The organism is Methylobacterium sp. DB0501 (assembly GCF_011043735.1).
Classification (GTDB): Bacteria; Pseudomonadota; Alphaproteobacteria; order Rhizobiales; family Beijerinckiaceae; genus Methylobacterium; species Methylobacterium alsaeris.
Genome location: NZ_JAAKGV010000002.1, coordinates 1 through 225,651, shown reverse-complemented (window position 1 = coordinate 225,651; position 225,651 = coordinate 1). Strand labels below are relative to the sequence as shown.

At 71.7% G+C, this 225,651-nt stretch carries 210 protein-coding genes, 2 tRNA genes, 1 rRNA gene and 2 pseudogenes (1 of these 215 only partly in view); 113 read left to right on the top strand and 102 right to left on the bottom strand.

The genetic code is table 11. The features are described from left to right. A protein-coding gene (argH, locus tag G4G93_RS04890; protein WP_165081744.1) for an argininosuccinate lyase crosses the window boundary here: on the bottom strand, positions 1-539 show its 5' portion. Its footprint begins 853 nt before the window's first position; only the first 539 of its 1,392 coding nucleotides appear in the window; the start codon lies at positions 537-539; the stop codon falls past the left edge of the window. Here argH and tlpA point away from each other — a divergent pair. Together tlpA and nhaA are read left to right on the top strand one after the other, a co-directional pair. Next, complete coding sequence (gene tlpA, locus G4G93_RS04885; RefSeq protein ID WP_165081742.1) at positions 538-1,182, top strand: thiol:disulfide interchange protein TlpA; 645 nt, start codon at positions 538-540, stop codon at positions 1,180-1,182. The genes argH and tlpA overlap by 2 nt on opposite strands. 45 nt (positions 1,183-1,227) lie before the next feature. Next, positions 1,228-2,439, top strand: a complete 1,212-nt coding sequence (gene nhaA / locus G4G93_RS04880; RefSeq protein ID WP_165081740.1) for a Na+/H+ antiporter NhaA — start codon at positions 1,228-1,230, stop codon at positions 2,437-2,439. 320 nt (positions 2,440-2,759) lie between these two features. Here nhaA and G4G93_RS04875 read toward each other — a convergent pair whose 3' ends face one another. Continuing rightward, positions 2,760-4,337 carry a L,D-transpeptidase family protein gene (locus tag G4G93_RS04875; RefSeq protein ID WP_395412740.1) on the bottom strand — a complete coding sequence of 526 codons (1,578 nt, stop codon included), beginning with the start codon at positions 4,335-4,337 and terminating at the stop codon, positions 2,760-2,762. A 427-nt stretch (positions 4,338-4,764) separates the two neighbouring features. Continuing rightward, entirely contained in the window at positions 4,765-5,718 is a 954-nt protein-coding gene (locus G4G93_RS04870) for an acetyl-CoA carboxylase carboxyltransferase subunit alpha (protein ID WP_165081737.1), read from the bottom strand. Between the two features lie 295 nt (positions 5,719-6,013). On the opposite strand from G4G93_RS04870, the gene G4G93_RS04865 reads away from it, so the two are divergent. The 5 genes from G4G93_RS04865 to G4G93_RS04845 all read left to right on the top strand — a co-directional run bounded on the left by G4G93_RS04865 (position 6,014) and on the right by G4G93_RS04845 (position 10,670). Next, positions 6,014-7,132, top strand: a complete 1,119-nt coding sequence (locus G4G93_RS04865) for a patatin-like phospholipase family protein (protein ID WP_165081735.1) — start codon at positions 6,014-6,016, stop codon at positions 7,130-7,132. Between the two features lie 25 nt (positions 7,133-7,157). Continuing rightward, positions 7,158-7,901 (top strand): acetoacetate decarboxylase, encoded by a 744-nt coding sequence (locus G4G93_RS04860; protein ID WP_165081733.1) that lies wholly within the window; start codon positions 7,158-7,160, stop codon positions 7,899-7,901. A 53-nt stretch (positions 7,902-7,954) separates the two neighbouring features. After that, positions 7,955-8,740, top strand: a complete 786-nt coding sequence (locus tag G4G93_RS04855; RefSeq protein WP_165081731.1) for a 3-hydroxybutyrate dehydrogenase — start codon at positions 7,955-7,957, stop codon at positions 8,738-8,740. A gap of 675 nt (positions 8,741-9,415) precedes the next feature. Next, a complete protein-coding gene (locus tag G4G93_RS04850; protein WP_165081729.1) occupies positions 9,416-10,249 on the top strand; it encodes a YfdX family protein in 834 nt (277 codons plus the stop codon). A 73-nt stretch (positions 10,250-10,322) separates the two neighbouring features. Continuing rightward, positions 10,323-10,670 (top strand): hypothetical protein, encoded by a 348-nt coding sequence (locus tag G4G93_RS04845; protein ID WP_165081727.1) that lies wholly within the window; start codon positions 10,323-10,325, stop codon positions 10,668-10,670. 7 nt (positions 10,671-10,677) lie between these two features. On the opposite strand, the gene G4G93_RS04840 is transcribed toward G4G93_RS04845, so the two are convergent. The 4 genes from G4G93_RS04840 to dapB all read right to left on the bottom strand — a co-directional run bounded on the left by G4G93_RS04840 (position 10,678) and on the right by dapB (position 13,813). Further along, positions 10,678-11,022, bottom strand: a complete 345-nt coding sequence (locus tag G4G93_RS04840; RefSeq protein WP_165081725.1) for a CsbD family protein — start codon at positions 11,020-11,022, stop codon at positions 10,678-10,680. Positions 11,023-11,153: 131 nt separating this feature from the next. Continuing rightward, positions 11,154-12,080, bottom strand: a complete 927-nt coding sequence (locus G4G93_RS04835; protein ID WP_312891711.1) for an FkbM family methyltransferase — start codon at positions 12,078-12,080, stop codon at positions 11,154-11,156. A 252-nt stretch (positions 12,081-12,332) separates the two neighbouring features. Further along, the gene (locus tag G4G93_RS04830) at positions 12,333-12,956 is read right to left on the bottom strand and encodes a 2,3-bisphosphoglycerate-dependent phosphoglycerate mutase (protein WP_165081723.1); all 624 of its coding nucleotides are present in this window, start codon (positions 12,954-12,956) and stop codon (positions 12,333-12,335) included. Between the two features lie 59 nt (positions 12,957-13,015). Beyond that, positions 13,016-13,813, bottom strand: coding sequence for a 4-hydroxy-tetrahydrodipicolinate reductase (gene dapB / locus G4G93_RS04825; RefSeq protein WP_165081721.1), 798 nt, complete (start codon positions 13,811-13,813; stop codon positions 13,016-13,018). Between the two features lie 215 nt (positions 13,814-14,028). Between dapB and G4G93_RS04820 the strand changes: the two genes are divergently transcribed. Beyond that, positions 14,029-15,060, top strand: a complete 1,032-nt coding sequence (locus G4G93_RS04820; protein ID WP_165081719.1) for an alpha/beta fold hydrolase — start codon at positions 14,029-14,031, stop codon at positions 15,058-15,060. On the opposite strand, the gene G4G93_RS04815 is transcribed toward G4G93_RS04820, so the two are convergent. Together G4G93_RS04815 and G4G93_RS04810 are read right to left on the bottom strand one after the other, a co-directional pair. Continuing rightward, positions 15,026-15,748: a MarC family protein gene (locus G4G93_RS04815; RefSeq protein WP_165082068.1), complete on the bottom strand. Its 723-nt coding sequence runs from the start codon at positions 15,746-15,748 to the stop codon at positions 15,026-15,028. The genes G4G93_RS04820 and G4G93_RS04815 overlap by 35 nt on opposite strands. A 221-nt stretch (positions 15,749-15,969) precedes the next feature. Further along, positions 15,970-16,722, bottom strand: coding sequence for a class I SAM-dependent methyltransferase (locus G4G93_RS04810; protein ID WP_165081717.1), 753 nt, complete (start codon positions 16,720-16,722; stop codon positions 15,970-15,972). Positions 16,723-16,965: 243 nt separating this feature from the next. Between G4G93_RS04810 and gloB the strand changes: the two genes are divergently transcribed. Together gloB and G4G93_RS04800 are read left to right on the top strand one after the other, a co-directional pair. Beyond that, the gene (gene gloB, locus G4G93_RS04805; RefSeq protein ID WP_165081715.1) at positions 16,966-17,745 is read left to right on the top strand and encodes a hydroxyacylglutathione hydrolase; all 780 of its coding nucleotides are present in this window, start codon (positions 16,966-16,968) and stop codon (positions 17,743-17,745) included. A 5-nt stretch (positions 17,746-17,750) separates the two neighbouring features. Then, positions 17,751-18,188 (top strand): cupin domain-containing protein, encoded by a 438-nt coding sequence (locus G4G93_RS04800; protein WP_165081713.1) that lies wholly within the window; start codon positions 17,751-17,753, stop codon positions 18,186-18,188. A gap of 260 nt (positions 18,189-18,448) precedes the next feature. Here G4G93_RS04800 and G4G93_RS04795 read toward each other — a convergent pair whose 3' ends face one another. Further along, a complete protein-coding gene (locus G4G93_RS04795) occupies positions 18,449-19,342 on the bottom strand; it encodes a DMT family transporter (RefSeq protein WP_165081711.1) in 894 nt (297 codons plus the stop codon). Between the two features lie 105 nt (positions 19,343-19,447). Between G4G93_RS04795 and G4G93_RS04790 the strand changes: the two genes are divergently transcribed. Continuing rightward, complete coding sequence (locus G4G93_RS04790) at positions 19,448-20,092, top strand: alpha-ketoglutarate-dependent dioxygenase AlkB (protein ID WP_206289541.1); 645 nt, start codon at positions 19,448-19,450, stop codon at positions 20,090-20,092. Positions 20,093-20,181: 89 nt separating this feature from the next. Beyond that, entirely contained in the window at positions 20,182-21,162 is a 981-nt protein-coding gene (locus tag G4G93_RS04785) for a hypothetical protein (RefSeq protein WP_165081709.1), read from the top strand. A 62-nt stretch (positions 21,163-21,224) separates the two neighbouring features. On the opposite strand, the gene G4G93_RS04780 is transcribed toward G4G93_RS04785, so the two are convergent. From G4G93_RS04780 to G4G93_RS04770, 3 genes are all read right to left on the bottom strand, one after another. Next, the gene (locus tag G4G93_RS04780) at positions 21,225-22,187 is read right to left on the bottom strand and encodes a peptidoglycan-binding protein (RefSeq protein ID WP_165081707.1); all 963 of its coding nucleotides are present in this window, start codon (positions 22,185-22,187) and stop codon (positions 21,225-21,227) included. Positions 22,188-22,281: 94 nt separating this feature from the next. Next, a complete protein-coding gene (locus tag G4G93_RS04775) occupies positions 22,282-24,132 on the bottom strand; it encodes a PAS domain-containing sensor histidine kinase (protein WP_165081705.1) in 1,851 nt (616 codons plus the stop codon). A 210-nt stretch (positions 24,133-24,342) separates the two neighbouring features. Beyond that, positions 24,343-24,573, bottom strand: a complete 231-nt coding sequence (locus G4G93_RS04770; protein ID WP_246736546.1) for a heavy-metal-associated domain-containing protein — start codon at positions 24,571-24,573, stop codon at positions 24,343-24,345. 200 nt (positions 24,574-24,773) lie between these two features. Between G4G93_RS04770 and G4G93_RS04765 the strand changes: the two genes are divergently transcribed. From G4G93_RS04765 to G4G93_RS04755, 3 genes are all read left to right on the top strand, one after another. Continuing rightward, positions 24,774-26,378, top strand: coding sequence for an EAL domain-containing protein (locus tag G4G93_RS04765; RefSeq protein ID WP_165081703.1), 1,605 nt, complete (start codon positions 24,774-24,776; stop codon positions 26,376-26,378). A 111-nt stretch (positions 26,379-26,489) separates the two neighbouring features. After that, the gene (gene ade, locus G4G93_RS04760; RefSeq protein ID WP_165081701.1) at positions 26,490-28,166 is read left to right on the top strand and encodes an adenine deaminase; all 1,677 of its coding nucleotides are present in this window, start codon (positions 26,490-26,492) and stop codon (positions 28,164-28,166) included. 430 nt (positions 28,167-28,596) lie between these two features. After that, a complete protein-coding gene (locus tag G4G93_RS04755) occupies positions 28,597-29,502 on the top strand; it encodes a TIGR01459 family HAD-type hydrolase (RefSeq protein ID WP_165081699.1) in 906 nt (301 codons plus the stop codon). Between the two features lie 66 nt (positions 29,503-29,568). Here the strand turns inward: G4G93_RS04755 and G4G93_RS04750 are convergent, their stop codons facing one another. Together G4G93_RS04750 and G4G93_RS04745 are read right to left on the bottom strand one after the other, a co-directional pair. Next, positions 29,569-30,099 (bottom strand): protein phosphatase CheZ, encoded by a 531-nt coding sequence (locus tag G4G93_RS04750; RefSeq protein ID WP_165081697.1) that lies wholly within the window; start codon positions 30,097-30,099, stop codon positions 29,569-29,571. 194 nt (positions 30,100-30,293) lie between these two features. Further along, complete coding sequence (locus tag G4G93_RS04745) at positions 30,294-30,677, bottom strand: response regulator (protein ID WP_048452414.1); 384 nt, start codon at positions 30,675-30,677, stop codon at positions 30,294-30,296. Positions 30,678-30,931: 254 nt separating this feature from the next. On the opposite strand from G4G93_RS04745, the gene G4G93_RS04740 reads away from it, so the two are divergent. Further along, a complete protein-coding gene (locus G4G93_RS04740) occupies positions 30,932-31,924 on the top strand; it encodes a bifunctional riboflavin kinase/FAD synthetase (RefSeq protein WP_165081694.1) in 993 nt (330 codons plus the stop codon). Positions 31,925-31,943: 19 nt separating this feature from the next. Here the strand turns inward: G4G93_RS04740 and G4G93_RS04735 are convergent, their stop codons facing one another. Next, positions 31,944-32,180, bottom strand: a complete 237-nt coding sequence (locus G4G93_RS04735) for a hypothetical protein (protein ID WP_165081692.1) — start codon at positions 32,178-32,180, stop codon at positions 31,944-31,946. Between the two features lie 77 nt (positions 32,181-32,257). Between G4G93_RS04735 and G4G93_RS04730 the strand changes: the two genes are divergently transcribed. Next, positions 32,258-32,869 (top strand): cadmium resistance transporter, encoded by a 612-nt coding sequence (locus G4G93_RS04730; RefSeq protein WP_246736545.1) that lies wholly within the window; start codon positions 32,258-32,260, stop codon positions 32,867-32,869. Here G4G93_RS04730 and G4G93_RS04725 read toward each other — a convergent pair. Continuing rightward, entirely contained in the window at positions 32,844-33,323 is a 480-nt protein-coding gene (locus tag G4G93_RS04725; RefSeq protein WP_165081690.1) for a GNAT family N-acetyltransferase, read from the bottom strand. The two genes, G4G93_RS04730 and G4G93_RS04725, sit on opposite strands and share 26 nt — an antisense overlap. 295 nt (positions 33,324-33,618) lie before the next feature. On the opposite strand from G4G93_RS04725, the gene ileS reads away from it, so the two are divergent. The 5 genes from ileS (at position 33,619) to G4G93_RS04700 (ending at position 41,101) form a co-directional block, all read left to right on the top strand. After that, positions 33,619-36,591 carry an isoleucine--tRNA ligase gene (gene ileS / locus G4G93_RS04720; protein WP_206289523.1) on the top strand — a complete coding sequence of 991 codons (2,973 nt, stop codon included), beginning with the start codon at positions 33,619-33,621 and terminating at the stop codon, positions 36,589-36,591. A gap of 29 nt (positions 36,592-36,620) precedes the next feature. Further along, entirely contained in the window at positions 36,621-37,118 is a 498-nt protein-coding gene (gene lspA, locus G4G93_RS04715) for a signal peptidase II (RefSeq protein ID WP_165081686.1), read from the top strand. A 130-nt stretch (positions 37,119-37,248) separates the two neighbouring features. Continuing rightward, positions 37,249-37,905: a hypothetical protein gene (locus G4G93_RS04710; RefSeq protein ID WP_165081684.1), complete on the top strand. Its 657-nt coding sequence runs from the start codon at positions 37,249-37,251 to the stop codon at positions 37,903-37,905. Positions 37,906-38,360: 455 nt separating this feature from the next. Then, a complete protein-coding gene (locus tag G4G93_RS04705) occupies positions 38,361-39,716 on the top strand; it encodes a M16 family metallopeptidase (protein ID WP_206289522.1) in 1,356 nt (451 codons plus the stop codon). Positions 39,717-39,799: 83 nt separating this feature from the next. Continuing rightward, positions 39,800-41,101 (top strand): pitrilysin family protein, encoded by a 1,302-nt coding sequence (locus tag G4G93_RS04700; RefSeq protein WP_165081680.1) that lies wholly within the window; start codon positions 39,800-39,802, stop codon positions 41,099-41,101. Positions 41,102-41,131: 30 nt separating this feature from the next. Here the strand turns inward: G4G93_RS04700 and G4G93_RS04695 are convergent, their stop codons facing one another. Together G4G93_RS04695 and G4G93_RS04690 are read right to left on the bottom strand one after the other, a co-directional pair. Continuing rightward, positions 41,132-41,605 carry a cupin domain-containing protein gene (locus G4G93_RS04695; protein WP_165081678.1) on the bottom strand — a complete coding sequence of 158 codons (474 nt, stop codon included), beginning with the start codon at positions 41,603-41,605 and terminating at the stop codon, positions 41,132-41,134. Between the two features lie 96 nt (positions 41,606-41,701). Continuing rightward, positions 41,702-43,030 carry an FAD-binding oxidoreductase gene (locus tag G4G93_RS04690; protein WP_165081676.1) on the bottom strand — a complete coding sequence of 443 codons (1,329 nt, stop codon included), beginning with the start codon at positions 43,028-43,030 and terminating at the stop codon, positions 41,702-41,704. A gap of 243 nt (positions 43,031-43,273) precedes the next feature. Between G4G93_RS04690 and G4G93_RS04685 the strand changes: the two genes are divergently transcribed. The 7 genes from G4G93_RS04685 to G4G93_RS04655 all read left to right on the top strand — a co-directional run bounded on the left by G4G93_RS04685 (position 43,274) and on the right by G4G93_RS04655 (position 48,875). Next, complete coding sequence (locus G4G93_RS04685) at positions 43,274-44,134, top strand: urease accessory protein UreD (RefSeq protein ID WP_165081674.1); 861 nt, start codon at positions 43,274-43,276, stop codon at positions 44,132-44,134. An 85-nt stretch (positions 44,135-44,219) separates the two neighbouring features. Then, positions 44,220-44,840: an urease subunit gamma gene (locus G4G93_RS04680; protein WP_165081672.1), complete on the top strand. Its 621-nt coding sequence runs from the start codon at positions 44,220-44,222 to the stop codon at positions 44,838-44,840. After that, entirely contained in the window at positions 44,837-45,397 is a 561-nt protein-coding gene (locus G4G93_RS04675; protein ID WP_165081670.1) for an HD domain-containing protein, read from the top strand. The genes G4G93_RS04680 and G4G93_RS04675 overlap by 4 nt, the downstream gene beginning before the upstream one ends. Further along, entirely contained in the window at positions 45,397-47,124 is a 1,728-nt protein-coding gene (gene ureC, locus G4G93_RS04670) for an urease subunit alpha (protein ID WP_165081668.1), read from the top strand. The genes G4G93_RS04675 and ureC overlap by 1 nt, the downstream gene beginning before the upstream one ends. Positions 47,125-47,151: 27 nt before the next feature. Further along, positions 47,152-47,652 (top strand): DUF29 domain-containing protein, encoded by a 501-nt coding sequence (locus G4G93_RS04665; protein WP_165081666.1) that lies wholly within the window; start codon positions 47,152-47,154, stop codon positions 47,650-47,652. Between the two features lie 28 nt (positions 47,653-47,680). After that, positions 47,681-48,196, top strand: a complete 516-nt coding sequence (locus G4G93_RS04660) for an urease accessory protein UreE (RefSeq protein ID WP_165081664.1) — start codon at positions 47,681-47,683, stop codon at positions 48,194-48,196. After that, positions 48,141-48,875 (top strand): urease accessory UreF family protein, encoded by a 735-nt coding sequence (locus G4G93_RS04655; protein WP_165082060.1) that lies wholly within the window; start codon positions 48,141-48,143, stop codon positions 48,873-48,875. Before G4G93_RS04660 ends, G4G93_RS04655 begins: the two co-directional genes overlap by 56 nt. Before the next feature lie 7 nt (positions 48,876-48,882). On the opposite strand, the gene G4G93_RS04650 is transcribed toward G4G93_RS04655, so the two are convergent. Next, complete coding sequence (locus G4G93_RS04650; RefSeq protein WP_165081662.1) at positions 48,883-49,173, bottom strand: BrnA antitoxin family protein; 291 nt, start codon at positions 49,171-49,173, stop codon at positions 48,883-48,885. Continuing rightward, the gene (locus G4G93_RS04645) at positions 49,154-49,441 is read right to left on the bottom strand and encodes a BrnT family toxin (RefSeq protein WP_312891702.1); all 288 of its coding nucleotides are present in this window, start codon (positions 49,439-49,441) and stop codon (positions 49,154-49,156) included. The genes G4G93_RS04650 and G4G93_RS04645 overlap by 20 nt, the downstream gene beginning before the upstream one ends. A gap of 285 nt (positions 49,442-49,726) precedes the next feature. Here G4G93_RS04645 and G4G93_RS04640 point away from each other — a divergent pair, with 285 nt between their 5' ends. Genes G4G93_RS04640 through G4G93_RS04630 form a run of 3 tightly spaced genes read left to right on the top strand, consistent with a single transcriptional unit; the run spans position 49,727 to position 53,628 of the window. Next, positions 49,727-50,401, top strand: a complete 675-nt coding sequence (locus G4G93_RS04640; RefSeq protein WP_165081660.1) for a 2Fe-2S iron-sulfur cluster-binding protein — start codon at positions 49,727-49,729, stop codon at positions 50,399-50,401. A gap of 10 nt (positions 50,402-50,411) precedes the next feature. Further along, a complete protein-coding gene (locus G4G93_RS04635) occupies positions 50,412-51,380 on the top strand; it encodes a xanthine dehydrogenase family protein subunit M (RefSeq protein WP_165081658.1) in 969 nt (322 codons plus the stop codon). 22 nt (positions 51,381-51,402) lie between these two features. Next, positions 51,403-53,628: a xanthine dehydrogenase family protein molybdopterin-binding subunit gene (locus tag G4G93_RS04630; protein WP_165081656.1), complete on the top strand. Its 2,226-nt coding sequence runs from the start codon at positions 51,403-51,405 to the stop codon at positions 53,626-53,628. A 17-nt stretch (positions 53,629-53,645) separates the two neighbouring features. Here the strand turns inward: G4G93_RS04630 and G4G93_RS04625 are convergent, their stop codons facing one another. Next, on the bottom strand, positions 53,646-54,851 hold the full coding sequence (locus tag G4G93_RS04625) for an ABC transporter substrate-binding protein (RefSeq protein WP_165081654.1): 1,206 nt from the start codon (positions 54,849-54,851) through the stop codon (positions 53,646-53,648). 345 nt (positions 54,852-55,196) lie between these two features. Between G4G93_RS04625 and G4G93_RS04620 the strand changes: the two genes are divergently transcribed. Continuing rightward, positions 55,197-56,342 carry an alpha/beta hydrolase gene (locus G4G93_RS04620; protein WP_246736544.1) on the top strand — a complete coding sequence of 382 codons (1,146 nt, stop codon included), beginning with the start codon at positions 55,197-55,199 and terminating at the stop codon, positions 56,340-56,342. Positions 56,343-56,585: 243 nt separating this feature from the next. Here the strand turns inward: G4G93_RS04620 and G4G93_RS04615 are convergent, their stop codons facing one another. Both G4G93_RS04615 and G4G93_RS04610 read right to left on the bottom strand, forming a co-directional pair. Next, positions 56,586-58,742 carry a methyl-accepting chemotaxis protein gene (locus tag G4G93_RS04615; RefSeq protein ID WP_165081652.1) on the bottom strand — a complete coding sequence of 719 codons (2,157 nt, stop codon included), beginning with the start codon at positions 58,740-58,742 and terminating at the stop codon, positions 56,586-56,588. Positions 58,743-59,009: 267 nt separating this feature from the next. After that, positions 59,010-59,624, bottom strand: a complete 615-nt coding sequence (locus G4G93_RS04610; RefSeq protein WP_165081650.1) for a TetR/AcrR family transcriptional regulator — start codon at positions 59,622-59,624, stop codon at positions 59,010-59,012. An 88-nt stretch (positions 59,625-59,712) separates the two neighbouring features. Between G4G93_RS04610 and G4G93_RS04605 the strand changes: the two genes are divergently transcribed. Both G4G93_RS04605 and G4G93_RS04600 read left to right on the top strand, forming a co-directional pair. Continuing rightward, entirely contained in the window at positions 59,713-60,963 is a 1,251-nt protein-coding gene (locus G4G93_RS04605) for an efflux RND transporter periplasmic adaptor subunit (RefSeq protein WP_165081648.1), read from the top strand. Between the two features lie 355 nt (positions 60,964-61,318). Continuing rightward, complete coding sequence (locus tag G4G93_RS04600) at positions 61,319-64,510, top strand: efflux RND transporter permease subunit (protein ID WP_165081646.1); 3,192 nt, start codon at positions 61,319-61,321, stop codon at positions 64,508-64,510. Positions 64,511-64,749: 239 nt separating this feature from the next. On the opposite strand, the gene G4G93_RS04595 is transcribed toward G4G93_RS04600, so the two are convergent. From G4G93_RS04595 to G4G93_RS04555, 9 genes are all read right to left on the bottom strand, one after another. After that, entirely contained in the window at positions 64,750-65,334 is a 585-nt protein-coding gene (locus G4G93_RS04595; protein ID WP_165081644.1) for a hypothetical protein, read from the bottom strand. A gap of 200 nt (positions 65,335-65,534) precedes the next feature. Beyond that, positions 65,535-66,239, bottom strand: coding sequence for an ABC transporter ATP-binding protein (locus tag G4G93_RS04590; protein ID WP_165082053.1), 705 nt, complete (start codon positions 66,237-66,239; stop codon positions 65,535-65,537). Continuing rightward, a complete protein-coding gene (locus tag G4G93_RS04585; RefSeq protein ID WP_312891701.1) occupies positions 66,232-66,963 on the bottom strand; it encodes an ABC transporter ATP-binding protein in 732 nt (243 codons plus the stop codon). Before G4G93_RS04585 ends, G4G93_RS04590 begins: the two co-directional genes overlap by 8 nt. Then, positions 66,960-68,000, bottom strand: coding sequence for a branched-chain amino acid ABC transporter permease (locus G4G93_RS04580; RefSeq protein ID WP_165081642.1), 1,041 nt, complete (start codon positions 67,998-68,000; stop codon positions 66,960-66,962). The genes G4G93_RS04585 and G4G93_RS04580 overlap by 4 nt, the downstream gene beginning before the upstream one ends. Further along, complete coding sequence (locus G4G93_RS04575) at positions 68,001-68,879, bottom strand: branched-chain amino acid ABC transporter permease (RefSeq protein ID WP_165081640.1); 879 nt, start codon at positions 68,877-68,879, stop codon at positions 68,001-68,003. 206 nt (positions 68,880-69,085) lie between these two features. Then, positions 69,086-70,336 carry an ABC transporter substrate-binding protein gene (locus G4G93_RS04570; RefSeq protein ID WP_206289520.1) on the bottom strand — a complete coding sequence of 417 codons (1,251 nt, stop codon included), beginning with the start codon at positions 70,334-70,336 and terminating at the stop codon, positions 69,086-69,088. A 162-nt stretch (positions 70,337-70,498) separates the two neighbouring features. After that, a complete protein-coding gene (locus G4G93_RS04565; protein ID WP_165081638.1) occupies positions 70,499-71,299 on the bottom strand; it encodes a putative hydro-lyase in 801 nt (266 codons plus the stop codon). A gap of 146 nt (positions 71,300-71,445) precedes the next feature. Further along, the gene (locus G4G93_RS04560) at positions 71,446-72,342 is read right to left on the bottom strand and encodes a LysR family transcriptional regulator (RefSeq protein ID WP_165081636.1); all 897 of its coding nucleotides are present in this window, start codon (positions 72,340-72,342) and stop codon (positions 71,446-71,448) included. Between the two features lie 82 nt (positions 72,343-72,424). After that, entirely contained in the window at positions 72,425-73,051 is a 627-nt protein-coding gene (locus G4G93_RS04555) for an FMN-binding negative transcriptional regulator (protein ID WP_165081634.1), read from the bottom strand. Positions 73,052-73,164: 113 nt separating this feature from the next. On the opposite strand from G4G93_RS04555, the gene G4G93_RS04550 reads away from it, so the two are divergent. Beyond that, entirely contained in the window at positions 73,165-74,634 is a 1,470-nt protein-coding gene (locus tag G4G93_RS04550) for a PLP-dependent aminotransferase family protein (RefSeq protein WP_312891729.1), read from the top strand. Between the two features lie 320 nt (positions 74,635-74,954). Here the strand turns inward: G4G93_RS04550 and G4G93_RS04545 are convergent, their stop codons facing one another. Then, entirely contained in the window at positions 74,955-76,016 is a 1,062-nt protein-coding gene (locus tag G4G93_RS04545; RefSeq protein WP_165081632.1) for an HD-GYP domain-containing protein, read from the bottom strand. A gap of 441 nt (positions 76,017-76,457) precedes the next feature. On the opposite strand from G4G93_RS04545, the gene G4G93_RS04540 reads away from it, so the two are divergent. The 3 genes from G4G93_RS04540 (at position 76,458) to G4G93_RS04530 (ending at position 82,148) form a co-directional block, all read left to right on the top strand. Next, the gene (locus tag G4G93_RS04540; RefSeq protein WP_165081629.1) at positions 76,458-78,134 is read left to right on the top strand and encodes a methyl-accepting chemotaxis protein; all 1,677 of its coding nucleotides are present in this window, start codon (positions 76,458-76,460) and stop codon (positions 78,132-78,134) included. A gap of 806 nt (positions 78,135-78,940) precedes the next feature. Then, positions 78,941-80,314, top strand: a complete 1,374-nt coding sequence (locus G4G93_RS04535; protein WP_165081628.1) for an MFS transporter — start codon at positions 78,941-78,943, stop codon at positions 80,312-80,314. A gap of 184 nt (positions 80,315-80,498) precedes the next feature. Further along, positions 80,499-82,148, top strand: coding sequence for an OFA family MFS transporter (locus G4G93_RS04530; protein ID WP_165081626.1), 1,650 nt, complete (start codon positions 80,499-80,501; stop codon positions 82,146-82,148). 38 nt (positions 82,149-82,186) lie between these two features. Here the strand turns inward: G4G93_RS04530 and G4G93_RS04525 are convergent, their stop codons facing one another. The 3 genes from G4G93_RS04525 to G4G93_RS04515 form a co-directional block, all read right to left on the bottom strand. Next, entirely contained in the window at positions 82,187-82,369 is a 183-nt protein-coding gene (locus tag G4G93_RS04525) for a hypothetical protein (protein WP_165081624.1), read from the bottom strand. Between the two features lie 180 nt (positions 82,370-82,549). Further along, a complete protein-coding gene (locus G4G93_RS04520; protein ID WP_165081622.1) occupies positions 82,550-82,951 on the bottom strand; it encodes an SWIB/MDM2 domain-containing protein in 402 nt (133 codons plus the stop codon). A 167-nt stretch (positions 82,952-83,118) separates the two neighbouring features. After that, positions 83,119-84,138, bottom strand: coding sequence for an aldo/keto reductase (locus G4G93_RS04515; RefSeq protein WP_165081620.1), 1,020 nt, complete (start codon positions 84,136-84,138; stop codon positions 83,119-83,121). Positions 84,139-84,489: 351 nt separating this feature from the next. Here G4G93_RS04515 and G4G93_RS04510 point away from each other — a divergent pair, with 351 nt between their 5' ends. The 3 genes from G4G93_RS04510 (at position 84,490) to G4G93_RS04500 (ending at position 87,407) form a co-directional block, all read left to right on the top strand. Beyond that, positions 84,490-85,644 (top strand): MFS transporter, encoded by a 1,155-nt coding sequence (locus tag G4G93_RS04510; RefSeq protein ID WP_165082047.1) that lies wholly within the window; start codon positions 84,490-84,492, stop codon positions 85,642-85,644. 197 nt (positions 85,645-85,841) lie between these two features. Then, entirely contained in the window at positions 85,842-86,597 is a 756-nt protein-coding gene (locus G4G93_RS04505) for a hypothetical protein (RefSeq protein WP_165081618.1), read from the top strand. A gap of 135 nt (positions 86,598-86,732) precedes the next feature. Further along, on the top strand, positions 86,733-87,407 hold the full coding sequence (locus tag G4G93_RS04500; RefSeq protein ID WP_165081616.1) for a sigma-70 family RNA polymerase sigma factor: 675 nt from the start codon (positions 86,733-86,735) through the stop codon (positions 87,405-87,407). A gap of 3 nt (positions 87,408-87,410) precedes the next feature. On the opposite strand, the gene G4G93_RS04495 is transcribed toward G4G93_RS04500, so the two are convergent. Continuing rightward, on the bottom strand, positions 87,411-87,698 hold the full coding sequence (locus G4G93_RS04495) for a hypothetical protein (RefSeq protein WP_206289518.1): 288 nt from the start codon (positions 87,696-87,698) through the stop codon (positions 87,411-87,413). A 550-nt stretch (positions 87,699-88,248) separates the two neighbouring features. Between G4G93_RS04495 and G4G93_RS04490 the strand changes: the two genes are divergently transcribed. From G4G93_RS04490 to G4G93_RS04480, 3 genes are all read left to right on the top strand, one after another. Beyond that, a complete protein-coding gene (locus G4G93_RS04490) occupies positions 88,249-88,560 on the top strand; it encodes a hypothetical protein (protein ID WP_165081614.1) in 312 nt (103 codons plus the stop codon). Positions 88,561-88,667: 107 nt separating this feature from the next. Next, positions 88,668-89,837 carry a mandelate racemase/muconate lactonizing enzyme family protein gene (locus G4G93_RS04485; protein ID WP_165081612.1) on the top strand — a complete coding sequence of 390 codons (1,170 nt, stop codon included), beginning with the start codon at positions 88,668-88,670 and terminating at the stop codon, positions 89,835-89,837. Beyond that, positions 89,834-90,319: a GNAT family N-acetyltransferase gene (locus G4G93_RS04480; RefSeq protein WP_165081610.1), complete on the top strand. Its 486-nt coding sequence runs from the start codon at positions 89,834-89,836 to the stop codon at positions 90,317-90,319. The genes G4G93_RS04485 and G4G93_RS04480 overlap by 4 nt, the downstream gene beginning before the upstream one ends. Before the next feature lie 6 nt (positions 90,320-90,325). Here the strand turns inward: G4G93_RS04480 and G4G93_RS04475 are convergent, their stop codons facing one another. Continuing rightward, positions 90,326-91,333 (bottom strand): TRAP transporter substrate-binding protein, encoded by a 1,008-nt coding sequence (locus tag G4G93_RS04475; RefSeq protein WP_165081608.1) that lies wholly within the window; start codon positions 91,331-91,333, stop codon positions 90,326-90,328. A gap of 104 nt (positions 91,334-91,437) precedes the next feature. Beyond that, positions 91,438-92,718 (bottom strand): alpha/beta hydrolase, encoded by a 1,281-nt coding sequence (locus G4G93_RS04470; RefSeq protein ID WP_165082042.1) that lies wholly within the window; start codon positions 92,716-92,718, stop codon positions 91,438-91,440. 400 nt (positions 92,719-93,118) lie between these two features. Here G4G93_RS04470 and G4G93_RS04465 point away from each other — a divergent pair, with 400 nt between their 5' ends. The 5 genes from G4G93_RS04465 (at position 93,119) to G4G93_RS04445 (ending at position 100,300) form a co-directional block, all read left to right on the top strand. Continuing rightward, positions 93,119-93,952, top strand: coding sequence for a glycosyltransferase family 2 protein (locus tag G4G93_RS04465; protein ID WP_165081606.1), 834 nt, complete (start codon positions 93,119-93,121; stop codon positions 93,950-93,952). 143 nt (positions 93,953-94,095) lie between these two features. After that, entirely contained in the window at positions 94,096-95,127 is a 1,032-nt protein-coding gene (locus G4G93_RS04460) for a chemotaxis protein CheB (protein WP_312891700.1), read from the top strand. Positions 95,128-95,314: 187 nt separating this feature from the next. Beyond that, a complete protein-coding gene (locus G4G93_RS04455) occupies positions 95,315-98,902 on the top strand; it encodes a CheR family methyltransferase (RefSeq protein WP_165081602.1) in 3,588 nt (1,195 codons plus the stop codon). Then, positions 98,892-99,668, top strand: a complete 777-nt coding sequence (locus G4G93_RS04450; RefSeq protein ID WP_165081599.1) for a Crp/Fnr family transcriptional regulator — start codon at positions 98,892-98,894, stop codon at positions 99,666-99,668. The genes G4G93_RS04455 and G4G93_RS04450 overlap by 11 nt, the downstream gene beginning before the upstream one ends. 374 nt (positions 99,669-100,042) lie before the next feature. Then, positions 100,043-100,300, top strand: a complete 258-nt coding sequence (locus tag G4G93_RS04445; protein ID WP_165081597.1) for a hypothetical protein — start codon at positions 100,043-100,045, stop codon at positions 100,298-100,300. Between the two features lie 10 nt (positions 100,301-100,310). On the opposite strand, the gene argE is transcribed toward G4G93_RS04445, so the two are convergent. The 3 genes from argE to G4G93_RS04430 form a co-directional block, all read right to left on the bottom strand. Continuing rightward, entirely contained in the window at positions 100,311-101,486 is a 1,176-nt protein-coding gene (argE, locus tag G4G93_RS04440; RefSeq protein ID WP_165081595.1) for an acetylornithine deacetylase, read from the bottom strand. Positions 101,487-102,078: 592 nt separating this feature from the next. Next, positions 102,079-102,420 carry a DUF1491 family protein gene (locus G4G93_RS04435; protein WP_165081593.1) on the bottom strand — a complete coding sequence of 114 codons (342 nt, stop codon included), beginning with the start codon at positions 102,418-102,420 and terminating at the stop codon, positions 102,079-102,081. A gap of 135 nt (positions 102,421-102,555) precedes the next feature. Continuing rightward, positions 102,556-102,759, bottom strand: a complete 204-nt coding sequence (locus G4G93_RS04430) for a hypothetical protein (RefSeq protein WP_165081590.1) — start codon at positions 102,757-102,759, stop codon at positions 102,556-102,558. Positions 102,760-103,155: 396 nt separating this feature from the next. On the opposite strand from G4G93_RS04430, the gene G4G93_RS04425 reads away from it, so the two are divergent. Together G4G93_RS04425 and G4G93_RS04420 are read left to right on the top strand one after the other, a co-directional pair. Continuing rightward, on the top strand, positions 103,156-104,322 hold the full coding sequence (locus tag G4G93_RS04425) for an MFS transporter (protein ID WP_165081588.1): 1,167 nt from the start codon (positions 103,156-103,158) through the stop codon (positions 104,320-104,322). A 29-nt stretch (positions 104,323-104,351) separates the two neighbouring features. Further along, entirely contained in the window at positions 104,352-105,419 is a 1,068-nt protein-coding gene (locus tag G4G93_RS04420; protein WP_165082040.1) for a spore photoproduct lyase family protein, read from the top strand. A gap of 22 nt (positions 105,420-105,441) precedes the next feature. On the opposite strand, the gene G4G93_RS04415 is transcribed toward G4G93_RS04420, so the two are convergent. Together G4G93_RS04415 and G4G93_RS04410 are read right to left on the bottom strand one after the other, a co-directional pair. Then, entirely contained in the window at positions 105,442-105,750 is a 309-nt protein-coding gene (locus G4G93_RS04415; protein ID WP_165081586.1) for an ETC complex I subunit, read from the bottom strand. A 25-nt stretch (positions 105,751-105,775) separates the two neighbouring features. Further along, positions 105,776-105,852: transfer RNA gene (locus tag G4G93_RS04410), tRNA-Pro, on the bottom strand. A gap of 938 nt (positions 105,853-106,790) precedes the next feature. Here G4G93_RS04410 and G4G93_RS36710 point away from each other — a divergent pair. The 4 genes from G4G93_RS36710 to ruvA all read left to right on the top strand — a co-directional run bounded on the left by G4G93_RS36710 (position 106,791) and on the right by ruvA (position 110,099). Further along, positions 106,791-107,837 (top strand): Hint domain-containing protein, encoded by a 1,047-nt coding sequence (locus tag G4G93_RS36710; protein WP_165082038.1) that lies wholly within the window; start codon positions 106,791-106,793, stop codon positions 107,835-107,837. Between the two features lie 301 nt (positions 107,838-108,138). Further along, positions 108,139-108,312 carry a hypothetical protein gene (locus G4G93_RS04400; protein ID WP_165081584.1) on the top strand — a complete coding sequence of 58 codons (174 nt, stop codon included), beginning with the start codon at positions 108,139-108,141 and terminating at the stop codon, positions 108,310-108,312. Between the two features lie 390 nt (positions 108,313-108,702). Further along, a complete protein-coding gene (locus tag G4G93_RS04395; protein WP_165081582.1) occupies positions 108,703-109,281 on the top strand; it encodes a PAS domain-containing protein in 579 nt (192 codons plus the stop codon). A 191-nt stretch (positions 109,282-109,472) separates the two neighbouring features. Next, a complete protein-coding gene (ruvA, locus tag G4G93_RS04390; RefSeq protein ID WP_165081580.1) occupies positions 109,473-110,099 on the top strand; it encodes a Holliday junction branch migration protein RuvA in 627 nt (208 codons plus the stop codon). A 25-nt stretch (positions 110,100-110,124) separates the two neighbouring features. On the opposite strand, the gene G4G93_RS04385 is transcribed toward ruvA, so the two are convergent. Together G4G93_RS04385 and G4G93_RS04380 are read right to left on the bottom strand one after the other, a co-directional pair. Further along, on the bottom strand, positions 110,125-111,498 hold the full coding sequence (locus G4G93_RS04385) for an ATP-binding protein (RefSeq protein ID WP_165081578.1): 1,374 nt from the start codon (positions 111,496-111,498) through the stop codon (positions 110,125-110,127). Continuing rightward, positions 111,495-112,211, bottom strand: coding sequence for a response regulator (locus tag G4G93_RS04380; protein WP_165081576.1), 717 nt, complete (start codon positions 112,209-112,211; stop codon positions 111,495-111,497). Before G4G93_RS04380 ends, G4G93_RS04385 begins: the two co-directional genes overlap by 4 nt. 242 nt (positions 112,212-112,453) lie before the next feature. Between G4G93_RS04380 and G4G93_RS04375 the strand changes: the two genes are divergently transcribed. The 9 genes from G4G93_RS04375 to G4G93_RS04335 all read left to right on the top strand — a co-directional run bounded on the left by G4G93_RS04375 (position 112,454) and on the right by G4G93_RS04335 (position 118,937). Further along, positions 112,454-112,768, top strand: coding sequence for an accessory factor UbiK family protein (locus G4G93_RS04375; RefSeq protein WP_165081574.1), 315 nt, complete (start codon positions 112,454-112,456; stop codon positions 112,766-112,768). Positions 112,769-113,103: 335 nt separating this feature from the next. After that, entirely contained in the window at positions 113,104-113,607 is a 504-nt protein-coding gene (locus G4G93_RS04370) for a YbjN domain-containing protein (protein WP_165081572.1), read from the top strand. A 17-nt stretch (positions 113,608-113,624) separates the two neighbouring features. Next, a complete protein-coding gene (gene proC / locus G4G93_RS04365; RefSeq protein ID WP_165082036.1) occupies positions 113,625-114,440 on the top strand; it encodes a pyrroline-5-carboxylate reductase in 816 nt (271 codons plus the stop codon). A 149-nt stretch (positions 114,441-114,589) separates the two neighbouring features. After that, entirely contained in the window at positions 114,590-115,351 is a 762-nt protein-coding gene (locus G4G93_RS04360) for a TetR/AcrR family transcriptional regulator (protein ID WP_246736543.1), read from the top strand. 124 nt (positions 115,352-115,475) lie between these two features. Further along, positions 115,476-116,054 (top strand): cytochrome b, encoded by a 579-nt coding sequence (locus tag G4G93_RS04355; protein ID WP_165081570.1) that lies wholly within the window; start codon positions 115,476-115,478, stop codon positions 116,052-116,054. Between the two features lie 8 nt (positions 116,055-116,062). Beyond that, the gene (locus G4G93_RS04350) at positions 116,063-116,407 is read left to right on the top strand and encodes a DUF3088 domain-containing protein (protein ID WP_165081568.1); all 345 of its coding nucleotides are present in this window, start codon (positions 116,063-116,065) and stop codon (positions 116,405-116,407) included. Between the two features lie 40 nt (positions 116,408-116,447). After that, positions 116,448-116,588, top strand: coding sequence for a hypothetical protein (locus G4G93_RS04345; protein ID WP_165081566.1), 141 nt, complete (start codon positions 116,448-116,450; stop codon positions 116,586-116,588). A gap of 270 nt (positions 116,589-116,858) precedes the next feature. After that, positions 116,859-118,349 (top strand): HWE histidine kinase domain-containing protein, encoded by a 1,491-nt coding sequence (locus G4G93_RS04340; RefSeq protein WP_165081565.1) that lies wholly within the window; start codon positions 116,859-116,861, stop codon positions 118,347-118,349. 66 nt (positions 118,350-118,415) lie between these two features. Continuing rightward, the gene (locus G4G93_RS04335) at positions 118,416-118,937 is read left to right on the top strand and encodes a GNAT family N-acetyltransferase (protein ID WP_165081563.1); all 522 of its coding nucleotides are present in this window, start codon (positions 118,416-118,418) and stop codon (positions 118,935-118,937) included. Between the two features lie 130 nt (positions 118,938-119,067). Here the strand turns inward: G4G93_RS04335 and G4G93_RS04330 are convergent, their stop codons facing one another. Continuing rightward, the gene (locus tag G4G93_RS04330) at positions 119,068-119,979 is read right to left on the bottom strand and encodes a LysR substrate-binding domain-containing protein (protein WP_165081561.1); all 912 of its coding nucleotides are present in this window, start codon (positions 119,977-119,979) and stop codon (positions 119,068-119,070) included. A gap of 120 nt (positions 119,980-120,099) precedes the next feature. Here G4G93_RS04330 and glyA point away from each other — a divergent pair, with 120 nt between their 5' ends. Further along, positions 120,100-121,365, top strand: coding sequence for a serine hydroxymethyltransferase (gene glyA, locus G4G93_RS04325; protein ID WP_165081559.1), 1,266 nt, complete (start codon positions 120,100-120,102; stop codon positions 121,363-121,365). Here the strand turns inward: glyA and G4G93_RS04320 are convergent. The 4 genes from G4G93_RS04320 to G4G93_RS04305 form a co-directional block, all read right to left on the bottom strand. Beyond that, positions 121,353-122,384, bottom strand: coding sequence for a biotin-dependent carboxyltransferase family protein (locus G4G93_RS04320; RefSeq protein WP_165081557.1), 1,032 nt, complete (start codon positions 122,382-122,384; stop codon positions 121,353-121,355). The two genes, glyA and G4G93_RS04320, sit on opposite strands and share 13 nt — an antisense overlap. Continuing rightward, positions 122,381-123,115, bottom strand: a complete 735-nt coding sequence (locus tag G4G93_RS04315; protein ID WP_165081555.1) for an allophanate hydrolase subunit 1 — start codon at positions 123,113-123,115, stop codon at positions 122,381-122,383. Before G4G93_RS04315 ends, G4G93_RS04320 begins: the two co-directional genes overlap by 4 nt. Before the next feature lie 5 nt (positions 123,116-123,120). Further along, positions 123,121-123,882 carry a 5-oxoprolinase subunit PxpA gene (locus G4G93_RS04310; protein WP_165081553.1) on the bottom strand — a complete coding sequence of 254 codons (762 nt, stop codon included), beginning with the start codon at positions 123,880-123,882 and terminating at the stop codon, positions 123,121-123,123. 166 nt (positions 123,883-124,048) lie between these two features. Beyond that, positions 124,049-124,237, bottom strand: coding sequence for a hypothetical protein (locus G4G93_RS04305; RefSeq protein ID WP_165081384.1), 189 nt, complete (start codon positions 124,235-124,237; stop codon positions 124,049-124,051). Positions 124,238-124,559: 322 nt separating this feature from the next. On the opposite strand from G4G93_RS04305, the gene G4G93_RS04300 reads away from it, so the two are divergent. After that, positions 124,560-125,180 (top strand): hypothetical protein, encoded by a 621-nt coding sequence (locus tag G4G93_RS04300; RefSeq protein WP_165081551.1) that lies wholly within the window; start codon positions 124,560-124,562, stop codon positions 125,178-125,180. Positions 125,181-125,187: 7 nt separating this feature from the next. On the opposite strand, the gene G4G93_RS04295 is transcribed toward G4G93_RS04300, so the two are convergent. The 6 genes from G4G93_RS04295 to G4G93_RS04270 all read right to left on the bottom strand — a co-directional run bounded on the left by G4G93_RS04295 (position 125,188) and on the right by G4G93_RS04270 (position 129,318). After that, positions 125,188-125,952 carry a sulfite exporter TauE/SafE family protein gene (locus G4G93_RS04295; RefSeq protein WP_312891698.1) on the bottom strand — a complete coding sequence of 255 codons (765 nt, stop codon included), beginning with the start codon at positions 125,950-125,952 and terminating at the stop codon, positions 125,188-125,190. A gap of 13 nt (positions 125,953-125,965) precedes the next feature. Further along, entirely contained in the window at positions 125,966-126,172 is a 207-nt protein-coding gene (locus G4G93_RS04290) for a hypothetical protein (RefSeq protein WP_165081382.1), read from the bottom strand. 138 nt (positions 126,173-126,310) lie between these two features. Beyond that, a complete protein-coding gene (locus G4G93_RS04285; RefSeq protein ID WP_165081547.1) occupies positions 126,311-126,712 on the bottom strand; it encodes an ACT domain-containing protein in 402 nt (133 codons plus the stop codon). Beyond that, positions 126,709-127,146, bottom strand: a complete 438-nt coding sequence (locus G4G93_RS04280) for a thioesterase family protein (RefSeq protein WP_165081544.1) — start codon at positions 127,144-127,146, stop codon at positions 126,709-126,711. The genes G4G93_RS04285 and G4G93_RS04280 overlap by 4 nt, the downstream gene beginning before the upstream one ends. 73 nt (positions 127,147-127,219) lie before the next feature. Continuing rightward, positions 127,220-128,047, bottom strand: a complete 828-nt coding sequence (locus G4G93_RS04275) for an aldo/keto reductase (RefSeq protein WP_165081542.1) — start codon at positions 128,045-128,047, stop codon at positions 127,220-127,222. A gap of 65 nt (positions 128,048-128,112) precedes the next feature. Then, positions 128,113-129,318 (bottom strand): ABC transporter substrate-binding protein, encoded by a 1,206-nt coding sequence (locus G4G93_RS04270; RefSeq protein WP_165081540.1) that lies wholly within the window; start codon positions 129,316-129,318, stop codon positions 128,113-128,115. 1,089 nt (positions 129,319-130,407) lie between these two features. On the opposite strand from G4G93_RS04270, the gene G4G93_RS04265 reads away from it, so the two are divergent. Then, a complete protein-coding gene (locus G4G93_RS04265; RefSeq protein WP_165081538.1) occupies positions 130,408-132,696 on the top strand; it encodes a putative bifunctional diguanylate cyclase/phosphodiesterase in 2,289 nt (762 codons plus the stop codon). A 217-nt stretch (positions 132,697-132,913) separates the two neighbouring features. On the opposite strand, the gene G4G93_RS04260 is transcribed toward G4G93_RS04265, so the two are convergent. Both G4G93_RS04260 and G4G93_RS04255 read right to left on the bottom strand, forming a co-directional pair. Next, positions 132,914-133,951, bottom strand: a complete 1,038-nt coding sequence (locus tag G4G93_RS04260; protein WP_165081535.1) for a DMT family transporter — start codon at positions 133,949-133,951, stop codon at positions 132,914-132,916. Positions 133,952-133,980: 29 nt separating this feature from the next. Beyond that, complete coding sequence (locus G4G93_RS04255) at positions 133,981-134,751, bottom strand: hypothetical protein (RefSeq protein ID WP_165081533.1); 771 nt, start codon at positions 134,749-134,751, stop codon at positions 133,981-133,983. 424 nt (positions 134,752-135,175) lie between these two features. Between G4G93_RS04255 and G4G93_RS04250 the strand changes: the two genes are divergently transcribed. Genes G4G93_RS04250 through G4G93_RS04240 form a run of 3 tightly spaced genes read left to right on the top strand, consistent with a single transcriptional unit; the run spans position 135,176 to position 140,099 of the window. Then, entirely contained in the window at positions 135,176-136,000 is an 825-nt protein-coding gene (locus G4G93_RS04250) for an FAD binding domain-containing protein (RefSeq protein ID WP_165081531.1), read from the top strand. After that, complete coding sequence (locus G4G93_RS04245; protein WP_165081529.1) at positions 135,997-138,768, top strand: molybdopterin cofactor-binding domain-containing protein; 2,772 nt, start codon at positions 135,997-135,999, stop codon at positions 138,766-138,768. The genes G4G93_RS04250 and G4G93_RS04245 overlap by 4 nt, the downstream gene beginning before the upstream one ends. After that, positions 138,759-140,099, top strand: a complete 1,341-nt coding sequence (locus G4G93_RS04240) for an NCS2 family permease (RefSeq protein WP_165081527.1) — start codon at positions 138,759-138,761, stop codon at positions 140,097-140,099. The genes G4G93_RS04245 and G4G93_RS04240 overlap by 10 nt, the downstream gene beginning before the upstream one ends. A 67-nt stretch (positions 140,100-140,166) precedes the next feature. Here G4G93_RS04240 and lexA read toward each other — a convergent pair whose 3' ends face one another. The 4 genes from lexA to G4G93_RS04220 form a co-directional block, all read right to left on the bottom strand. Continuing rightward, a complete protein-coding gene (gene lexA, locus G4G93_RS04235) occupies positions 140,167-140,910 on the bottom strand; it encodes a transcriptional repressor LexA (protein WP_165081525.1) in 744 nt (247 codons plus the stop codon). A 220-nt stretch (positions 140,911-141,130) separates the two neighbouring features. Next, a complete protein-coding gene (uvrB, locus tag G4G93_RS04230; RefSeq protein ID WP_165081523.1) occupies positions 141,131-143,953 on the bottom strand; it encodes an excinuclease ABC subunit UvrB in 2,823 nt (940 codons plus the stop codon). A gap of 44 nt (positions 143,954-143,997) precedes the next feature. Then, positions 143,998-145,050 (bottom strand): PAS domain-containing protein, encoded by a 1,053-nt coding sequence (locus G4G93_RS04225; protein ID WP_165081521.1) that lies wholly within the window; start codon positions 145,048-145,050, stop codon positions 143,998-144,000. Beyond that, positions 145,047-146,048: a LysR family transcriptional regulator gene (locus G4G93_RS04220; protein WP_165081518.1), complete on the bottom strand. Its 1,002-nt coding sequence runs from the start codon at positions 146,046-146,048 to the stop codon at positions 145,047-145,049. The genes G4G93_RS04225 and G4G93_RS04220 overlap by 4 nt, the downstream gene beginning before the upstream one ends. Before the next feature lie 129 nt (positions 146,049-146,177). On the opposite strand from G4G93_RS04220, the gene G4G93_RS04215 reads away from it, so the two are divergent. Continuing rightward, entirely contained in the window at positions 146,178-146,684 is a 507-nt protein-coding gene (locus G4G93_RS04215) for a VOC family protein (protein WP_165081516.1), read from the top strand. On the opposite strand, the gene G4G93_RS04210 is transcribed toward G4G93_RS04215, so the two are convergent. Further along, the gene (locus G4G93_RS04210) at positions 146,671-146,940 is read right to left on the bottom strand and encodes a DUF3297 family protein (protein WP_165081514.1); all 270 of its coding nucleotides are present in this window, start codon (positions 146,938-146,940) and stop codon (positions 146,671-146,673) included. The two genes, G4G93_RS04215 and G4G93_RS04210, sit on opposite strands and share 14 nt — an antisense overlap. 351 nt (positions 146,941-147,291) lie before the next feature. Here G4G93_RS04210 and G4G93_RS04205 point away from each other — a divergent pair, with 351 nt between their 5' ends. Further along, entirely contained in the window at positions 147,292-147,639 is a 348-nt protein-coding gene (locus tag G4G93_RS04205) for a hypothetical protein (protein WP_246736542.1), read from the top strand. A gap of 185 nt (positions 147,640-147,824) precedes the next feature. Here the strand turns inward: G4G93_RS04205 and G4G93_RS04200 are convergent, their stop codons facing one another. From G4G93_RS04200 to G4G93_RS04185, 4 genes are all read right to left on the bottom strand, one after another. Beyond that, the gene (locus G4G93_RS04200) at positions 147,825-148,199 is read right to left on the bottom strand and encodes a hypothetical protein (RefSeq protein ID WP_165081512.1); all 375 of its coding nucleotides are present in this window, start codon (positions 148,197-148,199) and stop codon (positions 147,825-147,827) included. Then, a complete protein-coding gene (locus G4G93_RS04195) occupies positions 148,199-149,767 on the bottom strand; it encodes a GMC family oxidoreductase (RefSeq protein ID WP_165081510.1) in 1,569 nt (522 codons plus the stop codon). Before G4G93_RS04195 ends, G4G93_RS04200 begins: the two co-directional genes overlap by 1 nt. Positions 149,768-149,856: 89 nt before the next feature. After that, a complete protein-coding gene (locus G4G93_RS04190; protein WP_165081508.1) occupies positions 149,857-150,405 on the bottom strand; it encodes a twin-arginine translocation signal domain-containing protein in 549 nt (182 codons plus the stop codon). 92 nt (positions 150,406-150,497) lie between these two features. Beyond that, positions 150,498-150,893: a VOC family protein gene (locus tag G4G93_RS04185; protein WP_165081506.1), complete on the bottom strand. Its 396-nt coding sequence runs from the start codon at positions 150,891-150,893 to the stop codon at positions 150,498-150,500. A 311-nt stretch (positions 150,894-151,204) separates the two neighbouring features. On the opposite strand from G4G93_RS04185, the gene G4G93_RS04180 reads away from it, so the two are divergent. From G4G93_RS04180 to G4G93_RS04160, 5 genes are all read left to right on the top strand, one after another. Continuing rightward, the gene (locus tag G4G93_RS04180) at positions 151,205-151,468 is read left to right on the top strand and encodes a hypothetical protein (RefSeq protein WP_165081504.1); all 264 of its coding nucleotides are present in this window, start codon (positions 151,205-151,207) and stop codon (positions 151,466-151,468) included. Between the two features lie 366 nt (positions 151,469-151,834). After that, entirely contained in the window at positions 151,835-152,134 is a 300-nt protein-coding gene (locus G4G93_RS04175) for a hypothetical protein (protein WP_165081502.1), read from the top strand. A gap of 89 nt (positions 152,135-152,223) precedes the next feature. Next, positions 152,224-152,949 carry a YidB family protein gene (locus G4G93_RS04170; protein WP_165081500.1) on the top strand — a complete coding sequence of 242 codons (726 nt, stop codon included), beginning with the start codon at positions 152,224-152,226 and terminating at the stop codon, positions 152,947-152,949. A gap of 54 nt (positions 152,950-153,003) precedes the next feature. Beyond that, entirely contained in the window at positions 153,004-153,723 is a 720-nt protein-coding gene (locus tag G4G93_RS04165; protein WP_165081498.1) for a glutathione S-transferase, read from the top strand. 421 nt (positions 153,724-154,144) lie between these two features. Further along, positions 154,145-154,828, top strand: coding sequence for a response regulator transcription factor (locus G4G93_RS04160; protein ID WP_165081496.1), 684 nt, complete (start codon positions 154,145-154,147; stop codon positions 154,826-154,828). Positions 154,829-154,940: 112 nt separating this feature from the next. On the opposite strand, the pseudogene G4G93_RS36705 reads toward G4G93_RS04160, so the two are convergent. Next, a pseudogene (locus tag G4G93_RS36705) lies at positions 154,941-155,336 on the bottom strand (flagellin); the annotation flags it as partial. 1,347 nt (positions 155,337-156,683) lie between these two features. Further along, positions 156,684-157,076 (bottom strand): annotated as a pseudogene (locus G4G93_RS36700) (flagellin); the annotation flags it as partial. Between the two features lie 394 nt (positions 157,077-157,470). On the opposite strand from G4G93_RS36700, the gene motA reads away from it, so the two are divergent. The 8 genes from motA to G4G93_RS04110 all read left to right on the top strand — a co-directional run bounded on the left by motA (position 157,471) and on the right by G4G93_RS04110 (position 164,267). Further along, entirely contained in the window at positions 157,471-158,343 is an 873-nt protein-coding gene (motA, locus tag G4G93_RS04145) for a flagellar motor stator protein MotA (protein ID WP_165081494.1), read from the top strand. A 91-nt stretch (positions 158,344-158,434) separates the two neighbouring features. Next, positions 158,435-159,385, top strand: a complete 951-nt coding sequence (locus G4G93_RS04140; RefSeq protein WP_165081492.1) for a flagellar motor switch protein FliM — start codon at positions 158,435-158,437, stop codon at positions 159,383-159,385. Then, the gene (locus G4G93_RS04135; protein WP_165081490.1) at positions 159,369-159,674 is read left to right on the top strand and encodes a hypothetical protein; all 306 of its coding nucleotides are present in this window, start codon (positions 159,369-159,371) and stop codon (positions 159,672-159,674) included. Before G4G93_RS04140 ends, G4G93_RS04135 begins: the two co-directional genes overlap by 17 nt. A gap of 373 nt (positions 159,675-160,047) precedes the next feature. Continuing rightward, complete coding sequence (gene fliN / locus G4G93_RS04130; RefSeq protein WP_246736541.1) at positions 160,048-160,401, top strand: flagellar motor switch protein FliN; 354 nt, start codon at positions 160,048-160,050, stop codon at positions 160,399-160,401. Positions 160,402-160,432: 31 nt separating this feature from the next. Continuing rightward, positions 160,433-161,443, top strand: coding sequence for a flagellar motor switch protein FliG (locus G4G93_RS04125; protein ID WP_206289514.1), 1,011 nt, complete (start codon positions 160,433-160,435; stop codon positions 161,441-161,443). 77 nt (positions 161,444-161,520) lie between these two features. Further along, positions 161,521-162,585: an EscU/YscU/HrcU family type III secretion system export apparatus switch protein gene (locus G4G93_RS04120; protein WP_165081486.1), complete on the top strand. Its 1,065-nt coding sequence runs from the start codon at positions 161,521-161,523 to the stop codon at positions 162,583-162,585. Next, positions 162,582-163,022, top strand: a complete 441-nt coding sequence (locus tag G4G93_RS04115; RefSeq protein WP_165081484.1) for a hypothetical protein — start codon at positions 162,582-162,584, stop codon at positions 163,020-163,022. The genes G4G93_RS04120 and G4G93_RS04115 overlap by 4 nt, the downstream gene beginning before the upstream one ends. A gap of 492 nt (positions 163,023-163,514) precedes the next feature. Then, entirely contained in the window at positions 163,515-164,267 is a 753-nt protein-coding gene (locus G4G93_RS04110) for a response regulator transcription factor (RefSeq protein WP_165081482.1), read from the top strand. 202 nt (positions 164,268-164,469) lie between these two features. Here G4G93_RS04110 and G4G93_RS04105 read toward each other — a convergent pair whose 3' ends face one another. The 6 genes from G4G93_RS04105 to fliF are packed head-to-tail and all read right to left on the bottom strand — an operon-like array spanning position 164,470 to position 173,387. Continuing rightward, complete coding sequence (locus tag G4G93_RS04105) at positions 164,470-165,072, bottom strand: transglycosylase SLT domain-containing protein (RefSeq protein WP_165081480.1); 603 nt, start codon at positions 165,070-165,072, stop codon at positions 164,470-164,472. Then, positions 165,026-168,043 carry a flagellar hook-length control protein FliK gene (locus tag G4G93_RS36550; protein WP_312891692.1) on the bottom strand — a complete coding sequence of 1,006 codons (3,018 nt, stop codon included), beginning with the start codon at positions 168,041-168,043 and terminating at the stop codon, positions 165,026-165,028. Before G4G93_RS36550 ends, G4G93_RS04105 begins: the two co-directional genes overlap by 47 nt. After that, a complete protein-coding gene (locus tag G4G93_RS04095; RefSeq protein ID WP_165081479.1) occupies positions 168,040-169,365 on the bottom strand; it encodes a chemotaxis protein in 1,326 nt (441 codons plus the stop codon). Before G4G93_RS04095 ends, G4G93_RS36550 begins: the two co-directional genes overlap by 4 nt. Continuing rightward, positions 169,362-170,720 carry a MotB family protein gene (locus G4G93_RS04090; protein WP_165081477.1) on the bottom strand — a complete coding sequence of 453 codons (1,359 nt, stop codon included), beginning with the start codon at positions 170,718-170,720 and terminating at the stop codon, positions 169,362-169,364. The genes G4G93_RS04095 and G4G93_RS04090 overlap by 4 nt, the downstream gene beginning before the upstream one ends. 1 nt (position 170,721) lies before the next feature. Then, positions 170,722-171,684: a hypothetical protein gene (locus G4G93_RS04085; RefSeq protein ID WP_246736540.1), complete on the bottom strand. Its 963-nt coding sequence runs from the start codon at positions 171,682-171,684 to the stop codon at positions 170,722-170,724. Further along, positions 171,684-173,387 (bottom strand): flagellar basal-body MS-ring/collar protein FliF, encoded by a 1,704-nt coding sequence (gene fliF / locus G4G93_RS04080; protein ID WP_165081475.1) that lies wholly within the window; start codon positions 173,385-173,387, stop codon positions 171,684-171,686. The genes G4G93_RS04085 and fliF overlap by 1 nt, the downstream gene beginning before the upstream one ends. A gap of 131 nt (positions 173,388-173,518) precedes the next feature. Between fliF and G4G93_RS04075 the strand changes: the two genes are divergently transcribed. From G4G93_RS04075 to G4G93_RS04065, 3 genes are all read left to right on the top strand, one after another. Continuing rightward, on the top strand, positions 173,519-173,716 hold the full coding sequence (locus G4G93_RS04075; RefSeq protein ID WP_165081473.1) for a hypothetical protein: 198 nt from the start codon (positions 173,519-173,521) through the stop codon (positions 173,714-173,716). After that, a complete protein-coding gene (locus tag G4G93_RS04070) occupies positions 173,716-175,638 on the top strand; it encodes a L,D-transpeptidase family protein (protein WP_165081471.1) in 1,923 nt (640 codons plus the stop codon). Before G4G93_RS04075 ends, G4G93_RS04070 begins: the two co-directional genes overlap by 1 nt. Positions 175,639-176,096: 458 nt before the next feature. Further along, complete coding sequence (locus G4G93_RS04065) at positions 176,097-177,488, top strand: TadE/TadG family type IV pilus assembly protein (RefSeq protein WP_165081469.1); 1,392 nt, start codon at positions 176,097-176,099, stop codon at positions 177,486-177,488. A gap of 135 nt (positions 177,489-177,623) precedes the next feature. On the opposite strand, the gene G4G93_RS04060 is transcribed toward G4G93_RS04065, so the two are convergent. Both G4G93_RS04060 and G4G93_RS04055 read right to left on the bottom strand, forming a co-directional pair. Beyond that, the gene (locus G4G93_RS04060; RefSeq protein WP_165081467.1) at positions 177,624-178,670 is read right to left on the bottom strand and encodes a YeiH family protein; all 1,047 of its coding nucleotides are present in this window, start codon (positions 178,668-178,670) and stop codon (positions 177,624-177,626) included. An 84-nt stretch (positions 178,671-178,754) separates the two neighbouring features. After that, entirely contained in the window at positions 178,755-179,075 is a 321-nt protein-coding gene (locus tag G4G93_RS04055) for a PetM family of cytochrome b6f complex subunit 7 (protein WP_165081465.1), read from the bottom strand. A 174-nt stretch (positions 179,076-179,249) separates the two neighbouring features. Between G4G93_RS04055 and G4G93_RS04050 the strand changes: the two genes are divergently transcribed. Further along, positions 179,250-179,951: an HAD family phosphatase gene (locus G4G93_RS04050; RefSeq protein WP_165081463.1), complete on the top strand. Its 702-nt coding sequence runs from the start codon at positions 179,250-179,252 to the stop codon at positions 179,949-179,951. Positions 179,952-180,085: 134 nt separating this feature from the next. Continuing rightward, the gene (gene msuE, locus G4G93_RS04045) at positions 180,086-180,664 is read left to right on the top strand and encodes an FMN reductase (protein ID WP_165081461.1); all 579 of its coding nucleotides are present in this window, start codon (positions 180,086-180,088) and stop codon (positions 180,662-180,664) included. A gap of 161 nt (positions 180,665-180,825) precedes the next feature. On the opposite strand, the gene G4G93_RS04040 is transcribed toward msuE, so the two are convergent. After that, entirely contained in the window at positions 180,826-181,638 is an 813-nt protein-coding gene (locus G4G93_RS04040; protein ID WP_165081459.1) for a helix-turn-helix domain-containing protein, read from the bottom strand. Between the two features lie 124 nt (positions 181,639-181,762). On the opposite strand from G4G93_RS04040, the gene G4G93_RS04035 reads away from it, so the two are divergent. Genes G4G93_RS04035 through G4G93_RS04025 form a run of 3 tightly spaced genes read left to right on the top strand, consistent with a single transcriptional unit; the run spans position 181,763 to position 183,218 of the window. After that, the gene (locus G4G93_RS04035; RefSeq protein WP_165081457.1) at positions 181,763-182,122 is read left to right on the top strand and encodes a nuclear transport factor 2 family protein; all 360 of its coding nucleotides are present in this window, start codon (positions 181,763-181,765) and stop codon (positions 182,120-182,122) included. Continuing rightward, positions 182,119-182,925, top strand: coding sequence for an alpha/beta fold hydrolase (locus G4G93_RS04030; RefSeq protein ID WP_165081456.1), 807 nt, complete (start codon positions 182,119-182,121; stop codon positions 182,923-182,925). Before G4G93_RS04035 ends, G4G93_RS04030 begins: the two co-directional genes overlap by 4 nt. Next, the gene (locus G4G93_RS04025; protein ID WP_165081454.1) at positions 182,922-183,218 is read left to right on the top strand and encodes a putative quinol monooxygenase; all 297 of its coding nucleotides are present in this window, start codon (positions 182,922-182,924) and stop codon (positions 183,216-183,218) included. The genes G4G93_RS04030 and G4G93_RS04025 overlap by 4 nt, the downstream gene beginning before the upstream one ends. An 80-nt stretch (positions 183,219-183,298) precedes the next feature. Here the strand turns inward: G4G93_RS04025 and G4G93_RS04020 are convergent, their stop codons facing one another. Then, positions 183,299-184,327, bottom strand: a complete 1,029-nt coding sequence (locus tag G4G93_RS04020) for a gamma carbonic anhydrase family protein (RefSeq protein ID WP_165081452.1) — start codon at positions 184,325-184,327, stop codon at positions 183,299-183,301. Between the two features lie 216 nt (positions 184,328-184,543). On the opposite strand from G4G93_RS04020, the gene G4G93_RS04015 reads away from it, so the two are divergent. The 3 genes from G4G93_RS04015 to G4G93_RS04005 all read left to right on the top strand — a co-directional run bounded on the left by G4G93_RS04015 (position 184,544) and on the right by G4G93_RS04005 (position 186,829). Beyond that, positions 184,544-184,999: a molybdenum cofactor biosynthesis protein MoaE gene (locus G4G93_RS04015; RefSeq protein ID WP_165081450.1), complete on the top strand. Its 456-nt coding sequence runs from the start codon at positions 184,544-184,546 to the stop codon at positions 184,997-184,999. A gap of 130 nt (positions 185,000-185,129) precedes the next feature. After that, the gene (locus G4G93_RS04010) at positions 185,130-185,579 is read left to right on the top strand and encodes a hypothetical protein (protein ID WP_165081448.1); all 450 of its coding nucleotides are present in this window, start codon (positions 185,130-185,132) and stop codon (positions 185,577-185,579) included. Between the two features lie 92 nt (positions 185,580-185,671). Continuing rightward, positions 185,672-186,829: an AI-2E family transporter gene (locus G4G93_RS04005; RefSeq protein WP_165081446.1), complete on the top strand. Its 1,158-nt coding sequence runs from the start codon at positions 185,672-185,674 to the stop codon at positions 186,827-186,829. Positions 186,830-186,968: 139 nt separating this feature from the next. Here G4G93_RS04005 and gshB read toward each other — a convergent pair whose 3' ends face one another. Continuing rightward, positions 186,969-187,925 (bottom strand): glutathione synthase, encoded by a 957-nt coding sequence (gshB, locus tag G4G93_RS04000; RefSeq protein ID WP_165081444.1) that lies wholly within the window; start codon positions 187,923-187,925, stop codon positions 186,969-186,971. Positions 187,926-188,142: 217 nt separating this feature from the next. Then, entirely contained in the window at positions 188,143-188,700 is a 558-nt protein-coding gene (locus G4G93_RS03995; protein WP_165081442.1) for a YcgN family cysteine cluster protein, read from the bottom strand. A gap of 247 nt (positions 188,701-188,947) precedes the next feature. Between G4G93_RS03995 and G4G93_RS03990 the strand changes: the two genes are divergently transcribed. From G4G93_RS03990 to G4G93_RS03970, 5 genes are all read left to right on the top strand, one after another. Next, complete coding sequence (locus G4G93_RS03990; RefSeq protein ID WP_312891690.1) at positions 188,948-191,197, top strand: PBP1A family penicillin-binding protein; 2,250 nt, start codon at positions 188,948-188,950, stop codon at positions 191,195-191,197. 330 nt (positions 191,198-191,527) lie between these two features. Then, positions 191,528-192,259 carry a class I SAM-dependent methyltransferase gene (locus G4G93_RS03985; protein WP_165081438.1) on the top strand — a complete coding sequence of 244 codons (732 nt, stop codon included), beginning with the start codon at positions 191,528-191,530 and terminating at the stop codon, positions 192,257-192,259. A 451-nt stretch (positions 192,260-192,710) separates the two neighbouring features. Continuing rightward, a complete protein-coding gene (locus G4G93_RS03980; RefSeq protein WP_165081436.1) occupies positions 192,711-193,811 on the top strand; it encodes a glycosyltransferase family 2 protein in 1,101 nt (366 codons plus the stop codon). Positions 193,812-193,952: 141 nt separating this feature from the next. Beyond that, positions 193,953-194,657 carry a DUF1214 domain-containing protein gene (locus tag G4G93_RS03975; protein WP_165081434.1) on the top strand — a complete coding sequence of 235 codons (705 nt, stop codon included), beginning with the start codon at positions 193,953-193,955 and terminating at the stop codon, positions 194,655-194,657. Continuing rightward, the gene (locus tag G4G93_RS03970) at positions 194,654-195,235 is read left to right on the top strand and encodes a hypothetical protein (RefSeq protein WP_165081432.1); all 582 of its coding nucleotides are present in this window, start codon (positions 194,654-194,656) and stop codon (positions 195,233-195,235) included. The genes G4G93_RS03975 and G4G93_RS03970 overlap by 4 nt, the downstream gene beginning before the upstream one ends. A 134-nt stretch (positions 195,236-195,369) precedes the next feature. Here G4G93_RS03970 and G4G93_RS03965 read toward each other — a convergent pair whose 3' ends face one another. Next, positions 195,370-196,140: a hypothetical protein gene (locus G4G93_RS03965; protein ID WP_165081430.1), complete on the bottom strand. Its 771-nt coding sequence runs from the start codon at positions 196,138-196,140 to the stop codon at positions 195,370-195,372. Between the two features lie 595 nt (positions 196,141-196,735). Here G4G93_RS03965 and G4G93_RS03955 point away from each other — a divergent pair. From G4G93_RS03955 to G4G93_RS03940, 4 genes are all read left to right on the top strand, one after another. Continuing rightward, positions 196,736-197,848, top strand: a complete 1,113-nt coding sequence (locus tag G4G93_RS03955) for a DUF2336 domain-containing protein (protein ID WP_165081428.1) — start codon at positions 196,736-196,738, stop codon at positions 197,846-197,848. 140 nt (positions 197,849-197,988) lie between these two features. Next, positions 197,989-199,284: a 2-oxo acid dehydrogenase subunit E2 gene (locus G4G93_RS03950; RefSeq protein WP_165081426.1), complete on the top strand. Its 1,296-nt coding sequence runs from the start codon at positions 197,989-197,991 to the stop codon at positions 199,282-199,284. Positions 199,285-199,337: 53 nt separating this feature from the next. Further along, positions 199,338-199,745 (top strand): GNAT family N-acetyltransferase, encoded by a 408-nt coding sequence (locus G4G93_RS03945; protein WP_165082024.1) that lies wholly within the window; start codon positions 199,338-199,340, stop codon positions 199,743-199,745. A 383-nt stretch (positions 199,746-200,128) separates the two neighbouring features. Then, on the top strand, positions 200,129-201,538 hold the full coding sequence (locus tag G4G93_RS03940) for an adenylate/guanylate cyclase domain-containing protein (protein ID WP_165081424.1): 1,410 nt from the start codon (positions 200,129-200,131) through the stop codon (positions 201,536-201,538). On the opposite strand, the gene G4G93_RS03935 is transcribed toward G4G93_RS03940, so the two are convergent. The 6 genes from G4G93_RS03935 to G4G93_RS03910 all read right to left on the bottom strand — a co-directional run bounded on the left by G4G93_RS03935 (position 201,531) and on the right by G4G93_RS03910 (position 205,835). Beyond that, the gene (locus G4G93_RS03935) at positions 201,531-202,154 is read right to left on the bottom strand and encodes an LpxA family transferase (RefSeq protein ID WP_312891688.1); all 624 of its coding nucleotides are present in this window, start codon (positions 202,152-202,154) and stop codon (positions 201,531-201,533) included. The genes G4G93_RS03940 and G4G93_RS03935 overlap by 8 nt on opposite strands. 20 nt (positions 202,155-202,174) lie before the next feature. Next, on the bottom strand, positions 202,175-202,504 hold the full coding sequence (locus tag G4G93_RS03930; RefSeq protein ID WP_165081420.1) for a hypothetical protein: 330 nt from the start codon (positions 202,502-202,504) through the stop codon (positions 202,175-202,177). Positions 202,505-202,680: 176 nt separating this feature from the next. Beyond that, positions 202,681-204,096, bottom strand: coding sequence for an MDR family MFS transporter (locus G4G93_RS03925; RefSeq protein WP_165081418.1), 1,416 nt, complete (start codon positions 204,094-204,096; stop codon positions 202,681-202,683). Between the two features lie 171 nt (positions 204,097-204,267). Further along, positions 204,268-204,654, bottom strand: a complete 387-nt coding sequence (locus G4G93_RS03920) for a hypothetical protein (RefSeq protein ID WP_165081416.1) — start codon at positions 204,652-204,654, stop codon at positions 204,268-204,270. Continuing rightward, positions 204,651-204,815, bottom strand: a complete 165-nt coding sequence (locus tag G4G93_RS03915) for a hypothetical protein (RefSeq protein ID WP_165081414.1) — start codon at positions 204,813-204,815, stop codon at positions 204,651-204,653. The genes G4G93_RS03920 and G4G93_RS03915 overlap by 4 nt, the downstream gene beginning before the upstream one ends. Before the next feature lie 321 nt (positions 204,816-205,136). Continuing rightward, entirely contained in the window at positions 205,137-205,835 is a 699-nt protein-coding gene (locus tag G4G93_RS03910) for a carbonic anhydrase (RefSeq protein WP_312891687.1), read from the bottom strand. A gap of 447 nt (positions 205,836-206,282) precedes the next feature. On the opposite strand from G4G93_RS03910, the gene G4G93_RS03905 reads away from it, so the two are divergent. Both G4G93_RS03905 and G4G93_RS03900 read left to right on the top strand, forming a co-directional pair. Beyond that, positions 206,283-209,030, top strand: a complete 2,748-nt coding sequence (locus G4G93_RS03905; protein ID WP_246736539.1) for an ATP-binding cassette domain-containing protein — start codon at positions 206,283-206,285, stop codon at positions 209,028-209,030. Between the two features lie 156 nt (positions 209,031-209,186). After that, the gene (locus G4G93_RS03900) at positions 209,187-210,098 is read left to right on the top strand and encodes an MBL fold metallo-hydrolase (RefSeq protein ID WP_165081412.1); all 912 of its coding nucleotides are present in this window, start codon (positions 209,187-209,189) and stop codon (positions 210,096-210,098) included. Positions 210,099-210,214: 116 nt separating this feature from the next. Here G4G93_RS03900 and G4G93_RS03895 read toward each other — a convergent pair whose 3' ends face one another. From G4G93_RS03895 to G4G93_RS03850, 10 genes are all read right to left on the bottom strand, one after another. Next, entirely contained in the window at positions 210,215-211,219 is a 1,005-nt protein-coding gene (locus tag G4G93_RS03895) for a nickel transporter (RefSeq protein WP_246736554.1), read from the bottom strand. Further along, on the bottom strand, positions 211,216-211,869 hold the full coding sequence (locus G4G93_RS03890; RefSeq protein ID WP_165081410.1) for a DUF1007 family protein: 654 nt from the start codon (positions 211,867-211,869) through the stop codon (positions 211,216-211,218). Before G4G93_RS03890 ends, G4G93_RS03895 begins: the two co-directional genes overlap by 4 nt. Before the next feature lie 128 nt (positions 211,870-211,997). Continuing rightward, positions 211,998-212,318, bottom strand: a complete 321-nt coding sequence (gene soxZ / locus G4G93_RS03885) for a thiosulfate oxidation carrier complex protein SoxZ (protein ID WP_165081408.1) — start codon at positions 212,316-212,318, stop codon at positions 211,998-212,000. Between the two features lie 2 nt (positions 212,319-212,320). Then, entirely contained in the window at positions 212,321-212,803 is a 483-nt protein-coding gene (locus tag G4G93_RS03880; RefSeq protein ID WP_165081406.1) for a SoxY-related AACIE arm protein, read from the bottom strand. Beyond that, positions 212,800-213,231, bottom strand: coding sequence for a sulfur oxidation c-type cytochrome SoxX (gene soxX, locus G4G93_RS03875; RefSeq protein ID WP_165081404.1), 432 nt, complete (start codon positions 213,229-213,231; stop codon positions 212,800-212,802). Before soxX ends, G4G93_RS03880 begins: the two co-directional genes overlap by 4 nt. Continuing rightward, positions 213,228-214,478: an FCSD flavin-binding domain-containing protein gene (locus G4G93_RS03870; RefSeq protein WP_312891685.1), complete on the bottom strand. Its 1,251-nt coding sequence runs from the start codon at positions 214,476-214,478 to the stop codon at positions 213,228-213,230. Before G4G93_RS03870 ends, soxX begins: the two co-directional genes overlap by 4 nt. Further along, on the bottom strand, positions 214,475-214,738 hold the full coding sequence (locus G4G93_RS03865; protein WP_165081402.1) for a cytochrome c: 264 nt from the start codon (positions 214,736-214,738) through the stop codon (positions 214,475-214,477). The genes G4G93_RS03870 and G4G93_RS03865 overlap by 4 nt, the downstream gene beginning before the upstream one ends. Then, positions 214,735-216,933, bottom strand: a complete 2,199-nt coding sequence (locus G4G93_RS03860) for a xanthine dehydrogenase family protein molybdopterin-binding subunit (RefSeq protein ID WP_165081400.1) — start codon at positions 216,931-216,933, stop codon at positions 214,735-214,737. Before G4G93_RS03860 ends, G4G93_RS03865 begins: the two co-directional genes overlap by 4 nt. A 12-nt stretch (positions 216,934-216,945) precedes the next feature. Beyond that, entirely contained in the window at positions 216,946-217,413 is a 468-nt protein-coding gene (locus G4G93_RS03855; protein ID WP_165081398.1) for a (2Fe-2S)-binding protein, read from the bottom strand. A 420-nt stretch (positions 217,414-217,833) separates the two neighbouring features. Beyond that, positions 217,834-218,475: a TetR/AcrR family transcriptional regulator gene (locus tag G4G93_RS03850; RefSeq protein ID WP_165081396.1), complete on the bottom strand. Its 642-nt coding sequence runs from the start codon at positions 218,473-218,475 to the stop codon at positions 217,834-217,836. Positions 218,476-218,581: 106 nt separating this feature from the next. Here G4G93_RS03850 and G4G93_RS03845 point away from each other — a divergent pair, with 106 nt between their 5' ends. From G4G93_RS03845 to G4G93_RS03825, 5 genes are all read left to right on the top strand, one after another. After that, positions 218,582-218,815 carry a hypothetical protein gene (locus tag G4G93_RS03845; protein ID WP_165081394.1) on the top strand — a complete coding sequence of 78 codons (234 nt, stop codon included), beginning with the start codon at positions 218,582-218,584 and terminating at the stop codon, positions 218,813-218,815. 222 nt (positions 218,816-219,037) lie between these two features. Beyond that, positions 219,038-220,198 carry an efflux RND transporter periplasmic adaptor subunit gene (locus G4G93_RS03840; RefSeq protein WP_165081392.1) on the top strand — a complete coding sequence of 387 codons (1,161 nt, stop codon included), beginning with the start codon at positions 219,038-219,040 and terminating at the stop codon, positions 220,196-220,198. Then, positions 220,195-221,298, top strand: a complete 1,104-nt coding sequence (locus G4G93_RS03835; protein WP_312891684.1) for an efflux RND transporter periplasmic adaptor subunit — start codon at positions 220,195-220,197, stop codon at positions 221,296-221,298. The genes G4G93_RS03840 and G4G93_RS03835 overlap by 4 nt, the downstream gene beginning before the upstream one ends. Before the next feature lie 279 nt (positions 221,299-221,577). Then, positions 221,578-224,646, top strand: a complete 3,069-nt coding sequence (locus tag G4G93_RS03830; RefSeq protein WP_165081390.1) for an efflux RND transporter permease subunit — start codon at positions 221,578-221,580, stop codon at positions 224,644-224,646. A gap of 192 nt (positions 224,647-224,838) precedes the next feature. Further along, on the top strand, positions 224,839-225,195 hold the full coding sequence (locus G4G93_RS03825) for a hypothetical protein (protein ID WP_165081380.1): 357 nt from the start codon (positions 224,839-224,841) through the stop codon (positions 225,193-225,195). Between the two features lie 47 nt (positions 225,196-225,242). On the opposite strand, the gene G4G93_RS03820 is transcribed toward G4G93_RS03825, so the two are convergent. Both G4G93_RS03820 and rrf read right to left on the bottom strand, forming a co-directional pair. Next, positions 225,243-225,319, bottom strand: a tRNA-Met gene (locus G4G93_RS03820). Between the two features lie 48 nt (positions 225,320-225,367). Next, a 5S ribosomal RNA gene (gene rrf, locus G4G93_RS03815) occupies positions 225,368-225,483 on the bottom strand. Positions 225,484-225,651 lie beyond the last annotated feature (168 nt).

Here is a 225,651-nt window from a genome sequence, read left to right as displayed (position 1 = left end):
TCGCGGTTCAGCATCTCGACATAGGCCAGCAGATGATGCCCGAAGGTGACCGGCTGGGCCGATTGCAGGTGGGTGAAGCCCGGCATCACCGTACCGGCATGCTTCAGCGCCAGCTCGGCCATCGCCAGCTGCAGGTCGGCGGCCTGGCCGTCGAGGGCGTCAAGGGTGTCGCGCACCCACAACTTCATGTCGGTGGCGACCTGGTCGTTGCGCGAGCGGGCGGTGTGGAGACGGCCGGCCGAGGGGCCGACGATCTCGCGCAGGCGGCTCTCCACGCTCATGTGGATGTCTTCCAGCTCGCGGCGGAACTCGAACGAGCCGGCCTCGATCTCGCCCTGGACGGCCTTGAGCCCGGCCTCGATCTTCGCCACATCCTCGGCCGGCAGGATCCCCGCCTTGCCCAGCATCGCCACGTGGGCCAGCGAGCCCCGGATGTCCTGGGGGGCGAGGCGCTTGTCGAAGCCGATGGAGGCGTTGATCTCCTCCATGATCTCGGCGGGGCCGCTCGCGAAGCGCCCGCCCCACATCCGGTTGCTCATGTCCTCACCTCGCCTCGCATCCTCGCGGACCACCCGCCTCGCCCTCGCAGGGGGGCTCGTCGCCGTCCTCGGCCTCGGGGCTGCCCTATACGGGCTTGGCGACCGGAGCAACGGCGGCGCCTGCCCGCTCGGGGTCGCCACCGCCGCCCGCGTCGCGCCGCTCGCCCGCGGCGAGGTCGCGGCGCTCCAGGTCGCCCCCGACCCGAAGCCCGCGCCGGCCATCACCTTCACCGGGCCGGACGGGCAACCGAGGACCCTCGCCGACCTCAAGGGCCGGACCGTGCTCCTGAACCTGTGGGCGACCTGGTGCGCGCCGTGCAAGGCGGAGATGCCGGCCCTCGACCGGCTCCAGGGCGCACTGGGGGGCCAGGATTTCGAGGTGGTGGCGCTCAACCTCGACACCCGCAACCCCGACCGGCCGCCGCTCTGGATGAAGGAGAACGGGATCACCCGTCTCGCCTATTATTCGGACCCGGCCGGGCGGGCGCTGCCGGCGCTGCAGACGATCGGCGACGTCGTCGGCCTGCCCACCACCTTCCTGATCGATCCCGCCGGTTGCGAGATCGGCGTGATGAAGGGCCCGGCGGAATGGGCGAGCGGGGACGCGGTGACGCTGGTGCGGGCGGCGCTCGGGCGGCGGTAGCATCCGTGCGTTGATCCAGCACTCGATTCCTGGCAGGCGGGGGACATGCAACCCGTCATCCCCTCCCCCCGGCGCCTGCCGCGTCCGCTCTCGGCCCTGCGCAACCTGCTGGTGAGCAGCGCCGGCGGCGGCCTCGTCCTGATGGCGAGCGCGGTGCTGGCCCTCATCGTCGCCAACGGCCCTTACGGCGAGGCTTATGCCCACGCGCTGCACGCCGAACTCGGCCCCCTGAGCCTGCTGCACTGGATCAACGACGGCCTGATGGCTGTGTTCTTCCTGCTGGTCGGGCTCGAGATCAAGCGCGAGATCCTGGACGGGGGCCTGCGGACCTGGCCGGACCGGGCGCTGCCGGGCATCGCGGCCCTCGGCGGCATGGCGGTGCCGGCCCTCGTCTATGCGGCGATCAACTGGTCCTCGCCGGCGACCCTGAGGGGCTGGGCCATCCCCGCCGCGACCGACATCGCCTTCGCGCTCGGCGTGCTGGCGCTGCTGGGGTCGCGGGCACCGGTCTCGCTCAAGATCTTCCTCACCGCGCTGGCCATCCTCGACGATCTCGGGGCGGTGGTGATCATCGCGCTGTTCTACACCGCCGACTTGTCCTGGCCGATGCTGGCGCTGGCCGGCGCCGTGACTCTGATGCTGTTCGTGCTCAACCGGGTCGGGCTTCGCAGGCTCGGGCCCTACCTGATCCTCGGCGCGGTCCTGTGGCTGCTGGTGCTGCGCTCGGGACTGCACGCGACCGTGGCGGGCGTGGTCCTGGCGCTGGCGATCCCGCTGCGGGCGAGCCCCGGACGGCCCGACGACGGGGACTCGCCCCTCCACGTCCTGGAGCACGCGCTCCAGCCCTGGGTCGCCTACGGGATCCTGCCGGTCTTCGGCTTCGCCAATGCCGGCGTGTCGCTCGCCGGGCTGACGCCGGGGGCCTTGCTCGCGCCGGTCACCCTCGGGGTAGCGGCGGGCCTGTTCGTCGGCAAGCAGGTCGGGGTGTTCGGCGGCGTCTGGCTCGCGGTGCGGACCGGCCTGGCGCCGAAACCCGCCGGCGCCACCTGGCGCCACGTCTACGGCGTAGCTCTGCTCTGCGGCATCGGCTTCACCATGAGCCTGTTCATCGGCGGGCTCGCCTTCGCGCAAATGCCGGAATTCGACACCGAGACGAAGCTCGGGGTGATCCTGGGCTCGGTGCTCTCGACGGCGGCCGGCGCGCTGGTGCTGTCGCTCGGGCCGAGGGCGGCGAAAAGGCCGGTGGCGGCGGAGTAGCAGCACCCGGGCCCGGCGGGGACCGGACCGGAGCATTTTCCCGACGAGGCGGATACCGGATCGTCTCGGAGCCTGTTCGACCCGATCGGCAGGATACACAACCCGCCGTGTCGTTCCGGGCTCCGCTACGCGGCCCCGGAACGACACGGCGGGTTCAATATCCGGAGAGACCGATCAAACGGAATCTCGGAAAATGCAGTAGATTCGAAGACCTGGAGCACCGCTCGACGTCACGAAGGGTCATCCCGGGCTTCCGCTGTCGCGGCCCCGCGATGACGCCGAGGGTGGAAGATCCGTCGAGGAGGCCGAGAGAGAGGATTTCAGTTCGCCGGCTGCGAGGCGGCAACGCGGTTGCGGCTCGGCGCTTCGGTGCGCTTTCCGGTCTCCGGCGCCTTCTCGGCCGGCTTCGCCTCGCCGGCCTTGGCGGCGGGCTTCGTCTCGGACGCCTTGACCTCGGCGGGCTTGACCTCCGCCTTCTTCGCCGCCGCAGGATTGAGCCCATCGACCTTGGCGGTGGCGGCCGCGTGGACGGCCGGGGCCGGGCGCGGGTGGACGATCACCTTCTTCGGCAGGGGCGCGGCCGGCGAGATTGCCGCGACCGGGGCGGTGTCGGCAGCCGGCAGGGCAGCGGGAGCGGCGGGAGGCGCCGCTGGAGCGCCGCCGAACAGGTTGCCGAGGAGCTTGCGATAGGCGGCCGGATCGCCGTCGGCGCTCGCTACGGTGATCGGAGCCGACGGAGCGGCGGCGGCCTGTGCGGCCTCGCGGGTCGGGATCGGGGCCGGGTCGGTGGCCGGCGCCGCGAAGGCGAGCGCCGTCGGCTTCACCGCCCCGTGCTTGCCCTTCTCGTGCTTGGCATCGATCTTGGCGAGCAGCGTCGGCTTCACCTTCGGCTCGATCACGATCTCTTCCGGCGCCGCCGCCAGGGCCTCGGGCCGGCTGATGGTACCCATGTTGGGCCGTGGCTGGGCCTGCTCGGCGAAGAGCTGGGTGCTCGGCGCGCTCTCGCGGAAATACGGGTGCTGGCCGCCATCCTGATAGACCAGGCGGGTCGCCGCGGCGCCCTTGGCGATCAGCTCGGCCACCTCGACCTCGTCCTTCTCGCGCTTGGCGACGACGACGGGATCGACCTTCGGGTTGCAGGCGCCCGCCGCCGCGTCCGAGCCGCCGAAGACGTAGCGGGTGCCGCAGACGCCGACCCGCGGCTCCTCGTGCAGGGCCTCGAAATAGTCCGAGCCCTCCTTGAGGTTCCGCCAGAAGCCGATGTTGGGGTCGTTGCGGAACTTGGCGAGGTTCTGCGCCGTCATCCGGAACGGATAGGACTGGAACTGGAACGCCCGCTGCCCGCCGACGAAGGCCTCGCGGGCGATGGCGTAGATCTCGGCGATCGCCTCGTCGGTCATGGCGAAGCAGCCGGCCGACGAGCAGGTGCCGTGCACCATCAGGTAGCTGCCGGTACGGCCGTTGGCGCGGTCGAAGGCGTTGGGATAGCCGGTATCGAAGGAGAGATAGTAGGACGAGTTCGGGTTCATCTGCCCCATGGCGATGGGATAGAACCCCTCGGGCGCCTGGCGGTCGCCCTCCCGCACCTTCGGCCCGAGCTGGCCCGACCAGCGGCAGATCGGGAAGGTCTTCAGCAGCGCGTACTGGCCGTCGGTGCCGCGCTTCCACACCTCCATCTCCGATTCCTTCTTGAAGGCACGGATCAGGATGGGATCGCGGGGCGACATGTTCTTCGACGCCATCAGGGCGACGGTCTTCGGCGGGATCGGCTCGCGGGCCCGCGCCGAGCCGGCGGCGGAGAACCCGGCATCCTGGCATGCTCCGAGGGACAGGGCGGCGACGAGGCCGCTCGCCGCCAGCACCGAACGCATCGCCAGACGCCCTTTCAGACGCACCATGGGAACCCCGCCTTCTCGCCCGTCGGACCGTCGGCACCCTGACGCCTCGGACCGGTCTCCCCAACCCCATAGCTTCGTTAAACTTACCCGGCTCTTACCGCAAGAACGGCCAAGATTGCGGGGATTGGTTCAACAGCGCCCTTGCCAAGCACTTCGCAGCAAGCCGGCGCCCGGCGTCACGGGGCTCACCCGCCAAGACATCCGCCCGGTCTTCGGCGAAACCAAGGCCGGGTTGTGTCTGAGGCATGGGGGTTGTGCGGGGCTGTGGATGACGGGGATGGCCCCGGCTCGGCAAGGACGCCGGAACCCGGCCGGGTCGGCGCACCGGCACTGCACGCCTCCGGATCGTCAAGGGGCCGCGAAAGTGGAGCCCGGGACGACGAACAGGCTTCGGACCCGTCGCGCAGGAAGGCAGACCGTCGGCCTCCTACAGGCTCCGCCCGATCTCCAGGAACTTCTGCGCGCGCCGGTCGCGCACCGTGTCCGCATCGAGGACCGAGAGCGGCTCCAGGGCGCTGGCGATCGCCTCGCCGGTCGCGCGGATCGCCGCCTGGCCGTCGCGGTGGGCGCCGCCGGTCGGCTCGGGGACGATGCCGTCGATGACGCCCAGCCGCAGGAGGTCCTGGGCGGTGATCTTCATCGCGGTGGCGGCGTCCTGGGCGCGGCCGGCATCGCGCCACAGGATCGAGGCGGCGCCCTCCGGCGAGATCACGCTGTAGATCGCATGCTCCAGCATCAGTACCGTGTTGGCGGTGGCGAGCGCGATGGCGCCGCCCGAGCCGCCCTCCCCGATCACCACCGTGACGTTGGGAGTCGGCAGGCCGAGGCAGGCCTCCGTCGAGCGGGCGATGGCCTCGGCCTGGCCGCGCTCCTCCGCCTCGATGCCCGGATAGGCGCCGGCGGTGTCGACGAAGGTGAGGACCGGCAGGCCGAAGCGGCCGGCGAGCCCCATCAGGCGGACCGCCTTGCGGTAGCCCTCGGGCTTGGCCATGCCGAAATTGTGCCGGATGCGGGCCTCGGTGGTGGCGCCCTTCTCCTGGCCGATGACGCAGACCGGCCGGCCGCGGAAGCGGCCGAAGCCGCCGACCACCGCCTCGTCCTCGCCGAACACGCGGTCGCCGGCGAGGGGCTGGAACTCCTCGATCAGGCCGGCGCAGTAATCGACGAAGTGCGGCCGCTGGGGATGGCGGGCGACCTGGGTCTTCTGCCAGGGAGTGAGGCCGGCATAGAGCTCGGCGAGCGCCGCCGCGGCCTTGGCCTCCAGCCGCGTCACGTCCTCGCTGATCGCCACCGCGCCGTCCCGGTCGCCGAGGGCCCTCAGCTCCTCGAGCTTCGCCTCGAGCTCGGCGACGGGCTTTTCGAAGTCGAGGTAGGAGCGCATCGGGACCTGTGCTGTGTCGGGCCGGCTTCGCAGGGGCCTGGAAGGACGCCTCGGCAGAAAAACCTGGGCGGGGAGCCGTGAACCAAAGCCCTGCGGGGATCGAGGAAGGCCTGTTCGCCGCGGCGGCCGGGATCGGGGGCCGGGCGGCGCGGAGGCTTGGCGAAGGGGCCGGCCCGTGTCAACCCGGTGACCCGGGCCGGGACCGGCGCGAAATCGGATCGGCTCCGCCGCGCAAGCCTTGCTTCGCGGCAGTGCAGCATCATCTAACCGCCGGAATTCACGCGCGGAGGCCCTGATGGACGAGGCGAACCGTGACGAGTGCCGGGTGCTGGTGCTGCAGGGCGGCGGGGCGCTCGGCTCCTACCAGGCCGGCATCGCCGAGGCGATGCAGGAGGCCGGCCTGTCGCCGGACTGGGTCGCCGGCATCTCGATCGGGGCGATCAACGCCGCGCTCATCGCCGGCAACCCGCCGGAGCGCCGGATCGAGCGGCTGCGGGCGTTCTGGGACACGGTCTCCTCCTCGATCACCGTCTCGCCCTGGTGGCCCGGCGAGCAGGCGCGGGAGGTGTTCAACGCCTGGAGCGCCGCCTTCGGGGCGACGGTCGGGGTGCCGGGCTTCTTCGCCCCGCGCGTGCCCCCGGCCGCCTTCTACCCGGCCGGCGCCCCGCAGGCGCTGAGCTACTACGACACCGCCCCGTTGCGGCAGACGCTGCTCGACCTGGTCGATTTCGACCGCATCAACCGGCGCGAGACGCGGCTCAGCGTCGGCGCGGTCAACATCCGCACCGGCAACTTCATCTATTTCGACAACCAGCGCGACCGGATTGGCCCCGAGCACGTCATGGCCTCGGGCGCCCTGCCGCCGGGCTTCCCGCCGGTCGAGATCGACGGCGAGCTCTACTGGGACGGCGGCATCGTCTCGAACACGCCGCTGCAATACGTGCTCGACGAGGAGCGGTTGCGCGACCTCGCGGTGTTCCAGGTCGACCTGTTCAGCGCCCGCGGCCCGCTGCCCCGCACCCTGTCGGAGGCGGCCGAGCGCGAGAAGGACATCCGGTATTCGAGCCGCACCCGGCTCAACACGGACGACCAGATCGAGATCCACAAGGCCAAGACCGCGTTCCGGCGCCTGTTCGACAAGCTGCCGCCCGAGCTGCGCCAGGATCCCGACGTCGCCTTCCTGTCGGAGGTCAGCCACCAGAACGCGGTGACGATCCTGCAGCTGATCTACCGGGCCAAGAACTACGAGAGCGACGCCAAGGATTACGAGTTCTCGCGCACCACGATGCTGGAGCACTGGAAGGCCGGCCGCAACGACGTGCGCCGCTCGCTGCGCCATCGCCACTGGATCGAGCGCTGCCGGCCCGACCGGGGCGTGACCGTCTTCGACCTGACCCGCGACGCGCGGGATTGACGCCCCGCACAGGAAGGAACGCCGCATGACCCGCGAGGAGATCCTGAAGGCGCCCTCGATGCCGGCCTTCAGCCCGAGCTACCCGCATGGGCCCTACCGGTTCATGCGGCGCGAATACCTCATCATCACCTACGAGACCGATCCGGACGCGCTCCGGGCCGCTCTTCCTGAGCCGCTCGAGCCGGCGCCCGGCAACCTGGCCTACTACGAGTGGATGAAGATGCCGGATTCCTCCGGCTTCGGCGATTACGAGGAGAGCGGTTCGGCCATCGTCGCGACCTACAAGGGCGAGCCCTGCAACTACTCGGTCCAGATGTATCTCGACGACGAGCCGCCGATCACCGCCGGCCGCGAGATCTGGGGCTTTCCGAAGAAATACGGCGTGCCCCGGCTCAAGGTGATGAAGGACACGCTGACCGGCACCCTGCACTACGACGAGGAGCGGGTGGCGATGGGCACGATGACCTACAAGCACCACAGCCTGGAGGACCGGCTCGACACGATCCGCGACGGGATCGGCCAGCTCAACGTCAACCTGAAGCTGATCCCGGACGTCGATGGCGGCGTGAAGGTCGCGCAGCTCGTCGGCTACCGGCTGCAGGACGTCACGGTCCACGGCGCCTGGGAGGGCGAGGCCCGGCTGCACCTGATCCCGCACGTCAATTGCCGCGTCGCCGACCTGCCGGTGCGCCGGATCGTCGGCGGCCGGCACCAGATCGTCGATTTCACCCTGCCGTACGGCCACGTGCTGCACGATTACCTGGCCTGAGACTATCTGGCCTGAAGAGCCCGGCCACCATTCGGGCCCGAGGAGAGAACGTCATGTCGCTGCAATCGAAAACCGCCCTCGTCACCGGCTCGACGAGCGGCATCGGCCTCGCCATCGCCCGGTCGCTGGCGCAGCAGGGCGCCAACGTCGTCCTCAACGGCTTCGGCAAGCCGGAGGCGATCGAGAAGGAGCGCGCCGGCATCGAGGCCGAGTTCGGCGTGACGGCGCATTACTCCGGCGCCGACATGACCAAGCCCGAGGAGATCGCCGCCATGGTGGCGGAGACCGAAACGGCGTTCGGTGCGGTCGACATCCTCGTCAACAATGCGGGCATCCAGTACGTCTCGGCGATCGACGAGTTCCCGGTCGAGAAGTGGGACCAGATCATCGCGATCAACCTGTCCTCGGCCTTCCACACCATGCGGGCGGCGATCCCCGGCATGAAGAGGAAGGGCTGGGGCCGGATCATCAACACGGCCTCCGCCCACTCGCTCGTCGCCTCGCCGTACAAGTCGGCCTACGTCGCGGCCAAGCACGGCATCGCCGGCCTGACCAAGACCGCGGCCCTCGAACTCGCCACCCACAAGATCACCGTCAACTGCATCTCGCCCGGCTACGTCTGGACCCCGCTGGTCGAGGCGCAGATCCCCGACACCATGAAGGCCCGCGGCCTGACCAAGGAGCAGGTGATCGACGAGGTGCTGCTCAAGGCGCAGCCGACCAAGGAATTCGTCACCGTCGAGCAGGTCGCGGCGATCGCGTCGTTCCTGTGCACGGATGCCGCGAGCCAGATCACCGGCACCAACCTGTCGGTCGATGGGGGCTGGACGGCGCAGTAGAGGGCGGTGGGAGAGCCGGGTTTTCCGGTTCTCCCGACCGCTTGCATGGGATGCGGACGGCCCCGCCCTCGTCGCCTCGCCGCAGGAGCCGACCTCCCCCCTCCACCGTCATGGCATCCTCGGCGTCGTCCCGAGACCGCGGAGCGGAACCCGGGATCCATCGCCGCCGACGGTGCCAGATGAGACGGCACGCCTCTCACCCTTTTTTCTGAATCCCGAGCGGTGACGGATCCCGGACTCACGCCTGCGGCGAACCCGGGACGAGGTGGCGGCTAAACGACGCGCAAAATCTCATAAACATTAGATCTTTAAATCATAAAATCATTATTTCGGTATTCTTTTATTGTGCGATTTCGCCATTCAGGGGCATGCGATCTGCCCCGATCTCAATCGCACCCTCCGATGAACTCACCGGCCTCGGGATGTGCTCGCGTCCCAGGCCGGTTTCGACGCGCGCCGATAGCGGTGTCCCCCCCACCCGCCCCCCGGACGGGACGACGCGCCACCCCGAACGACCGTCGGTTGATGCTCTTCCCGTTCGCGCGATGACGTTGAGTTACAAGCTTTTAATGAAGCGATCAGGCAACCCGCCTTCCACCCGTGTGTTATTCGAATGTCACCAACGCAGCGATGCCCCCAATCAAACCGGCATCGATTTCATAAGGAGGCAAAGTCATGTCCTACCGGAAATCCCTGGTCGCTGCCCTCGTTGCCACCACTGTTCTTGGCGGCGCCGCCTATGCGACCGAGCAGGCGGCCAAGCCGATGGTGACCCAGGAGAGTGCGGCGCAGCGCGCGGTCGATCAGGATGTCGGCAAGCTCTCGAAGGACGGAGCCCAGGCGTTCCGTGACATGCACCTCGCCCGGATCGCGATCTTCGACGCCGATCCTGCCCAGGCCAAGGCGCTCATCGGCAAGGCCCAGGCCGCCCTGGCGAAGGCGAAGACGGACGACGCCGTGTTCAACAAGGCGGAGGCCGAGCTGAAGACCCCGGCCGAGCTCGCCGCGACCAAGAACAAGGCATCGGCGGACAAGTCGTCGGTGGACAAGACGGGAAGCGTGCAGTCGGCCGCCACCGACGCCAAGGCCACCGACGCCAAGGCGAAGGACAAGGTCGCCTGGGTGCCGGTCGATGCCCAGCTGACCCTGGGCGAGGACTTCCTGGCGACGCCCGAGAAGGCGACCGCGGTGACCGAGGCGAACAAGCATCTCGCCAAGGGCGACCAGAAGGGCGCCATCGAGCAGCTGAAGCTCGCCCATGTCGACGTGAACTTCGTGATGGCGGTGCTGCCCCTCGACAAGACCGTCGCGGACGTGAACCAGGCGGCCACGCTGATCAACCAGGGCAAGTACTACGAGGCCAACGCGGCGCTGAAGACCGCCGAGGACGGGATGCGCTTCGACGTGATCGACGCGATCGGCTTCCCGCAGGCGAATGCCGCGAAGGCGCCCGCCAAGCCGGCCCAGCAGAACGCCACGAACGCCACCGACAGCAAGGCGACGAAGTAGGCCGGCACGGTAAGCTGGCAGATATCGGCCCGGGACGGCGGTCCCGGGCCGACCGCGCATGGAGGAGGCCGTCGTGAGATCAGTCTGGCTGTCGGTTCCGGTGGTGGTCGGGCTGGTCCTGTCCGGTCCCGCCCTCGCCCGAGCCTCGGGCGTTCCGGCCTACTCCGTGTCCCAGGCCTGCGCGCTCGAACGCCGCCCCGGACCGAACGCCTCCGCGGCGAGCGAGCGCGGCTGCGTCTCCGACGAGCGGGCGGCGCGGCGCTCCCTGCGGCGGCTCTGGGCCACCTTCCCGGCCTCCGACCGGCAGAACTGCCGGCAGGAGAGCGAGATCGGCGGGCCGCCGTCCTACGTCGCCCTGCTCACCTGCCTGCAGCTCGCCGACGGTACCCTGCCGACCGAGCCGCCGCCGCTGGCCCGCTGAAGGCCGCTCAGCGGCGCCCGTGCAGCAGCAGGGCGAGGCCGTAGCCGGCGGCGCCGGCGAGGAGCAGGGCCAGGAGCGGCGTCTCTTCGACGTAGTGCGTCACCGTGCGGGCGCCGCGGTGCGCCGCGTGGCGGCCGCGCTCATAGGCGTCCTCGACATAGTCGACGGCGGTGTCGGCAGCGTCGCGCAGCCCGTCGCGCGCCTCGCCCGCCAAGGTCTCGGCCCTCCCTTGCGCCTCGCGGAAACGGCCCTCCACCTGCGAGCGATGGTCGCCCGCGAGATCGCCGAGGGCAGCCTGCGCCTTGCCGCCGAGTTCGCGCGTCGCGCCGGTGATGCGATCGGTATCGACCATCTGTCTCTCCTTCGCCGGATGGCGTCCGAGGGCGCCCCGGAAAGAGGCGCCATGGGACGACAGGTGGGACGCGGCGGCATCGCGGCAATGGCCGCCCGCCCGGTTTCGGGCGGAACGGCCAGCGGGTGGCCTTACGAGGGAACGAAGCGCCGCAGCATGGCGAGGCCGCAGGAATGGCACGCCTCCTGGAACTTCGACAGGCGCTCGACCGGCACCAGCGCGTGGTTCCAGGCCAGGGGGTCGTACAGGACCTCGCCGCCGTCATGGATGGCGAGGTCCGGCCTGAGCCGGAAATCCAGGTAATCCATCTCGCGGACGAACTGGCGGATGCGGTGGCTCGGCGCGTTCTGCAGGAGCTCGATGAAGACGATCGGCCGCTCGCGGGCGATCGTGGCCCGGGCGCCCTCCAGGAAGGCGTGTTCGTGCCCCTCGATATCGACCTTGATCACGCCGATCGGGCCCGGGATGTCGAGGCTGTCGAGGGTGGCGACGGTGACCTCCAGGACGGTGGTGGCGAGGTTGCGCGGCTTGAACTCGGCCTCGAGCGAGGCGCTGGTCTCGATCAGGCCGTGGCTCGGATCGGGGATGTGCAGCGTGGCCTTGCCCGAGCGGTCGCTCAGCGCCGATTCGTCGACCGTGATCGCGTCCTGGATGTCGTTCGCCGCGATGTTGCGCCGGAGGGCCGCGAGCGCCAGGGGCAGCGGCTCGAAGGCCAGGATCGGCCGGCCCGGGGCGATGGAGGCCGCCATCACCGAGTACAACCCGGTATTGGCGCCGACATCGACGAAGGCCCCCTCAACGCGGACGAGGCTCGCCATCATCAGCATCGGCAGCGGCGCCTCGTAGCTGCCCGCCACGATGTCGCGGGCGACCTGATCGGCCCCGTTGGCCGGATCGAGCTTGAACGTGCGCCCGGCAAAGGTGACCTCGACGAAGGTCTCGTCCTGGATCCCGTCCCGGGCCTCGTCGTCGCGGCTCCTGTCTTGCGGCTCGGCGCCGGCCGGGATGTTCGGCCGACCCGACAATCGGTTCAGCACTTGTTCGAAGCCGCGCTTCACCAAAACGGAAGCTCCTTCGTCGAGAACGAGCGCAATACGGAAGAAGCCGAAGGCGCCGTGCGGATCTCCGCATCAAAATATGTTAGTTCATGAAATCCGATTTCGTCCAGGCCGACTTAATCGCCGGCGAGACGTCCCGACGCCGGACGTCCTCCCCCGATCGGAGGAGGGCATCCCGCGCCGATGGAATAGACCGTCGGACCCGGCCCGTCGCCTTGGGGGAAAATCGGGCGCGAGGGCCGGACCCGTCGCTCAGTCGTGGTCGAGGATCTCCTTCGTGGCGACGGTGGTGTCGTCCTTCAGGCGGTAGACCAGCGGCACGCCGGTATGGAGCTCGAGGCCGGGGATCGTCTCGGTGGTGAGGCCATCGAGCACCATCACCAGGGCACGCAGCGAGTTGCCGTGGGCGGCGACCAGCACGCGCTCGCCACGCATCACCCGCGGCAGGATCTCCCGCATCGTGTAGGGCAGCACCCGGGCCACGGTGTCCTTCAGGCTCTCGCCGCCGGGCGGGGGCACGTCGTAGGAGCGGCGCCAGACGTGGACCTGCTCCTCGCCCCACCTGGCGCGGGCATCGTCCTTGTTGAGGCCCGAGAGGTCGCCGTAATCGCGCTCGTTGAGGGCGACGTCGGCGATGGTGGGCAGGTCGGACTGGCCGAGCTCCTCCAGGATCAGCGCACAGGTGCGCTGGGCCCGGGTGAGCGCGGACGTGAACGCGATGTCGAACCGCACGCCCTTCGCCTTGAGCCGCCGGCCGGCCGCCCGCGCCTCCTCGACGCCGAGATCGGTCAGGCCCGGGTCCTTCCAGCCCGTGAACAGGTTCTGCAGGTTCCACTCGCTCTGGCCGTGGCGCGCGAGGACGAGAAGACGCTCCATGATGCGTGTCGCTCCGTTGGGGTCGTGGGGAAAATCGAAGGAAGGGGGAGACCGGGGGATCAGAGGCCGAGCACGTCGTTCATGCCGTAGAAGCCCGGCTCGCGGGATTGCGCCCAGAGGGCGGCCTTGACCGCGCCGGCGGCGAACAGGCCGCGATCGCTGGCGAGATGCGTGAGCTCGATGCGCTCGCCGGCCCCGGCGAAGATGACGCTGTGCTCGCCGACCACGCTGCCGCCCCGCAGGGTGGCGAAGCCGATGGTGCCGGGCTCGCGCGGGCCGGTCTGGCCGTCGCGCACCGTCACCTTGCGCTGGCCGAGCGCCACGCCCCGGCCTTCCGCCGCGGCCTCGCCGAGGAGCAAGGCGGTGCCGGAGGGCGCATCGACCTTGTGGCGGTGGTGCATCTCCAGGATCTCGATGTCGAACTCGTCGCCGAGCGTCGCCGCGACCTTGCGCACGAGGCCGGCCAGCAGGTTGACGCCGAGCGACATGTTGCCCGACTGCACGATGCGGGCGTGGAAGGCGGCGGCCTTCAGCTTGGCCAGGTCGTCCGGCGCGAGGCCGGTCGTGCCGACGACGTGGACGATGCGGGCCTGGGCGGCGAGCTCGGCATAGAACACCGTGGCGGCCGGCGCCGTGAAGTCGAGGACGCCGTCGGCCTCGGCGAAGGCCGCCAGCGGATCGTCGGTGATCGCCAGGCCCAGCGGCGGCAGCCCGGCGAGCACGCCCGCATCCTGGCCCAGCGCGGCTGAGCCCTCGCGCTCGATCGCGCCCGACAGCGTGCAGCCCTCGGTGCCGGCCACGGCCTGGATCAGCATCCGCCCCATGCGCCCGGAGGCGCCGACGACGACGAGACGCATGGTAGACATGCTCCTAGTGCCGGCGGTTCCCGACCGCCCATCCGGCGGGTCCTACAGGGGCGGGCGGGTGCTGCCAAGGCAGGGAGGGGGAAAGGCGCCCTCGCGGAACGGCCGCTCCGGGGAAGGACCGCCGGACGGGAGGGAGGCGGGGGGATATGCGCCGGCCCCTCGCCGCGCCATCTTCTCCCGCAATGCAGCATCGCGCCGGAGATCCCATGGCCTTTCGGTTCGTTCCAGGGCTCAGCCCCCGCCGCGCCGCCCGCGGCGCCGCCCGGATCCTGCGCGCCACCGCCAAGGCGAACGTCGCCGCCGCCCGCCAGACCGGCGCCCTGATGCGGCGCGGCTCGGCGGCGCTGAAGGCCGAGGCGCCGGCCCACGCCCCGCCCGGCCGCTTCGTCGAGGTCGACGGGGTGCGGATCCACTACATCGCCCGCGGCCGGGGCCGGCCCGTGGTGCTGATCCACGGCAACGGCACCATGGCGGAGGATTTCGTCATCTGCGGGCTGGTGGACCAACTGGCCAAGCACTACCGGGTCATCGCGATCGACCGGCCCGGCTTCGGCCATACCGAGCGGCCGCGGCACTGGGTCTGGACCGCCTCCGCCCAGGCGCGGCTGATCGGGCACGCGCTGGCGGCGCTCAACGTCGAGCGGCCGGTGGTGGTGGGCCATTCCTGGGGCACCATCGTGTCGCTGGCGCTGGCCCTCCACGAGAATCTCGACCTGCGCGGGCTGGTCCTGCTCTCTGGCTACTATTATCCGGGCCGGCGGGCCGACGTGGCGCTGATCGCCCCCCTCGCCGTGCCGGGACTCGGCGACGCGGCCCGCGCCCTGGTGCCGGGGGCGGTCGGAAAGGCGCTGGCGCCGCAGGTCTTCCGCCACGTGTTCAAGCCGCAAGCCGTGCCGGCGCGGTTCACGGCGCGGTTTCCCGTGGCCTTGTCGCTCTCCGCCACGCAAAGTCGGGCCAGCGCCGAGGACACCGCGAGCATGAACAGCGCGGTCGCCCTGATGCAGTCGCGCTACGCGTCCTTGCGCTTGCCGGTGGCGATCCTGTCGGGGGATGCCGACGCCGTCGTGGATCCGACCGAGCAATCCTGCCGCCTGCACCGGGAGGTGGCCGGCAGCACCCTGACCCTGCTGCCGGGCCAGGGCCACATGATCCACTACGCGGCGAAAGCCCGGATCGCGAAGGCGATCGAGGCCCAGATGGCCCTTACGGGACGGACCCTTGCCTGGCGTTCGCGATGAGCGGACCCAGCACGTCGGTGACGCCGGTGAGGGTGATCTGGGTGCCGACGCAGAGCAGCAGGAAGGCCGCGAGCCGCCCGAGCACCCGGGCCCGGGCATGGCCGAGCCGCGCGACCAGGCGGTCGGCGAAGGCGTAGGCGAGCAGGATCAGCACCGCGATGACGAGGGAGGCCGCCGACGCCCCGGCGAGGTAGGCGAGCCGGCCGACGCCGCTGTCGGGGCGCCCGGCGCCGAGCGCGATCGCCACCGCGATCGTGCCGGGCCCGGTGGTGAAGGGCAGCGTCAGCGGGAAGAACGCGATCTCGGCGAGCGAGGTCGGCTCGGGCCCGTCCTCGCTGCCCTGCACCGGCTCGGCCTGCGCCGTCTTGCGCGCCTCGCGCTGCTCGGGCGCGGCGAGCAGGGTCCAGGCCTGCGCCGCCACCACGAGGCCGCCGGCGATGCGCAACGCCGAGAGCGAGATGCCGAAGAAGCTCAAGACCGAGGCGCCGACCCAGAGCGAGACCAGCATCACGGCGGCCGCATAGACGCCGATGCGGCGCGCCAGCCAGGTGCGCTCGCCATGGGTGCGGCCCGCGGTGACCTGCGCGAAGATCAGCGCCGAGCCGGGCGGGTTGACGATCGAGAACAGGGCCGAGAAGGCGAGGAGGAAACTCTGCAGCGCGGCATCCGCGCCCGGAAACGGCATGATCGGGGCACCTCCGTGATCGAGCGCACCGCACGATCGCGTGGCCATCGGGCGGGGCTCCAGGTCTTCGACTTTTTTTGAATTTCCCGCAGCGGGTCGGCGCGGCTCCGTCGGACGGCGTGCTGACCGGACTTGCGTTGGCAGGCCAACGCTTCGTCCGCTTGGACCCTTGTCCCGGCGCAGATCTTTGTCGCAGGGCCGGCAACCGCCTTTGCGGACTCTGCTCAGGCGCCTCCCGGCACGGGGGCGGGCACCGGCACGGGCACCGGCGCCAGCACACGGGCGCGCAGCCGGGCCTTCTTGCGAGCCTGGACGGCGACCGGACGGTGGAGCTGCTTCGTCGCCTCGACCACGTGCAGGCCGGCGAAGGGCAGCGACAGGCCGGTGCCGACCCGCTCCCAGGCGCTCGCGGTGCGTAAGGTCAGCCAGCCTTCCACCGGGGGCACGTACAGGGTCTCGGCCCAGTCCTCGGGCGAGAACAGCGTCTCGCGCATCAGGCGGCCGAGCTGCGAGCGGCTGTAGGGCTGGCCGTGGCCGAAGGGCGTGGCGTCCCGTCGCGCCCACAGGCCGCGGCGGTTCGGCACCGCCACGATCAGCCGGCCGCCGGGAGTGAGCACGCGCCAGACCTCCTGCATCAGCTCGGCCGGGCTCTCCACCGCCTCGATGGCGTGGATCAGCAGCACCCGGTCGACGGCCGAATCGGGCAGCGGCATCATGGTCGGATCGACGAGGCAGGAGGCCGAGCGGCCGGAGCCGGGCCAGTTCGTCACCCCTTGCGCCGCCGGCATGAAGGCGAGCGTCCGCTCGGCGGCGTGCCGCACCGGACCGAGATACGGCACCGCGTAGCCGAGTCCCATCACCCGCAGCCCCGAGACCGAGCCGAGCATGCGGTGGACCGAGCGGCCGACGAGCCGCTGCGCCACCGCCCCGAGGGGGCTGGCGTAGAAGGTGCGCAGATCGGTGACGTCGAGGCTCATCGGTTCTCGGGACGTGCGACGCGCGCAGGCGCCGTCGGGTGTTCAATGGGGAGTGGCGCGAAGCGCGGCAAGGCGTCAACCCGCAACGCCGCCAAGCGCTCCCGGCTCTGCGCTCCCGGCTCTGCGCTTCCTGTGCGGTGCTTCCGGCTTCGGGCACCCGGTCATTCGCCGGAAGCCGGCTCGCGCGCGCGCCGCGATGCCCTATCTTCCGGCGGCACGAGGTCATTTCGAGGAAGCGCCGCCATGCCCGAGATCCGTCCGGAGATCCGCACCTTCCTGTGCCGGAGCGACAATATCGGCGTGCTGCTGCGCGATCCCGCCACCGGCGCCTGCGCGGCGATCGACGTGCCCGAGGCGGCGGCGGTCCTGCGCGCCCTCGACGAGACCGGCTGGCGCCTCACCGACATCCTGGTCACCCATCGCCACGGCGACCACGTCGAGGGCATCCCGGAGGTGAAGGCGCGGACCCAGGCCCGGGTGACCGCACCGGCGAAGGCCGGCAGCACCGTGCCGCAGGTCGACGCGACGGTGCGCGAGGGCGACGTGGTGACGGTCGGCTCGCTCGCCGCCGCGGTCTGGGAAACCCCCGGCCATTGCGACGACCACGTCACCTACTGGTTCGAGGAGGCGGGGATCGCGTTTGCCGGCGACACCCTGTTCACCCTCGGCTGCGGCCGGGTGCTCGAGGGCCCGCCCGAGGTGCTGTGGCGCTCGCTCGCGCGCTTCTCGGCGCTGCCCGACGAGACCGTGGTGTATTCCGGCCACGACTACGTGCTGTCGAATGCCCGCTTCGGGCTCGCCGCCGAGCCGGGCAACCAGAACCTCAAGGACCGGGCGGCGCTCGCCGAGAAAGCCAAGGCGGAGGGGCGCTTCCTGGTGCCGACCACCCTCGGCGAGGAGCGGGCCACCAATCCGTTCCTGCGCGCGACCGAGCCGGCGCTGGCGCGGGCGGTCGGGATGGAGCCGGGCTCCGACCCGGCGGCGGTGTTCACGGCCTTGCGCGAGTGGAAGAACCGGTTCTGACGGCGATGCAAAACCTGACAGCTGCCGAGGTCGTACGCCTGCTCGATCTCAAGCCCCACCCGGAGGGCGGGCATTACCGCGAGACCTTCCGGGATCCGCGCGAGATCGACCGCCGCCCGGCCTCGACCGCGATCTACTACCTCCTCGATATCGGCGAGACCTCGGAATGGCACCGGGTCGACGCCACGGAGGTGTGGCTGTGGCATGCCGGGGCGCCGATGGTGATCACCGTAAGCCCCAACGGCCACGACGCCGAGGCGCGCCATCTCGGCCCCGACCTCGCCCGGGGCCATCGGCCGCAGATCGTGGTGCCGGCCGGCCACTGGCAGACTGCCACCAGCCTCGGGGCCTGGACGCTGGTCAGCTGCACCGTGGCGCCGGGGTTCCGGTTCGAGGGCTTCGAGATGGCGCCGCCGGATTGGCGGCCGATGCCGAGGGGGTAGACGTCATCTTCAGCCGTCCCGGATCCCGGGAAGGCTCACCGATCCGGGCACGAGTTGACTCGCCTCGGAACACGATGTCGCGTATTCATACCAACGGCCCGGGATGCTGGCGTATCAATTCGATCCAAGGCAAGCCCGAGATCGACGGGGCCGTCGACCCGTCTCGAATTACCCATGCCTAGTCCGGAATCTCGGGCTTGGCGAAATCATGAGAACGGGACCGAAGCCCTCCCCCAACAACCGCTGCTATAGATGTTTACTTAATCATTATTTTCTATCGTCATCGCCCCCGAACTTCCCACGCTTGTCGCCACCACCGCTCCCGCCACGATGAACCCGCAGGCCAGGGCCAGCGACCACGTCGCCGGCGCGTAGCCGGCCGCCACGAGGATCAGGGTCGAGAGCACCGGCGCCGCGTAGGAGCCGACGCCGAGGAGGCGGATGTCGCCGCGCTTCACGCCGATATCCCAGAGGTAGAACGCCGCCCCGACCGGCCCGAGGCCGAGCGCCGCGACCGCCGCCCATTGCGCCGCGCCTTGCGGCCACACCGTGGGCTCGAAGGCGACGTGGCAGGCGAGGCTCAACGCCGCGGTGGCGAGGCAGAAGCCGGCCACCGCATCGGTCGGCACCGCCCCGACCCGGCGCGACAGCACCGAGTAGCCCGACCACAGGAAGGCGCAGGCCGCCGCCGCCGCGTAGCCCGGGAGCGCGGCCGCCTCGAAGCTGAGCGAGCCGCGGCCGAGGAACAGCGTGACCACCCCGGCGAGGCCGAGCAGCGCCCCGGCGAGGTGGGCGGCGCGCAAGCCCCCCTCCCCCGGCAGCAGGGCCGAGAACAGCACGATCAGGAGCGGCCAGAGATAGCTGATCAACCCGGCCTCGGCCGGCGGCGCGAGCCGCAGGGCCGCGAAGTAGAGCGCGTGGTAGCCGAACAGCCCGACGATGCCGAGCGCCCAGACCGCCGGCGGCTGGCGCAAGGCGGCGAGGCCGGCGGGCCGGACGATCCAGCTGGCGCAGCCGAGGAGCCCGCCGACCAGGAAGGTCATGGCGGCGAGCTGGAACGGCGGCACCGCCCCGGATGCGGCCGTGAACAGCGCGAGCAGCGACCACAGCCCGATGGCGCCGGAACCGATCAGGGTGGCGTTGCGGGTCGTCATGGCGCGGCAGCTCCGGGGAGGAGCCGGACCTTACCATGGGTGACCTGCCGGCCCAGGAGGAAATCGAGTAAGAGGCGGGCCTCCCGCGCGACAAGGATCGCTCCACTGATCGAACTCGCCCCCGGCCTGATCCATCATCCGGGCTACCTCGACGCCGCGGCTCAGGGCGCGCTCGCCGGCGACCTCGCCGCCATCCTGGACGAGGCGCCGCCCTTCACCCCGACGATGCCGCGCACGGGAAAGCCGTTCTCGGTCCGGATGACGAATTGCGGCCCTCTCGGCTGGGTCTCGGACCGGGCCGGCTACCGCTACCAGGCGGTGCATCCGGAGACCGGCCGGCCCTGGCCGGCGATGCCGGACGCCGTCTCGCGGGCCTGGGCCCACCTCGCCGGCTGCCCGGCCGGGCCCGAGGCCTGCCTCGTCAACCTCTACGCGCCCGGCACCCGGATGGGGCTGCACCAGGACCGGGACGAGGACGAGTTCGCCGCCCCCGTCCTGTCCCTGTCGCTCGGCGCGACCGCCCTGTTCCGCTACGGCGGCCTGGAGCGCGGCGCCCCGACCCGCTCGGTGCGGCTTGCCTCCGGCGACGCCCTGGTGATCGGCGGGCCCTCGCGCCTGATCTTCCACGGCATCGACCGCATCCTGAGCCCAGACCTCCTCGCGCCGGTGCCGGCCCTGCCCGGGGCGGTGCCGGCCGGCGGGCGCCTCAACCTGACCTTGCGGCGCGTCTCGGCGATCCGCCGCGCTTGACAGACCGGCGCGCACGGCCGACCCATCCGCGGACGATCCCGAGCGCCGCCGTCCGGGCGGTGCCTCTCCACGAGCCGAGACGAGTCCTGATGCAGACGAGTCCCCTGTCGCTGCGCGCACGCTTCCTCTCGCTGCGTGCCCTGGCACTCCTCACCGGCCTGATCGGCCTGTCGGCCGGGGCCTTCGCGGCCGATCCGGTCTATCCGCCGGGCTCCCGGTTCGGCTTCGAGCCGGCAAAGGAGATGGTGGTGTCGCGCCGCTTCACGGGCTTCGAGCGGACGGGCGGCGGCGCCACGGTCTCGGTGGTCGAGCTGCCGGCCCAGGCCTACAAGGACCTCACCGCCAACTTCACCGACGAGAACCTGAAGAGCCAGGGCCTGGTGGTGAAGACCCGCGAGACCCTGAAGCTCGCCGACGGGCGCGAGGGCCTGCTGTTCACCGGCGAGCAGCCGATCGAGCAGCCCCCCGGCGCCCCGGCCCTGCACAAATGGGTCTTCCTCGTCTCCGACCCGACCGTGACCGGCGTCGTCATCGGCCAGACCCTGCCGGGGGCCGAGGCCGACGACGCGATGCGCGCCATGCTCACCAGCGTGCGTGTGCGCCCGGCGCTCACCCTCGACCAGCAGGTCGCGGCCCTGCCCTTCCGGATCACCGAGACCGCGGGCTTCCGCCCGGTGCGGGTGCTCGGCGGCAACTCGGTGCTCTACACCGACGGGCCGAAGGACCAGATGATGAACCTCGAGCAGCCGATCCTGGTGCTCGCCGAGGCGGTGCAGCCGGCCCCGCCGACCGAGCAGCGCGACGCCTTCGCCAAGGCGGCGCTCTACTCGAACCAGACGATGAAGGATTTCGCGATCGAGCGCTCGCAGAGCTTCCGCCAGAACGGCGCCGACTGGCACGAGATCGTGGCGCGGGCGGTCGATGTGCCGTCGGGCACCCCGGTGGTGGTGTCCCAGACCATCCGCTTCCAGCCCGACGGCTATTTCCGCGCCGTCGGCGTGGTGCGCGCCCAGGACCGCGAAGCGATCCTGCCGCGCTTCCGCAAGGTGGTGGACGCGATCGCGTTCTGAGCGACCGGTCGCTTGACCTTGTCCCGTCCCCGACCCTCATCCTGAGGGTCTCGGTCCGTTCCTCACTCCGGCTTCAACCCCGACCGTGCCTCCAGTTCCTGCAGGGTCCGGCGCGCCACGCTGGCGCCGGGCAGGCGGCGCTCGCGCTCGAAGCGGGCCAGGGCCGCGCGGGTGCTCGGGCCGGCAATGCCGTCGACGGTGAGCGGGCCGTAGCCGAGCTTCACCAGGGCGCGCTGCGCGTAGGCGATCGACTTGTCGGGCTTGACCCCGGGGGCCGGCGGCACGGCGTGGAGCGCGGTGACCTTCGGCTCCGGGGTCTTCTCCGGGGATTTCGGCGCGGCCGTCTCGGCGACCTTCGCCTCGCGAACCGGCGCGTGAGGGGCCGTCTCCCTGGCCGGCTTTCCGGCCGCGGCCCTCGCCGGGCCGGATTTCGGACCGAGCGAGGCGGTAGCGTGATCGTCGCCGCCGAGAAGTGCGCCGATGCCGTCCCGCGGCGCGTCGGGTTTCATGGCTCGCGGCGCGTCGGGTTTCATGGCTCGCGGCGCGTCGGCGCGGGCACTCGCCTGAGCGGGGGATTCCGCGGGCGACGCGCCCTTGTCGGCCACATTCCTGTCGGCCGAACCTTTGTCCCGCGGCGCCTTGTCCGTCGGTGCCGTGTCCGTCGATGCCTTGGCGAACAGCGGCGCCGGATGGCGGCCGGTCTGGAAGCTCAGGGCATTCGCCGCCACCGCCGCCACCGCCCCGAGGGTGAGGAGGCCGCCGACGATCCCGGCCGGATGGCGCATCAGCCGGTCGGCCCGGATCCGCAGGCGGTCGAGCGGCCCCGTGGAGGCAGGCCTGGCCGCCGCCGCGGCCCGGGGGACGCGCGGCGCACGCGGGGCCGCCCGGCCGCCTGCGGGTCCGGGCCGCGGCGCCGGCCGCGCCTCGGCGGTCAGCGCCACGTCGGGATCGATCCGACGGGGCGATGCCCCGTCGGATCGACGGCCTGCGGCCTCGTCGGGTTTCCGGGCCGGCGCCTCGGACATCGCGTCTCCTTCCGGGTTCGAGCGGCTCGCCGTCGGTCGGTCGGGCTTGGTTCGGTCGTCCTTGGAACGGACCAGGGAGGGATGCGCCACGGGGTCAGCCGGTCAGCCGCATGGTGGGGGGCACCTCCGCGAAGGAGACCGGGAGCATGCCGCCCAGGGCGCCGGTACGGATCGGCACCGGGATGCCGGGCATGGCCCGGCCGCCGCGGCAATCGAGCGGCAGGGTCACCACCACCCGCGTGCCGCAGGACGGGCTGCTCTCGACCGCGAGGTCGCCGTGATGCAGCCCGACGAGGCCGCGCACCACCGAGAGGCCGAGGCCGGTGCCCTCGTGCGGGCGGCCATAGGCCGCGCCGGCGCCGAGGCCGGCCTGGAAGAACGGATCGCCGAGGCGCGGCAGGTCGGCCTCGGCGATGCCGATGCCGGTATCGACCACCGCCATCTCGACCCGGTCGAACGCCCGGCGCACCGAGAGCGTCACGTCGCCGCCGCGGGGAGTGAACTTCACGGCGTTCGACAGGAGGTTGATCAGCATCTGCCGGCAGGCGCGCGGGTCGGCGGTGACCTCCGGCAGGTCGGGGGCGATCTCGCGCCGCAGGCGCACCCCGCCCTGGTCGGCGCGGATCTGCATCAGGTCGCAGACGCCGCGGGCAAGGCCCGCGAGATCGAACGGCTCGGGGACGTAGTCGAAGTTGCCGCTCTGGATCCGCGACATGTCGAGGAGCCCGTTGACCACCTCGAGCAGGTGCCGGCCGGACGAGTGGATGATGCCGGCATATTCCCGCCGCCGCTCGGGGCCCAGCGCCAGGGTGGATTCGGACTCCAGCATCTCGGAGAAGCCGATGATGGCGTTGAGCGGCGTGCGCAGCTCGTGGCTCACGGTGGCGAGGAACCGGCTCTTGACCTCGTCGGCGCGCTCGGCCGCCGCCCGGGCCTGGTCGAGCTCCTCGGCCCGGCGCCGGTGCTCCGAGACGTCGCGGGTCACCGCCACCACGGCGGCCTCGCCGAGCGTCGCCGGCGCCGCCGCGCCCGGGACCCGGTGGGCCCGCATCTCGGCCCAGATCACGCGGCCGGCCTCGCCGGTCTCGCCGGCGGCGTGAAGGCGGAACTGCACGGTCACCGGCTGGGCCTGCCCGGCGGCGGTGCTCAGCGCGGTGAGGAAGGCCGGGCGGTCCGAGACGTGGACGCGGTTGAACAGGCCGCGGCCCTCCAGCGCGTCCGGGCTCGTGCCGGTGAAGGAGCGGGCCGCGGGGCTCGCCTGCAGCACGCTGCCGTTGCGGTCGTGCCAGGTGACGAGGTCGTCGATGGCCTCGAGCAGCAGGGCGTCGCGCAGGGAGGCGGCGTTCAGCCGGTCGCTCCAGCGGCCCTCGCGCCGGCGGTGCTCGCGGGAGAGCGCCAGCACGTGGCAGATCGCCGTGATGGCGAAGACCGGCATCGCCAGGGCCGCCGGCCAGGCGAACAGGCCGAAGCCCGAGTCGGGCTCGATCAGGGCGACGGCCACCGCGCCCAGCATCGCGGAAACGGCAGCCGCCAGGGCGGCCCGGTGCGACCCGGCGAGCAGCGCCTCGACCGGGATCATCACCAGCCAGATGCTCGCCGCCGAGGTCGGCCCGCCGGTGAGGCTCGCCAGGCAGACGACGAGCCCGGTGAGGGCCGCCGAGGACAGCCCGTGGGCGAGCGTGAGGTTGCCGGTGCGGGCCAGCAGCAGGGCCGCCACGACCGGCAGCACCAGGCAGGCCGCCGCCGCCGCCTCGACCAGCGTCGGAACGCCGCGCCACAGCAGGTAGGGCGGCAACATCGCCATCAGCACCGCGCCGGTGGCGAGGCGTGAGATCAGGAACCGCTCGTGGCGGCCCCGTTCCGCGGGGTCGCCCGCGACGGAATCATGGACGAGACCCGCCAGGCGGGCATCGATCAGGGACGCAAAGGCACTGTTGATACGCACACCGCCACGCCAGCGCGGGAGACCTCGCGGCCCCGGCGCCCCTACACTGCGAACTCCGAAAACCCTCGCAGAGGCGGCTTAAACGAACGTTAGAGCGCGGGGCGCCCGGGGGCGCTGTCCCCGGAAGCGGGCTTTCGGCCGGTCGATTCCACCCCGCTCCACCCCTCGCCGCGACGGCCCCGCTCGCCCGGCCGGCGCGACCGGGCGTCGTCACCCGGTCATGGCCTCGGCCTCGTAGCCGGCCCGGCCGAGGGCCTGGGCCACGTCGAGCGCCTGGGCGTCGGTGACGACGGCGATGCGACCGGCGCCCAGGTCCACCGCCACCTGCGCCGCCGGGTCGAGGCGCTGGATCGCCTTCGTCACCGCGGCGACGCAGCCCTGGCAGGTCATGCCCTCGACCTTCATCAACAGTTCCATCCGCTCGCCGGCCCGGTCCGTCATCGCCTGTCTCCGTTTCCGCTGCGGCACACCAGGGCCGCGCAAGCCATCTCGGGTAGAGGCCTCGTCTGGACAAGGGCGCCGCGAAATCCGTGGGCAGTCCGTGGCGGCGTCTTGCGAGTAAACGGCGCCTCGGCGACAACCGGGGTCGAGGCCGGTGTTCGCGGAACCCGCCACGTCCTCGACGCGTAAGAGGAATCGCCATGGCCCTCGTGACCGGCCGGCGCGCCGGCGGGTCGTCGGCGAGCCGGATCGCCCTCAGCCTCTCATGCCTCCTGGCGGGCGGGCTCTGCGTCGCCGTCGCCTTCCTGGGCACGCCCGTCCTCGGCGCCGTGGCCGGAACCGCGCTCGCTGCCGCGATCCTGGGGGGCGTCGCGACGGCGCTCGCCCTGCGCCGCGCCCGCCGCCTCGCCGGACAGGTCGAGAAGCTGTCGGGCGAGATCGACCTTCTCTCCCGCCGCCTGCTGACCCTCGAGCAGCGGGAGGCGCCGGCGGCGCCGGACGCGACGCTGGAGAACGGCCTGTCCGAGGTCACGGCCGAGATCGGCCTCCTGGGCGGCATCGTGCGCGAGCTCGCCATGGCGGTGGCGGCCCAGGACGAGGATCTGACGCGCCTGAAGGCCGGGGCTCCCGGCCCGGCGACGCCGGTCCAGCCTCCGGCCGCCCCGTCCCACCCGGTTCAAGCCCCGCCGGTTCAAGCCCCGCCGGCTGCGAACCTTCCGGGCCAGATCGTCCCGGCCTACGCCTCCCACGCGGCGCCGATGCACGCCGCCCCGATGCCGTTCCCGCCGGGCCGCCCCTACGACGACGCGCCGGCGCCGGGCGTGCCGTCCTACGCCCAGGCCGCCCCGGCTCCCGCCGTGCCCCGCCAGTACGAGCCGGAGCGTGCGCCGGCGCCGCCTCCGGCCTCGTGGTCCGCCGACCCGATCCTGCCGCGCGATGCCGCGCCGGCACCGCGCCGGCCTTTCGTGCCCGAGCCCGCCGTCGAGTCGCACCCGGAGGCGGAGATCCTGGCGGCCCTGTCGCAGGGGCTCGAGGTCCACCTGCAGCCGATCGTCAGCCTGCCGCAGCGCAAGGTGGCGTTCTACGAGGCCCTGGCGCGCCTGCGCGTCGGCGACGCCCTGCTGGCGCCCGCCGAGTTCCTGCGGGTGCTGGAGCGGCACGGGCGCACCACCGAACTCGACCGGCTGATGCTCGCCCGCGTGACCGCGATCGGACAGCACCTCGCCAATCGCGGCAGCGAGACCCCGGTGGCCTATGCCCTGTCCCCGGGCTCGCTGTTCGAGCCGGGATTCCTGCGGGCGGTCGGCCGCCTCATCGACCTGCATCCGGAGCTCGCCGGCCGGCTGATCCTGGCACTGCCGCAGCGCAGCTGGCGCAGCCTCGACGCCGAGCAGGCGACGGCGCTCAACGCCCTGCGCGAGCGGATCGGGCTCGCCGTCGACCGGGTCACGGAGCCTCGCCTCGACGCGGCGTCGCTGGCGGCCCGGGGGGCGAGCTACGCCAAGGTGCAGATCGAGACCCTGCTCGGCGAGCACGGCCCGGCACTCTCCACCACCCTGGCCCGGGCCGGGATCCGGCTGGTGGCCGAGGGCGTCGAGCGCGAGGCCGACGTGCCCGACCTGATCGACCTCGACCTGCCGCTGGCGCAGGGGGCGGTGTTCTCGCCCCCCCGGGTGGTGCGGCCCGAGGTGCTCTCGCCGCCCGCCCCGCCGGCGCCCGAGCCGAACCCGGACCCGACGCCGCCGGCCGACGAGCCGCCGCCGGTGCGCCGCGCCTTCCGGGACGTGCTGCGCCGGGCGGTGTGAGGGATGGCGGCCGAAGGGTCGGTAGCGATGCGGTTCGGGTCCGCTTAGCATGGGGAGCCCCGGCATCGGGTAATCCCGGCACCGGGGACCCTCGCAGCAGAAAGGCCTCCGATGTCGGACCCCATCGCCCGCCGGATCGCGCAAGGAGCGGGCCGCGAGCCCGCCGACCTGGTGATCCGCGGCGCCCGCCTCCTCGACCTCGTCACCGGCGATCTGGTCGAGACCGACATCGCGATCTGCGGCGACACGGTGGTGGGCACCTACGGCACCTACGAGGGCGCGCGGGTGATCGAGGCTGGCGGGCGCATCGCGGTGCCGGGCTTCATCGACACCCACCTGCACGTCGAATCGTCCCTCATCACCCCGCACGAATTCGACCGCTGCGTGCTGCCTCACGGCGTCACGACGGTGATCTGGGACCCGCACGAACTCGCCAACGTGCTCGGCACCCCCGCCTTCGACTACGCCCTGGCGGCCGCGGGCGAGACGGTGATGGACATCCGGGTCCAGCTGTCGTCCTGCGTGCCGGCGACCGACCTTGAGAGCGCCGGCGCCCGGATCGAGGCCGCCGACCTCTCCCGGTACCGCGACCATCCCCGGACCCTGGGACTCGCCGAGTTCATGAACTTTCCCGGCGTGGTCGCGGCCGAGTCCGGCTGCCTCGCCAAGCTCGCGGCCTTCGCCGGGCGCCACATCGACGGCCACGCCCCGCTGCTCTCAGGACCGGCCCTCAACGCCTACGCCGCGGCCGGCATCCGCACCGACCACGAGGCGACGGGCGCCGCGGAGGCGCTGGAGAAGATCCGCAAGGGCATGACGGTGCTGATCCGCGAGGGCTCGGTCTCGAAGGACCTGCACGCGCTCGCCCCGCTGCTGACCGAGCGGACGGCGCCGTTCCTCGCCTTCTGCACCGACGACCGCAACCCCCTCGACATCGCCGAGGAGGGCCATCTCGACCACCTGATCCGTACCGCGATCGCGCTCGGCGTGCCGCCGCTCGCCGCCTACCGGGCCGCCTCGCTCAGCGCCGCCACCGCCTTCGGCCTCACCGACCGCGGCATGATCGCCCCGGGCAAGCGCGCCGACATCGTGCTCCTCGACGACCTCGAATCCTGCGCGGTCTCGGAGGTGATCTCGGCCGGCCGCCTCGTCGACGAGGCCCTGTTCGCCGCCCGGACGATCACGCCGCCGCCGGGCCGCGGCAGCGTGCGGGCCGAGCCGGTCGCGGCGGACGACCTCGCCGTGGCGGCGCCCGCGGGCGAGACGCCGGTGATCGGCGTCGTCGCCGGGCGCATCATCACCGAGCACCGGCGCCTGACGCTCGCCGCCGTGCCGGATCCCGGCCAGGACGTCGCGATGGTGGCCGTGGTGGCGCGCCACGGCACCCGCAGCATCGGCCGCGGCCTGGTGCAGGGCTTCGGCCTCACGCGCGGCGCCATCGCCTCCTCGGTCGGGCATGACAGCCACAATCTCTGCGTCGTGGGCGCCGATCCCCAGTCCATGGCGCGGGCGGTCAACCGGCTGATCGACCTGCAGGGCGGCTTCGTGGTGGCCGACGGGACCGGGATCCTGGCCGAGCTGGCGCTGCCGATCGCCGGGCTGATGAGCGACCTGCCCTTCGAGGCGGTGCGCGACGCCCTGCCCCCGTTGCGCGACGCCGCGCGGCGGCTCGGCTGCACCCTGCCGGAGCCGTTCCTGCAGGTCGCGTTCCTGCCGCTGCCGGTGATCCCGCACCTGAAGATCACCGATCGCGGCCTCGTCGACGTCGACCGGATGGCATTCCTGTAGGGCAAGCATTCCGGCTCGGCCTTGCTCCGTGGCTGGCGAAGTCTCGCAAGCCTCACCCTTTTCGGACCTCGTTTCACCAGCCCGCGCGGTGGAGCCTCCGGCTCCAAACGCGTGAGCGAAGCCGACTTCCGCATGGCGAAGGCGATTGCGCAGCAATCGCCGAGCAATCGATCGGACGTCATATGGAACGAGGCGGCAGGAGATCGGCGAGGGACGTGCGGGATCGTCGGCCCGCGAAGTCCGGCCGCGTCGCGCGAGGTGCGCAGGGCGGCATCATGCGATCCGGCCTCGACCCGATCGGGCCTATCCAATCGCAGGGTTTGCCTGTAAACGATTTCACAACAGACTTTTCAGAGGCGTTGCGTTCGGGACGAACCGCCCTTAAGCCGGGCGGCGCGTTCTGCTGCAACGCAGCACGGGGAGACACGGCATGGCCGAGATGGTCCGCGCGGCGCATCCGGGCGAGGTGGCGATCCTGAACGGGATCGCCGGCATCGCCGAGGGGTTCGACCTGATCCTGTGCGACGTCTGGGGCGTGCTGCATGACGGCATCCACGCCCACCGGGCGGCGGCCGAGGCGCTGACGCGCTTCCGCGCCCTGCCGGGCGACCGGCCGCGCCGGGTGGTGCTGGTCTCGAACGCGCCGCGCCCCGGCAGCGCCGTCCTGGCGCAGCTCGACGGGTTCGGCGTTCCCCGCACCGCCTACGACACCATCGTCACCTCGGGCGACCTCACCCGCCAGCTCATGGCCGAGCGGGCGGAGGCGCCGATGTACCATCTCGGGCCCGACCGCGACCTGCCGATCTTCGATGGCCTCGACTTGACCCGCTCCGGCCCGGACGGGGCGGCCCACGTGGTCGTGACCGGACTCCTCGACGACGAGATCGAGACGGCGGCGGATTACCGCGCCCGGCTCGAACCCTGGGCGGCCGGCGGCGTCACGCTGATCTGCGCCAACCCCGACCTCGTGGTCGAGCGCGGCGAGCGGCTGATCCCCTGCGCCGGCGCGGTGGCGGCCTTGTACGAGGAAATGGGCGGCCAGGTCGTCTATGCCGGCAAGCCGCATGTCCCGGTCTACGAGGCGGCCCTCGCGACGGCGGAAGGCCTCGACGGCGGCGCCCCCCTCCCCCGCGGCCGGGTGCTCGCGGTCGGCGACGCGATCCGCACCGACATCGCCGGCGCGCGGGCCTTCGGCATCGCCTCGCTGCTGGTCGCCCGCGGCATCCACGCCGAGGAGCTCGGCGTGGATGCCGGCGCGCCGATCGGCGACATCGCCGAGTGGCTCAGCGCCCAGTCCGTGCATCCCGACGGCGTGATCGATCTGCTGCGCTGGTAAGGCCACGCGCGACGTCCGGGGCTTGCGGCGGCCGCATCCCGGACTCAGATCGCGCAGGAAGAAGCCTCAGGAGAATAGGGCGTCGATCGCGTCCTGCGGCGTTGCCGGTCCCTTCAGCTGCGGCCCGTTGAGCATCAGGGTCTCGGCGCGGGCCTTGCGGCGCGCCTCCTCGGGATCGTGCTCGGCCTCGCCGTCGCGCACGTTCACCACCGTCGAGAATTGCGACAGGCGCTTCTCGAGCTGGCCCAGGGCGTCGACCACCTTGGAGATGCGCTGGCCGGTAATGTCCTGGAAGGTGCAGGCCTCGAAGATGTCGCCGATATGGGCCTCGACCTTGGCGCGGTACTCGTCGAGGGTTCTGGCCTCGATGGCGAGCATCGCCTCCGCCGATTCCATGATGCGGTTGGTGGCGCTCGCCGTGGCGGCGACGACGCTGCCGAGTTCGTCATGCGCCATCGGGATGCGGTCGCGGGTCAGCTCCTGTGCCCGAAGCGCCGCGATGCCCCGCTTGAGCTTGGTAATGTAGTCGGCAATCTCGATCAGCTCGGTCACCGGCACCGCCTCCCTGGCTGGTGGGACGTTGCTCGTGCGACCCATCGACGTCTTGCCTCCGAGCAGCCGGGAGAGAGCGGAGCGCGGTCCCGCCGTCATCTGCCTGAGCACGTGGTCGCTCCCCCGCGGATTTGGTTGTCCCTGGCTCGGATCGCGGGGCCCGACAGGCCGGTGAGCCGAACTCTCGGCTCCGGCGGTCGGAATCCCCCGCGTCCGGAAGGCTCGCCGAGCCCTCGGCGTCAGGCGCCGCAGACCGCCTCGATCTTGGTCTTCAGCGTCTGGGCGTTGAAGGGCTTCACGATGTAGTTGTTCACGCCGGCCTTCTTGGCGGCGATGACGTTCTCGGTCTTCGACTCGGCGGTGACCATGATGAACGGCGTGGTGCGCAGGGCGTCATCGGCCCGGACGTGGCGCAGGAGCTCGTAGCCGGTCATCGGCTCCATGTTCCAGTCGGAGATCACGAGGCCGTACTTCTTCGTCTTCAGCTTCGCCAGGGCGCCGGTGCCGTCCGAGGCGTCGTCGACATCCTCGAAGCCGAGCTGCTTCAGCAGGTTGCGGATGATGCGGACCATCGTCTGGTAATCGTCCACCACGAGGATCGGCATGCCGAGGTCAAGGGCCATGGCTTACGGCTCCGTTCGCGGGCGCGACACATCCCCGTGCGCGACGAAACCCGCTTGGATCATGAGGCGAGGCGCCGGACGGCTCCTCTGTTCCCAGCTTGTAGATCTCCCCCCCTTGCGAACCGGTTAAAGCCGCAGCGGGTGCGGGGGCCCTCCCCGGCGGCCCGCATCCGGCTTGACCCACGAGGCGGATTTCGACAGGGTCCGGCCGCCTTCGAGACCTCTCCCCGCCTGCTCACTGCCCAAGGACCCGCATGCCGCGCGACGAGACCGCCCCGCGCCCCGTCGCGTCCCTCCCCGTCCACCGCGACGGCGAGCCGGTACCGGAGGGACTGCGCGGCGCGGTCGCCGCGCTCGGCAATTTCGACGGCATCCACCAGGGCCACCGCGCCCTGATCGCGGCGGTGCGCGGGATGGCGGCGCAGCTCGGCCGCCCGAGCGCGGTGCTGACCTTCGAGCCGCATCCCCGCGCCTTCTTCTCCCCCGACGCGACGATGTTCCGCCTCACCGGCGAGGCGGAGAAGCTCGCGGTGCTGCAGCGCCTCGGCGTCGACGGCGCCTTCGTGCGCCGCTTCGATGCGGCGCTCGCCGGCACGGGCGCGGCGGCCTTCGTCGCCGACACGCTCAAGGGCGAGCTCGGCCTGTCCGGCGTGGTGATCGGGCACGACTTCCATTTCGGCCGCGGCCGCGAGGGCACCCCGGCGATGCTGGAGGCGCTCTGCGCCGAGAACGGCCTCGCCTGCCGGATCGTGCCGGCGGTGGCGGCGGGCGGCGGCGAGGCGCCGGTCTCGTCGAGCGCGATCCGGGCGGCGCTCGAGGCCGGCGACGTGGCGACCGCCAACCACCTCCTCGGCTATCGCTGGTTCGTCGAGGGCGAGGTGCGCCACGGCGACAAGCGCGGCCGCACCCTCGGCTTCCCGACCGCCAACGTGGCGCTCGAAGCCTGTGCGCTGGCCCACGGCATCTACGCGGTGCGCGCCCGGCTCGCGGATGGCAGCGTGCGCGACGGGGTCGCGAGCTACGGCCGCCGCCCGACCTTCGACGACGGCGCGCCGCTGCTGGAGACCTACCTGTTCGACTTTTCCGGCGACCTCTACGGCCGGCGCATCGCGGTCGAGTTCGTCGGATACATCCGCGGCGAGGCCCGCTTCGACAGCGCGGAAGCCCTGGTCGCCCGCATGCACGAGGACGCGGCGGAAGCGCGTCGCATGCTGGCCGAGGACCGCACGGCCTCGATGCTCGGCTGACTCGGCCGGGGCGACCCGGCTATTCCGGGATGAACTCGCGGATCGGCGCCTCGTCGGCGTCCCGCCCGCGCGGGCGTTTCGCCCGCCGCTGGGTGCGACCATCCTCGTCGGGGATCAGCAGCGGGTCGGTGGGCGTGACGGAGCCGGTGGCGTCGACGTCCTCCGGCACGGGCCGCGGCGGCGAGCGGACCTCGCGGGCCGCGACGGGCGCCGCCATCAGGGTCGCGAGCGCGAGGACGGGAAGCAGCATCCGCATGGCAGACCCCCTGGATCGATGATGCTCCCGGTCAACCGCGCGACGCGCCCACCCGTTCCGGCCGTCGGCGGACGACGATGATGGAGCACCTGGCAAGCTTGGGCGTGGCGGTCACCCTCTTCGCCTCGACCAACATCGACGACATCGTCGTCCTGATCGGCCTCTTCTCCGATCCGCGCTACCGGCCGCGCCAGATCGTGATCGGCCAGTACCTCGGCATCGCCGCCCTGGTGCTGGCCTCGCTTGCCGGCGCGCTCCTGTCCCTGGTGGTGGCGCCCGCTTGGCTCGGGCTGCTCGGCCTCGTCCCGATCGCCCTCGGCGTCTCCCGCCTCCTCGCCGTTCGAGAAAACGACGGGGAGGAGGCCTCGACCGGCCCCGCCTCGGTCGGCAAGGCCGTCGCGGTCGCCGGCGTGACCATCGCCAATGGCGGCGACAATCTCGGCATCTACACGCCGGTCTTCGCCACCAGCCCGGCCCCCCGGCTGGTCCTGTTCGTCGCCGTCTTCGCCGTGATGGTGGCCGTCTGGCTCGGCCTCGCCCACTGGCTCGTGCATCACCCGGCCCTCGGCGCCCCGATCCGCCGGATCGGCCGGTTCGCGACGCCGGTCGTGCTGGTCGGGATTGGCGTGATGGTGATGGTCGAGGCGGGGACGGTGTCGTGGGTTATGGGCTGGGTGGCACGGGGATGACGTGCGTGGCGGCCGGGTCGCCGCATTCCATGAAGCCGAGCCGCCGGTAGAACGCCGCCGATTCCGGCAAGGCCGCGCGCAGGCGCACGATCCGGAAATGTCCCTCCGCGTCCCGCAGGAGATGCCGCACCAGCAGGGCACCGACGCCGAGGCTCCGGTGCGACGCGAGCACATAGACGTGCCGCAAGCGGCCGACGTCGTCCTCCGCCACGTAGGGATCGCGGTTCAGGCCGCCGAGGCCGACGAGGCGGTCGTCCTGCCAAGCTCCCAGGATGATCTCGCCCGGACGGTCGAAGCGATTGGCTCCCGCGTCCCATTCCAGGAACAGGCGGCGCATGAATGCGGTGCCGTGCCGTTCGGCTTCCGCAAGCAACGGGTTCGCGGCGGGCTCGAGCGCGGTGAGGCGCATCATCGCGGGGCGGACAGGCTTCAGGATCGAGGAGGGCTCGCGCATGCGGGACACCTTACGCACGGCACGGCGTCGTGCTCGACGCAACGCTACCATCCCTCATACGGCGAGCGGACGGCCAGGGCCTCCCGGTCCCATCACCCCGCTTCCCCCGCCCGCCCGCCGCTGCTAGAAGCGCCGGATGACCGAATCGCACCCGCGCCGCGTCGCCATCCGGCGAATTACGAGCCCGGCTTCCGCCTGAGGGCCGCTCGCGGCCGCGCGGAAGGCCGGGTTGCTGCCGTTTCGCTGCGATTCCTCAAGGGCCGCGCGTCCGCGCCCCAGACGAGCCTTGACCACCATGACCGAGCACAAGCCCGCTGCCGGGCGCGACTATTCCGAGACCCTGTTCCTGCCGGTCACCGAGTTCCCGATGCGGGCCGGCCTGCCGCAGCGCGAGCCGGAGATCCTGGAGCGCTGGGCGCGCACGAACCTCTATGCCCGCATCCGCGAGGCGGCGGCCGGGCGGCCGAAATTCGTGCTCCACGACGGCCCTCCCTACGCCAACGGCCACATCCATATCGGCACGGCGCTCAACAAGATCCTGAAGGACATCGTCGTCCGCACGCAGGGCGCCCTCGGCCAGGACGCCAACTACGTCCCGGGCTGGGATTGCCACGGCCTGCCGATCGAGTGGAAGATCGAGGAGCAGTACCGCGCCGCCGGCCGCAACAAGGACGAGGTGCCGGTGGTCGAGTTCCGGCGCGAGTGCCGGACCTTCGCCGAGCACTGGCTGTCGGTGCAGCGCGAGGAGTTCAAGCGCCTCGGCGTCACCGGCGACTGGGACCATCCCTACCTGACCATGGCCTACCCGGCCGAGGCCGCGATCGCCCGCGAGCTGATGACCTTCGCCACCACCGGCCAGCTCTATCGCGGCTCGAAGCCGGTGATGTGGTCGGTGGTCGAGAAGACTGCGCTCGCCGAGGCCGAGGTCGAGTACGAGGACCACGTCAGCGACACGATCTGGGCCGCCTTCCCGGTCGTCGCGTCGAAGACCGCCTCCGACCTTGAGGACGCACGCGTCGTCATCTGGACCACCACTCCCTGGACGATCCCGGCCAACCGGGCCGTCGCCTATTCCAAAAAAGTGTCTTACGGACTGTATCGTGTCGTTGCTGCTCCTCAAGAGAACTGGTCTCAACCTGGTGTTCGTTACGTTGTTGCTGACAAACTGGCGAGCGACGTCTTCAAGGCAGCGCGCGTCGAGTCCTTCGAGCGACTGAGCGACGTCTCGGCCGACGACCTCGCCGGCGTAACCCTGGCGCATCCCCTGGCCGCCTGGAACGACGGCTACGCTCATGCCGTGCCGATGCTGGAGGGCGAGCATGTCACGGACGAGGCCGGTACGGGCTTCGTCCACACGGCGCCGAGCCACGGCCGCGAGGATTTCGAGGTCTGGATGGCGAACGGGCGGGCTTTGCGCGAGCGCGGCATCGAGACCGCGATCCCCTATACGGTCGATGCCGACGGCGTGCTGACCGAGGCCGCGCCGGGCCTCACCGGCACCCGCGTCCTCGACGAGAAGGGCCAGAAGGGCAACGCCAACAAGGCGGTGATCGCGGCGCTGACCGCCGCCGGGACCCTGGTCGGCCGCGGCACGCTCAAGCACAGCTACCCGCATTCCTGGCGCTCGAAGAAGCCGGTCATCTTCCGCAACACGCCGCAATGGTTCATCGCCCTCGACAAGCCGGTGGCGACGCTGAACGGCGCGACCTTGCGCGACGTGGCCTTGCGCGAGATCGCCGTGACCCAGTGGGTGCCGCCGCAGGGCCAGAACCGCATCACCGGCATGATCGCCAACCGGCCCGACTGGGTGGTGTCGCGCCAGCGCGCCTGGGGCGTGCCGATCACGGTCTTCGTCCACCGCGAGACCGGCGACATCCTGCGCGACGACAAGGTCAATGAGCGCATCCACGCCGCCTTCGCGGCGGAGGGGGCGGATGCCTGGTTCACCGATGCCGACGGCGCCCGGTTCCTGGCGCCCGAGCACGACCCGGCCGCTTACGAGAAGGTGACCGACGTCCTCGACGTGTGGTTCGATTCCGGCTCGACCCACGCCTTCACGCTGGACGACCCCGAGGCCTTCCCGGGCCTTTCCGGCATCCGCCGCCGCCGCGACGGCGGGACCGACACGGTGATGTATCTCGAGGGTTCGGACCAGCACCGCGGCTGGTTCCATTCCTCGCTGCTCGAATCCTGCGGCACCCGCGACCGCGCGCCCTACGACGTGGTGCTGACCCACGGCTTCGTCCTCGACCCCAAGGGCGAGAAGATGTCGAAGTCGAAGGGCAACGTCGTCGCGCCGCAGGACGTGATCAAGGGCTCGGGCGCCGACATCCTGCGCCTGTGGGTGGCGGCCTCGGACTATACCGACGACCTGCGCATCGGCCCGGAGATCATCAAGACCTTCTCGGAGACCTACCGCAAGCTGCGCAACTCGCTGCGCTGGATGCTGGGCACGCTCGCCCATCACCGGCCCGAGGACCGCGTCGCCCCGGAGGACATGCCGGAGCTGGAGCGGTTCATCCTGCACCGCCTCGCCGAGCTGGACACCGAGATCCGCGACGCCTTCCGCACCTTCGACACGAAGCGCGTGGTGGCGCTCCTCAACGGCTTCATGACCGGCGACCTGTCGTCGTTCTACTTCGACGTGCGCAAGGACGCGCTCTACTGCGATCCGATCTCGTCGCAGACCCGGCGGGCCGCGCTCACCGTGGTCGACGAGGTGTTCCGGCGCGTCACGGTGTGGCTCGCCCCGGTCCTCGCCTTCACGGCGGAAGAGGCCTGGCTCGCGCGCTATCCCTCCGAGACCGCCTCGGTCCATACCGAGACCCTGCCGGCGACGCCCGCGTCCTGGCGAGACGAGGCCCTGGCGAAGAACTGGGCCAAGATCCGCCGGGTGCGCCGGGTGGTGACGGGCGCGCTCGAGATCGAGCGCGCGGCCAAGCGCATCGGCGCGAGCCTGGAGGCGGCGCCGACGGTCTTCGTGTCCGATCCGGAGCTGCTGGCGAGCCTCGACGGGATCGACTTCGCGGAGGTCTGCATCACCTCGCGGATCGCGGTCGCGGCCGGCGACGGCCCGGCCGAGGCCTTCCGGCTCGACGAGGTCAAGGGCGTCGCGGTGGTACCGGCCCCGGCCGAAGGGCGCAAATGCGCCCGCTCGTGGAAGGTGCTGGACAGCGTCGGCAGCGACCCGGACTATCCGGACGTGACGCCCCGCGACGCGCAGGCCCTGCGCGAGTGGGACGCGCTCCACGCCGAGGCCGCCGAGTAAGGGGCGAGGAAGCGGGCGAGGAAAACGGAATGCGTCCCCTCCCCTTCGGGTTGCTGGTCGCGCTCGTCACCCTGGTCCTCGACCAGGCGACGAAGCTCGGCCTGCTGTTCGTCGCCGACCTGCCCCTGCGCGAGCCGGTGGTGCTCGCTCCTTTCGCGCAGCTGATCGTGGTGTGGAACCGCGGCGTCTCCTACGGGCTGTTCCAGCAGGATTCGGCGCTCGGGCGCTGGCTGCTCGTCGGGGTGTCGCTGGTCGCGTCGGTCGCGCTGTCGATCTGGATGGCCCGGGCCGGCAGCCGCTGGCTCGCCGGGTCGCTGGGCCTCATCGTCGGCGGGGCGATCGGCAACGCCATCGACCGGGCGGCCTACGGGGCGGTGTTCGACTTCGTCCACCTCCATGTCGGCGCCTGGTCCTGGTACGTGTTCAACGTCGCCGATGCCGGCATCGTCTTCGGGGTGGTCGGGCTCCTCTATGACGGGCTGGTGCTGGAGCGCCGCCGCGCGCCGGCAACCGGCGAGCGAACCTGAAAACTCGTGTGTGTCGCGGACGCAACGCCGCCCCCCGGCGTTGCGTCCCGATACGGCCACGCCATACCTTCGCCCGAAACCGCCACCACCCAAGCTCACAAGCAGGGGGCGGAACAGGCAGGGGGCCAGCATGCTCGACAAGCGCACGATATTCGCCGCGGTGACGGTCGCGGGCCTCGCGGTTCCGGCCGGCGCGCACGCCCAGGAGGGCGTCGCGATGAAGAACGCCCTGTCGTCGATCGGCCTGATCGAGCCCGAGCGGCCGACCATCACCTATCGCGAGCGCGCGCCCCTGGTGCTGCCGCCGCATATGGACAAGGCCGCCCTGCCGCCGCCGGTCGACCGCCGCGCCGTGCGCGAGGCCAACCCGCAATGGCCGACCGACCCCGAGACCCGCGCCCGCGAGCGCCGCGCCGCCGAGGACCGCAAGCCGATCACCCGCGGCTATGGCGGCCGGATGAGCGACAACAACGCCACGCTGCCGATCCAGGAGATGCGGGCCGGCCGGCGCGAGGGCGCCAGCCTGACGACGGAGCCGACCTACAAGCCCGGCGACAACGTCAAGGAGTCGTTCTGGCTCAACCCGATGCAGCTCTTCGCCGGCAAGAAGGGCGACGACGTCAACCTCCCCGACGTGGAGCCGAGCCGCGACACCCTGACCGAGCCGCCGACCGGCTACCGCAAGCCGCCGAACGGCAAGCTCGCCCGCAGCGAGCGCGGTCCGAACGCGATGATCAGCGACCGCGAGCAGGCCGATCCGGGCGCCTACCTGCGCTCGCGCCAGTAACGTTTCCGAGATCCGAGCCGGATCTTTCGCCCCGGGCCGCACCAGCGGCCCGGGGTTTTTCGTGCCCGGTCGCCACCTCGGCCCGGGCCCGGGCCCGGCGAGATCCGCTCGGGACGCAGAGCTGCGCGACCTGCCAGGGCGAGCATTGATTTTCCGGCAGGTCGACCAAGCTTCACCGACATTTTCAGGCCACGCTTCGACTGCGGGAACCCAGGCCAGACCTGCGTGCCACGCATTTCTCGGCAGTCTTCGGGTCCCACCTGCCACAAAATGCTCTAGAACAGGGTCTCTAACGGCTGGCGACCCCGGTGGCCGGCCCGCCGGCCGGCTCGACCTTCCGCTGGCCCGTGACTCGCATGAGCCGCAAGCCTCCCTTAAGTGAGCCGGTTCACGATCCAACACGGGTGGCCGATCCGGCCATCCGGCTAAGGTAGATCAGGATGCCCCCAGTCAGGATGCGCCCCGCCCCCGGCCTCGTCTGCCCCGTCAGCGCCACCCTGCGCACCGACGCGGCGCCCTTCGGCCGTGCGGAGGCGGGCGGTCCCGAAGTGGCGTCCTTCGTGCTCGACAACGGCCTCGACGTGGTGGTGGTCCCCGACCACCGTGCGCCCGTCGTGACCCACATGGTGTGGTACCGCAACGGCTCGGCCGACGATCCGCTCGGTCAGTCGGGCATCGCCCACTTCCTCGAGCACCTGATGTTCAAGGGCACCGAGACCCATCCGGTCGGCGCCTTCTCGAAGGCGGTATCGAGCTTGGGGGGCCAGGAGAACGCCTTCACGTCGTTCGACTACACCGCCTACTTCCAGCGCGTCGCCCGCGAGAACCTCAAGACCATGATGAGCTTCGAGGCGGACCGGATGACCGGCCTGATCCTCGACGACGCCGTGGTGGCGCCCGAGCGCGACGTGGTGCTGGAGGAGCGCCGGATGCGGGTCGAGACCGACCCGGCGGCCCAGCTCTCCGAGGCGATGGCGGCCTCGCTGTTCGTGCACCACCCCTACGGCATCCCGATCATCGGCTGGATGCACGAGATCGAGGAGCTGAACCGCACCCACGCCCTCGACTATTACCGCCGCTTCTACACCCCGGAGAACGCCATCCTGGTGGTGGCCGGCGACGTGACCGCCGACGAGGTCCGGCGGCTCGCCGACGATACCTACGGCGTGGTGACGCCGCGCGGCGCCCGGCCGCAGCGGGTGCGGCCGCGGGAGCCGGAGCCGCGGGCGGCGCGCCGCCTCAGCGTCGCCGACCCGAAGGTCGAGCAGCCGACCCTGCAGCGGCTCTACCTCACCCCGTCCTGCATGACCGCCCGCGACGGCGAGAGCCACGCCCTGGAACTCCTGGCCGAGGTGCTGGGCGGCGGGCCGACCTCCTACCTCTATCGCAGCCTGGTGCTGGAGCAGGGCGTCGCAGTGAATGCCGGCGCCTGGTACATGGGCTCGGCGATCGACGACACCCGCTTCTCGGTCTACGCCGTGCCGGCGGAGGGCGTGAGCCTGGAGAAGCTGGAGGAGGCCCTCGACCGGGCGCTGGCCCGCGCGCCCTCCGAGGCCCTGTCGGCCGACGCGATCGAGCGGGCGAAGACCCGGCTCGTCGCCGAGACGGTCTATTCTTCCGACAGCCAGTCCTCGCTCGCCCGCATCTTCGGCTCGGCGCTCGCCATCGGCGAGAGCATCGAGGAGGTGCGGCGCTGGCCGTCCGAGATCGAGGCGGTGCAGGCCTCGCGCCTCGCGGCGGCCGCCGAGCGCTATCTGGTGCCGGCCCGCTCGGTCACCGGCTACCTGACCAAGGCCCCCGCCTCCGCCTGATCCCGGCATCCTGACGCCGCCCCGGGGCGCGCCCGCGCCGCCGGGCGGTCCCCTATCGATTGCGACCACAACAAGAGGTCCTCATGACCCCGGCCGACGCCGTCTCCCGCAGCACCGCCGCCCCGGCGTCCCCTTCCTCCCCGACCCAGGCGCACGCCGTCCTGTCCGCCCGCGGCATCGAGGCCTGGCACGTCGCGTCGCCGATCGTCCCGTTGATCGCGCTCGCCTTCACCTTCGAGGGCGGCGCCGCGCAGGATCCCGAGGGCAAGGCCGGCACCGCCCAGATGCTGGCCCGCCTCCTCGACGAGGGCGCCGGCCCGCACGATTCCGACGCCTTCCAGGAGCGGCTGGCCGCCCGCGCCATCGAGCTGAGCTTTCATGCCGGGCCGGACGCGATCGGCGGCTCGCTCAAGATGCTGGTCAAGCACGCCGACGAGGCAATCGAGCTGCTCGCCCTGGCGCTGGCCCAGCCGCGCTTCGACCAGGCGGCGATCGAGCGGGTGCGGGCGCAGATGCTCGCCGGCCTGCGCTATCAGCAGAACGACCCCGGCGTGATGGCCTCGCGCCGCTTCTTCTCGGAAGCCTATCCGGGCCATCCCTACGGCCGGCCCTCGTCCGGCACGATCGAGAGCGTGTCGTCGATCTCCCGCGACGACCTCGTGGCGATGCACCGGCGGCTCATCGCCCGCGGCCGGGTCAAGGTCGCGGCCGTCGGCGCGATCGACGAGGAGGCGCTGCTGCGCGCCCTCGACGCCGCCTTCGGCGCCCTGCCGGAGGGCGGCGCGCTGACCGCGGTGCCGGCGACCCGGATCACGGGCTTGGGCCGGCGCATCGTCGTCGATCTCGACGTGCCGCAATCGGTCCTGCGCTTCGGCACCGACGGCGTGCCGTGGCGCGATCCCGACTTCATTCCGGCCTACGTGCTCAACCACATCCTGGGCGGCGGCGCCTTCACGTCGCGGCTGTTCCAGGAGGTGCGCGAGAAGCGCGGCCTCGCCTACTCGGTCGGCACCTCGCTGGTGAGCCACCGCGCCGCCTCGATGACCTGGGGCTACACCGCGACGAAGAACGAGCGCGTCGCCGAGTGCCTGACGGTGATCGCCGACGAGATCGCGCGCCTGACCGGCGACGGCCCCTCCGACGACGAGTTGCAGAAGGCCAAGGACTACCTCACCGGCTCCTACGCGCTCGGCTTCGACACCTCGACCAAGATCGCCCACCAGCTGGTGCAGATCGCCTTCGAGGGCCTCGGGATCGACTACATCGCCCGCCGCAACGGGCTGATCGGCGCGGTGACGCAGGACGATATCCGCCGCGCGGCGGCCCGGACGCTGGGCGACGGCAAGCTGCTGGTGGTGGCGGCCGGCCGGCCGACGGCGATGTGAGCGGCGGGGCTGACCCCTCGGTCAGCCCCGCTACGCCATCACGTCCCCCTCCGGCGGCCGCAAGCCGTCGAGTTCCGGCAGCAGCACCACGCTCTCCTGCTCGTTCGGATCGGTACGGGCGATCACCGCCGTGCAGGTCTCGGTGCGGCTGGCATTGTAGGGCAGGTGCGGCACGCCGGCCGGGATGTAGACGAAGTCGCCGGCGCGGCTCCACAGGTGGTGCTCCAACTGCGGACCGTACCAGGTGCCGGCGACCCCCGAGAGCACGTGCAACGCCGTCTCGTGCGCCTCGTGCAGGTGGGCCTTGGCCCGCGCCCCCGGCGGCAGGGTGACGAGCTGCATGTGCAGCCCCTTCGATCCCACCGATTCGGCCGAGACCGCCGGCGCATAGGTCAGCGCCTGCTTGCCGACGATGGCGGGGCCCGGGCGCACGACCCGGCAGGTGCCCGCCGACGAGATGGCTTCGAGTGGCAGTGCGTCCGGTGACAGGGTGTCAGATGACATGGCGCGTCCTCCGCGTGAGCGGAGGAGAGTGTATGTGGATTCGGCGCGGCGGGCGCGCGGCTTCGCGCAGCGCCCGCCGCGCCGGACGGGTGACGCCTAGAACTCCGCCACCTTGCCCCAGGCCGAGGACCCGAACCGGTCCGGATGATAGGGCTTGGGATCCACGATCGGGTCGGCGCCGGACACGATATCGGCGATGAGGTGGCCGGCGCCCGGCCCGATGCCGAAGCCGTGGCCGGAGAAGCCCGCCGCCAGGACGAGGCCGGGCACGCCCGTCACCTCGCCGATGCCCGGCACGCCGTCGGGAGTCGAATCGACGTAGCCGGCCCAGGAGGCGGTGATCGAGGTCTCGCGCAGGGCCGGCAGCATGTCGAGGGCGCGGCGGTGGGTCTCGGCGATGAGCTTCGCGTCGGGGCGCGGGTCGAGGATGCGCATCCGCTCCATCGGCGTCGGCTGGTCGAGGCGCCATTTCTTCACGCCCTCGTGGCCGCTGCGCCAGGCCTGGGTGCCGCCCGGCGCCAGGACGCGCCAGCGCTTGGCGAACATCGGCACGAATTCGCGTGCGAACAGGATCTGCTGCGGGGTGGGATCGACGCGGGCACGGCCGCTGATCGCCAGGTTGTAGCCGCCGCTCTCGCCGCGGCGCGTCAGCGAGATTCCGGCGGTGTACATCGCATCCGGCAGGCCGGACACGTTGGGGCCGACCGCCATGATCGACTGGCGCACCGCCGATTGCGGGAAGCGGATGCCGAGCTGGCGGACGAAGGACGACGCCCAGGCGCCGCCGGCCATCACCACCTTACGGGTGCGGATGGTGCCCTTCTCGGTGACCACGCCGCAGACCCGGCCGCCCTCGAGCTCGAGGCCGCGGGCGGCGCAGAACTGGTGCACGGTGCCGCCGTACTTCATCACGCCGAGGCCTGCGACCGGTACCGCCCGGGAGGTGTCGGCGATGCCGTCGGTGGGCGAGAACACGCCGCCCTTCCAGTTGCGCCCGGTGGCCTTGCCGTGCTGGCGCGCTTCCGCCGCGCTCAGCACGTTGGTGACCACGCCCTCGCCGGCCGCGAAGTCGCGCCACTTCGCCCAGCGCTCGATCTCGGCCTCGTCGTTGCTGAGGTAGAGCAGGCCGCAGCGGCGGAAGCCCACATCCTCGCCGATCTCGGCCTTGAGACGGTCCCACAGGTCGAGGCTCTTGGTCGCCATCGGCAATTCGCGGGCGTCGCGGTTCTGTTGCCGGCACCAGCCCCAGTTGCGGCTCGACTGCTCGGCCCCGATGCGGCCCTTCTCGACCAGGGCGACGCTCACGCCGCGGCGCGCCAGGTAATAGGCCGTGAAGGTGCCGACCACGCCGCCGCCGATCACCACGACCTCGGCGGAGGCCGGCAGGTCCGGGGTGGTCTCGATGTGGAGGAGAGGTGCAGGCATCGTGGGCTCCCGTTGATGGGGGGAGCCTAGCAGGGGGCTCCGGGCGAAGACTCCGGACTCCCCGGGCCCGGCGGCAGATTCTGCCGCGCGCCGGCCGGTCCGCCGGCATCATCCGGCACCGCGGGACCATGCCCGGGCCCTGCCGGGGGCATATCATATCCCGCCGGGGGGTTGCCTGCGGGGCCGCCGGCGCGGTCTAAGCGTGGCCGAGGGCGGTGCTCACGCCCGTCGCCGGGCTTCCCGATGCTGCATTCTCCCGTCCCCGACGCCTTCCGCCGCCAGCGCTCGATCGGGCACGTCGCGCTCGCGGTGGCGCGGATGCCGGGCGGTGCCACCCGCACCACCGACCTCGCCGAATCCGGCCCCTTGCGCCTGCGCCTGCCGCGGCCGGAGCGGAGGCTCGGGGCCTGGCCGATGGAGGCGGTGCTGCTCAACAGCGCCGGCGGCATCGCCTGCGGCGACCGCTTCGCGATCGAGGCGCGGCTGGCGCCGGGCTCGGACCTCGTGCTCACCACCACGGCGGCGGAGAAGATCTACCGCTCGGACGGACCGGTGACGCGGCTCGACGTCGACCTCACCCTGGAGAGCGAGGCGGCTCTCGCCTGGCTGCCGCAGGAGACGATCCTGTTCGACGGCGCGCGCCTCGCCCGCAGCTTCACCGCCGAGATCGCGGCCGATGCGCGGCTCACCCTGTTCGAGGCCCTGGTCTTCGGCCGCGCCGCGAAGGGCGAGGTGATGCGCGACGGCGCGTTGACCGATTCCTGGCGCCTGCGCCGGGCCGGGCGCCTCACCTATGCCGACACCTTCCGGCTGGAAGCCGACATCGCCGGCACGCTCGCCAAGAGGGCGGTCGCCGGCGGCGCCCGGGCGATGGCGACCCTGCTCCACCTCGCCCCGGACGCGGAAAGCCGGCTCGACCAGGCCCGCGACCTGATCGCGGCCGCGGGCTGCGAGGATCTCGCGGTCGAGGCCGGGGCGAGCGCCTGGAACGGCATGCTGGTGCTGCGCCTGCTCGGGGCCGAGATCGGCCCCTTGCGCCTCGCCGCCGCGCGGATCCTCGAAGGTTTTCGCGGTCGGCCGCTGCCGCGAGTCTGGCAGACCTGACGGCTCGGTTCTTGCGTGCACAATCTTGCCTCGGCCTCACGCCTCGGCGAAGGATGAAGGCCCCAAAGACCGGAGAGATTCGCCCGTGCTGCTGACCCCCCGCGAGAAGGACAAGCTCCTCGTCGCCATGGCGGCGATGGTGGCCCGCAACCGCCTGTCCCGGGGCGTGAAGCTCAACCACCCGGAGGCGGTGGCGCTGATCACCGACTTCGTGGTCGAGGGCGCCCGCGACGGCCGCACCGTCGCCGAGCTGATGCGGCTCGGAGCCCGGGTCCTCACCGCCGACCAGGTGATGGAGGGCGTGCCGGAGATGATCCACGACATCCAGGTCGAGGCGACCTTCCCGGACGGGACCAAGCTCGTCACCGTCCATCACCCGATCCGCGGCACCCCCGCCACCGACGTGCCGGGCGAGGTGACCACGCCCGACGGCGAGATCGTGTTCAACGAAGGCGCACCCCGCACGGTGATCGAGGTCGCCAATACCGGCGACCGTCCGATCCAGGTCGGCTCGCATTACCACTTCTTCGAGGTCAACCCGGCGCTCCGCTTCGACCGCGACAAGGCCCGCGGCCAGCGCCTCGACATCGCGCCCGGCACGGCCGTGCGCTTCGAGCCGGGCTCGACCCGGGAGGTGGTGCTGATCCCGATGGGCGGCGGGCGCGCGGTGTACGGGTTCCGGGGCGACGTGATGGGGGCTTTGTGAGCCCCTACGACACGGTGCTGCGCGATCACGTGGCGCTCGTCGCGCGGGCGGCCGATTTCGCGGCCCGCCGGCATGCGGACCAGCGCCGGAAGGGGGCCGCCCGGGAACCCTACGTGAACCACCTCGCGGAGGTCGCCGCGCTCCTCGCCGACACCGCGGACGCGCCGAATGCCTGGGTGGTCGCGGCCGGCTGGCTCCACGACACGATCGAGGATACCGGCACGACCCACGAGGAGCTCTCAAGCCTCTTCGGGCCCGTCGTCGCCGATCTCGTCGCCGAGGTCACCGACGACAAGTCGCTGCCCAAGGCCGAGCGCAAGCGCCTCCAGGTCGAGCGGGCGTCGCACAGGTCGCCGGATGCCAAGGCGATCAAGATCGCCGACAAGATCAGCAATCTGCGATCCATGGCGTCGAGCCCGCCCGACGACTGGGATCGGACACGGGTCCTCGATTACGTCACCTGGGCCGAACGCGTCGTGGCCGGATGCCGCGGCACCAACACGGCCCTCGAGTCCATCTTCGATCAATCCGCCGTCGCGGCGCGGAGAGTGGTTTGATGTCCAACACCCCCAAGCCCGCCAGCCTCCCGCGCGCCGCCTATGCGGCGATGTTCGGACCGACCAAGGGCGACCGCATCCGCCTCGCCGACACGTCCCTCGTCATCGAGGTCGAGCAGGACCACACCCGCTACGGCGAGGAGGTGAAGTTCGGCGGCGGCAAGGTGATCCGCGACGGGATGGGGCAGAGCCAGGCGAGCAACGCGGGCGGCGCCGTCGACACCGTCATCACTAATGCCGTAGTCCTCGATCATTGGGGCATCGTGAAATGCGATGTCGGGCTGAAGGGCGGGCGCATCGCGGTCCTCGGCAAGGCCGGCAACCCGGACATCCAGGACGGCGTCACCATCGTGGTCGGGCCGGGCACCGAGGTGATCGCCGGTGAAGGAAAAATCCTCACCGCCGGCGGGTTCGACAGCCATATCCACTTCATCTGCCCGCAGCAGATCGACGAGGCGCTGAATTCCGGTGTCACCACCATGCTGGGCGGCGGCACGGGGCCGGCCCACGGCACCTTCGCCACCACCTGCACCCCCGGGCCCTGGCACATCGCCCGGATGATCGAGGCGGCGGACGCCTTCCCGATGAACCTGGCGTTTGCCGGCAAGGGCAACGCCTCGAAGCCCGACAGCCTGGAGGAGATGATCCGGGCCGGCGCCTGCGCGCTCAAGCTGCACGAAGATTGGGGCACCACCCCCGCGGCGATCGATTGCTGCCTGTCGGTGGCCGATGCCCACGACATCCAGGTGATGATCCACACCGACACGCTCAATGAATCGGGCTTCGTCGAGGACACGATCGCGGCGTTCAAGGGCCGCACCATCCACGCCTTCCACACGGAAGGAGCGGGCGGCGGCCACGCCCCGGACATCATCAAGGTGGCGGGGCTCGCGAACGTGCTGCCCTCCTCCACCAACCCGACGCGGCCCTTCACCCGCAACACCATCGACGAGCATCTCGACATGCTGATGGTGTGCCACCACCTCGACCCGTCGATTCCGGAAGACCTCGCCTTCGCCGAGAGCCGGATCCGCAAGGAGACGATCGCCGCCGAGGACATCCTGCACGATATCGGCGCACTCTCGATGATGTCGTCGGACAGCCAGGCGATGGGCCGGGTCGGCGAAGTCATCATCCGTACCTGGCAGACCGCCGACAAGATGAAGCGCCAGCGCGGCGCGCTTCCGGGCGACGCATCGGGCAACGACAACGCCCGCGCCAAGCGCTACGTCGCCAAGTACACGATCAACCCGGCCATCGCCCATGGCATCTCGCGCCATATCGGCTCGGTCGAGCCCGGCAAGCTCGCCGACCTCGTGCTGTGGTCGCCGGCCTTCTTCGGGGTGAAGCCGGACCTGATCATCAAGGGCGGCGCCATCGCGGCGGCCCCGATGGGCGACCCCAACGCCTCGATCCCGACGCCGCAGCCGGTGCATTACCGCCCGATGTTCGGCGCCTTCGGCCGGGTGCCGGCGACGACGGCGCTCACCTTCGTCTCCAAGGCGGCGATCGAGGCGGGCTTGCGCGAACAACTCGGAGTGGCGAAGCAAATGGTCGCGGTCGAGAACGTGCGCGGCGGCATCTCGAAGAAGAGCATGATCCACAACGACGCCACCCCGGTGATCGAGGTCGATCCCGAGACCTACGACGTGCGCGCCGACGGCGAATTGCTGGTCTGCGAGCCCGCCGAGGTGCTGCCGATGGCGCAGCGCTACTTCCTGTTCTGAGCTATCCTGGCGGGCAGGAGCGACACCATGCCCAAGCTCGCCATACCTGAGCTCGCCGGGCGGGAGGCGCCGGAGGCCGGCGTCCCGCCCGAGACGGATCACTTCCTCTGGACGCAAGGACAGGCCGCGCTGATCCGGGCCGGCCGCTGGGCCGGGCTCGATCGCAAGGCCCTGGCCGAGGAGATCGCCGATCTGGGCGGGTCGCAGACATCCGAGATCCGCTCCCGCCTGACCGTCCTGCTGCATCACCTGCTGACATGGGAACATTCGCCGCAGCAGCGGACATACGGCTGGCGCGCCACCATCGTCGAGCAGCGCGTGAGCCTGGACGACGTCGTGACGATGAGCCCGAGCCTGCGCGCCTGGCCGGCCGAGGTTCTGGCCAAGGCCTACCGCCTCGCCCGGGTGCGGGCGGCCGACGAGACCGGGGTGCCGGCGCGGAGCTTCCCGCCGGACTGCCCCTATACCCTGACGCAGATCCTCGACGGCCGGTTCGATCCGGGTCCGGAGAAACCGGATGTCGTCTGATTTTTCCTGAATGGAACCCCATCACCCCATGATCCGCGCCACCCGCGTCATCCGCCGCGACGCCCTCGGCTCCGGCGAGATCGTCGACCGCATCGTGCTCGATTCCGGCGACCGCCACCGCCGCCGCATGGCGATGCGGGGGGTCGGCGGCCTCGCCTTCCTGCTCGACCTGCCCGAGCCGGCCATGCTCGACGACGGCGACGCACTCCGACTGGAAGACGGCCGCCTGGTCTGGGTCGAGGCGGCGCCGGAAAAGCTCCTGGAGATCCGCGCGCCCTCCGACCACGCCCTCAAGCGGCTGATCTGGCATATTGGCAACCGGCACATCCCGGCCGAGATCGGCCCGGACGCGCTCTGGATCGCCTACGACCACGTGCTCGCCGCGATGGTCGAGGGCCTGGGTGGCAGCGCGACCCCGGTGGAGCGGCCGTTCCGGCCCGAGGGCGGCGCCTATGCGGGCGGGCATTCCCAGGATCACGCCCATGACCATGGACACGATCACGGCCACGGGCATCACCACCATCACGACCATTCCCATGGCTGAGCGGGTTTCCGACGCCCTGGTGCTGCTGGCCTGGCTCTCGCCGGGCTATCCGGTGGGAGCCTACGCCTATTCGCACGGCCTCGAATGGGCCGTGGAGGCCGGCGACGTGCGCGACGAGGCAAGCTTGCGGGACTGGCTCGCCGACGTGCTGGAGCACGGCGCCGGGCGCAGCGATGCGATCCTGGCCGCCCACGCGCACCGGGCCGCGGGGGCGGGCGATGCCGGGACCTTGGTCGCCGTCAACGACCTCGCCCTGGCGTTGAGCCCATCGCGAGAGTTGCACCTCGAGACCAGCCAGCAGGGCCGCTCGTTCCTCGACGCCACCCGCGCCGCCTGGGACGTGCCGCGCCTCGCGGATCTCGCGTCCCATCTCGACGGGGCGGTGGCCTATCCGGTCGCCGTCGGCGCCGCCGCGGGAGCCCACGGGCTCGAGCGCGGCACGGTGCTGGCGGCCTATCTCGCGGCCTTCCTCCAGAACCTCGTCTCGGCGTCCTTGCGCCTCGCCCCCGTCGGCCAGACCGCCGGCACGCGGGTGGTCGCCGCCCTGATGCCGCGGGCCGCGGTCCTGGCGCGTGCCGTGCAGGACCTGCCCCTGGACGAGGCCGGGACGGCGACGGTCCGGCTCGATCTCGGCTCGTTCCGGCACGAGACGCAGTATACGCGAATCTTCCGGTCGTGAGACGCCGTCAAGCGGAGCGTTTGACGGCCTCGTCGACGTAGCGGCGCAGCACGCGGCTGATTTCGGCCTGATACCCTTCCTTGCCCGAGGCATGCCGTTTGAACCACGACACGACATCGCCATCGAGGCGGATCGTCACCGCCTGCTCGACGGGAGGACGGCCTGGGCCTCGCCGCGCATGGCGCCAATTCTCGGCCGGCGCCTCCGGGATGTCGTCCGTATCGATCTCGTGATCCGGCCGGGCTGCGAGAGCGGCCAATTGCTCCAATTCCTCCGCGCTAAGCACCGTCCTGCTCATAGCGCTTCCTTTCGTGAGTGGTCGCGCGCCGCGCCCCGATGATGCGAATGACAAGATCGTCATCCGGATCCGGATATGTATGAACGACAACCAGGATCGTCACCGCTCCCACCATCCCGAGCACATGCCGGCGCTGCTCGCCCGCTTCGATGCGGTCCGGCACGATGACGTGGAGCGGATCGTCCCAAACCGCCATCGCAGCGTCGAAGGAAACGCCGTGCTTGACGAGGTTGCTGCGCGCCTTGGCGGGATCCCATTCGAACCGCACGACCAGCCTCCAGTCGTCCACGGATCGTTAACGTTACGTCAGTGAAGGTTCGTGGCGCGAAGAGTTGTGGCACGAAGGACGGAGGCGCGGACCATCGCCACGGTGCCCCCCAGCGTCGAAGTCGCCCGGTGTGGATGCCCGGCTGGGCACGTGATGCCGCACCCGTGCCCCCTCCGGGACCCCTCCACCCTCCAGAACGTTTGGTGAGCAATCGCGTCGCGGCCCAACGGCCGAGCCGGCGCAGGCGCCCTCGCGCCGTCACCTCGACTCGGGCCGGGAGGCACCATGGATCAATCGGATTCCGCGCCGCGACTGACGCGCCGGAGCGTACTGGAGAGCGGCGTCGCGGCGGCTGCGGTGCTGGGCTTTTCCGGCCGTGTCCAGGCCGCTGCCCCTTCGGCACTGCAGGTGCCCCCGGCGCTGGCCGCCGAGCCGGCGACGCCCCGCATGCCGGTGACCCTTCAGGTCAACGGCCAGGCGCGGCCCCTCGAGGTCGATCCGCGCACCACGCTCCTCGATGCGCTCCGCGAGCGCATCGGCCTCACCGGCTCGAAGAAGGGCTGCGATCACGGCCAGTGCGGCGCCTGCACGGTGCTGGTGAACGGCCGGCGGATCAATTCCTGCCTGACGCTGGCGGTGATGCACGAGGGCGACGAGATCCGGACCATCGAGGGCCTGGCGGAAGGCGATGCCCTGCACCCGCTTCAGGCCGCCTTCGTCCGGCATGACGGCTTCCAGTGCGGCTACTGCACGCCCGGCCAGATCTGCTCGGCCGCCGGCATGCTGAACGAGGCCAAGGCCGGCTGGCCCAGCACCGTGACGCAGGATCTCACCGCGACCGTTGCCCTGACCGATGCGGAGATCCGCGAGCGGATGAGCGGCAACATCTGCCGCTGCGCCGCCTATCCGAACATCGTCGCGGCGATCCGGGATGCCGGCGGCGCGGCGACCCGGCTCTGAGGGGGCGACCATGAAGGCTTTCACCTACGAGCGCCCCGCCAGCGTGGCCGAGGCCGCCAGGGCCGTCGCCGGGCAGCCGAATGCCCGCTTCATCGCCGGGGGCACCAACCTCCTCGACCTGATGAAGCTGCAGATCGAGACGCCGGCCCACCTCGTCGACGTCAACCGCCTGCCGCTCGATAAGATCGAGGCGACCCCGGACGGCGGGCTTCGCATCGGCGCCATGGTGCGGAACTCGGATCTGGCCGCCGACGAGCGGGTGCGGCGCGATTACGGCGTGCTCTCCCGCGCGCTCCTCGCCGGCGCCTCGGGCCAGTTGCGCAACAAGGCGACCACCGCCGGCAACCTCTTGCAGCGCACCCGCTGCCCGTATTTCTACGACACCGCGATGCCGTGCAACAAACGCCAGCCTGGCTCCGGCTGCTCGGCGCTCCAGGGGTTCAACCGCATCCTGGCGGTGGTCGGCACCTCGGAGCACTGCATCGCCACCCACCCCTCGGACATGGCGGTGGCCATGCGGGCGCTCGACGCCACGGTCGAGACCGTGACGCCGGAGGGCGCCGAGCGACGGATCCCGATCGCCGACCTGCATCGCCTGCCCGGCGACACGCCGCAGGTCGAGACGACCTTGAAGCCCGGCGAGATCATCACCGCGGTGACCCTGCCGGTGCCGGTCAAGGGCCGCCACGTCTACCGCAAGGTGCGGGACCGTGCCTCCTACGCCTTCGCCCTCGTGTCGGTGGCAGCGGTGATCGAAGCCGACGGCGATAAGGTGCGCTCGGCCCGCCTCGCCTTCGGCGGCCTCGCCCACAAGCCCTGGCGGGTGGCGGAAGCGGAAGCAGCCTTGGTGCGCGAGGGCGTCGGCGCTGCCGGCGAGGCGGCCCTGCGGGGCGCCCGCGGCTACGGCGCCAACGACTTCAAGATCCCGCTCGCCAAGCGCACCCTCGCGGCGGCCGTCGCGGACGCGATGCGCGCCTGATCGCCGGACTCGGAGAACAGCCATGGACATGAGCCAGCCGATCGGCGTCACGCCCCTCGACACGCAACCCGACGGCCCGGTGGGCCGGCCGATCGACCGGGTCGACGGCCCGCTCAAGGTCACCGGGCAGGCGACCTACGCCTACGAGAGCCGGGAGATGGCAAATCCCGGTTACGGCTTCGTCGTCACGGCGACGATCGCCAAGGGTCGCATCCGCGACATAGACACCGCGGCCGCCGAGCGGATGCCGGGCGTCGTCCATGTGCTCACCCACCGCAACGTGCCGCCCCAGGGCGAGAGGAAGGAGCAGGTCGGCCCGCTCCTGGCCGATACCGAGATCGGGCATTGGGGCCAGCCGGTCGCCCTCGTCGTCGCGGAGAGCTTCGAGGAGGCCCGCGCCGCGGCCGCCGCCATCCGCGTCGCTTACGACGAGCAGAAGGGCGCCTACGTCCTCGCCGACGCGCTGGCCGAGGCGAAGAAGCCCGAGAAGGCGAGGACGCCGCCGGATTCGTCCCTCGGCGATTTCGAGGCCGGCTTCGCCGCCGCCCCGGTCAAGATCGACGCGCGCTACACCACGCCGGTGCAGAGCCATGCGATGATGGAGCCGCACGCCACGATCGCGACCTGGGAGGGCGATCACGTCACCCTCATCACCGCCAACCAGATGCCGAATCGCGGCCAGGACGCCCTCGCCTCGGTGTTCAAGCTGCCGAAGGACAAGGTCCGGTTGATCAGCCGCTTCGTCGGCGGCGGGTTCGGCGGCAAGCTCCAGCCCCAGGCCGACGCGATCCTGGCGGCTTTGGCCTCGAAGAACCTGAACGGCCGGCCGGTGAAGATCGCGCTCACCCGCCAGCAGGTCTTCCACGTCACGTCGCGGCGCTCGGACACGGTGCAGCGGGTCCGCCTCGGCGCCGACCGGGACGGCAAGCTCTCGGCCATCGCGCACGAATCCTGGTCCGACACGGCGCCGGGCGACAGCTTCTTCGAGACCTCGGCCAACGTCACCCGCTCGCTCTACGCCGCGCCGAACCGCCTGACGGCGCATCGTCTGGCGAACCTCAACTTGCCGCTCGCCTCCTCGATGCGGGCGCCCGGCGAGGCGGTCGGCATGCTGGCCTTCGAATGCGCCATGGACGAACTGGCCGAGGCGCTGAACCTCGATCCGATCGAGCTGCGCATCCGCAACGAGCCGGCCCAGGACCCGGAGAAGCACGTCCCGTTCTCGACCCGCCAGCTGGTGCCCTGCCTGCAGGAGGGCGCGCGCCGCTTCGGCTGGGACAAGCGCAACCCGAAACCCGGTGCGACCCGGGACGGCCAGTGGATGGTCGGTACCGGCGTCTCGGCGGCGGCCCGCCTCAACCCGCTCCAACCCGCCAAGGCGCGGGTGCGCCTCGACCCCGACGGGACGCTCACCGCCCGGATGGCGATGACCGATATCGGCACCGGCACCTATACGATCCTGAGCCAGATCGCCGCCGAGATGCTGGGCGTGCAAGTCGCGCAGGTGCGGATGATCCTCGGCGACACCGCCGATCCGATGTCGTCCGGATCCGGCGGCTCGTTCGGCGCCGCCTCGTCCGGCTCGGCGCTCTACATGGCCTGCGAGGCCCTGCGCGGGCAGCTCCTGGCGAAGACCGATCTGGAGCCGAAGAACGCGGTCTTCTCCGAGGGTCGGATCACCTCGGGCAACCGCTCGGCATCGTTGCGCGACCTGATCGGCTCCGGCCTGGAAGCCGAGGGCGAGATCAAGCCGGGCGAGAACGAGAAGAAATTCTCGCAATATTCCTACGGCGCGCATTTCGCCGAGGTCGGGGTCGACGCCGACACCGGTGAGATCCGGCTGCGGCGGATGCTCGGCGTGTTCACCGGCGGGCGCATCCTCAACCCGAAGACCGCGCGCTCGCAGGCGATCGGCGGGATGGTGTTCGGCGTCGGCGCAGCCCTCATGGAGGCGATCGAGGTCGATCCCCGCTACGGCACCTTCGTCAACCACGACCTCGCCGAGTACCACGTCCCGGTCCATGCCGACCTGCCGGACATCGACGCGGTGTTCCTGCCCGAGCTCGACGACAAGGCGAACCCGCTGAAGAGCAAGGGGCTGGGCGAGCTCGGCATCTGCGGCGCGGGGGCCGCGGTGGCGAACGCGGTCTACAACGCGACCGGGATCCGGATCCGGGATTATCCGCTGACCTTGGACAAGATCCTGGAGGGGTTTGCCGCGAAGGAGACCGGGCAGCGGCGGGCGTAGCGTCTCGGAGCCATGCCTCAGCTCTTGCCGACCAACGGGCAGCCGCCCTGATTCAGCGGCTTGAAGGCCTGGTCGCCGGGAATCGTCGCGAGCTTGTTGTAGACGTCCCAGGGGCCCTTCGACTCGGAGGGCTTCTTGACCTCGAACAGGTACATGTCGTGGATCGTGCGACCGTCGGGCCGGATGGTGCTCCTGCCGAACAGCGGATCGTCGGCCGGGTTGGCCTTCATCCAGTCCATCACAACCTTGGCGTCCTTCGACTTCGTCGCCGCCACCGCCTTTAGGTAGTGCATCAGCCCGCCATAGACGCCGGCCTGGTTCATGCTCGGCATGTTGCCGTTCGCGCGCTTGGCGAAGCGCTCCGAGAAGGCCCGGGTCCCGTCGTTCAGGTCCCAGTAGAAGGCTTCCGTCAGCACCAGCCCCTTGGCGACCTCGAGGCCCAGCGCCTTGGCGTCCTGGGCGTAGAACAGCAGCGCCGCGAGCTTCTGCCCGCCCTGGGTGATGCCGAATTCATGCGCCTGCTTGACGGCGTTGATCGTGTCGCCGCCGGCATTGGCGAGACCGATCACCTTGGCGCCCGATCCTTGCGCCTGGAGCAGGAAGGACGAGAAGTCGCTCGCCGGGAACGGCACCTTGGCCGCGCCGAGGACCTTGCCGCCGTTGCGGGTGACGACGGCGGCGGTCTCGTTCTGGAGCGATTGCCCGAAGGCGTAGTCGGCGGTCAGGAAGAACCAGGTATCGCCGCCGCGCTTGACCATGGCGCCGCCGGTGCCGTTGGCGAGCGCGTAGGTGTCGTAGGTCCAGTGGACGGTATTGGGCGAGCATTGCGGCCCGGTCAGGTCGGTGCTGCCGGCGCCGGAATTGATGAAGATCTTGTTCTTCTCGCGGGTGATCTGGCTCACCGCGAGGGCGACGGAGGAGGTCGGGACGTCGAAGATGGCGTCGACGCCGTCCCGGTCGTACCATTGCCGCGCGATGCCGGCGCCGACATCCGGCTTGTTCTGGTGATCGGCCGCCACGATCTCGACCGTGACGTCCTTGTTGTTGGCCGCGAAATCTTCCACCGCCAGTTGCGCCGCGGCGACCGAGCCCTTTCCGCCGATATCCGAGTAGACGCCCGACATGTCGTTCAGGACGCCGACCTTGATCTTGATCTGCGCCAGAGCGGGCAGCGCCGAGAGCACGAGGCACCCGGCGGATAACAGCAACCGCTTCACGATCATCACATTTCCTCCCGACCCGTCATTATTGTTCGGACAGGAGGCGACACGCGGCGGCGATCGTCAAGCGCGACGATCGTTCGGGGGGACGACCGGCGCCCTTGGCGCGATCGCGACGCGGAGCGGCGGCATGCATGGGCGGCATCGCCGATCCCTGTGCAACCGTCGTCGCGCGCCCTCATCAGATTTCGCCAGAGCGGTTGCCGGTTCTGCGATAAAAATCCGCGACAAAACAAGAGTCTACGCGGACGAAGCGTTGGCCTGCCAAGGCAAGTCTGCTTAGACTCTCCCTCGGCCGCCGAGCGTCGCACGAGACGGTGCGGGCGGTCTCCAGGGAGGAACGAGCTCATGGTGTTTCATTCGCGCCGCGTCACCGGGCTGGCTGTCCTGGCGGGCCTCGCCGCCGTCACGTCCGCGGCCGCGCAGAACGCCCCGCCACAGGATGCCACGGCGCAGGTGACTCCGGCCCAGGTGACTCCGGCCCAGGTGGCTCCGGCGCAGGCGGCTCCGGCTCCAATGACGGGGCCCTTGCAGGTGCCGGCCAAGAGCGTGCCGGTGCCGGGCGACGTCAGCCCGCAGATGGCGAAGATCATCGGCGCGCCGCTCCGCCAGAACTGGGCCATCCAGCCGAAGACCGGCGAGGAGTGGAAGCCGGTCGCCGAGGCGGGTGCGGCGGCGCTCGCCAAGCAGGTGCCCGGGATGCTCGCGCGCCTCAAGGTCAAGGTCGAGCGCACCACCATCGACGGCGTGCGGGCCTTCATCGTCACGCCGGACGACATCCCGGCGGCGAACCGCGACCGGGTCCTCGTCCACGTCCATGGCGGCTGCTACGTGCTCAATCCCGGCGAGGCCGGCCTGCCGGAGGCGATCTTCATGGCCGGGTTCGGCCGGTTCAAGGTGATCTCGGTCGATTACCGGATGCCGCCTGAGGCGACCTATCCGGCCGCCCACGACGACGCCATGACGGTGTGGAGGGCGGTCGTGAAGACGACCGACCCGAGGAAGACGGCGATCTTCGGCACCTCGGCGGGCGGTGCGCTGACCCTCGCCATGGTGCTGCGGGCCAAGCAGGAGGGGCTGCCGCTGCCCGCGGCGATCGCCCCCGGCACGCCGATGTCGGACACCACCAAGGTCGGCGACAGCTTCGTCACCAATGCGATGCTCGACAACGTGCTGGTCTCGCCCGACGGCTTCTGCGACGCCGGGGCCAAGGTCTACGCCAACGGTCACGACCTGAAGGACCCGATGCTATCGCCGGTCTACGGCGACATGCACGGCTTTCCGCCGACGATCCTGACCACCGGCACCCGCGACCTCCTCCTGTCGAACACCGTGCGGGTGCACCGCAAGCTGCGGGAGGCCGGCGTCGAGGCCGTCCTGCAGGTCGGCGAGGGGCAGTCGCACGCCCATTACATCCGCGACGACACGGCGCCGGAGACGAAGGCGGTGTTTACGGAAATCGCCGGCTTCTTCGACCGGCATCTCGCCAAATAGCGCCGTCGCCGAAAGCCTCGATACCGGTTCCGGACGAGGGCTTCGGGAGAGGGTATCGATCGGGCTTCGTGTGGATGGCGCAACGGACCCGACACCCTGCATGTCGTTCCGGGCTCCGCCGCGCGGGCCCCGGGATGGACTTCGTTGCGGGTGCGCCGGCTTCGTCCGAGCCGGTCGAGCGGGCTCGCAAGGGGGACCGTTGACCCCGGCGCGCCCCCTTTCCCCGGGGGCGCGCCGGACCCGTCAGGCGGCGCGAACGCTGGCGAGGAAGCCGTCGACCTCCTGGCGCAGGCGGGCGCACTGGTCCGTCAGGTCGTCGGAGACCCGCGCCACCTCGGCGGCGGCGCGGCCCGCGGTGCCGGCGGCGTCGGCGACCGCGCCGATGTCGCTCGTCATCGCGGCGGTGCCGTCCGTCGCCTCGGCCATCTGGCGTACGATCTCGTGGGTCATCGTGCCCTGCTCCTCGATCGCCGAGGCGATCCCGGTCGAGACCTGGCTCATCGCCTCGATCTGGGCGGTGACGCCGGTGATCGCCTCCCCGGCGCCCTGGCTGGTGGACTGGATCGCCGCGACGTGGCGTCCGATCTCGTCGGTGGCCTTGGCGGTCTGACCGGCCAGTTCCTTCACCTCCGCGGCGACCACCGCGAAGCCGCGTCCCGCCACGCCGGCGCGGGCCGCCTCGATGGTGGCGTTCAGGGCCAGAAGGTTGGTCTGCGAGGCGATCTGGGAGACGAGGCCGACAACGTCGCCGATGCGGGCGGCGGCGGCGGACAGCTCCGCCATCGTACCGCCGGCATCCCGCGCCTGCGCCACCGCCTCGGCCGACATCCCGGCGGCCTGGGTGACCTGGCGGCCGATCTCCGCCACGGTCGCCCCGAGTTCCTCGGCCGCCGCCGCGACGGCGCCGACATTGCCGCTGGTCTGCCGGGCGACCGCCGCGACGCTGACCGAGCGGGACGACGTACCCTCGACCGCCTGGGTGACGGCGCCGGAGGCGCCGGCCAGCCCCTCGGCCGCTCCCGACACGCGGGCGACGATGGCGCCGACCGAGACTTCGAACCGGTCGGCGAGGTCGCGCAGCAGGCTGCGCCTGGCCTGCTCCTCGCGCAGCCGCGCCGCCTCGGTGGTCTGGAGCTGCTGGGCCGCCTCCTCGAGGGAGACGTCGCGGATCATCACCACCGCCCGGGCGATGTCGCCGATCTCGTCGCGGCGCCGGACGCCCGGCACCTCGTCGAGGGTCTGGCGGGCGGCGAGGGCCTTCAGCGCCCCGGTCAGCGCGGCGAGCGGACGCACGATCGCCCGCGACATCACGAGACCGAGCAGCGCGGTGCCGACGAGCACGCCGAGGCCGATCAGCACGAGGATCCGCGACAGGGCGTCCACCTCCTGGAGCGCCTCGGCCTCGGACTGCTCCGCCACCATCGTCCAGCGCGCGCCGAGCACCGGCACGGCGGCGCTCACCGCCATGCGGCGGCCCGTCGGCGCCTCGTAGGAGAACGCCGCCTGCGCCGCGACCCGGTCCGGGGTGATGCCGAGGTCGCCCGAGAGCGAGCCGGCCGCGACGCCCGTCGCGAGGGGAGGCTTGGCCCGCAGCCGTCCGTCGGGGCCGATCGCGAGGGTCTGGCCGGTCTCTCCGAGGCCGGCGCGCTGCGACATGGTCTGGTCGAACAGCGCGGGCGCGATCCGCATCACGACGTAGCCGGCGCGCTCCACCGCCTGCGCGGTCCCCATGGCGACGTTGGCGCGCCGGCTCATCGGCTTGCCGACGAAGGCCGAGGGACCGCTGCCGACCGGGTAGGCGGCGAAGTCCGCGACGGAGACCGCGTCGGGGCCCGCTGCCTTCATCTGCTCGAACAGCCGGGCGAGGCCGGTCCCGCGCAGGGCCGGATCGGTGACCGAGGCGGCGAAGTCGTCGCCCTTGGTCGCCGTGTAGACGATCCGGCCGTCGGGATCGAGGAACATCAGGTCGGCGTAGCCCGGATGGCTCAGGAGCTTGCGGGCGATCTCCTGCACCTTGCCGTGCCGGCGGCCATACATCGTGTTCGTCGTCGCGCCGTCGAAGGCGAGCCGCGCCTCGACGCTCGTCGGCGCCCGGAAGGCCGCGAGGATCGCGGCATAGTCGGGCTTGCCCGGATCGAGGGTCTCGATCAGGTCGGTGAAGTTCGAGGCCACCTGCGGATGGCCGGCCGCGGCGACGAAATCCGCCTGGGCCCGCTCGGCCGTCATGGCGATGCCCTGGCCGGTCGCGGTCGCGGCGAGCCGCAGCGTATCCTGGACGGACGAGACGAGGCTGCTTTTCGCGGAATACCAGCTCAAACCGCCCATCACGCTCGCGCTGACGAGCGCGAGCCCGACGATCGTGGCGGGCAACCTGACGGCCAGCTTGGATAAGGACAACATGCGGTGATCCAGGTCGCGACGTGCGGATAGCCGTTCAAGGCTCGAGAATCGGGGCCGGTGCCCCTCTGCCGTCAGAGTGCCGGGATCGCGATAATTTTCAGTGAAAGGTTCCAGACTGCGTCACCACTGCGTCAGGCGTAACCGTTACCCAAAGGTGGGGGCAAACAATCCCGGGGAGTCCCCGAGTCGCGCATGGAAACGCGGCCCGGGGTACGAAGACTGTATCAAATGAAAGCGGTGTGTCGTCGGCTGGCACGGCGCGGCCGGTCACGCCGGCGCCTCGCCCGCTCCGCGCCCGCGGGGAAACGCCGCCAGCGACACCCGCGCCACCTCCCGAAGCGCCTCCCGGTCGGCGCCGGACGAGGCCAGCACCCCCATGCCCGAGGCGACCGTCGACAGGAAGCGCGCGAGCGCCGCCGGGTCGCTGCCCTCGGGCAGGTCGCCTTCGTCCCGCGCCCGCAGGAACCGCCCGCGCAATTCGGTCTCGGTCTGGGCGCGGCGGGCGGCCAGCTCGAACGGGATGTTCTCCGAGCCGGCGCCGCAGGCGAGCCCGCCCTGGACCAACAGGCAGCCGGGCGGGTTGGCCGGGTCGGTGTGGCTCTCGGCGATGCTCGACAGGAAGCGCTCGGCCACGTCGCGGGCGGTCGCGCCCTCGAGCACGTAGCGCATGTGCGCGGAGCGGCGCTCGGCGTAGCGGTCGAGGGCGGCCTTGAGGAGGCCCTCCTTGCTGCCGAACGCGGCGTACAGGCTCGGCGGCTTGATGCCCATCGCCTTGGTCAGCATCGCCAGCGTCGCCCCGTCGTAGCCGTGGCGCCAGAACACCTCCATCGCCTCGTCGAGGGCCTTTTCCGTGCAGAAGGCCCGGGGCCGCCCCATCGTCATCGTCCGCTGGCTCCAACTTTTGTAACGAGTGGTAGATAAGTCTCTTGACGGCCGGCGTCCATGCCGACATGTGTAACGTATCTTACAGATGTCGGAGCCGGTCGTGCACCCCGAACCTGCCGTCGTTCCCTCCCGCCTTCCCCGCCTCGCCGCGTCCGGCCTCGCCCTCGCGCTGGTCGCGGGCGCCTCCTCCGCTTACCTGCCTCTGCCGCGCTTGTCCTCAGGGCAGGCCGTCGCCGCCACGCCCCCCGCCGAGCCGGCGGTCCCGGTGCCGGTCGCCGCGATCGAGCCCCGCGACGTGGTGTTGTTCGACGAGTTCTCGGGCCGGCTCGAGGCGGTCGAGCGGATCGACGTGCGGGCCCGTGTCGGCGGCGCCGTGCAGGCGACGCATTTCTCGGAAGGCGACCTCGTGAAGGCCGGCGACCTGCTGGTGACGATCGATCCCGCGCCCTACGCCGCCGAGGTCCAGCGGCTCGACGCCCAGGTGGCGGGCGCCGAGGCGCGCCTGGCGCTCACCGCGAGCGACTACGAGCGCGGCCAGCGCCTGTCGGACCAGCGCATCGTCACGGCGCGCGACCTCGACGTGCGGGCGAACGCCTTCAAGGAGGCGAAGGCCAATCTCGATGCCGCCCGGGCGACCCTGGCCTCGGCCCGCCTCAACCTCGACTACACGCAGGTGCGGGCCGCCGTGGGCGGCCGGGTCGGGCGCCGGGAGATCACCCCGGGCAACCTCGTGGCGACGGGGGCGGGCGCGGCGGTGCTGACGACCCTCGTCTCGGTCGATCCGATCCATGCGAGCTTCGACGCCGACGAGACCGTGGTGCTGAAGGCGCTGTCCGGCATCGCCGAGCCCACCGGCCGGCGCGGCAAGCTCGACCGCATCCCGGTCGAGATGGTCACCGCCGACGGCGAGCGCGCGACGGGGCACCTCCAGTTCATCGACAACAAGGTCGATGCCCGCAGCGGCACCGTGCGGGTGCGCGCCACCTTCGCCAATGCCGACGGGCACCTGATCCCGGGCCAGTTCGCCCGCCTGCGCCTCGGCCAGGCGGCGCCCGAGCGCCTGCTCCTCGTCGACGAGCGGGCCGTCGGCACCGACCAGGACAAGCGCTTCGTGCTGGTGGTCGGGGCCGACAACCGGACCGAGTTCCGCGCCGTCACGCTCGGCCGGTCGGTCGAGGGCTTGCGGATCGTCACCTCGGGCCTGTCGGGGGGCGAGCGGATCGTCGTCAACGGCCTGCAGCGGGTGCGCCCGGGCAGCCTCGTCAGCCCTTCGCCCGTGACGATGGGGGCGCGGCCGATGCAGGAGCCGGGGACGGGGAAGCTGGCGCAGCGGTAAGGGGAGCGGGCCCACGACGTCGGCGACGGCCCTCTCATCCTCCATCGGCATTCCGGGGCCGCGAAGCACGACGAATGCGACTCCGAATCGAGTCTCGCAATCTGCTGCAGTTAAAAAACCAATCTTAGTTCCCCTCTCCCGTACGGGCGAGGGGATAGGGGTGAGGGTGTGACACTTCCCAAGTCTATCTTGGACCGTTCAGGTCCCAGCACCCCGATCAGTGCTCGATCCTGAACCGCATCACCCTCACCCCTGCCTCTCTCCCACACGGGAGGGAGGATCCCGCGATCATTCCCGATCCCGGGACGTGGATGGCATCCGTCTTCCGCGATCCCTCTCGCCCCCGGAGGGCGGCATGAACCTCTCCAAGTTCTTCATCGACCGCCCGATCTTCGCGGGCGTGCTCTCGGTGCTCATCTTCATCGGCGGGCTGCTGTCGCTGTTCGCGATGCCGATCTCCGAATACCCGGACGTGGTGCCGCCGTCCGTCGTGGTGCGGGCGACCTTCCCGGGCGCCAACCCCAAGGTCATCGCCGAGACCGTGGCGACGCCGATCGAGGAGCAGATCAACGGCGTCGAGGGCATGCTCTACATGTCGAGCCAGGCGACGACGGACGGCATCATGACGCTGACCGTGACGTTCCGGCTCGGCACCGATCCCGACAAGGCGCAGCAGCTGGTCCAGAACCGGGTCGCGCAGGCCGAGCCGCGGCTGCCGGCGATCGTGCGCCAGCTCGGCATCGTCACGGTGAAGTCCTCGCCCGACCTGACGATGGTGGTCCACCTCGTCTCGCCCAACGGGCGCTACGACATGACGTACCTGCGCAACTACGCGGTGCTCAACATCAAGGACCGGCTGGCCCGCCTCGACGGCGTCGGCCAGGTGCAGCTGTTCGGCTCGGGCGACTACGCGATGCGGATCTGGCTCGATCCGCAGCGGGTCGCCGAGCACGGCCTGTCGGCCGGCGACGTGGTGCGCGAGATCCAGGCCCAGAACGTCGAAGCGGCCGCCGGCACCATCGGCGCCTCGCCGGCGATCCCCGGCCTCGACCTGCAGCTCTCGCTCAACGCCGAGGGGCGCCTGACCAGCGAGGAGCAGTTCGGCGACATCGTGGTCAAGACCGGCGAGAACGGCGAGATCACGCGGTTGCGCGACATCGCCCGGATCGAGCTCGGCGCCGCCGATTACGCGCTCCGCTCGCTCCTCGACAACAAGGCGGCGGTGGCCCTGCCGATCTCGCAATCGCCGGGCTCGAACGCGATCCGGATCTCCGATGCGGTCCGCCGCACCATGGCGGAGATTAAGCAGACCATGCCCGAGGGGGTCGATTACGAAATCGTCTACGACCCGACCCAGTTCGTGCGCGCGTCGATCGAGGCGGTGATCCACACCCTGCTCGAGGCGGTCGCCCTCGTGGTGCTGGTGGTGATCCTGTTCCTCCAGACCTGGCGCGCCTCGATCATCCCGCTTCTCGCCGTGCCGGTCTCGATCGTCGGCACCTTCGCGGTGATGCACGCCTTCGGCTTCTCGATCAACGCGCTCAGCCTGTTCGGCCTCGTGCTCGCCATCGGCATCGTCGTCGACGACGCGATCGTGGTGGTGGAGAACGTCGAGCGCAACATCGAGGCCGGCCTGTCGCCCCGCGACGCCAGCGACCAGGCGATGCGCGAGGTCTCCGGACCCATCATCGCCATCGCGCTGGTCCTGGTGGCCGTCTTCGTGCCGCTCGCCTTCATCAGCGGGCTGACGGGCCAGTTCTACAAGCAGTTCGCGCTGACCATCGCGATCTCGACCGTGATCTCGGCGATCAACTCGCTGACCCTGTCCCCTGCCCTCTCGGCCCTGCTCCTGAAGGACCACCACGCGCCGAAGGACCGGCTGACCCGAACCCTCGACACCCTGCTCGGCTGGTTCTTCCGCCGCTTCAACCGCGTCTTCGGGCTCGCCTCGAACGGCTACGGACGCGGCGTCGGCGGGGTCATCTCGCGAAAAGGCGCGATGATGGCGCTCTACCTCGTCCTCGTCGGGCTGACCGCATTGCTGTTCCGGCAGATCCCCGGCGGCTTCGTGCCGGGCCAGGACAAGCAGTACCTCGTCGGCTTCGCGCAGCTGCCCGACGGCGCCACCCTCGACCGGACCGAGGAGGTGATCCGCCGTATGAGCGAGATCGCCCTCAAGGAACCCGGCGTCGAGAGCGCGGTCGCCTTCCCGGGCCTGTCGATCAACGGCTTCACCAACTCGTCGAATTCGGGGATCGTGTTCTCGACCCTCAAGCCCTTCGAGGAGCGGAAAGGCCCGGGGCTCGACGGCGCGTCCATCGCGCAGTCGCTCAACAGGAAATACGCCGCGATCCCCGAGGCGTTCATCGCGATGTTCCCGCCGCCGCCGGTCAACGGCCTGGGCACCATCGGCGGCTTCAAGCTGCAGATCGAGGACCGGGCCGGGCTCGGCTACGAGGCGCTGAACGAGGCGACGAAGGCCTTCCTCGCCAAGGCCGCGCAGGCGCCGGAGCTCGCCGGCCTGTTCTCGAGCTTCCAGATGAACGTGCCGCAGCTCTTCGCCGACATCGACCGGACCAAGGCGCGCCAGCTCAAGATCCCGGTCACCGACGTGTTCGACACGCTGCAGATCTATCTCGGATCGCTCTACGTCGACGACTTCAACAAGTTCGGCCGCACCTACTCGGTCCGGGTCCAGGCCGACGCCCCCTTTCGCGCCCGCTCCGACGATGTGGGCCTCCTGAAGGTGCGGGCGGGCTCGGGCGAGATGGTGCCGCTCTCGACGCTGCTGCGCGTGCGCCAGACCGCCGGGCCCGAGCGGGCGATGCGCTACAACGGCTTCCTCACCGCCGACATCAATGCCGGCGCGGCGCCCGGCTACTCCTCCGGCCAGGCGCAGGAAGCGGCGACCCGCATCGCCGCCGAGACCCTGCCGCGCGGCTTTTCCTTCGAGTGGACCGACCTCACCTACCAGGAATTCATCGCCGGCCATTCGGGGGCGTGGGTGTTTCCCCTCGCCCTGCTGCTGGTCTTCCTGGTGCTGGCGGCGCAGTACGAGAGCCTCGCCCTGCCGCTGGCGATCCTCATGATCGTGCCGATGGGCCTGCTCGCGGCGATGACCGGGGTCTGGCTGTCGTCGGGCGACAACAACGTCTTTACCCAGATCGGCCTGATCGTGCTGGTCGGGCTCTCGGCCAAGAACGCGATCCTGATCGTCGAATTCGCCCGGGAGCTGGAATTCGCCGGCCGCGATCCGGTCCAGGCGGCGATCGAGGCGAGCCGCCTGCGGCTGCGCCCGATCCTGATGACCTCGATGGCCTTCATCATGGGCGTGCTGCCCCTCGTCACCGCGACGGGGGCCGGCTCGGAGATGCGGCGCGCCATGGGCGTCGCAGTGTTTTCCGGCATGATCGGGGTGACGGCGTTCGGGCTGTTCCTGACGCCCGTGTTCTACGTGCTGCTGCGGCGGCTCACCGGCAACCGGCCGTTGCGGCAGCATGGCGGGCATGGGGCGGTGGCGGAGGCCCCCATCGCCGAGGTGGTGTGAGGCGAGGGAGGCGGCGTTTCACCCGACCGTCCTGCGCCCTCCTCGTCGTCCCGGGGCCGCGCAGCGGAACCCGGGATCCATCACCACTCACGATGCAGGGCGATGCCGGAACCGAACCGCCTCGTTCTCGTACGTCGGCGGCTATGGATCCCGGGTTCTCGGCTGCGCCGAGCCCCGGGACGCCCCTGTGAGACGGGAAGGCAGGGCCTCGCCCCGCCCTCCTCCTTCGGCAAATCCCGTCAGACCTCGAAATCCCCCGGCGCGATATCAGCGCTGCGCAGGAAGATCTGCAACGCCGGCTGCATCGACCGGTGCAGGTGGGGCAGATCCTCCCGCGGACCGCCGAGGGCCCGGGTCATCGCCTCCTCCAAGGCCCCCGCACCGTAAGGCGCGCTCGCATCGACCGCCGGCACGCTCCGTGCCTCGTCCCAGCCCATGGCGAGATGCCGGATCAGGGCGATGTGCTCGGGACCCACCTCGAACACGATCTGCTCGGGTGAGGTGCCGGCCGCCTCGTCGCGAAAGACGTCGGAGACGTGGGACATGTCGAGCTTGGTCAGCGGGTTGTGGTAGCCGTAGCGGCCCGGCTTCAGCTGGGCATGGCGCAGGAAGGCGACCAGCGCCTCGCCCACCGCCCGATGCTCCTCGGCCGCACCCTCGTCGTCGCCCGTGACGTTGGCGATGTCGCCGTCGCGGTCGAGGCTGCCGTAGGGGGCGTCCGGATGGATCACCGGGGCGCCCGGCCCCGCCGGATCCCAGGCCACGGCCAGCCGCCGGATCAGGGCGATGCGCTCAAGCGTGATCTCGGTGGTGCGGCTGGTCATCGCTGGGTCTCCGTGCGGAGCCCTCTGTAGAGCATCGGGCGGGTGGGCGGGAGTCTCCGGCATCCGGCCCGCCGCCTCGCTTCCCGCCCGACGGAACGACACCCTTCCGCGTCATCCCGGAGCCGCGCAGCGGAACCCGGGATGACGCGGAGGGTGGCAGATCGGGGGTCTGTTCGATCGGCTCACGCGCCGAAGAGAGCTCAAATCCCGAGATAAACCCGCCGCACCTCCGGATCGTCGCGCAGCGTCGCCGCCGGCCCGGCGAGCATCAGGCGGCCGGTCTGGAGCACGTAGGCGCGGTCGGCGATGCTCAAGGATTCGGCCAGGCGCTGCTCGACCAGCAGGATCGTCGTGCCCGAGGCGCGGATCGCCTCGACGGCGGAAAAGATCTCGTCGACGAGCTTGGGCATGATGCCCTGCGACGGCTCGTCGAGCATCAGGAGGCGCGGCCGGGTCATCAGGGCGCGGCCGATGGCGAGCATCTGCTGCTCTCCCCCCGAGAGGGTGCCGGCCCGCTGCGGCAGGCGCTCCTTGAGGCGGGGAAAGAGCGAGAACACCCGCTCCAGCGGCGCCTCGCGGTCGGCGGCCTTGCGGTGGAGGTAGCTGCCGAGCCGCAAATTGTCGGAGACGGACAGGCGCGGAAAGAGCCGCTTGTTCTCCGGCACGTAGGCGATGCCCTTGGCGGTGATGGCGTGGCCCGGCAGCCCGTCGATGCGGGCGCCGTCGAACACGACCTCGCCGGAGCGGGGCCGCTCCATCCCGGCGATCGACTTGAGCAAGGTCGACTTGCCGGCGCCGTTGGCGCCCGCCACGACGACGATCTCGCCCGTGTCGACCTCGATCGAGACGCCCTGGATGGCGAGCAGGCCCTGATAGGCGGTGGAGAGCGCGCGGACCTCAAGCAGCACGATGGCGCTCCCCCAGATAGGCGGTGATGACGCCCTCGTGGCGCACCACCTCGGTCGGGTGGCCCTCGGCCAGCACGCGGCCGAGATGCAGCACCACGGCGCGGTCGACCAGCGGCATCACCACCTCCATGACGTGCTCGACCATGATGACGGTGACGCCGCTTGCCGCCACCTTGCGGATCAGCTCGACGCCGGCCTTGGCCTCGCTGGGGGTGAGCCCCGTCAGCACCTCGTCGAGGAGGAGGAGCTTCGGCTCGGTGGCGAGCGCCCGGGCGACTTCGAGGCGGCGCTTCTCCGGCGGCGTCAGCTCTCCCGCCACGGCCTCGGCCCGATGACTGAGCCCCGCGAAGGCCAGGGTTTCGAGGGCGACGCGGCGGGCCGCGGCGGCGCCGGCGTGGCGGGCGAATCCGCCGACGATGACGTTCTCGAGCACGTTCATCGAGTCGAAGGAGCGCGGCACCTGGAAGGTGCGGGCGATGCCGCGCCGGCAGCGCTCGGGGGCGGGGAGATCCGTGATGTCCTCGCCCCGGAAGAAGATCCGGCCCTCGCTCGGCCGGTAGGTGCCGGAGATCAGGTTGAACAGGGTCGACTTGCCGGCGCCGTTCGGCCCGAGCAGCCCGAGGATCTGGCCCTCCGGCACGTCGAGGCTGACATCCGCGTTGGCGACGAGGCCGCCGAAGCGGAGCGTGACGTGGTCGATGCGCAGCAAAGGTTCGCTCACGGAGTGGCCTCCTCGTTGCGGGCCTTGCGGGTGCGGCGGAACAGGCTGAGCACGCCCTCGGGCCGGGCGAGCGCCACCACCATCACGAGGACGCCGTAGAGCATCAGGTCGAGGCCGTTGCCGCTGCCGCCGAGATAGGAGCGGCTGATCTCTGTGAGCGGGATCAGGATCGCCGCCCCCACGAGCGGCCCCCACAGGGTGCCGATGCCGCCGAGCACCGCCGGCAGGGCGAAGAGCAGCGAGAAGCGGAAGCTCATCACGCTCTCGGGATCGATGTAGGAGACGTAAGCGGCATAGAAGCCGCCGCCGATGGCGGTGAAGAAGGCCGAGACGGCGGCGGCCGCCATCTTGGAGCGAAACACCTCGACGCCGAGGCTCTCGGCGGCCTGGGCGTCGTCCTTGACCGCGCGCCACCAATACCCCCAGCGCGAGCCCTCGATCAGCCAGGTCACGAACCAGACCACGGCGAGGAAGCCGACGGCGAAGTGGACGTAGGGGATCTTGTCGCGGGCGAACTGGAGCGTCCACCAGGAATCGGGGTTGAACGGCCACTGGATGCCCATGGCGCCGCCGACGAAGTCCCAGTTGTGGACGAGCAGCAGGCCGATCTCCGCGATCACGATGGTGGCGATCGAGAAATAGTGGCCGGCCAGGCGAAAGCACGGATAGCCGAGGATCAGCGCTACCGCCGCCGAGAGGGCGCCGCCGGCCAGCATGCCGAACCACGGCAGCACGCCGTAATTCACGAACAGCACCGAGGTCGCGTAGGCGCCGAGGCCGAAATAGAGCGCGTGGCCGAGCGAGACCTGGCCGCAATAGCCCCCGAGGATGTTCCAGCTCTGCGAGAGCGCGGCGTACATCAGGGTCAGGATCAGGACGTTCTGCAGGTAGACGTCGCGGATGCCGTAGGGGAGCGCGGCGAGGCCGGCGAAGACCAGGGCGGCGACGACCAGCTTGCGCCGGCGCCTGGCCGCGTAGCTCGCCTCGGCGCGGGCGAGGCTCGCTCCCGGCGCGAGGGCGGTGGTCAGCGTGGTCATCTAGAGCCTCCCGAACAGGCCTTGCGGCCGCACGAACACCACCGCGAGGTAGAGGGCGTAGACGCCGACGGATTTCAGCGCCGGCGGCAGGATCACCGCCGTGAAGGCCTCGACGAGGCCGACGATGATCCCGGCGACCAAGGCGCCCGCCACGCTGCCGAAGCCCCCGAGCGCCACCGTGACGTAGGCGATGAGCGCGAAGCTCGCGCCGACCTGGGGGTGGATGTAGTAGAAGATCGCCAGCACGGCGCCGGCGAGGCCGACGAGGGCGGCCCCCAAGCCCCAGCCGAGGGCGAAGACCCGGTTGCGGTCGATGCCCACCAGCGCCACCGCGCCCTGGTCCTCGCGCGTCGCCTCCAGCGCGCGGCCGAAATCGGTGCGGCTCATCAGCAGGTGCAGGCCCCCGAAGGCGGCGAGCGAGACGAAGGCGCCGAAGATCTGCGGCCAGGGCAGGAAGACGCCGCCGAGATCGAGGGTGCGCCCGCCGAGCCACGTGTTCTGGACGTTGCGGTAATCCGGCGTGAACAGGTACTGGGCGGCGCCCTGGAGCAGGATCGCGAGCCCGAAGGTCGCGAAGATCTGCACCATGCCCTGGTTGGCCTTGGCCCGCATGGCGAAGCGCACCACGCCCATATAGGCGGCGGCGCCGAGCACGAAGAGCAGGCCCGCGACCAGCGGCATCAGCACCACCGGGTCGAGATGGGTCACCAGCACCAGCCCGAAGGTCGCGTACATGGCCAGCATCAGGAACTCGCCATGGGCGAAGTTCACAACGTCCATCAGGCCGAAGATCAGCGAGAGTCCGACCGCGATCAGGGCGTAGATCAAGCCCATCAGGAGGCCGCTCGCCAGCACCTGCACCAGGGCTTGCGTCGTCATGGGGAAAGGGGCTCCGGGTGGGGGCTTCCGGAAGGTGCGAACGAGCACCGTCGCATCAGAAGGGAACGCCTCCCCTCCCCCTTGTGGGGGAGGGGTAAGGGGGGTCGAAGATCCCGCGTGGGGTGGTGCAGGAGGCACCGCCGAGCCATACGCGGCACCACCCCCACCCCTGACCCTCCCCCCCAAGGGGGAGGGGAAGAGTCCGCTCACGCGTTCATCGGCCACTTCGCCGGCGCCGCCGCGGCGGCTTCCGGGAAGACCGTGACGAACTTGTCGCCGACCCATTGCAGCAGCACCGGGTCGGCGAAGGTGTTCTGGCCGTCGGGACCGAAGGCCACCTTGGTCCAGGGCATCACCGTGCGGGTGCCCGGAATGTCGGTGGCGGCGAGCGCGGCACGGATCTTCTGGCCGTCGGTCGAGCCGGCGCGGTCGAGGGCGTCGGCCAGCACGACCATCGCCATGAACTGGCGCGAGGAATTGTCGTTGAGGTCGCGGCCGGCCCGTGCCTTGTACATGTTGTTGACGGTCGCGACCATCGGGCGCTTGGCGGCGAGGTCGAGGGAGAAGCTGCCGCGGGAGATCAGGCCCTGGAGCTTGTCGCCGACCGCGTCGTAGGTGACCTTCTCGGAGAAGCCGGCGGCCTGGGCGATGATGCTCTTCGGCTTGTAGCCGAGCTCGGCCATGGTCTTCGTCAGCAGGATCGCGTCGGTGGTGTAGCTCGTCGGCAGCAGAACGTCGGCGTTCGCGGTCTTGAGCTGCTGCACCTCGGCGGTCAGCGAGGGCGAGTTGCTCTTGTACTTCACGTCGGCGACGAGCTTGTAGCCGCGCTCGGCCGCCAGCTTGCGCTGCACCGTGGACGAATCGACGCCGTAGATCGTATCCTCGAAGAAGAGGGCGACGGAATCGACCTTCTGGCCCTGCTTGCGCTGGGAATCCAGGAAATCGAACATCGCGGTCGAGAACATCTCGTCGTGGGCGGCCGGGCGGAAGAAGTACTTCAGGCCCTTGCGGTGCAGGCTCGGCGACGAGGAATCGGCGCAGACGAAGGGCACGCCGTAGCGCTCGGCGGTGGCGCTGACCGTGGCCGAGACCGCCGACTGGTAGCAGCCGACGAGGGCCGAGACCTTGTCCTGGGTGATGAGGCGCTCGGCCTCGGCGCGCCCTTTCTGCGGGTCGGCCTGATGGTCGGCGAAGACGAGGCGGATCTTCGCACCGCCCATGCCGGCAAGGCCTGCGCCCTTGGCGCCCGGCAGGTCGAGGTCGTGGTCGTTGTTGATGAGGTCCAGCGCCGTCTCGATGGCGTGGCGGGCATCGACGCCCACCTGCGCGCTCGCCCCCGACATGGCGTAGAGCACGCCGACCACCACCTCCGGCGCCGCCGCGCGGGCGGGCGCGCCGCGTGCGGTGACGAGAGAGAGGGCGCCGGCCCCCACCAAGAGTTCTCGACGACGAATCATGCGCTGGCCTCCGGGCGACGGGGACTTCCTCTAAGCCTCATTCCGCCGGCTTTGAAAAGCCCGTGTCGATGCTGTCGCCAGCCCGACGGCGAAAATGATACGCGAACAAGAGTCCGGGATGAATTCAACACGGATCTAAGACGAAAGGATCGGGGACATCTTTCAGAGCACGGCGAACTCGCTGTTGCGGCGGTCGGTAATCAGCATGCAGCCCGGCGCATGGGTGATGGCGAAGGCCGGCCGCACCGCGGCGATGACCGATTGCGGGGTGACGCCGCAGGCCCAGAAGACCGGGATCTCGTCGTCGCCGATCGCGACGGGGTCGCCGTAATCGGGCGCGCCGATGTCGGGAATGCCGATCAGGTCCGGCCGGGCGAGATGGACCGGCGCGCCGTGGACGGAGGGAAAGCGCGAGGTGATCTGCACCGCCCGGATGGCCTGGGCCGGGGTGAGGGGCCGCATCGACACCACCATCGGCCCGGCGAAGCGGCCGGCCGGCGCCGTGGGGATGCCCGTGCGGTACATCGGCACCCGCACGCCCATCTCGACGTGGCGCAAGGGGAGCCCGTCCTCGGCCATCGCCGCCTCGAACGAGTAGGAGCAGCCGATCACGAAGGCCACGAGGTCGTCGCGCCAGAACTCCGCGACGGACTCGCATTCCGCCACCACCTCGCCGTCGCGCCAGACCCGGTAGCCGGGAATGTCGGTGGCGATGTCGAGGTCGAGGCCGAGCTCCGGGATCGCGCGCTCGCCCTTCGCCGAGACGCCGATGATCGGGCAGGATTTCGGGTTGCGCTGGGCGAAGAGCAGGAACTCCTCGGCGAGGTCGGCGGGCAGCACCGCGAGGTTGCCCTGGACGTAGCCGTCGGCGATGCCGGCGGTGCAGCCGGTGATGGCGCCGCTGCGGCAGGCGAGCCGGGCGGCCTCGCCGCTCATCCGCGCCCGGTCGAAGGGAAGGGTCATCACCACTCCTCTGCTCAAGGATACGCCATGATCACATCACAGGCAGGTAAGCACCAATCGCGATTTCGCATCGGTTTCGATAAGCCCTGCTTATCGCAGCCGGCCGCGCCCCCCGGGGAGGACCGCCGGCTCGTCCGGATGTCGCATCATTGGCGCCACTCGGGCGAGGCGGCGACCTCGCTGGCGAGCCGCGCCGCCGCGGCGGCCAGCCCGCAATCCGGCGTGCTGGCATAGGTGGCGGTGAAGCCGATGTCGGGGAGCGCCGGCGCCGGGGCGACGACCCGCAGCGAGCCGGCCTCGAGGTCCTGGCGCACCACCTCGGGCGGGATCACCCCGATGCCGATGCCCTCCCGCACCATGCGCACGATGGTGGAGAGCGAGGCGTTGCTGTGCAGGCGCGGCGGCGGCAGGTTCGACTGCGCCAGCATCTCGCGCAGCGAGACGTAGGGGTTGGTGTTCTTCGGGTAGGTGATCAGGGGATGGCGCAGGAGGCGCTCCAGGCTCACCTCGCCGGGGCCGAGATCGAGATGCGGCGCGGCGATCCAGGCGAGCGACACGCGGCAGAGCGGCAGGTTCACCAAGTTCGGCATGGTGATCGGCCCGACCAGGAAGGCGAGGTCGAGGTCGCGGTCGAGCAACGCGTCGCGCATGGTGGGCGAGATGTCGACCGCGATGTCGACGGTGACGCCCGGATAGGACTCGTTCATCCGCGCGATGAAGCGCATCAGCCAGGTATGCACGATGGTCTCGGAGACGCCGAGCCGCAGCACGCCGCGCACCGAGCCGGGCCCCGCCACCACCTGCATCATCTCGGTGCGCAGGCGCAGGAAGCGCTCGGCATATGCCAGCAGGTCGCGTCCCTTGGCGGTGAGCACGACCGAGCGGGCGCGCCGCTCGAACAGGGTCACGCCGAATTCCTGCTCCAGGGCGGCGATGCGCTGCGACACCGCCGGCTGCGAGGTGTGCATCCGCTCCGCCGCCTTGCGGAAGCTGCACAGCGAGGCGGTCCAGTAGAAGATCTCCAGGCTTCGCAGTTCGGCCATGCCCCGTCCCGGCTCGTGCACGGGGCATAGTGGAGCAAGGTTCGTACCGGGTGCAAATCCGGGGGCGGCGCTCGCGCCGGGATCAATCCGCCGAGGGGATCAGCCCGGCGACGCGGCGCTCCGCCGGGTCGCCTGCGGAGAGCCCGGCCGCGACGCCGGCGCGGTCCGCCGCGCTGCGGTTCTGGCTCATCTTGCGCTTGCCCTCCAGGCGCGCGATCGGCAGCCTCAGGCCGACGATGCCGCGCAGCTGGCCCGCGATGAACTCCGCCGGGGCGTCGCCGACGGCCCAGGGGGCCGGCCGCGCGCCCTCGTGCCGCTCGGTGAGGCGGGTGACGACGGCGAGCAGGCGGTCGGCATCGTCGAAGAACTCGGCCGTCCCATAGGCATGGACCGCGACGTAGTTCCAGGTCGGCACCACCTTCCCGGTCTCGCGCTTGGTCGCGTACCAGGACGGCGTCACGTAGGCGTCGGGTCCCGAGAAGGCCGCCAGCGCCTCGCCGGAGGCGGGCTCGCGCCATTGCGGGTTGGCCCGAGCGAGATGGCCGTAGAGCACGCCGTGCTCGCCCTCGTGCGGATCGAGGAGGAGCGGCAGCGGCGTGCACAGGAGCCCGGCGGCGGTCGCGGTGACGAGGCTCGCCAGGGGGGCGGCGCGCATCGTCTCGTGCATCGCGGCAGCGTCGGTCTCGCGGAAGGCGGGAGGGATGTACATCGGGGGAGACCTTGCGGAGAGTCCTCGGGGGCGCCATCGCGGTGCGCCCTGGTGCTTCGCCCGAAACCGGCCCATGCTGAACGGCCAGTTCGCAACGAAGAAGGTGGGCCAGTCTGGACGCTTCCGCTCGCACCCTGTCCGTCAGCGCGCGGATCGGCGCCGACCTGAAGGCGCAGATCGCCGACGGCACCTATCCGCCGGGCGCCGCCCTGCCCTCGACCCGGGCCCTCGCCGCCGAGCTGGGCGTGTCGCGCACCACCGTGACGGCGGCCTACGACCAGCTGATCGCCGAGGGCTATCTCGAGACCCGGCCGGGCAGCCGCACGCGGGTCGCCGCCGGCCTTCGGCCCGAGCCGGCGCCGGCCGGGGCGATGGTCCCGCCGCAGCGCCTCTCCGCCTTCGGGGAGCGGATCATGGCGATGCCGCCGGCCGCGGAGCCGCCCAAGCCGGCGATCGACTTCCGCACCGGCGACCTCGCGGGCGACGACTTCCCGGCGCTCGCCTGGCGGCGGGCGCTCAACGCCGTCCTGCTGCGCCGGCCGGCCCGGCTCGCCTACGGCGACCCGCGCGGGCTGCCGGGCTTGCGGGCGGCGCTCCAGGCCTACCTCTGGCGCGCCCGGGGCCTGAGCTGCGGCCTCGACCAGATCGTCGTCGTCAACGGCTCGCAGCAGGGCATCGACCTCTGCGCCCGGCTCCTCGTCGATCCCGGCGACCGGGTGGCGGTGGAGGAGCCCGGCTACGGCGCGGCGCGGCGGGCCTTCTGCGCCGCCGGCGCGGCGATCGTGCCGGTCCCGGTCGACGACGAAGGGCTGCGCACCGGGGACCTGGCGGCGGCCGGGCGGGCGCGCCTGGCCTATGTCACGCCCTCGCACCAGTTCCCCCTCGGCGGCGTGCTGCCCGCCGCCCGCCGGCAGGCCTTGCTCGCCTGGGCGGAGGGGTGCGGCGCCATGATCGTCGAGGACGATTACGACGGCGAGTACCGGTTCGACATGAAGCCCGTGGAGGCCCTGCTCAGCCTCGACCGGGCGGGCCGCGTCATCTATGTCGGCACGGTCTCCAAGACCCTCTCGCCGCAGCTGCGCCTCGGCTACCTCGTGGTGCCGGCCGGCTTGAGCGATGCCTTCGCGGAGGCCAAGCGCCTCGCCGACCGGCAGGCGCCGGGGCTCGAACAGGCGGCCCTCGCCCGGCTCCTGGAGGAGGGCGGCTACGAGCGCCACCTGCGCCAGGCCCGGCGCCGCAACGCCGAGCGCCGGACCGCCCTGCTCGGCGCCCTGGCGGAGAGCTTCGGGACGCGGGTGCGGGTGGCGGGCGCGGCGGCGGGCCTGCACCTCGTCGCCTGGTTCGAGGATGTGCCGGCGGAGCGGGAGGCGGCGATGGCTGCGGCCGCCCGGGCGGCGGGCATCGGCATCTACCCGGTCGGTCCGCTCTACCACGAGGCGGGCGCCCGGCCGGACCGGGCCGGGCTGGTCCTCGGCTTCGCCAGCAGCGCGCCCGACACGATCCGCGCCGGCATCCGCCGGCTCGCGGCCGCCCTCGACGCCGCCGACATCGGACGAGCGCCGGCCTCGGTCCGAACGAACTAAGTACCGGCGATGAATCCATCCTGCAGGATCGGCATCGGCGCCGGCCCGCCCGGGTGTCGCCCGTCGCCGGTCCGGGGCCCGTCGTGCATCGACCATCGCCAGCGGATGTCGCGCTCCCGGGCCGGGCCTCAACGGGACGGCCGCGACGTCGGGCCGGGCGCCTGCACTAAGCGCAACTTCGCGCATCGGCCGGCCGCGGCGCGTCTTCAAGGCCGCCGACCGGAGGCTGCACGGCCCCGGGAGACGATGGAACGGCGAGAAGACCGTCGCGCCGGTCGAACGGGCCGTGGGAGGACACGGCCCGCGCAGAAGCCCGATTCCTACCCGGCGCCCGCCATCGCCTCGCCGAAGGACTGCACCAGGCGGGCCTCCAGCTTGCCGTCCATGGCGGCGAGGATCGCCATCGCGTCGGCCATCGGCATCGGCGGCTTGTAGGGCCGGCGCTCGGTGAGGGCGGCGTAGATGTCGCAGATGGTGAGCAGCCGGACCATGTCGCCGATCGCGTCGCCGACGAGCCGGTCGGGATAGCCGGAGCCGTCGAGCATCTCGTGGTGATGGCGGACCGCCGAGAGGGTCATCGGGTCGGTCTCGCCGCCGGCCAGCAGCACCTCGTGGCCGATGGCCGCGTGGGTGCGCATCACCGCCATCTCGCCGGAATCGAGGCGGCCGGGCTTGTTGAGGATCTCGAGCGGGATGCGGGCCTTGCCGACGTCGTGGATCAGCGCGGCGCGCACGAAGCGGAACTGGTCCTCGTGGCGGAAGCCGAGATGCAGGGCGAACTGCGCCGAGAGCCCCGCCACCAGCAGGCAGTGCTGGTAGGTGGCGTCGTCGTGGGTCCAGACGGTGTCGAGCCAGCGGGCGAGGCCGCCCTCCTGCACCGCGGTCAGGATCGGGCCGAGGCCGGCCTCGACGGCGCCCATCCGGACCGGCTGGCCGGCCCGGGCCTCCGCCATGAGGCCGTTCAGCGCCTCGCCGGCCCGGGCCACTCCCTGGAGCACCGCCGCCTCGGTGCCCCCGGCGATGATCCCGACCTGGTTGGCGAGGGCCGCGGCGACGGTCTGGGGCGGCACGTAGGCCGGAATGCACACCGTCGCCCCGAGGCTCTTGGCGTGGCGCAGCGCGTCCTGGGTCGCCTTGCGCAGGAGGCAGATCACCGGGAGGTTGCGGCCGGCGAAATGGCGCTTGAGCGTCCGCAGGCAGTGGTCGGTCTCGGGCCGCGACAGCGTCAGGTCGGAGACGACGCCGGCGAGCTCACGCCGGTCCCGCCACGTCTCCTCCGGGCCGACGACGTCGCAGATCCCGATCTCCCGCAGGGCGCTCACGATCGCGGCGCTGCGGTCCGGCCTGTCGGTCACGAGGACGAAGGTCCTCACGTCGGGCATCCTGTCCCTCCCGCTCGCCGCACTGCCCCAGCCCCCTTCGAATACAGACCCACTCCCGAACAAATGCTTACAACGGGGCCGCCAGTGAGCCCGCGCGGCGGCCAACAGGACATTCGACCTATCGGGATCGGCGCGGCCACGGGCGTCGCGTTCGCGGGTCCTGCGGATCGGCTGCACGCAACGCGCAGCAGTCCCAAGGGGCGGCGCCGCCGCAGGTTGCTCGCCGCGACCGCCGGACGACTGACCCCTACGGAAACTGACCAACCGTTATCGTCCTTGTAACTGTTAGCGCCGATGATCCAAACGGACCCGATCGTATTGGGGCAGGCTCGACGCGGAAGGCCGCGTGGCGCCGGGCGCCTGCCGATCCTCGCATCGCCGCGACCTTCCGCACCTCGACGATCGGGTGCGGGGGCGTCCACCCTGCTGACAAGGCCCTTCATGTCGCTCAAGATCGCTGCCCGGATCCAGGCCCTGACGGGCGTGGCCCTCGTCGGGCTCGTCCTCATCCTCGGCCTCGCCGCCTACGATCTCGCCGGGGCGATCACCAACGCCCGGGCCCTCAAGACGAAGGACCTGGTGGACGCCGCCCAGGGCATCCTCGTCCATTTCGAGGCCGAGGAGCGGGCCGGGCGGATGACCCGCGAGGCCGCCCAGAAGAACGCCGCCGGCGCCATCTCCGCCCTGCGCTACGGCAAGGACGAGTTCTTCTGGGTCAACGACATGCAGTCGCGCCTGATCGCCCATCCCGATCCCAAGCTGGTCGGCCGGGACGTCAGCGGCCTCGCCGAGCCGTCGGGCCGCAAGTTCTTCGCCGACATGATGCGCAAGATCGAGGCGGACGGCGCCGCCTTCGAAACCTATGTCTGGCCCAAGCCCGGCTCCGACGTACCGGTGGAGAAGGTGTCCTACGCCCGCAGCTTCAAGCCCTGGGGCTGGGTCGTCGGCACCGGCATCTACGCCGACGATACCGCGGCCCAGATCCACGCCACGCTGTGGAACCTCTTCGCCGGCGCCGCCCTGGTGGCGGTCCTGGTCGCCGCCGCCGCCACGCTGATCGGCCGCAGCATCGCCAGGCCGCTGATCGGGCTGTCCGGCAGCATGGGGGCGCTCGCCGCCGGCCGCCTCGACGAGGCGGTACCCGCCCGCGAGCGGCGCGACGAGATCGGCGCGATGGCCGGCGCCGTGCAGGTGTTCAAGGAGAGCATGGTGCGCGCCCGCGCCCTCGAGGAGGAGACGGCTTTGGCCCGCGCCTCGGCCGAGGAGCAGCGCAAGGCCGGGATGCGCCAGATGGCGGACGCCTTCGAGCACGCGGTCGGCGGCATCGTCGGCCAGGTTTCCTCCGCCGCCGCCGAGCTGCAGGCCACCGCCCGGAGCATGACCGGCACGGCGACGCAGACCGCGACCGAATCGACCGGCGTCGCCGCCGCGGCGGCCCAGGCCGCCGCCAATGTCGGCACGGTGGCGGAGGCCGCCGAGGAACTCGGCGCCTCGGTCCAGGAGATCGGTCGCCAGGTCGACGGCTCGGCCCGTCTCGCCAAGGCCGCCGTGGCCGAGGCCGGCGAGACTGCCCACCAGGTCCGGGCGCTGACCGAGGCCACCGCCCGCATCGGCGACGTGGTCGGGCTGATCTCCTCGATCGCCAGCCAGACCAACCTGCTCGCGCTCAACGCCACCATCGAGGCGGCCCGGGCCGGGGCCGCCGGCCGCGGCTTCGCGGTGGTGGCGGCCGAGGTGAAGGAACTCGCCGGCCAGACGGCGCGGGCCACCGAGGAGATCACCGGCCAGATCGCGGCGATCCAGGCCACGACCGGCCAGGCGGCCGGCGCCATCGGCAAGATCACCGCGCGGATCGAGGAGATCTCGGGCGTGGCGACCTCGATCGCCGCGGCGGTGGAGGAGCAGGGCGCGGCGACCCAGGAGATCGTGCGCAACATCACCCAGGCCGCCGCCGGCACCGGCGAGGTCACCCACAGCGTCGCCGCGGTGGCGAGCGCCGCCGAGCAATCCGGCGTCTCGGCCGGCCACGTGCTCTCGGCCTCTTCCGAGCTGTCGCGCCAGTCCGAGCATCTCGGCGCCGAGGTCCACCGCTTCCTCGCCACCGTCCGGGCGGCGTAGGGCCTCGCTGCACCCGACGTTCGCGCCGCCCGGGATCGGATCGATCCCGGGCGGCGTCGTTTCGTCGGCAGGCTTTCGAAGGTTTGCCCCGGCTCACGCGGCATGCCGGAGCGGAGCCGGGCAGCGCGTTGGGGTATCGCTCCCCCGGTCCTCCGCGCTCCACTGACAGACCGACCGGCCGGTCTCCGGGTCGAGGGACCAGGAGGCGCGCAGAACGGTCTTCGACGCGGGCGCGGCGGCGAGGGGACGAACGGCAGCGCCCTCCGGTGCGAAGGGCAGGATGGTGAAGGTCATGAGGCACCTCTCGGGGGCGGCCGTCCGCGCGGCCGGATCCCCGAGGGCGCGCCGTCAGGCGTCCCTGCGAGAAGCGGCCGGCACGAACGGCGCAGGCGATCGACTGTGACTGTCGCTCGGCATGGGGTTGACGGTTCCTGGTCGAAGCGTGGCGGGCCGCGAGACGCGGACCGGGACACGGCGGGCTCCATACACCTCCGACCGGGCCTGTCAACGCACTCGCCCGGGCCACGCCCGCGGCCGAACCGTCCGGGATCTCCGCCTCTCGCGCAGGGCCGGGATGAGGTCGGGGACAGATGTGGGGATCGCGGCTTTGGGCTAGAGCACCGTCCGGCGGGGTGGATCGCGGTCGGCCACGGAAAGTGCGGCATAATCGGAATTCTAAGCAGACTTGCGTTGGCAGGCCAACGCTTCGTCCGTTGAGACTTTTGTTCTGTCGCAGATTTTTGTCGCAAAACCGGCAACCACTTTTGCGAAATCTGTTTAGGGCGACGACGGGGAGCGCGGAACCGATGACGGGAGCGGCGGGGCCGGTGGCGGCGGAGGCGGCCGACGGCCTGCCGGGCCGGGAGAGGCTGTGGGCGATGCTGGCGATCGGCATCGCCATGTCGATGGCGGTACTCGACGGCGCCATCGTCAACGTCGCCCTGCCGGTGATGGCCAAGGACCTTCAGGTCAGCCCGGGCGCCGCGATCTTCATCACCAACGGCTACCAGCTCGCAGTCACCGCCGCCCTGCTGCCGCTGGCCTCCCTCGGCGACATCCTCGGCTACAAGCGGGTCTACTGCACCGGTCTCGCGCTGTTCACCGCGGCGTCGCTCGCCTGCGCGTTCGCCGGCTCGCTGCCGGTGCTGGTCGGTGCCCGCATCGTTCAGGGGCTCGGTGCGGCCGGGATCATGAGCGTCAACATCGCGCTGGTGCGCTTCATCTATCCCCACCGGATGATCGGGCGCGGCGTCGGCACCATGGCGCTGATCGTGGCGATCGCCTCGGCGGCGGGCCCGAGCGTCGCGGCGGCGGTGCTGTCGGTGGCGAGCTGGCCGTGGCTGTTCCTCGTCAACGTACCGCTCGGCCTCGCGGCACTCACCCTCGCGACCCGGACGCTGCCGGCCACCCACCGCAGCGGCGCCCGGTTCGATGCCTTGAGCGCGCTCCTCAACGCCCTGGTCTTCTGCCTGCTCATCACCGGCGTCGACGGGCTCGGCGAGCCGGAGCGGCGCGGCACGGCGCTCGTCCTGCTGGCGGCGGCGGGGCTCGTCGGCATCGCCTTCGTGTGGATGCAGGTCCGCCTGCCTGCCCCGCTCCTGCCGATCGACCTCCTGCGCATCCCGGTCTTCGCGCTGTCGATGGTGAGCTCGGTCTGCTCGTTCTCGGCCCAGATGATGGCCTACGTGGCACTCCCGTTCTACTTCCAGGACGTGCTGCACCTCACCGGCACCCAGACCGGTCTCCTAATGACGCCCTGGCCGATCGCCATCGCGGTGATCGCCCCCTTCGCCGGGCGGATGGCCGACCGCTATCCCCCCGGCCTCCTCGGCGGCATCGGACTCGTGGCGCTCTCGGCGGGCCTCGCCCTGATGGCCTCCCTGCCGGCGGACCCCTCCCCGCTCGCCATCGCCTGGCGGCTCACCCTGTGCGGCCTCGGCTTCGGGCTGTTCCAGTCGCCCAACAACAAGGTGATCATCACCAGCGCGCCGCGGGAGCGCAGCGGCGGCGCCAGCGGCATGCAATCGACCGCGCGGCTGCTCGGCCAGTCCCTCGGCGCGGCCGTGGTCGCGGTGATCTTCGGTTACCTGCACGCGCGCGGGACGACGACCGTGCTGTGGCTGGCGAGCGGCCTGGCGCTGGCCGGCGCCGTGGCGAGCGGGCTCAGGGTGCGGCGCTGAAAGATCCTGGTCTCGCCAAGGTTCGATCGGAAGCGACGCAACGGAAAGCGCAGCCCCGCCACCCCGACGAAAGGATGATGGATTGAAATCCCATGCTGCCGCGCATCGTCTATCGGGGCTGAAGATCCACTCCTAAACGTAGTGTCCGAATGGCCCGGCACGGGGTCGGACCAGGAGGACGTTCATGGACGCCAGCGTCGTCAACCGCTCATCGGGTGCCGTCGCACCCGGGTTCCTCACCCGCGAGCGCATCGTCGCACGGGCCGGGTTCAACCGCTGGCTGGTACCGCCGGCGGCGCTCGCCATCCATCTCTGCATCGGCATGTCCTACGGGCTGTCGGTGTTCTGGCTGCCGCTGTCGCGGGCGCTGAGCACCGGCCAGCCCGGCCCGGCCGCCTGCCCGGACATGGGCCTGGCCACCGCCCTCGTCACCACGACCTGCGACTGGCGCGTCAGCGACCTCGTCCTGGTGTTCTCGATCGGCATCGTGATGCTCGGGCTCTCCGCCGCCCTGTTCGGCGGCTGGCTCGAGCGGGCCGGGCCGCGCAAGGCCGGCCTCGTCGCCGCCCTCGCCTGGGGCGGCGGCTTCCTGATCGGCTCGCTCGGCGTCTATCTCCACCAGCTCTGGCTGGTCTGGCTCGGGATGGGGCTGATCGGCGGCATCGGCCTCGGCCTCGGCTACATCTCGCCGGTCTCGACCCTGGTGAAGTGGTTCCCCGACCGGCGCGGCATGGCGACCGGCATGGCGATCATGGGCTTCGGCGGCGGCGCGATGATCGGCTCGCCGCTCGCCGACCTGCTCATCACCCACTTCAAGGGGCCGGGGCAGGCCGGCGTGTGGCAGACGCTGGCGATCATGGGCACCGGCTACCTCGTCGTCATGCTCTGCGGCGCCTTCGGCTACCGCGTCCCGCCGGAGAACTGGCAGCCCGAGGGCTGGACCTCGCCGGCCGCCCGCAACCGGATGATCACCAGCGGCCACGTCCATCTCTCCGACGCGCACAAGACGCCCCAGTTCTGGCTGCTCTGGGCGATGCTGTGCCTGAACGTCTCGGCCGGGATCGGCGTGCTGGCGCTGGCCTCGCCGATGCTGCAGGAGATCTTCGGCGGCGCGCTGATCGGCCGGGCCGACGTCGGGTTCGGCCAGCTCGATGCCGGCCAGAAGGCGCAAGTGGCCGCGATCGCCGCCGGCTTCGTCGGATTGCTGTCGCTGTTCAACATCCTCGGCCGCTTCTTCTGGGCGACGCTCTCCGACCGGATCGGCCGGAAGGCGACCTACGCCACCTTCTTCGCGCTGGGATGCGTGCTCTATGCCGCCGCGCCCTGGGCGGCCGATATCGGCTCGAAGGCGCTGTTCGTGCTGTTCTTCTGCGTGATCCTGTCGATGTATGGCGGCGGCTTCGCGACGATCCCGGCCTACCTCGCCGACGTGTTCGGCACCCGGTTCGTCGGGGCGATCCACGGCCGGCTGCTCACCGCGTGGTCGACCGCGGGCATCGTCGGCCCCCTCGTGGTGACGGCGATCCGGCAGGCGCAGGTCGATGCGGGCGTCCAGGGCGCGGCGCTCTACAGCCGCACGCTGCTGATCCTCGCCGGCTTCCTGGCCGTCGGGTTCGTGGCGAACCTGCTGGTGCGGCCGCTCGGCGAGCGCTGGTTCATGACGCAGGCCGAGGCCGCCCCCGGCGCGCATGCGGCCGCGCGCCCGTCCGGCTCGTTCGGCATCGGCCGGGGCGGCCTGACGCCGGTGGCGGCGCTCGCCTGGGCGGCAGTCGGCCTGCCGATCCTGTGGGGGGTGTGGATCACCTTGGGGAAGGCGGCGATCCTGTTCCGGTAGGCCGTCGCCCCGCCCGTAGGGTCAGGCCCATCGGAGGTCTACGGCGCCGAGCGGATCTCGGCGCAATCCCTCCGGCCGCTCGCCAGGCAATCCTCGCGGGCCGCCTCCCGGCGCAGGGTGTTGGCGAGCCAGACGCCGCCGATCACCAGGACGAACAGAAACAGGATCGCCGCGAGGGCGCGGCGGCGACCGGCCTCGTCCGGATCGTGGGGCTTCGTCATGGGAGGTTGTCCGGCCGGCCGGAGAGGCCCCGGATCATCAGGCCCGGATCACGGGCCCCGGCCCGCGGCGGCGGGCCGACCCGGTCCGCGCAGAAGTCGTCATCCAAGGCCTGCATCCCGCCCGTCACGGAACGGATGGCCGCGTCGCGCGGCCATCCGGACGGGAGGAGGCCGCTCGCCCTACTTCAGGTGCTGGGCGAGGTACTTGTTCATCTCGAACATCGTCGCCTTGTCCTTGCCGAACACCTTCCTCAGGTTCTCGTCGGCCAGGATCTCGCGCTTGTTCTCGGGGTTCTGGAGCGAGTGCTTGCGGATGTAATCCCACACCTTGCTCACCACCTCGCCGCGCGGGATCGGCTTGTCGCCCACGATGGCGCCGAGTTCGGGAGTCGGCTGCAGCGGCTTCTGGAGGGCGTTCGGCTTGTCGCCGGATTTCGGCGCCGCGACCTTCTTCCCCTTGCCCTCGTCCTTTCCGTCGTCCTTGGTCTCCTTGGCCGCCGCCTTCGGGGCGGCCTTGGCGGCCTTGGGAGCGGCTTCGGGCTCGGCTTTCGTCTCGGCCTTCTTGGTGGTCTTGGTCGCCATCGGTCTCCTCCGGTCTGCAACCCGTCTCCCAGGGTCGAACAGTGGACATGCCTGGGCACATAGCGTCAACAACTAAGCCGTGCGCGGCGCGTTCCAAGAGGAAATCGCCATCCGACCGGCGTCATCCACATCGATAACGCCGTTAGCCTGACACCGGCGAGCGTGGCTCAGTCGAGAGCCGCCGTCCAGGTGGTTCGTCCTTCGAGCGGATAGGCCGGGTCGGTGTAGCCCGGGGTCGAGGGGTGGCCCGCCGGCACCAGGCGGTCGACCAGGGCCTCGTCCTCGGGCGTGAAGCGGTAGCCGAGGGCGCCGGCATAGGCCTGCCACTGGGCGAGCGTGCGGGGTCCGGCGATCACCGCCGTGACGGCACGGTTGTTGAGCACCCAGGCCACCGCGAAGTCGATCACCGAGGCGCCTTTGCCTTCCGCATGCGCCTTCAGCGCCCCGGCGATGCGCAGGCTCTCGGGCCGCCACTCGGTCTGCATCATCCGGGTGTCGCCGCGCCCGGCGCGGGTCCCCTCGGGCGGCGCCTCGCCGGGGCGGTACTTGGCGGTCAGCACCCCGCGGGCGAGGGGCGAGTAGGGCACGACGCCGAGGCCGTAATGCGCGCAGGCCGGCAGGTGCTCGACCTCGGGCATCCGGTTGAGAGCGTTGTAGTAGGGCTGGCTCACCACCGGCCGGTCGATGCCGTGCTCGTCGCACAGGCGGCAGATCTCGGCGATCCGCCAGGCGCGGTGATTGGAGACCCCGAAATACCGCACCTTGCCGGCCCGGATCAGGTCGGCCATCGCCCGCACCGTCTCGGAGAGCGGCGTGTCGTGGTCCTCCTTGTGGAGGTAGTAGAGGTCGATGCTGTCGGTGTTCAGCCGCCGCAGGCTGGCCTCGCAGGCCCGGACGACGTGGGCCCGCGACAGGCCGCGGTCGTTCGGGCCCGTCCCCGTCGGGTTCGCCACCTTGGTGGCGAGCACCCAGGCGTTGCGGTCGCGGGCGATGGCCCGGCCCACCACCTCTTCCGAGCGGCCCTCCGTGTAGACGTCGGCGGTGTCGATGAAGTTGACCCCTTGCGCGCGGGCGTCGGCCACGATGCGCTCGGCCTCGTCGTCGGGAGTCGGCCCGCCGAACATCATCGTGCCGAGACAGATTTGCGAGACCTTCAGGCCGGACCGGCCGAGCGTGCGGTATTCCACAGGCGTTCCTCCTGATGACGGCCTTCGTCCCGACGAGGGCCTTTGCCCCGACAACGGCCTTCGCCGCGGCGACGGTCGTGGTCCCGGCGACGGTCCCTGCCCGAAAATGGCGTTTGCGTGACCGTTGCGGCGCATCCGCACCGGCCGGTCGTCGCAGTGTGGATGCCGGGGTTTTCCTCTTCTTCACCCCGTTCGGCAAGCTCGCGTTAAGCACGGAATCGCGAAGCTCGCGTCCATGATCATCGCAGCCCTCTCCCTCGCCTTCTGCGCCGCCGGCGCCCTCATCCTCGGCCTCGGGGCCATCGTGGCGGTCGAGCCGCAGCGGGACCACCCGCACGGCGCCGGCCTGCTCTGACGTCCGGGCGCGGCGCGGCGCTGCCGCGCTTCCTCCTCGTCTACGCCGCGCTCTATGCCGGTTACGGCCTGACCACGCCGTTCCTGCCCGCGCTCCTCGGCGAGCGCGGGCTGTCGCCCACCGAGGTCGGCCTGGTGCTCGCCGCCGGCACCGGCATCCGCCTCGCCGCCGGGCCGCTCGCGGGCCGCATCGCCGACCGGCTCGCCGCCGGCCGGGGCGTGCTCGCGGTCTGCGCCGCCCTCTCGGGCGTGAGCGCCCTCCTCTACCTCGCCGGCCACGGCCTCGCCGGGCTGATGCTCGCGGGCCTCGCCCACGCCGCCGCCACGGCCCCGCTGGCGCCGCTCGCCGACGCCCTGGCACTGCCGGCGGCGGCAGCCTCCCGGTTCGCCTACGGCACCGTGCGCGGCGCCGGCTCGGCGGCCTTCATCGCCGGCACCCTGGCGGCCGGTCAGGTCGTGGTCCTCCTCGGCCTCTCGGCCCTGCCGGTGGCGGGCGCCCTCGCCTTCGCGGCGCTGGCGGGGGCGAGCCTCCGGCTGCCGGCGACGGTTGCCGCAACGCCGGGCGCCGCCGGGACGCCGGTTGCCGCAGGCGCCTGGGACCGGCTGCGATCGGGCCCGTTCCTGCGCCTCGTCGCGGTCGCCGCCCTGGTGATCGGCAGCCACGCGGTGCACGACGCCTTCGCGGTGATCCGCTGGCGCGAGGCGGGCCTGAGCGCCACCCTCGCGAGCCTGCTCTGGGCCGAGGCGGTGGCGGCGGAGGTGCTGGTCTTTCTCGTCGTCGGTCCGCCGCTCCTCGCACGGATCGGGCCCGCCGGCGCCCTCGCGCTGGCGGCGGGCGCGGGCGTCCTGCGATGGTCGGTGGCGGCGCTGACCATCGCCCTGCCGGCCCTCGCCGGCATCCAGGCCCTGCACGGGCTGACCTTCGCGCTCCTGCACCTCGCGGCGATGCGGATCCTCGGGCGGACGGTGCCGCCCAGCCTCGCGGCGACGGCCCAGACCCTCTACGGCACCCTCGGCCTCGGGGTCGCCACCACGCTCGCGACGCTCGCCGCCGGCCCGCTCTACGAGCATCTCGGGGCGGGGGCGTTCTGGGTGATGGCGGCGGCCTGCGCGGCGGCCCTGCCGCTGGTGCCGGGCCTGAGGGGCCGGTAGGGCGTGCTCCGCCGCACCGGATGCCGGCCCGTCGCAGAAAATGGCGCAGCATCGAGGACCCGGGGGCACCGTTCGATCGTGTCGCGATCGGACGGTACCGTGGCGGGGCCGCGTCACCTTGCGTCAGGTCGGGGAATCGGATCCATCTGCGGGCCGCGAACCCCCACCGGCCGCGCACGGACGGCGAGGAGACCACGATGACGCCCCCACCGGATCTGCCCGTCTTCGCCTACGACCTGTTCCTCCCGGTCTACCGGCCGCTGCACTCCGGCACCTGGACGGTGCATCACGGCCGGAACCTGCTCTGCCAGGGCTACTGGAGCCCGCCGATGCTGGTGGAGAGCTTCACCGCCTTGATGCGCGGCGGCGACACCTGGATGTCGACGACGCCGATGGAACTCGAGAGCCAGGAGATCGGCGTGCGGCTGGCCCGCGGCCACGTCGTCGTCTTCGGCCTCGGCATGGGCTGGTCGGCGGTGGCGAGCGCCCTGCGGCCCGAGGTCACCGCCGTCACCGTGGTCGAGCGCGATCCCGAGGTGATCGCGCTGCACCGCGAGCTCGATCTCGCCGCCCAGCTGCCGCCGGAGGCGCGGGACAAGCTGCGCGTCATCGAGGGCGACGCCCATGCCTGGCGGCCGGACGGGCCGGTCGACCTGCTGATGCCGGACATCTGGCTGCCGCTGGTCTCCGACGGCCGCGTCGAGGAGGTGCGCGCCATGCAGGCGAACGTGGGGGCCGGACGCGTCTATTTCTGGGGCCAGGAACTCGAGATCGCCCGCCACGCCGTGGCGGCGGGGCGCGCCCTCGACGAGGACGGGATCCAGGCCACCATCGCCGCGCTCGACCTGCCGCTGATCGGCCCCGAACTGCCCGGCTACGCGGAGAGGCTGCGCCAGGCGACGGAACGGCACATGCGCGGGCGCTGGCTGCCGGGCACGGTCCCGCCGTCGTAAGCGCCCGCCTCCGGCGGCATCCCGACCGAAAGGACCGGACACGAGAACCGGCCAAGCTGTAAGAACTAGTACGCCGATACCATTGTAACGGTACGTCCCAACGTGCCTTAAGCGCCGGTCACCGGAGACCGCGCGATGCCGTCGCTGACCACGAAAGACCCGGAATCGGCCGACCCGGAGCGCGCCGAGGCACCGGGCCTGCCCGCCGGCCTCCAGGCCCATCTCGGCGCGACCCTGCGCGCCGCCTACGACGACGCGGCGCCGCCGTCCTGCGCAAGACTGGAAGAGCTGGCCGCCCGCCTCGTCGCGGCGCTCGCCGGCCTCGACGCCGCGCCGGCGGAGGCCTTCCGCCGCGACCTGCTGGAGGCGGTGCCGCGGCTGCGCCGCCGGGCCCTGACCCTGTGCAACAACCACGCCCGCGCCGACGACCTGGTCCAGGAGACCCTGCTGAAGGCCTGGGCGGCGCAGGACCGGTTCGCGCCCGGCACCCATCTCTCGGCCTGGCTCTACACCATCCTGCGCAACAGCTTCTATTCCGAGTACCAGAAGCGGGGGCGCGAGGTCGGCGACCCCGACGGGATGTTCGCCGCGAGCCTGATCTCCCTGCCGGCCCAGGACGGCACGCTCGACCTGCGCGACGTGCAGGCCGCGCTCGACCGCCTGGTGCCGGACCAGCGCGAGGCGCTGCTGCTCTCGGCCGTCCACGACCTCTCCTACGAGGACATCGCGACGGCGATGGAGTGCCGGGTCGGCACCGTGAAGAGCCGGATCAACCGCGCCCGGGCGCGGCTGGCGGAGATGCTGGGCTGAGGCTCAGCGGCCGCAGCCGGCGCAGATGCCGCTGTCGATCCGGTCGTCGACGCGCTCCTCGCGGGTGCGGTCGTCGATGCGACGCTCCAGTCGCTCGTCGGTCCGGCCGGGATGCGGCATGACCTGGCCGACCGAGCTGGTGTTGGGCGCCGTGATGGTCGAGCGCGGTCCGCCCCCGGTCCCGGTCTGGTCGGGAAGGGTCTGAGCCTGCGCCTGGATCTGGGCGAGGCCGCCGGTGGAAGCGAGCGCACCGAGGAGGAGCGCACGGGTGAGCGAACGCGATGCGGGCATGATGGGCTCCTGTCGCAGGCAGGACGATCCGTGATCGGCCCGAGGCGGGGCCGTCCGCAGGTCCAACGCGGCAGGAGGGCGGCCGTTGCGCCGCGCCCGGCCTCCTCAGCGCCGATGGGTGTCCGGCAGCTCGCGGTGGTCGGGGTGACGACCGAACACGCCGACGGCGACCAGGACGACGATGAGCCCGAGGGCGACCAGGAAGACCTGCATGACGACTCCTTCGCACGAGGACGGGCCGGGACCGGACCCCGTGCGCTCCCTTTCAAGATCCGCGCCACCTTCTGGCGGGTGGCCATAACCGCCGCCCCATGACAGCCGGACGACACCGGCGGGACGACAGGCCGGCCAGTCTGCATGCGGGGCGGACGGATTGCCAAGGATTTCATCCGCCGGCCTGCATCCTCCGTCGGTCTGCGGCCGGTCCGTCGCAGGGTGTCGGCGGCGCAGGGGCCAAGGAGTCCAAGGGACCAAGGAGCCGCAGCGGCGCGAGGGGAACGCCGGCCCGGTGGCGCCGTTGCCCCGGTCCGACTCCCGACCGGACAGATCCATGCCGATCCGCACCTCCCTCCTCGCCCTGGCGCTCGTCGCGGGCACCGCGACCGTCGCCGCCGCCCAGGGCATCAACAACGGCACCGGCGTCGCCCCGCCGTCGAGCGGCAATACCGGCTCCGGCATGGCGAGCCAGCCGCCGGGCACCGGCATCGGCGGCAACAACCCGGGCAGCATGGGCTCGACGGGCTCGCAGGGGTCGAGCGGCGGCAACATGGGCCCGGGCCCGTCCGTGCAGCGCGACGGCCCGACCGGCAGCGGTGCACCCGGCACCGGCCCCGGCTCGCAGAAGAACGGCACGGCCCGTTGATCCCGCGTCGCTGACGTCCCGGCGCCGGCACCCTGCATCCGGCGCATTTGTCAGCGCCGGCCAGGGCCCCTACGAGACGGAGCATCAGGCTCGTCAGGGGATCCCCCATGCGCATCACCGCCATCCGCGACATCGTCGCGCCGATCAAGTCGGACATCGCCAACGCCTGGATCGACTTCTCGGCCATGACGGCGAGCGTGGTCGCGGTGGTGACCGACGTCGTCGTCGACGGCCGTCCCGTCGTCGGCTTCGGCTTCAACTCGAACGGCCGCTACGCGCCGCAGGGGCTCCTGCGCGAGCGCTTCATCCCGCGCCTGCTCGCCGCGGCGCCCGAGGACCTCCAGGGCGAGGACGGCCTGCTCGACCCGCACCGGGCCTGGGCGGCGATGATGAAGAACGAGAAGCCCGGCGGCCACGGCGAGCGCTCGGTGGCGGTCGGCGTCCTCGACATGGCCCTGTGGGACGCCCTCGCCAAGGCGAAGGGGGTGCCGCTCTGGCGGCTCCTCGCCGACCGCTACCGCGGCGGCGACGCCGACCCGACCGCCTGGGTCTACGCCGCCGGCGGCTACTACTACCCGGGCAAGGGGGTCGGCGCGCTCCGGGACGAGATGCGCTCCTATCTCGACCGCGGCTACAGCACCGTGAAGATGAAGGTCGGGCTGGTGCCGCTGGAGGAGGACATCGCCCGGATCGAGGCGGTGCTCTCCGTGCTCGGCGGCGACGGCGCGCGCCTCTGCGTCGACGTCAACGGGCGCTTCACCCTCGAGGAGGCGATCCGCTTCGGCCGGGCGATCGCGCCCTACGGCCTGCGCTGGTACGAGGAGCCGGTCGATCCCCTCGACTACCTGGCGCATGCGGCCCTCGCGACGACCTATGACGGCGTGCTCGCCACCGGCGAGAACCTGTTCTCGCACCAGGATGCCCGCAACCTGATCCGTCACGGCGGCTTGCGGCCGGACCGCGACATCCTGCAGTTCGACCCCGCCCTGTCCTACGGCCTCGTCGAGTACCTGCGCACCCTCGACGTCTTGCGCGCCCACGGCTGGTCGCCCCGCCGCTGCGTGCCCCATGGCGGCCACCAGTTCGCCCTCAACATCGCGGTGGGCCTCGGGCTGGGCGGCAACGAGAGCTACCCGGACGTGTTCGCCCCCTTCGGCGGCTTCGCCGATTCGGTGCCGGTCGAGGACAGCCGGGTCGCGATGCCGGACGTGCCCGGCATCGGCTTCGAGGCGAAGGCCGCGCTCTACGCGGTGATGCGGCCGTTGGAGCGGGCGTGAGGCCGGGGGACGGCCCGGCCGGGAACGACGGCGGGCCGGTCGCCCGCCCCGCCCGCCTCCCCGACCTGCCGTCGCTGCTGGCGCTGTTGTCCGCCTCAGAGGTCAGCCGCGCCGCGACCGGCGCGGTCGCCGACCGGCTCTGGCGGGAGACCCTGGCCCATCCGGGCGTCGCCGTCTTCGTGTCGGACGAGGGCGGGAGGATCGTGGCGACCTGCATGCTCGTCACCGCGCCGAACCTGCTGCGCGCGGGACGCGCCCACGGCTTCCTGGAGAACGTCGTCACCCATCCGGAAGCCCGGGGGCGCGGGCACGGGCGGGCCGTCGTGCGGGCGGCGCTCGCCCGGGCCTGGGCGGGCGGCTGCCACCACGTCCTGATGCAGAGCGGGCGCGCGGATCCGCGGGTGCACGCCTTCTACGAGGCCCTGGGCTTCGTGCCGGGCCGACGGACCGCCTATGTCGCGGCGCGGCCCGCCGGCGAGTGACCGGAGCTACGACACCGCCCCGGCGAACTTCTCCAGATGGGTCCAGGCCTCCGCCCCGTACTTGCCCTTCCACTCGGTGTAGAAGCCGGCGCTTCGCAGCTTGTCCTGGAAGGGGGCGGCGGGCGCGTCGTTGATCGCGAAGCCGGCCTTGCCCAGGGCGTCCCGCATCGCCACGCCCTGGCTGGCGATGTCCTGCCGCTGGTCGAGGGCGGCGGCGTTGAAGTGGCGGGTCAGCACCGCCTTGGCGTCCTCGGGCAGGCGCGACCAGGTCCGGTTCCCGGACATCAGCCAGAATCCGTCCCAGATGTGGTTGGTGAAGGAGAGGTACTTCTGCACCTCGGCGAGCTTGAAGCTGGTGATGATGGCGAGCGGGTTCTCCTGGCCGTCCACCACCTTCGTCTGCAGGGCCGAGTAGGCCTCCGAGAAGTTGAGCGCCACCGGCGCGGCGCCGAGCGCCCGGAAGGCCGAGGTGAACAGCGCGCTGTTCGGCACCCGCAGCTTCACGCCCTCGAAGTCGGCCGGCCCCCTGATCGGGCGGGTGCTGGTCGTGGTCTGGCGGAAGCCGTTGTCCCACATCCGCTCGAACGGCACGAGGCCGGCCTTGGCGATCTCGCCCCGGATGTAGGCGCCGAGCTCGCCGTCCACCGCCGGCCAGACCTTGTCGTAGCCGCTCCACGCGAAGGCGATGTTGATGAGCGAGGCCCGCGGCACCAGCGTCGCCAGGTTCGAGGAGGATTGCGCGAACATCTCCAGCGCACCGGAGCGCAGCTGGCTCAGCATGTCGGTGTCCGAGCCGAGCTGGCCGTTGGGAAACACCGCGACCTCGACCGCGCCGTTCGTCTCCTTCGCCACCCGGTAGGCCGCCTCGCGCAGGCGGATCGTCGCCGGATGGCTGTCGGGTGTGACGACGCCGCATTTGAGCCGGAGCGCCCCGCTCTGCGCATGGAGGGCGGGCGCCGGAAGGAGCGTGGCGGCGGCGCCGGCGAGCAGGGTGCGGCGGGTGGGGTGGTGCATGGTACAGGGCCTCCCGGATGTCCGGCTGGTCCGGCGCGGCGGCGCCGGAGGGCGGGATCTCGTCCGCCCCGCTTAAGCCGAGTCGCCGCGAGGGGCCACCACCCTCACCGCCCCCCGAGCGCCCGCGCCGGGGCGGTGGCGAGATCCACCGCCCCTTCCGCCGTGTCGCCGATGCCCTGGCCGAGGTTGCGCAGGTGCTCGCCGTAGGTCTCGCGGCTCTGGGCGTCGACCACCGCGACCGGGGCCGAGACCGCGAGGCCGGCGGCGGTGCCGACGGTGGCGGCGGCGCCCGCCGTCATCTGGACGATGCGATCGGACAGGCCCACGCGGGAATCGGTGATGGTCTGCCCCTGCGCCAGGCGGTTGCCCAGCAGCGCCACCAGCTGCGGGCTGCCGGCGAACTTGCCGTGGTTGAGGGCATCCTCGCCCTTCATCGCGGTCAGGTTGAGGACCGCGATGTTCTCGCGGGCGAGCTCGCTGCGATAGGGCTCGGTCGAGGGGTCGATGGCGCCGAGCCGCGCGCCGGAACTGCCCCAGACCAGGCGCGAGACCGCGAGCGCGTTGTCGTCCTGGGAGACGAACAGGCTGAGCCGGGGCCGGCCCGGGCCCATGTCGCGAAACGCCTCGCGGGCGAGGTCGACGTCGACGTCGGGCGCGGCCAGCACCACGTCCCGGATCTTCGGCGCGACCTTCCCGTCGCGGATCGCCATCTGGCGCAAGGATTCGAGCACGAGCCAGTTGCCCATCGAGTGGGCGAGCACCGTGATCTCGCCGACCTCCGGGTTCTGGGCGAGGCGGCGCAGCACGCCCTCCAGCGCGTTGCGCGAGTAGTTGGTGCTCTCGCGGTCGTAGCCGTAGGCGAGCACGCTGCCGCGGGACGGCCAGGTGAACAGCACCGGGACCACGTCGGCCCTCGTGTCGTGCACGATCTGGGCGAAGCGGTAGACCGCGTCCTCGAAGCGGTTGTTGAAGCCGTGGACGAAGACCAGCACGTTGCGCTTGCCGGTGCGCGCCGCGCTGCGGCGCAGGCGCGCGGCCGCCTCGGGCCGCTCCAGGGTCTCGGCCTTGAGGGTCACGAAGTCGGTGGCGGGATTGCCGGGCAGCTCCTTGGGCCACTGCACCGTGCCGGGCTGGCGGATCGCGTCGGGCGGGATCGAGACCGTGATGTCGGCGTAGGACAGGGCCGGCCCGCGGTCGCCGGAATACATCTCGCCCGGATTGGCGGCGGTCTTGCGGGTGGTCGCGACCAGCATGTCGACCTTCGACGCCCCCGGCACCGTCGCGGCGACCGGCGCCAGCACGCCCTTCGGCGTGCCCGCGCAGGCGCCGAGCCCAATCGCGACGAGGAGGATCCCCAAGCTCCGGCCGCGCACGAGAACCCCCATCACCACAGGCCCGCTCCCTCCGGCCGCAGAGCCACGACCCCGCGGCACCCGGCAATTCCTCGCGCCCGATCCTTGCGGGCACTCCTTAAGGATGAGCCAAATCGATGCGGCGCCAATGGGGCGGCGCGGCCGCGGCGCATTTCCCTGCGCCACCGTGGCCGCCGGGGCACGCCCCCGCCCGGCCGCCCGCCGGCACCGACCGGACCGGTTTCCAGGCCCCCCGAACGATGCGCTCGAGCACCGCCCGACCGTGTTGCCATCGAGTGGTGCTCTAGGCACTTGATTTTGCCGCATTTTCTGAGACGACCCGGTGTCCGCTCCGTCGGGAAATGCTCTAGTGCCTGACCCGACATCCCCCGGCGCTCCGTTCAGGCGGGCCGGGCCTCTCCCGCCCCGGTCCATGGTCGCCCCCCTCCCCCTCTCGATCTTCCTCATCGCCCGCAACGAGGCCGACCGCATCGGCGCCACGCTGGCGGCGGTCCGCGATCTGACCGACGACCTGATCGTGGTCGATTCCGGCTCGACCGACGGCACCCAGGCCCTCGCGGAATCCCTCGGCGCCCGGGTGATCGCCCGCGACTGGCCCGGCTACGGGCCGCAGAAGCGCTTCGCCGAGGAGCAGTGTAGGCACGTCTGGATGCTGAACCTCGACGCCGACGAGGTGGTGCCGCCGGCCTTGTCGGCCGAGATCCGCCGGCTGTTCGAGGCCGGCGAGCCGCCGCACCCGGCCTACGCGCTCGGCATCGCCGAGGTGTTTCCCGGCGAGGCGCGGCCGCACCGCCTCGCCTACACGCTGTGGCCGGTGCGGCTCTACCGCCGCGACCGCGGCCGCTACTCGCCCTCGCCGGTGCACGACCGGGTGGAGCTGGAACCCGGAGCCACGGTCGGGCGCCTGAAGGGAGTGATCCACCATTTCTCGGTCCGCTCCCTCGGCGACCAGCTCGACAAGCTCAACCGCTATTCCGACCAGCAGGCCGCCGACCTCGAGGCCCGCGGCGTCGAGATCCCGACCTGGCGGCTGTTCGTCGAATTGCCCGGCAACTTCCTGAAGGCCTATGTCGGCCGGCGCCACTGGGTGCGCGGCGCCTACGGCTTCCTGACGGCGATGAATTACGCGATCTCGCGCCACCTGCGGGTCGCCAAGCACTACGAGCGCCGGCTCATCGCCGGGAACAAGACCAGGAACAAGACCGGGACCGGTGCCGCGGGCCAGGACCGGGGCGGCGGGCGCTGACGCGCAATTTAACTTGTGTTGGGGCGGAGCGAGGCTCCCGGTGGGAGGCTGCACCTCCCTCCAGACGGCATGCGGCGCGATGCGCGACGGCCGCCGTCCCTCCGGCGACAACCATGCCCCCGGCCCACAGACGAGACGATACGGTGCCGGCCGACGCCGCGCCCGTTCACGACATCGTGGTGATCGGCGGCTCCGCGGGGGCCGTGGGCCCGTTGCGGGCGATCCTGGCGAGCCTGCCCACGGCCGGCCGGACCTCGTATTTCGTGGTCCTGCACATGGCGAGCGGCGGCTGCCTCGCGGCCCGGCTCGGTCCGAATCCGGGCCCGCTCCCCCTGGTGCCGGCCGCAGACGGGATGGCGATCCGGCCGGGCCGCGTCTACCTGGCGGCGGCCGACAGCCACCTGCTGATCGAGCCGGGCCTGATCCGCCTCGGTCACGGCCCGCGGGAGAATACCAGCCGGCCGGCGATCGACGCGCTGTTCCGCTCCGCGGCGCTGGCCTACGGGCCGCGGGTGGTCGGCGTGCTGCTGAGCGGGCTCCTGCACGACGGCGCCGCGGGCCTCGACGCGATCAAGGCCCGCGGCGGCCTCGCCCTGGTGCAGGATCCCGATGGGGCCGAGGCGCCCGACATGCCGAGGAGCGCGCTCGCCGCCGTGCCGGCGGATGCCTGCGCGCCGACCGAAACCCTCGGCGCGGCGCTCGCCGGCCTCGTCGCGCGACCGCCCGGCGCGTCGGGCCCGGTGCCGGAGGATCTCGCCCTCGAGGTCGCGATCGCGGCGGGCCGCGCCGCGGAGATCACGGACGGGCTCCTGGGGCGGAGCGCCGACCCGGCGCCGATCACCTGCCCGGATTGCGGCGGCGTTCTGTCCCAGCTGCGGGAGGGCCGGGTGCTGCGCTTCCGCTGCCAGATCGGTCACGCCTACACGGCCGAGGCCCTGGCCGACAGCCACGGCGACGCGCTCGAGGACGCCCTGCGGATCGCGCTGCGGATCGTCAAGGAGCGGGCGGATCTCGTCGGCCGCATGGCCGCCGACGCGGACCGGCGCGGCAACGCCCTGATAGCCGGGATGTACGCGGAGCGGGCGCAGGAATACGACAGCCACGTGCGCACGATCCGCCGCGCCCTGCGCGACGGGCCGGCGGGCGACCGGCGGACCTCGCACGAGGCGGGGTGAGGCCTGCCCGCCGCCCGGGGAACCGGGGGGCGTCCCGCAGGAATCCCGGTTAACCCGTCGTCTTGGACTGACAGTGCCATACCGGATGCGTATGATCGTGAACGATAGGCCGCGCCCCCCGTCCGCCGCCCGCTACCGGAGACGACGACCCTTGGCCAGGAAGACCCGCGCGGGATCGGGCCCCCCCATGGAGGACGGACGGGCGCAGGAGCGGCTGGTGGTGGTCGGAATCGGCGCGTCGGGAACGGCGATCGAGGCCCTGGAGCGATTCCTCGCCCACGCGCCGGAGATGCCGGGCGTCGCCGTCGTGGTCGCGCTGCAGCAGCGCCAGCTGGTCGACGAGGCGCGCCGGCTCACGATCCTGTCGCGGGCCGCCGCCCTGACGCCCGCCCCCGTGGCCGAGGAGGCGCCGGTCGTGCCGGGGCGGATCTACCTCCTGCCGGAGGACCGGACCGTGACCCTGAAGCAGGGGCGGTTCCGCCTGGGGCCGGCGGCGGGCCCGGACGGGCGGGGCAGCCTCGACACCTTCCTGGTCTCCCTCGGCGCGGACCAGGATGCCGGCGCCGTGGCGGTGGTGCTCGCCGGGACCGGCAGCGACGGGACGCTGGGCGTCACCGCCGTCAAGGAGGCGGGCGGCCTGACGCTCGCCGAGCCGCAGGGCGAGGAAGGCCCATCCGCCAGCACCGCCGAGGCGCTCGCCGACCACGTCGTGCCGCCCGAGCAGATGGCGGACCGGATCCTGTCCTATATCCGCTACCTGCGCCGCGGCCCCCGCGCGTCCCGGGAGGCGGAGGACGGGGGCGCCGGCGAGCGGCTGATCCGCATCGCCACCATCCTGCGCAACAAGACCGGTCACGATTTCCACGGCTACAAGCAGAACACCTTCCTGCGCCGCGTCCACCGGCGGATGCAGGTGGTGCAGGTCGAGACCGTCGAGGCGTATGTCGAGCATCTGCGCGCCGAGCCGGACGAGGTGCAGAACCTGTTCAACGACCTGTTGATCGGGGTGACGCAGTTCTTCCGCGACGGCCGCGAGTTCGAGCTGCTCGAGAGCGAGGTGATCCCGCGGCTCTTCTCGGCCAAGGGCTCGAACGACCAGGTGCGGATCTGGGTGCTCGGCTGCGCCACCGGCGAGGAGGCCTACTCGATCGGCATCCTGCTGCGCGAGCGCATGGCGACGCTCGACGCGATGCCGCAGGTGCAGATCTTCGCCACCGACATCGACGGGCGGGCTCTGGCCGCCGCCCGGGTCGGCCGCTACACCGAGGCGCTGGTGCGCCAGGTCCGGCCCGACCGCCTCGCCCGCTGGTTCGTCAAGGAGGGGGCGACCTACAGCGTCGTCAAGGAATTGCGGGAGATGTGCATCTTCTCGCAGCACAACGTCATCAAGGACGCGCCGTTCTCGCGCCTCGACCTTGTCTCCTGCCGCAACCTCCTGATCTACCTCAACGGCGAATTGCAGAACCGGGTCATCCCGCTGTTCCACTTCGCCCTGCGGCCGGGCGGGTTCCTGTTCCTGGGCAATTCCGAGAACGTCACCCGGCACGCCAAGCTGTTCGCCCCCGTGGACCGGCGCTACCGCATCTTCCGGCGCCTGGAGAGCGCCACCCGGGTCCTGCCGGAATTCCCCCTCACGGTGGCGGCCGACCGGCGCCTGGCGGAGGGTGCCGCGGCGTTCCGGCCGCGGGTGGTCGAGGGCAGCCTCGCCCGCCGGGCCGAGCAGGTGGCGGAGCGCTACGCCCCGGCCTACGTGGTGGTCGACGAGGCCTACGACGTGCTGCACTTCTCCGGCCGCACCGGGCGCTACATCGACCCGGCCACGGGGGCGGCGAGCCTCAACCTGCTCAACCTCGTCCATCGCGACCTGCGCCTCGACCTGCGCGCCGCCCTGCTGAAGGCGGGGGCCGAGCACCGCACCGTCAAGGCCGAGCGCACCGCCATGGGCTCGGACGGCGAGCGGCGCCTCGTGACGCTCGTGGTCGAGCCGGTGCCCGGCACCGACAACCCGCCGAGCTTCGTCATCCTGTTCCAGGAGGGCGAGACGCTGGAGGGCGACGGCACCGAGGAGCCGCCCCCCTCCTTCCTGCGCGACGAGCACGTGCAGCGCCTCGAGAGCGAGCTGCGCCTGACCCGCGAGCGCCTGCAGGCGACGATCGAGGAGCTGGAGAGCACCAACGAGGAGCTGAAATCCTCCAACGAGGAATATCAGTCGATCAATGAGGAGTTGCAATCCGCCAACGAGGAGCTGGAGACCTCGAAGGAGGAGCTGCAATCGGTCAACGAGGAGCTGCAGACCGTCAACGGCGAGCTCGGCCACCGGGTCAACGATCTGGGCAGGGCCAACAGCGACCTCAAGAACCTGCTCGAAAGCACCCAGATCGCCACGGTGTTCCTCGACAACGAGTTCCGGGTGAAGAACTTCACCCCGGCGGTGACCGACATCTTCCACCTGATCGAATCCGACCTCGGCCGGCCGATCACCCACATCGCCGCCCGCATCCTCTATCCGGAGCTGCCCGAGGACGTGCGCAAGGTGCTGCGCACCCTCGGCACCATCGAGCGCGAGGTCGGCAACCCGGAGACCGGCTCGTGCTACCTCGCCCGGGTGCTGCCCTACCGCTCGATCGACAACTTCATCGCCGGCGTCGTCATCACGTTCCTGGACGTCACCGCGACCGCCCGGGCCGAGCGGGCCCTGCGCGAGACCCAGGAGCGCTTCCGCCGGATGGAGCGCATCGTCCCGGCCTTCCTGTTCACCGCCGACGCGGCGCTCCACTGGCTCTACGTCAATCCGCGCTTCTACGAGCATACCGGCCTGGAGGACGGCAAGGCGCTGGGCCTCGGCTGGCTGTCGGTGCTGCACCCGGACGACGTCGAGGAGAACCAGCGCCGCTGGCATCGGGCGGTCGCCCGCCGCGAGACCTTCGAGCACGAGTTCCGCATCCGCTCGGCGGCCGGCACCTATCGCTGGTTCACCGCCCGGGCCGAGCCGATGGCCGATCCCGACGGCACCGCCGTCACCTGGTTCGGCTCCTGCACCGACAGCCACGAGCGGCGGATGGCCGAGGATCGCCAGCGGCTGCTGCTCGCCGAGTTGCAGCACCGGGTGAAGAACATCCTGGCGGTGGTGCGCTCGGTCGCCAACCGCACCGCCGAGGGCCAGACCTCGCTCGACGACTTCGTGATGCATTTCGACGGACGGCTCGGGGCGCTCGCCCGGACCCAGAACATCCTGACCCGCAGCCCCGACGCCGCCACCGACCTCGCCGAGCTGATCGGCGAGGAGGTGCTGTCGCACGCCGTGCGCGACGGCGGCCAGGTGACCCTCGACGGCCCCGAGATCCGCCTGCCGCAGAAGACCGCCGAGACCCTGGGCCTGGTGCTGCACGAGCTCGCCACGAACGCGATCAAGTACGGGGCGCTCGCCCGGCCGGAAGGGCGGATCGCCATCGTCTGGCGCCTCTACGGCCGCGACGGCGACCGGCGCCTGCGGCTGGAATGGCAGGAGAGCGGCGTCACCCTGCTGCCGACCGCCCCGACCCGCCGCGGCTTCGGGCGCGAGCTGATCGAGCAGGGCCTGGTCTACGAGTTCGGCGCCACGACCGCCCTGGAATACCGCCCGGGCGGCGTGCGCTGCGTCATCGAGCTGCCGGTCCAGGTGCTCCAGGTCCCGTCCCGCTCGGGCCCGGCGCAGCACGACATGATTGTGGACGGCAGGGCTGTCGACGGCAGGACTGTGGACGATATGGCTGTGGAGGCCGACGATGCCGGCTGAGCCCATCGCCCGCAGCCCCTCAGGCCCGGACGCGGTTCTGCGCCGCCTGTCCGGCTACGCCCCGCTCGCGCCGGACGAGGAGGCGCTGCTGCGCCGGATCACCGCCCGTCCGGTGCCGGTGCCGGCCCGCACCGAGCTGGTGCGCGACGGCGAGGCGATGCCGCGGCCGCAGGTGCTGGTGGAGGGCTGGGCCTGCCGCCAGCGGCTCCTCGCCGACGGGCGGCGCCAGATCGTCGTCGTGCTGCTGCCCGGCGACCTGATCGGCCTCGGCCAGCGCCGGCGCCCGCTGCCCTTCGGCTCCGTCGCCACCCTGACCTCGGCACAGGTCTGCGAGGCCGGCCCGCTGCGCGACTGCGCCGCCTGGGGCGACGGCCCCCCGGGCCGCGAGGCCGGGGACGGAACCGGCCAGCCGGGGACGGGGCTGGCCGCGGCCCTGTGGCAGGCGCGGGAGACCGAGGAATTGTGGCTCGTCAACCAGGTGGTGCGCCTCGGGCGCCAGACCGCCTACGAGCGCGTCGCCCATTTCCTGCTCGAGCTGCGCGAGCGGCTCGCGGCGGTGGGCCGGGTCCAGGACGAGCGGTTCTCGTTCCCGATCACCCAGGAGGTCCTGGCCGATGCGCTGGGCCTCAGCGTCGTCCACATGAACCGGACGATGCAGCAGTTGCGCCGCGACGGCCTGATCGAGCAGCGCGCCACCGCCATCACCCTGCGCGACGTGCCGGCCCTGATCTCGATCGCCGATTACGCCGGCGCCCGCAGGCTCTGAGCCTCCGGCCAGGGACGACAATCAAGCGGAGCCCGCTCGTTTACATAAGTGATGGAACGGGCCCCGAAACCGAAGCAACCTCACCCGTGTTGCGGCAATTCTTGCCCGACCGTCCCTGCTGGCCCGGTCTCGACCGGGTGGACGACCATCAGGGATGTTGCTGAGGCCCCCAAGTCGACTTCACCGCCCTGCTCGCTCCTGCCGGCAGGGCCTTTTTTTGCGCGCGATCCGCCGCCCTGCGCCCACTCCCCGCCTCCCCGCGCGGGCGACGATGCCGCGTTGCCAGGGGCGCGGCACCTGTCCCATCCTGCCGGCCGGCGGCGGGCGCGGCCCGCCGGCATCTCCTTCGACGGACCGCCAGGGAGGGATCGGGCGTGGAGGATTACCGGGCCGAGTTGCTGCGCCAGGTCCGCCTCGGCGACATCGCCACCGGCGAGGCGGCGGGCGCCTGCCTGCCGGGCCTGCTGCGCCGCCTGACCCATCACGAGACCCGGGCCGGCACCGCCCCGCACCCGTTCCGCCTGTACCACCTCTGGCGCCGCAACAGCCTGCGCCGGCAGGTGGCGGATGCGCGCTGGCACGTCGAGCAGGGCCGCGCCGCCCGGATGGGGGAACTGGCGCCGCGGCGCTGAGCGTCGTTTCTCAGGCGCAGCTCTCCGCGATCAGCCGGCGCACGAAGCCGGCACATTCCGCGAGTTCCCGGGTCTCGACATACTCGTCGGCCTTGTGGGCGCGGGCGATGTCGCCCGGGCCGATCACCACCGAGGGCACGTCGCCGAGGCTCTGGAACAGGCCGGCCTCGGTGCCGTACGACACCTTGCCGTGGCCGTTGCGGCCGGCCAGGCGCTTGGCCACCGTGACGAGGGGCGCGTCGGGGGCGACCTCGAGGCCCGGATAGTCGATCACCGGCTCGACCGTGATGCCGCAGGCGGGATCGCGCGCCCGCATCTCCGGCACCAGGACGTCGCGGGCGTAAGCCAGCACCGTCTCGGCGAGGCCGCGGGGATCGTCGCCGGCGATCGCCCGGAATTCGAACCCGACGGTGCAGCGGTCGGGCACAATGTTGAGCGCGGTGCCGCCCTGGACCAGGGCGGTGAGCCCGGTCGTGTGCGGCACGTCGTAGAGGTCGTCGCGGGCGCCCTCCCGGGCGAGGCCCTCGGCGGTCACCCGCACCCGCTCGATGAAGCGGGCCGCGTACTCGACGGCGTTGACCCCCGTCGGCGCCAGCGCGGAGTGGCAGGCCCGACCCCGGAACGTGACCCTGGCGCCGTACTTGCCCTTGTGGCCGATCACCACGTCCATGCCGGTCGGCTCGCCGACGAAGCAGCCGAGCGGCGCCACGCCCCGCTCCCGCATATGGGCGATGAGCGGCCGGACGCCGAGGCAGCCGACCTCCTCGTCGTAGGAGACCGCCAGATGCAGCGGGCGCACGAGGGGCGCCGCCGCCATCTCGGGCAGGAGCGCCAGGCAGACCGCGAGGAAGCCCTTCATGTCCGAGGTGCCGCGGCCGTAGAGCCGCCCGTCGACCTCGGTGAGCCGGAACGGCGGGTGGGTCCAGTCCTGGCCCTCGACCGGCACCACGTCGCTGTGGCCCGACAGGACGTAGCCCGGCCGGTCGGCCGGCCCGACCGTGATCCACGACGCCGCCTTCTCGCCCGTCCCGTCGGTGACCCGCTCGACCGCCGCGCCATGGCGCCGGGCATAGTCCTCGACGAAGTCGACGAGGGGCAGGTTCGTGGCGGAGCTGACCGTCTCGAAACCCACCAGGGTGGCGAGGAGGTCCTGAATCGCGGGGGAGAGAGGGTCGGGAGACGTCATGGGGAACGGACGGGCCTGGCGGAGGACGATGGGACGCCCGCCGGATGCGGGAGGTGGGATCCGGTCGCGGAACCTGCAGGGACGATGCCACCGCGGGACGACCGGCGTTCCCCTCTTATGCCGCGTTCCGGGCCCGGCGGACAGCGGGGCGGATCGCGGCGATCGTGACGCGCCCGACGCGGCGGGCCGCTTCGGGCGGGAAGCGGACCGTGCCCGGATGCGGACGTTCCGTACCCGATTCGGGTCGGTCACGGCGAGGATCGCCACAGCGCGCGTCGAGTTCGTGCCGGTTGCACGTGCTTCGGCAATGCTCTCGTTGGAGCGCACGAGTTCGGCGGAAGACTCGCCGACAGCCTCGACGTCATAGTCGGACGAGCGGCTTCAACCGGGAATCGGTTTCTCGATGTCCCCGATACCGCCGGAACGCTGCGCGTCCCGCCTCGATCATTGTCCGACGACGTGGATACCGGGTCGCCTCAGCGAATGCGGGGGACGCAAGGACCTCGAGCCGAAGAACCGATCGACGGCCCGGACGCGGGCCCGCACGGAGTCGGACGAGGTCTTGCTCGCCGGTCGGGCGCCCGGCCCCGGCCTATTCTGCGAGATCCAGGAAATGCCGCCCCTCCCGGTCGTCGATCTCGACGATCCAGAGGTCGGAATCGAACCGGATCTCGCGCGCGAGCCGGGCCTCGACGTCGGGCGGCAGGGCCTCGCGCATCAACGGCTCGAAGCGGCGGCCGGCGGTCTCGTCGCCCTCGAACAGGGCCTGGGGCGCCGGGCCGTAGAGGTCGGCGCGGCCGTCGAGGCGGTCGACCTTGACGAAGATGGCGCCGGCTTCCAGGGCGCCGCGGCGGCGCTGCACCGCGCTCACCCCCTCGACCGCGCAGCGGCGCAGGTGGGCCGAGACCCAGAAATCGGAGCGCAGGCGTGCCATCGGCAGGGAATCCTCGGGCGGGGCGTCCTCGGGATGTCCGTCGGCGGGTGACCCTCACCCATGCCTCATAGGACAGCGCCCGATCGCGGGGCAATCGGGCGCTGCGTCGACGTGGACGGGGTATGGGGCGCGAGGTTACGAGGCCTGTCCGGCCCCGGCATCGAGTTCGGCCACGTCGGCCCGCTCGCGCCAATCCTCGACGCCGTGCTGGCGGGCGAATCGCAGGGCGGCGGCGCGGAACGCCCGGTCCGGGTCGCGGGCGCGGGTGATCGCGACGGTCCCGACGGTGAACGGGACACCGAGGATCTGCTTGGCGAACAGCACGCGGTACTGCGACATCGTCCGTCTCCTTCGAGGCGATGGATCGCGTCGATGCGGAATGGATCACCGCTCAAGGCTCCCGAGGCGACCTCGCCCGCGGCCGACGACCGGGGCCGCGGAGGCGGCGCGGTGCCGCGCCTCATCCGCGAGGGAACCGATCGACCACGATCGGGGAAAGGGTATCGGCACCTCAGGCACCGAGGCAAGCCGGTCTTTCAGGCCGCCCACTTCCCCATGTGGCGACGATCTCCGCCCACGGAAGATGCCTCACGGGCGTGTGATCGCGGCGTGAACGGCCGGGGCGACATGCCGGGATGGCGGGGCGGCCGTGCGGAACCGCCCCGGTGCCGTGCAGCCGAAACCCGCTATGTCGGGCCGCGAACACCGTCAGGACCCGCCCGTCAGGATCCCCTCATGTCCTCTCTCTCGGCCGCGACCCGCCTGAGCCTCAGCCTGATTGCCGGCGGGGCGGTCGCCAACATCTACTACAACCAGCCGCTGCTCGGATTGCTGGTCCAGGTCTTCGGCCACGACGCCTCGGTGCTGGTGCCGACGGCGACGCTCGCCGGCTACGGAATCGGCATCCTCGGCCTCGTGCCGCTCGGCGACGCGCTGCCGCGGCGCAGCCTGATCGTCGGCCAGCTCCTGCTGCTCGCCGCGGTGCTGGTCCTGGCGGGCCTGAGCGCCAGCCTGTCCGTCCTGGTGCTGGCGAGCTTCCTGATCGGGGTCCTGTCGACGGCGGCCCAGCAGGCGGTGCCCTTCGCGGCCGAGCTGGCGCCGGACGCGACGCGGGGCCGGATGGTCGGCCAGGTGATGACGGGCCTCCTCCTCGGCATCCTGCTCGCCCGGACGCTCAGCGGCTTCGTCGGGGCGTGGCTCGGCTGGCGGGCGGTGTTCGTCGGGGCGGCCGGTCTCTCGGTGGCCTTCGCGGCGCTTGCGTGGTTCGGCCTGCCGAAGGTGGCGCCGGCCACGCGCCTCGGCTACGGCGCGCTGATGGCCTCGATCCTCGACCTGGTGCGGGGCCAGCCGGTTTTGCGCCGGGCCGCCCTGTCGCAGGCCCTTCTGTTTGCCGCCTTCAACGCGTTCTGGACCACGCTGGCGCTCCTCGTCGAGGCGCCGCCCTTCGGGCTCGATCCGGCCGGGGCCGGCCTGTTCGGGCTGATCGGCGCGGCCGGCGCGCTCTGCGCGCCGATGGCCGGGCGCTTCGCCGACACGCGCAGCCCACGGCCGGTGCTGATCGGCGGTGCGGTGCTCACGCTCGCCGCCTTCGCGGTGTTCGGGCTGCTCGGCGGCCACTCCCTCGTCGCGCTGGCGGTCGGGGTGCTGCTCATCGACATCGGCATCAACACCGCGCTGATCGCCAACCAGACCCGGGTCTACGCGCTCGCCCCCGGGGCGCGCGGGCGGATCAACACGGTGTTCTTCACCGCGGTCTTCGCCGGCGGGGCGCTGGGCGCCTCGGCCGGCACGCGGGCCTTCGCGGCCGGGGGCTGGCCGGCGCTCTGCGCGGTCGGCGGCGCCTTCGCGGCGGCGAGCCTGCTGGTGCCCCTGCTGGAGCCCCGCGACCGCCCTAGATCGTAGGGAGCCCGCGCGCCCCGAGACCAGCCCCCCTGTCCCGCTCCCCCCGCCTCCTCGACATCGACACGATCTATTGCGAGCCCGCCGTCGAGGCGCATGCGAGGGGCCGGGAGATCCTCGCCCGCTTTCCGGACGCACGGCGGATCGAGGTCGCCTCGCACTGGAACATCCCGGAGCTGCACGGCAATGCCGGCTCGGTCGAGGATTGGGTGCGGATCAAGCGCTCGACCCTGGTGCTCGGGGTCAAGAAGGGCCTGGCCTCGCGGCCGAACGGGCGCAGCGCCCATTTCATCGCGCCGTCGAGCTCGAACGGCTGCGCCATGGCCTGCGCCTATTGCTACGTGCCGCGCCGCAAGGGCTACGCCAACCCGATCACCCTGTTCGTCAACACCGACGGCATCGGCCGGGCGATCGCGCGCCACGCCGCAGCCCAAGGCCCCCTCCCCGCCCCCGATCAGGTCGACGACAGGTTCTGGGTCTACGACATCGGCGAGAACGGCGACCTCTCGGTCGACGCGCTGGCCTGCGACAGCGTACGCGACCTCGTCGGGCTGTTTCGCGGCATCCCGAACGCCAAGGCCTCCTTCGCCACCAAGTTCGTCAACCGCGACCTCCTGGCCTACGCGCCGGAGGGCAAGACCCGGATCCGCTTCTCGCTGATGCCCGAGCGCATCGCCCGGGTGGTGGACGTGCGGACCTCACCCATGGCGGAGCGGATCGCCGCGATCGACGACTTCGTGGCCGCCGGCTACGAGGTCCACGCCAATTTCTCGCCGGTGATCCTCTACGAGGGCTGGGAGGAGGATTGGCGGGAGTTGTTCCGCGCGCTCGACGCCGGCATCGGCCCGGCCGCGCGGGCGCAGCTCAAGGCCGAGATCATCTTCCTCACCCACAACGCCGCCCTGCACGCGGTGAACCTGCGCTGGCACCCGAAGGCCGAGGCGCTGCTCTGGCGCCCCGACATCCAGGAGACCAAGCGCTCCGAGGGCGGGATGGAGAACCTGCGCTACCGCACCGGCTGGAAGGGCCGCTGGCTGTCCCGGTTCAAGGCGCTGCTCGCCGAGGAACTGCCCTCTTGCGGCGTGCGCTACGCGTTCTGACGCGCAGTCCCCCGCGTCGGGGTCAGTGCGTCCAGGGCGCGGTGCGGTTGTACTTGAAATTGTCCGAGTAGGAGAGGCCGCGGCGCAACGGCACCTGCGGCTCCTCGACCCGGTAGGCCAGCCCCTCGCGGGTGGCGTAGGCGATCGCCTCCTCCTTGGTGTCGAACTCGAGCCGCACCTGCTGCAGCATGTCCGAGGACGAGGTCCAGCCCATCAGCGGCTCGGTCTCCCGCGGGCTCGTCTGCTCGAACTCCAGCGTCCACTGCTTGGTCCGGGCGAGGCCGGACTGGGTCGGGTCCTTGGCAGGGCGGAAGATGCGGGCGGTCGACATCGCGGGCTCTGATCCGTGGGGTGGATGGTCGGGGCGGCCGGATTCGAACCAGCGACCCTCTGGTCCCAAACCAGATGCGCTACCAGACTGCGCTACGCCCCGATGCCCCGTTTCCTAGTGGAATCCCCTGTGTGGCGCAAGCTGCGCGATGACGCGGAAGGGGCGCCAAGGCGCTCGGAAAATCCCTGTCGGGACGCAAAGTCCCAGAAACGCCCCAACGACTGTTCCCTTCTTGTTCGCGTGCCATGAGGCCCTACAAAGCCTCTTATTCCACCTACCGTCCTTGCTTGGTCCCGCGGCCTCGCCAGCCGGTCGCGGGGAGTCGTCCCGTGCCGCGGGCTGCGTCCCAAAGAGTGGGCCGAGCAGCAGGGCATGACCCCGATCTGGGAGGTGAAGCGATGACCGGTGGCGAGGCCTACCGAGCGAAGCTCATCGCCGACGATGTCCTCGACGCGGCGATCGCGGCCTACCTCGCCGACCCGTCGAAGCCGGCGGTGTCGAGATCGGGAAAGGCAGCCTCGATGTCGCCGCGGCCGTCCTGGCGCACCAGTGGTCGGCGGAGGAACTGGCGATCGAGGATGCGACACCGGCCCGGCGGCGGAACCGGCTGTTGCACATGTCCATCGCCGCCATCAACGCACCGGACTTCTCCCGGTCGAGCGCGTCGAACGGCGGGCGGGGTGCTCCGTCGAGCGGCACGAGATCCTTCGTGACCAGCCCCGCCTTGCTGTAGCGCCACGGCGTCGGGCCCCGCTCGCGCCAGGTCATGGCCACGCCGCGGATCGCCGCGTCGATCAGGTGCCGCGATCCTCGGGCAGTTCGGCGAGGTGCCGGAGAACTTCGCGGAGCAGCTTAGCGGCGGGTGAGCCTCGTCATTGGCCGAGACGTGCCGTGGCCGGAGCGGTGAGGGACTGCACTATCATAATCACGGAAGCTGAATTCCTTCACTAAATTGATTTTGTTGCATATTTGAGACATTTCGATTGAATTATCTGCATTGGATTGTGGCGTATAACATTTATCACATAAAGTTCGTGCGCATGATGGAGGAAATCGTGGCAAATTTATATTCATATACGTTCAATAAATCGCTGCAAAATCTTAGTGGTCCGGCAATTTCAGTCAGTGGATCTTTCGAGGTAAACTATGATACTCTACAAATATACAACGTGAATGTAACAGCAGACAATCTGAAATTTTCATCGGGCCTTCTCAGTCAATCGTCGAACTCTAGCGGAACCCCATATTATTTTGCCAATATAAGATATTTCGCATCATCATCAAATTATGCCAATCTTGATTTCTATTATAATAACGAGCAGGCGTCTTCATTTTCCAGTGTAACCTATTTGCGGATTCAAGCAGGGAGCACGTTTCCCGACAGGCCAATTCTCACATCGGCACAAGCGACGAACGTACCGACAGCGACAGTGGCCGTGTGCTTCGCAACCAATACGCGCGTTCGCGTGGTACGTAACAGCGCTCATGACGACATTGCCGTGGAGCGTCTGCAAGTCGGCGACCTAGCGGTGACCGCCTCCGGCGCCCTGCGGCCGATCGTCTGGATCGGGCACCGCGACCTCGATGCGGGCGCCCGCCCGCTGCCGGCGCCGCAGCAGCCCGTCCGGGTCCGCGCCGGCGCCTTCGGGGCCGGGCTGCCGTCCCGCGACCTGCGCCTCTCCCCCGGCCACCCGGTCCTCGTCGGCGCCGATGCGGACGGCGCGGGCGGCCATCTCGTGCCGATCATGTGCCTGATCAACGGCACCAGCATCGCCCGCGAGCCGGTCTCGTCCATCACCTACTGGCACGTCGAGCTCGACGCCCACGACATCCTGCTCGCCGAGGGCCTGCCCGCCGAGAGCTACCTCGACTGGGGCGACCGCCCGTTCTTCACCGAAGGCTCCGACTACGCCCTGCACAACCCCGATTTCATCGTGCCGGGTCTCGCCGCCCGCTGCCGGCCGGTGGCCGTGGACGGGCCGGTGGTCGAGGCCGAGCGCACCCGCCTGTCGGGCGTGTTCGCCGCCTCGCTCGGAGAGGCCTGCGCCTGGGACGAGGCCGGGCGCTTCGCCTGGATTGCGGCGTAGGATCGAGAACGAAAAAGCCCCGCTCGGCGGATGCCGGCGGGGCTGAAGGCGGGGTCTCGGGTCTTGGAAGATCCGCGTGCCAACGGGCCGGCGGTGGGGCGGGTTCCGGGGGGTCAGTCGTGGCCGTGGCGGCGGACCTGCTGCCGGTCGATGCTGCGCAGCAGCCCGGCTCGAGCCTTCGCCTCCTCCCGCATGACGCACGCATCCCGTGATGCGGGCCCGGTGCTTGCCCTGCCGGCGGCCGATCTCCTGCACGTCCCACGCGATGGCCAGCACCTCATCTGGCCCTTGCAGATGCACCATGGCGCCACCCACCGAACCGGGCGCGGGAAACGGCACCTCGTGCTTGTCCTTATCGGCCCGCAGCACCGTTGCGACGCAGGTGACCGCCACGGCACTGCCGACGAAGATCGGCCGCGCCGGCGATTGTCATCCGATCGGCGGCCGCATTCCCGGTGGCGACGACGAGTTTTGACGCGCGCCCGCGGCGGTCGATGAAACCGACCAAAAACATATCGCGCCCGAAGTGAAACGGTCTTTTCACCATCCTCGAACTCGAACCGGGCCTCCGACGTCGACGGCAGATCCGTGCGGGGTCCCACGGCGACGGCGAGACGATCGTGACGATGAACGTGGCCGGCCGATGGAGAACAATCGTCCCCCGCCCTCATCGGTTGGCGCCGCGCGGATCGCAAGACCTTGGACTGATCGTCGAACGGCCGGGCCGGCCAGTACGGAAACCCTGGATTGACCGGACGCTTAGGGGCAGCGCACAAGGTCCGGACGGGGCCCGCTCACCGGAGCCCCCGCGGCGAGGCGGACGGGGCCGGGGAGCGAGATGATCGGGAACGCCGATGGGAGGCGCGTGGCCGGTACGGCGCGGTCGGCGCTGCCGGCGATGGCCGACATGGTCGGTACGTGGTCGTGGGACATCCCCGACGACCGGGTGCATGCCGACGACGTCGCCGGCAGCCTGTTCGGCGCCGATCTCGACCGGCTGGCGAAGGGCGCCCCCTTACGGGTTTTCGCCGCCTGCATCCACCCGGACGACCGCGACGCCGTGCTCGCCCGGATGCACCAGGGCGCGGCGCAGGGCGGCTCGTTCGTGGCCGAGTTCCGGGTGCTGAACGCCGCCGGCCGGACGCTGTGGGTGCTCTCCCGCGCCCGCTACGAGCCCGGCCCCGACGGCCGCCCCGCCCGGGCGCACGGCATCCTGGTCGACATGACCGGCAGCGCCCTCAGCGAGACCGCCTACGGCCACTGCGTCGACGCGCGGCCGGACTCGCCCCTGGAGCAGGCGGCCGAGGCCTGCATCAGCGCCCGCGAGGCCCTCGCTGCGGCGGACCGGCCGTTCCTCCTGCGGATCCTCGACATGCTGCTCCTGGAACTCGGCCGGGAGATCGCCCAGGGCGTGCGCCGGGCCTATCTGCGCCGGCTCAGCTGATCGCGGCGGGACGCCCGCGGGGCGACGCGCCGCACCGGCCCGCCTTGTGGGCCGGGGCCGGGCTGGGTAAGGGCCGGGCAGTCCCTTGGGCGAGGCCCATGGGTAGCTCCTTGGGCAAGTCCCTTGGATAAGTCCCTTGGATAAGCCCCGCGCGATCGGCTCCCGGGCGATCCGCCAGAGATGAAGACGGCATGATCGGCAAGCTGAAGGGCGTGGTGGATTCCTACGGCGAGGATTTCGTCATCCTCGACGTGCACGGCGTCGGCTACGTGGTGCATTGCTCCGCCCGCACGCTGCAGCGCCTGCCGCCCACCGGCGAGGCGGCGGAGCTGGCGATCGAGACCCATGTCCGCGAGGACATGATCCGCCTCTACGGCTTCCGGGCCGATGCGGAGCGCGAGTGGTTCCGGCTGCTCCAGACCGTGCAGGGCGTCGGCACCCGGGTCGCCCTCGGGGTGCTGTCGGTGATGGAGCCGGGCGAGCTCGCCACCGCCATCGCCACCGGCGACAAGGGCGCGGTCGCCCGCGCCCCCGGCGTCGGGCCGCGCCTCGCCGCCCGGCTGGTGGCCGAGCTGAAGGACAAGGCCCCGGCCTTCGCCCCCGTCGACCCGGCCCTGATCCAGCTCACCGGGGCGGTCGAGGCCAACACGGCGCCCCAGCCGGTCTCGGACGCGATCTCGGCACTGGTCAATCTCGGCTACGCGCAGGTCCAGGCCTCGGCGGCGGTGGCCGCGGCGCTCAAGGGCGCCGGCGAGGGCGCGGCCGCGATGGAGGCCAAGACCCTGATCCGCCTGGGGTTGCGCGAACTGGCGCGCTGAAGGCGGCGCCCCGTTCGCGAATCTCCTAGGCGGCCTGTGCCGCGGGGCGCGGCACCGGGACGGCGGCCCGGGGCAGTTCGAGGCGCACGCGCAGGCCCTGCGGCTCCCGGTTCTCCAGGCTGAACGCGCCGCCATGCGACTGGGCGATGGCGCTCGCGATCGACAGGCCGAGGCCGAAGCCGCCGGCCTCGTTGAGGGTGCGGGCGCTGTCGCCGCGCACGAAGGGCTGGAGCATCCGGGTGCGCTCCTCCTCCGGGATGCCCGGGCCGTCATCCAGGATCTCGACCGCGACCCGGCCGGGCCCCGCCTCGACGAGGCGCACGGTGGCCCCACCCGCATATTTCACGGCGTTGTCGATCAGGTTGGTGAGCGCCCGCTGCAATTCGCCGGACGAGCCGCGCACGAGCGCCGGCTGCAGGTCCTCGGCTCGCACCGCCTCGCCGATATCGGCGAAGCCGTCGCAGACCGTCTGCACCACCGAGGCGAGGTCGACGAGGCTCAGCCCTTCGCGGGACTGGCCCTCGCGGGACTGGCCGTCGCGCACGAAGGACAGGGCCGCCTCGACGAGGCCGTTCATCTGGTCGAGGTCGCGCAGGAATTGCCGGCGCAACACCTCGTCCTCCAGGAATTCCGCCCGCAGGCGCAGGCGGGTGATCGGCGTGCGCAGGTCGTGGCTGATCGCCGCCAGCATGTGGGTGCGGTCGTCGAGGAGGCGCAGGACCCGGTCGCGCATCCGCCCGAGCGCGCGCGACACCGCCAGCACCTCCTCGGGGCCGCGCTGCGGCAGCGGCCGCGCCTCGGTGGCGGTGCCGAAGGCCTCGGCCGCCTCGGCCAGCCGCGCGAGCGGGGCGGTGAGCGCCCGCGTCGCCCAGATCGACAGGAGCGTCAGCGAGAGCGCGAGGAAGACCAGGGTGATCAGCACCGCGCTGGTGAGCGGCGGGTGCGGCAGCGGCAGGGGCGGCAGGTCGGCGGCGAGCTGCAGACCGGCCGGTCCGGCGATGCGCAGGTGCAGCGGTTCGCCCGCCTGGTGGTCCGCCACGACGCCGTAGCCCGGCCCCAGGGCCGCCCGCAGGCCGATGATCTCGGGCACGTCGGCACTCGACGGGGCGGGCGCGTTCGGCGTGTTGGCGGGCAGAAGGGTGAGATGGAGGGCCGAGGCGCTGTGGCGCGCCGCCGCCACCACGTCGGCCCGGTCTTCCGCTGGGGCCGCCGCCACCATGTGGACGACGGTGACGAGGCGGTTGGCCAGCGCGCTCGGGCGCTCGTCGGAGCGGCGAAGCTCCGGGCGCAGCAGCAGGAAGGCCACCGTCACGACGACGTGGGTGACCACGATGGCGGCGACCACCAGGAGGGCGAGTTGCCCGGCGATCCGTCCCGGCAGAGGCCCCTTGCCCGTCATGTCGAGATCACCTCCGGGGTGAACAGGTAGCCGCCGGAGCGGATGGTCTTGATCATCTCCGGGTTGCGCGGATCGCGCTCGATCTTCTGGCGGATGCGGCTCACCAGCACGTCGATGCTGCGCTCGAACGGCCCCGGCGCCCGCCCCTGCGTCAGGTCGAGGAGCTGGTCGCGGGAGAGCACCCGGCCCGGCCGCAGGCACATGGCGTGCAGGAGATCGAACTCGGCGCCGGTGAGCGCCACCTGCGCGCCCTCCGGATTGAGGAGCTGGCGCAGGCCCGCATCGAGCACGAAGCCCGCGAAGGCGTGGCGGCGCACGCCCTCGTCGTCGCGCCCCTGCGCGGCCGAGCCGCGGCGCAGGATCGCCCGGATGCGGGCGAGCAGCTCGCGCGGGTTGAAGGGCTTGGCGAGGTAGTCGTCGGCGCCGATCTCGAGCCCGACGATCCGGTCGATCTCCTCGCTCTTCGCGGTGAGCATCAGGATCGGCATGCCGGAGGCGGCGCGCAGGCGCCGGCAGATCGACAGCCCGTCCTCGCCGGGAAGCATCAGGTCGAGCACGATCAGGTCGACCCGGGAATCGGCCATCAGCCGGTCCATCTCGCGGCCGTCGCCGGCGATCGAGACCCGGCAATCGTTGCCACGGAGATAGCGGGCGACCAGCGTGCTGATCTCGCGATCGTCCTCGACGATCAGGATGTGCGGTGTCGTGCTCACGGGTTCGCCTTATGCCGCAGACCGGGTTATGCTTGAAGCCGTCAAAATGCATCCATGTGTTGCTGGCGCCGCCCGCGATACCGTCGCGCAACCGTGCCGGCCCCATGATGGTGCCGTATTTTCCGGCGATGCGAAGCCCCGAAGGGGCGCGTCGAGCTGGGAAAAGCGGGCCGGGAAATGCACCGGGCCGGGAAATGCTCTAGGACGGTGCGCAGGATGCCAGCCCCCGAAGGAGTTTTCCCATGCAGCAGAACCGCCTGTTCGACGACTTCGCCCGCCTGATGACCGACGCGGCCGGCGCGGCCCAGGGCGTGCGCCGCGAGGCCGAGACGATGGTCAAGGCGCAGATCGAGCGCATGCTGCGGGACATGGACGTCGCCACCCGCGAGGAGGTGGAGGTGCTGCGCGACCTCGTCGCGTCCTTGCGCGCCCAGAACGACGCGCTCACGGCCCGCGTCGCGGCGCTGGAAGCGACGCCCGCAGCGGCCAAGCCCGCAGAGACCAAGCTCGCCTCCAAGGCCAAGGGAACGGCCCCCGGCGACACCGCGACCGCCTGAGGGCGGCGAAGCCGGCCGACGCCCCCGGGCTGCACGGGCGGATCTGCAAATCGCGGCGCCTGTGGATAGCGGCGCCCGTGCACAGCAAGCTTCGGTGGATAGCCGGCGGCCCGCCGCCGGCCCGGCGGCTTTCCGCTTTGAGTCCCTGGACTCGCCCGGGCTATAGTGGGTCACGCACTGATTCGCCGCCTCTCAGGGGGACATCAAGTCGACGCTTTAGCTTATCGCCTGCACACCCTCATCGTGCTCGGGTCGCGATCTGCCTTGAAGACGACACGCCGCCGCGTCCGCTGACGCAGCTGTTTCCCGCTCTGACGAGCCAAACTTGGATCGCCATGACCCAGCTCAACATCGACGACCTGAACCGCGCCGAGCACCCGCTCGATGTCGTCGAGCGCCTCGCCTCCCTCCGGGACTGGATCTTCGATCGCGCCGAGACCGACGAGATGTCGGTGGCGGTGGCCGGCCGCTGGGCCGAGTACCACGTCGCCTTCACGTGGATCGAGGACGTGGAGGCCCTGCACGTCGCCTCCGCCTTCGACCTGAAGGTGCCGGAGCGGCGGCGCAACGAGGTGCTGCGGCTCGTCTCGCTCGTCAACGAGCAGCTCTGGGTCGGCCATTTCGACCTCTGGAACAGCGAGCACGTGGTGATGTTCCGCCACGCGCTGCTGCTCACCGGCGGCGCCGAGCCGACCCACGGCCAGTGCGAGACCATGCTGAAGACCGCGGTCGATGCCTGCGAGCGCTACTTCCAGGCGTTCCAGTTCGTGATCTGGGCCGGCAAGTCGGCCCGTGAGGCCCTGGACGCCGTGCTGTTCGAGACCGAGGGCGAGGCGTGAGCGACCAGGGATCCGGGATGTCCCGGCGCCTGCCGGCCTCGCTGATCCTCGCCGGCGCCGGCAAGATGGGCGGGGCCATGCTCGAGGGCTGGCTCGCCGACGGGCTGCCCGGCGAGCGCGTCGCCGTCATCGATCCCAACCCGTCCCCCGCGATGGCGCAACTCTGCGCCGCGCACGGCATCGCGCTCAACTCGGCCGCCCCTGCCGAGCCCGAGGCCCTGGTGCTGGCGATCAAGCCGCAGGGGCTGGAGGCGGCGGCGGAAGGCCTGGCGCCGCTCGCCGGGCCCGGCACCGTCGTGGTCTCGGTCCTCGCCGGCAAGACCATCGCGAACCTCAAGGACCGCCTGCCGCGGGCCCGCGCCGTGGTACGGGCGATGCCGAACCTGCCGGCGAGCATCCGCCGGGGCGCCACCGGGGCCGCCGCCTCGCCGGAGACGAGCGAGGACCAGCGCCGCACGGCGCACGCGCTGCTCTCCAGCAACGGTCTCGTCGAGTGGCTGGAGAGCGAGGACCTGATCGACGCCGTGACGGCGCTCTCGGGCTCCGGACCGGCCTACGTCTTCCTGCTCGCCGAGACCCTGGCGGCGGCGGGCATCGCCGCCGGTCTTCCGGCCGATGTCGCGGCGCGCCTCGCGCGCCAGACCGTGGCGGGGGCGGGCGAACTTCTGGGCCGGAGCCCCGAGGAGCCGGGCACCCTGCGCCGGAACGTGACCTCGCCGGGCGGCACGACCGCGGCGGCGCTCGGGGTCCTGATGGCCGAGGACGGCCTGGCGCCCCTGATGCGGGACGCCGTGGCGGCTGCCAAGCGGCGGGCCGGGGAACTGGCGGGCTGAGTCGCGCAAGCCCCTACGCGCAAGCCCCGTCCGGGCCGCGGGGCGGGCGCGTCGCCGCGGGCCCCTGCCCGGCGCACGGCGCGCGACCTAGATAGGGGAGGAATGCGGCGGGCCCACCCGCCCGTCCATGTGCCTATCGGAGTGCCCTCATGGCCCGCAATCCCAAGACGACCGGCGAGCACGACGGCGCCGGCGACACGCCGGGCGCCACCCGCCTGCCGCCGCGGGAGGCGATCGTCGAGGCGCTGATGCGCCTCGCCGCCGAGCAGCCCTGGAACGACATCGAGATCGGCGACATCGCCCGCGAGGCCGGGGTGAGCCTGGCCGAGTTCCGCGAATGCTACCCCTCGAAGGGGGCGGTGCTCGGGGGCTTCGCCCGCATGATCGACAAGCAGGTGCTCGACGGCGCCAGCGACGACCTCGACGACGAGCCGACCCGCGAGCGGCTGTTCGACGTGCTCATGCGCCGCCTCGACGCGATGGACCCCTACAAGCCGGCCCTGCGCCGCATCGCCTTCGCGCTGCGCGGCGATCCCCTGTCGCTGGCCGCCCTCAACCAGGTGGCGCTCAACTCGCAGCGCTTCATGCTGGCCTCGGCGGGCATCAGCACCGAGGGCCCCCTCGGCCGGATCAAGCTCCAGGGCGTGGTCATCGCCTTCGCCCGCACCATGGAGGTGTGGCTGGACGACGACGACCCGGCGCTCGCCCGCACGATGGCGGCGCTCGACCGCGAGATCCGCAACGGCGAGCGCTTCATGGAGCGGGCCGATGACGTGCGCCGCCTGACCGCGCCGATCCGGGCTCTGGCCCAGTCCCTCACCGAGCGCGGCCGCCGGCGGCGGCGCCGCGACGACACGCGCAACGAGGATGACGGCAATCCTCTCGGGGGCGATCCGGCGGCGGCGATCTGACGCCGCGTCCCTCCACCGGGTTTCGAAGGGTTCCAGGGTGACCGCGCGTCGCGCGCGGTCTAGCCTGTGCGGAGAATCGCCGCACGCGCCGTGACGGCACCCCAGCCCGCGAGGACCAGCCCGGATGCTCGACCTGTCCACCCGCACCCCGGCGACGATCGCCCGGGTCGAGCAGCCGCGCTACAATCCAGTCGCCCAGGCGCTGCACTGGATCACCGCCGCCTTCGTGCTGGCGGTGCTGCCGCTGGCCTGGATCGCCACGAGCCTGCCGGCGAGCCCGGCCAAGGGCTTCTATTTCCAGCTGCACAAGTCGGTCGGCATCACGATCTTCGCCATCGTCGCCATCCGCATCCTGTGGCGGGCCCGGCACCCGGCCCCGCCTGAGGTCTACGTGCCGCGGGGCCTCGCCCTGCTCGGCCGGGTCAACCATTGGCTGCTCTACCTGGTCTTCCTGCTGATGCCGATCAGCGGCTTCGTCATGTCGGCCGCCGCCGGCAACACCACGCAGTACTTCTTCCTGTTCCCGATCCCGCCCTTCATGGAGAAGAACAAGGCGGTGCAGGACCTCGCCGACCAGATCCACCTCGCCGGCCAATACGCGGTCTACGCCCTGGTGACGCTCCACGTGCTCGCCACCGCCTGGCATCTGGTGGCGCGGCGCGACGCCCTCCTCGACCGGATGCTGCCGCGCCAGGACGTGTGAGCGCGACGATGCGCGACCATCTCTACCTGCTGGCGCCGGATTTCACCGATCCGGCCTATCCGGGGCGGCGCTTCTACTGCTGGCATTGCGCCCTGATGGAGGGCGTCCTGGCAGGCTTCCCGGCGCTCGGCGAACGCCTTGAGGTGAGCCGCCTGCCCTGGCCGCGCCCACGGCAAGCGCTGGTCGAGCGCGTCGGCGAAGGCAACCAGTCGCTGCCGCTCCTGGTGCTGGCCCCCGACGCGCCCGACGACCTCGCCACCGGCCGCTACGGCGACGTGCGTTTCATCCACGACAAGGACGCGATCCTGCGTGCCCTGCACCTGCGCCACGGGTTTCCGGAAGCGCATCCCTGACGATCGATACCGGAAGGGCTGCAATGGCCTGGACGCCCCATTGCACCTCGCCACGCCGGTGCGGGACGCGGGCCACGCCGACGCCGCGGCTCTCGCGGGTGCGCGCCGGGCCGCCTTCGCGGTGATCTTCGATGCGCTGGACTGCATCGCCGTCCCGGCGCCGCTCGCCCTACGCCGATGACCGTGAGCCCCCGAAACAGCACCCGGAGCGCCATGGCGGTCCGCTTCGCGACGGATTTCGTCGCACGGCGCCCGCGACTTGGCAGTGGATGTGGCTCGGAATGTAAAATCTCATCACACGCGATTGGAACGATCGCGTCCGATCGTCGCTTCTGCTCCCGCCGGGCGCGTCGGGGTAACCCGGGCCGTTGACGCGGCGCGCAAACCCGGCATGTAACGGTTACAAATCCGATTGGTGTCCACTCTATTTGGCGCAGGGGAACACGGACGCGTGATCGATCGCCGTGAAGACAGCCGCATCGTCGCCGAGCTGGCCCGGACCAATGCCAGCTCGGATCCGTTCGCCTCGGCCGTGCGGGCGACGCGGATGCCGATGCTGATCACCGATCCGTACCAAGCCGACAATCCGATCGTCTTCGTCAACGACGCCTTCTCGAAGCTCACCGGCTACAACCGGGACGAGATACTCGGCCACAATTGCCGTTTCCTCCAGGGGCCCGAGACCAGCCGCGACGACGTCGCCCAGGTCCGCGACGCGGTCGAGCGCCGGGTCTCGATCGAGATCGATCTTATCAACTACAAGAAGAACGGCGAAACGTTCTGGAACCGGCTGCTCGTCTCGCCGGTCTTCGACGATGAGGGGCAGCTCGCCTATTTCTTTGCTTCGCAGTTCGACGTGACGCTGGAGCGCGACCGGCTGGTGCGGCTGCAGCGCGACCGCGATGCCCTCGAGCGGGAAATCGAGCGGCGCTCGGACGCCCTGCGCCGCAGCGAGGAGCGCCTGCATTTCATCCTGAAGGCGTCGCGCCTCGGTTCGTGGACCCTCGACCTCGACGGCATGCGGCTGGTGGCCTCCGACAGCTGCAAGCGCAATCTCGGCCGCGAGCCGAGCGAGCCGTTCACCTTCGACGACCTCGTCGCCGCGATCCTGCCGGAGGATCGCGACCGGATGCAGGCCGCGGTCCGGGACTCGATCGAGAACCGGCGCGACTACGATATCGAGTACCGCATCCGCACGCCGGCGGGCGAGGTGCGCTGGCTGCAGATCCGCGGCCAGCCGTTCTACGACGCCGACGGCGTCCCCTTGAGCATGGCCGGCGTCACCCTCGACGTGACCGACCGCAAGCGCGGCGAGGAGCACCGGGCGCTGCTCGCCGAGGAGCTGAACCACCGGGTGAAGAACTCCCTGGCGACCGTCCAGTCGATCGCCAACCAGACGCTGACCCACGCGACCTCGCTGTCCGAGGCGCGCACGACCTTCAACGCGCGCCTGCAATCGCTCTCGGCCGCCCACGACGTGCTCACCCGCGAGAGCTGGGAAGGCGCGACCCTGGCGGAGATCGTCGAGGAGGCCCTGCGCCCGTTCCGCACCGGCACCGGCGTGCGGTTCAAGACCGGGGGACCGCCGGTCCGCCTGCCGCCGCGTCTGGCGCTCGCCTTCGTGATGGCCCTGCACGAGCTGGCGACGAACGCGGTGAAGTACGGCGCGCTCTCGAACGCGCACGGCCGGGTGATCCTCAACTGGGACATCGTCGACGGGTCGAGCCCGGGCCGGCTGTGGCTGCGCTGGGAGGAGATCGGCGGCCCGCCGGTCGTGGCGCCGGAGCGCCGCGGCTTCGGCTCGCGGATGATCGAGCGGGTGCTGGCCTCGGAACTCGGCGGCACCGCGGAGGTCGAGTATCGGCCGCGCGGCGTGGTGGCGACGGTGGAGGCGCCGCTGCCGGAGGTGGCAGGATGCCAGGGCCGCCCGCCGGCGGCGTGAGCCGCGCCGGCCCCTTGCCAGGACCGTATCCTGGAAGCCGAGGCGGCCATGGTCTAGATGCAGGGCATGACCGACGACCCGATCACCCTTGCGCCGACCCACGCCGACGATCTCGCGGCGTTCAAGAGGGAATTGCAGGACGCCTTCGCGGTCGCCGTCATCGAGGAGTTCGGATCTCTGCCGGACGGTCCGATCCCGTCGGACGACGATCTCGACGCCTCGATCGCCGCACCGGGCGCCGCGGCGTTGCGTATCCTCCGCGGCGGACGAAAGGTCGGCGGCGCCGTCGTGAGGATCGATGCGGACACCCATCGCAACTCGCTCGACCTGTTCTTCGTCTCACCCGATGAGCACGGTCGTGGACTGGGACACGAAGCGTGGCTCGCGATCGAGCGGATGTACCCGCAGACGCGCGTCTGGGAGACGCACACGCCGTACTTCGAGAAGCGCAACATCCATTTCTACGTGAACAAGTGCGGCTTCAGGATCATCGAGTTCTTCAGCGCGCGGCATCCGGATCCGCACAGGCCCGGCCCGGGCGATCTGCCCGGTGGGGACGAGGGATTCCGGTTCGAAAAGATCATGTGATAAGAAGTCCGGAAGATCCCTTCCAGACTTCTTATCACCGGCCCGCGCGGCGCTTGAGCGAAGCCGACTTCCGCATGGCGAAGCACGCAGCCGGATTTCGCATGAGGCGGCGGCGGGCGCGCTTCGCCGGTCATCCCGCCGTTCGCGCCGAGCGGGAGGCGGGCTCCCCCTCCCCGCTCAACCACCGCACCACGGGCGCCAGCCGCTGCCCCTCCCCGCCCTCCGGCACGATCAGGCGCAACGGCGGCCCCGCCACCACCCTGTCCCCGAACGGCGCGACGAGGCGTCCCTCGGCGAGGAACTTTCCCACCAGGGCGCCGTGGCCGATGAGGACCCCGCTGCCAGCGAGCGCGGCGTCGAGGGCGATGCCGTAGAGCGAGAACGCCGCCTCCCGGGCCGGGCGCACCGCCCCGGGGCCGTGGGCGTGGAGCCAGCGCGGCCAGTCCTCGCGCCAGACCGAATCGTGCAGCAGCGTCGCCCCGCTCAAATCGGCCGGCCGGCGCAGCCGCGCCGCCAGGGCGGGCGCGCAGACCGGAAACAGGTCGTCCCGGGCGAGCACCGCGGAGGTGCAGCCGGCGGGCGCCGCCTCGCCGAAATACAACCCGAGATCGACGAGTTCGCGGGCATAGTCCGGCGGCTCGTCGCGGGTCAGGATGGCGACGTCGAGGTCGAAGGCGGCCTGGAGCGCGGGAAGCCGGGGCGCGAGCCAGAGCTGGGCGATACAGGGCAGGGCCGCCAGCGTCAGCTCCCGCGGCCGGCCGACCGCGCGCATCGTCCGCACCGCCCCGTTGAGCGCGTCGAACGCCGCGCTGAGGGCGGGCAGCACCGCCCTCCCCTCCGGGCTCAGGACGAGGCCGTTCGGCAGGCGGTGGAAGAGCGGCCGGCCGAGCCAGGCCTCGAGCCCCTTCACCTGCGTGCCGATCGCCGCCGGCGTGACGTTGAGTTCCCGCGCCGCCGCGACGTAGCCGCCCTGGCGCGCCGCCGCCTCGAAGGCGCGCAAGGCAGTGAGGGAGGGGGGAGAGGGCCGGCCGCCCGGATCCATCGCGAGGCCCCTGTCGATGAGGCCAAGATTTTCTTGGCCTGACCCCCGGTTTATCCCGTTTGCCGACCGTCGGGGCAAGCCCGATCCTGAGGGCCCTGCCAGAGACGACGGGTCCTTGCGATGCATCTCCTCCACGACGGCTATTTCGACCGGGGCCTCGACGCCGACCCGGAGCTCGCCGCCTCGATCCGCGGGGAACTCGCCCGCCAGCGGGACGGGATCGAGCTGATCGCCTCGGAGAACATCGTCTCGCGGCTGGTGCTGGAGGCGCAGGGCTCGGTCCTGACCAACAAGACCGTCGAGGGGCTGCCCTATGCCCGCTATTACGGCGGCGCCGAGCATGCCGACGCCATCGAGGCCCTGGCGGTCACCCGGGCGACGCGGCTGTTCGGCTGCCGCTTCGCCAACGTGCAGCCGCATTCGGGCTCGAACGCCAATGCGGGCGTGTTCCTCGGCCTGCTCACGCTCGGCGACACGATCCTGTCGATGGGCGTCGAGGCCGGCGGCCATATCAGCCACGGCCACCCGGCGACCCTGACCGGCCGCGACTACCGGATCGTCCGCTACGGCGTCGCGCGCGACAGCGAGCGAGTCGAGCTCGACTCCGTCGCGCGGCTCGCCCGCGAGCACAAACCGAAGATGATCGTCGCCGGCGGCTCGGCCTATGCCCGCGCCCTCGACTTCGCGGGGCTGCGGGCCATCGCCGACGAGGTCGGGGCGCTCCTGCTGGTCGACATGGCGCATTTCGCCGGCCTCGTCGCCACCGGGCTCTACCCGCACCCCTTCCCGCACGCCCACGTGGTGACCTCGACCACCTACAAGTCCCTGCGCGGCGCCCGCGGCGGGCTGGTCCTGTGGAACGATCCGGCCCTGTCGGACCGGATCAACCACGGCATCTTCCCGGGGGTGCAGGGCTCGGTGATGATGCACGCCGTCGCCGCCAAGGCGGCCTGCTTCGGCGAGGCCTTGGCGCCGGAATTCGCCGCCTACAACCGGGCGGTGCTCGACAATGCGAGGTCGCTCGCCGCCAGCGTCGCCGAGGCCGGGATGCGCCTCGTCGCCGGCGGCACCGATTGCGGGCTGATGCTGGTGGATCTCTCGCCCCAGGGGGTCACCGGCGACGTGGCCGCGAAGGCGCTCGAGGCGGCGGGGCTCGCCGTCAACAAGAACCAGATCCCCTTCGACACCCGCCCGCCCGAGGCACCCTCGGGCCTGCGCCTGTCCTCGAATGCCGGCACCGCCCGGGGCTTCGGCACCGGGGAATTTCGCGAGATCGGCCGCTGGATCGCCCGGGTGGTCTCAGGCCCCCACGACGAGGCCGGGCTGGCCGCGGTCCGGGAGGAGGTGCTGGCGATGTGCCGGCGGTTCCCGATCTACGGGGGGTGAGCCCCCGCCCCGTCCACCACGCCGCCGATCAGGTTGCGCCCGAGCAGGAACTCGGCGCTGAAATCGGTGCGGATCAGGGGCTCCATCGCCACCGGGCCGGCGAGCGCCACCGCCTCGGCCCGGCGCGCCGCCACCGCCTCGGCGCGGTCGACCGCCCGGAAGCGGATCCGCGTGCCGCCCTGCGCCTGGGCCAGCCGCCCGAGATCCGGGCCGATCACCGTGGCGATCTTCGGGTAGCCGCCGGTGGATTGCCGGTCGGCCATCAGGACGATCGGCCAGCCCTCCCCCGGCACCTGGATCGCCCCCATGGCGATGCCGTCCGAGACGATGTTGTAGCCCTTGGCGTGGGTGAGCGGCGTGCCGTCGAGGAAGCAGGCCATCCGGTCGCCCTTGGTGGTCACCGTCCAGGGGCCGGCCAGGAAGGCGGCGATCTGGTCCCGGCTGAAGAAATCGTCCTGCGGGCCCAGCACCACGCGTATCTCCTCCGGCGGGCGCACGAGCCAGGGCGCCACCAGGGCGTGCGGGTCGGAAGGTCCCGGGCGAGCCTCCGCCACGGGGAGCCGGTCGCCGGCCCGGAGCGCCCGCCCGTCGAGGCCGCCGAAGCCGGAGCGGGTATGGGTCGCGGTCGAGCCGAGGGTGGGGCTGAGGTCGAGGCGGCCCGCCACGGCGAGATACGTCCAGGCCCCTGCCCGGCCCGCCCGCACGACGAGGTGGCTGCCGGGATGGAGCGTCAGCGCGCAGGCCGGCGGCATCGGCGCCCCGTCGAGGCTGATCCGGAACTCGCCGCCGGCGAGCGCGATCCCGAGGGGGCCGCCCTCCGCCGTCACCTCGACGCCGCCGAGCGACACTTCGAGCGCCGTGGTGCCGGGCGGGTTGCCGAGCGCCCGGTTGGCGGTGGCATGGGCGAGCGGGTCCATCGGCCCGGCGGCGGTGATGCCGTAGCGCAGGTAGCCGTGGCGGCCGCCATCCTGCAGCGTCACGCCGGGGCCGGCCGAGAGGAGGCTGAGTGTCGCGGTCATGCGGCCTCGCGGCGCTGGGCGACGCATTCGCCGGCGGCGGCGCGGCGATCGAGGGCCGCGAAGGTGGCGGCGTCGATCGCCTCGAAGCGCAGGGTGTCGCCGACGGCGACCGGGAAGGGATCGGGCCGGTGCGGCGCGTAGAGCCGCTCCGGCGTGCGGCCGACGACGTACCAGCCGGTCGGCATCGGGAAGGTGCCGACCGCAGCCAGCCCGCCGCCGATCAGGAGCGCGTTGGCCGGGTGCGGCGGGCGCGGAGTGGCGCGGCGCGAGACCGCCAGCTCCGTCGGCAGGCCGCCCAGATAGGCGAAGCCCGGGGCGAAGCCGTACATGTAGACCCGGTACTCGGCTCCCCCGTGAAGCGCGGCGACGCGCTCGACCGTCAAGCCCGTCGCCTGCGCCACGGCGCCGATATCCTCGGCGCAATCCGGATCGTAGCAGCAGGGCAGCGTCCACAGGGCGGCGCCCGCCCGCGCCGCGCCGGGCCGGGCGGCGAGCGCCAGCACCCGCGCGGCGAGGTCGTCGCGATCGAGCACCAGGGGATCGTAGTGGATCATCAGCGAACGGTAGGTCGGCACCGTCTCGCGCAGGCCCTCCGGCGGCGCGGCGCGAAGCGCATCGTCGAGGGCCAGCACCCGGTCATGGACGGCCGGATCGACGGTGGTGCCGAACTCCGCCACCAGGGCGGCCTCGCCGGCATCGAGGAGGCGAGGGCTTTCCGAGACGGACGGCATGGGCGTCAGGCCCGGAACGGGGCGAGGCGCACGCCGGCGCCCTCGAGCCGCGCACGCACCGCCCGGGCGGTGGCGACGGCGTGGGCGGAATCGCCGTGGACGCAGACCGAGCGGATCGGCGTCGGCAGGCGCCGGCCGCTCGCCGCGATGATCGCCCCCTCCTGCACCATCGCGAGCACCCGGTCGGCGGCCTTCGCCTCGTCGGTGATCATCGCCCCGGGCTGGCCGCGGGGGATCAGGAACCCGGCCTCGGTGTAGCCGCGATCGGCGAAGATCTCCTGGTGCACGTCGAGTCCCTGCGCCTCCCCCGCCCCGACCTGGGCCGTGAGCGCGATGGCGAGCAGCGACAGCGACGGGTCGACGGCCCTGACCGCCCGGGCGATGGCATCCGCCACCTCCCGCTCGACCGCCGCCAGGTTGGCGAGCGCCCCATGCGCCTTGACGTAGGTGAGGCGGTGGCCCGCATAAGCCGCGAGCCCCGCCGCGGCGCCGACCTGGTAGGCGACCAGCCGCTCGACCTCGCCGGGGGTGAAGGGCAGCACCCGTCGGCCGAAGCCCCACAGGTCCGGATAGCCCGGATGGGCGCCGACCGCGACGCCGCGCTCGCGGGCGATGGCGAAGGTGCGGGCCATGATCTCCGGATCGCCGGCATGCAGGCCGCAGGCGACGTTGGCCGAGGTCACCACCTCCAGCATCGCCGCGTCGTCGCCGCAGCGATAATCGCCGAAGCCCTCGCCGAGGTCCGAATTGAGGTCGATGGACAGCATGGCGGGCACTCCGGACGGGAACGGCGGGCCTCAGTCGTGGCATCGCGACCGCCCCCCTTGCAACCCGCGGGCCGCGCCGGCCCGGGTTGTCCCCCATGCTCTCCGCGCCGGCCGGTGCGTTCCCGCACCATGGGCCGGTTCAGAGCGCCAAGGCACGCTTTGCCGGTCAGAGCGCCAAAGCGCTCTTGGCGAGCCAGAGCACGCCCCAGCCGAGCAGGCCGAACCAGGCCAGCACCAGGGGCACGCCGACCGCGAGGGTGAGCACCATGGCCGCCTGCCGCATCCTGGTCTCGAATGACGCGGCGACGGCAGCGGCCTGTCCCACCGCGGACGCCTTCGTGTCGAAATGGATCATCGCTGTCGGTTCCCGTGAGATCTCGGCACCCCGGTGGCAAGCGCCGGGCCCGACGCTGCGGCGGTGACCGGGCGCGGCCAGCCGGGGCGGGACGGACCGGGTTCCTCGACGAAAACGGGACCCGATGACGCGGAGCACGCCGGACCGGGACAATGCCCCGCGTGACAGTGCAGTTAATTCTTCACCCCTGCGCGTGGACGCCATCACCGCGCGCCGCTACCTTGAACAGCACGGTCAGGTTGCGACGACCGCTGCGCGGTCCGCTCCTGCCGCGGAACCGAGGAAGCGGGCAGGCCGCCCCTGCCGATCCGGAGGTGCGATCATGCGTGACGGGATGCGCCGCTCGGCCGGCCTCGCTCTCCTGCTCGGGATCCTGTGCGCGCCGCCGGCGCGGGCTCAGGACCAGCCGGACCAGACCCCATCCCCACCGGCCGCCCGCCCCTGGAGCGATCCGCCGACGAAGCCGGTGGACCTGCCGGGGGCGGCCGAGCCCGCGACCCGATCCTCGGCCGGTCCCGCGCCTGCCGAGACGCGGCGCCCGGCCTCGGCTTCCGCCCGGCCCGCGCGCCCCGCCACCCGGACCGCCGCGCGAGCGGCCCGGGCGACCCCGCGGGCTCGCCACGCCGAGCGCCGGACCATCGTGCGGCGCGAGGCCGAGACGCGGGTGGCGGCGCGGCCGAGACGGCGGAGCGTGGTCGAGGCGCCGCCCTCCTGGTCCACCGCCGCCCGGCCCCCCGCCTACCGGGCGCCGCCGACGCGGGTCGCTCGCCCCCTGCCGCCGGAGATGCGCGGCAGCGACGTCGACCTCTGGGTCGATGCCCGCGCCGACCGGATCCGCCGGGCCCAGGATGGCGGCTTCCTGGTGATGCGCCGCACCACCGTCGAGGATCCGATGGGCCGGCGGATGCAGATCCTGCGGCCCTTCGACGACGAGGACGAGTAGGCGCAGCTCACAGCCACAGCCGCACGGCGAGGTGGGCGCCGAGCAGCAGCAGGCCGACGAGGAAGGCGCGCCGGAAGGTCTGGGCGGAGACCCGGCCGCGCAGCCATTGCCCGGCGGCCATGCCGAGGAGCGCCGGCGCCAGGGCGACCAGGGAGGCGGCCCCGGCCGCGAGCGGCAGCGCCCCCTCCCGGGCGAGGCCGGCGGCAAGCGCCACCGTCGAGACCGTGAAGGACAGGCCGAGGGCCTGGATCAGGTCGTCCCGGCCGAGATTCAGCGCCTGGAGGTAGGGCACCGCCGGGATGACGAAGACCCCGGTCGCCCCGGTGACGAGGCCGGTGGCGAGCCCGACGAGGGGCGACAGCCACGGCTCGGCCCGGGCCGGCACCCGCAGGGAGAGGCCGGCGAGCCCGGTCGCGGCATAGGCTACCAGGGCGAGGCCGAGGGCGCCCGCCGGCCCCCGCCCCGTCGCGCCGGCGATCAGCCCGGCGCTCGCCACGGTGCCGGCGGCGATGGCCGCCATCATCGGCCAGAGCCGCCGCGTAAGGGCTCCGACGCCCGGGCCGGCGAGCAGCTGCCAGATGTTGGTGACGAAGGAGGGCACGATCAGCAGGGCCGCGGCGTGCGCGGGCGCCATCACGGTGGCGAGGAGCCCCACCGCCACCGTCGGCAGGCCGAGGCCGATCACGCCCTTGACGAAGCCGGCGAGCAGGAACGTGGCGAGGATCACCGCCCAGCCGAACGGGCCGAAGCCCCCGGAGAGGAAATCGGTCACGTGCGGGTCCCGTTCAGTCGCGGCCGGCCATGTCCCGGAGCATCGTCTCCGAGCTCGGCAGCGGGCGGCCGGCCGCCCCGGGCTGCGCGATCCGCGGAGAGACCGAGGCATCGACCGGATGCCCTTCGAGGAGAAGCCCGGCGGCCAGGATCGCCAGGGCGAGGGCGACGAGCCCGAGCGGGCCCGGACCTCCGGGGCTGAGCGGCGTGGGCGGTGACACGGGCGGTGACATGGGCGGCGAGATGCGCGGCGGCATGGGCGGGTCCTCCGGTCGGGATGCCCGCAGCCTGGGCGGCGGAGGGGGACGCAACAAGCCGTAAGGGGCGAACGGTGCCTTCGTGGCGGGTGGAGGCCGGCCTCACGCGCCGTCGCCGGCGAGCCCCCGCAGCACCTCCATCGCCTCCTCGGCCCGCGCGACCGGCACGAACAGGTGGTCGTGGTGGAAGGCCGAGACGGCGTTGACGGCGATGCCCCGTTCCGCGAGGCGGGCCGTCACCGCGGCGAGGAAACCGACGGCGCCGAGCGCGGAATGCACCGCGAGGGTGATCCAGCGGCACGGGAACTCCCCCGGCAGGCCGGCGCGGGCGGCCTCCGCCCCGGACAGGATCATGGTCGTCCCTTCCGCCTCGCGAAAGCTCATGACGGGGACGACGCCTGCCGGCACCGTCCCGTCCTGGACGGTGGCGAAGACGTAGGTCCCGGGCCGCAGATCCGGCCGCATTCCGGCGAGGAGTTTTTCCAGGTCGGTCTCGCCGCTCATACGGCCAGGGGCTCCAGCACCCGCCGCAGGGCGTCGGGCAGCGGCACCGGGCGCTGCGTCGCCCGGTCGACATAGACGTGGACGAAGTGGCCCTGCGCCGCGGCCTCGTCCTCGTCGTTGCGGAACAGCCCGACCTCGTAGCGCACGCTCGACGTGCCGCGATGCGCGACCCGGATCCCGGCGCTCACCCGGTCGGGAAACGCCATCGAGCGGAAGTAGCGGCACCCGGTCTCGACCACGAGGCCGATCACCGGGCTCGTCGCGATCTCGAGGGCGCCCTCGGCGATCAGCACGCTGTTCACTGCGGTGTCGAAGAAGGCGTAATAGACCACGTTGTTGACGTGGCCGTAGACGTCGTTGTCGGCCCAGCGGGTGGTGATCGGCACGAAGCGCCGGTAGGCGGCGCGGGTCTCGGGGGGCGTGCGGCCGCTCAAGGTCTGTCTCTCGCAACACGGATCGGCGGGGCCGGGAGCGTAAGCTGCGCCGCCGCCGCCGAGCAAGCCGGGTTCACGCCCCGAAGGTCTCCGGATCCGGCCCCATCCGCCCCGCCGGGTCGTCGAGAGCCTCGATCCGGGCACGATCCTCGTCGTCGAGGGTGAAGCCTGAGACCTCGCGGTTCTCGCGGATGCGGGCCGGGTTGGCCGATTTCGGGATCGCCACGTTGCCGAGATCGAGGTGCCAGCGCAGCACGACCTGGGCCGGGGTGCGGCCGTGCTTCCCGGCGATCGCCCGGATCACGGGATCGTCGAGCAGGCCGCCGCGGCCGAGCGGCGCCCAGGCCTCGGTGACGATCCCCGCCTCCTCGTGGAAGCGGCGCAAGGCGCCCTGCTGGAAGCGCGGATGCAGCTCGACCTGGTTGACCGAGGGCGTCGAGCCGGTGGCGTCGACGACGCGCTTCAGGTGCTCGACCGTGAAGTTGCAGACGCCGATCGAGCGGGCGCGGCCGTCCTCGCGCAGGCGCATCAGGGCGCGCCAGGTGTCGACATAGGCACCGCGCTGCGGCACCGGCCAGTGGACGAAGTAGAGGTCGACGTAGTCGAGGCCGAGGCGCCCCAGGGATTCCTCGCAGGCCCGCAGGGTCTCGTCGTAGCCGTGGCGGTCGTTCCAGACCTTGGTGGCGACGAAGACGTCGTCCCGGGGCAGGCCGGAGGCGGCGACGGCGCGACCGATCCCGGCCTCGTTGCCGTACATCGCCGCGGTGTCGATCAGCCGGTAGCCGGCCTCCAGGGCGGCCCCGACCACCGCCGGGGCCTCGTCGTTCTCGAGCCGCCACACCCCGAAGCCGAGCTGCGGGATGCGCTTCCCTTCGTTGAGGGTCAGGAACGCGTCGGACATGGGCGGGGCCTCACAGGTGATGACACCCGATCTGGAGCAGGTCCCGCCGATGTCGAGCGGCCGGTCTACTTCACCAGCGGGCAGCCGCCGTCGGCCATCGGCCGGAAGGCCTGGTCGCCCGGCACGGTGTCGAGGAGCTTGTAGTAGTCGTACGCACCCTTGCTGTCGGCCGGGGCCTTCACCTCGAACAGGAACAGGTCGTGCACCGCCCGGCCGTCCTGGCGCACCGTGACGGTACCGAAGAGCGGATCGTTGATCGGCTTCTCGCGCATCGCGGCGACCACCTTCTCGCCCTCGATCGTGCCGGTGTCGCGCACCGCCCGCAGGTAGGCGAGCGTCGAGGAATAGACGCCGGCATGGTTCTCGGTCGGCATCCGGCCGTTCATCCGCTCGGCAAAGCGCTTGGCGAAGGCGCGGGTGCCGTCGGTGCGGTCCCAGTAGAAGGCGCTGGCGAGTTGCAGCCCCTGCGCCGCCTTGAGGCCCAGCGCGTGGATGTCGGAGAGCTGCACGAACAGGGCGGCGAGCCGCATCTCGGGCATCACCCCGAACTCCGCCGCCTGCTTGACGGCGTTGATCATGTCGGCCCCCGTATCGGCCAGAGCCAGCACCTGGGCGCCCGAGCCCTGCGCCGAGAGCAGCGGCGAGGCGAAGTCGCCGGCATTGAGCGGATGCTTGCTCGATCCCTTCACGGTGCCGCCGGCGGCCTTGAGCGCCACGGTGGCGTCGCGCTCGAGCGCGTGGCCGAGGGCGTAATCGACGGTGACGAAGTACCACGACTTGCCGCCGCGGCCGGCGATGGCCCGCGCGGTGGCCGATCCCTGCGCCCAGGTATCCGAGACCCACTGCACGGTGGTCGGCGCGCAGGCCTTGCCGGTGAGGTCGGAGGTCAGCGCGCTGGACGCCAGCGCCACCCGGTGCCGCTCGCGCATCAGGTTCGACACCGCCAGCGCCACCGCCGAGTTCGGCAGGTCGACGATGGTCGAGACGCCCTCCTGGTCGAGCCAGCGGCGGGCGGTGGCGAGCCCGATATCGGGCTTGTTCTGGTGGTCGGCCGAAACGACCTCGACCTTCAGCTCGCCGGCCTCCTTGGCGAAATCCTCGACGGCGAGCTGCGCCGCGATCACCGAGCCGGTGCCCGCCTGGTCGGCGAAGGGCCCGCTCATGTCGCTGAGCACCCCGATCCTGATCGGCGCCTTGGCATCCTGCGCGAATGCGGAGGTGCCGGCGAGCAGCGACAGGGCGAGGCCGGCGGCCCAACAGCGGAACGGCATCAGAGAACCTCCCAGGGAGTTTTTGTCAGATCTTGTTAGCAGCCCAGCCGGGCCGGCTCGCGGCCCTGTATGTCAGGGGTGCGCGGCGGCGTCGATGCGGATCGCGCGGTGTGGTTGAGAAAGCGGGGGCATCGTGCAGGGCGTGGCGCGAGCCATGCCCGAACCACCTCCCCCACGGAGCTCGGGCTCGCCCGAATTCCGCGTCCACGTACCCAGGTCGGGCATGCCCGGCTCGGGTCGGGAGAGGGCTCGCCCGATGCCATGGCTGCCCCCGCGACCGTGAGCGGCGCGCCTTCGCGCTCGGTCGAGCCCGCCTGTCACGTTCCGATGCGGGGCCCGAGGCTGAAGGGTCCGGTCACGCGGCTGAAGCGGTGGCGGCGTGCTCGGCTGGTGCCGCCGAGGCCGCCGCGGCGGGGGAATCCGGCCGGGAGCAGCGTGAGGACGACCTTGCCGACCGATGATCCGTGATCCGCCGGCTCCGGCCGCGCGCCGTCGACAAGTGTCAGGAGCCAGATCGCGAATGAGGCGGGCAGATGTCGATCGGACCGCACCATCCGGATACGTATCCGTCTGCCCCGCTTCATTTCAAGAACGAATTGAAGTCAATCGAATACGCTGGATCTTCTCGCCGATGCCCATGTGAAGACGGCAGCCGGATAGGCGGCCGCGAGGCCGCGGAACGACAGGTCCGAGACGCAGATCAGGGAATGGCATCGAGCGCGATCGACTACATTGCGGCGGCGGAACATAGACGTGGCGGGCCCGACGCGGCGCCGGCTCGACCTGCAACGCCGATGATGGCACTGCAGTTTTCACTACCATCGGTTGTGTTTCCCGCTATCGACTTTCGTCGCCCGACGGCTCGACCGATGGAAGACCGTCGCTACGCCGACAGATCGGCTGTTCGACCAGGCTATACAGCCAAAAAACAACCTGATCGACCAAGCAACACCACAGTCGAGATGCCGTCCTGCCAAGCTATGTCGCTGTGACAGCATGCGAAAACATCGGAATCGGGCCGCGCCATTCAGATACCGATAACTTTCGGTGTGCATACTCTAGCGATCGAAGCGGTCGGACGAGCCGGGAATGGCCTTGTACCTCAAGCAGTTTCCAAGATTCCTGGCCGAGCGCCGCGGGCCGGTGATCCTCGGCCTGATCGTGGTCGTACTCCTGTGGGGCGGCGTCGCGGTCAAGCACGAGAGCGACGTCCGCGATGCCCTCCAGGATTCCGAGCGCACCACCCACAATTTCGCGATGGTGTTCGAGGAGAACGTCCTGCGCTCGATCGGCGAGATCGACAAGTCGCTGTTGTACATGCGGCGCAGCATCGAGAACCGCGCCGGCCGGGAGGATTACGCCACGATCGTCAACACCACCGATCTCCTGAGCGAGATCATCGTGCAGGTGGCGATCATCGGGCCGGACGGGGTGATGCGGGCGACCAATGCCGGGCCGCAGCCGCCGCCGGCGACCGACCTGAGCGACCGAGACCATTTCCGCATCCATGTCGAGAGCCCCGAGGACACCCTCTACATCAGCCGCCCGGTGATCGGGCGGGCGAGCGGCCGGATCTCGGTACAGATCAGCCGCCGCTTCCGCGGTCCGGACGGCGGCTTCGGCGGCGTGGTGGTGGCCTCGCTGAATCCGAGCCACCTGACCCAGTTCTACGACAAGATCGACCTTGGCACCCCGGCGGCGATCTCGCTCATCGGCAGCGACGGGGTGGTGCGCTCCAGCGGCGGCGCCGGCGGCGGGTTCGGGGTCGGCGCCGATCTCGGCCGCACCGAGACCTTCGCCAAGATCCGCTCCGGCCGCTCCGGCACCTTCACCCTCGAGATGCCCGACGCGGGCGAGACCCGGCTGGTGACGATCCGCAAGGTGCGCGAGCATCCCCTGTGGGTGAGCGTGAGCGTGCCGGAAGCCGAGATCTACAGGGAGGCCCGCGCCACCCTGCGGATCGACGCCGTGGTGGCGGCCCTGCTGACGCTCCTGGTCGGGATCGCGGTCGAGAAGCTCCTGCGCATCGAGGCCAAGCGCTCCGAGGCCGAGGCCCGGGTGGTGCGGCTGGCCTCCCGCGATCCCCTGACCGACCTGCCGAACCGCCGGGTGTTCCGCTCCTCCCTCGAGGAACGGGCGGAGGCTGCCCGGGCCACGCCGGACGCACCCTACGCGGTGATGTTCCTCGACCTCGACCGCTTCAAGCTCGTCAACGACACCCTCGGGCACAAGGTCGGCGACCACCTGCTCCAGGCGGTGGGCGACCGGCTCGCCGCCGTGCTCGAGCCCGGCGAGGTGCTGGCGCGCCTCGGCGGCGACGAGTTCGCCCTGATGGTCCCGCGGGCCGGCGACCGGGCCCGCCTGGAGGCCCTCGCCCGCCGCATCGCCGAGGCGGTGCTGCCGCCCTTCGAGATCGGCAGCCACCAGATCCGGTCGAGCGTCAGCATCGGCATCGCCGTCGGGCCGGCCGACGGCGGCACCGCCGACGACATCCTGATCGCCGCCGACCTCGCGCTCTACGCCGTGAAGGCGGGCAAGCGCGGCACCTTCCTGTTCTACGACCGCCGGATGAGCGAGGGGCTGGAGGAGCGGCGCCAGCTCGAGGCCGACCTGCGCCGGGCGATCGAGCGCGGCGAGCTGGAGCTGCACTACCAGCCCTCGGTCATGCTCAAGACCGGCGAGATCGCCGGGTTCGAGGCCCTGGCGCGCTGGTGCCACCCGGTGCGGGGCAACGTACCGCCCTCGCTGTTCATCTCGATCGCCGAGGAATGCGGCCTGATCCACGCCATCGGCGAGTGGTCGCTGACCGAGGCCTGCCGCCAGGCCGCGACCTGGCCCGAGCGGCTGAAGATCGCCGTCAACCTGTCGCCGGTGCAGTTCTCCGGTCCCGACCTCGTCGGGATGGTGCGCGGGGTGCTGGCCCGCACCGGCCTGCCGGCCCACCGCCTCGAACTCGAGATCACCGAGCAGATGCTGCTCGACAGCGGCGAGGCGACGCTGGCCATCCTGCGCGACCTCAAGGCGCTCGGCCTGCACGTCGCGATGGACGATTTCGGCACCGGCTACTCCTCGCTCAACTACCTGAGGAGCTTCCCGTTCGACCGCATCAAGATCGACCGCAGCTTCGTCACGGGGCTCGGCGCGGGCGCGCAGAACGCCGCGATCGTCCGCGCCGTCATCGACATCGCCCGGGTGCTCGGCATGCGCACCACCGCCGAGGGCATCGAGACCGCCGAGCAGCACCGGGTCCTGGCGCTGCTCGGCTGCGACGAGGTCCAGGGCTACCTGTTCGGCCGCCCCGTCCCGGCCGAGGAGGCAAGGGCGCTCATCGCGCGCTGGCGCGCGGAGGACCGGCGGGCCAAGACGCTGGCGGCGTAGAGACACCGGTGGGGGGTGATGTTCGGTCCCGTGATGGCCACGTCATGGGCCGCCACGTGGCACGGCGTCCGCAACGATCACGCTCCCCCACCCGCGACCTCAACCTGAGGTGCCGGCCGGTCGAAGACCGGTCGGCCTCGAAGGAAGGCTGTTCGCCCCCTGGTTCGACAGCGGCGAGCTGTGCCTGCTGCGGTTCGTGTTCCTGCCGGCCAAGCTGCTAAGCCGCGTGATCCCGCGACAGGCTGAGGGTTTCGGGCCGGTGCAGGCGTACGGCCGCCGGGCGGGCGAGCCGCGAGGGCGCGGCGTCGCGCCGGCGCGGCGCGGTCCGGCGCTCCCCGGTCCGGCGGGCCCAGGTCTCGTGCCAGAGGAGCAGGGCGCCGGCCGCCACCACGATCACGCCGCCGACGACGAGGTGCAGGGTCGGGACCTCGCCGAAGGCGAGGTAGCCCAGCCCCATCCCCCAGACCAGCATCAGGTAGTAGAACGGCGACACGGCGGTGGCCGGCGCCGAGGCGAGCGCCCGGGTCCAGAGATACTGCGCGCCGACATTCGAGGCGCCCAGCAGCCCGAACAGGGCGGCGTCGGACCCGCTCGGCCAGCGGAAGCCGAAGACCAGCAGCAGCGAATGCGCCGCCGCCATCACGGCCATCTGCCAGATCAGCAGCGTGGAGGCCTTCTCGGTCTTGGCCATGCCCCGCACCGCCACCGTGACGGTGCCGTACATCACGGCGTTGCCCAGCGCGAACAGCGCCCCGACCTGGAGCGAATCGGCTCCCGGATTGGTCACCACCAGCACGCCGAGGAAGCCCACCAGCAGCACGCCCCAGCGCACCGGGTCGGAGGCCTCCTTGTGCCAGAGGATCGCCACGACGGCGGCGAAGAGCGGCGCCGAGAAGCCGATCGCCGTGACGCCGGCGAGCGGCATCAGCCCGAGCGCCAGCACGGTCAGCGTCTGGGAGATCGCCTGCGACAGGCCGCGGGCGACGTGGGCGCCGGGCTTCCGGGTGCGGAACACCGCGAGCCCGGTGGCCGGCAGCATGAAGGCGCAGACCAGCCCGAAGGCGATCGACGAGCGCAGGAACATCACCTCGCCGACCGGATAATGCGCGACGAGGTGCTTCGAGAACGCGTTCGACAGCGTCAGCAGCATCGTCGCGCCGATCATCAGCGCGATGCCGAGGGGGATGTTGTCGGCGGGGCGGGCGGCCTCCGCCGGCGGCCGGCCGGCATCAAGCGGGCGAGCGGCGCTCGTCATGGGGGCGATCTCCGGCGGGGGCGTCGAGGTCAGGCGACCGGCTGCGCGGCCGGCCGGGCGTCGGCCGCCCCGACCTCCCGGTGCGCAGCCTCCTTCGACCCGGCCTCCTCGCGCCGGGCGCTCGCGAAATCGGCATCCATGAACCAGGGCTTCACCCCGACCCCGCGGCGCAGGGAGTACATGTAGAAGATCGGCATCGTGGCCGGGAACAGGTCGCGGAACTCGCTGCCGTTGAACGTGACGAACACCGCTCCCGGGAAGGCCGCCGCCACGGCGCGCTTCTCGATCATGTTCATGCGGTGGTAGTCGAGGGCACCCTGCTCGGTGGAGCCCTCGCCGCGGTACCACTTCGCCGCGCAGGCGATCAGGCTCGCCAGGATCTCGCCCGAGGGCTCCTCCTCGGCCTTGTCCACGCCGACCTCGCGGCCGAAGGCGACGACGTCGCTGAGCCGGATGGTGGCGAAGCCGCGGGCCCGCGCCGCGGCATCGATGGCGCCGAAATAGGCATCCACTGCCTCGGCCGGATGCCCGTTCAGGGACGCGTGGGTGTCGGTGCAGATCAGCCGGATGAGCGCCCCCGGCCCGTAGGCCTGGCGCACCCGCTCGGCGAGCTGGCCGAGATAATCGAGGCAGGCGAGGTCAGGCGCGGCGATCGCCGAGCGCGGGCCCTTGCCCCAGTAGAGCACGAATTCCAGCGGGCGCCCGTCCCGCGCCGCCGCCTCGACCATCGGCACCAGGCGCTCGGGATTACCGGGCTGTTCGCGCTTGAAGGCCCAGGTGTTGAAGGATTTGATAATCAATTCTGGATTGAATTTTACCGCCGCCCTGCCCTTCAGGACTTGTTTCCGTGGTGCCGCCCAATCGACGGCCCGCCGGCCGGCTGCGGAAAGGTCCGTTCCGCTGGGAGAGATCGCCTGCATGTCTTTCGCCCCTGTCTCGCCGGCGAACGTATAGGCGATAGTAGACTTTTCTAGAGTAGGCATGACGGCGACCTGTTCATCGTCCGGAATGCGCGATAAGTGGGTTAACGACTTGCTAAAGTCAATCAAATTGACAATAAATAGTTAATGTGACCGCTCGAATTCGCTTCGTCGGCTCACCGCCGCCGCCGCGCCCCGCCCCGGCGTCGCAAGGCTCCGCAGCCGGGCCGCGTTGGACGCGATCTTGCCTTCGGGTAACCTGCGCCCCGCCGGGGGCGCAGGCGCGGGGCTCGCGGGGAGGCTCATGGATCTCAGCAGCATCACGGAGGTGGCGACGCCCGGCTCCAGGGCCGCCCTGCCGGCCTGGCGCCCGGGCGACGCCTGGCTCGCCGGCGGGACCTGGCTGTTCTCCGAGCCGCAGGCGGGGATCGGCCGGCTGATCGACCTGCCCTCCCTCGGCTGGGATCCGCACGCGGTGACGGAGCAGGGGCTGCGCATCGCCGCGACCTGCACCATCGCGGCCCTCGACCGGCTCGCGCTGCCGGACGCCGCCGCGGCCGCGCCCCTGGTCGGCCAGTGCTGCCGGGCGCTGCTCGGTTCGTTCAAGGTCTGGAACGCCGCGACGGTCGGCGGCAACCTGTGCCTGGCGCTGCCGGCCGGGCCGATGACCGCGCTCGCGGTCGCCCTCGACGGGACCGCCCTGATCTGGACGCCCGACGGCGGCGAGCGGTGCCTGCCCGTCCGCGACCTGGTGCTGGGGCCGCAAGCGACGGCGCTCGCGCCGGGCGAGATCCTGCGCGAGATCGTCCTGCCGGCGGCCGCACTCCGGCGGCGCACCGCCTTCCGGCGCCTTTCGTTGAGCCCCAACGGCCGCTCCGGCGCCCTCGTCATCGCGACGCTGGACGCGTCGGGCGCCTTCGCCCTCACGGTGACCGCCGCGACCCGGCGCCCGGTGCGGATCGACCTCGCGCGCGTTCCGGAAGCCGGCGCGCTGGCGGCGGCGCTCGCCGCCGCGATCCCGGACGGGCTCTGGTACGACGACGTCCACGGCGCGCCGGACTGGCGCCGCCACGTCACCGGGCTGCTCGCCGAGGAGGCCCGGGCCGAGATCGCGGGAGGCGGCGCATGAGGCTCACCGTCAACGGGCACGACCACGAGGTCGCGCCCCGCCCGGGCCAGTGCCTGCGCACCCTGCTGCGGGAGCTCGGCTGGTTCGGCGTCAAGAAGGGCTGCGACGCCGGCGATTGCGGCGCCTGCACGATCCATCTCGACGGCGAGCCGCTGCATTCCTGCCTGGTGCCGGCCTTCCGAGCCGCGGAGCGGAGCATCACCACCGTCGAGGGCCTGGCCGGCCCCTGCGCGCCGGGGGACGGCGTGCCGGAGCGCCTGCATCCGGTGCAGGAGGCCTTTGTCGCGGTGCAGGGCTTCCAATGCGGCTTCTGCACCCCCGGCATGGTGATGACCGCCGCCGCCCTGGATCAGGGCCAGGCCCGCGACCTGCCGGCCTCGCTCAAGGGCAATCTCTGCCGCTGCACCGGCTACCGGGCGATCGCCGACGCGATCGCAGGCATCGCCGACGCGATCGCGGCGATCCCGGACGGGATCGCACGTCGCGACGGTCCGGTCGCGCCGGCCTGCGCGCACAGCCCGCCGGCCCCGGCCAGCGCCGCCCTGGTCAGCGGCCGGGCGCGCTACACCCTCGATCTCGCCCGGCCCGGCACCCTGCACCTGAAGGTGCTGCGCTCGCCCCACCCTCACGCTCGCGTACGGCGCATCGATGCGACGGCGGCCCTGGCGCTGCCCGGGGTGGTGCGGGTGCTCACCCATGCGGACGCGCCGGACCGTCTCTTCTCCACCGGCCGGCACGAGAACCCGGCCGACGATGCCGCCGACACCCGGGTGCTCGACCCGGTCCTGCGCTTCGTCGGCCAGCGCGTCGCCGCGGTGGTCGCCGAGAGCGAGGCGGCGGCGGAGGCCGGCTGCCGGGCCCTGGCGGTGGAGTACGAGGTGCTGCCGGCCTGCCTCGACCCCGAGCACGCCCTCGACCCCGACGCCCCCTGGGTCCACGGCGCGCGGCCGACCGGCGAGGACGCGCCGCCGCGTCACCCCCATCCCAACCTCGCCGCCGAGGCGCATGGGGCGATCGGCGACGTCGCGGCGGGCCTCGCCGCCGCCGACGTGGTGATCGAGGGCACCTACCGCTCGCAGCGCATCCAGCATGCGCATCTGGAGACCCATGCGGCGATCGGCTGGCGCGATCCGGAGGGGCGGCTCGTCATCCGCTCCAGCACCCAGGTGCCGTTCCTCACCCGCGACGCCCTTTGCGCGCTGTTCGATCTCCCGCGCGAGCAGGTCAGGGTCGAGTGCGGCCGGGTCGGCGGCGGCTTCGGCGGCAAGCAGGAGATGCTGACCGAGGACCTGGTGGCGCTCGCGGTGCTGGCCACCGGCCGGCCGGTGCGCTGGGAGCTGACCCGCACCGAGCAGTTCACCGCCGCCACCACCCGCCACCCGATGCGGGTGCGGGTGCGCCTCGGCGCCCGCGCCGACGGCACCCTGACGGCGATCGCGCTCGACGTGGTGTCGAATACCGGTGCCTACGGCAACCATGCCGGCGGCGTGCTGCATCACGGCTGCAACGAGGTGATCGCGGTCTATCGCTGCCCGAACAAGCGGGTCGACGGCTACGCCGTCCACACCCACACCCTGCCGGCGGGGGCGTTTCGCGGTTACGGCCTGAGCCAGACCATCTTCGCGGTCGAATCCGCCATGGACGACCTCGCCCGCGCGCTGAACCTCGATCCGGTCGAGGTGCGGCGGCGCAACGTGGTGCGGCCCGGCGACCCGATGGTCTCGACGAGCCTGGAGCCGCACGACGTCCAGTACGGCAGCTACGGCCTCGACCAGTGCCTCGACGCGGTCGCGGCGGCCCTGGCCGAGCCCCCTCCCCCGAGCCCGCCGGGCTGGCGCACCGGCTCCGGCATGGCGTTGTCCATGATCGACACCATCCCGCCGCGCGGCCACTTCGCCGAGGCCCGGATCGCGCTTCGGGAGGATGGCCGCTTCACCTTGAATGTCGGCACGGTGGAGTTCGGCAACGGGACCTCGACGGTGCACGGCCAGATCGCCGCGGAGGCCCTGGGCACCACGCCGGACCGGATCGTCCTGCGCCAGGGCGACACCGACGCGGTGCCGCACGATACCGGCGCCTATGGCAGCACCGGCATCGTGGTGGCGGGCCAGGCCACCTTCCGCGCTGCGGACGGCCTGGCCGCGATGCTGAAGCGGCGCGCCGCCACCCGGCTCGGGATCGACCCCGCCGCCTGCCGGCTCGACGGCGACGCCGTGGCGGCGGGCGACCGCCGGGTGCCGCTCGCCGATCTCGGGCCGGCGGAGGCGACCGGCCGGGCCGACGGCAGCCCGCGCTCGGTGGCGTTCAACGTCCAGGGCTTCCAGATCGCAGTGCGGCCGGAGACCGGCGAGGTGCGGATCCTGCGCAGCATCCACGCCGCCGATGCCGGCCGGGTCATGAACCCGGTCCAGTGCCGCGGCCAGATCGAGGGCGGCGTCGCTCAGGCGCTCGGCGCGGCGCTCTATGAGGATCTTCGGATCGACGCCGAAGGCCGGGTCGCGACCCCGTCCTTCCGCACCTACCACATCCCGGCCATCGCCGACCTGCCCCGCACCGAGGTGATCTTCGCCGCCACCCATGACGCGGTCGGGCCGCTCGGCGCCAAGTCGATGAGCGAGAGCCCGTTCAACCCGGTCGCGGCGGCCCTGGGCAACGCCATCCGGGACGCGACCGGCGCGCGGCTGACCGCGACGCCCTTCGCGCCCGACCGGATCTACCGACAGATCAACGACGCACTCGAAAGGGGCGAGGACGAGCGATGGACCTGAAGCGCGACGACGACCTGACCAGGCCGAACGGTTTCCTGGAGCGCACCTTCGCGCTCTCGGCCCACGGCACCAACGTTCGCACGGAATTGCTCGCCGGGCTGACCACCTTCCTGACGATGGCCTACATCGTCTTCGTCAACCCCAACATCCTCGGCGATGCCGGGATGCCGAAGGGCGCGGTCTTCGTCGCGACCTGCCTCGTCGCGGCGATCGGCTCGCTGGTGATGGCGTTCTACGCCAACTACCCGATCGCGCTGGCGCCCGGCATGGGGCTCAATGCCTACTTCGCCTACGTGGTGGTGCTCCAGATGGGCTACACCTGGCAGGCGGCGCTGGGCGCGGTGTTCATCTCCGGCCTGTGCTTCATGGTCGTCACGCTGACGGGCCTGCGGCGGATCATCGTCGACGGCATTCCCCGATCGATGCGCATCGCCATCACGGTCGGCATCGGGCTCTTCCTCGCGATCATCGCCTTGAAGAGCGCCGGCGTGGTGGCGGCGAGCCCGGCGACCTTCGTCACCCTCGGCGACCTGCACAAGCCGAGCACGGTGCTGGCGGCGCTGGGCTTCCTGATCGTCGCGGTGCTCTCGGTGCGCAAGGTGCGCGGCGCGCTCCTGGCCGGCATCCTCACCGTCACGGCCCTCAGCTTCATCGTCGCCGACAACACCTTCCAGGGCGTGGCCTCGCTGCCGCCCTCGATCGCCCCGACCCTGTTCGCGCTCGACATCAAGGGCGCCCTGTCGGGGGGCCTCCTCAACGTGATCCTGGTGTTCTTCCTGGTCGAATTGTTCGACGCCACCGGCACGCTGATGGGCGTCGCCAACCGGGCGGGGCTGCTCACGGAAGGCAAGATGGAGCGCCTCGACAGGGCGCTGATGGCGGATTCCTCGTCGATCTTCATCGGCTCGCTGCTCGGCACGTCGAGCACCACGGCGTATCTGGAGAGCGCGTCCGGCGTCGAGGAGGGCGGCCGCACCGGGCTCACCGCCGCGACGGTGGCCGTGCTGTTCCTGGCCTGCCTGTTCTTCGCGCCGCTTGCCGGCTCGGTCCCGGCCTATGCCACGGCCCCGGCCCTGTTCTACGTCGCCTGCCTGATGCTGCACGAGCTGGTCGATCTCGACTGGGACGACCTGACCGAGGTGCTGCCGGCCTGCGTGACCGCGCTCCTGATGCCCTTCACCTACTCGATCGCCAACGGCGTCGCCTTCGGCTTCATCACCTACGCGGTCATCAAGCTGCTCACCGGGCGATTCCGGGAGGTGAAGCCGGTGGTGTGGGTGATCGCGGCGGTGTTCCTGTTCAAGTTCGTGGCGACGGGCAGCGCGCATTGACGAGCGCTGCCGCCCCGAACCCTCCCCCGCAGAGGGGGGAGGGTTCACCCGCGCGACTCAATGCCCGTTAGTACTTCCGGACCAGGCTCACCAGCCGGCCCTGGATCCGCACCCGGTCCGGCCCGAGCACGCGGGTCTCGTAGGCCGGGTTGGCGGCCTCCAGGGCGATCGACGAGCCGCGGCGGCGCAGGCGCTTGAGGGTCGCCTCCTCGTCGTCGATCAGCGCCACGATGATGTCGCCGGTATTGGCGGTCTCCTGGCGGCGGATCACCACGAGGTCGCCGTCGAGGATGCCGGCCTCGATCATCGAGTCGCCGCGCACCTCCAGGGCGTAGTGCTCGCCGCTGGCGAGGAAGTCCGGCGACATCGCCACCGTGCGGCTCTGGCTCTGGATCGCCGAGATCGGCGTACCGGCAGCGATCCGGCCCATCACCGGCACGCTGACCGACTGGCCGTTCTCGTCCGGCGCCGTCGCCATCGCCGGGATGCCGGCGGGCCGCTTCGGCTCGTGGGCGCGCCCGCCCTCGACCACGCTGGGATTGAACCGCACCACCTCGGCGCCGGACCCGGTCGCGGCCGGCGCCGGTCCCGTCACCGCGTCGGGCAGGCGGATCACCTCGATCGCCCGGGCGCGGTTCGGCAGGCGTCGCAGGAAGCCGCGCTCCTCGAGCGCCGTGATCAGGCGGTGGATGCCCGATTTCGACTTGAGGTCGAGGGCATCCTTCATTTCGTCGAAGGACGGGGGGACGCCCGTCTCGCGCATTCTCTGCTGAATGTAGCGGAGCAGGTCCAACTGCTTACGCGTGAGCATGTGACACTCTCATCCCCGCGCTGGCGCGCTCCGGAAACAAATCGCGAACATGGTAAGCGTTCCGCAAGTGTTCCGCAAGCGGCTTCGAGAAAGCGGCGCGGGGCGGTAGCAACGGGTGCGATAGACCAGCATATCGCGGGCCGGCCGGACGATGAGGCCGGCGCCGCGCGCGGGTGCGACCGGCACGGGACTGTCCGCCGCGCCGGTCCGGGCCGCCGCCTCAGCTCCGCCCCTTGCGGCCCTTGTATTTGGGCTTCTGGCCCGGGAAGCCTTGCGTCGAGCGGCCGGTCGGGCGCTCGGCGTAGGAGAACGGCACCTCGCGGTCGGTGCCCGGGCCCATGTCGTCGAGGTCGGGCTCGCGGATGCGGGTGCCCTCGTCGGAGATGCCCTTGCCGCCGGGACCGTAGCCGAGCGGTTCCGCACCCCGGCGCTTGCGCTTGGCGCCGAAGCGGCCGGCCTCGCGCTCGACATCGGCCTGCTCGGCCATCGGGTCGTCGGCGATGGCGAGCTCGGTCGCCTGGAGGCGCTTGAGCTCGTCGCGCAGGCGCGCCGCCTCCTCGAAGTCGAGATCGGCCGCCGCCGCCCGCATCCGCTTCTCGAGGTCGGCCATCACCGCCTTGAGGTTGTGGCCGACCGTGACGGCGGACTTGGCGAGCCCCGTATCGACCTGGACGTGGTCGCGCTCGTAGACGCTTTCCAGGATGTCGGAGATGTTGCGCTTCACGCTCTGGGGCGTGATGCCGTGCTCCTCGTTGTAGGCGAGCTGCTTCTTGCGCCGGCGCTCGGTCTCGGCCATCGCCCGCTCCATCGAGCCGGTGATGTGGTCGGCGTAGAGGATGCAGCGCGCATCCGCGTTGCGGGCGGCGCGGCCGATGGTCTGGATCAGCGAGGTCTCGGAGCGCAGGAAGCCCTCCTTGTCGGCGTCGAGGATGCCGACAAGGGCGCATTCCGGGATGTCGAGGCCCTCGCGCAGCAGGTTGATGCCGATCAGCACGTCGAAGGCGCCGAGCCGCAGGTCGCGGATGATCTCGATGCGCTCCAGGGTGTCGATGTCCGAGTGCATGTAGCGGACCCGCACGCCGTTCTCGTGCAGGTACTCGGTCAGGTCCTCGGCCATGCGCTTGGTCAGCGTCGTCACCAGCGTGCGGTAGCCGGCGGCGGCGACCTCCTTCACTTCCCCCAACAGGTCGTCGACCTGGGAGCGGGCCGGGCGCACCTCGATCACCGGGTCGACGAGGCCGGTCGGGCGGATGACCTGCTCGGCGAAGACGCCGCCCGTCTGCTCCAGCTCCCACTTCGCCGGCGTCGCCGAGACGTGGATCGATTGCGGGCGCATCGCGTCCCATTCCTCGAACCGCAACGGGCGGTTGTCGAGGCAGGAGGGCAGCCGGAAGCCGTATTCGGCCAGCGTCGCCTTGCGGCGGAAGTCGCCCCGGTACATGCCGCCGATCTGCGAGACCGTGACGTGGCTCTCGTCGGTGAAGACGAGCGCGTTGTCGGGCAGGTACTCGAACAGGGTCGGCGGCGGCTCGCCGGGCTTGCGGCCGGTGAGGTAGCGCGAATAGTTCTCGATGCCGTTGCAGGCCCCCGTGGCCTCGATCATCTCGAGGTCGAAGGTGCAGCGCTGCTCCAGGCGCTGGGCCTCGATCAGCCGGCCCATCCGGGTCAGCTCCTCGACCCGCCACTTCAGCTCGTCCTTGATGCCCTTCACCGCCTGTTGCAGCGTCGGGCGCGGCGTGACGTAGTGGCTGTTGGCGTAGACCTTGACGAACTTGAGCGTGTTGATCGTCTTGCCGGTGAGCGGATCGAACTCCGAGATCGACTCGATCTCGTCGCCGAACAGGCCGATGCGCCAGCCGCGATCCTCCAAGTGGGCCGGCCACAGCTCGATCACGTCGCCGCGCACCCGGAAGGTGCCGCGGGCGAAATCGGACTGGATGCGCTTGTATTGCAGCGCCACCAGGTCGGCGACGAGCTGGCGCTGCTCGATCTTCTCGCCGAGGCTGACGGTGAACGACATCGCCGTGTAGGTCTCGACCGAGCCGATACCGTAGATGCACGAGACCGAGGCGACGATGATGACGTCGTCGCGCTCCAGCAGCGCCCGGGTGGCGGAGTGGCGCATCCGGTCGATCTGCTCGTTGATCGACGATTCTTTCTCGATGAAGGTGTCGGACCGCGGCACGTAGGCCTCGGGCTGGTAGTAATCGTAGTAGGAAACAAAGTACTCGACGGCGTTGTCGGGAAAGAAACTCTTGAATTCGCCGTAGAGCTGCGCCGCCAGGGTCTTGTTGGGAGCCAGGATCAGGGCCGGGCGCTGGGTCTCCTCGATGACCTTGGCCATCGTGAAGGTCTTTCCGGAGCCCGTGACGCCGAGCAGGACCTGGTCGCGCTCCCGGCCCGTCACGCCGGCCACCAGCTCGGCGATCGCCCGCGGCTGGTCGCCGGCCGGGGTGAAGTCGGATTTCAGCCGGAACGGGACGCCGCCCTCGGATTTCTGCGGCCGCTCGGGACGGTGAGGGCGCCACAGCTCGCCGTTCTTGAACAGCGGGTTGCCCTCGGTGAGGAGCCGGGTCAGCGCGTCGACCGTGGCCGAGACGCCCTCGCTCGCCAGCGATCCGCGCTCCTCCACCGCCTCGCCGTCCGGCTCGCGCAAGCCGAGCGCCTGGGCCAGCGCCGGCTCGACATCGGCCGCATCGCCATGGGCGAAGGCGGCCTGCGGCGCCTCGCCGAAGCCGTCCGTAGCGGTCGCCGCGGCACGCCGAGCCTTGCGCGCGGGCGCCTCGCTCGGCTTGGCCTCGAGCGATTTGGCCTCGAGCGATTTGGTCTCGGGCGATTTGGCGTCGGCGTCCTTCGCCCCGGCGGTTCCCTTGCGGGGACGGCCGCGTTTCGGCGGTCCGGGCGGCAGCGGTGGCGCGACGACGGGCAGGCGGTCGCGGTTCAGCGCCGGGTTCAGCAGCTCGGCGAGGAACGGGTCGAGCGGCTTCAGCTCGGGCTTGGAGGCCTTGCCGGTCGACAGGCGGGGCTTCTTCGGGGCGGGCATGACCCCGATATGGCAACCGGCGTGCCGACCGGAAAGGGCTCTCGTCACCGCACCCTGGCGACCGCCAGGGTGTTGCCGTCGATGAAGACGAAGCCGATGCCGGCCTGCTGCAGGGCGGCGATCGCGGCGTGGCGCGAGCGGGACGATTGCCCCTCGCCCCCGTCCTCCAGGCGCCGGACGGTCGAGAGCGAGAGGCCGCTGGCGGCGGCGAGCTGGGCCATCGACCAGTCGAGCAGGCCGCGGGCGGCGCGGATATGCGAGCCCTGCACCGCCTGCTCCAGGCCGCACCGCGCCAGGCCCGTCGCCGCCGGCCGGATCCCGTCGACCCGGGAATTCAGGCTGGCCCAGGTCTCGATCCGCCCGTCGGCGCCTCGCACCGGCACGAACACGCCCCGGAACAGGCCTCGCTCGCCGCCAGCGAGGGCCAGGTGCTGCTCGACCACGAAGGCCCGGCCCGCGGCGAGCAGCGTCTGGATCCGGTCGTGGACGCGCGCGCGCTCCTCCGGCACCAGGATCCGGGTCCAGTCGGCGTGGAAATCCTGCTGCGACAGGCCGGTGAGGCTCAGGAGTTCCCGCGAGGCGATGCGATAGGAGGTGCCGCAGGGCGACGCGTGCGTCCAGGCCTGAGCCTGCTCGAACAGGGCCCGGCGGCGCCTCTGCTCCTCCCGGTGCAGGATGGCCAGGCGCTCGGCGTCGGTCACGTCCAGCGCCACGCCGGCCACCGCCCGCGGCCGGCCCTCCGGGGTGACGTAGGCGGTGCCGCGGTTGGCCAGCACCCGCAGCGACCCGTCCGGCCGGATCACCCGGACCGTGTGGTCGTTGAAGATCCCGTCCCGCATCACCCGGGCGTTGGCCTCGATGAGCGGCCGGTCCTCGGGATGGACCAGGCTCAGGAACAGGCCGTAATCCGCCCGCACCGCGCCGGGTGCGAAGCCGAGCAGCCGGTATAAGCCCGGGGACCAGACCTGCTCGTCGGTGGCGAAGGTCCAGGTCCAGCTGCCGGTCAGGCCGTAAGCCTCGACGAGGCGCAGGAAATCCCGGTCCGGGAAGTCCCCGCCGAACGGGGCCTCGACGAACGAGGGCGTGTGCTGGTTCACCACGGACTCCCGGTTTCCAGGGCCTCGGATCGGGATTCCCGCTGAGGCTCCCGTCGGGAACGGGCCGGCGGCGCCCCGGGCAGCGTGTCGTCGGCCGCGAGCTCCGGCGGCAGGCCGCGGTCCCAGGGCGGGTCGGCGAAGCGACCCGCCACGAACTCGACCAGGGCCCGGACCTTGGCCGGCGGGCGACGACGCGACGGCATCACCGCGTGGATCGGCAGCGACGGGATGACGCCGAGATCGAGCGCCACCAGGCTGCCGCGGCGCAAGGCGTCGGCGACCAGGAAGGTCGGCTGATAGATCACCCCGAGCCCGGCAGCGGCCGCCGCCACCAGGGCGGCGCCGTTCGAGGCCCGCAGCGATCCCGCCACCGTCACCGTACCGCCCTCGAAGCGCCAGCCGTCGCTGCTGGCGAGCGTGTAGCCGAGGCAGTTATGGCCGGTCAGATCCTCCGGGCGACGCGGCCGCCCCGTCGCCGCGAGGTAGGCCGGCGCGGCGCAGACCCGCATCCGGCACGGAGCCAGCGCCCGGGCGACCAGGCTGGAATCCCGCAGATGGCCGATCCGGAGCGCCAGGTCCCAACCCTCCTCGATCAGGTCGACCGGCCGGTCGTTCAGTCCGAGCTCGACGGTGAGCGCCGGATGGGCCCGGCCGAATTCCGCCAGCGCCGGAGCGACCTGCAGCACCCCGAACGAGACCGGCACGTTGAGCCGCAGGGTGCCGCGGGGCTCCTCCGCCTCGGCCCCGGCCGCCGCCTCGGCCTCGTCGATCTCGGCGAGGATGCGCTCGCAGGCCTCGAGGTAGCGCCGGCCGGCCTCTGTCAGGGTCAGGCGGCGGGTGGTGCGGTGCAGGAGCCGGACGCCGAGCCGGTCCTCGAGGGCCGCGACGTGCTTGGTCACGCCGCTCTGGGACAGGCCGAGCGCCCGCGCGGCAGCCGACAGGCTGCCGGTAGCGGCGACGCGCACGAAGATCTGCATTCCGGTCAGCCGGTCGGGCACGACTCGATCTCACTCTCTGGGTGTGAAGTGATAATACTCAATGCCGGATTTCCGGACAGTACCAAAGAGTGCAATCTACGCAGCCTATTGGCAGACTACGCAGACGATGCCGTCAAAGAGGAGTTAACCATGATTGCGCCGATCGACCCGCAGACCCGCATCGGGCACGTGCACCTCCGGGTGGCCGACCTCGACCGGGCGCTCGGCTTCTATTGCGGGGTGCTCGGCTTCGCGCTGATGCAACGCTACGGCACCCAGGCCGCGTTCGTGTCGGCGGGTGGCTACCACCACCATATCGGGCTCAACACCTGGGACAGCGCCGGCGGCACCCCGCCCCCGCCCGGCCATACCGGGCTCTATCACGTGGCGATCCTCTACCCGACGCGGGCGGCGCTCGCCGACGCGCTGGCGCGCCTCGACGCCGCCGGCATCCCGCTCACCGGGGCGAGCGACCACGGCGTCAGCGAGGCGCTCTACCTCGACGACCCGGACCGCAACGGCGTGGAACTCTACTGGGACCGGCCGGAGGCCGAGTGGCCGCGGGACGAGGCGGGCGGCCTGCAGATGGTCACCCGCCGCCTCGACCTCGCCTCGCTCCGGGCGACAGGTCCCGGGGCCGCCGCTACTCGGCCGTAGGCGCCTCGGGCGCCGTCTCCGGGGTGCGGAAATACGGCTCGACCGCGCCCTTCAGCTTCACGGTCATCGGGTTGCCGAAGCGGTCCTTGGCGTTGCCGGCGGCGAGCCGCACCCAGCCCTCGCTCACGCAGTACTCCTCGACGTTGGTCTTCTCGACGCCCTTGAACCGCACGCCGACGCCGCGCTCCAGCAGGGCGGCGTCGTGGAAGGGGCTGCGCGGGTCGGTGCTGAGGCGGTCGGGCGGGGTGTCGGTCATCGGGCAAACCTCCGGGGTGGCGATCGGCGCCCCAGGTAGCCGCTCGCGGCGCCGCTGCCAATCCGCCTCCGGCCCGGGCCCCTCCTTGGAATTTTCATAATTCATAACACAATATAGATCTCGGACCTCAAAATAGAAATCCTCCAATATTTTGAGATGATCTTGCGAATGCACACGACGTACGGCATTGAGGACCAGCCGATCCCCGGCACGATCCGAGTTGGAGGCCGCGATGGCGCGAGCGCTGATCCTGATTCACGGCTGTACCGGTCTGATCCGGGAAGGATGGCCCCCGTTCGGCCTGTCCTGGGAGCGGCTGGTCGTCCTCTTCAGCGAACCGGAGGGCGCGCGATGACGACGAAGACGACCGCCACGCCCCTGCACCGGCACGAGCACCCGCGGGCGGAGACCGAGGCGCGCAGCCAGGCCGCCCTGGAACGGGCCCTGACGCTGGCCTTCTGGGACGCGCTGGAGCGCGGCCCGCTGCCGCCGATGGCGGCGCTCGAAGCCGCCGCCCGCACGGTCGGCACGCTCTACCGCCAGATCGCCACCCTGCACGGCCCGTCGCCGCGCTGCGGCTGCGGCTGGAACCCTGAACCCGACGAGGACCTGATCCGGCTCGAGGCGATGCTGGCGGCGGCGCTCGTCGAACGGCCGCGGTCGATGCTGGAGGATTTGCCGGTGCAGGGGCGGGCCTGAGGGGCGGTCTGTCGATCTGCATTACCTGTTGGCAGCGGCCCGGGATGCTGACGCATCGACTTCGATCTTGAGCAGGCCCGAGAATCGACGGGGCCGTTGGTATCGGTCGCTGGGGACAGGGGCGTGCTCGTGATCGTGCGTTGGAGTCTCAACGCCGAACCGGCGACCGGTACGGCGAATGAGGTTCATCGCGGCGCCGTCCCGTCCGGCCGGTTCGACGGCATCCCGCCGGGCGCGTCCGGATAGGCGGTGCTCGGCACCGGGCCGGCCTGGCCGACCGAGCTGCTCGGCGTCGGTGTCCGGCTCGTATCGGCCGCTCCCGAAGGTCCGGGCGCCGCCGGGCACGGGCCGGAGCCCGGGCAGGCGGCGTGGTCGGTGGCGACGGAGCGGCCGTCGCGCTCCGCCGCGGGCTGGCCGCCCGGGCTGCCCGGATAGGCCGCGGCCCCACCGGGTTGGGGCGACGGGGCGGGCGGCGTCGGCGAGCCCTGGGCGAGAGCCGGGGCGACGGCGAGGGACCCTGCGGCGAGGGCCGCGAGCAGGAAGCGCATGGCTCTGCGCATCAGATGTCCCGCCGCTGCATCGCGCCGGCGATGTGGTCGGCCTGGCGCAAGGCCAGCGCCACGATGGTCAGGGTCGGGTTGCAGGCCGCACCCGACGTGAACTGGCTGCCGTCGGAGACGAACAGGTTCTTGACGTCGTGGGTCTGGCCGAACTTGTTCAGCACGCCGTCCCGCGGCTTCGCGCTCATCCGGTTGGTGCCCATGTTGTGGGTGCTCGGATAGGGCGTGACCGGGTAGGTGACGGTGGCGCCGACCGCCTCGTAGATCGCGGCACCCCGCTGGTAGGCGTGGTTGCGCATGGCGATGTCGTTGGGGTGGTCGTCGTAATGCACGCTCGCCACCGGCATGCCGTGCTTGTCCTTGACCGTCGGGTCGAGGGTGATGCGGTTCGTCTCCTGCGGCAGGTCCTCGCCGACGAGCCACATCCCGGCCATGCGCGGATACTGCTCCATCGCGCTGGTGAAGGAGCGGCCCCAGGCGCCCGGATTGAGGAAGGCGGCCATGAACGGGATGCCGAGCGACACCGTCTCCATCTCGTAGCCGCCGGCGAAGCCGCGCTTGGGATCGTGATGGGCCTCGTCGCGGATGATGCCCGCCATGGTGGTGCCGCGATACATGTGGACCGACTTCTCGAACACGCCGTAGACGCTGCCGGTCACGTGGCGCAGGTAGTTGCGGCCGACCTGGCCCGACGAGTTGGCGAGCCCGTCCGGGAACATCGAGGACGCGCTGTTGAGCAGGAGCCGCGGGCTCTCGATCGAGTTGCCGGCGACCGCGACGATGCGGGCCTTCTGGCGCTGCAGCTTGCCGGTCTCGTCGGCGTAGACCACGCCCGTCACCTTGCCCGAGGCGTCGTGCTCGATGCGGAGCGCCATGCAGTTCGGGCGGACCTCCAGGTTGCCGGTCTCCTCGCCGCGCGGGATCTCGGCGATCAGCGTCGACCACTTCGCCCCCGACTTGCAGCCCTGGAAGCAGAAGCCGATCTGCTGGCACGAGCCGCGGTCGTGGCGCTCCTGGCTGTTGATCGCCATCCGGCCGGTATGGACCTCCTTGTAGCCGACGCGGCGGGCGCCGGCCTCCATCACCTTGAAGTTGTTGTTGCCCGGCAGGCCCGGGATGCCGTTGGTGCGGGTCACGCCCATCCGGTCCTCGGCCTTCTCGTACCAGGGGTCGAGCTCGGCCCGGGTGAGCGGCCAGTCGAGGAGGTTGGCGCCGGGGATAGCGCCGTAATGGTCGCGGATGCGGAATTCGTGCTCCTCGAAGCGCAACGAGGCGCCGGCCCAGTGCACCGTCGAGCCGCCCACCGCCTTGACGATCCAGGCCGGCAGGTTGGGGAAGTCCCGCGCCACCCGCCACGACCCCGAGGTGGTGCGCATGTCGGTCCAGGCGAGCTGGGCGAAGCTCGCCCATTCGTCGTTGATGAAATCCTCCATGTTGTGGCGGGAGCCCGCCTCGAGGATGACGCAGCGGATCCCCTTGAGCGCCAGCTCGGTCCCCAGCGTGCCGCCGCCGGCGCCGGAGCCGACGATGACGACGAGGCCGTCGTCGTTCAGGTCGAATGTGGCCATGGTTTCCTCCGGGTCCGCGCGGCCGGGCCGGCGCGGTCGTCCCTAGATTGTTCTTGATTGGACAGTCGGGAGAGTGGCGTATCGAGGGCTCAGACCTTCGGCAGCCAGTCGATGTCGTTGAAGCCGCGGTTGATGTAGCCGCCCTTGTCGGCGGACGGGCCCTCGTAGCCGAATTTCGGCCACAGCTCCGGCTGGTTGTAGAGCGAGACGACGAGGTCGGAGCGGATCTTCTTGAAGAAGTCGATGTGGCTGATGCCTTCCAGCACCGCGACGCGGTCGGCCTCCCAGCCGATCTGGGCATAGTTGAGCTTGTGGCGGGCCTGCGAATCCTCGTCGAGGCGGCGCAGGCCGGAGGTCAGCAGCGTCTTCACGCCCGGATCGGCGGCGGCCTTGCCGTCCCAGGGCTTGACCGCCGTGATGTAGTAGACGTCGCCGAGGAAGTCGTGCGGGTAGATGTCCCGCGCCATCTTCACCAGGGTCTTCAGCTCGGCCGGCGACAGGGCGGCGCCGTTCTCGGCCCAGGCCTCCGAGACCTGGAGCCCGGCGCCGGTGGCCAGCGCCGCGGCGGGCGCCGCGACGGCGGCGCTCTGCAGGAAGCCGCGGCGGCTGAATCGCGTGCGCGGATCGACTTCTCTCATCGGGTGTCTCCTCGTGCGTCATTGTCGTTGGAGGTCGGTGCCGGCCGACGCGGGGCGCGTCTCGCGCGCGCTCCCGCACCGGCCCGTCGGGGTCAGGCGAAGCGGCCGCCCTTCTGGATCACCTCGATCTTGTAGCCGTCCGGATCGGTGGCGAAGAAGAACCGGGCGAGCGTCTTGCCCTGGTGCTGGAAGTCCTTGACCGGAGTCGCCGGCAGGCCTTCGCTGGTGAAGCGGGCATGCTCGGCATCGACGTCGTCCACCACCACCGCGAGGTGGCCGTAGCCGTTGCCGAGGTCGTAGGGCTCGGTGCGGTCGAAATTGACCGTCAGCTCCAGCTCGAACGGCGACGAGGGGTGACGCAGGTAGACGAGCGCGAAACCGTCGAAGCCGATGCGCTCGGCGAGCTCCAGGCCGAAGGCGCGGGCGTAGTAGGCGCGGGAGCGCTCCTCGTCGAGGACGCGGATCATCGAGTGGACGGGCTTGGCCATCGGCAGCGGGAACCTCGTTGCAACGCGGGCGCCGCGCCGCGCGGCCGCCCCTCAAGGAGCTTAGACTACCTCCAGGGAAGCAGCCGGGGTGGTAGCGGGATGTGACGCCCGTGCCGTCGGACCGCCGGCGGGCAAGCCCCTCCCGCAGCGAACCGGCCGCCCGGCGCACGGCCATGCAGCGATCTTTGTTCCACGCCGCCGCGTGCGCGGGAACACATCGCTGCGGTTTGCGCCTCCCTATATTCCAATCATCGCAACAGAGGCAGGCCACGGACACCGGCCTGCACAGCGTTAAGGAGCCTGAATACCAGATGAAGACCCGAATCGCCGCCGTCGTCACCGCTCTTGTCCTTGGCGCCGCTCCGATCTCGTCCGCCATGGCATTCAGCGCCAACTCTCCCGCCCCGTTCGGCGTCCGCGACGTCGAGACCACCGGATCGCTTGGGCCCTCGGCCAATACCAGCGTGCCGTTCTACGGAGCCTGCCCGATGAGCTCGGCCTCCGAGGGCAACGCCAACCAGCAGAACTTCCTGGTCAAGCAGTACGGCCAGACCGCCGGCGGTCACCGCTGCTGATCGACACCGACCGAAACTCGGCCGAACCACGCATTTCCCGGGAGATTTTACGAATGAGCGACATGAAGCTTCTTCGCGCCGTGTCCTACGGCATGATCGGCGTCCTGGCCGGCGGCCTCGCCATGACGGTCATTGGCACCGCCAACGCCCTGATGAACATGTAAGCTGCGAGACGGGCCGCCCACGGGCGGCCCTTTCTATTATGACACGAGACGGGCCGCCCACGGGCGGCCCTTTCTATTATGACACGAGACGGGCCGCCCACGGGCGGCCCTTTCCACAGGCGCGGGGCCGCTTTCCTCCGCCGCTCCGGAACCGCAGAGCTTCCCGGGCCTTGCCTCGAGAGGAACCCTGCCGGAGATTGCCATGGCCCCGCTCGCCCGCCTCGTTCCCGCTGCCCTGCTCCTCCTCACCACCGGCGCCGTCCCCGCCCTCGCGATCTCGGACCGCCGCGACCAGCCGACCCAGGCCGACGTACCGGACGAGGCGCGCGGCACCACGCCCGGCGTCGCGCCGCCCCAGGCGATCAAGCCCGACACCAAGGTGATGCCCGGCGATACCGGCCTGAGCGGCAACGCCCGTTCCCGCACCAACCCCCTCGACCAGCTCGACCCCAAGGATCGCCGCGCCACCGGCGGCGGCAATGGAGCCGGCGACCGCCGGTGAGGGCAGCTGCGCCGACGGAGGCCGCGCCGAAGGCAACCCCGGCGGTCGAACGCGGTTAACACCGGGTCACGCGCGACGGGAGGCGACCCATGGGTCTGCTCGATCAGGTCATCGGTTCCGTGCTCGGCAACGTCCTCGGGGGCGGCCGGCAAGGAGGCGGATACGAGGGAGGCCGCGACGGCGGCTCCGGGGCGATGTCGCCCCTCGTCAAGGCGCTGCTGATGCTGCTGGCCGCCAAGGCGATGAATGGCGGCTTCGGCGACATCTTCGGCGGCGGGCGCCGGCCGGCGCCGCAGGGCGGCCCGGAGGACGGCTACGCCCCGGATCCCCACGGCTACGGCATGCCCGAGCCGCGCGACGAGGCGCCCCGCTCCCGCCGCGGCGAGGATCCGGACAATCCCTATTCCGACCTCGCCGGCATGCTCGACGGCCCCGGCGGCGGCACCGCCTCCCCTCCCCCCGGCGGCGGGATCCAGAACCCGTTCGACCAGGGCGCCGGGCCGTATTCCCGCCTCGACCGGGAGCAGCCCGACGACGCGGCGGGCGGCGGCCTCGACCATCTCATCGATCGTTTCCGCCAGGGCGGCCTCGGCGAGATGATCGAATCCTGGATCGGCCCGGGCCACAACCGGCCGATCCAGCCCCAGCAGCTCGCCCAGGCCCTCGGCCCCGACACGGTCGACACCCTGAGCCGCCAGACGGGCCTCGGCCGCGACGACCTGCTGGCGCAGCTCGCCCAGGTGCTGCCCGGCGTGATCGACGGCCTGACCCCGCAGGGGCGCCGGCCGAGCCACGACGAGGTGCGCGGCTGGTGAGCCGACCGGCGCCCGGACCCGTCCGGGCGCCCCGGCGGAAGAAAGGGTGACGCGATGGCCTACGAGCTCCACTACTGGCCGGCAATCCAGGGGCGGGGCGAGTTCGTCCGCCTCGCCCTCGAGGAGGCCGGGGCCGATTACGCCGATGTCGCCCGCCAGGACGGCATCGACGGCGGGATCGACGGGATGATGGCCGGCCTCGATGCGCCGCCCCGTCCACCCTTCGCGCCGCCCTACCTGCGGGACGGCGACCTGGTGATCGGCCAGACCGCCGCCATCCTTCTGTATCTCGGGCCGCGTCTCGGCCTCGTCAGCGAGAGCGAGGCCGACCGGATCTGGACCCACCAGATCCAGCTCACCATCGCCGATGCCGTGGCGGAGGCCCACGACACCCACCACCCGATCGCCTCGGGCCTCTACTACGAGGAGCAGCTGCCGGAGGCCGCCCGCCGGGCCGAGGATTTTCGCACCCATCGCATCCCGAAATTCCTCGGCTGGCTCGAGCGGGTGCTGACCGCGAACCCGGACGGCCCGCGCCACCTCGTCGGCGGCCGCCTCAGCTACGCCGACTTGTCGCTGTTCCAGCTCGTCGAGGGGCTGGCCTACGCCTTCCCGCAGGCGACAGAGCGGGCGCTCGGACACACCCCGAAGGTCGTCGCCCTGCACCGCCTCGTCGCCGCACGGCCGCGCATCGGGACCTACCTGGCGAGCGACCGGCGCATCCCGTTCAACGAGGACGGACTCTTCCGCCGCTACCCGGAGCTCGACGGGTAGGCGCCGACACGGCGAAATTAAAAGTTGCATTGTCGCTCGACCGCAATGTGAAAGTGTGGCGCCTGGGGTTCACGGGACGGGACCTACCGCTGTCACCTCGCTGCCACAGATCGATTGCGCACCATGCGCCCTTTCAACCTGTTGATTTCATTGAATCCGCTAGCGGCTGCGTGGCGTCTGCGCCACAGGTTGTGTCGTCAATTGAACACCCTCCGCCCGCGGTTAATAAAAAATTAACTATTTCGACGCGAAAGTCGCATTAACAAATCGCTTACGAGCTTGCCTCTCGCGAAGCGAACCGGGCGCCGTCGCAAGTCCACCGCGACGTCCCGACGTGTCTCTGACAATAATGAACCAACCAAGCCCGCTGCCATGATCGGCAACGGGACAAAAGAACTCGTCAAGAATCTTGGGGGCTGGCGTGTACATCGTCGTTGACGAGCGGGAAAGCGTGGCCGCACACTATGTCGAGGGCTTCGGCTCGGAAGGTGTGGCGGCCAAGGGGTTGGACGTGCGGGACGTCCGGACCTGGATCGACGCCATTCCGGCCCAGGACCTCGCGGAGGTCCAGGGCTTCGTGATCGGCGATTGCGCCGACCGCACGGCCTTCACCGGCCTGCTGCGGAGCCTGTCGGGCGCGCCGATCATCGCGCTCAACGAGACCCGCTCCCTGGAGCAGACCCTCGCGCTGTTCACCGCCGGCATCGACGACGTGGTCCGCAAGCCGGTCCACGTGCGGGAGATCATCGCCCGGGCCGGCGCGATCCGCCGCCGCACCAACCGCAGCGAGATCAAGCCCGCGAGCACCCCGGACCGCAGCGGCCGCCTGACCGTCCACACCGACGGGCGCGACCCCGAGATCGACGGCCAGAGCCTGCTGCTGCCGCGGCGCGAGCGCGACATCCTCGACTACCTCGCCCGCAACCGCGGCCGGCCGGTGACCAAGGGCCAGATCTTCAAGGCGGTCTACGGCGACCTCGACAGCGCCGTCGACGAGAGCGTGGTCGAGGGTCACATCAGCAAGCTGCGCAAGAAGCTGCGCCAGCGCCTCGGCTACGACCCGATCGAGGCCAAGCGCCTGGCCGGCTACACCTTCGTCGGCTGAAGGCCCCCTCCCCCGCGACCGCGAACGCAAGAAGCCCCGGGCGGTCGACCGCCCGGGGCTTCTTGCGTTCGCGGGAGAGGACCGCCGCCCGTGAGGGCGGCGGCCGATCGCCTTAGCGGAAGAGCGAGAGGATGTTCTGGCTCGACGAGTTGGCGATCGAGAGCGCCTGCACCGCCAGCTGCTGCTGGGTCTGCAGCGCCTTCAGCTTGGTCGACTCCTCCTCGACGTCGGCGTCGACCAGGATGCCGATGGTGCGGTCGTTGGCCTTCATCAGGGTGTCGACGAAGTTCTTCTGGCCGTCGATCTGGGTCTTGTTGGCGCCCAGCTTCGTGCCAGCGTCGGTCACCTTGGCGATCGCGATGTCGACCACCGAGATGATCTTGCCGAGATCGTTGTCACCGGCGGTGCCGACGAGCTTCGAGATGTCGACGTTGGCGATCGAGTAGCTGCCCGCGCCGAAGGCCGGATCGTAGGTGCCCGCGGTCGAGTCGATGATGCCGCGGCCGATGATGATGCCCGAGTCGGTGCCGTAGCCGGTCTTCGCGTTGGTCGACGCGCCGCCCGTGAAGGTGCCCGCCACGCCGCCGAGCTTGGCGATGTCGGTGCCGCCCAGGGTGAGGGTGGAGCCGGTGCCGGTCGCCGTCGTGGCGAAGGTCATGTTGCCGCCGCTGTACTTGGCCGATGCCTTCACGCCGGCCGCGGACAGCTTGGCGTTGAGGATGGCCGCCAGGTCGGCACCGTTCACGGCGCGGTTGTTGGTCGAGGTCGGGCTCGCCAGAGCCGCGTAGTCCGAGGCCGCCAGGGTGATCGTCTTGGCGCCCGAGCCGTCGTTGATGGTGAAGCTCTTGCTGCTCAGCGACGCCGAGCTGGTGGTGGACGCCGTGAAGCCGAGAGCCGTCGACGGCGACACCGTCACGGAGGAGCTGGCGGTGCTGTAGACGTTGAACTTGCCGCCCTTGAACTCGACCTGCGCCTTGATGTTCTGGGCCGTCAGCTCCTTGTTGATCGCCGCCTGGAGGTCGGCGCCGGTGGGCGTGGCCGCGTTAGCCGTGTTGACGCCGGTCGTGCCGATGTACTTGGCGTTGTTCATCGTGATCGTCTGGGCACCGCCGCCGGTGCCGTCATCGATCGTCAGCGTGAAGGTGTTCGAACCCGACAGGTCGGCGCTGGCGGGGACGTAGGCGGAGTTGGCCGTCACGGTCGGGTTGCCCGACAGGTCGACGCTGGTGAAGGGGGTCGCCGTCGAGGTCGCCGAGGTCGCGGCCGCGCCGCTCGTCACGCCGAAGCCGATATCGGCCAGGGCGAAGTTCGTCGTCGCCGTGTTGTTGAACACCGTGACCTGGGTGTTCTGGCCCTGGGCCTGGCTCTGGAAGGTCAGGCGGCCGGCATTGTCGAGGCCCGCCGTCACCTTGCCCTTCAGGTTCGACGTACCGGTCGCGGCGATCTGGTTGTTGATCGCGCTGATCAGCTCCTCGGAGGTGACCTTCGAGAGGTCCTTCACGCTCGAAGCCAGGGTGGCCTTGTCGAGCTGGATCGTGCCGGTCGAGCCGTCGCCGAGCACGACGGACATGTTGACCTGCTTGGTGTTGCCACTGCCATCCGCGGCCAGGAAGTCGACCGTGCCGCCGGCGAAGGCCGAGGTGCCGGTCAGCGCCGTCGAGCCGATCACCTTGGCCTCGGTCCCGGCGGTGTTCACCGGCGTCGCGTTGGCGTCGAACAGCTTGATCTGGCCGACATTGACCGTGACCTTCGAGAAGGTGATCGAGCCGTCGGCGGCGCGCGAGAAGCCGGCGATGACGCTCTGCTGGTTCTGGTAGGAGGTGTTGGTCGAGGCCGAGTTGACCGACAGCCAGTTCTGGTTGCTCGACACCGACGAGTCGGCGGTCGCCTTCATCTTGTTCTGGATGGCGGTGATCTCGGTCTGCACCTTCGAGCGGTCGACGCCGCCGGTCAGCGCGGTCTGCAGCTTGGAGCGCAGGTTCTGCAGGTCCGACAGGATGCTGTTGAGGCCGTTATAGGCGGTGTCCACCGCCGACGAGCCGAGGCCGAGGGAGTCCTTCACCGCGCCGAGCGAGGCATTGTCGGTCCGCACCGAGGTCGCGATCGACCAGTAGGCCGCGTTGTCGGCGGCGCTCGACACGCGCTGTCCGGTCGAGACGCGGTTGCTGGTGACGTCGAGCTGCTGGTTGATGCCCTTGAGCGTCGTCAGGGCCGTCATCGCGGCGTTGTTGGTGAGCAGGCTGGTCACGGCTGATGATTCCGGTGTTACGCAGTTACGGGAATGTGCAAGGATCCGGGCTCGCACCGGGGCAGCGGGACGGCATCTCGCCTGCGGGCGCGGGGCGCCCGACCGACTGCGCTTTGACACATCCGGATTCTCACCGGGTCAGCGGTCCGACATCATGTCCATGGACCCGCAAGGGCCCATCCGCTGCGCCTGCCGTGGCCGCCCTCGAGGGCCGCCGCCGACACGACTCACTATCGCCGCTCCCCCTTATCAACCCATTAAGCGGCCGGACCGGCGCGCCCGGATCGCCGCCGCACCGGCGCGAAGAGAGAGGGGGGGCCGGCCGGGATCGAAAAAGCCCCGCGCAAGCCACCGGCCTTAGAGCCTTATCCGTCAACACGGAGCGTTGCGGGATATGGGAATCCTCGTCGGCCTGCTCATCGCCATCGGCTGCATGCTCGGCGGCTTCGTGGCCATGGGCGGCCACCTGATCGTGATCTGGCAGCCCTGGGAGTTCGTCATCATCGGCGGGATGGCGGCCGGCACCTTCGTGATCGCCAACCCGATGAAGACCGTGGTCGATTCCGGCAAGGCGACCATGGAGGCGTTCAGCGGCAAGGGCCCGAAGCGCAAGGACTTCCTGTCCCTGCTCGGCCTGCTCCACGCCCTCCTGCGCGAGATCAAGACCAAGCCGCGCAACGAGGTCGAGACCCATTTCGACGATCCGGCGAATTCCGAGATCTTCAAGAACTACCCGGACGTGGTCAAGGACCAGTCCCTGATCCTGTTCATCTGCGATTACTGCCGGCTGATCCTGATCGGCGGCGCCCGCTCGCACGAGATCGAGGCGCTGATGGAGGAGGAGATCAGCACCCACAAGAAGTACGCGCTCAAGCCCTACGGGGCGATCAACACGGTGGCGGAGGCGCTGCCGGCGCTCGGGATCGTCGCGGCGGTGCTCGGCATCGTGAAGGCGATGGGCGCGCTGGACCAGTCGCCGCAGATCCTCGGCGGCCTGATCGGCGCGGCCCTCGTCGGCACCTTCTTCGGGGTGTTCGCCTCCTACGGCGTGCTGGCGCCGCTCGCCATCAAGGTGAAGGGCGTGCGCGAGAAGCAGTGCTCGGTCTACACCATCGTGAAGCAGAGCCTGATCGCCTACATGAACGGCGCCCTGCCGCAGGTGGCGATCGAGCACGGCCGCAAGGGCATCGCCGCCGCCGACCGCCCGACCATCGACGAGGTCGAGGCCGCCACCGTGCCGGGTGCCCAGAACCGCGAAGCGGCATAAAGGACCGACCGCGAAGCGGCATCACCACCACCCGCGCAGCGGCCTGACGGCAGACCGCGAGGCGGCCCGAGGGCCTTGAAGACACCCGACGATGGACCCCAAGATCTCGGATCCCAAGATCCTCACGAGCCCGGCCGACATCCGCGCCCGCATCCAGGAGGCCGCCGGCCTCTCCCTGGACCGGCTGCCGATGCTGCAGCTCATCTTCGACCGCCTGGCCACCGCCTGCGGCGACGGCGTCAAGCACCTCGCCGCCTCGTCGGTGCTCTACTCGCTGAGCGGCGTCGAGAGCGGGCGCTTCGGCGAGTTCCTCGACGCCTACGACGCCAACGCGGTGGTGGGCATCTTCCAGGCCCCGGCCTGGGACGGCCACATCCTGGTCGGCCTCGACCGCGATTTCATCTTCACCATGGTCGAGGTGCTGTTCGGCGGCGACGGCTCGGAGCAGCCGATTGACGACGAGCGCGCCTTCTCGGCGATGGAGCTGCGCATCGCCCAGATGGTCCTCGAACAGGTCGGCCGGGCGCTCGAGGGCGCGTTCGGCCTCGTCTCGAAGACCGCCTTCAACCTGGAGCGCACCGAGACCCGGATGGAGTTCGCGGTGATCGGCCGGCGCAGCAACAAGGCGATCCAGGCCAAGTTCGCCCTCCAGGCGCTCAGCCGCAGCGGCGAGATGTTCATCATCATCCCGCAAGGGGTGCTCAACCCGCTGCGGCCGAGCCTCGCCAAGGTGCTGACCGGTGAGACCAACATCCGGCGCGACCCGCGCTGGACGAACCAAATCGCCGCCGAGGTGCAGAAGACCGCGGTGCAGCTGCGCGCCGTGCTGGAGGAGCGCCACCTGACCCTCGGCGAGATCGCCGGGCTGAAGGTCGGCCAGGTGATCGCCCTCGACGCCACGCCGGCGACGCGGATTAAGCTCGAGGGCAACGACAAGCCGCTGTTCTGGTGCCATGCCGGGCAGTCGCAGGGCGCCTACGTCCTGCGGATCGACGAGGCCATCCAGGACAAGGAAGGGGCGGAGCATGGTATCGCTGGTTGACGGGGTGCTGCTCGCCGCCCTGGTGGGCACCACGGCCTGCGTGCTGCCGCTCTATCTGAAGCTCAAGCGCCTCGACCGCGCCCAGGCCGAGTACGGGCGGGCGGTCGCGGCCTCGGGCCACGCGCTCGCCCATGCCGGCGACGCGGTGCGCAACTTCACCGGCGAGGGCCGCGCGGTGCTCGAGGCCCTGAGCGCCAAGATCGAGGAGGCGCGCGCGACCCTCGACGCGCTCGAGGCCGCCCGCCGCGACGCGCTCAAGCAGGCGGCGCGGGACGCGGCCGCGCGCTAGCGCAGCCTCCGACGACGCGACTCCCGGTTCGTCGGAGAAGATTCAAAAAAACCGAAGATCCAGACCGCCGCCCGATGGCAACGCGATCGGGCGGCGGTCCAGGACCGCGCCGGATCCAGTCGGGTCGGATCACCCGCCTTCGACCCTTGCGGCAGGTCCGTCGACGATTCGGTCACCATGGCGACGAACAAGGCCCTGGACATCGGCGTCGCCGCCCGCTCGCGCCCGGCGCGTCACGCTCGGGAGCGATAGGATCCCGCCTGCCGTCCGGGCGTGACGGGCCGAAGCGCGAACGACGAAAGCCGCAAGCCTCGGATCAGCTTGAGCGCCTAGACCTGTCAGGGACAGTCCGAGACTTCGACGCGAGCCCGCGATGAGCAGCAGCCCCTTCCCCGATGCCGGCGCCGGCCCGGCCTTCCCGAGCCAGGGCGCGAGTTCCGCGGGCCAGCCGACGGAGGACGGGCGCAACCTCGACTCGATCCTGCGCATCCCGGTGCTGGTGCAGGTCGTGCTCGGCTCGGCCACCATGCCGGTCGCCAACCTGATGAAGCTCGGCCGCGGCGCCATCGTGCCCCTCGACCACCGGGTCGGCGAGCCGGTCGACGTGATGGTCAACGGCCGGGTGATCGCCCGCGGCGAGATCGTCATCGTCGAGGAGGACAATTCCCGCTTCGGCGTCTCGCTGACCGAAGTCGTCGGCCCGGCCGACGGCGCACAGAACGGCTGATCGCGTGAACTTTGCGGCGCCCCCTCCGGCCTTGCGAAGCTCCCGCCGGGAGCTCGCGCCCGTCGACCAGGTCGCGACCCTGCTCCTGGCGATGGGCAAGCCCGCGGCGGGACGCCTGCTGAAGTATTTCGAGCCGGACGAGATCAAGCGGATCACCCGCTCGGCCTCGAAGCTCGGCATGGTGAGCCCCGACCAGCTCGACGACGTGGTCGAGAGCTTCGCCGAGGAGTTCGCCGGCGGGGCGAGCCTCATCGGCACGGTGCAGGAGGTCGAGAAGCTCCTCACCGGCCTGCTGCCGGCCGACCAGATCGCCGACATCCTGGCCGAGGTGCGGGGCAACGCCAACCGCTCGGTCTGGGAGCGGATGGCCACGGTGCAGGAGAGCGCCCTGGCGAGCTACCTCGTCAAGGAGCACCCGCAGACCGCGGCGCTGATCCTGTCGCGGCTCAAGCCCGCCATCGCCGCCAAGGTGATGGGGCACCTGCCGCTGCCCCTGCGCAACACCGTGATGCGCCGGATGCTCAGCTTCAAGCCGGTGGTCGACGACGTGATGCAGGCGGTCGAGCGGACCCTGCACGAGGATTTCCTGATCAACGGGTCGCGCAATTCCGGCGCCGACACCCACGCCAAGATGGCCGACATCATCAACAAGATGGACCGCCAGCAGATGGACGAGGCGCTCACCAGCCTCGCCGAGGCGCGGCCGAAATCGGTCGAGATCCTCAAGGGCCTGCTCTTCACCTTCGACGACATCGTCAAGCTGCAGCCGCGCGCCCGCACCACCCTGTTCGACGCGGTGCCCAACGACCGCCTCGTGCTGGCCCTCAAGGGCACCGAGGTAGAGTTCCGCACCGTGGTGCTGAGCGCGCTGTCGGCCCGGGTGCGCCGCATGGTCGAGCACGAGCTCAACGGCGGCGAGCCGGCCGCCCAGCGCGACGTGATGGAGGCGCGCCGCAGCATCACCGACCTCGCCATGGACATGGCCGGGCGCGGCGAGATCGAGATCAATCCGGGAGGCGAGGATGACGCGCTCATCCGCTGATCCGACGGGAGAGCGGAACCGGGCGGTGACCGGCCGCACGTCGTCCTGGACGGGGCACCCGCCCCGCTGGCCGGCGCATGGCTGACGAGACCGACCAGGAGAGCAAGACCGAGGACGCCAGCGAGCGGAAGGTGCGCGACGCGATCGAGAAGGGCGACGTGCCGTTCTCCCGCGAGGCGCCGGTCTTCGCCTCGATCCTCGGCCTGCTCGTCTGCCTGAGCCTGGTGGTGCGGGGGCAGGCGGCGGCGCTCGCCCGCGACCTCGCCGCCTTCCTCGACCATCCGGGCGGGTTCTCCCTCGCGACGGGCGAGGATGCGCTCACCCTGCTGCACGCCACCGGCTACGCGCTGGCCCGTTTCCTCACCCCGATCCTCCTGGTGCTGGCGGGGTTCGGGCTCGTCGCCTCGCTGGCCCAGAACGTCCCGAGCCTCGTCTCGGACCGGATCGCGCCGAAATGGAACCGCGTCTCCCCGGCCTCGGGCTGGAGCCGGATCTTCGGCCGTTCCGGCCAGGTCGAGTTCCTGAAGGCCGTCCTTAAAGTCTCGTCGGTCAGTCTCGTCGTCCTCCTGCTCCTGCGCTCGGAACAGGCCAAAGCCGTGAGTGCCATGTTCGTCGATCCGAGCCTGCTCCCCGAGCTGATCCTCACCACCGCGATCCGCCTGGTCTCGGCCGTGAGCATCGCCACCATCGTGATCGTGGCCGGCGACCTCGTCTGGGCGCGCCTGCGCTGGCAGCGCTCGCTCAGGATGTCGCGCCAGGAACTCAAGGACGAGCACAAGCAGGTCGAGGGCGATCCGAGCGTCAAGGCGCGCCTGCGCTCGCTGGCCCAGGACCGCTCCCGCAAGCGCATGCTCGGCCAGGTCAGCCGCGCCACCGTCGTCATCGCCAACCCGACCCACTTCGCGGTGGCGCTCCGCTACGAGCCGTCCGAAGGGCCGGCGCCGATCGTGCTCGCCAAGGGCCAGGACCTGATCGCCCTGCGCATCCGCGAGATCGCCGAGCAGCACGGCATCGCGGTCATCGAGGACAAGCCCCTGGCAAGGTCGCTGTACGATGCTGTCCAGGTCGACCAGATGATTCCCGCGGAGTTCTACCGCGCGGTCGCGCAGATCCTGTTCTTCCTGTTCGCGAGACAACGATGATCCCTCACGACCACGATCTCGCGCAGGCTCGGATGGTGTCCGGGGACGTGATCGCGGCGGCCGAGGAGGTCTTCGCGACGGCGATCCGCGACTTCATCACCGAGTTCTGCCTGCTCGACGGCAGCGTGCTGATCGGCTGGGTGCGGGGCGAGCGCCACGGCAACATCGCCGACCTCGTCGCCTCCTCGGCCGAGCCGTTCTTCAAGCACGCGACCCTGACCTATGCCGACGCCTCCGATGTCTGCCTCGACTGGGGCCGCTCGATGCAGGTGGTGCTCGACATGGAATTCGCCGCGAAGCCCGTGACGGTGTTCTTCAAGCTCGTCCTCGACGGCTGCTTCGTCGGCGTCGCGATCCAGCGCATCCTGGCCGAGGACGGCCCGCCCTTGCGGCTCGACACCTTCGCCCGCGCCCTCTCGGAGGCCCGGCTCTCCTGAGCCGCGCCGCCGGGCCTTCGCGGGGCCGGGCCGTTTCCGACTCCGGCACCGCACGGCCCGCGCGAGGCGCAGGGCCGTGATCCATGCAGAACAAGGGCGAAAGCCCCCCCGGACGGGAGCGGGCTTGCCCGGATCGCCGAATCGGGACGGGGGAGCGCGCGCCTGCGCTCTCCTCCGGACGGCTCCGCGCGGCCCGGACCACGATCAAGGCCTAACTAACGGCCGCTTAACGCGTCCCCGCTCCCACACCCTGGCGGATTTCTAAAAAAACCATTGCGAAGCCGGCTTGCTGCGGCGCAGCAGTCATTGACCGCCCGCATCCACGCGGACATGAATTCGTGCAGCGCAAATCGGACACCGCAGGAATTGAAGCCGGAGGTGCCGTACGCGTGCCCGGCGGTTGAAGAATCCAGGCGGACGGGGCAAGACTGGGACGAGGTCGAAGCAGCGGGACGCTGCGAGACCCGGCCAGGATCGATGAGGGTACGACAGATGTATTTCTTGGTCGATGCCAGGAAATCGGTCAATGCAGGTTTCAAGGCTGGGTTCGATCGGGAGGGCGTGTCTTCGTTCTCGCTGTCGCCCGACGAGTTCACGAGCTGGATCGAGTCGGCGTCCCGCAGCGACCTCGATGCGGTCCAGGGGTTCCTGCTCGGGGATTTCGCCGAGCGTGCGCGCTGCGCGAGCGCGATCCGTCGTCAATCCCGCGCGCCGATCATCGCTCTCGCCGATTCGCGCTCGCTCGAGCAGACCCTGGTGCTGTTCGATGCCGGCATCGACGACGTGCTGCCCAAGCCCGTCCATGTCCGCGAGATCCTGGCCCGGACCGAGGCGATCTGGCGCCGGGTCAACGGCGAGGCGGCGCAAGGCCCCCTCACCCCGACCGACGCCGAACCGGCCGCCGTCGAGCCGGGGGCGGTGGCGCCGCAGACCGGCACCGAGCGGCTGCAGGCCGGCGCCGAGCGGCTGAAGGTGTTCTTCGACGGGCGCGACCCCGAAATCGACGGCGTGACGCTGTCCCTGCCGCGACGGGAGCGGCACATCCTGGAATTCCTGGTGCGCAACCGCGGCCGGCGGGTGACCAAGACCCAGCTCTTCAACGGCGTCTACGGCGTCTACAGCGACGGCGCCGAGGAGAGCGTGGTCGAGGGCCATGTCAGCAAGCTGCGCAAGAAGCTGGCGCTGCAGCTCGGCCACGACCCGATCGAGGCCAAGCGCTACATCGGCTATACCTACGTCGGGTGAGTCGGCGGCAATCGGCACGAGACCGATCCGTCGCGACGGCCCAGGCGCCGGCAGCCCGGCCTCCGCTGCGCCGGCCCGGATCGACGTAACGGATGTTCCCCCGTCCGTGCATCCGAGCAGAGTACCGAGACGGCCCGGCTCGAGCCGGCGAGGCCCCCCACCGGCAGGAGCGCCTCGCTTGCGGACGGTCATGTGCAGAACGTCATTTGCAGAACGACTTGGCACCCGGCGTCCACTGGCCGAAGCCGGAGGCGACCATGTTGGCGATCACCCGGCAGACATACTGCTTCTGCGCCGGGTTGTTGTTCGGCCCGGCGTGATAGCGCGCCACCGCCAGGGTCCAGCTGCCCTCCCGGGCCTTGAGTTCCTTGAGGAAGGTCGTCGCGTACTCGACGTTCTGGCGCGGATCGATCATCGCCTCGATCGAAGAGAACTTCGCCCGGTGATAATGGTGGTTGATCTGCATGCAGCCGAGATCGACCAAGCGCGCGCCGCTGGCCTGCGCTTCCCCTAGGCGCCGGACCACGTCGGAGGCGCTCGATCCGAAATACGCCTTGCCGCCGATATTCATGGCGTAGGGCTGCAGCGAGCCGCGATTGCCGCTCTCGGTGAGTCCGACGGCGTAGAGCATGCCGAGGGGCACGCCGTGGCGCAACGCGGCCTGCGCCATCTGCTGCTCGCAGACATTGCCGGTCGCGGGCAACGGCGCCTTGGCGGCGCCGGAGACCGTGGCGGCGGCGTGGGCGCCGGCGACGGCGCTAAAGGTACAGGCCGCCGCGGTCGCGATCGCCGTGATGCGTGTCATCTCTCTGCTCCATGCTCCGGCGCCCGCCTTCCTCGGACGCGTCGGGATTGCGGCGGGCCGGCTGGTCCGGGCTCGCGCCGCCCTGCTGCTGGCCGCCGGCGAAGGCCGGCAGGGATTGGCCGCCCTGCGGCGTCGCCTCGTGAGCCGGCAATTCCTGGCCCGGCAGGCGGCCGGCCTGGACCGTGACGAGGTCGGGCTGGTAGCCGGACTCGCGCACCAGGGCGGTCAGCAGGCCGCCGTCACGCCGCAGGAGCTCCGCCGTCTCCTCGCGCTCGGCGCGCAGGCTCATCTCGAGGCGGCCGTCCTGAAGCCGCATCCGAACCAGGACCTGGCCGAGTTCGGCCGGCCGCAGCTGCAGCGTCAGGAGCCGCACCGGTCCCTCCGCCTGGGCGGCGGCGCTGAGCGCCGCCGCGGCCGCTCCGGCCCGGACCGAGGCGCTGTCGGGCAGCGACGCGGCCCCGGTCGTCACCGCGTCGGCGATCTGGCGCAGGGTGGCGGCGGGCAATGTCGCCGGAACGGCGGGCGTCGCCCCCTGCACCGGGACGGTTGTCCCGGCAACCGGATCCGCCGGCCCCTCGGCGCGGCGTTCCGCCGAGGCGGTCGATCCGGCCTCGGGCGAGAGGCCGGCCTGTGCCAGCCTGGCCTGCGGCGTCAGCCGGGCCTCGGGCGAGGGCTCGTGACGGCCGGCTTCGCCCTGGCGCAGCCGGTCCACGATCCGGGCCGGGCCGGGCATCTCGGGCGCCGCTTCGGGCGTCACTGCGGATTCGCCCTCGGCGGAGGGATCGCGATCCGGCGCGGCGGGCGTCCGGGCGCTGCCCCCGGGCGTCGTCGCCCCGGCACCGGGCAGGGCCTCGGCGGTACGGCCGGCCTGGAGCGGCGACGGCACGACGGACGGAGCCGCCGCTGCGGGTGGCGGAGCGGCGGGGGCCGGAGCGGCGCCGGCCGGAGCCTGCGGCACGGCGTCGGAGGCTGCGCCCGCGCGGTTCGGCTCGCCGAGGGGTCGGGGGACCGGAGCCTCGGGTCGGGGCGATGCGGAGGGCGCGGCGCCGTCGGCCGCCGACGGGGCGGACGACATCACCGGAATCGGATCGGGCGGCAGCGCGGCGGTGACCGGCACGGCGCCGGAGGCGGTCGGCGAGGCGGACGGGTTCGCCGGAGCCGGGCCGGGCGGCAGCGCGGCGGCGACCGGCACGGCGCCGGAGGCGGCCGGCGAGGCGGACGGGTTCGCCGGAGCCGGGCCGGGCGGCAGCGCGGCGGCGACCGGCGCGGCGCCGGAGGCGGCCGGCGAGGCGAGCGGGATCACCGGAGCCGGATCGGGCGGCAGCGCGGCGGCGGGAGCCGCCGAGGTTCCGCCGGTCGCGGAGGCCGTCGGCGCCGCGGCCAGTCGCGGATCGTCGCGCGGCGGCTCGGAACCGGCCGGGACCCGCGGGCCGGCGGCGGTGTCCAGGGGCGGCGCCGCCGGGAGCGCCGCATCGGCGGCGGGAGCGACCGCGACCGGGGCCGCCGTTCGGGCAGCCGGCGACGCGTCCGCCGGGACCGGGTCGGCATCGGGTTGCGGCGTGAACGCCGCGGCGACGGGCATCGCGGCCGGCGCGCCTGCCGGCACGACGAGCGGCGCGGCAGCCGGCGTTCCGGGCCGAACGACATCGATCGCCGGCACCGGGGCGGCCGGGGGGATCGGGGCGGCCGGCACCGGCTCCGCGGCCTGCTGAAGGAGGCCGGCAAGGGCCGTCCGGACCGGCGATGCCGCCCCGCCCGGTGACGCGACGGCGCCGGGGGCTCCGGCCTGCGCCGCACCGGCGGAACGCAGGGCGGCGGACGGCGACGCGACCGGGGCGAAATGAGTCTCCTGCGCGACCACCGCCGCGACCGGTCGCGCCGCGGCGCCGGACGCCACCTGCGACCCATTCGTCCAGGCCAAGCCCGCTTGAGCCGAGCCTGACTGTGCCGAGCCTGCCTGTGCCGAGCCTGCCTGTGCCGAGCCTGCCTGTGCCGAGCCTAACTCGGGCACGCCCGCCTGGGACAATCCCGTGGGCGCCACGCCCGCCGACGCCGTGCCGGCCAGCCCGAGTTGCGCCGGCACCGACTCCGCCCGTGCGACGACCGCTCGCGCGAGGGCCGGGAGTGGAACGGCGGTGGCGGGGGCCGTCTCGGCCGCGGGCCGGGAGAGCCGCGCCGAGGCGCCCAGTCCGGCCGCCGGAGCCGCGCCGAGATCGGTGCGAACCGGCCAGGCCACCGGGACGAACGGCGCGGCCGGGGCGGAGACGGATCCGGTTTCGGACTCCGGCGCCGGACCCGCGTCGGTCGTGGCGGCCGGTTCCTCGGCCGCCACGGCACCGTCGAAGGCGGCCGAGCCCGAGATGACGAAGTCCGAATCGACAAGATCCGATGCAGCCAGATCCGAGACGGCGGGATCCGAGGCGGCACGGGGCTGCGCCTCCGGCTGCGGCGAGAGTGCGCGCGCCGACGCGCCGGGCTGCGAGCGGGCGGAGGGCGCCCGGCTCGGCTTCGCATCGGCCGTCAGGGGGGCCGGCGCGGCGGTGTCCTGCGGGACGGCTGCAGCGGGAGCGGCCGACGCCGCGGCCGACGCGCTCGCCGCCGCGGCCGGGGCGGCCTGCGGTGCGAGGGCGGCGCCCGCGGCGCCCGTAGCGCCGGTCGCGGGCGCCCGGCCCGCTGCCCGCTCCATCAGGGCGGCGAGATCAGCCCCGCCCTGGCGGAGCGGGGTCGCGGACGGCGCTCCGGCCGGGCCGGCGAGGAGCGCACCGAGGACCGAGGGACGCGGCGCCGCCTCGGCGCCCGCTTCGGTCGCCCCCGCGGAGGTTCCGGCCTCCGGCGCGGCCGCGCGGCTCTCGAGACCGTCGAGCACGGCGTCGAATCCGGGACCGGGGCCGGGCAGGACCGGCTCGCCGGACTTGCGGGCACCGTCGAAGCGGGGTTGCGGGCCCGGCAGCATCGCGTCGAGGGGGGTCACGGGTCGGTCCTGTCGATCATCCGGTCGACCTGCGCGAGCGCCTCCCGCGCCCGGGCGATCGAGGCGGCTTCGGGAAGCTGGCGTCGGGGGGCGGGCGGGGCGGGCTCGGCGGCGGCGGCCACCGGCGCCGGCGGGACGCCGCCGCGGATCTGGCCGGCGGTGGAGAGCGCGGCGTCGAGGAGGCGGAGGTCGGACGGGTCGAGCCCGGCCCGGTCGATGCCGCGCAGGGAGTCGAGTCCTTCCTCGTAGCGTCCGTCGACGACGATCAGGGCGGCGGCGCGATAGAGCCGGGCCCGGGACGCAGCCTCGCTGTCGGGGCCGGCGAGGCTCAGCGCCCGCTCGGCCGCGAAGGTCGCGGTTTCGCGCCGGCCCTGCTCCAGCCCGGCCCGGGCGACCAGCAGGTAGAGGTCGCGCCGCTCGCCCGGCTCGATCTCGTCCAGCATCCGTTCGAGCCGGGCGACCCGGGCGCGGTCGGTGCCGAAATCGAGCCGGGTCAGGGCCGTGGCGAAGCGCTGGCGGAAGTTGCCGGCATAGACCGAGCGGCGGAAGCGCCGCAGATACTGGATCGACAGCGCCTCGAAGCGCTTCGCGTCCCCGCCCTGGGCGTGGATGAAGATCTCGCGGCGCAAGGCCCCCTCCTCCACCAGGGTGCCGGGCGCGAGCAGCCGGGCGAGGTCGAGGAGCTCGATCGCCTTGCGGGGCGCCTCGCGCACCGTGACGGCCGCCTGGGTCAGGGCGAGCTGGCCGGCGAGGCCGGGGGCTTGCGTGCGGGCGTCGAAGCGGCCGAGCAGGGTGCGCGCCTCGCGCTCCCGCCCCTCGAGATAGGCGAGCGCGCCTTGCACCAGGGGCGCATCGCCGTCGGGCAGCTTGCCCGTCTCGAGCATCCGCCGCAGCAGCCCCGGACCGCCGCCGCTGAGCGCGAAGACCACCCCCGCCCGGACATTCTCGGGCGCCGCCCAGGCCTCGGGTTCGAGGGCGAGCAGGCGCTGCTCGATATGGCCGAGGAGCTGGCGCTGGGCGAGGTGGGCCTGAGTCGAGCCGCGGGCGATGCGGTCCTGGAGCAGCTGGAGCGTGCGCACCAGCTCGACCGGCAGGCCGCGGGGCGCGACCGGCAGCGGCTCGATGGGCTTGGCCGGCGCGGCGTGGCCGCCATGGCCGTCCCCTCCCCCACCATGTCCCCCGCCGTGGGAATCGGTGGCCGGTGCGGCGTGGCCGTCGCCATGCCCGTCCCCGGCCGCCAGGGCCGACGGCATGCCCGACATCGGCCCGGCCGCGAGGAGGAGCCCGGCGAGCGCGAGGCCGGCGATGCGGCGGCGGCTCATTCGGGCAGCCCCCGCAGCAGGATCTCGATGCGCCGGTTCTCCGCCGCCTTCGGGTCGGCGGGGTTACGAGGCTGGCGGTCGGCGTAGCCCTCGATGCGCTCGATGCGCGATTCGTCGACGCCGCCGCGCACCAGCATGTAGGACGCCATCTGCGCCCGGGCCGTCGAGAGGCGCCAGTTGTCGTAGGACTCGGAGCGGAACGGCCGCCCGTCGGTATGGCCGCGGACCACGATGCGGCCCGGCCGGCCGTTGATGACCTTGGCGATCTTGTCGATCGCCCGCACCACCTTAGGGGTCGGCTCGGCCGAGCCGATACCGAACATGCTGAAGTCGATCTCGTCGGTGATGCTGATGAGGATGCCTTCGCCGGAGCGGCGCACCTCGACCTTCGGCATCGGGGCGCCGGTCGAGAGCGGCGCCACGGCCTTGGCGATCTCGGCCTTCATCGCGGCGACCGCGGCGGTCTCGGCCGCCTTGTCCTTGGCGGCGTCCTTGCCGGCGTCCTTCGCGGGATCCTTGGGCGCCGCATCCCTCGCGGGATCCTTGGGCGCCGGCTCCTTGAGGGCGGCGGCCTTCGGCGCGGCGTCCTTCGCTGCATCCTTGACCGCATCCTTGGCCGGATCGCGCGGGGTGAGCGGCAGCGCGTCGTCGGCCGAGGCGACGCGGGTGGGCGGGTCCTTCGGGTCGCGCGCGGTCTCCCGAGCCTTGGCCGAAGCCACCTGGCCGGCGGCGTCGAGGCGGTTCTCGGCCGGGGCCTTCACGGCGGTGCCGACCTTGCCCGGCCGTTCGGTGCGGTGGCGCGGCAGCGGCTCGACCTGCCAGTAGAGCGGATCGAACGGATCGCGCGCCGCGTCGCCGCCGCTGATGCCGGGCTGGCCGGTCTCGAGCGCCGCCGCGTCGGCGCTCGCCGTGTCGCCACGGTCGCCCTCGGCGGCCAGCCGCGCCAGCACCGCGTAGGGGTCCTGGAACAGGGCCGATTCCCGCGCGCGGCTGCCCGGCGCGGCCTCGCTCGCCTTGTCGCCGGCCTTGCCCTCGCCCTTCCCCTCGCCCTTGCCTTCGCCGCCCTTGCCCTCGGCCTTGCCGCCCTCGGCGCCGGGCTCGGAGGGCGTGTCGTGGGGATCGCGCAGGCCCTTCTTGTCGTGGGTGACCTCGGCGAGCTTCACCGGGTTGAAGTACTCGGCGATGGTCTGCTTCTGCTCCTTGCTGGTCGAGTTGATCAGCCACATCACCAGGAACAGCGCCATCATGGCGGTCATGAAGTCGGCGAGCGCGATCTTCCACGCGCCGCCGTGATGACCGTCCTCGTGGTCGCCGTGGCGCTTGATGATGATGATTTCCTGGTGGCCCTCGGACATCTCAGGTCTCCGCCACCGCTGCCGCGATGAGGCGCGTCCAGGCGCCGAGCTGGGTATCGATCACGGTCTGGTCGGCGCTCACCTGCACCTCGGCGGTCTCGGCCGGGGTGAACGACACCGCGGCGGCGAGCGGCCCGAGCCGGGCGGCGAGCGCTGCCAGCAGGTCCTCGGGCCCGCTCACCCGCACGGTGGCGGCCTGCGGCTCGGCCAGGAGCCGCGTCAGGGTGCTGCTCAGCTCGGCCACCGCCTGGCGGCGCAGGGCGTCGGTCAGCACCGGCACCAGCAGCCGGGCGATCCGGTCGGAGAGGGTCGCGTCGAGGGCGCGGAGCGCCGCCGAGAAGCCGTCGGCCAGGGCCTCGGCCTCGGCCGCGCTCCAGTGGCGGCGCGCCTCGACGAGGCGGGCCTCGGCCTCCTCGGCCGCCCGCAGGCGGGCGGTCTCGGCCTCCCTGCGCGCCTCGGCCAAGCCCTGCTGCCGGCCGCGTTCCTCGGCCTCGGCGAGGAGCGCGGCGCGCTCCTCCGGCGTCTCGCGCTTGGGTCCGGGCGGATTGGACCCAGACGGTCTGAGCGCGAGCGGCTTGACGAGGGGACCGATGGCGGCGGGAGCGGGCGGCGGCTCAACGGCGACCGGGGCGACGGGCGCCCTGGCGGCGGATGACGGGGCGACGAGGGCGTGCAGGCCCTCGCGCCAGATGTCGGCCAGGCTCTTGGGCGAGACTGCAGGCGAACCCGGGACCCGGGCCGGCTCGACCCGGATCGCGTCCGGCGCGTCCGGGAGCGGCGCGGGCGCGCGGGCGAGGCCGGCCCAGGGGTTGCCGAGCGCCGGGGAGGCAAGGGTCTGGGAGCCATGCGCCTGAGGCGAGGGCAGCGCCGGAACCCCGGCGGGGAGTTGCCCCGGGACCTGGACTTGCCCCGGGATCGTGTCGGGCGGGAATTCCGGCAGGTAGCGGGCGATCACCGCGCTCATCACGCCGGCTCCTCACGCAGCAGCCAGCGCTTGAGGATGGCGGCGACCTGCTCCTCGTCGACGTCGATCATCTGCTCCAGGCGCTTCTGCGGCGAGTTCTTCGCCTTCTCGGCCATGTCCTCGATCAGGCTCGCCATGGCGGGCATGCCCTCGGGGCCGGCGAGCGCCGGCTGGCCCGGAGCGGCGCCCGGCGCCGGCAAGGCGCCGGCCTCGGTCCCGCCCGGCAGGGCGGCGACGGCGCCCGCGGCGGCAAGCGCCGCGACCTCGGCCTGGGCCGCCTCCGGCACCGCCAGGATGGCGCGGAGCGCCGGGCGCAGGCCGAACCAGATCAGCAGGCCGGCCACCACCAGGATGGTCGCCGCGTTGATGAGGGTGGCGGACTGGCGCATCATCACGTCGGCGATGCTGAGCGGCGGCACCGGCTCCAGGGCCTGGCCGTCGTTGATGAAGCTCACCGCCGCGACCTTGACCGTGTCGCCGCGGTCCTTGCTCGCACCCGCGGCCGAGGCGACGATCTGCTCGATCTCGGCGATCTGCTTGTCGAGGTTGACGCTGGCGGCGTCCTGGCCGGGCTGGCCCGCCTGGCCGGACTGGGCCGCGAGGCGCGAGCGGTTGACCAGCACCGCCACCGAGAGGTGCTTCACGGCATAGCCGTCGCTCACCGTCTGGATGTTCCGCTGGCTGATCTCGTAGTTGGTGAGGTCCTCCTTCTTGGAGGTCTCGTTGCTGGCGGTGTCGTTGCCGTCCGAGCGGGTGCGCTGGTCGGGCAGGTTCTGCTGCGCGCTGGTCGGCCGCTGGGCGTTGCGGTTCTGGCTGTTCTCGTTCTCGCGGACCGAGCGGACCGAGCGCGCGACCTGCTGGTCGGGGTTGTAGATCGTCTCGTTGGTCGAGGTCTTGTCGGTATTGAGCTGGGCCGCGACGCTGACCTCGAAATTGCCGAGGCCGAGATAGGGGGTGAGGGCCCGGCGGATCCGGTCCTGCACCTCGCGGTTCATGTCCTTCTCCAGGCTCGCCATCTTGCCGGTCGGGGCCTGGGCGCCGTCGTCGCCCGACAGGAGCAGCGTGCCGTCGGCGCCGATCACCGTGACCCGGTCGGGCTTCATGCCGGGGATCGCCGAGGCGACGAGCTGGCGGATCGCCTGGGCGCCGCTGGCGTCGTCGGCCGGCTCGGTGCGCACCACCACGGAGGCGGACGGAGGCTGCTGGTCACGCCGGAACGAGCCGCGCTCGGGGAGCACGATGTGGACCCGCGCCGCGCGCACGCCCTTCATGCCCTGGATCGTGCGGGCGATCTCGCCCTCCAGCGCACGGACCCGGGTCACCTCCTGCATGAACGAGGTCATGCCGAGCGAGCCGAGATCGTTGAACAGCTCGTAGCCGGACTTGGAGCTCTGCGGCAGGCCCTTCTCGGCCAGCAGCATCCGGGCCTGGGCGGTATTGCCGTAGGGCACCAGCACGGCGGCACCGTCGGCGCTGACGTCGAAGCGGATGCCCGCATCCTTCAGCACGCCGCCGATGCGGGCCACGTCCTCGCGGGACAGCCCGGTATAGAGCGTCTCCTGCGCCGGCCGGCTCAGGTAGTAGGCGCCCAACCCCACCGCCAGGAACACCACGAGGCCGATCAGCCCGAGGGCGGCGAGACGCCGGGGCCCGAGCTCGACGATGTTGCTCCACAGCCTCTCGGCTTGCTCGCGACCGGACATCCCTGAAGCCAATCCCGTCCCAGCACAGGCGACACTGCCTTCCTGCTCTGTGACGCGCCTGCCTTGTGCGGAGGTTGCGGGCCCGCGCGCGACGGCGCACCCGGAAACGGGCCGGCCGATCGGCGCTTTTCATGATGACGGACAGCGATACGGACATCGCCGCGGTCGTGAAAACGCTGCCGGTACGGAGCCCGACCGTCATCGAACACGACGAAAACGCCGGAAAGCCCGCCACGCGCGTCGTCGGCGCCTCCCTCGGGTCGGGCCGGCAGGCTTTTGGTAACCCTGGCGTGACCATCCTGGGGGGCGTCCTTGTCCGAGGCCGGTGATGGTATTGCGTGTTGCGTTTCCGTGCCTGCCCTCGGCGGCGGCCTTCGCCTGGGTGCTCGGCACCGGCCTCGCGGCGGCCGTCGAGCCCGGAGGCCCGCTGCCGCCCGCGCCGGTGCCCAACCAGACGTCCCAGGCTCAAGCGGGCCAAGGTCCGACAGGTCAAGGTCAGACGGGCCAAGGGCAAATGGGTCAAGCGCAGGGCGGTCAGGCCCAGGCCCAGGCCCAGGCCGCTCCCGTGCCGCCGGCCCCGGTCGAACCCGCCCGGCGCGAGACCACGACGGCACCCGAGCCCCTTCCGCACGGGGCGACGCCGCTCGCGGTCGGCCCGATCCAGCCCGGTGCCGCCCCGAAGGCGGGCGAGTCGCGATCCCTCGAAGCCAGGCCGAACGAGGCCAAAGCGGCCGACGGAAAGCCCGCCGACGGAAAGCCCGCCCCGAAAAAAGTCTCGCGCGAGCTGCCGCCCCTGGTGGTGGCGCGCATATCGCAGGACACGACCCCGACCCTGACGCCGGCGACCTTCCTCGACACCTTGCGGGCGGCGGAGCGCTACCAGGTGCTGGTCGAGGCCGGCGGCTGGCAGCCGCTGCCGGCCGATCTCACGCTGAAGCCCGGCGAGCGCAACCCGGCGGTGCCGCTCCTGCGCCGCCACCTCGTCCTCACCGAGGATCTGGCTCCCGGCGGCCCGGAGACCGACCTGCTCGATCCCGGCCTCATGGCCGCGCTCAAGCGCTTCCAGGCCCGGCACAACCTGGCCGAGACGGGACTCGTCGGCCGCCAGACCCTCGCCGCCCTCAACGTGCCGGCGAGCGTCCGCCAGCGCCAGCTCGCGGCCTCGGCCAACCGCCTGATCGGATCGAGCTTCCCGTTCGGCGAGCGCTACGTCGTGGTCAACATCCCGTCGGCCGCCGTGGAGGCGGTGGATCACGGCAGCGTCGCGCGCCGCTACGTCGCGGTGGTGGGCAAGCCGGAGCGCGCCTCCCCGTCGGTCGAGACGAAGATCACCAATATCAACTTCAACCCGACCTGGACCGTGCCGGTGTCCCTCATCAAGAAGGACATCATCCCGCACATGCGCAAGGATCCGGGCTACCTCGCCAAGATGCACATCCGCATGCTCGACGGCCAGGGCCAGGAGGTGCAGCCGACCGCCGTCGACTGGTCGACCGAGCGGGCGGTGAACTACACCCTGCGGCAGGATCCGGGCTTCGACAATTCGCTCGGCCAGGTGCGGATCGACATGCCGAACCGGCACGCGGTCTACATGCACGACACGCCGTCGAAATCGCTGTTCTCCCGCGACGTGCGCTTCCACTCCTCGGGCTGCGTGCGCGTCGCCGACGTGAAGGCGCTGGTCGGCTGGCTGCTCGACGGCACGCCGGGCCCGAACGGCCCCGGCTCGACCTGGGGCCCGATGGAGATCGAGACCGGCATCGCCACCGGCGAGCGCCGCGACATCAAGCTGGCGAAGCCCATTCCCGTGACCTTCGTCTACCTGACCGGCTACGCCACCCCCGACGGCCGCGTGCATTTTCGCGACGACGTCTACGGCCTCGACAGCGGGAAGGAGACCGGCAAGGACGTGGCCAAGTCGTTGGACAAGTCGTTGGACAAGTCCTCGGCCAAGTCATGGGCCAAGCCGGCAGCCGAGCCCGCGGTGACCGGAGCGCTGGCCAGGCCGGTGCCGGCCAAGCCGACCGTCACGAAGCCCGCTCTCCCCAAGCCTTCGGCCGTGAAGCCGATGGACTCGGTCAAGGCCGCCCCGGCGATGCCCGTCACGGGGCAAGGGGTCGGCGCCGATGCCAAGGCCGATGCCAAGCCTGCCGCGAAAGCCACGCCGAAGCCTGCCGCCAGACCGGCTCCGGCCCAAGCCGCGCCAACCGCCCCGTCCGCCGAACGCCGGGCCGCCGCGCCGCCGACCTGATCCGACGCGCCAAAGCCCGCGGATCGAATGCGCCCGACACGATCCCCGTGTCGGCGATCGGCCGGCAGGCCGGCAAGGGACTCGGCGCGGACCTCCTCGTCGACGCGCTGCGCCGGATCGCGCTCGCGTCGCGGAGCATCGGCGCCGTCCCGGTCCAGGCGAGGAAGGGGGCGGCCGAGCGATTCCCTCTCGGCTTCGGCGAATTCGTCGGGTCCCCGCAGGACAGCCGGATGCCGTCCCTGCCGATCGAGACGACCGCCGCCTTCGTGCGACAGATCCCGGGATGCCGCCCCTTGGATCGATGCCGCTTAACATAAGTTATAGTTGGCCGCCCCGAAGATCGGTTGTTAGCTCCTGCGACGGCGCCTCCGCGCCTGCACCGATCAGGCAACCAGGCGCCGCCCGAGCATGACGCACAGGACCATCCGCCCGCGCCCACCTGTGGCGCGTGCGCCGCGATGACGCCGCCTCACGGCCCGGCCCGGTCCCGCCTGTCCGTCCTGCTCCGGCAGTTCGCGCAGGACCGCGGCGGAGCCTTCCTGATCGCCTTCGCGGTCGCGCTGCCGGTCCTGCTCGGCTCGGTGAGTGCCGCCGTCGAGTATAGCCGGCTTCTCTACCGCAAGGCGCAGCTGCAGAGCGCCGCCGATGCCGGGGCGCTGGCCGGCGCCACGATGCTCAAGCTCGCCAATGCGGACGACGCCTCGGTGACCAGCGTCACCCGGCAGACCATCGAGGGGCAGGCGCGCACGCCGGGCGACCGCCAGAGCCGGGTCACGGCCGCGATCGGCGACGGACGCCGGTCGGTCTCGACGGTGGTCGAGGAGACGGTTCCCTCGCTCATGGGCAAGCTGCTCAGCCTGCCCTCCACCACCCTGATCGTGCGCGCGACGGCCCAGCTCCTCGGCTCGGTGCGCCTGTGCCTGCTCGCCCTCGACTCCTCCGCCAAGGGAGCATTCGACCTGGAGAAGAAGGCGCAGATCACCGCCGACGGCTGCTCGCTGTACTCGAACTCCACGAGCCCGAGCGGCATCCAGGGCCGGGACAGCGCCACGGCTCGCGCCCTGTCGATCTGCTCGGCGGGCGGCTTCGACGGCGCCAAGGCACTGTTCACCCCGACCCCGGTCACCGATTGCGCGCCGGTCGGCGATCCGCTGAAGGACCGCCCGCTGCCGAGTCCAGACAACACCTGTCTGGTGCTGAGCCCGAACGCCGATCCCACCACGAAGTCGAGGTCGCGACACGGCAACGTGGTGACGGCCACCGTCACCCTCGATCCCGGCACCTATTGCGGCGGCCTGCACGTCACGGAGACCGCCATGGTCACCCTGCGCCCCGGCACCTACATCATGAAGGACGGCCCGCTGATCGTCGACAAGAAGGCCAGCATGTCCGGCCAGGGCGTCGCGTTCTTCTTCACCGGCAACAAGGCCGGCATGCTGTTCGACAAGGACACCACCATCAGCCTGACCGCGCCGACGAGCGGCCTGATGGCGGGGCTGCTGATGGCCGAGCAGCGCACCGTCGTGAATCCGGTTCCGGTCCCGATCGACCTCTACCTCACGCCGCCGCCCCCGCCGCCGCCGGGTCCGGCGCCGCCGATGCGGCAGTACCGGATCATCAGCGACAACGCCCGCACGATGCTGGGGACGATCTACCTGCCGGCGGGCCGGCTCATCATCGACGGCAGCCGGCCGGTCGCCGACCAGTCGGCCTATACCGTGATCGTCGCCCGGCAGATCAATCTCTACGAGGGCCCGAACCTCCACCTCAACGCCAATTACGGCGCGACCTCGGTGCCGGTGCCGGACGGGGTGGGGCCGAAATCGGGGACGGCGTCGCTCAGAAGCTGAGGACCCGTTGGCCGCTCCGCACCCCGGTCGCCGCACCCTCGCGGTCGTTCCGGGGGCCCGGGATACCGGAACCCGGGGTGTGTCGCGGCTCTCGCCTCCGTCGAGCGGACCGACGCCTTCGTCCCGAGCCTCAGCTCACGAGATCCCCAACCCCCGCACCAGCGCGATGCTGACGAGGAGCAGCACCGCGAGCGACGCGGTGACCGCGAGCGTCACCCGGCCGCCGACCCGGGCCACCACCCGCACGTCGACGCCGAGGCCCAGCGCCGCCATGGCGATCACCGTCAGGATGCCGGCGGTGCGGGTGAGGGGCGCCAGCGCCGCGTCGGGCACGAGGCCCAGCGACCGGGCGGCGGCGAGGCCCAGGAAACCGAGGATGAACCACGGCACCAGCTTGAAGAAGCCGAGCTTCCTGGGAGGGCCGGCCGGGGCGCCGGACTCGTCGCGCAGGCGCGGGGCGACGAGCGACAGGCCGAGCACGACGGGTCCGAGCATCAGCACCCGCACGAGCTTGACCAGCGTGCCGACCTGCGTGCTGACGAGGCTCACCGGCACGGTGGCGGCGAGGACCTGCGGCACCGCGTAGACCGTCAGGCCGGCGAGCACGCCGTACTCGGTCGGGTTGGTGCCGAGCAGCGGGATCAGGAGCGGCAGGCCGAGCACGACGAGCACGCCGAGGATCGCCGTGAAGGCGATCGAGGAGGCGACGTCGTCGCCGCTCGCCCCGATCACCGGTGCGACCGCCGCGATGGCCGAGTTGCCGCAGATGGCGTTGCCGCAGGCGATCAGGATCGACATCCGGGCCGGCAGCCCGAGCAGGCGCCCGATGGCGTAGCTGGCCAGCAGCGCGATCGCCACGGTGGCGATGATGCCGGTGAGCAGGGCCGGCCCCGAGGCGACGAGCGCCTTGAGGCTGATCGAGGCCCCGAGCAGCATCACGGCGACCTCGAGCAGCTGCTTGGCGCTGAAGGCGATGCCGATGCGCCAGCGCGGCCCCGGCTCCCAGACCGAGCGGATCGCGATGCCGGCGAGGATCGCGATCACCAGCGCCTCGACGTAGGGGTGGTGGACGAGGCGCTCCTCCACCGCCTGGACCAGGCTCGCCGCCGCCGTCACGGCGACGCAGAGGGTGAGGCCGGGCAGGACCGCGATCGCGGTGCGCCCCATCGTGTCAGGCCGCATCGCCGGGCATGCTCGCGGATATGGGGGGTCTCGGTCCAGGGCTCATCGGCGAGGGCTCATCGGCCAGGGCTCATCGGCGAGGACTCACGGCCGGAACCCCGTGCCGATGCCGGCCCGCGACGGCTGGCCGATCCAGAGCAGCACCGCGCCGAGGACCAGGGCGACCAGGGCGGCCGGCGAGAGCGTGAAGGGCAGGCCGAGGAGCTTCCACAGCATCGGCTGGCCGCCCTCGGCCATCGCCTGCAGGCTCGCGGCCCGGTCCTTCATCAGCGCCGCCGCGACGTCGCTGACCGAGGTGACGAGCACGGCGTTGTTGGCGATCGAACGGGCGCCGTCATAGACGATCCCGACGAAGCCGGCGGCGAGGAACAGCAGGCCGAGGCAGCGGCACAGGAAGCGGATCATCCAGGGCTCCGGACCGCGCCGTGAGCGGGGCGCGCGGGACCTTGAGTAGAGAGAGGCCCCTGCGGGCGCAAGAAGTTGCGGACCGGCCCACGAGCTTGAGCGCGGCACCGTGGCGGGTTGATCCCGCGCCTCCCGGCGTGCCACGGCGGCTCGCGACCGACGAAGGGGAGCGGCATGGACGGCAGGACGGGCAGGACACGGCCGGAGCTGGTGATCTTCGACTGCGACGGGGTGCTGATCGACAGCGAGCCGATCAGCCTCGCGCGCCTGACCGAGAACCTGCAGCGCATCGGCGTGCCGATCGACCTCGAAACGGTGGCGCGGCGCTTCACCGGCACCAGCATGACCTCGATCATGGCGCATATCGCCGCCGATTACGGCGTGCCGACCCCCGAGGGGTTCGTCGATGCGGTGCGGGCCGACACGCTGCGGGCCTTCGACGCCGAGCTGAAGGCCATCGCGGGCGTCGCTGCGGTGCTGGAGAGCCTGCCGGAGCAGCGGATCTGCGTCGCCTCGAGCAGCGACCCGCAGCGGCTGCGCCACGCGCTCTCGCTCACCGGTCTCCTGTCCCATTTCGACGGCCACGTCTTCAGCGCCAGCATGGTGGCGCGGGGGAAACCCTTCCCGGACCTCTTCCTCTACGCCGCCGGGCAGATGGGGGTGGCGCCGGAGGATTGCGTGGTGATCGAGGACAGCGTGCCGGGCGTCGCCGCGGCGCGGGCCGCCGGGATCCCGGTCCTCGGCTTCTGCGGCGGCGGCCATTGGGCCCACGACCGGGCGGGGGCGGATCTTTTGGCCGCAGGCGCCGCCCGGGTCTTCGACGAATTCACCGTGCTACCCCATCTGTTGGGGGTGCGGGAGCCCGCGTCCCGCTAAGGGACGGGGAGCCCTGGCACCGGTTTCGCATTGACCTCTCGCGCCCACCCGCCACAGTTGCAGGTGGACGCGACCGGCCCGCAAGACCGCTCCTTCCGTTCAGACGCCCCCTCTCCCGCCCACCGGAGCCCGCCGTGAGACCAGCCCGCATCGTCGCCTTCTCGGGCAACGTCCGCCGTCCTTCCCGGACCCGCGCGCTGGTGGAAGCGGTCGCCGGCGAGCTCGCCCGCCGCCGTCCGATCGACCTGAAGGTCTACGACCTCGCCGAGATCGGCACCGGGCTCGGCGTCACCACCCGGGATGCCCTGCCGCTGCCGATCGCCCACATGATCGAGGCGATCGAGGGCGCGGACGGGCTGATCGTCGGCTCGCCGGTGCATAACGGCTCCTATTCGGGGCTGTTCAAGCACGTGATCGACTTCCTCGACCCCGCGGCGCTCGCCGGCAAGCCGGTGGCCCTCACCGCCACCGGCGGCGGCCCGCGCCACGCCCTGATGGTCGAGCACCAGCTCCGCCCGCTCTTCGGCTTCTTCACCGCCCACGTGGCGCCGACCGCGGTCTATGCCGGCGAGGCCGAGATCCAGGACGGGATCGTGACCGACGCCCGGGTCGCCGACCGGGTCGCGGCGGCGGCGAGCGAGCTCGGCCACCTCATCGACGTCGCCGAGGCGGCCCGCCGCGCGGCGGGCGGGCGGGCGGTGGCGGGGCTGTAGGGCGAGGCTCGATCAGCGTGGCTACGGGAGGGTCTGCTCTCGATACGAGGCAGATGCGGAGAGATCTGCGGCCAGGACAGATCAGGATCCGTGACCGAAAAACCTCGAGAGCTGACTTTCAGTATCCGAGGCATGTTCCGCCGGAGCGGGCGGCGCGCTTGTTACGAGGATGGCGAAGGGTTGAGGGCTCGACGCGTTGCCTCGTCGGCGGGCAAAAAACCTTCCAGGGTCAGTTCGGACAAGGCAATGTCGGTCGCCGTCCCGAAGACCGTGGTGGTCGACAGGAACGAGAGCCGTTCGCCCGTCGCGGGATGCCGGAGAACCAACGGCACGGCGATCCGGGCAATGTCCGATCGGGGTTCCGCCTCCTGCGATTTCGCGCCCGGTGAGGGCAGGGCACGCAGCCTGTCGTGAAGGCACGCGAGGTCGGGATCGCCGGACGCGGCCGCGTCGCGGCGCAGGCGTTCCAGAATATGCCGGCGCCATTCGCCGAGGTTCAGGATCGAAGGGGCGAGCCCGTCAGGTGCCAGCGACAGGTGCAGGACGTTGACGGGCGGTTGGAGCAGGCGGGGTGCCACGCCGGCGAGAAGCGGCGCGAGAGCGTCGTTGGCGGCCACCAGCGTCCAGTGTCGATCGACTGCGAGCGCGGGATAGGGCTGGTAGGCGGCAAGAACGGCGCGCACGGCCTCGATCGCCTCCGCCATATCGGGCCGATCCAGCGAACGCTCGGCGAAGACCGGCGCGTAGCCCCCCGCAAGCAGAAGGCGGTTTCGCTCTCGGAGAGGCAGGACGAGGCGTTCGGCGAGGCGCAGAAGCATGTCGCGGCTCGCCGCCGACCGGCCGCTCTCGACGAAGCTGAGATGCCGCACCGAAACCTCGGCCTCCAGCGCGAGGTCGAGCTGGCTGAAGCGACGCCGCTTCCGCCAGTCGCGCAGGACGTCTCCCACCGTGTCGTTCGCAAGCCCCGCTCTCATGCGGTCCTTCTCGCATGACGACGGCCTCACGCCCATGACCTGCGAGGTAAATGACCTGCGAGGTAATCGCCTGACGCGCATCGCTCTCCCATGCTGCGGGCTCCCGACCACCGAGGAGACCGACATGCGATCCCCGCTCGACACCGCCACGGACTATCTCGCCGTCTGGAACGAGGCTTCGGCCCCGGAGCGTCGACGCCGGCTCGACGCCTGGCACCCGGATGCCCGCTACCGTGATCCCCTGATGGAGGCCGACGGACGCGAGGCCGTCGCTGCGATGATCGAGGGAGCGCGAGAGCGTTTTCCGGGCCTCGCGTTCCGGCTTCACGGCACACCGGACGGCCACGGCCCCTTCGTCCGCTTCTCGTGGGCGCTCGCGCCGGATTGCGGCCCAGCCGTCGCCGCCGGAACCGATGTCGTGCGCCTCGACGCGGCGGGCCGCATCGCCGAGGTGATCGGCTTTCTCGACGAGGTGCGGTCATGAGCGCGCCCTTCGTCGAGATCGAGGACGGTCACCGGCTCTTCCTGCGCGATTGGGGTGGCGGTCCACCCGTCCTGCTCCTCGCCGGCTGGAGCATGGACTCGCGCATCTGGGGCGAGGTCATGACGGCGCTGAATGCCCGCGGCCTGCGCACGATCGCCTATGATCGTCGCGGACACGGTCGCTCCACCGATCCGGGACGGGCCGACTACGATACGCTGACGGATGACCTGGCACGGGTTCTCGCCGCCCTCGGCCTTCGCGGGGTCACGCTCGTCGCCCATTCAGGAGCCGCCGGGGAGGCGATCCGCTATCTCGCACGGCACGGAACCGACAGGATCGCCCGTCTCGTCCTCGTGGGGGCAACGGGTCCCCGCATGATTGCGGGCGGCGATGGCGATCCCGGCCTCCCGCCGGAGATCGCGGCCGCGACGCGGGCGCGGCTCGCGGCCGACCTGCCGGGCTGGATCGAGGACGCCATCGAGCCCTTCGCGCCCGGGCACAGGGCCGCGCTCGGCGCCTGGATGTCCGGCATGGTGCAGGACACCTCGCGGCGCATCCTCCTCGACTTTCAGGATGCCATCCTCTCGGCCGACCTTCGTCACGACGCTGCCCGTCTCGCGCTGCCGGTCACGCTCATCCACGGCGACCACGATGCGTCGGCCCCGCTCGACCTGACGGCACGGGCTTACGCCCGCCTCATCCCGGGCGCCGAACTCGTGATCTATGACGGCGCCGCGCACGGCCTGATGGTCACGCATGCCGCGCGTCTCGCAGCCGACATCGCCGGGAGGTGCGCGTCGTGAGCGTCGCCTACGTCGTCGCGTTCCAGCTCCGGCCGGGCCAGCGGGAGCGGTTCCTTCGGCTCCTGACCGGGGTCATGGAGGCGATGCGCCATGAAGCCACCTACCGGGCCGCCACGCTCCACGAAGACCCGGACGACCCGACCCGCTTCCTCCTTCATGAGATCTGGGCCGACCACGAGGATGTCGTGAACGTCCAGATCCACCGTCCCTATCGGCGGGCTTGGCACGAGGCACTGCCGGAGCTTCTGCAGGAGGATCGCAGCATCGCGATGTGGCGACCGATCGAGGCGTGAGCCCTTGTTTTCCGTGGACGTGACGGGATGGCCGGCGCCCCCTCCGACGGATCCGACCCGGGAACCGGCCCTTCCCCCTCTCACGCTTCCCCGGGGGCCCGTACCTGCAGCTTGCGATAAGCCCGTCCATACGCCGCATAGCTCGCCACGGTCCGGGCCATCATCGCGCGCCGCTCCGCGTCGAGGCGCGACAGGGGCCGCGCCGGGCGCCCGCCCCAGAGCCAGCCGGAGTCCAGCACCTGCCCGGGATCGGTGGCGCTGCCCGCGGCGAGCAGCACGTCGGCCTCCACCACCGTGCCGGGGCTCAGCCGCGTGCCCATGCCGATGAGGCAGTTCGGGCCGATGCGCCCGTCGGCGGCGTGGACGTTGTGGCCGAGCGTGGTGTCGCGCTCGATCACCAGGCCCTCGGCGCGGGCGTGCAGGGCGCAATTGTCCTGCACGTTGACGTTGGGCCCGATCACGATCGGCCCCGCCGCCGCCTCGAGGAGACAGGAGAAGAACACGCTCGCCCCCGGCGCCAGGCCGACCCGGCCGCGCAGCCGGGCGGTGCGGGCGACGAACACCGCGGGATCCGGCACGAGGTCGTCCCCAGGGCCCAGGGCCGCCTCGCTGGCGGCGGCCTCGCGCAGGCGCTCGGCCCGCTCGGCGAGTTCGCCCGGGGCCAGCGCCCGCACCGGCCGGGCCGGGCTGCCGGCGCAGACGAAGCCCGACGGCAGGGTGGTGCGCGGAAACACCGTGCTGCCGGCCTCCAGGAGCACGCCGTCCTCGATCAGCGAGCCGTCGAGGACGGTGCAGCCCTCCTCGATCACGCAATCGTCGCCGACCGTGCAGGCATGGACCACCGCGTCGCGGCCGACCGTGACCCGGTCGCCGACGATGCACGGATAGACCTCCGCGGCGATGTGCAGGGTCGAGCGGGCGCCGAGCCAGAACCGGTCGCCGACGACGATGTCGTGCCCGTCGGCGCGGATCACCGATTCGTCGCCGAGCCAGGCTTGCGCCCCGAGGCTCGCCCGCCCGATCACCGTGCTGCCGCGGCCGCACCAGACCGGCCGGGCCGCGAAGGTCGGTGCGGTGTCGTCGTAGGGGAGGAGGAGGTCGGGGGTCATGGGGCGTTCCTCCGTCCGGCCGGCCATGCTGGCGGGCCATGCCGTGAACCTCCACATCTACGCCGTTCCGCCGCCTGCGACAGCCCCGGGCGTCCGGGCGCCGTTCGTGGTAGGACGCCGCCGGACCCGCATTCCGGACCCGCCATGATCTCCGGACCCGCCATGACCCCCGGACCCGCCATGACCCCCGGACCCGCCATGACCCCCGGACCCGCCATGACCCCTCGCCTCTCGATCCAGTCCGAGCCCTTCGACGTCGCGGCGGAGATCGCCGCCCTCACGGCGGAGCTCGGCGGGCGGGCGGGCGCCATCGTGAGCTTCACCGGCCTGTGCCGCGACGAGGGCGGAGAGCTCGCCGCCCTCGAGCTCGAGCATTATCCCGGTATGGCCGAGGCCGAGATCGGCCGGGTGCTCACCGAGGCCGCGGGGCGCTGGCCGCTCCAGGGCGCGGTGGCGATCCACCGCCACGGCCTCGTCCGCCCGGGCGAGGGCATCGTGCTGGTGCTGGCGGCCTCCGCCCACCGCAATGCCGCCTTCGAGGCGGCGAGCTTCCTGATGGATTACCTCAAGACCCGCGCCCCGTTCTGGAAGCGCGAGCACCGCGCCGACGGCACCCTCGGCGGCTGGGTCGAGGCGACGGAGCACGACGCGGCGGCGGCGGCGCGGTGGTGATCCCGCCGCACCGTCGAACGGGTCCGCGCCGGCAGTGCGCCACCGCATGATCCGTGCGAAACGGGGATTACCGACAATTCGAGCGGTCCGACTGAGGAATCGCTGACCGGCCTGCGGCAGGATCGCCGCCATGCCCCGCAATCACCATACCTCCCGCGATCCCCGTCCGGCCGATCCGCTCCCCTTCGACCCGCTCAGCGCCCGCAACCTCGCGGTCGCCTGCGCGCTGATCGGGCTCGCAACCCTCCTGCTCTCCGAGCGGCCGACGCCCGGGGGCCTGCTGCTCGCGTGGGGCGGGCTCATCGGCTGGGCGCTGCTGCGCATGGTCGGCGGCCGCCCGGCCCAGCCGGTGCGCCGGAAGGTCGCCCCTCGGCCGCGACCGGCCGTCGAGGTGATCGAGGTCACGGACTGGGAGGTGAAGGAGCGGGATGTGAAGAACTGGGCGCCCCGGCGCCCGGCCCCGACCCTGGCTCTCCCCAAGCCCATCGCGGTCGACCCGCCGGCGGCGACGGAGGCGTGGAAGACCTCGGCGCACCCGGCCGTGCTCGCCGGCGTGCGGCGCCGGCGCGAGGAGGAGTAGGGATCGGCTCCCGGCGGATCGCCGAACGGCCGCGGGCGGCTATCTCTCAGGTCCTGAGGCGGCCCGCGCCGCCGGCGGAGAGACCATCGGACATGCCCGCTTCCCCATCCCAGGCCGGCCTCCGGCCGGATCCCGCCCTTCCGCTCCGGGGCGGCACCCGCTCGCTCGTCCTCGCGGGCATCGGAATCGTGGTGTTCACGGCCGCGATGCTGCTGGCCTGGCGCTCGGCCGACACGCTGCTCCTGATCTTCGCCGGCATCCTGTTCGCGGTCTTCCTCGACGGGCTGGCGCATTTTCTCGGCCGCGTCGTCCCGCTCGGGCACGGGTTCCGGCTCGCGATCGTGAGCGTGATGCTGACGATCCTGGTGCTCGGCATGGTCGGGCTCGGCGGCGCCACCGTGGCCTCCCAGGCCGAGCGCCTGAGCCAGACGCTGATGCAGCAATCCGGCACCGTGAAATCCTGGCTCGACGCCCGCGGGATCGACACCCGCTTCCTCGATTTCGGCAAGCTCAAGGACGGGGCGGCGCAACCGGGCGGCGGCGAGGCCGAGGACGGGCGGCGCACCCTGCCGGCGGCGGGCGGCCTGCCGAGCCCCGGCACGCTCCTGTCGGGCGCCGGCAGCGTGCTCGGCCAGGCCTCGACGGTGGCGCTGGCGGTGTTCGGCGCCATCGGCAACGTGTTCATCGTCGTGGTGCTCGGGCTGTTCGTGGCGGCCGATCCCCGGACCTACCGCGACGGGCTCCTGCGCTTCGTGCCCTCGCGCCACCGCACCCACGCGGCCTCGGTCGCCGACGACATCGGCATCACCCTGCGCCACTGGCTGTTCGGGCAGCTCGTCGTGATGGCGGCGATCTTCGTCTGCGTCTGGCTCGGGCTGACGCTGGTCGGCATCGACGGGGCGCTGGTGCTGGGACTCCAGGCCGGCCTGCTCTGCTTCATCCCGACCATCGGGGCGCTGGTCGCCGGCATCATCATCGTGCTCGCCTCCCTGGCCTCGGGGCTCAAGGGGGTGATCGCGGGCTTGTGCGTCTACCTGCTGGTCCAGACGCTGGAGAGCTACGTGCTGACGCCGTTCGTGCAGAAGCGGGCCCTCGACATCCCGCCCGCCACGCTGTTCGCCGGGCAGATCCTGCTCGGCGTGCTGTTCGGCCTCTGGGGCGTGGCCCTGGCGCTGCCCCTGATGGCGGTCGCCAAGGTGCTGCTCGACCGGCTCTACATCGAGGACACGCTGGGGGAGGATGCGGGCTGAGGGCGCTCGTCCGACGCGGTGCCGGGCTGTCCGGATGAGAAGAACCAAGCGCGGGGCTCCCCGCTCCACACCCGCGGGGAGCGAGGAAAGCCCGCGCCGTTCGCCCTTTCCGGACGGCGACGGCAGGCGTCAGGCGCGCTCAGGCGCTCTGCGGCTTCGTCACCTTGGCCTCGATCGCGTCCCAGACCGCGACCGCGAGGTCGGGGCCGCCGAGGCGCTTGATCGCCCGGATGCCGGTGGGCGAGGTGACGTTGATCTCGGTCAGGTTGCCGTCGATCACGTCGATGCCGACCAGGATCAGACCGCGGCGGCGCAGCTCCGGGCCGATCGCCGCGCAGATCTCGCGCTCGCGCGGTGTCAGGTCCGTCGCCCCGCCGGTGCCGCCCCGCACCATGTTGGAGCGGATGTCGTTGGCCGCCGGCACCCGGTTGACGGCGCCCATCGGCTCGCCGTCGACCAGGATGATGCGCTTGTCGCCTTCCGTGATGCGCGGCAGGAAGCGCTGCACCACCCAGGGCTCGCGGAAGGTGACCGCGAAGAGGTCGTACATCGAGCCGAAATTCGGGTCGTCGGGCATCACCCGCAGCACCGCCGCGCCGCCGTGCCCGTGCAGGGGCTTCATCACCACGGCGCCGTGCTCGGCCCGGAAATCCTCGATCTCGCGCTTGTCGCGGGTGATCAGGGTCGGGGGCATCAGCTCCGGATAGGCGGTGACGAACAGCTTCTCGGGGGCGTTGCGCACCTCGAACGGGTTGTTCACCACGAGCGTCTGCGGGTGGATCCGCTCGAGCAGGTGCGTCGCCGTGATGTAGGCGAGGTCGAAGGGCGGGTCCTGGCGCATCAGCACCACGTCGACGCTCGCCAGATCGATCCGCTCCTGGGCGCCGAGATGGGCGTGATCGCCCTCGATGTCCTGCACCCGCAGGGGCTCGACCCAGGCGGTGACGCGCCCGTCGCGCATCGAGAGCCGGTCGGGCGTGTAGTGCAGCAGCGTGTGGCCGCGGCCTTGCGCCTCCAGCAGCAGCGAGAAGGTGGTGTCGCCGGCGATGCGGATCGCCTGGATCGGGTCCATCTGGACCGCGACGGTGAGGGCCATGTCGGGTGTATCTCCGGTCGCCCGGGTTATCGGGCGGGCCGCGCCCGATGGCAACGGCCCCTGACAAGGAAGGCCCCGCGCGCGAGGGCGCGGCGGGGCCTCAAGTCAGGGAGGAAACGCCCATGAGCGTCCGGAAAGGCCTCGCAAGCCTCGTGCCAGAGCGGCCGAAACCGGTCTTCGCGCGGCTTGGGCAGCCTTGCGGCCGGCCCGGCTCCGATCAGGCGCCTTCCTGCGGATCCTCGCTCCGGAGTTCCCGGCTCACGGGTTCCTGGCTCCCGGGATCCTGTCCCGGCCAATCGACGATGCGGTCCGGCAGCTCCTCGGTCTCGAACTCCTCCTCCGTGCCGCTGACCCTGCCCCGGACCGAGATGCCGGCCTCGTGCACGGTGCGGCGGGTGCCGGAGACGAGCGGGTGCCACCACGGCAGGTCGTGCCCGTCGCGCACCAGGCGATAGCCGCAGGTCGGCGGCAGCCAGGGCAGGGTGCGGACCGCTTCGGGCGTCAGCCGGACGCAATCGGGCACCTTGCGCTGGCGCCTCGCGTAGTCGCGGCAGCGGCAGGTGCCGGCATCGAGCAGCGTGCAGCCGATATCGGTGTAGTGGATCTCGCCCGAATCCTCGTCCTCGAGCTTGAGCAGGCAGCAGCGGCCGCAGCCGTCGCACAGGCTCTCCCACTCCGCCGGCGTGAAGTCCTCCAGGCTCTTGCCGCGCCAGAACGGGGTCGCGGCCTTGAGGGAGACGGGCGGGCGCGGAGTCTTGCTGCGGGCTTTGGCCACGGATGCTGACGGCTTTCGTGGCGCCGGATCGACGGCGCGTGCGGGAATCGACGGGGGGATTCCCTCCCCTGTGCCGCGCGCGGCTGCCCAGGGCAAGCGCGACCGGCGGCGTCTGCGCAATCCTGCGACGTCGTGTCGGTGCGGGACTGCCCCATATAGGCCGTGACGGCCTGCGAAGGCCGACCCGCCTCGCGCTACGATGCGGGGTTTGCTAGACCTGACATCGCGCCATCGAGGACCCGCCCAAGTGCCCGAGAACCGGCCCGAGAACCGGCCTGCCAGCCGGCTGACCCAGCTCCGGACCCGCCTGTCCCACGGGCTGCTCGGCTTCGACGCCTGGATGAACGACGGCCTCTACAATGGCGGCCGCTCGTTCGGCGAGGCCTATGGCCGCTACGCCGAGAAGATCCAGCGGCGCTTCCGGGTCTCCGGCGCCAAGCGCGTCGTCCTCGACCTCACGAGCGAGGCCGTGACGCTCGGGCTCGCCGGCGGCGTGGTGATGCTGACGCTGGCGCAATCGGCCTTCAACCAGACCAGCGAGAACTGGCTGAAGGCCCCGGACCTCGCCGTGACCTTCCTCGACCGCTACGGCACCGAGGTCGGGCGGCGCGGCATCAAGCACGACGATTCGCTGCGCATCGATGAATTTCCCGACATCCTGGTCAAGGCGCTGATCTCGACCGAGGACCGGCGCTTCTACGAGCATTGGGGCATCGACCCGATCGGAACGCTCCGCGCCGTCACGGTGAATGCCCGCGGCGGCGGCCACGTCCAGGGCGGCTCCTCGCTGACCCAGCAGCTCGCCAAGAACCTCTTCCTGTCGAACGAGCGCTCGCTCGAGCGCAAAATCAACGAGGCGTTCCTGGCGCTCTGGCTCGAATGCCACCTGACCAAGAACGAGATCCTGAAACTCTACCTCGACCGGGCCTACATGGGCGGCGGGACCTTCGGGGCGGCGGCCGCGGCGGATTACTATTTCGGCAAGAACCTCAAGGACATCACCCTGCCGGAAGCCGCCATGCTGGCCGGCCTGTTCAAGGCGCCGACGAAGTACGCGCCCCACGTCAACCTGCCGGCGGCCCGCGCCCGCGCCGCGGACGTGCTGCACAACATGGTCGAGGCCGGCTACCTGACGGAAGGGCAGATCCAGTCGGCCCTGCGCAACCCGGCCACACCCGTGACCCGCTCGCGCGACATCAGCGCCGACTACTACCTCGACTGGGCCTTCAACGAGATCAAGAAGCTCGTCGACGAGGGCAAGCTGAAGAAGGAGCGGGTGCTGGTCGTCAAGACGCCGCTCGACCTCGCGATCCAGAAGCGGGCCGACCAGGCGGTGGAGAACGTGCTGCGCCAGTTCGGCGACGCCTTCGACGTCGAGCAGGCCGCCCTCGTGACCATGGATCCCGACGGCGCCGTGCGGGCGATGGTCGGCGGCGCCGATTACGGCCAGAGCCAGTTCAACCGCGCCACCGACGCGCTGCGCCAGCCCGGCTCGTCGTTCAAGCCCTACGTCTACGCCGCCGCCCTCGCCACCGGGCAGTGGCGGCCCGAGAGCCGGGTCGTCGACCGGCCGGTCTGCATCGGCAACTGGTGCCCGGCGAATTACGGCCGCTCGTTTGCCGGCACCGTGCCGCTCTGGGTCGCGGTGGCGAAATCGATCAACACCATCCCGGTGCAGTTCTCGATCGCCATGGGCAAGCAGCTCGGCGAGACCCACGAGGCGCGCGCCGCCAAGCTCGGCCGGGCCAAGATCATCGAGCTCGCCCACAAGATGGGCATCACCTCGAACCTCGTCGATTCGGTCTCGCTGCCGATCGGCTCGGCCGAGGTGACGGTGCTCGACCAGGCCGCCGGCTACTCGGTCTTCGCCAACGGGGGCCGGCGGGCCAAGCCCTACGCGGCGACCGAGATCCGCACCGGCGCCGGCGAGGTGATCTACCGCCACGACACCAGCGAGGCGCCGCCCGAGCAGCTGCTCTCGACCCGGGTCGTCGCCGACATGAACTTCATGCTCAACAAGGTCGTCGACGAGGGCACCGGCCGCAAGGCCGCGGTGGAGGGCGTGCGCACCGCCGGCAAGTCCGGCACCACCAATGCCTATCGCGACGCCTGGTTCGTCGGCTATACCGGCAACCTCGTGACCGCGGTCTGGTACGGCAACGACGACCATTCCTCGACCAAGAACCTGACCGGCGGCTCGCTGCCGGCGATCACCTTCCACGAGGTGATGGCCCCGGCCCACCAGGGCATCGAGCTCAAGCCGATGCCGGGCTTCGAATCCGACAAGGCCGGCGCCCGCAGCCCGCAGGCCGCCGCCCCGACCGCGCCGCCGCCCGGCGCCCCCGCCGGCGCCCTGTCGCGCCGCTCCTTCGAGGTTCTGGGCGGCCTCGGCCAGCTGTTCCGCTCGGTCGAGAGCCCCCCGCCGGGGCGGGCGGCGTTCAACGTGCCCGACCGGGCCGGGCAGACCGCCGGCTCGCCCGCCAAGAGCGGAATCTAGCGGAAGCGGGATCTCGCACGCGCGGGATCCCGCCATCGCCTCGTCCTGCCGTTGCGTCAGGCCGGCTTCCGTGCCAGGGAGGACAGCCCGGCGGATCGGCCCGGTCCGGCAAGTCGGCCCGGCAAGTCGACCTGCGTGCTCCCCCATGATGCGCGCGAGCATCGTCCGACGAGGCGGCGACCGGCGGCGGGACGACGCGGCAGGAGCCGGAGACAAGAGCCGAAGACCCGTCGCCTCACCGACGGGCCGCGCGAGCCGGCGAGGCTCTCGTCGAGCGCCGGACGACGGGCCGCGCGAGATCGCGATGCGACATCACGGGGGCAGGCGACGATGACCCATACGCACTGGCATTCAGGCCCCCTGTACAGCGACTTCGTCGCGGCGATGACGCGGGCCAAGCAGGCGCGCGGCTACCTGGAGGTCGGCGTCAGGGACGGCTCGACCCTGGTGAAGGTCGATTGCCCGAGCATCGGCGTCGACCCGCTCTTCCAGATCACCGGCAACGTCATCGGGAAGAAGACGCGGCTTCATCTCTACCAGATGACCAGCGACGCATTTTTCCGCGAGCACGCCCCGAGCAAGATCCTCGACGCGCCGATCGACGTCGTGTTCCTGGACGGCCTGCACCAGTTCGAGTTCCTGCTGCGCGATTTCATCAACAGCGAGAAGGTCTCGCATCGCCACGGCCTGATCATGCTGGACGATTGCCTGCCGGCCAATGCCGAGATGACCGAGCGGTACCACGACCCGGAGGCGCGGCTGGACAGGGACCTGGCCGGCTGGTGGACCGGCGACGTCTGGAAGCTGCTGCCGATCCTGGAAAAATACCGCCCCGACCTGCGCGTGACCTCCGTCGGCGTGCGCCCGACGGGCAGCATCTGCATCACCAACCTGGATCCGACCTCGACCGTCCTCGACGATCACTTCTACCGCATCGTCGACGAGTATCGCGGGATCGACATGGACGACGCGGGCCTCTTGCGCTTCTACGAGAGCCGCAGGATCGTCGATGCCCAGACGATCCTGCACGGGTTCGAGGCGTCGCTGTTCGTCGGCCCTTAGATCAGCACCCGATCGCATTGCCGTCGAACACTGCTCCAGGCCTCTTGACTTCGGCGCATTGTCTGCGCCGAACCGGTCTTCGCTTCGTCGGACGATGCTCCGGAGCCTCGCGAGCCTGCCCGACGGGTCCGGCGCGCCCGGCGGACAGGCCGGAGGCGGTTCCGCGCCGATCCTTGACCTTCGTCATCACGGTCCGCACAACGGCGCAGCCCGACCCTTCGCCCTCCACCGGATCGGCAGGATGCTCGATGCTACGCGGCTCGCAACGCCAGTCAGACGAAATCCGACTGATTGCTTCGCAATGCGGATTTCGGCTTCGCTCGGACGCCGCGCGGGCTGGCGATACCCTTTCCGGAAGTCATCGTCCGGAAACGGGATCAGGGTGCGCAACCCGGTGCCGCGCCCCGGCCTCGTGCGTCGCGTCGGCGCGTGGTCCGCGTGAGCGCGATCTGTGCCGGGGGTTCCGGCCGGCACAGGGCGCACCCACACAGATCGGCCTGACTGCGACATGATGCTGACTGCCGCATTCCGGAATGCATTCCAGAACCGCACGAAAGGAAAGCCCATGAAGTTCGTGGCGGTCACCCGCATTCTCGACGAGGCGGACATCGTCGAGGCGTTCACGCGGCACACGGCCCTGTTTGCCGGCCATCACATCTTCATGGATAACGGCAGCAACGACGGGACGCTCGATATCCTGCGATCGCTGCAGAACGAAGGATTGCCGATCACCGTTTTCCAGAACAAGTCCGTGCACTACAACGAGCGTGAATTCAACACGTTCCTGTACAAGGAAGCCGTCGACAGCCACCAGGCGGACTGGGTCGTCTTCCTGGATGCCGACGAGTTCCTCGACGACCGGCATCTCGGGATGTCGTTTCACCAATATTTCGATGCCCTGGCGCAGAGCGACCGCATGGTTCATTGCGTCAAGGCACCAATGGTGAACTATCAATACACCCGGCAGGACAACAAGAACGAGATCATCGTCCCCCGGCGAATGATCCGGCGCCACGCGCCGAGCGATACCTGCAAGGTGATCGTCAGCGCGAAGATCAGGCACGACGATGTCCTCATCGACAACGGATCGCATTACGTCTTCTGTCGCGGGTCCGAGGTCCGCGAGCAGATCACCGAGCCCAATCTCTGGCTGGCGCATTTTTCCGAGCGCTCGCCGTTCCAGCTGATCGTGAAGTTCGTGCGGGGCTGGGCGAAGGTGCTGGCCGCCGGCGAGGTCGCCGTCAAGGCCGGGGCGAGTTCCCACTATCGCGGGCCGTTCCACATCCTGAAGGACAATCCGGACGCGCTCCTCAAGAGCGAATGGTTCATGACCCACAAGAACGAGCATCCGGACCTCGTCGAGGACCAGATGCGCTATCATGGCGGCGATCTCAAATACACGCCGCGCATCGACGACGACATGATCGCCGTGCGGAGCCTGATGGGCTACCTGACGGACCTGGCCGAGCAGCACGGCCGGCTGATCGACGCGAGCGCCGCCGTCAAGCAGTTGGTCGAGCAATGGGGCTCCCGGCACGACAAGATCATGTGAGGCGCGAATCGATCCCGCGCCCCGTGGCCGGGGTCGGTGGGGCCGGGGCCTTCGTCGGGGGGCCGCGCTCCGGCCGGTCGATCGCCGCGCGCAAAAAACCCGTTCGGCCCCGGCCCGACCTGAGCTAGACACGGGCCCACGATGCTGATCGAGAAAGCCGCCCTTCCGGCCTCCGGGCGCGCCCCGTCCCCCGGCCTTCGCCTCCGCCCCCGGCTCCTGCGGGGGGCGCTCCGCCTGCGCCGGGTCGGCACCGTCGGGCTGGTGGTCTACGCCCTGGGGCTGGGCGCGGTCCTGGGGCTCGCCAGCGCCAATTGGGCGACGCGGGGGCGCTACCCGTTCGGGGGCGTCGTCCTCAACGCCTGGACGGCCTGGCCGAAGATCGGCGCGCGCGACGCCGACCCCTACGTGCGGGCGATCCATGCCCGCACCGGCGAGGTGCCGCTGGCGCTCGGCGAGGGCCTGCTCCTCACCGCCCTCACCGACGATGACGGGCGACGGCTCGATCCGTCCTGCCGCTACCGCATCGCCGGCGCCACGCCGCCGGCCCGGGCCTGGACCCTGACGGTGGAGCGCGGCCGCCACGCAGCGCCGGCCGAGCCGCAGGCCGGCACCGCCCCGCCGCCGCCGCGGACCGGGTTCACCTCGACGGAGGTGCTGCGCGACCGCGACGGCCGCTTCGCCGTGGCCCTGAGCCCGGACGTTCAGCCCGGCAACTGGCTGCCGATGCCGGCGGGCGAGGGCTCGATCCGGCTGGTGCTGCGCCTCTACGACACGCCGGTGGCGGCGAGCACCGGCGTGCTCGAGCGCGAGGGCGTGCCCTCGATCACCCGTGAGGTTTGCCCGTGACGCCGCTCGGCCGCTTCGTCCTCGCCACCCTGTGCGGCCTCGTCCTGGCCGGGCTCGTCCACGTCGCGACGGTGCTGGCGATCCCCTACCTCTCCACCGGCGATGCCTTCGCCCGCTCGCGCACGACGCTGGCCAACGACACCTCGGTGCTGGTCCACGCCGCCGAGACCGGCGGCCCTGCGGAGGCGGCGGAGGGCTGGCTGCCGCGGCAGGATCCGGCGGTGGCGGTCGGCATCTGCGCCTACGACCTCGACGACGGCCCGGTGCGGATCACCGCCGAGACAGGCCCGCTGCTCGAGACGATCGCGCTCCACGGGCGCAACGGAGCCTACTACGCCATCACCGACCAGGCTGCCCTGCGCGGCACGGTCGAGCTCGTGATCATGACGAAGCGCCAGTTCGACGAGGCGCTCGCCACCGCCGACGAGGACGAGCGCAACCGCGACGTGCGCATCATCGCGCCGAGCCGCGAGGGCTTCGTCAGCGTGCGGGTGCTCGCCGCCCTGCCGAGCCAGCAGGCCCAGGCCAATGAGGCCGCCCGCTCGGTCTCCTGCACCATCGACGGTCCGGACGAGTAGGCCCGACCGTCGATGTGCTCCCTCGCGCTGTCGCCATCGGCACGTCGATGCGGAAGCGTCCGGCGCATCGGCGCCGACGGCCGGCCGGGCCCGCCTCGCGCCTTCGAACAAATCTGTTCGAAGGCGCAACGGTGTTACCCCTTGCGCACCAGCACGACCTCGCCGGGCCCCGGCGGGACGAGGCCGCAGCGGATTTCGGCGTCGGCCGGCAGCAGCGGGTCGAGGAGGGTGCGGCGCGAGTCGAGGAAGGCCAGCGCCCGCTCGGCGGCCACCGCCTCCTCCTCGGGCGCGGCCACCAGCAGGTGCTCCAGGGCGTAGCGGTAGGAGGCGGAGCGCGCCCCGGTCTCCAGCCGCACCCAGGCGATGAGGCAGCGGTTCTCGGCCACCCGCATCGCGGCGCTGCGCACGTCGCGGTCGTCCAGGGTGGTGATGAAGGGCAGGCTCTGCAGCCGCGTCAGATCGGCCCGCACCACCCGGGAGGCGGTCTCGGCGAAGGCCGGGATCAGGCGTCCGTCCGCCACCAGGTCGTCGGAGAGGCGCCGGTAGCGCGAGACGGGGGAGCGGAACGGCCCGGCGGTGATCGCCTCGAAATAGGCGGAGGGGTCGGAGAGGCGCCAGCCGACCGGCAGCACCCGGGCGCGGGTGAGGTTGTCGAGGGCCGCCTCGAAGAGGCTGCGCTCGCGCGCCGGCATCAGGAAGCGCCAGGCGCGGTCGCGCAAGGCGCGCTCGTCCTCCGTGAACGGAAACGGCGACGCCGCCTCGCCCCGCTCGTGCGCGGTCAGCGTGCCGGCGGCGTCGACCATGCTGTTCCAGGCGGTGGGGGCCGGACGGCCGAAATCGCCCTGCTGGGCGCAGGCCCCCACCAGCGGCAGGGCGAGCAGCAGGGCGCGGCCCGGGGCCGGCAACGGGGCGGAGCGCGTCGACGGCAACCGAGAGCGCACGCGCTCAGCCCCGGCAGCGCCGCTCCGGCGCGGGCAGGCCGGGCTCGGCGGGGTCGGGCAGCCTCTCATAGCGCACTCCCGTGAACAGCAGAATCGTGCCGCGGACCGCGTCCGCCGGGTGAGGATCCGTCCCTCGGGCATCGGTCCCGTGAGGATCGGCCCCCTGAGGATCGGCTTCCTGGGACATGGCCGGGACGTGTCCGGCCCGGGGCCGGCGCGCCGCCCGGAACGGGATGATGTCCGCCGAGGGACGTCGCTGTGGGCCGACCATGTGTGCTCTCCCGCCTCCGTCACGTCCCTCCGGGACCGCCGCCTCGCACGGCCTCGCTTGCGGGACGAAACCACGCACATGGTTAACGGACTGTTTCCAAGGCACGCCAGGGAGAGGGCCGCCGAGGAGCCCGCCGGCCGGCGGCGTAAACCATCGGTGACCGGGCCGGGGCGTCATCCCCGCTGTCCCCAGGCTCGGGACGGGCCGGTCCCGGCAGCCTTAAGCGTCGCTTTACGCAGACCCTCGCATTCTCGGGGTCGGTTTCTCGTCCTGCGTACCCGATCGCCCATGGCCCGCTCCGCCGCCGACGCTCCGCCGGACCTCTCCGGCCTCCTCGACCTCGCGCGAGACCGGCGTCTCGACATGAAACCGGTCCTTCTGCGGGTGCAGACGGACCTGTTTCGCGCCGCTCCCGTGCGAGACGTCGCGACGATCAAGGCCTTCGAGGCCCTGGCCTGCGGGCTGATTCCGACGGTCGACGACGCGACCGCCGAGATCGTCGCCCAGAAGCTCGCGCCCCTGCCCGACACGCCCCAGAGCGTACTGGCGCTGCTCGCCGCCCATGGCGGCGGCGCCCGCGACGCGGTGCTGGCGCTGAGCCCGGTCCTGTCGACGCCGGTGCTCGACGCCGCCGGCAACGGCCCGGAGCTCGACGCGGTCATCGCCCTGCGCCACGATCTCGGCCGGGCCGTGGTCGACGATCTCAGCCTGCGCGACGAGCCGGATGTCGACCTGGCGCTCGCCCGCAACCTCTCGGCGCCCCTCGCCGGCGCCGCCCTGGAGCGGCTGGTGGAGCGGGCGCGCCGGCGGCCGGAACTCGCCGCCCTGCTGCTCGCCCGCGACGACCTGCCGGCCGTCGATCTCGCGCCGCTCTACCTCCAGGCCGACCGGACGCGCCGGGCGGCGATCCGCGACGGCGTCGCCGCCCGGGCGGCGCTCCGGCCGCAAGCGCGGGCCGGGATGCGCGCCGCCGGCGCGGCGCTGACCGCGTTTGCCGGCCGCGGCGAGCCGGAGCGGTTCGAGGCGGCGTTGGGCGAGGCGCTCGGCATGCCGGGCGTGAGCTTCCGCGCCACCGAGCCGGAGCGGCGCGACCTCCTGGCGCTGGCTTTGCGCGCCGCCGACCTCGCCGAGGAGGAGGCGGTGTTCATCTTCCTGCGCCTCGATCCCTCGATCGCCCGCTCGGTCGAGGCGGTGTTCGGCCTGACCGAGCTGTTCCGCGCCATGGACGCCGCCACCGCCCGCGACCTCGTCGCCTCGATCCTCGGCAGCGAGCCCGGGATGCGCAGCGCCGCCCCCGAGCAGCACCGTCCGGCCCACGGCCCGTCCTCGCCGCGGATTCGCCCCGCCGCCGCGCCGGCCCTGCGCCAGACCTTGCCGGAGCGCACCCGCAAGACCCGATAGGGTCGACACCCGGTCGAACCTCGGAAGCGCGACGGTTTCCCCTCGGTCGCGAAATCAGCTAGGCGTGGCGCTCCGGACGCCGCGCCGCTCTCCGCACCGGCCGTGCGACGGGACAACGAGAAACGTCTCGGGAGAGTCTCGTGAGTGCCAGCCTGCCGGTCGCCCTGCCCGATATCGGCGACTTCAAGGACGTCCCGGTGGTCGAGATCCTGGTCAAGCCGGGAGACCGGATCGCCGTCGACGACCTCTTGATCAGCATCGAATCCGACAAGGCCACCATGGAGGTTCCCTCCCCGGTGGCGGGCGTGGTGGCCGACATCCTGGTAGCGCCGGGCACGCGGGTGTCGCAGGGCACCCCGATCCTGATGGTCGACACCTCCGGCGAGGGCACCGCCCCGGCCCCCGCGGCGCAAGCAGCACAGGCAGCGCCGGCCGAGCAGGCCGCCCCGGCGGCAGCCCCGGTCCCGGCCCCGACGGCACCCGCCGCGCCCGCCGCCTCGTCCGACGCCCATGCCACGCCCTCGGTCCGCGCCTATGCGCGCGAGCTGGGCGTCGATCTCGCCGGCATCACCGGGACCGGCCCGCAGGGGCGGATCCTGCGCGAGGACGTGCTGGCCTTCGTCCGCGGCCAGATGGCGACCCCCTCCCCCGCTCCCGCAGCAATGCCCGCCGCCGCGCCGGCCGCACCGTCCTCCGGCATCGGCGCCGGCCTGCCGGCCTGGCCGCAGGTCGATCACGCCAAGTTCGGCCCGGTGCGGCGGGAGACCCTGTCGCGCATCCAGCAGATCTCCGGCCAGGCGCTCACCCGCAACTGGCTGACGATCCCGCACGTTACCAATTTCGACCATGCCGACGTCACCGAGACCGAGGCCCTGCGGCGCGACCTGAACGGCGCCGGCCGGCCGGGGGCCCACAAGGTCACCATGGTGGCGATCCTGATCAAGGCCGCCGCCGCGGCGCTCCGGGCCTATCCGCGCTTCAACGCCGCGCTCGACGGCGATGCCCTGATCCTGAAGGACTCCGTCCATGTCGGCTTCGCGGTCGACACGCCGCGGGGCCTCCTGGTGCCGGTGGTGCGCGACTGCGACCGCAAGGGCATCGTCGAGATCGCCCAGGAGATGGGGGAGCTTGCCGAGCAGGCGCGGTCCGGCACCCTGCCGCCCGCCGCGATGCAGGGCGGCGGCTTCTCGGTCTCGTCGCTCGGCGGAATCGGCGGCGACGGCTTCACGCCGATCATCAACGCCCCCGAGGTGGCGATCCTGGGGGCGGCGCGCTCGCGCATCGAGCCGGTCTGGGACGGCAACGCCTTCCAGCCCCGGCTGATCCTGCCCCTGAGCCTGTCCTGGGACCACCGGGCGGTGGACGGCGCCGCGGCGGCCCGGTTCCTGTCCCACCTCGCCGCGGTGCTCGGCGACCTGCGCCGGGGCGCCCTGTGATCCGGCCGGCGGCGCCGGCCGACCACCCGGCCCTGGCGCGGCTCTTCGAAGAGATGCAGGCCTACTACGCCGTGCCCTGCCCGCCTCGGGACGCCATCGAGGCCTCGCTCTCCGGGCGCCCGGCCGGCACCGAGATCCTGGTGGCCGAGGAGAGCGCGGACCTCGCCGGCTTCGCGGCCTTCTCGGCGATCTATCCGGGCCCCGGCCTCGCCGGCGGCCTGTTCCTCAAGGAGCTGTTCGTCGGCGCCCGGCATCGCGGCGCCGGCCACGGCCGCGCCCTGGTGCGGGCGGTGGCGGCCGAGGCCGTCGCGCGGGAACTGAAGCGGGTCGACTGGACGGCGGATGCCGGCACGCCGGAGCTTCTGGCATTCTACGAGGGGCTCGGCGCGGTGCCGAAGCCCGGCAAGGTGTTCTTCCGGCTGGATGGGGAGGGGCTGGCGCGCCTGGGCGGGCAGACGTGAGCGGGTGCGGGCGCGTCCCCTGATCGCCCGGAGGCGCCGGACCCCTCTCCCCGGGCAGTCCCGCGGCCCCGCTCTCGCGCCATGGCGGGCCTCGGCCATCGATCGGTATCACCGGGAACCGCTCGACTCATCGTCCGGCACGATTGAAGCATTCGAATGGGTACGACGTCTTGCGAGCCTCGCGAAACGGTTTCCGACCCGTCCCTCGCCGTGAGGTGCTTCATGAGACGTCGTCGACGACCGACGTGACGCTCGACGGCGATGGGAGACCCTGGGCCCCGTCAGGGTGACGGCCCCCTCTCCAAACAGGCGCGACGCCGGAGCGCCCGCGGACCGCCGGGCGCCTCGTTGCGGCAGCCCCCACCCGGGTCTAAGCTCCCGCCATGGACGAGAGCGACGCCCTCCTCGCCGCGTTCCACCGGACGGCCGAGCCCGCGGCCGCCCGGGCGGTGGAACGGCTGCTGCGGGACGGGTCCGACGCCGACCTGGCGCGGATCAACGCCGTGCGCCTCGCGGCGCAAGCCGGGCTCGACGACGAGCCGGTGATCGCCGCCCTCCTGCACGGTGCGCGGCTCGGCCTGCTCGAAATGGCCTGGAACGTGCTGTGCCCGAGCTGCAGCGGCGTGCTCGAAGCGCCGGCGAGCCTGCGCGGCGTGCGGCAGGAGTATCACTGCGCCTTCTGCGCCCTCGACAGCCAGCCGGTGCTCGACGACACCATCGAGGTGACGTTCACGGTGAGCCCGCGGGTCCGGCGCATCGCCGCCCACGATCCCGACGGCCTCGGGCTATGGGACTACCAGCGCCAGGTCTTCTTCGGCTCCGGCGTCGCCTTCCCGGAGCCCGCGGCTTTCGACGCCCTGGCACAGAGAGTCCTCGTCGAAGCGGCCGAGCTGAAGCCCGGCGAGCGTATCATCCTGGCCTTGCCGCTCGGGACCGAGCCGCTGATCGTGGTCGATCCCGTCACCCATGCGGCCCACACCCTCACGGTCGAGGGCGAGCCTGCACCCGAGCGCCAGGACCTCGCCCTGGTCTTCGACGACGCGCCGACGAGCGCCGGCAGCCACGCCGTCCGCCCCGGGCCGTTGCGGCTCTCCCTCGACAACCGCAGCAGCAGACGGGTGCTGGCGACGGTGTTCCGCCTCGGGCCCGACCTCGAGGCGCTGATCGGCGGGCGGCAGCCCTTCCTCACCGCCAAGCGGCTCCTCAGCAACCAGACGTTTCGCGATCTCTACCGCACCGACACGCTCGACATCGACCAGCGGCTCAAGATCCTCAGCCTGACCTTCCTGTTCACCGACCTGAAGGGCTCGACCGAACTCTACGCCCGGGTCGGCGACCTCGTCGCCTACGACCTGGTGCGGGCGCATTTCCGTCTCCTGCACGAGATCGTCGCCGCCGAGGGCGGGGCGGTGGTCAAGACGATCGGCGACGCCGTGATGGCGACCTTCCCGGCCCCGCACCGGGCGGTGGCGGCGGCGCTCCGCATGCGCGCGGCGATGCAGGACCTGAACCGGGAGCGCGGCGCCGACGACCTCGTGCTCAAGATCGGGTTGCACGAGGGGCCGTGCCTGGCGGTGAGCCTCAACGACCGCCAGGATTATTTCGGGCAGACCGTGAACGTGGCGGCCCGCGTCCAGCAGCTCGCGGCCTCCGGCGGCATCTTCGCCACCGAGGCGGTGCTGCATCACGCGCAAGCCGCGCGCCACCTCGCCGAGGCCGGGGCGGCGGCGCGGGCCGAATTGCGAAGCCTTCGCGGCATCGCCGAGCCGGTGCCGGTCTACGAGATCACCTGAGGTCGGGGGCGACGCCCCGGTCGACGAGGCCGAGCCGCGGCACTACCGTGCCGGGAGCGAGGATCGCGCCCGGCGCCACCACGGCATTGGCCCCGAGCCGCGCCCCGTCCCCGACGAGGGCGCCGAACTTCGTGCAGCCGGTCTCGATCAGCGCGCCGTCGTGCCGGAACGCTACCGTGGCGCCCGGCCACTCGTTGCGGTGGTTGGCGATGACCGCCCCGGCCTCGAGGTTGACGCCCCGGCCGAGCACGCTCTCGCCGACGAAGTTGAAATGCGCGAGCGCGGTGCCGGCGAACAGGAACGAGGCCTTCAGCTCCGAGCCCGGCCCGATCGTGCAGGCCTCCTCCAGCCAGGCGCCACCCCGCAGGGTGGCACCGTGGCCGACGAAGCAGCGCGGGCCGACGACGAGCGGGCCCTTCAGCATCGCGCCGGGCTCGACCCGGGCGGTGCGGTGCACCGCGACCGACTCCGCGACGGCGAAATCCGCACCGAGGCGGTCGAGGAGGCGGCGGACGATCTCCTCGGCCGCCGCGGTGAGCGCCCAGGGCGCCTCCGTGGCGAAAGGCCCGAGGACGGAGGCGGGGAAGGCCGGGATGTGACGGGCGAGCAGGCCCACGGCTCGTCCCGGCCCCCCGCTCAATCGCAGACCCGCACGCGGCGGATATAGACGTCGCCGAACTCGTCGATCATCCGGCGGCGGACGGTGTAGCATTCTGGGCCGTAGGCCGGGGCATAGCCGTAGGCGGGACCGCCATAGACCGGGGTGTAGCCATAGGCCGGCCCGGGGGCATAGCCGTAGGCCGGGCGGGCGCCGGCGGCGATCGCGCTGCCGAGGGCGAGGCCGCCGACCGCGCCGAGGGCGAAGGCCGGCCCGGCCCGCCAGCGGGCCTCGGCCGGGGCGGCGCCGGCCAGGGTCACGCTCGCCAAGGTCGCCGCGGCCACGCAGATGGATGCGATGCGCTTCATGGCAGATCCCCAATTGACGTTATGGACGGTGAGCATTCGCGAGCATTCGGGACTGATATGCGCCCCGTCATCGCTCGATGTCTGAAGGTTCGCACGGCCACGCTGAACGGACGCTGAAGCTTGGCCGCAGGATTCCTTCAGGCAAGCTCCCCCTGAGGTAAGCCCGTCCTTTCGGCTCACGTCGCGTCCGCGGCCGGCTTGACCCGGACCAAGCGGTGGCCCGAGACCTCGGCGCCCGCCTCCGGGGCGAGGCGGCGGAACGACAGGGTCGAGAGGCCGGAGACGATCGCCACCGCCAGGAAGGCGGGCCAGAAATCCTCCGCCCGGATCTCGGTGCGGCCGTGCCACTCGGCGGCGCTCTGGAGCGCGAAGGCCCCGAAGGCGACCCCGATGCTGAGGGAGAGCTGCTGCGCCACGCTGGCGAGGCTCGTCGCCGCGCTCATGTCGCGCGGGTCGACATCGGCGTAGGCGATGGCGTTGACGGCGGTGAATTGCAGCGAGCGGAAGCAGCCGCCGACCAGCAGCACCGCGATGATGAGGGCGTGCGGCGTGCCCGCGGTGAACAGGCCGTTCACGGCGAGAAGCCCCGCGGCGATCACCGCATTCACGGTCATCACCGCGCGGAAGCCGAATGTGCGCAGGATGCGCGCGGCGATGGTCTTCATGAACAGCGCGCCGGCGGCGGCCGCGAAGGTGATCAGGCCCGAATGCAGCGGATCGAGCCCGAAGCCGAGCTGCAGCATCAGCGGCAGCAGGAAGGGGATCGCCCCGGTGCCGATGCGAAACAGGCTGCCGCCGAGCACCGCCGCCCGGAAGGTCGGGTAGCGCAGGAGGTCGAGGCGGATCACCGGGTGCTCGACCCGGCGGCTATGGGCGAGGTAGAGCCCGCACAGCACGAGGCCCGCTCCGGTGCAGGCCCAGGACACGGCCTCCGGCAGCAGGTGGCGCCCGCTCGAGGCCAGCCCCAGCATCAGGCTCGCGAGCCCGGCCCCCGACAGGGCGAAGCCGAGGAGGTCGAGGGGCGGGCGTGCCTCCTCCTTGATGTCCTGGAAGTAGCGGGTGGCGAGGAGGATGCCGGCGAGCCCGATCGGCAGGTTGATGAAGAAGATCCAGCGCCAGTGGAGCGTCGTGGTGATCAGGCCGCCGAGCGGCGGGCCGATCACCGGGCCGACCAGCGCCGGGATGGTCAGGGTGGCGAGCGCCTGGACCAGCTCGCCCTTCGGCACGCTGCGCAGCAGCACGAGGCGCCCGACCGGCACCATCATCGCCCCGCCCATGCCCTGGAGGAAGCGGGCGGCGACGAACCAGCCGAGCGAGTTCGAGGCCGCGCAGGCGAGCGACCCGGCCATGAACACCGCGAGCGCCCAGCGAAACACCGTGCGGGCGCCGTAGCGGTCGGCGGCCCAGCCGCTGATCGGGATGAAGATCGCGAGGCTGACCAGATAGGAGGTCAGGGCCAGCTTCAGGGCGATCGGGTCCTCGCCCATATCCGCGGCGATCGCCGGCAGCGACGTCGCGAGCACGGTCGAGTCCGTGTTCTCCATGAACAGGGCCGTCGCGACGACCAGGGGGACGATCCGGGCTTGGCGCATGACGCTGTATCTAGCGCCTGGGCGGAGCGTCGGAAGCGCGAATCGGCGGGGAGAGGCGCGTCACCTATGCCGTGAGAGCGGGGGCTGCGGAGACCCGCTCGGACTTTCCGCGGCCCGCGGGAGCTGGTGGACGCGTGGTCCGGCCTCCACGGCCCGCCGACGCAAGCCGGCTCAGTGCCCCGCGGGCGGCAGGTAGCGCATCGCGGCAATCAGGATGCCGACCGCCGCGACGAGCATGCCTCCAAGCTTCACGGTCATCCGCTGCTCCAGCAGGCGAAGCTCGCCCCGCACGTCGGCAATCTCCGATCGGACCGAGGCCAAGCCGAGGTCCAGATCCTTCCGGCTCGCGGCATTGCCGAGATCCAGATCCTTCCGGACCGCGGCCAAGCCGGAATCCAGATCCTTCCGGAGCGAGGCCAAGCCGAGTTCGAGCTTGTGGACGGCGTTGTCCAAGTCCGCTTTGCTGGCGACCTGCGTGTCCATGAAGTCGGCCAGCGCCTCGACCTGCTCGGTCGTGAACCCGACCTTCTGGAGCTTCAGAACGGATGACGCGCTCATGCGAACGCCTCCGACTGAAGCAGACCGTCGGCCCGCGGACATTCGGGCAAGATCTTCTCGACCAGGGACGAGACGGACCGGTGGTCTTCCTTGACGGGCTTCTCCAGAGTTTCCTCGATCTGCGGCTCAACCCTGAACCCCGGAGGATGGGTCTCGGCCATGATGCGACATCTCATACAACGTCGTCGATGCTCCCAAAATGTATGAGATCGTCGTGACATCCGCAACAGGACGGCAATCCCGGCAGGATCCTCCCCTCGCCGGAGGGCCTGCCCCGGCCCCGACCACAGGCGCCGTGACCATCGCACGCCTCGACGCGGCGGTGAGCCTCGCGGATACCGGGCGTCGGCACCTCGGCACCGCTCGAGATCCGGGCGGTGCTTCAGGCGACCGGAACCGTCTCGGCGTGGCGGTGCGGCGCGCTGAAGGCCCACCACGCCTGCCCGGACGGAATCAAAGGTCGCGGTCAACGACCGCTGGTCTCACTCCGCCGCGATCGACGGCCCCACGTCGGGGGCCGCCCGCCGCGGCACCGAGACCTCCGCCACCGGCAGGGCGCCGTCGTCGGTGAGCGCCACGAAGCGACTTCCGTCATAGGCGTGGAGGGTGCCGGTCTCGATCGCGAAGAACCAGCCGTGCAGGGACAGCCGCCCCCTGGCGAGCGCCGCCGCCACGCTCGGATGGGTGCGCAGGTGGGCGAGCTGCACCACCACGTTCTCGAGGGCGAGTGCCCGCAGACGGTCCCCGGGGTCGATGTCGTCCGGATAGGCCTCGCAGACGATGCGGTCGGCGGCGTGGCTGTGGCGCAGCCAGGCGGCGACGTTCGGCATGTCCTTGAGCGCGCCCGGCTGCATCAGGCCCTTCATGGCGCCGCAATCCGAATGACCGCAGACCACGATGTCGCGCACGCCGAGCGCCACCACCGCGTACTCGATCGCCGAGGAGACGCCGCCGTTCATCTCCGCGAAGGGCGGCACGATGTTGCCGGCGTTGCGGCAGACGAACAGCTCGCCGGGCCCGGCCTGGGTGATGTGCTCGGGCGCGACCCGGGAATCGGCACAGGCGATGATCAGGGCCTTGGGCTGCTGCCCGTCGCGCACCAGGCGCTCGTACATCCGCTGTTGCCCGGGGAAGACGCTGCCGCGGAAGGTGGTGATGCCCTGGATGATGCTGCTGTCCACGAAGGGGGTCCTTGTGCCGATGGGAGGATGACGACGGGACGGCGCCTGCTCGTAATGGAAATACGACCGGCCCCTCGATCGGTCGTATTTTGAAATACAGACCGTTCGATACCCGATGAAAATGATAATGACTCAAGCATCGATCGGGCGATGTGCGACCACGCACCCAAGCAGATTCGAAAGAATAATCCTGGCCTCGCTTCGGCCGGGTGCGCATGCGCACCTCTCTGCTGCGGAACGACGCCCGCCGGGGGATGAAGAGGTGAGCGGGGAGGTCCGCGCCCGGCTTGACCGCTCCGGTCCGCGCGGCCCATACCTCGCGCGAGCATCGAGGAGGCCCATGGTCACTACCGCGAGACGGCCCTCGGGCCTGCCCCCGCGCACCGGACCGGCGCCGGCCCCGCGGCATCCGGGTGTTCCCCTCCCCCGGCGGAGCCGCCCGCTCTGATGGACCGCGATCCGATCGTCTTCGCCTGGCGCAGCGCCAAACGCCGGCACGCCGCCGCCATCGCGGCCGCCCTCGGGGTCGGCGGCCCGCTGGTCGGGCTCGGGCTGCTGGCGCTCCGCGACCTCGTCGACGAGCTGCTGGCGCTCGCCGAGCCGGGACGGGGGCCGATCCACTTCCTGCATCTCGTGGTGCCGTTGCCCGAATTCCTCGCCGAGCGCCTCGGCGGCCGGGGCCTGGTGCTGATTCCCGGCTGGCCGCTGCCCGAGAGCGCCCTGACCCTGTGGGCCCTGGGCACGCTGATCGGCGTCGCCCTGGCGCTGGCCGGGCTCGGCTGGGGCGTGGCGCGGCTCTGCGTGACCGCGCAGGCCGATTCGGTGCGCCACCTGCGGGAGCTGGCCGAGGACGCGATCCTGCGCTCGGGGCCGGCCGCCCGCGACGACGCCCGGGCCCTCGCCGGCCAGGTCGGCGCGGCGATCCGGGCCGCCGACGGATTGCTCGCCGTCGGCATCCTGGTGCCGGCGCTCGCCGCCGGCAGCGTGCTGCTGGCGCTGGCGGTCGCCGCCGCGGTGGCGCCGCGGCTCGTGGCGGCGGCGGGGATCAGCCTGGTCGCGGCGGCACTCGCCCGCCAGCTCCTCATCGCCCGCACCGAGCGCCGGGACGACCAGCGGCGCCTCGAAGGCGCCGCCCTGGAGCGCGGCCTCACCGATCTCGTGCGGCGCCTGCCGGCGGTGCGGGCCCACGGCACCGCCGCCTTCGAGCATGCCCGCCTCGGCCACGTCGCCGAGCGGGCCCGCCGGGCGCTGACCGAGACCGAGAACGAGCTCTCCCGCGCCCGCGCCCCGGCGCTGGCGCTCGCCGTGCTGGTGCCGACGGTGGTGCTCGCCGCCGCCCTGTGGCAGGCCCCCGCCCCCGCCGCTCCCGTGAGCGCCGGCGGCCTGTCGGCGGTGCTCGGCGCGCTGGCGGTGGCGTCGAGTGCGGTCGCCGCCTTCCTGCGCCAGAACCGCCGCCGCCGGGCCGCCCTGCCGGCCTTCCGGGAGATCGCCCGCGCCACCGCCTCGCTGGAGGCCCGCGCCAGCGCCCCGCGCCGCCTGCGCGCGCAATCGACGCCGCTGCCCGATGGCGGACCGATCGTGCTGTCGCAGGTCGCGGCCTACGATGCGGCCTCGGGCGAGCGCCTGATCGGCCTCGACCTCGCCCTGCCGATGCCGAGCCACGTCGCGATCCTGGGCGACCGCGGCAGCGGCGGCCGGGTGCTGGCGGCGCTGATCGCCGGACAGCTCGAACCGACCGCCGGGGCGGTGACGTACGCGGGCATCGACCTGCGCTCCGTCGAGCCGGCGGAGCGGGCCCGGCGCATCGCCTATGCGGGCGGCGAGCCGGTGCTGATGAACGGCACCCTGCTCCAGAACCTGCTCTACGGCGACCCGGCCTTCGCCGACGGGTCGAGCCCGGATGCGAGCACGCCGAATGCCGGCGAACTCGAGGAGCGGCTGGTCGAGGCCCTGTCGGTCACCGGGCTCGACCAGCTGGTCTACGGGCGCGGCCTCGCCAGCGTGATGCCGCGCCGGCTCGACGCCGCCACCGCCGCCGCCATCATCGAGACCCGCGGCGCCCTGCGGGCGGCGCTCGCGGCGGACAACGCCGCCCACCTGATCGAGCCGTTCGATCCCGCCCGCTACAACCGCCAGGCGACGGTCGGAGAGAACATCCTGTTCGGCGAGCCGGTCGGTTCGGCCTTCTCGGAGGCGCGGCTCGCCGGCCACCCCTTCACCCGGGCGGTGCTGGAGGCGGAGGGGCTGACCCGGCCGATGACCGAGATGGGCCTGTCCATCGCGCGGGCCACCGTCGAGATCTTCTCCGACCTGCCGGACGACCACCCGCTCTTCGACGCGTTCTCGCTGTTCCCGGCGCGCGAGCGCGGCTTCTTCGAGGACCTGATCGCGCGCCAGCCCGAGGCCTCCGGCTGGCGCCGCGGCCCGGCCGGCCAGCGCGACCGCGCCCGGCTGATCGGCCTGTGCCTGCGCTACAGCGAGACCCGCCACCGGTTCGGCCTGATCGACGAGGCGATGGAGGCGCGCCTCGTCGCGGCCCGGCGCACCTTCGCGGCCCTGTTGCCGGCGTCCTTGCGCGGCTCGGTGGAGTTCTACGACCCGGCCCGGGTCACCGCGGCGGCGAGCCTGGAGGAGAACCTGCTGTTCGGCCGCGTCGCCGGAGCCGAGGCCGGGGCCGGGGCGCGGGTGCGCGCCCTGATGCAGGCGGTCCTGCGCGAGCGCGGCCTGGAGCGGACCGTCTACCGCTTCGGCCTGTCCAGCCAGGTCGACCCGCGGGCGGCGGAAAGCGGGCTTTCCGGCCGCGACGGCTTCACGCCGTTCGAGCGCGCGGCGATCGACGTCGCCCGCTGCCTGGTACGCCGGCCCGACATCCTGGTGGTCGGCCTCGCCCTCGACGACCGCGGCGCCCCCGAGATCATGGCCGGAATCGAGCGGCTGCGGGCGGCCCGGGCCGGGCGCGGCCTCGTCGTCTGCCTGCCGGACGAGTGCCGGCCGGATCCGGCGGCGCCCTTCGACCTGGTGCTGCGGGCCGAACGCACCACGGTGGCGCGGGTCGCGCCGCGAATGGAGCCGGACGCGGCGCGAATCGAACACGACACGTCGCGGATGGGTCTTCCCGCGCCGGCCGCGCTCGGGCAGGATGCTGCGCCATCCACAGGACCGGTGCGCGAGCGCACCCGCTTAACGACAGATTAGGCTGGCCGGGGGAACCTTCGTCTTGTGCTCATCGTTCGTGAAGCACATTTCTCGTGCACAGCCTTCCATCGTGTCTTGCCGGGATGCCCGGCCGGAGCATCCGCCATGTGCGTCATCGCACATCCAACCCCCACAAGCCCCATCACGGTCGCCGGCATGACAACGAGGGGTCCTCTCATGGAAGCCGGCCTGACGCTCCGGTTCTGGGGTGTCAGGGGGTCGACCTGCGCCTCCGGTCCGGATTTCGTGGAATTCGGCGGGCATACCCCCTGTGTCGAGGTCCGCTGCGGCGAGCGCCTGTTCGTGATCGATGCCGGGACCGGCATCAACGCCTTCGGCGCGCATCACCGCGACGGGCTGCCCCAGCGGGTCGACCTGCTGCTGAGCCACCTCCATCTCGACCATGTCGGCGGCCTGCCGTTCATGAAGCCGGCGGTGCTCGACCCGGCGCGCGAGATCCACACCTGGTGCGGCAACCTCGACGGGGCGAGCGCGGCCGGGCCCCTCGACCGGCTGTTCTCGCCGCCGCTGTTCCCGATCACCCTCGACATGTTCCCCGCCCGCTTCGTGCATCACGGGTTCCGGGCCGGCGAGAGCCTGGCCTTCCCGGACGGCGCGGTGGTCGACACCATCCCGCTGGAGCACCCGCAGGGCGCCACCGGCTACCGCTTCCGCCATGGCGGCCGCACCGCCTGCTACATCAGCGACCTGGAGCATTCCGAGCCCTGGCCCGATCCGGCCCTGCTCGACTTCGTGCGCGGCTCGGACCTCGTGGTCTATGACGGCATGTTCACGCAGGGCGAGTATTCGTCCTGCCGCGGCTGGGGCCACTCGACCTGGCAGAAGGGCGTCGAGCTGTGCCAGGCCGGCGGGGTCGGTCGGCTCGCCATCGTGCACCTTTATCCCCAGCACACCGACACGATGCTGCGCGACCTCGAGAGCCAGATGCAGGCCGAGATGCCCGGCGCCTTCGTTGCCCGCGAGCGCCAGGAGATCAGCTTCGCCACTGTGAGCGCGGCGGCGAGCCCGCGGCGGCGACGCGCCGCACGGGTGGCGGCCGTCGCCTGAAGCGCATCTCGGCCTGGAGCGTTCTCCGACGAATCGGATACCGGTTCGCCGCAAGAAAATGCTGCAAGATCAAAGGCCTGGAGCAGCGCTCGAGGGCAACGCGATCGGGCGCTGCCCTAGAACGCTGCGGCGGCCCAGCCCGAGAGCAGGCCAGCGCCGAGCACCAGCACGAAGGCGGCGGCCCAGAGTTCCAGCACCCCGACGGCGATGGCCCCGCCCTGGCCGCGGCCGCCGGCGAGCCGGAGGGCCAGCGCCTTGGCGAACACCGCGAGCGCCGCCAGCACCCCGGTGGTGAGCGCGGTGCCGAGCGCCATCGCCAGCGTCGCGGCGATGCCGGCCCACAGGATGCCCTGCGACAGGGCGAAGACCAGCACCAGCACCGCCCCGGCGCAAGGGCGCGTCCCGGCGGCCAGCACCACGCCGGCCTGCTCGCGCCAGCCGGCCAGCCGCTCGACCTTCGCGCCGTCGGTGAGCCCCGCATGGCCGCAATCGGGCCCGCAGGCCGGCCCCGCCTCGCGGTTGAGGAGCCGCGCGAGCTGCCCGGACTTGCGCCAGGTCACGGCCACGCCGAGCAGGGCCACGCAGGCGAAGCCCGCGGTCTCGATCACCGTGCCGGCCTGGTTGAGGCCGGCTGCGGTCAGACGCAGGATTGCCGCACCGCCGCAGACGAGAGCCAGGGCGACGAGCGCCTGGAGGAGAGCCGCGAGCAGGCTCAAGGTGAAGCCGCGCTTCAGGGCCCGCTCGCCGGCCATCAGGTAGCCGGCGATCACCGCCTTGCCATGGCCGGGCCCGGCGGCGTGCAGCACCCCATAGGCGAAGCCGAGCCCGACGAGGGTCAGGGTGCCGTCGCGCCCGGCCTTGACCGCCGACACCGCCGCCTGGAGCGCCCGGGAGAAGCCGGCCTGCATGGCGAGCAGCCAGGCGCCGAGGCTGGTGGCGCCGGTGGGCGCCGCCTCGCGAAAGCCGATGCCGAAAGGCGAGCGCGGCGGGGCCCGGAAACCCGGGGCCAGCAGCCCGAGCAAGGCCGCCAGCACGGCCGCCGCCGCCATGACCGCGAGGGCGGCGAGCGCCAGACGCTGGAGCCCGCGGGAGGGCGGGGCGAGGGCGAGGGCCCGGCTCAGCACGCGACGACGATCCGGTTGGCGAATTGCACGCCGTAGGTCGAGGCGGCGGTCATCGCCTCGAAGAACGCCTCCGACATGCCGGTGGCGGCGGGCGCGGGGGCCGTGTGCTTCGGCCGGTGCGCGGTGGCGCGGCAGCCGGCCGGGGCGCCGGCGAGGGTGGCGGCGGCATCGCCCTCGGCGAGGCTGAAGGCGACGAAGTAGGTCGGGTCGTAGACCTCGAGCGAGGCGGTGCCGGCGACCGGCGCCTTGAGCGGCAGGGTGAAGCGCAGGGTCAGCTGCCCGTCCGCGAAACTCATCGCCGGATCGGCGGCGGCGCCGACCTCCACCTTGCGGCCGTTGACCTTCAGCTGCGTGAAGTAGCCCTGCTCGGCGAGGTTGTCGGCGTTGTCCCGGGCGAGCGCCGCGAGCGCCGCCGGGTTCACCGGCCCGGTCGGCGACTGGCCGAGGCCCTGGACCGCGAAGGCCGAATAGGTCGGATCGAAGGTCCAGGCGTGCCGCACCGCCCGCAGGGCGCCGTCCGGCCCATAATCGAGCTCGGCCCGGGTGGTGATCCAGACGTGCGGATGGGCGAGGGCCGGGGTCGCCGCGGGGGGCGCAGCGAGGAGCGCGGCGGCGACGGGGAGGAGGAGCAGGGAAGGGCGCGGCATGACGATGTCCTTCGGCGACGCTCGCCCCTCGTGGTTAACCGTCGGTAAAGCGTCCCGCGCTCCCGGTGCCGCACTGGTCCCGCCGCATTGCGGCGGGAGCGGGGCGGTGCACCTCGTGGACCGCCCCCTCACCCCACCGTGATCCCCGCCTCCTCCGTCTGCGAGAATCCGTTATCCCCCATCCAGGTGAAGCGCAGCAGGCCGGTCTTCGTCGCGACCGTGGTGAAGGTCAGGTACGGGTTGGCGGCGCTCGCCGGGGAGAGCTCGGCGCGAAACACCTCCTCGCCGTCATAGGTACAAACGAACTCGGTGATGATGTTGCGCGGGATCAGGCGGCCGTCCGGGCCCGGGCGGTAGCCGGTCTCCATCGGGTGCGAGATCAGGGTCTTGATCTCGATCACCGCGCCGGGCTTCGCGGTCTTCGGCAGGTTGATGAGGGCGCGGGCCATGCTCACCCCTCCACGCAGGCGGCGAGCGTCACGATCGCGTCGGCGGTGGCGGACCAGAAGGTGCCGTCGCGCATCTCGGCGACGGCCGTGATGGTCTGGGAATCGGCGAGCCGGATCCGGGTGTTGACCGCCGCGCGGCCGGATCGGGGGCCGAGATGCAGCGTGACCACGTGGGGCTGCGGGTTCTTGTCGTTGAACACCGCGATGCGGCGCACGTGGTCGGCTTCGGTCATCGGGCTCTCGACGGTGATCGCAAGCGGCACGGTGTTGCCGTTCTCGACGAGCGGCGGCATGTCGAGATGGATCCGGCCCGCCTGCACGGTCGCGCCGCCGGTGAAGCGGCGGATCGCCTCGACGGTCGCCTCGCGGGTCGGCCGGATGATCGCCGCGGCGCCGGGGCGCGCCAGCGCCAGGGTCAGCAGCCCGGCGCCCCCGGCGAGGATCGTCCGGCGATGAACCGGGGTGTTCTGAACCAGGGTCGTCATGGCGTCGCGTGCCCTCCCTTGAGGGTGACGAGATAGGCGATCACGTCCTCGATTTCCGCCGCCGCGAGCACCGGCCGGCCGCGCCAGGCGCCCGCCACCCGGATGCCGTCGGTCCGGTAATAGGAAGGCATCAGGGTCGCGGGGTTCAAGGCGCGCCCGTCGACGAGGCGCAGGCGCAATTGTCCGGGGGAAAGCCGCGCCCCCACATCCGAGAGGTCGGGCCCGAGATCGCCCGCCGGGGCGGAGCCGCCGAGGCCGGTATGGCAGAGCGGGCACAGTCCCTTGCGGGTGTCGGTGGCGATGGCCCGGCCGCGCCCGGCGTCGCCGGCCCGGCCGTCGAGCGGCAGCGGAATCGCGTCGCCGACGATTCCCGCGGGGGCGAGCGCGGTCTGGGTGAGGGCGAGGAGCGCGGCGAGCCCCCGCCTCACCCGAACACCGCCGATGTGATGGTCCGGTACCAGTCTTCGGCATAGACCGCCTCCTGCCGGCGCACGGCATCGGGCGCGTCGAGCGGGCTGGTGCCGCCGGCGCCCTCGACATCGGCGAGCACGCCCTTGTCCGGATGGTACACCCCCGCGACCGAGATGCCGTAGCCCGGCGCGACCAGGCTGTAGCAGGTGTTGACGAGCTTCGGGGCTGCCGGCGCCCGCTCGGCGAGGAGGTCGATCACCGCGTCGGCGCAGACCTTGGCCTGCGCATTGGCGGCGAAGGCGGATTTCGGCATCGCCCCGGCGATGGCGGCGTCGCCGATCACGTGGATCCGCGGCACCAGGCGCGATTCGAAGGTGACCGGGTCGATCGGGCACCAGCCCGAACGGTCGGCGACGCCGGCCGCCGCCGCGATCGGCGCCGCGCGCTGGGGCGGGATGATGCAGGCGACGTCGGCTTTGTAAGTCGAGAAGTCGGTGGCGACGCTCATCGCGCCGGAATCGACCGAGGTGACCTGGCCGCCGGCGGCGAGCGGCACGTATTCGAGGGTGTCGGGATAGAGCGTCTTCCAGGCCTGCTCGAACAGCTTCTGCTTGGAGAAGGTGTCCTTGGCGTCGAGCACGATCAGCTTGGCGCGGGGCTTGCGCGTCTTGAGGAACCAGGCGATCAGGCTCGCCCGCTCGTAGGGGCCGGGCGGGCAGCGATAGGGGTTGCCCGGCACCGCCAGCACCACCGTGCCGTTGTCGGGCATCGCGGCGAGCTGGCGGGCCAGCAGCTCGGTCTGGGCTCCCGCCTTCCAGGCATGCGGCATCACCTCGGCTGCGGCCGCGTCGTAGCCCGGCAGGGCGTCGAAGCGCATGGCGATGCCGGGCGAGAGGATCAGCCGGTCGTAATCGAGGGTGGTGCCGTCGCCGAGGCGCACCCGGCGCGCCGCGCCGTCGATCGCCTCGGCGCTGGTCCTCGCCACGGTCACGCCCGCCGCCCGCAAGGCCTCGTAGCCGAAGACCTGCGCCGCCATCGGCCGCAGGCCCGCGATCACCTCGTTGCTGAACGGGCAGGCGAGGTAGGTCTCCGCCGGCTCGACCAGGGTGACGGACAGGCCCGCCCGGTGCAGGGCCCGCGCGGCGGTGGCGCCGCCGAAGCCGCCGCCGACCACGACGACGCGCGCGCCCTGCGCCAGGGCGGGGCGGGGGAGGGTTGCGGCGGCGAACCCCGCCAGCACGGCGCGACGGCCGATCCCGGTCACTGGCCGCCCCCCGCGAGCCACTGCGCGATCGCCCGGCTCTCCTCGTCCGAAAAGCCCTTGGCGATGCGGTTCATCACCGTGGCGGGCCGCGTCCCGGCCCGAAAGGCAGCCAGCGAGGCCGCGATCTCCTCGGCCGCGTGGCCGGACAGGCTCGGCACCGCCCCGCCCGGGGCGCCGTGGCACCCCGAGCAGGACGAGGCCCCCGGCGGCGCAGCCGCCGCCGGGGTTGCGAGCAGCAGGAACAGGAGCCCGGCCCTCACGCGCGCTTCAGGTCCGTGCGGCTCGCCGGGATCTGCCGCACCCGCTTGCCGGTGGCGGCGAAGACCGCGTTGAGGACGGCGGGCGCCGCCACCGCGATGGTCGGCTCGCCGACGCCGCCGATGAAGCCGCCGGACGGCATCAGGATGGCCTCGACCTTCGGCATCTCGTCGAGGCGCAGGACCGGGTAGGAATCGAAGTTGGTCTGCTCGATCTTTCCGTCCTTCACCGTGCACTCGCCGTAGAGCGCCGCCGACAGCCCGTAGACGAAGGAGCCGGCGACCTGCGCCTCGATCTGCTGCGGGTTGATCGCCACGCCCGGATCGGTGGCGGCGACGATGCGGTGGACCCTGATCTTGCCGTCGTCGCCGACCGACACCTCGGCGGCGGCCGCCACGTAGCTGCCGAAGCCCATGATCTGCGCGAGCCCGCGATGCACGCCCGACGGCGGCTTCGCGTCCCAGCCGATCCGCTCGGCCACCGCGTTCAGCACGGCCAGGTGCTTGGGATGCTTCTCCATCAGCTTGCGCCGGAAGGCGAGCGGGTCCTGGCCTGCCGCGTGCGCCACCTCGTCGAGGAAGCATTCGAGGTAGATCGCGTTCGGGTTGGTGTTCACCCCGCGCCAGAAGCCCGGGATGATCGGCGGATTGCGCATCGCGTGGTCGATGAGCAGGTTCGGGATCGTGTAGCCGATCGCGGCCTCCGCCCCGCCGGGGTTGAGGCCCTGGAACACCACCGGGTCCTTGCCGTCGGGGCCGAGCCGTCCCGGGATGATGCCGGCCAGGATCGACTGGCCGGAGATCCGCATGTGCAGGCCGGTGAGGTTGCCGGATTCGTCGAGGGCCGCCCGCATCCGGCACTGGGTGACCGGATGGTAGCGGCCGTGGGTCATGTCCTCCTCGCGGGTCCAGATCAGCTTGACCGGGGTGCCGGGGAGCTCACGCGCGATCAGCACCGCCTGGCGCACCCAGTCGTGGGTGGCGCCGCGCCGGCCGAAGCCGCCGCCGAGATGGATCTTGTAGACGTCGCATTGCCGGGCCGAGAGGCCGGCGGCCTCGGCCGTCGCGGCGAGCGCCGCCTCGCCGTTCTGGGTCGGGGTCCAGACCTCGCACCGGTCCGGTGTCCAGCGCGCCGTGGCGTTCATCGGCTCCATCGTGGCGTGGTTCTGGAACGGGTAGGCATAGGTCGCCTCGACCACCCTGGCGGCCCCCTTGAGCGCCCCCGCGGCGTCGCCGGCCTTGTTGCCGATGAAGGCCTCGGGCGCGTCGAGGCCCTCGCGCAGGGTGGCGGCGATCGTCTCGCTCGACACCCCGGCATTCGGCCCCTCGTCCCAGACGATCCGCAGGGCGTCCACCGCCGTCTTGGCGCGCCAGAACGTGTCGGCCACCACCGCCACCGCGCTGTCGCCGACCCGCACCACCTTGCGCACGCCGGGCATCGTCTCGACGGCGGAGGCGTCGACGCTCCTCACCGTGCCGCCGACCACCGGGCAGTCGCGGATCGCGGCATTGAGCATGCCGGGGAGCCGGAGGTCGATGCCGTAGACCTGCGAGCCGTCGGTCTTCTCCAGCGTGTCGAGGCGCTTCACCGGGTGGCCGGCGATGGTCCAGTCCTTCGGGTCCTTGAGGGGAACGTCCTTCGGCGGCTCCATCCGGCCGGCCGCCGCCGCGACCTTGCCGAAGGTGGTGGAACGGCCCGAGGCCGGGTGGCCGATGACGCCCTTCTCGACCCGGCACTCGCCGGGCGAAACACCCCATTCCTGGGCGGCGGCCGCGACCAGCATGGTGCGGGCGGCGGCCCCGCCCTGGCGCACCGCGACGTAGGATTCGCGGATGCCGCGGCTGCCGCCGGTCGAGAAATCGCCCCAGGCCCGGCCGCGGGCGAGGTTCTGGCCCGGCGTCGGGTATTCGGTGGTGACGCGGGCCCAGTCGCAGCCGAGCTCTTCCGCCACGAGCTGGGCGAGGCCGGTGAGCGTGCCCTGGCCCATCTCCGAGCGGGCGATGCGGATCACCACGGTCTCGTCCGGGCGCACCACCACCCAGGCGTTGATCTCGGGCGAGGTCGCACCGGGCGCGGCCTGCGCCGAGGGCGTGTCGAATCCGGGCAGGTCGAAGCCGAGCGCCAGGCCGCCGGCCGCGGCGGCGGAGCCGGCGAGGAAGAAGCGGCGGGAAAGGGCGGGGGCGGAGGTCGTGGTCATGGTGGCCTCCCGTCAGCCGCGGCCGGTCTCGCCGCCCTCGGCGGCGAGAGTGATGCCGGCGAGCACCCGGTTGTAGGTGCCGCAGCGGCAGATGTTGGTGATCTCCTGGCGGATCTCCGCCTCGCTGGGCTTGGGCTTCTGCGCCAGCAGGGCGGCGGCGGCCATGATCATGCCGGACTGGCAGAAGCCGCATTGCGGCACGTCGAGCGCCGCCCAGGCCTTCTGCACCGGGTGCGAGCGGTCGGGGCTCAGGCCCTCGATGGTGACGATCTTCTGGCCCGGCTCGACCCCGGAGACCGGCAGCGAGCAGGACCGCACCGCCTGCCCGTCGATGTGGACCGTGCAGGCGCCGCACTGGGCGATGCCGCAGCCGTACTTGGTGCCGGTGAGGCCGACCTGCTCGCGGATCACCCAGAGCAGCGGCGTGTCGGGCTCCGCCTCGACCTCGCGCACGGACCCGTTCACGTTCAGGCGTATCATGGGCGTTTCCGTTCGTTGGGCTTGACGGGGGGCGCCGCGTGGGGCGGCGCCGTCGGTTCGCACCTTTTAGCCATAACAACTTCGAGGCGACCGGCTGTGTCTGTCAATTGACGGATGCGCGAGCGGGGGGACGGGCAACCGGGAATGGCGTGCCTTCGGGCGCGGTGCCCTACGGGAGAGTCCGGCTCTCCGGAGCGACCTCGAGCGGCTCGTGTCGCGCAGGGGGCACCTCGCCGCTCGCGGCATGTCTCGTCGCTCGCGGCATGTCCCGCACCGAATTCCGCCGCTCCGCGAGGTCGCGGGTCTCCCGCGGGACGCGATCCTGCAGCCGGAGGCGGCGGAGCTGGCGGCGATCTACGGCGGCTCTTGCGGAACTCGGCGGACGCCGGCCGTCACGCGGCAGCGGGGCGCCCGCCCGGCTCACCCTCCACTCCCCTCCCCCGCCCCCCGGACCAGCCCCCGCTCCATCAGGTCCAGGTGCCCCGCCAGATACGCCGCGCCGTCGAGGGCGTGGTCGTCGCCGAACATCAGGCGCCAGGTGCAGGCCATCATGACCGGGGCGAAGAGCAGGTGCGGGAACTCTTCCGCAGCCGAGGGTCGGAACTCGCCGCGCTCGATGCCGTAGCGCACCACCCGGCGCAAAGCGTCCACCGCCGGGCCGATCACCTCGGCGTGCCAGCGGGCGGCGAGATCGGGGAAGCGGCTCACCTCGGCCATCAGCATCCGGAGGATCTCGCGGGCGCGCCGGTCCTCGACCATCTGCTCGTACACGAAGGCGAAGTGGGTGCGCAGAATCGCCATCGCCGAGCCCTGCGGCACGGCGCTGAGCGCGGCCAGGTTCTCCTGCGACGGCCGGTTCATCTCCCGGACGGTGGCGAGGAACAGGTCCTCCTTGCTCGGGAAGTACAGGTAGATCGTGCCCTTGGTGATGCCGGCCCGGGCTGCCACGTCGTCGAGCTTGGTGGCCGCGAAGCCGCTGCGGGCGAATTCCTCGAAGGCGGCTTCGAGAATCTCGCCGGGCCGCTCCTCCTTGCGCCGCTGGCGCCGTCCCGCATTGGCCATGTCGTTCCTTATTGACTGTCCGGTCAGTTATTAGTACGAACCAGGCGTCGCCTTCAAGGAGCGCGCCATGCCCTGCAGCGAGATCGGCGTTTCCCGGGTTCGCCCGTTGCACCAAACCGCATCGCGCGGTCCCCGGTTCACCGACCTGCCGAACGGGCTCGACCTGCATGCGCCGCCGCTCGCCGCGCCTCGCCCGCTGCTGCCGCGGCGTGCCGCGGCCCCGACCCTGGCTCTCGTGATCGTCGCGCTCGCCGGCTGGGCCGGCCTGCTCGCCTGGACCCGGCTCGACCCGGTGGCGCCCGCATGGCCCCCCGGCCTGGCCGCGCCGGGCCAGCTCTGAGGCTCGCCTCGCTTTTTTTCGTTCACCCCGCTGCATCGCCGGGGTCCCCCGACAGATGCAGGATGTCCTCCTCCCGGAGAACGCCCCGCATCTGGAAGGAGCGGCCGCATCCGCCCCCTCGCGGCCGCTCCTTCACGCGAGTTCCGTCCTGCACGTGAGTTTCGTCCTGTTTCCCTCTACGCTGCCGTTAGATCATCCGCCGAACGGGTGCTTGCGATCCTCATGAGACCCAGCCCGCTTCCGCGGGGCACCGCCCTGCTCGCCCTCGCCCTCGCCCTCGCCGCCGCGAGCCCGGCCCGCGCCGAGATGCCCGCCACCCAGGCCGCATTTCCGGCCAGGGACGCGTACCCCGCACGGGACGAAGCGAAGCCCGCGTCCCGCAATCCCGCCCTGGCCGAGGTCAGGGTGGTCGCCGCCGCGCTCGCGCCGGTCTCGGAGCGGGTCGTGCTGACCGGCGACATTCAGGCCAAGTTCCTGAGCAACATCGCGTTTCGCGTAAGTGGCAAGATCCAGGAGCGGCTGGTCGAGGTCGGCGAGCACGTCACCGCCGACCAGGTGCTGGCCCGGCTGGAGCCGCAGGAGCAGCAGGTCAACGTCGATACCGCGCAGGCCGCGCTCGCCTCGGCCGAGGCGCTGCTGACCCAGGCCAAGGTCAGCTTCGAGCGTCAGCAATCGCTGATGCGCAGCGGCTACACCACCCGCACCGCCTACGACCAGGCCGAGCAGACCCTTCGCACCACCCAGGCTTCGGTGGAATCGGCCAAGGCCGCCCTCGGCAATGCCCGCGAGCAATTCTCCTATACGGAGCTGAAGACCGGGGTCGCCGGCATCATCACGGCGCGCAACGCCGAGGCCGGCCAGGTGGTGCAGTCGGGCCAGACCGTGTTCACCCTGGCCCAGGACGGGCCGCGCGACGCGGTGTTCATCGTCTCCGAGACCCTGCTCGCCGAGCCGCCGGACGGAACCGCGATCGACATCATCCTCCTGTCCGATCCGCGGGTGCGCACCACCGGCAGCGTCCGGGAGATCTCGCCGGCGGTCGATCCGTCCTCCGGCGGCGTGCGGGTGAAGATCGGCCTCTCCAAGGTGCCGCCGGAGATGTCGCTCGGCGCCGCGGTGGCGGGCATCGGCCAGGTGCGGGCCCGGCAGGCAGTCTCGCTGCCCTGGAGCGCACTGTTCCGCTGGCAGGACCGGCCGGCGGTCTGGGTGCTCGATCCGGCGCGCAACACCGTCGCGCCGAAGATCGTCACGATCGACCGCTATGCCGGCTCGGCCATCGTCCTGTCGGACGGCATCAAGCCGGGCGAGCGGGTGGTCACCGCCGGCATCCAGCTGCTGCGCCCGGGCCAGACGGTCGCGGTGGTCGGGGAGGACGGCAAGTGAACCCGGCGCGGCAAGTGAATCCCGCGCGGCAAGCGAAGCCCGCGCTCGCCCTCCTCGCGCTCCTCGCCGTCGCCGGGTGCCAGGAGAAGAAGGCCGAGGCGCCGCCGCCGGTGCGCCCGGTCCTCACCACGACCGTCGAGATCCGCACCGCCGAGACCTTCGGCCCCTTCGCCGGCACGGTCGAGCCGCGCTACCAGACGCAAGCGGGGTTCCGGGTGCCGGGCCGGATGGTCGCCCGCGACGTCTATGTCGGCGACCTCGTGCCGAAGGGCGCACGGCTCGCCGCCCTCGATCCGACCGTGCTGCAATTCGCCGTCACCCGGGCCCGGGCCGACGTCAGCGACGTGGACGCGCAGCTCGCCAATGCCAGCGCCGTCGAGACGCGCCAGCGCACCCTGTTCGAGGGCGGGAACGTCACCCAGGCCGCCCTCGACGCCGCGGTGGCGAGCCGCGACACGGCGGCGGCGCGCCTCGCCCAGGCCAAGGCCGCCCTGCAGAAGGCGACCGACGAGCTCGGCTACGCCACCCTGAAGGCCGATGTCGACGGGGTGGTGACGGCCTGGAACGCCGAGATCGGCCAGGTGGTGAGCGCCGGCCAGGCGGTGGTGACGCTCGCCCGGCCCGATATCCGCGAGGCGGTAGTCGACATCCCCGACGGGCTGATGGCCGGCATCAGGGCCGGCACCGCGTTCACCGTGACGCTGCAGGCGGCGCCCACCATCACCGCCAAGGGAAAGGTGCGCGAGATCGGGCCGCTGGCCGACCCCGCGACCCGGACTCGCCGGGTGCGCATGACCCTCGTCGATCCGCCCGAGGCCTTCCGCCTCGGCACCACCGTCACGGTGGCGCTCGAGCGCGCCACCCCGCCGCGCATCACCCTGCCGGCGACCGCGCTCCTCGATGCCGAGAACCGCACCACGATCTGGGTGGTCGCGCCCGACGGGAAGTCGGTCTCCCGCCGCGACGTCGCGGTGGTGGCGCGCGACGACGACACGGTGACGCTGAGCGGCGGCGTGACGGCCGGCGAGACCGTGGTGGTAGCGGGCGTCCACAGCCTCGAGGACGGGCAGCCGGTGCGCCTCGCCGCCTCCGGCCTCTGAGCGGATGTCGCAACGGTGGCCGCCGGCTTCGCGACAGGCACCGGCGACACAGACACAGCAAGGACGGAGCATTTTCCGACGAACCGGAGACCGGCCCTTCGTAGAAACTGACATAAAACCAAATATTTAGAGTGCCGTCCGATTGCAGCGCGATCGGGCGGCGCCCGAAGCGGACGAAGCGTTGGCCCCCCCAGGCAAGTCTGCTTGGCACCGCCTTTCTCTATCGCGGGCGGCCCGACGGCCCGCCTCCCACCCCGTTCCAGCGCGAGGCCGCGCCCGATGAAGTCGTTCAACCTCTCCGAATGGGCGCTGTCGCACCGCTCCTTCGTCTGGTTCCTGATGGTGGTGGCGGTCGTCGCCGGCGCGATGTCCTACCGCAAGCTCGGCCGCGAGGAGGATCCGGCCTTCGCGATCAAGACCATGGTGGTGCAGGCGAACTGGCCCGGCGCCACCATCGCCGACACCCTCGACCAGGTCACCGACCGGATCGAGAAGGAATTGCAGCAGATCAACGCGGTGGACTACACCAAGAGCTACACCACGCCCGGCCAGGCGACGGTGTTCGTCAACCTGCGCGACACGACCCCGCCGAAGACCATCCCGTGGCTGTTCTACCAGGTGCGCAAGCGCCTGGGCGACATCAAGGGCACCTTCCCGCAAGGCATGCAGGGCCCGTTCTTCAACGACGAGTTCGGCGACGTCTACGGCAACGTCTACGCCTTCACGGCCGACGGACTCTCGATGCGCCAATTGCGCGACTACGTCGAGACGGTGCGCACCCGGATCATCAAGGTGCCGAGCATCGGCAAGACCCAGATCATCGGTGCCCAGGACGAGATGATCTATCTCGACTTCTCGACCCGCAAGCTCGCCGGCCTCGGCGTCGACGTGCAATCGGTGATCAAGACCCTCCAGGCCCAGAACGCGGTGACGCCGTCCGGCGTGATCCAGGCCGGGCCGGAGCGGGTCTCGGTCCGGGTCGGCGGCCAGTTCACCGACGAGAACAGCCTGAAGGCCATCAACCTGCGGGTCAACGACCGCTTCTTCCGCCTGTCGGACGTGGCCACGATCGAGCGCGGCTATGCCGATCCGCCCCAGGCGCTGTTTCGCTACAACGGCCGGCCGGCGATCGGGCTCGCCATCGCCATGCAGCAGAGCGGCAACCTGCTCGACTTCGGCGAGGCGCTGAAGTCGCGGATGCGCCAAGTCGAGGCCGATTTGCCCGTCGGCGTCGGCATCCACCTCGTCTCGGACCAGCCGCGCATCGTCGAGGAGGCGGTCGGCGGCTTCACCAAGGCGCTCGTCGAGGCGGTGGTGATCGTGCTCGTCGTGTCGTTCCTGAGCCTCGGGGTGCGGGCGGGTCTCGTCGTCTCGTTCTCGATCCCGCTGGTGCTCGCCATCGTGTTCGTCGTCATGGAGGTGATGGGGGTCACGCTGCAGCGCATCTCGCTCGGCGCGCTCATCATCGCGCTCGGCCTCCTCGTCGACGACGCGATGATCACCGTCGAGATGATGGTGGCGCGGCTGGAAGCCGGCGACAGCCTGCACAAGGCCGCGACCTTCGCCTACACCTCGACCGCCTTCCCGATGCTCACCGGGACCCTCGTCACCGTGGCGGGCTTCCTGCCGATCGGCTTCAACGGCTCGGCGGCGGGCGAGTACACCTATTCGCTGTTCGTGGTGATCGCGGCCTCGCTCCTCGTCTCCTGGGTGGTGGCGGTCCTGTTCGCGCCGTTGATCGGCGTGAAGATCCTGCCGAAGACCATGAAGAGCCACCACGACAAGCCCAGCCGCCTGCTCTCCGCCTTCCGGGGCCTGCTGCTGCCGGCGATGCGCTATCGCTGGGTCACGGTCGCCGTGTGCATCGGCATGCTCGGGCTGGCGGTCGCCGGCATGGGCCACGTGCAGCAGCAATTCTTCCCGGCTTCCGACCGGCCCGAGGTGCTGGTCGACATGACCCTGCCGCAGAATGCCAGCATTGCCGAGACCAAGGCGCAGATGGACCGGTTCGAGGCGGCGCTGAAGGGCGACCCCGAGATCAAGCGCTGGAGTTCCTATGTCGGCGAGGGCGCGATCCGGTTCTACCTGCCCCTCGACCAGCAACTTTCCAACGCCTTCTTCGGCCAGATCGTGATCGAGACCGTCTCGCTGGAAGCCCGCGAACGGACCATCGCGCGGCTCGACGCCCTCGCCCGGCGCGACTTCGTCGGCACCGACGTGTTCGTCCATACCCTCGATCTCGGGCCGCCGGTCGGCCGGCCGATCCAGTACCGGATCAGCGGCCCTGACCTCCAGGTGGTACGGGCACAGGCCCTCAAGCTCGCCAACATCGTGGCGCAGGACCCGCATGTCGGCCTGCCGACCTTCGACTGGAACGAGCCCGGCAAGGTCTTGCGGGTCGAGATCCTGCAGGACAAGGCGCGCCAGCTCGGCGTGACCTCCCAGGACATCGCCGGCATCCTCAACGGCGTGGTCGGCGGCACGACGATCACCCAGGTCCGCGACGCGATCTATCTCGTCAACGTGGTCGGCCGGGCGCAGGGACCGGAGCGGCGCTCCATCGACACGCTCCAGAGCCTGCAGGTGCCGACCGCCGGCGGCGCGACGGTGCCGCTGCTCGCCTTCGCGCGCATCCACTACGACCTCGAGCAGCCGATCGTCTGGCGCCGCGACCGGATGCCGACCATCACCGTGCGCGCCTCGATCACCGACGCGACCCAGCCGCCGACCGTGGTGGCGGCGCTCGCCCCCGCGATGGCGCGGTTCCGCGCCGAGCTGCCCGCCGGCTACGACCTCGCGACCGGCGGCGCGGTGGAGGAGAGCGCCAAGGGCCAGGGCCCGATCGCCGCGGTGGTGCCGGTGATGCTGCTGGTGATGGCCTTCTTCCTGATGGTGCAGCTCCAGAGCATCCAGAAGCTCTTCCTGGTATCGAGCGTGGCGCCGCTCGGCCTCATCGGCGTCGTCGCGGCACTGCTGCCCTCGGGCGCGCCGATGGGCTTCGTGGCGATCCTCGGCATCCTGGCGCTGATCGGCATCATCATCCGCAACGCCGTGATCCTCGTCACGCAGATCGACGAGTTCGAGGCGGAGGGGATGAATCCCTGGGACGCGGTCGTGGAGGCGACCTGCCACCGCATGCGGCCGATCCTGCTCACCGCCGCGGCGGCGAGCCTCGGCATGGTGCCGATCGCCCGCGAGGTTTTTTGGGGGCCGATGGCCTATGCGATGATCGGCGGCATCATCGCGGCAACCTTCCTGACCCTGTTCTTCCTGCCGGCGCTCTATGTCGGCTGGTACCGGATCCGGCCGCAGAAGAAGGGCGAGGCGCACGCGCCCGCCCGGGCGTGAGAGCGAAGCCGAAATCCGCACGGCGACAGCGATCCGACAGGATTTCGTCTTTCATGACGCATCGGCCCGGCGCGCAGGGTCGGCACCGGCCGGTGCGGGACCGCCGGACCCGCGATCTCGCGTAAGCCCCTCCCCTTTCCGAGCATGGACGGGAAAGGGGCTTACGACGGAGACGGCCATGGGCGGCGGGTCATGCGACGGGGGCGTGAACAGCCCGGATCAACCGACAACCTCCGCCAGTCCCACAAGCTGGTTCTTCTGGAGCCGCAACACCGTCGACGGGTCGTCGGCCGAGTATTTACCGGCACCGGCAAGGACCTCTTTCTCGGTTTCCTGATGGCGCTCGTGCTGCTGTGCCGGTCTGTCTCGGCCTGTTCGCGCTCTCCCTGGCGGCTCCCACGCTCCGGTCGCGATCTCCTTCGTCACCTGTTGGTGCTCGGGCATATCGAAGATGTCGAGCCGAGCGCCTGGACTGCAACCGTCTACGAGCCCGACATCGCCGCCAAGGCCGGCACGATCTTCAAGACACCCGGCTACGCACCGGCCTGAACGAAAAACCCCCGCCGGCTTTCGCCAGCGGGGGTTTTTCATATGGTTGGTTGCGGGGACAGGATTTGAACCTGTGACCTTCAGGTTATGAGCCTGACGAGCTACCGGGCTGCTCCACCCCGCGCCAGGGTGTGATCTGCGTCGTGTCGAGGGAACGTGACGTGCTTGGCAGGTCTGGCGGTGACCGACTCTCCCGTGTCTTGAGACACAGTACCATGGGCGCTGGGGCGGTTAACGGCCGAGTTCGAGATGGGATCGGGTTCTGATCACCCCGCTCAGACCACCAGACCGGCCAAGCACGTTCGTTGCGGCAAGCATTCGCTCTGCGGCAGCCGCTCGGCTGCGTCAGGCGTCTTCATCGTGTCGTGGTGTCGGGGTTGATCCGGACACGGATCATGAGAGCGATCAAGCCGATCGAGCGATTAGTACTGGTCAGCTCAGCGCGTTACCGCGCTT

Coding starts and splice junctions, on each gene's coding strand:
- tlpA (WP_165081742.1), top strand. CDS start 538: ATGTCCTCACCTCGCCTCGCATCCTCGCGGACCACCCGCCTCGCCCTC.
- nhaA (WP_165081740.1), top strand. CDS start 1,228: ATGCAACCCGTCATCCCCTCCCCCCGGCGCCTGCCGCGTCCGCTCTCG.
- G4G93_RS04875 (WP_395412740.1), bottom strand. CDS start 4,337: ATGGTGCGTCTGAAAGGGCGTCTGGCGATGCGTTCGGTGCTGGCGGCG.
- G4G93_RS04870 (WP_165081737.1), bottom strand. CDS start 5,718: ATGCGCTCCTACCTCGACTTCGAAAAGCCCGTCGCCGAGCTCGAGGCG.
- G4G93_RS04865 (WP_165081735.1), top strand. CDS start 6,014: ATGGACGAGGCGAACCGTGACGAGTGCCGGGTGCTGGTGCTGCAGGGC.
- G4G93_RS04860 (WP_165081733.1), top strand. CDS start 7,158: ATGACCCGCGAGGAGATCCTGAAGGCGCCCTCGATGCCGGCCTTCAGC.
- G4G93_RS04855 (WP_165081731.1), top strand. CDS start 7,955: ATGTCGCTGCAATCGAAAACCGCCCTCGTCACCGGCTCGACGAGCGGC.
- G4G93_RS04850 (WP_165081729.1), top strand. CDS start 9,416: ATGTCCTACCGGAAATCCCTGGTCGCTGCCCTCGTTGCCACCACTGTT.
- G4G93_RS04840 (WP_165081725.1), bottom strand. CDS start 11,022: ATGGTCGATACCGATCGCATCACCGGCGCGACGCGCGAACTCGGCGGC.
- G4G93_RS04830 (WP_165081723.1), bottom strand. CDS start 12,956: ATGGAGCGTCTTCTCGTCCTCGCGCGCCACGGCCAGAGCGAGTGGAAC.
- dapB (WP_165081721.1), bottom strand. CDS start 13,813: ATGCGTCTCGTCGTCGTCGGCGCCTCCGGGCGCATGGGGCGGATGCTG.
- G4G93_RS04820 (WP_165081719.1), top strand. CDS start 14,029: ATGGCCTTTCGGTTCGTTCCAGGGCTCAGCCCCCGCCGCGCCGCCCGC.
- G4G93_RS04810 (WP_165081717.1), bottom strand. CDS start 16,722: ATGAGCCTCGACGTCACCGATCTGCGCACCTTCTACGCCAGCCCCCTC.
- gloB (WP_165081715.1), top strand. CDS start 16,966: ATGCCCGAGATCCGTCCGGAGATCCGCACCTTCCTGTGCCGGAGCGAC.
- G4G93_RS04800 (WP_165081713.1), top strand. CDS start 17,751: ATGCAAAACCTGACAGCTGCCGAGGTCGTACGCCTGCTCGATCTCAAG.
- G4G93_RS04795 (WP_165081711.1), bottom strand. CDS start 19,342: ATGACGACCCGCAACGCCACCCTGATCGGTTCCGGCGCCATCGGGCTG.
- G4G93_RS04785 (WP_165081709.1), top strand. CDS start 20,182: ATGCAGACGAGTCCCCTGTCGCTGCGCGCACGCTTCCTCTCGCTGCGT.
- G4G93_RS04780 (WP_165081707.1), bottom strand. CDS start 22,187: ATGTCCGAGGCGCCGGCCCGGAAACCCGACGAGGCCGCAGGCCGTCGA.
- G4G93_RS04770 (WP_246736546.1), bottom strand. CDS start 24,573: ATGACGGACCGGGCCGGCGAGCGGATGGAACTGTTGATGAAGGTCGAG.
- G4G93_RS04765 (WP_165081703.1), top strand. CDS start 24,774: ATGGCCCTCGTGACCGGCCGGCGCGCCGGCGGGTCGTCGGCGAGCCGG.
- ade (WP_165081701.1), top strand. CDS start 26,490: ATGTCGGACCCCATCGCCCGCCGGATCGCGCAAGGAGCGGGCCGCGAG.
- G4G93_RS04755 (WP_165081699.1), top strand. CDS start 28,597: ATGGCCGAGATGGTCCGCGCGGCGCATCCGGGCGAGGTGGCGATCCTG.
- G4G93_RS04750 (WP_165081697.1), bottom strand. CDS start 30,099: ATGGGTCGCACGAGCAACGTCCCACCAGCCAGGGAGGCGGTGCCGGTG.
- G4G93_RS04745 (WP_048452414.1), bottom strand. CDS start 30,677: ATGGCCCTTGACCTCGGCATGCCGATCCTCGTGGTGGACGATTACCAG.
- G4G93_RS04740 (WP_165081694.1), top strand. CDS start 30,932: ATGCCGCGCGACGAGACCGCCCCGCGCCCCGTCGCGTCCCTCCCCGTC.
- G4G93_RS04735 (WP_165081692.1), bottom strand. CDS start 32,180: ATGCGGATGCTGCTTCCCGTCCTCGCGCTCGCGACCCTGATGGCGGCG.
- G4G93_RS04730 (WP_246736545.1), top strand. CDS start 32,258: ATGATGGAGCACCTGGCAAGCTTGGGCGTGGCGGTCACCCTCTTCGCC.
- G4G93_RS04725 (WP_165081690.1), bottom strand. CDS start 33,323: ATGCGCGAGCCCTCCTCGATCCTGAAGCCTGTCCGCCCCGCGATGATG.
- ileS (WP_206289523.1), top strand. CDS start 33,619: ATGACCGAGCACAAGCCCGCTGCCGGGCGCGACTATTCCGAGACCCTG.
- lspA (WP_165081686.1), top strand. CDS start 36,621: ATGCGTCCCCTCCCCTTCGGGTTGCTGGTCGCGCTCGTCACCCTGGTC.
- G4G93_RS04710 (WP_165081684.1), top strand. CDS start 37,249: ATGCTCGACAAGCGCACGATATTCGCCGCGGTGACGGTCGCGGGCCTC.
- G4G93_RS04705 (WP_206289522.1), top strand. CDS start 38,361: ATGCGCCCCGCCCCCGGCCTCGTCTGCCCCGTCAGCGCCACCCTGCGC.
- G4G93_RS04700 (WP_165081680.1), top strand. CDS start 39,800: ATGACCCCGGCCGACGCCGTCTCCCGCAGCACCGCCGCCCCGGCGTCC.
- G4G93_RS04695 (WP_165081678.1), bottom strand. CDS start 41,605: ATGTCATCTGACACCCTGTCACCGGACGCACTGCCACTCGAAGCCATC.
- G4G93_RS04690 (WP_165081676.1), bottom strand. CDS start 43,030: ATGCCTGCACCTCTCCTCCACATCGAGACCACCCCGGACCTGCCGGCC.
- G4G93_RS04685 (WP_165081674.1), top strand. CDS start 43,274: ATGCTGCATTCTCCCGTCCCCGACGCCTTCCGCCGCCAGCGCTCGATC.
- ureC (WP_165081668.1), top strand. CDS start 45,397: ATGTCCAACACCCCCAAGCCCGCCAGCCTCCCGCGCGCCGCCTATGCG.
- G4G93_RS04665 (WP_165081666.1), top strand. CDS start 47,152: ATGCCCAAGCTCGCCATACCTGAGCTCGCCGGGCGGGAGGCGCCGGAG.
- G4G93_RS04660 (WP_165081664.1), top strand. CDS start 47,681: ATGATCCGCGCCACCCGCGTCATCCGCCGCGACGCCCTCGGCTCCGGC.
- G4G93_RS04655 (WP_165082060.1), top strand. CDS start 48,141: ATGGACACGATCACGGCCACGGGCATCACCACCATCACGACCATTCCC.
- G4G93_RS04650 (WP_165081662.1), bottom strand. CDS start 49,173: ATGAGCAGGACGGTGCTTAGCGCGGAGGAATTGGAGCAATTGGCCGCT.
- G4G93_RS04640 (WP_165081660.1), top strand. CDS start 49,727: ATGGATCAATCGGATTCCGCGCCGCGACTGACGCGCCGGAGCGTACTG.
- G4G93_RS04635 (WP_165081658.1), top strand. CDS start 50,412: ATGAAGGCTTTCACCTACGAGCGCCCCGCCAGCGTGGCCGAGGCCGCC.
- G4G93_RS04630 (WP_165081656.1), top strand. CDS start 51,403: ATGGACATGAGCCAGCCGATCGGCGTCACGCCCCTCGACACGCAACCC.
- G4G93_RS04625 (WP_165081654.1), bottom strand. CDS start 54,851: ATGATCGTGAAGCGGTTGCTGTTATCCGCCGGGTGCCTCGTGCTCTCG.
- G4G93_RS04620 (WP_246736544.1), top strand. CDS start 55,197: ATGGTGTTTCATTCGCGCCGCGTCACCGGGCTGGCTGTCCTGGCGGGC.
- G4G93_RS04615 (WP_165081652.1), bottom strand. CDS start 58,742: ATGTTGTCCTTATCCAAGCTGGCCGTCAGGTTGCCCGCCACGATCGTC.
- G4G93_RS04610 (WP_165081650.1), bottom strand. CDS start 59,624: ATGACGATGGGGCGGCCCCGGGCCTTCTGCACGGAAAAGGCCCTCGAC.
- G4G93_RS04605 (WP_165081648.1), top strand. CDS start 59,713: ATGTCGGAGCCGGTCGTGCACCCCGAACCTGCCGTCGTTCCCTCCCGC.
- G4G93_RS04600 (WP_165081646.1), top strand. CDS start 61,319: ATGAACCTCTCCAAGTTCTTCATCGACCGCCCGATCTTCGCGGGCGTG.
- G4G93_RS04595 (WP_165081644.1), bottom strand. CDS start 65,334: ATGACCAGCCGCACCACCGAGATCACGCTTGAGCGCATCGCCCTGATC.
- G4G93_RS04580 (WP_165081642.1), bottom strand. CDS start 68,000: ATGACCACGCTGACCACCGCCCTCGCGCCGGGAGCGAGCCTCGCCCGC.
- G4G93_RS04575 (WP_165081640.1), bottom strand. CDS start 68,879: ATGACGACGCAAGCCCTGGTGCAGGTGCTGGCGAGCGGCCTCCTGATG.
- G4G93_RS04570 (WP_206289520.1), bottom strand. CDS start 70,336: ATGATTCGTCGTCGAGAACTCTTGGTGGGGGCCGGCGCCCTCTCTCTC.
- G4G93_RS04565 (WP_165081638.1), bottom strand. CDS start 71,299: ATGACCCTTCCCTTCGACCGGGCGCGGATGAGCGGCGAGGCCGCCCGG.
- G4G93_RS04560 (WP_165081636.1), bottom strand. CDS start 72,342: ATGGCCGAACTGCGAAGCCTGGAGATCTTCTACTGGACCGCCTCGCTG.
- G4G93_RS04555 (WP_165081634.1), bottom strand. CDS start 73,051: ATGTACATCCCTCCCGCCTTCCGCGAGACCGACGCTGCCGCGATGCAC.
- G4G93_RS04545 (WP_165081632.1), bottom strand. CDS start 76,016: ATGCCCGACGTGAGGACCTTCGTCCTCGTGACCGACAGGCCGGACCGC.
- G4G93_RS04540 (WP_165081629.1), top strand. CDS start 76,458: ATGTCGCTCAAGATCGCTGCCCGGATCCAGGCCCTGACGGGCGTGGCC.
- G4G93_RS04535 (WP_165081628.1), top strand. CDS start 78,941: ATGACGGGAGCGGCGGGGCCGGTGGCGGCGGAGGCGGCCGACGGCCTG.
- G4G93_RS04530 (WP_165081626.1), top strand. CDS start 80,499: ATGGACGCCAGCGTCGTCAACCGCTCATCGGGTGCCGTCGCACCCGGG.
- G4G93_RS04525 (WP_165081624.1), bottom strand. CDS start 82,369: ATGACGAAGCCCCACGATCCGGACGAGGCCGGTCGCCGCCGCGCCCTC.
- G4G93_RS04520 (WP_165081622.1), bottom strand. CDS start 82,951: ATGGCGACCAAGACCACCAAGAAGGCCGAGACGAAAGCCGAGCCCGAA.
- G4G93_RS04505 (WP_165081618.1), top strand. CDS start 85,842: ATGACGCCCCCACCGGATCTGCCCGTCTTCGCCTACGACCTGTTCCTC.
- G4G93_RS04500 (WP_165081616.1), top strand. CDS start 86,733: ATGCCGTCGCTGACCACGAAAGACCCGGAATCGGCCGACCCGGAGCGC.
- G4G93_RS04495 (WP_206289518.1), bottom strand. CDS start 87,698: ATGCCCGCATCGCGTTCGCTCACCCGTGCGCTCCTCCTCGGTGCGCTC.
- G4G93_RS04490 (WP_165081614.1), top strand. CDS start 88,249: ATGCCGATCCGCACCTCCCTCCTCGCCCTGGCGCTCGTCGCGGGCACC.
- G4G93_RS04485 (WP_165081612.1), top strand. CDS start 88,668: ATGCGCATCACCGCCATCCGCGACATCGTCGCGCCGATCAAGTCGGAC.
- G4G93_RS04475 (WP_165081608.1), bottom strand. CDS start 91,333: ATGCACCACCCCACCCGCCGCACCCTGCTCGCCGGCGCCGCCGCCACG.
- G4G93_RS04470 (WP_165082042.1), bottom strand. CDS start 92,718: ATGGGGGTTCTCGTGCGCGGCCGGAGCTTGGGGATCCTCCTCGTCGCG.
- G4G93_RS04465 (WP_165081606.1), top strand. CDS start 93,119: ATGGTCGCCCCCCTCCCCCTCTCGATCTTCCTCATCGCCCGCAACGAG.
- G4G93_RS04455 (WP_165081602.1), top strand. CDS start 95,315: ATGGAGGACGGACGGGCGCAGGAGCGGCTGGTGGTGGTCGGAATCGGC.
- G4G93_RS04450 (WP_165081599.1), top strand. CDS start 98,892: ATGCCGGCTGAGCCCATCGCCCGCAGCCCCTCAGGCCCGGACGCGGTT.
- argE (WP_165081595.1), bottom strand. CDS start 101,486: ATGACGTCTCCCGACCCTCTCTCCCCCGCGATTCAGGACCTCCTCGCC.
- G4G93_RS04435 (WP_165081593.1), bottom strand. CDS start 102,420: ATGGCACGCCTGCGCTCCGATTTCTGGGTCTCGGCCCACCTGCGCCGC.
- G4G93_RS04430 (WP_165081590.1), bottom strand. CDS start 102,759: ATGTCGCAGTACCGCGTGCTGTTCGCCAAGCAGATCCTCGGTGTCCCG.
- G4G93_RS04425 (WP_165081588.1), top strand. CDS start 103,156: ATGTCCTCTCTCTCGGCCGCGACCCGCCTGAGCCTCAGCCTGATTGCC.
- G4G93_RS04415 (WP_165081586.1), bottom strand. CDS start 105,750: ATGTCGACCGCCCGCATCTTCCGCCCTGCCAAGGACCCGACCCAGTCC.
- G4G93_RS36710 (WP_165082038.1), top strand. CDS start 106,791: ATGATGGAGGAAATCGTGGCAAATTTATATTCATATACGTTCAATAAA.
- G4G93_RS04400 (WP_165081584.1), top strand. CDS start 108,139: ATGGCGCCACCCACCGAACCGGGCGCGGGAAACGGCACCTCGTGCTTG.
- ruvA (WP_165081580.1), top strand. CDS start 109,473: ATGATCGGCAAGCTGAAGGGCGTGGTGGATTCCTACGGCGAGGATTTC.
- G4G93_RS04385 (WP_165081578.1), bottom strand. CDS start 111,498: ATGACGGGCAAGGGGCCTCTGCCGGGACGGATCGCCGGGCAACTCGCC.
- G4G93_RS04375 (WP_165081574.1), top strand. CDS start 112,454: ATGCAGCAGAACCGCCTGTTCGACGACTTCGCCCGCCTGATGACCGAC.
- G4G93_RS04370 (WP_165081572.1), top strand. CDS start 113,104: ATGACCCAGCTCAACATCGACGACCTGAACCGCGCCGAGCACCCGCTC.
- proC (WP_165082036.1), top strand. CDS start 113,625: ATGTCCCGGCGCCTGCCGGCCTCGCTGATCCTCGCCGGCGCCGGCAAG.
- G4G93_RS04360 (WP_246736543.1), top strand. CDS start 114,590: ATGGCCCGCAATCCCAAGACGACCGGCGAGCACGACGGCGCCGGCGAC.
- G4G93_RS04355 (WP_165081570.1), top strand. CDS start 115,476: ATGCTCGACCTGTCCACCCGCACCCCGGCGACGATCGCCCGGGTCGAG.
- G4G93_RS04350 (WP_165081568.1), top strand. CDS start 116,063: ATGCGCGACCATCTCTACCTGCTGGCGCCGGATTTCACCGATCCGGCC.
- G4G93_RS04335 (WP_165081563.1), top strand. CDS start 118,416: ATGACCGACGACCCGATCACCCTTGCGCCGACCCACGCCGACGATCTC.
- G4G93_RS04330 (WP_165081561.1), bottom strand. CDS start 119,979: ATGGATCCGGGCGGCCGGCCCTCTCCCCCCTCCCTCACTGCCTTGCGC.
- glyA (WP_165081559.1), top strand. CDS start 120,100: ATGCATCTCCTCCACGACGGCTATTTCGACCGGGGCCTCGACGCCGAC.
- G4G93_RS04320 (WP_165081557.1), bottom strand. CDS start 122,384: ATGACCGCGACACTCAGCCTCCTCTCGGCCGGCCCCGGCGTGACGCTG.
- G4G93_RS04315 (WP_165081555.1), bottom strand. CDS start 123,115: ATGCCGTCCGTCTCGGAAAGCCCTCGCCTCCTCGATGCCGGCGAGGCC.
- G4G93_RS04310 (WP_165081553.1), bottom strand. CDS start 123,882: ATGCTGTCCATCGACCTCAATTCGGACCTCGGCGAGGGCTTCGGCGAT.
- G4G93_RS04305 (WP_165081384.1), bottom strand. CDS start 124,237: ATGATCCATTTCGACACGAAGGCGTCCGCGGTGGGACAGGCCGCTGCC.
- G4G93_RS04300 (WP_165081551.1), top strand. CDS start 124,560: ATGCGTGACGGGATGCGCCGCTCGGCCGGCCTCGCTCTCCTGCTCGGG.
- G4G93_RS04285 (WP_165081547.1), bottom strand. CDS start 126,712: ATGAGCGGCGAGACCGACCTGGAAAAACTCCTCGCCGGAATGCGGCCG.
- G4G93_RS04275 (WP_165081542.1), bottom strand. CDS start 128,047: ATGTCCGACGCGTTCCTGACCCTCAACGAAGGGAAGCGCATCCCGCAG.
- G4G93_RS04270 (WP_165081540.1), bottom strand. CDS start 129,318: ATGCCGTTCCGCTGTTGGGCCGCCGGCCTCGCCCTGTCGCTGCTCGCC.
- G4G93_RS04265 (WP_165081538.1), top strand. CDS start 130,408: ATGGCCTTGTACCTCAAGCAGTTTCCAAGATTCCTGGCCGAGCGCCGC.
- G4G93_RS04260 (WP_165081535.1), bottom strand. CDS start 133,951: ATGACGAGCGCCGCTCGCCCGCTTGATGCCGGCCGGCCGCCGGCGGAG.
- G4G93_RS04250 (WP_165081531.1), top strand. CDS start 135,176: ATGGATCTCAGCAGCATCACGGAGGTGGCGACGCCCGGCTCCAGGGCC.
- G4G93_RS04245 (WP_165081529.1), top strand. CDS start 135,997: ATGAGGCTCACCGTCAACGGGCACGACCACGAGGTCGCGCCCCGCCCG.
- G4G93_RS04240 (WP_165081527.1), top strand. CDS start 138,759: ATGGACCTGAAGCGCGACGACGACCTGACCAGGCCGAACGGTTTCCTG.
- lexA (WP_165081525.1), bottom strand. CDS start 140,910: ATGCTCACGCGTAAGCAGTTGGACCTGCTCCGCTACATTCAGCAGAGA.
- uvrB (WP_165081523.1), bottom strand. CDS start 143,953: ATGCCCGCCCCGAAGAAGCCCCGCCTGTCGACCGGCAAGGCCTCCAAG.
- G4G93_RS04215 (WP_165081516.1), top strand. CDS start 146,178: ATGATTGCGCCGATCGACCCGCAGACCCGCATCGGGCACGTGCACCTC.
- G4G93_RS04210 (WP_165081514.1), bottom strand. CDS start 146,940: ATGACCGACACCCCGCCCGACCGCCTCAGCACCGACCCGCGCAGCCCC.
- G4G93_RS04205 (WP_246736542.1), top strand. CDS start 147,292: ATGACGACGAAGACGACCGCCACGCCCCTGCACCGGCACGAGCACCCG.
- G4G93_RS04200 (WP_165081512.1), bottom strand. CDS start 148,199: ATGCGCAGAGCCATGCGCTTCCTGCTCGCGGCCCTCGCCGCAGGGTCC.
- G4G93_RS04195 (WP_165081510.1), bottom strand. CDS start 149,767: ATGGCCACATTCGACCTGAACGACGACGGCCTCGTCGTCATCGTCGGC.
- G4G93_RS04190 (WP_165081508.1), bottom strand. CDS start 150,405: ATGAGAGAAGTCGATCCGCGCACGCGATTCAGCCGCCGCGGCTTCCTG.
- G4G93_RS04185 (WP_165081506.1), bottom strand. CDS start 150,893: ATGGCCAAGCCCGTCCACTCGATGATCCGCGTCCTCGACGAGGAGCGC.
- G4G93_RS04180 (WP_165081504.1), top strand. CDS start 151,205: ATGAAGACCCGAATCGCCGCCGTCGTCACCGCTCTTGTCCTTGGCGCC.
- G4G93_RS04175 (WP_165081502.1), top strand. CDS start 151,835: ATGGCCCCGCTCGCCCGCCTCGTTCCCGCTGCCCTGCTCCTCCTCACC.
- G4G93_RS04170 (WP_165081500.1), top strand. CDS start 152,224: ATGGGTCTGCTCGATCAGGTCATCGGTTCCGTGCTCGGCAACGTCCTC.
- G4G93_RS04165 (WP_165081498.1), top strand. CDS start 153,004: ATGGCCTACGAGCTCCACTACTGGCCGGCAATCCAGGGGCGGGGCGAG.
- motA (WP_165081494.1), top strand. CDS start 157,471: ATGGGAATCCTCGTCGGCCTGCTCATCGCCATCGGCTGCATGCTCGGC.
- G4G93_RS04140 (WP_165081492.1), top strand. CDS start 158,435: ATGGACCCCAAGATCTCGGATCCCAAGATCCTCACGAGCCCGGCCGAC.
- G4G93_RS04135 (WP_165081490.1), top strand. CDS start 159,369: ATGGTATCGCTGGTTGACGGGGTGCTGCTCGCCGCCCTGGTGGGCACC.
- fliN (WP_246736541.1), top strand. CDS start 160,048: ATGAGCAGCAGCCCCTTCCCCGATGCCGGCGCCGGCCCGGCCTTCCCG.
- G4G93_RS04120 (WP_165081486.1), top strand. CDS start 161,521: ATGGCTGACGAGACCGACCAGGAGAGCAAGACCGAGGACGCCAGCGAG.
- G4G93_RS04115 (WP_165081484.1), top strand. CDS start 162,582: ATGATCCCTCACGACCACGATCTCGCGCAGGCTCGGATGGTGTCCGGG.
- G4G93_RS04110 (WP_165081482.1), top strand. CDS start 163,515: ATGTATTTCTTGGTCGATGCCAGGAAATCGGTCAATGCAGGTTTCAAG.
- G4G93_RS04105 (WP_165081480.1), bottom strand. CDS start 165,072: ATGACACGCATCACGGCGATCGCGACCGCGGCGGCCTGTACCTTTAGC.
- G4G93_RS04095 (WP_165081479.1), bottom strand. CDS start 169,365: ATGAGCCGCCGCCGCATCGCCGGCCTCGCGCTCGCCGGGCTCCTCCTC.
- G4G93_RS04090 (WP_165081477.1), bottom strand. CDS start 170,720: ATGTCCGAGGGCCACCAGGAAATCATCATCATCAAGCGCCACGGCGAC.
- G4G93_RS04085 (WP_246736540.1), bottom strand. CDS start 171,684: ATGAGCGCGGTGATCGCCCGCTACCTGCCGGAATTCCCGCCCGACACG.
- fliF (WP_165081475.1), bottom strand. CDS start 173,387: ATGTCCGGTCGCGAGCAAGCCGAGAGGCTGTGGAGCAACATCGTCGAG.
- G4G93_RS04075 (WP_165081473.1), top strand. CDS start 173,519: ATGATGACGGACAGCGATACGGACATCGCCGCGGTCGTGAAAACGCTG.
- G4G93_RS04070 (WP_165081471.1), top strand. CDS start 173,716: ATGGTATTGCGTGTTGCGTTTCCGTGCCTGCCCTCGGCGGCGGCCTTC.
- G4G93_RS04065 (WP_165081469.1), top strand. CDS start 176,097: ATGACGCCGCCTCACGGCCCGGCCCGGTCCCGCCTGTCCGTCCTGCTC.
- G4G93_RS04060 (WP_165081467.1), bottom strand. CDS start 178,670: ATGCGGCCTGACACGATGGGGCGCACCGCGATCGCGGTCCTGCCCGGC.
- G4G93_RS04055 (WP_165081465.1), bottom strand. CDS start 179,075: ATGATCCGCTTCCTGTGCCGCTGCCTCGGCCTGCTGTTCCTCGCCGCC.
- G4G93_RS04050 (WP_165081463.1), top strand. CDS start 179,250: ATGGACGGCAGGACGGGCAGGACACGGCCGGAGCTGGTGATCTTCGAC.
- G4G93_RS04040 (WP_165081459.1), bottom strand. CDS start 181,638: ATGAGAGCGGGGCTTGCGAACGACACGGTGGGAGACGTCCTGCGCGAC.
- G4G93_RS04035 (WP_165081457.1), top strand. CDS start 181,763: ATGCGATCCCCGCTCGACACCGCCACGGACTATCTCGCCGTCTGGAAC.
- G4G93_RS04030 (WP_165081456.1), top strand. CDS start 182,119: ATGAGCGCGCCCTTCGTCGAGATCGAGGACGGTCACCGGCTCTTCCTG.
- G4G93_RS04020 (WP_165081452.1), bottom strand. CDS start 184,327: ATGACCCCCGACCTCCTCCTCCCCTACGACGACACCGCACCGACCTTC.
- G4G93_RS04015 (WP_165081450.1), top strand. CDS start 184,544: ATGACCCCTCGCCTCTCGATCCAGTCCGAGCCCTTCGACGTCGCGGCG.
- G4G93_RS04010 (WP_165081448.1), top strand. CDS start 185,130: ATGCCCCGCAATCACCATACCTCCCGCGATCCCCGTCCGGCCGATCCG.
- G4G93_RS04005 (WP_165081446.1), top strand. CDS start 185,672: ATGCCCGCTTCCCCATCCCAGGCCGGCCTCCGGCCGGATCCCGCCCTT.
- gshB (WP_165081444.1), bottom strand. CDS start 187,925: ATGGCCCTCACCGTCGCGGTCCAGATGGACCCGATCCAGGCGATCCGC.
- G4G93_RS03985 (WP_165081438.1), top strand. CDS start 191,528: ATGACCCATACGCACTGGCATTCAGGCCCCCTGTACAGCGACTTCGTC.
- G4G93_RS03975 (WP_165081434.1), top strand. CDS start 193,953: ATGCTGATCGAGAAAGCCGCCCTTCCGGCCTCCGGGCGCGCCCCGTCC.
- G4G93_RS03955 (WP_165081428.1), top strand. CDS start 196,736: ATGGCCCGCTCCGCCGCCGACGCTCCGCCGGACCTCTCCGGCCTCCTC.
- G4G93_RS03945 (WP_165082024.1), top strand. CDS start 199,338: ATGCAGGCCTACTACGCCGTGCCCTGCCCGCCTCGGGACGCCATCGAG.
- G4G93_RS03940 (WP_165081424.1), top strand. CDS start 200,129: ATGGACGAGAGCGACGCCCTCCTCGCCGCGTTCCACCGGACGGCCGAG.
- G4G93_RS03930 (WP_165081420.1), bottom strand. CDS start 202,504: ATGAAGCGCATCGCATCCATCTGCGTGGCCGCGGCGACCTTGGCGAGC.
- G4G93_RS03925 (WP_165081418.1), bottom strand. CDS start 204,096: ATGCGCCAAGCCCGGATCGTCCCCCTGGTCGTCGCGACGGCCCTGTTC.
- G4G93_RS03920 (WP_165081416.1), bottom strand. CDS start 204,654: ATGAGCGCGTCATCCGTTCTGAAGCTCCAGAAGGTCGGGTTCACGACC.
- G4G93_RS03915 (WP_165081414.1), bottom strand. CDS start 204,815: ATGGCCGAGACCCATCCTCCGGGGTTCAGGGTTGAGCCGCAGATCGAG.
- G4G93_RS03905 (WP_246736539.1), top strand. CDS start 206,283: ATGGACCGCGATCCGATCGTCTTCGCCTGGCGCAGCGCCAAACGCCGG.
- G4G93_RS03900 (WP_165081412.1), top strand. CDS start 209,187: ATGACAACGAGGGGTCCTCTCATGGAAGCCGGCCTGACGCTCCGGTTC.
- G4G93_RS03890 (WP_165081410.1), bottom strand. CDS start 211,869: ATGCCGCGCCCTTCCCTGCTCCTCCTCCCCGTCGCCGCCGCGCTCCTC.
- soxZ (WP_165081408.1), bottom strand. CDS start 212,318: ATGGCCCGCGCCCTCATCAACCTGCCGAAGACCGCGAAGCCCGGCGCG.
- G4G93_RS03880 (WP_165081406.1), bottom strand. CDS start 212,803: ATGACGACCCTGGTTCAGAACACCCCGGTTCATCGCCGGACGATCCTC.
- G4G93_RS03860 (WP_165081400.1), bottom strand. CDS start 216,933: ATGACCACGACCTCCGCCCCCGCCCTTTCCCGCCGCTTCTTCCTCGCC.
- G4G93_RS03855 (WP_165081398.1), bottom strand. CDS start 217,413: ATGATACGCCTGAACGTGAACGGGTCCGTGCGCGAGGTCGAGGCGGAG.
- G4G93_RS03850 (WP_165081396.1), bottom strand. CDS start 218,475: ATGGCCAATGCGGGACGGCGCCAGCGGCGCAAGGAGGAGCGGCCCGGC.
- G4G93_RS03840 (WP_165081392.1), top strand. CDS start 219,038: ATGAGACCCAGCCCGCTTCCGCGGGGCACCGCCCTGCTCGCCCTCGCC.
- G4G93_RS03830 (WP_165081390.1), top strand. CDS start 221,578: ATGAAGTCGTTCAACCTCTCCGAATGGGCGCTGTCGCACCGCTCCTTC.
- G4G93_RS03825 (WP_165081380.1), top strand. CDS start 224,839: ATGCGACGGGGGCGTGAACAGCCCGGATCAACCGACAACCTCCGCCAG.